The sequence below is a fragment of the Enterobacter cloacae genome (assembly GCF_013375935.1).
Classification (GTDB): domain Bacteria; phylum Pseudomonadota; class Gammaproteobacteria; order Enterobacterales; family Enterobacteriaceae; genus Enterobacter; species Enterobacter pasteurii.
Window position 1 is genome coordinate 1 of record NZ_CP056117.1, and the last position, 230,686, is coordinate 230,686.

At 54.6% G+C, this 230,686-nt stretch carries 195 protein-coding genes, 5 tRNA genes, 3 rRNA genes and 8 pseudogenes (1 of these 211 cut by a window edge); 84 read left to right on the plus strand and 127 right to left on the minus strand.

What is annotated here, in order from left to right; translation table 11 throughout:
* Nucleotides 1-582 precede the first annotated feature (582 nt).
* The 10 genes and pseudogenes from HWQ14_RS00005 to HWQ14_RS00045 all read right to left on the minus strand — a co-directional run bounded on the left by HWQ14_RS00005 (nt 583) and on the right by HWQ14_RS00045 (nt 5,821).
* Nucleotides 583-1,257, minus strand: coding sequence for a hypothetical protein (locus HWQ14_RS00005; RefSeq protein ID WP_176608606.1), 675 nt, complete (start codon nt 1,255-1,257; stop codon nt 583-585).
* Between the two features lie 83 nt (nt 1,258-1,340).
* A pseudogene (locus HWQ14_RS00010) lies at nt 1,341-1,623 on the minus strand (ead/Ea22-like family protein); the annotation flags it as partial.
* On the minus strand, nt 1,592-1,912 hold the full coding sequence (locus HWQ14_RS00015) for a hypothetical protein (protein ID WP_176608607.1): 321 nt from the start codon (nt 1,910-1,912) through the stop codon (nt 1,592-1,594). The gene HWQ14_RS00015 and the pseudogene HWQ14_RS00010, both read right to left, overlap by 32 nt.
* Complete coding sequence (locus tag HWQ14_RS00020; RefSeq protein WP_176608610.1) at nt 1,909-2,157, minus strand: XRE family transcriptional regulator; 249 nt, start codon at nt 2,155-2,157, stop codon at nt 1,909-1,911. Before HWQ14_RS00020 ends, HWQ14_RS00015 begins: the two co-directional genes overlap by 4 nt.
* Nucleotides 2,158-2,460: 303 nt before the next feature.
* Nucleotides 2,461-3,884 (minus strand): annotated as a pseudogene (locus tag HWQ14_RS00025) (DnaB-like helicase C-terminal domain-containing protein); the annotation flags it as partial.
* Nucleotides 3,874-4,773 carry a DNA replication protein gene (locus HWQ14_RS00030; RefSeq protein ID WP_176608611.1) on the minus strand — a complete coding sequence of 300 codons (900 nt, stop codon included), beginning with the start codon at nt 4,771-4,773 and terminating at the stop codon, nt 3,874-3,876. The gene HWQ14_RS00030 and the pseudogene HWQ14_RS00025, both read right to left, overlap by 11 nt.
* A pseudogene (locus HWQ14_RS23165) lies at nt 4,766-4,881 on the minus strand (hypothetical protein); the annotation flags it as partial. The gene HWQ14_RS00030 and the pseudogene HWQ14_RS23165, both read right to left, overlap by 8 nt.
* A pseudogene (locus HWQ14_RS00035) lies at nt 4,876-4,983 on the minus strand (replication protein); the annotation flags it as partial. The pseudogenes HWQ14_RS23165 and HWQ14_RS00035, both read right to left, overlap by 6 nt.
* Nucleotides 4,984-4,994: 11 nt before the next feature.
* On the minus strand, nt 4,995-5,540 hold the full coding sequence (locus HWQ14_RS00040; RefSeq protein WP_176608612.1) for a toxin YdaT family protein: 546 nt from the start codon (nt 5,538-5,540) through the stop codon (nt 4,995-4,997).
* Between the two features lie 29 nt (nt 5,541-5,569).
* Nucleotides 5,570-5,821, minus strand: coding sequence for a transcriptional regulator (locus HWQ14_RS00045; RefSeq protein ID WP_001514164.1), 252 nt, complete (start codon nt 5,819-5,821; stop codon nt 5,570-5,572).
* A 127-nt stretch (nt 5,822-5,948) separates the two neighbouring features.
* On the opposite strand from HWQ14_RS00045, the gene HWQ14_RS00050 reads away from it, so the two are divergent.
* On the plus strand, nt 5,949-6,641 hold the full coding sequence (locus HWQ14_RS00050) for an XRE family transcriptional regulator (RefSeq protein ID WP_165464646.1): 693 nt from the start codon (nt 5,949-5,951) through the stop codon (nt 6,639-6,641).
* A 266-nt stretch (nt 6,642-6,907) separates the two neighbouring features.
* On the opposite strand, the gene HWQ14_RS00055 is transcribed toward HWQ14_RS00050, so the two are convergent.
* A complete protein-coding gene (locus HWQ14_RS00055; protein ID WP_176608613.1) occupies nt 6,908-7,096 on the minus strand; it encodes a hypothetical protein in 189 nt (62 codons plus the stop codon).
* Between the two features lie 707 nt (nt 7,097-7,803).
* Here HWQ14_RS00055 and HWQ14_RS00060 point away from each other — a divergent pair.
* The 18 genes and pseudogenes from HWQ14_RS00060 (at nt 7,804) to HWQ14_RS00140 (ending at nt 17,319) form a co-directional block, all read left to right on the plus strand.
* On the plus strand, nt 7,804-8,322 hold the full coding sequence (locus HWQ14_RS00060; RefSeq protein ID WP_209007150.1) for a hypothetical protein: 519 nt from the start codon (nt 7,804-7,806) through the stop codon (nt 8,320-8,322).
* A gap of 287 nt (nt 8,323-8,609) precedes the next feature.
* On the plus strand, nt 8,610-8,807 hold the full coding sequence (locus tag HWQ14_RS00065) for a DUF1482 family protein (protein ID WP_176608614.1): 198 nt from the start codon (nt 8,610-8,612) through the stop codon (nt 8,805-8,807).
* 70 nt (nt 8,808-8,877) lie between these two features.
* Nucleotides 8,878-9,846: a hypothetical protein gene (locus tag HWQ14_RS00070; RefSeq protein WP_176608615.1), complete on the plus strand. Its 969-nt coding sequence runs from the start codon at nt 8,878-8,880 to the stop codon at nt 9,844-9,846.
* An 8-nt stretch (nt 9,847-9,854) separates the two neighbouring features.
* Nucleotides 9,855-10,052 carry a hypothetical protein gene (locus tag HWQ14_RS00075; protein WP_032667076.1) on the plus strand — a complete coding sequence of 66 codons (198 nt, stop codon included), beginning with the start codon at nt 9,855-9,857 and terminating at the stop codon, nt 10,050-10,052.
* Complete coding sequence (locus HWQ14_RS00080) at nt 10,049-10,207, plus strand: hypothetical protein (RefSeq protein ID WP_176608616.1); 159 nt, start codon at nt 10,049-10,051, stop codon at nt 10,205-10,207. The genes HWQ14_RS00075 and HWQ14_RS00080 overlap by 4 nt, the downstream gene beginning before the upstream one ends.
* A gap of 11 nt (nt 10,208-10,218) precedes the next feature.
* Complete coding sequence (locus HWQ14_RS00085) at nt 10,219-10,884, plus strand: ATP-binding protein (RefSeq protein WP_245166426.1); 666 nt, start codon at nt 10,219-10,221, stop codon at nt 10,882-10,884.
* Nucleotides 10,885-11,085: 201 nt separating this feature from the next.
* Nucleotides 11,086-11,664, plus strand: a complete 579-nt coding sequence (locus tag HWQ14_RS00090; RefSeq protein WP_176608617.1) for a single-stranded DNA-binding protein — start codon at nt 11,086-11,088, stop codon at nt 11,662-11,664.
* A gap of 8 nt (nt 11,665-11,672) precedes the next feature.
* Nucleotides 11,673-12,221, plus strand: coding sequence for a 3'-5' exonuclease (locus tag HWQ14_RS00095; protein ID WP_032667079.1), 549 nt, complete (start codon nt 11,673-11,675; stop codon nt 12,219-12,221).
* Nucleotides 12,222-12,242: 21 nt separating this feature from the next.
* The gene (locus HWQ14_RS00100; RefSeq protein WP_176608618.1) at nt 12,243-12,572 is read left to right on the plus strand and encodes a hypothetical protein; all 330 of its coding nucleotides are present in this window, start codon (nt 12,243-12,245) and stop codon (nt 12,570-12,572) included.
* Nucleotides 12,572-12,724, plus strand: coding sequence for a DUF1317 family protein (locus HWQ14_RS00105; RefSeq protein WP_006809793.1), 153 nt, complete (start codon nt 12,572-12,574; stop codon nt 12,722-12,724). The genes HWQ14_RS00100 and HWQ14_RS00105 overlap by 1 nt, the downstream gene beginning before the upstream one ends.
* Nucleotides 12,721-13,995 (plus strand): annotated as a pseudogene (locus tag HWQ14_RS00110) (DNA cytosine methyltransferase); the annotation flags it as partial. The gene HWQ14_RS00105 and the pseudogene HWQ14_RS00110, both read left to right, overlap by 4 nt.
* Before the next feature lie 36 nt (nt 13,996-14,031).
* Complete coding sequence (locus tag HWQ14_RS23170) at nt 14,032-14,634, plus strand: phage N-6-adenine-methyltransferase (protein WP_245166474.1); 603 nt, start codon at nt 14,032-14,034, stop codon at nt 14,632-14,634.
* A gap of 97 nt (nt 14,635-14,731) precedes the next feature.
* Entirely contained in the window at nt 14,732-14,950 is a 219-nt protein-coding gene (locus HWQ14_RS00115; protein ID WP_176608620.1) for a TraR/DksA family transcriptional regulator, read from the plus strand.
* A complete protein-coding gene (locus HWQ14_RS00120) occupies nt 14,950-15,369 on the plus strand; it encodes a phage protein NinX family protein (RefSeq protein WP_126805191.1) in 420 nt (139 codons plus the stop codon). Before HWQ14_RS00115 ends, HWQ14_RS00120 begins: the two co-directional genes overlap by 1 nt.
* Complete coding sequence (locus HWQ14_RS00125; RefSeq protein ID WP_058683360.1) at nt 15,332-15,571, plus strand: DUF4222 domain-containing protein; 240 nt, start codon at nt 15,332-15,334, stop codon at nt 15,569-15,571. The genes HWQ14_RS00120 and HWQ14_RS00125 overlap by 38 nt, the downstream gene beginning before the upstream one ends.
* A 15-nt stretch (nt 15,572-15,586) precedes the next feature.
* Nucleotides 15,587-15,823 carry a hypothetical protein gene (locus HWQ14_RS00130; RefSeq protein ID WP_245166427.1) on the plus strand — a complete coding sequence of 79 codons (237 nt, stop codon included), beginning with the start codon at nt 15,587-15,589 and terminating at the stop codon, nt 15,821-15,823.
* A gap of 111 nt (nt 15,824-15,934) precedes the next feature.
* On the plus strand, nt 15,935-16,282 hold the full coding sequence (locus HWQ14_RS00135) for a helix-turn-helix domain-containing protein (protein WP_072023904.1): 348 nt from the start codon (nt 15,935-15,937) through the stop codon (nt 16,280-16,282).
* On the plus strand, nt 16,165-17,319 hold the full coding sequence (locus HWQ14_RS00140; RefSeq protein ID WP_245166475.1) for a site-specific integrase: 1,155 nt from the start codon (nt 16,165-16,167) through the stop codon (nt 17,317-17,319). Before HWQ14_RS00135 ends, HWQ14_RS00140 begins: the two co-directional genes overlap by 118 nt.
* A gap of 14 nt (nt 17,320-17,333) precedes the next feature.
* On the opposite strand, the gene HWQ14_RS00145 is transcribed toward HWQ14_RS00140, so the two are convergent.
* From HWQ14_RS00145 to proB, 3 genes are all read right to left on the minus strand, one after another.
* Nucleotides 17,334-17,409 (minus strand) — tRNA-Thr (locus HWQ14_RS00145).
* Nucleotides 17,410-17,520: 111 nt separating this feature from the next.
* The gene (proA, locus tag HWQ14_RS00150; protein ID WP_176608623.1) at nt 17,521-18,774 is read right to left on the minus strand and encodes a glutamate-5-semialdehyde dehydrogenase; all 1,254 of its coding nucleotides are present in this window, start codon (nt 18,772-18,774) and stop codon (nt 17,521-17,523) included.
* Between the two features lie 11 nt (nt 18,775-18,785).
* Nucleotides 18,786-19,889, minus strand: coding sequence for a glutamate 5-kinase (proB, locus tag HWQ14_RS00155; protein WP_176608624.1), 1,104 nt, complete (start codon nt 19,887-19,889; stop codon nt 18,786-18,788).
* A 304-nt stretch (nt 19,890-20,193) separates the two neighbouring features.
* On the opposite strand from proB, the gene phoE reads away from it, so the two are divergent.
* Complete coding sequence (phoE, locus tag HWQ14_RS00160; protein WP_176608625.1) at nt 20,194-21,246, plus strand: phosphoporin PhoE; 1,053 nt, start codon at nt 20,194-20,196, stop codon at nt 21,244-21,246.
* Between the two features lie 98 nt (nt 21,247-21,344).
* Here the strand turns inward: phoE and crl are convergent, their stop codons facing one another.
* From crl to gpt, 3 genes are all read right to left on the minus strand, one after another.
* A complete protein-coding gene (gene crl, locus HWQ14_RS00165) occupies nt 21,345-21,746 on the minus strand; it encodes a sigma factor-binding protein Crl (RefSeq protein WP_148420213.1) in 402 nt (133 codons plus the stop codon).
* A 56-nt stretch (nt 21,747-21,802) separates the two neighbouring features.
* A complete protein-coding gene (gene frsA / locus HWQ14_RS00170) occupies nt 21,803-23,047 on the minus strand; it encodes an esterase FrsA (RefSeq protein WP_148420212.1) in 1,245 nt (414 codons plus the stop codon).
* Between the two features lie 104 nt (nt 23,048-23,151).
* On the minus strand, nt 23,152-23,610 hold the full coding sequence (gpt, locus tag HWQ14_RS00175; RefSeq protein ID WP_003863205.1) for a xanthine phosphoribosyltransferase: 459 nt from the start codon (nt 23,608-23,610) through the stop codon (nt 23,152-23,154).
* A 257-nt stretch (nt 23,611-23,867) separates the two neighbouring features.
* Here gpt and pepD point away from each other — a divergent pair, with 257 nt between their 5' ends.
* Nucleotides 23,868-25,325 (plus strand): cytosol nonspecific dipeptidase, encoded by a 1,458-nt coding sequence (pepD, locus tag HWQ14_RS00180; protein ID WP_176608626.1) that lies wholly within the window; start codon nt 23,868-23,870, stop codon nt 25,323-25,325.
* A 50-nt stretch (nt 25,326-25,375) separates the two neighbouring features.
* Here pepD and dinB read toward each other — a convergent pair whose 3' ends face one another.
* Nucleotides 25,376-26,434, minus strand: coding sequence for a DNA polymerase IV (gene dinB / locus HWQ14_RS00185; RefSeq protein WP_176608627.1), 1,059 nt, complete (start codon nt 26,432-26,434; stop codon nt 25,376-25,378).
* Between the two features lie 159 nt (nt 26,435-26,593).
* On the opposite strand from dinB, the gene HWQ14_RS00190 reads away from it, so the two are divergent.
* The gene (locus tag HWQ14_RS00190) at nt 26,594-27,457 is read left to right on the plus strand and encodes a glycerophosphodiester phosphodiesterase family protein (RefSeq protein WP_176608628.1); all 864 of its coding nucleotides are present in this window, start codon (nt 26,594-26,596) and stop codon (nt 27,455-27,457) included.
* A gap of 30 nt (nt 27,458-27,487) precedes the next feature.
* On the opposite strand, the gene nqrM is transcribed toward HWQ14_RS00190, so the two are convergent.
* The 7 genes from nqrM to HWQ14_RS00225 are packed head-to-tail and all read right to left on the minus strand — an operon-like array spanning nt 27,488 to nt 33,527.
* Nucleotides 27,488-27,688 (minus strand): (Na+)-NQR maturation NqrM, encoded by a 201-nt coding sequence (gene nqrM, locus HWQ14_RS00195; protein WP_148420210.1) that lies wholly within the window; start codon nt 27,686-27,688, stop codon nt 27,488-27,490.
* Between the two features lie 2 nt (nt 27,689-27,690).
* Nucleotides 27,691-28,914: an NADH:ubiquinone reductase (Na(+)-transporting) subunit F gene (nqrF, locus tag HWQ14_RS00200; RefSeq protein WP_148420209.1), complete on the minus strand. Its 1,224-nt coding sequence runs from the start codon at nt 28,912-28,914 to the stop codon at nt 27,691-27,693.
* Between the two features lie 10 nt (nt 28,915-28,924).
* Entirely contained in the window at nt 28,925-29,521 is a 597-nt protein-coding gene (gene nqrE / locus HWQ14_RS00205; RefSeq protein WP_176608629.1) for an NADH:ubiquinone reductase (Na(+)-transporting) subunit E, read from the minus strand.
* A 6-nt stretch (nt 29,522-29,527) separates the two neighbouring features.
* A complete protein-coding gene (locus tag HWQ14_RS00210) occupies nt 29,528-30,166 on the minus strand; it encodes an NADH:ubiquinone reductase (Na(+)-transporting) subunit D (RefSeq protein ID WP_014882676.1) in 639 nt (212 codons plus the stop codon).
* Nucleotides 30,159-30,953 (minus strand): Na(+)-translocating NADH-quinone reductase subunit C, encoded by a 795-nt coding sequence (locus HWQ14_RS00215; RefSeq protein WP_148420208.1) that lies wholly within the window; start codon nt 30,951-30,953, stop codon nt 30,159-30,161. The genes HWQ14_RS00210 and HWQ14_RS00215 overlap by 8 nt, the downstream gene beginning before the upstream one ends.
* Nucleotides 30,946-32,181: an NADH:ubiquinone reductase (Na(+)-transporting) subunit B gene (locus HWQ14_RS00220; RefSeq protein ID WP_176608630.1), complete on the minus strand. Its 1,236-nt coding sequence runs from the start codon at nt 32,179-32,181 to the stop codon at nt 30,946-30,948. The genes HWQ14_RS00215 and HWQ14_RS00220 overlap by 8 nt, the downstream gene beginning before the upstream one ends.
* 2 nt (nt 32,182-32,183) lie before the next feature.
* Complete coding sequence (locus tag HWQ14_RS00225) at nt 32,184-33,527, minus strand: Na(+)-translocating NADH-quinone reductase subunit A (RefSeq protein WP_176608631.1); 1,344 nt, start codon at nt 33,525-33,527, stop codon at nt 32,184-32,186.
* A 300-nt stretch (nt 33,528-33,827) separates the two neighbouring features.
* Here HWQ14_RS00225 and dpaA point away from each other — a divergent pair, with 300 nt between their 5' ends.
* Nucleotides 33,828-34,568 carry a peptidoglycan meso-diaminopimelic acid protein amidase gene (gene dpaA, locus HWQ14_RS00230; RefSeq protein ID WP_148420205.1) on the plus strand — a complete coding sequence of 247 codons (741 nt, stop codon included), beginning with the start codon at nt 33,828-33,830 and terminating at the stop codon, nt 34,566-34,568.
* Here dpaA and HWQ14_RS00235 read toward each other — a convergent pair.
* A complete protein-coding gene (locus HWQ14_RS00235) occupies nt 34,539-35,306 on the minus strand; it encodes a class II glutamine amidotransferase (RefSeq protein ID WP_148420204.1) in 768 nt (255 codons plus the stop codon). The two genes, dpaA and HWQ14_RS00235, sit on opposite strands and share 30 nt — an antisense overlap.
* 48 nt (nt 35,307-35,354) lie before the next feature.
* Entirely contained in the window at nt 35,355-35,933 is a 579-nt protein-coding gene (lpcA, locus tag HWQ14_RS00240; RefSeq protein WP_003863232.1) for a D-sedoheptulose 7-phosphate isomerase, read from the minus strand.
* 239 nt (nt 35,934-36,172) lie between these two features.
* Here lpcA and fadE point away from each other — a divergent pair, with 239 nt between their 5' ends.
* The 7 genes from fadE to HWQ14_RS00275 all read left to right on the plus strand — a co-directional run bounded on the left by fadE (nt 36,173) and on the right by HWQ14_RS00275 (nt 47,039).
* Complete coding sequence (gene fadE / locus HWQ14_RS00245; protein WP_176608632.1) at nt 36,173-38,617, plus strand: acyl-CoA dehydrogenase FadE; 2,445 nt, start codon at nt 36,173-36,175, stop codon at nt 38,615-38,617.
* Nucleotides 38,618-38,725: 108 nt separating this feature from the next.
* Nucleotides 38,726-39,502 (plus strand): amidohydrolase, encoded by a 777-nt coding sequence (locus HWQ14_RS00250; protein WP_048241348.1) that lies wholly within the window; start codon nt 38,726-38,728, stop codon nt 39,500-39,502.
* Nucleotides 39,503-39,954: 452 nt separating this feature from the next.
* Nucleotides 39,955-40,617, plus strand: coding sequence for a helix-turn-helix transcriptional regulator (locus HWQ14_RS00255; protein ID WP_227009655.1), 663 nt, complete (start codon nt 39,955-39,957; stop codon nt 40,615-40,617).
* A gap of 188 nt (nt 40,618-40,805) precedes the next feature.
* On the plus strand, nt 40,806-41,441 hold the full coding sequence (locus HWQ14_RS00260; RefSeq protein WP_023324197.1) for a hypothetical protein: 636 nt from the start codon (nt 40,806-40,808) through the stop codon (nt 41,439-41,441).
* A 252-nt stretch (nt 41,442-41,693) separates the two neighbouring features.
* Entirely contained in the window at nt 41,694-43,943 is a 2,250-nt protein-coding gene (locus tag HWQ14_RS00265) for a type I secretion system permease/ATPase (RefSeq protein ID WP_176608633.1), read from the plus strand.
* Nucleotides 43,940-45,289: an HlyD family type I secretion periplasmic adaptor subunit gene (locus HWQ14_RS00270; protein ID WP_176608634.1), complete on the plus strand. Its 1,350-nt coding sequence runs from the start codon at nt 43,940-43,942 to the stop codon at nt 45,287-45,289. The genes HWQ14_RS00265 and HWQ14_RS00270 overlap by 4 nt, the downstream gene beginning before the upstream one ends.
* A gap of 4 nt (nt 45,290-45,293) precedes the next feature.
* A complete protein-coding gene (locus HWQ14_RS00275) occupies nt 45,294-47,039 on the plus strand; it encodes a TolC family protein (protein WP_176608635.1) in 1,746 nt (581 codons plus the stop codon).
* Between the two features lie 70 nt (nt 47,040-47,109).
* Here HWQ14_RS00275 and HWQ14_RS00280 read toward each other — a convergent pair whose 3' ends face one another.
* The 20 genes and pseudogenes from HWQ14_RS00280 to HWQ14_RS00375 all read right to left on the minus strand — a co-directional run bounded on the left by HWQ14_RS00280 (nt 47,110) and on the right by HWQ14_RS00375 (nt 71,585).
* Nucleotides 47,110-48,111 (minus strand): hypothetical protein, encoded by a 1,002-nt coding sequence (locus HWQ14_RS00280; RefSeq protein ID WP_176608636.1) that lies wholly within the window; start codon nt 48,109-48,111, stop codon nt 47,110-47,112.
* A gap of 10 nt (nt 48,112-48,121) precedes the next feature.
* Nucleotides 48,122-49,054: an ACP S-malonyltransferase gene (locus tag HWQ14_RS00285; protein ID WP_176608637.1), complete on the minus strand. Its 933-nt coding sequence runs from the start codon at nt 49,052-49,054 to the stop codon at nt 48,122-48,124.
* A gap of 10 nt (nt 49,055-49,064) precedes the next feature.
* The gene (locus HWQ14_RS00290) at nt 49,065-50,453 is read right to left on the minus strand and encodes a hypothetical protein (RefSeq protein ID WP_176608638.1); all 1,389 of its coding nucleotides are present in this window, start codon (nt 50,451-50,453) and stop codon (nt 49,065-49,067) included.
* Nucleotides 50,450-51,208: an outer membrane lipoprotein-sorting protein gene (locus HWQ14_RS00295; RefSeq protein WP_176611130.1), complete on the minus strand. Its 759-nt coding sequence runs from the start codon at nt 51,206-51,208 to the stop codon at nt 50,450-50,452. The genes HWQ14_RS00290 and HWQ14_RS00295 overlap by 4 nt, the downstream gene beginning before the upstream one ends.
* 39 nt (nt 51,209-51,247) lie before the next feature.
* Nucleotides 51,248-52,558: an ABC transporter permease gene (locus tag HWQ14_RS00300; RefSeq protein ID WP_176608639.1), complete on the minus strand. Its 1,311-nt coding sequence runs from the start codon at nt 52,556-52,558 to the stop codon at nt 51,248-51,250.
* Nucleotides 52,559-53,206: a hypothetical protein gene (locus HWQ14_RS00305; RefSeq protein ID WP_176608640.1), complete on the minus strand. Its 648-nt coding sequence runs from the start codon at nt 53,204-53,206 to the stop codon at nt 52,559-52,561. It abuts the gene before it with no gap.
* Complete coding sequence (locus HWQ14_RS00310) at nt 53,190-53,897, minus strand: ABC transporter ATP-binding protein (RefSeq protein WP_176611131.1); 708 nt, start codon at nt 53,895-53,897, stop codon at nt 53,190-53,192. The genes HWQ14_RS00305 and HWQ14_RS00310 overlap by 17 nt, the downstream gene beginning before the upstream one ends.
* Nucleotides 53,898-53,907: 10 nt before the next feature.
* Nucleotides 53,908-54,859 (minus strand): annotated as a pseudogene (locus HWQ14_RS00315) (ATP-binding protein).
* An 18-nt stretch (nt 54,860-54,877) separates the two neighbouring features.
* Nucleotides 54,878-56,095 carry a beta-ketoacyl synthase gene (locus tag HWQ14_RS00320; RefSeq protein ID WP_176608641.1) on the minus strand — a complete coding sequence of 406 codons (1,218 nt, stop codon included), beginning with the start codon at nt 56,093-56,095 and terminating at the stop codon, nt 54,878-54,880.
* A 4-nt stretch (nt 56,096-56,099) separates the two neighbouring features.
* The gene (locus HWQ14_RS00325) at nt 56,100-58,658 is read right to left on the minus strand and encodes a beta-ketoacyl-[acyl-carrier-protein] synthase family protein (protein ID WP_176608642.1); all 2,559 of its coding nucleotides are present in this window, start codon (nt 58,656-58,658) and stop codon (nt 56,100-56,102) included.
* A 97-nt stretch (nt 58,659-58,755) separates the two neighbouring features.
* Entirely contained in the window at nt 58,756-59,916 is a 1,161-nt protein-coding gene (locus tag HWQ14_RS00330; RefSeq protein WP_176608643.1) for an aminomethyltransferase family protein, read from the minus strand.
* A 29-nt stretch (nt 59,917-59,945) separates the two neighbouring features.
* Nucleotides 59,946-60,227: an acyl carrier protein gene (locus HWQ14_RS00335; RefSeq protein WP_013095701.1), complete on the minus strand. Its 282-nt coding sequence runs from the start codon at nt 60,225-60,227 to the stop codon at nt 59,946-59,948.
* Between the two features lie 21 nt (nt 60,228-60,248).
* Entirely contained in the window at nt 60,249-60,797 is a 549-nt protein-coding gene (locus HWQ14_RS00340) for a 3-hydroxyacyl-ACP dehydratase FabZ family protein (RefSeq protein WP_023315453.1), read from the minus strand.
* 3 nt (nt 60,798-60,800) lie between these two features.
* A complete protein-coding gene (locus HWQ14_RS00345) occupies nt 60,801-61,556 on the minus strand; it encodes an SDR family oxidoreductase (protein WP_227009657.1) in 756 nt (251 codons plus the stop codon).
* A 20-nt stretch (nt 61,557-61,576) separates the two neighbouring features.
* The gene (acpS, locus tag HWQ14_RS00350; protein ID WP_176608645.1) at nt 61,577-61,945 is read right to left on the minus strand and encodes a holo-ACP synthase; all 369 of its coding nucleotides are present in this window, start codon (nt 61,943-61,945) and stop codon (nt 61,577-61,579) included.
* 17 nt (nt 61,946-61,962) lie between these two features.
* The gene (locus HWQ14_RS00355; protein ID WP_176608646.1) at nt 61,963-63,582 is read right to left on the minus strand and encodes a ShlB/FhaC/HecB family hemolysin secretion/activation protein; all 1,620 of its coding nucleotides are present in this window, start codon (nt 63,580-63,582) and stop codon (nt 61,963-61,965) included.
* Nucleotides 63,583-63,670: 88 nt separating this feature from the next.
* Nucleotides 63,671-67,543 (minus strand): filamentous hemagglutinin N-terminal domain-containing protein, encoded by a 3,873-nt coding sequence (locus HWQ14_RS00360; protein ID WP_176608647.1) that lies wholly within the window; start codon nt 67,541-67,543, stop codon nt 63,671-63,673.
* 288 nt (nt 67,544-67,831) lie between these two features.
* Nucleotides 67,832-69,979, minus strand: coding sequence for a polysaccharide biosynthesis tyrosine autokinase (locus HWQ14_RS00365; RefSeq protein WP_176608648.1), 2,148 nt, complete (start codon nt 69,977-69,979; stop codon nt 67,832-67,834).
* Nucleotides 69,980-69,996: 17 nt separating this feature from the next.
* Nucleotides 69,997-70,446: a protein tyrosine phosphatase gene (locus HWQ14_RS00370; protein WP_274857531.1), complete on the minus strand. Its 450-nt coding sequence runs from the start codon at nt 70,444-70,446 to the stop codon at nt 69,997-69,999.
* A 2-nt stretch (nt 70,447-70,448) separates the two neighbouring features.
* Nucleotides 70,449-71,585 carry a polysaccharide export protein gene (locus tag HWQ14_RS00375; RefSeq protein WP_274857619.1) on the minus strand — a complete coding sequence of 379 codons (1,137 nt, stop codon included), beginning with the start codon at nt 71,583-71,585 and terminating at the stop codon, nt 70,449-70,451.
* A 362-nt stretch (nt 71,586-71,947) separates the two neighbouring features.
* Here HWQ14_RS00375 and HWQ14_RS00380 point away from each other — a divergent pair, with 362 nt between their 5' ends.
* Nucleotides 71,948-72,643, plus strand: coding sequence for a helix-turn-helix transcriptional regulator (locus tag HWQ14_RS00380; RefSeq protein ID WP_176608649.1), 696 nt, complete (start codon nt 71,948-71,950; stop codon nt 72,641-72,643).
* Nucleotides 72,644-72,719: 76 nt separating this feature from the next.
* Here the strand turns inward: HWQ14_RS00380 and HWQ14_RS00385 are convergent, their stop codons facing one another.
* The 4 genes from HWQ14_RS00385 to dnaQ form a co-directional block, all read right to left on the minus strand.
* A complete protein-coding gene (locus HWQ14_RS00385) occupies nt 72,720-73,589 on the minus strand; it encodes an OmpA family protein (RefSeq protein WP_245166428.1) in 870 nt (289 codons plus the stop codon).
* A 163-nt stretch (nt 73,590-73,752) separates the two neighbouring features.
* Entirely contained in the window at nt 73,753-86,838 is a 13,086-nt protein-coding gene (locus tag HWQ14_RS00390; RefSeq protein WP_176608651.1) for an Ig-like domain-containing protein, read from the minus strand.
* A 433-nt stretch (nt 86,839-87,271) separates the two neighbouring features.
* A tRNA-Asp gene (locus tag HWQ14_RS00395) sits at nt 87,272-87,348 on the minus strand.
* A gap of 132 nt (nt 87,349-87,480) precedes the next feature.
* Nucleotides 87,481-88,212 carry a DNA polymerase III subunit epsilon gene (gene dnaQ / locus HWQ14_RS00400; protein WP_209007151.1) on the minus strand — a complete coding sequence of 244 codons (732 nt, stop codon included), beginning with the start codon at nt 88,210-88,212 and terminating at the stop codon, nt 87,481-87,483.
* On the opposite strand from dnaQ, the gene rnhA reads away from it, so the two are divergent.
* Nucleotides 88,166-88,744, plus strand: a complete 579-nt coding sequence (gene rnhA / locus HWQ14_RS00405) for a ribonuclease HI (protein WP_176608652.1) — start codon at nt 88,166-88,168, stop codon at nt 88,742-88,744. The two genes, dnaQ and rnhA, sit on opposite strands and share 47 nt — an antisense overlap.
* On the opposite strand, the gene HWQ14_RS00410 is transcribed toward rnhA, so the two are convergent.
* Nucleotides 88,745-89,461: a class I SAM-dependent methyltransferase gene (locus tag HWQ14_RS00410; protein ID WP_176608653.1), complete on the minus strand. Its 717-nt coding sequence runs from the start codon at nt 89,459-89,461 to the stop codon at nt 88,745-88,747.
* A gap of 32 nt (nt 89,462-89,493) precedes the next feature.
* Between HWQ14_RS00410 and gloB the strand changes: the two genes are divergently transcribed.
* Nucleotides 89,494-90,252: a hydroxyacylglutathione hydrolase gene (gloB, locus tag HWQ14_RS00415; RefSeq protein WP_176608654.1), complete on the plus strand. Its 759-nt coding sequence runs from the start codon at nt 89,494-89,496 to the stop codon at nt 90,250-90,252.
* A gap of 68 nt (nt 90,253-90,320) precedes the next feature.
* On the plus strand, nt 90,321-91,685 hold the full coding sequence (mltD, locus tag HWQ14_RS00420) for a murein transglycosylase D (protein ID WP_176608655.1): 1,365 nt from the start codon (nt 90,321-90,323) through the stop codon (nt 91,683-91,685).
* Nucleotides 91,686-91,736: 51 nt separating this feature from the next.
* Here the strand turns inward: mltD and HWQ14_RS00425 are convergent, their stop codons facing one another.
* The 3 genes from HWQ14_RS00425 to HWQ14_RS00435 form a co-directional block, all read right to left on the minus strand.
* Nucleotides 91,737-92,510 (minus strand): class I SAM-dependent methyltransferase, encoded by a 774-nt coding sequence (locus tag HWQ14_RS00425; RefSeq protein WP_176608656.1) that lies wholly within the window; start codon nt 92,508-92,510, stop codon nt 91,737-91,739.
* A gap of 76 nt (nt 92,511-92,586) precedes the next feature.
* Nucleotides 92,587-93,387 carry an endonuclease/exonuclease/phosphatase family protein gene (locus HWQ14_RS00430; protein ID WP_176608657.1) on the minus strand — a complete coding sequence of 267 codons (801 nt, stop codon included), beginning with the start codon at nt 93,385-93,387 and terminating at the stop codon, nt 92,587-92,589.
* A gap of 137 nt (nt 93,388-93,524) precedes the next feature.
* Nucleotides 93,525-94,700, minus strand: a complete 1,176-nt coding sequence (locus HWQ14_RS00435; protein ID WP_176608658.1) for an MFS transporter — start codon at nt 94,698-94,700, stop codon at nt 93,525-93,527.
* Nucleotides 94,701-94,804: 104 nt separating this feature from the next.
* Between HWQ14_RS00435 and yafC the strand changes: the two genes are divergently transcribed.
* Entirely contained in the window at nt 94,805-95,710 is a 906-nt protein-coding gene (gene yafC, locus HWQ14_RS00440; RefSeq protein ID WP_148420172.1) for a DNA-binding transcriptional regulator YafC, read from the plus strand.
* Between the two features lie 29 nt (nt 95,711-95,739).
* Here yafC and dkgB read toward each other — a convergent pair whose 3' ends face one another.
* The 8 genes from dkgB to gmhB form a co-directional block, all read right to left on the minus strand.
* Entirely contained in the window at nt 95,740-96,543 is an 804-nt protein-coding gene (gene dkgB / locus HWQ14_RS00445) for a 2,5-didehydrogluconate reductase DkgB (protein WP_176608659.1), read from the minus strand.
* Nucleotides 96,544-96,703: 160 nt separating this feature from the next.
* A tRNA-Asp gene (locus tag HWQ14_RS00450) sits at nt 96,704-96,780 on the minus strand.
* Nucleotides 96,781-96,835: 55 nt separating this feature from the next.
* A 5S ribosomal RNA gene (gene rrf, locus HWQ14_RS00455) occupies nt 96,836-96,951 on the minus strand.
* 72 nt (nt 96,952-97,023) lie between these two features.
* Nucleotides 97,024-99,928 (minus strand): 23S ribosomal RNA (locus tag HWQ14_RS00460).
* Between the two features lie 179 nt (nt 99,929-100,107).
* Nucleotides 100,108-100,183, minus strand: a tRNA-Ala gene (locus HWQ14_RS00465).
* Between the two features lie 104 nt (nt 100,184-100,287).
* A tRNA-Ile gene (locus HWQ14_RS00470) sits at nt 100,288-100,364 on the minus strand.
* A gap of 69 nt (nt 100,365-100,433) precedes the next feature.
* Nucleotides 100,434-101,975 (minus strand): 16S ribosomal RNA (locus HWQ14_RS00475).
* The 16S, 23S and 5S rRNA genes sit together here with 3 tRNA genes alongside, the layout of an rRNA operon.
* Before the next feature lie 368 nt (nt 101,976-102,343).
* A complete protein-coding gene (gmhB, locus tag HWQ14_RS00480; protein ID WP_148420161.1) occupies nt 102,344-102,910 on the minus strand; it encodes a D-glycero-beta-D-manno-heptose 1,7-bisphosphate 7-phosphatase in 567 nt (188 codons plus the stop codon).
* A gap of 188 nt (nt 102,911-103,098) precedes the next feature.
* Between gmhB and metN the strand changes: the two genes are divergently transcribed.
* From metN to proS, 6 genes are all read left to right on the plus strand, one after another.
* Nucleotides 103,099-104,130: a methionine ABC transporter ATP-binding protein MetN gene (metN, locus tag HWQ14_RS00485; protein ID WP_176608660.1), complete on the plus strand. Its 1,032-nt coding sequence runs from the start codon at nt 103,099-103,101 to the stop codon at nt 104,128-104,130.
* Entirely contained in the window at nt 104,123-104,776 is a 654-nt protein-coding gene (locus HWQ14_RS00490; RefSeq protein ID WP_003856130.1) for a methionine ABC transporter permease MetI, read from the plus strand. Before metN ends, HWQ14_RS00490 begins: the two co-directional genes overlap by 8 nt.
* 40 nt (nt 104,777-104,816) lie before the next feature.
* The gene (gene metQ / locus HWQ14_RS00495; RefSeq protein WP_176608661.1) at nt 104,817-105,632 is read left to right on the plus strand and encodes a methionine ABC transporter substrate-binding lipoprotein MetQ; all 816 of its coding nucleotides are present in this window, start codon (nt 104,817-104,819) and stop codon (nt 105,630-105,632) included.
* 106 nt (nt 105,633-105,738) lie between these two features.
* Nucleotides 105,739-106,143 (plus strand): Rcs stress response system protein RcsF, encoded by a 405-nt coding sequence (rcsF, locus tag HWQ14_RS00500; protein WP_003856133.1) that lies wholly within the window; start codon nt 105,739-105,741, stop codon nt 106,141-106,143.
* Nucleotides 106,140-106,847 carry a tRNA (N6-threonylcarbamoyladenosine(37)-N6)-methyltransferase TrmO gene (gene tsaA, locus HWQ14_RS00505; protein ID WP_176608662.1) on the plus strand — a complete coding sequence of 236 codons (708 nt, stop codon included), beginning with the start codon at nt 106,140-106,142 and terminating at the stop codon, nt 106,845-106,847. The genes rcsF and tsaA overlap by 4 nt, the downstream gene beginning before the upstream one ends.
* 112 nt (nt 106,848-106,959) lie before the next feature.
* Nucleotides 106,960-108,678 (plus strand): proline--tRNA ligase, encoded by a 1,719-nt coding sequence (gene proS, locus HWQ14_RS00510; RefSeq protein ID WP_176608663.1) that lies wholly within the window; start codon nt 106,960-106,962, stop codon nt 108,676-108,678.
* Nucleotides 108,679-108,723: 45 nt separating this feature from the next.
* On the opposite strand, the gene nlpE is transcribed toward proS, so the two are convergent.
* The 3 genes from nlpE to HWQ14_RS00525 are packed head-to-tail and all read right to left on the minus strand — an operon-like array spanning nt 108,724 to nt 110,419.
* Nucleotides 108,724-109,422, minus strand: coding sequence for an envelope stress response activation lipoprotein NlpE (nlpE, locus tag HWQ14_RS00515; RefSeq protein WP_176608664.1), 699 nt, complete (start codon nt 109,420-109,422; stop codon nt 108,724-108,726).
* 38 nt (nt 109,423-109,460) lie between these two features.
* A complete protein-coding gene (gene arfB, locus HWQ14_RS00520; protein WP_148420156.1) occupies nt 109,461-109,877 on the minus strand; it encodes an alternative ribosome rescue aminoacyl-tRNA hydrolase ArfB in 417 nt (138 codons plus the stop codon).
* Nucleotides 109,874-110,419 (minus strand): YaeQ family protein, encoded by a 546-nt coding sequence (locus HWQ14_RS00525; protein ID WP_148420155.1) that lies wholly within the window; start codon nt 110,417-110,419, stop codon nt 109,874-109,876. Before HWQ14_RS00525 ends, arfB begins: the two co-directional genes overlap by 4 nt.
* A gap of 194 nt (nt 110,420-110,613) precedes the next feature.
* Between HWQ14_RS00525 and HWQ14_RS00530 the strand changes: the two genes are divergently transcribed.
* Together HWQ14_RS00530 and rof are read left to right on the plus strand one after the other, a co-directional pair.
* Nucleotides 110,614-110,814: a YaeP family protein gene (locus HWQ14_RS00530; RefSeq protein ID WP_148420154.1), complete on the plus strand. Its 201-nt coding sequence runs from the start codon at nt 110,614-110,616 to the stop codon at nt 110,812-110,814.
* Entirely contained in the window at nt 110,801-111,061 is a 261-nt protein-coding gene (gene rof, locus HWQ14_RS00535; protein WP_148420153.1) for a Rho-binding antiterminator, read from the plus strand. The genes HWQ14_RS00530 and rof overlap by 14 nt, the downstream gene beginning before the upstream one ends.
* A 26-nt stretch (nt 111,062-111,087) precedes the next feature.
* On the opposite strand, the gene tilS is transcribed toward rof, so the two are convergent.
* From tilS to rpsB, 20 genes are all read right to left on the minus strand, one after another.
* Nucleotides 111,088-112,374: a tRNA lysidine(34) synthetase TilS gene (gene tilS / locus HWQ14_RS00540; RefSeq protein WP_176608665.1), complete on the minus strand. Its 1,287-nt coding sequence runs from the start codon at nt 112,372-112,374 to the stop codon at nt 111,088-111,090.
* Nucleotides 112,375-112,432: 58 nt separating this feature from the next.
* Nucleotides 112,433-112,822: a VOC family protein gene (locus HWQ14_RS00545; RefSeq protein WP_148420151.1), complete on the minus strand. Its 390-nt coding sequence runs from the start codon at nt 112,820-112,822 to the stop codon at nt 112,433-112,435.
* 66 nt (nt 112,823-112,888) lie between these two features.
* Nucleotides 112,889-115,021, minus strand: a complete 2,133-nt coding sequence (locus HWQ14_RS00550; protein WP_176608666.1) for a lysine decarboxylase LdcC — start codon at nt 115,019-115,021, stop codon at nt 112,889-112,891.
* A 100-nt stretch (nt 115,022-115,121) separates the two neighbouring features.
* A complete protein-coding gene (gene accA, locus HWQ14_RS00555) occupies nt 115,122-116,081 on the minus strand; it encodes an acetyl-CoA carboxylase carboxyl transferase subunit alpha (protein ID WP_013095666.1) in 960 nt (319 codons plus the stop codon).
* Between the two features lie 12 nt (nt 116,082-116,093).
* The gene (dnaE, locus tag HWQ14_RS00560) at nt 116,094-119,576 is read right to left on the minus strand and encodes a DNA polymerase III subunit alpha (protein WP_176608667.1); all 3,483 of its coding nucleotides are present in this window, start codon (nt 119,574-119,576) and stop codon (nt 116,094-116,096) included.
* Between the two features lie 38 nt (nt 119,577-119,614).
* A complete protein-coding gene (rnhB, locus tag HWQ14_RS00565) occupies nt 119,615-120,211 on the minus strand; it encodes a ribonuclease HII (RefSeq protein ID WP_176608668.1) in 597 nt (198 codons plus the stop codon).
* The gene (gene lpxB / locus HWQ14_RS00570; protein ID WP_176608669.1) at nt 120,208-121,356 is read right to left on the minus strand and encodes a lipid-A-disaccharide synthase; all 1,149 of its coding nucleotides are present in this window, start codon (nt 121,354-121,356) and stop codon (nt 120,208-120,210) included. Before lpxB ends, rnhB begins: the two co-directional genes overlap by 4 nt.
* Complete coding sequence (gene lpxA, locus HWQ14_RS00575; protein WP_148420146.1) at nt 121,356-122,144, minus strand: acyl-ACP--UDP-N-acetylglucosamine O-acyltransferase; 789 nt, start codon at nt 122,142-122,144, stop codon at nt 121,356-121,358. The genes lpxB and lpxA overlap by 1 nt, the downstream gene beginning before the upstream one ends.
* A 3-nt stretch (nt 122,145-122,147) precedes the next feature.
* Nucleotides 122,148-122,603: a 3-hydroxyacyl-ACP dehydratase FabZ gene (fabZ, locus tag HWQ14_RS00580; RefSeq protein WP_003856165.1), complete on the minus strand. Its 456-nt coding sequence runs from the start codon at nt 122,601-122,603 to the stop codon at nt 122,148-122,150.
* Between the two features lie 104 nt (nt 122,604-122,707).
* Nucleotides 122,708-123,733 carry a UDP-3-O-(3-hydroxymyristoyl)glucosamine N-acyltransferase gene (lpxD, locus tag HWQ14_RS00585; RefSeq protein WP_176608670.1) on the minus strand — a complete coding sequence of 342 codons (1,026 nt, stop codon included), beginning with the start codon at nt 123,731-123,733 and terminating at the stop codon, nt 122,708-122,710.
* A gap of 3 nt (nt 123,734-123,736) precedes the next feature.
* On the minus strand, nt 123,737-124,231 hold the full coding sequence (gene skp / locus HWQ14_RS00590) for a molecular chaperone Skp (protein ID WP_006810039.1): 495 nt from the start codon (nt 124,229-124,231) through the stop codon (nt 123,737-123,739).
* Between the two features lie 123 nt (nt 124,232-124,354).
* Nucleotides 124,355-126,772: an outer membrane protein assembly factor BamA gene (gene bamA / locus HWQ14_RS00595; RefSeq protein ID WP_176608671.1), complete on the minus strand. Its 2,418-nt coding sequence runs from the start codon at nt 126,770-126,772 to the stop codon at nt 124,355-124,357.
* Nucleotides 126,773-126,803: 31 nt separating this feature from the next.
* A complete protein-coding gene (rseP, locus tag HWQ14_RS00600; RefSeq protein ID WP_148420143.1) occupies nt 126,804-128,156 on the minus strand; it encodes a sigma E protease regulator RseP in 1,353 nt (450 codons plus the stop codon).
* 11 nt (nt 128,157-128,167) lie between these two features.
* Nucleotides 128,168-129,025, minus strand: a complete 858-nt coding sequence (gene cdsA / locus HWQ14_RS00605; RefSeq protein ID WP_176608672.1) for a phosphatidate cytidylyltransferase — start codon at nt 129,023-129,025, stop codon at nt 128,168-128,170.
* Between the two features lie 12 nt (nt 129,026-129,037).
* Nucleotides 129,038-129,796, minus strand: coding sequence for a (2E,6E)-farnesyl-diphosphate-specific ditrans,polycis-undecaprenyl-diphosphate synthase (ispU, locus tag HWQ14_RS00610; RefSeq protein WP_047051280.1), 759 nt, complete (start codon nt 129,794-129,796; stop codon nt 129,038-129,040).
* Between the two features lie 185 nt (nt 129,797-129,981).
* A complete protein-coding gene (gene ispC / locus HWQ14_RS00615; RefSeq protein WP_176608673.1) occupies nt 129,982-131,181 on the minus strand; it encodes a 1-deoxy-D-xylulose-5-phosphate reductoisomerase in 1,200 nt (399 codons plus the stop codon).
* A 91-nt stretch (nt 131,182-131,272) separates the two neighbouring features.
* Nucleotides 131,273-131,830, minus strand: coding sequence for a ribosome recycling factor (gene frr / locus HWQ14_RS00620; protein WP_003856180.1), 558 nt, complete (start codon nt 131,828-131,830; stop codon nt 131,273-131,275).
* Nucleotides 131,831-131,997: 167 nt separating this feature from the next.
* Nucleotides 131,998-132,723, minus strand: a complete 726-nt coding sequence (gene pyrH / locus HWQ14_RS00625; RefSeq protein WP_008501910.1) for a UMP kinase — start codon at nt 132,721-132,723, stop codon at nt 131,998-132,000.
* Nucleotides 132,724-132,874: 151 nt separating this feature from the next.
* A complete protein-coding gene (gene tsf, locus HWQ14_RS00630; RefSeq protein ID WP_003856196.1) occupies nt 132,875-133,726 on the minus strand; it encodes a translation elongation factor Ts in 852 nt (283 codons plus the stop codon).
* 116 nt (nt 133,727-133,842) lie between these two features.
* On the minus strand, nt 133,843-134,568 hold the full coding sequence (gene rpsB, locus HWQ14_RS00635; RefSeq protein ID WP_003856207.1) for a 30S ribosomal protein S2: 726 nt from the start codon (nt 134,566-134,568) through the stop codon (nt 133,843-133,845).
* A 321-nt stretch (nt 134,569-134,889) separates the two neighbouring features.
* Here rpsB and map point away from each other — a divergent pair, with 321 nt between their 5' ends.
* The 4 genes from map (at nt 134,890) to HWQ14_RS00655 (ending at nt 139,777) form a co-directional block, all read left to right on the plus strand.
* Nucleotides 134,890-135,684 carry a type I methionyl aminopeptidase gene (gene map / locus HWQ14_RS00640; protein ID WP_148420140.1) on the plus strand — a complete coding sequence of 265 codons (795 nt, stop codon included), beginning with the start codon at nt 134,890-134,892 and terminating at the stop codon, nt 135,682-135,684.
* Nucleotides 135,685-135,746: 62 nt separating this feature from the next.
* Entirely contained in the window at nt 135,747-138,422 is a 2,676-nt protein-coding gene (gene glnD / locus HWQ14_RS00645; protein ID WP_148420139.1) for a bifunctional uridylyltransferase/uridylyl-removing protein GlnD, read from the plus strand.
* Nucleotides 138,423-138,454: 32 nt separating this feature from the next.
* Nucleotides 138,455-139,279 carry a 2,3,4,5-tetrahydropyridine-2,6-dicarboxylate N-succinyltransferase gene (gene dapD, locus HWQ14_RS00650; protein WP_008501915.1) on the plus strand — a complete coding sequence of 275 codons (825 nt, stop codon included), beginning with the start codon at nt 138,455-138,457 and terminating at the stop codon, nt 139,277-139,279.
* A gap of 111 nt (nt 139,280-139,390) precedes the next feature.
* Nucleotides 139,391-139,777, plus strand: a complete 387-nt coding sequence (locus tag HWQ14_RS00655; RefSeq protein ID WP_148420138.1) for a DUF3461 family protein — start codon at nt 139,391-139,393, stop codon at nt 139,775-139,777.
* Nucleotides 139,778-139,869: 92 nt separating this feature from the next.
* Here the strand turns inward: HWQ14_RS00655 and HWQ14_RS00660 are convergent, their stop codons facing one another.
* From HWQ14_RS00660 to dgt, 3 genes are all read right to left on the minus strand, one after another.
* Complete coding sequence (locus HWQ14_RS00660; protein ID WP_003856217.1) at nt 139,870-141,027, minus strand: CdaR family transcriptional regulator; 1,158 nt, start codon at nt 141,025-141,027, stop codon at nt 139,870-139,872.
* 152 nt (nt 141,028-141,179) lie between these two features.
* On the minus strand, nt 141,180-142,616 hold the full coding sequence (gene degP / locus HWQ14_RS00665; RefSeq protein WP_176608674.1) for a serine endoprotease DegP: 1,437 nt from the start codon (nt 142,614-142,616) through the stop codon (nt 141,180-141,182).
* 132 nt (nt 142,617-142,748) lie between these two features.
* Nucleotides 142,749-144,263 carry a dGTPase gene (gene dgt, locus HWQ14_RS00670; protein ID WP_148420136.1) on the minus strand — a complete coding sequence of 505 codons (1,515 nt, stop codon included), beginning with the start codon at nt 144,261-144,263 and terminating at the stop codon, nt 142,749-142,751.
* A gap of 82 nt (nt 144,264-144,345) precedes the next feature.
* On the opposite strand from dgt, the gene mtnN reads away from it, so the two are divergent.
* Genes mtnN through HWQ14_RS00685 form a run of 3 tightly spaced genes read left to right on the plus strand, consistent with a single transcriptional unit; the run spans nt 144,346 to nt 146,493 of the window.
* Nucleotides 144,346-145,044: a 5'-methylthioadenosine/S-adenosylhomocysteine nucleosidase gene (gene mtnN / locus HWQ14_RS00675; protein WP_148420135.1), complete on the plus strand. Its 699-nt coding sequence runs from the start codon at nt 144,346-144,348 to the stop codon at nt 145,042-145,044.
* Complete coding sequence (btuF, locus tag HWQ14_RS00680) at nt 145,037-145,846, plus strand: vitamin B12 ABC transporter substrate-binding protein BtuF (RefSeq protein WP_176608675.1); 810 nt, start codon at nt 145,037-145,039, stop codon at nt 145,844-145,846. The genes mtnN and btuF overlap by 8 nt, the downstream gene beginning before the upstream one ends.
* 23 nt (nt 145,847-145,869) lie before the next feature.
* Nucleotides 145,870-146,493, plus strand: coding sequence for a TRIC cation channel family protein (locus HWQ14_RS00685; protein ID WP_176608676.1), 624 nt, complete (start codon nt 145,870-145,872; stop codon nt 146,491-146,493).
* A 79-nt stretch (nt 146,494-146,572) separates the two neighbouring features.
* Here HWQ14_RS00685 and erpA read toward each other — a convergent pair whose 3' ends face one another.
* Both erpA and clcA read right to left on the minus strand, forming a co-directional pair.
* Nucleotides 146,573-146,917, minus strand: coding sequence for an iron-sulfur cluster insertion protein ErpA (gene erpA, locus HWQ14_RS00690; RefSeq protein WP_003856230.1), 345 nt, complete (start codon nt 146,915-146,917; stop codon nt 146,573-146,575).
* Nucleotides 146,918-147,002: 85 nt separating this feature from the next.
* Nucleotides 147,003-148,405 (minus strand): annotated as a pseudogene (clcA, locus tag HWQ14_RS00695) (H(+)/Cl(-) exchange transporter ClcA).
* A 177-nt stretch (nt 148,406-148,582) separates the two neighbouring features.
* On the opposite strand from clcA, the gene hemL reads away from it, so the two are divergent.
* Nucleotides 148,583-149,863 (plus strand): glutamate-1-semialdehyde 2,1-aminomutase, encoded by a 1,281-nt coding sequence (gene hemL, locus HWQ14_RS00700; RefSeq protein ID WP_148420131.1) that lies wholly within the window; start codon nt 148,583-148,585, stop codon nt 149,861-149,863.
* Between the two features lie 81 nt (nt 149,864-149,944).
* Here hemL and fhuB read toward each other — a convergent pair whose 3' ends face one another.
* The 6 genes from fhuB to hrpB form a co-directional block, all read right to left on the minus strand.
* Nucleotides 149,945-151,924 (minus strand): Fe(3+)-hydroxamate ABC transporter permease FhuB, encoded by a 1,980-nt coding sequence (fhuB, locus tag HWQ14_RS00705; protein WP_176608677.1) that lies wholly within the window; start codon nt 151,922-151,924, stop codon nt 149,945-149,947.
* The gene (fhuD, locus tag HWQ14_RS00710) at nt 151,921-152,811 is read right to left on the minus strand and encodes a Fe(3+)-hydroxamate ABC transporter substrate-binding protein FhuD (RefSeq protein ID WP_176608678.1); all 891 of its coding nucleotides are present in this window, start codon (nt 152,809-152,811) and stop codon (nt 151,921-151,923) included. The genes fhuB and fhuD overlap by 4 nt, the downstream gene beginning before the upstream one ends.
* Complete coding sequence (fhuC, locus tag HWQ14_RS00715; RefSeq protein WP_148420128.1) at nt 152,811-153,608, minus strand: Fe3+-hydroxamate ABC transporter ATP-binding protein FhuC; 798 nt, start codon at nt 153,606-153,608, stop codon at nt 152,811-152,813. Before fhuC ends, fhuD begins: the two co-directional genes overlap by 1 nt.
* A 50-nt stretch (nt 153,609-153,658) precedes the next feature.
* Entirely contained in the window at nt 153,659-155,869 is a 2,211-nt protein-coding gene (gene fhuA / locus HWQ14_RS00720) for a ferrichrome porin FhuA (protein ID WP_176608679.1), read from the minus strand.
* A gap of 237 nt (nt 155,870-156,106) precedes the next feature.
* Nucleotides 156,107-158,629 (minus strand): bifunctional glycosyl transferase/transpeptidase, encoded by a 2,523-nt coding sequence (gene mrcB / locus HWQ14_RS00725; RefSeq protein ID WP_176608680.1) that lies wholly within the window; start codon nt 158,627-158,629, stop codon nt 156,107-156,109.
* Between the two features lie 162 nt (nt 158,630-158,791).
* Nucleotides 158,792-161,221 carry an ATP-dependent helicase HrpB gene (gene hrpB, locus HWQ14_RS00730; protein ID WP_176608681.1) on the minus strand — a complete coding sequence of 810 codons (2,430 nt, stop codon included), beginning with the start codon at nt 161,219-161,221 and terminating at the stop codon, nt 158,792-158,794.
* Nucleotides 161,222-161,294: 73 nt separating this feature from the next.
* On the opposite strand from hrpB, the gene thpR reads away from it, so the two are divergent.
* The 16 genes from thpR to HWQ14_RS00810 all read left to right on the plus strand — a co-directional run bounded on the left by thpR (nt 161,295) and on the right by HWQ14_RS00810 (nt 175,594).
* Nucleotides 161,295-161,849 (plus strand): RNA 2',3'-cyclic phosphodiesterase, encoded by a 555-nt coding sequence (gene thpR / locus HWQ14_RS00735; protein WP_176608682.1) that lies wholly within the window; start codon nt 161,295-161,297, stop codon nt 161,847-161,849.
* The gene (gene sfsA / locus HWQ14_RS00740) at nt 161,839-162,543 is read left to right on the plus strand and encodes a DNA/RNA nuclease SfsA (RefSeq protein WP_148420123.1); all 705 of its coding nucleotides are present in this window, start codon (nt 161,839-161,841) and stop codon (nt 162,541-162,543) included. The genes thpR and sfsA overlap by 11 nt, the downstream gene beginning before the upstream one ends.
* Nucleotides 162,544-162,719: 176 nt before the next feature.
* On the plus strand, nt 162,720-163,175 hold the full coding sequence (gene dksA, locus HWQ14_RS00745; protein ID WP_001155232.1) for an RNA polymerase-binding protein DksA: 456 nt from the start codon (nt 162,720-162,722) through the stop codon (nt 163,173-163,175).
* Nucleotides 163,176-163,234: 59 nt separating this feature from the next.
* Nucleotides 163,235-164,125: a tRNA glutamyl-Q(34) synthetase GluQRS gene (gluQRS, locus tag HWQ14_RS00750; protein ID WP_176608683.1), complete on the plus strand. Its 891-nt coding sequence runs from the start codon at nt 163,235-163,237 to the stop codon at nt 164,123-164,125.
* A 42-nt stretch (nt 164,126-164,167) separates the two neighbouring features.
* Nucleotides 164,168-165,565, plus strand: a complete 1,398-nt coding sequence (pcnB, locus tag HWQ14_RS00755) for a polynucleotide adenylyltransferase PcnB (protein WP_209007156.1) — start codon at nt 164,168-164,170, stop codon at nt 165,563-165,565.
* Nucleotides 165,562-166,041, plus strand: a complete 480-nt coding sequence (folK, locus tag HWQ14_RS00760) for a 2-amino-4-hydroxy-6-hydroxymethyldihydropteridine diphosphokinase (protein WP_176608684.1) — start codon at nt 165,562-165,564, stop codon at nt 166,039-166,041. The genes pcnB and folK overlap by 4 nt, the downstream gene beginning before the upstream one ends.
* A 123-nt stretch (nt 166,042-166,164) precedes the next feature.
* Nucleotides 166,165-166,956 (plus strand): 3-methyl-2-oxobutanoate hydroxymethyltransferase, encoded by a 792-nt coding sequence (gene panB / locus HWQ14_RS00765; protein ID WP_176608685.1) that lies wholly within the window; start codon nt 166,165-166,167, stop codon nt 166,954-166,956.
* A gap of 11 nt (nt 166,957-166,967) precedes the next feature.
* Nucleotides 166,968-167,819 (plus strand): pantoate--beta-alanine ligase, encoded by an 852-nt coding sequence (gene panC / locus HWQ14_RS00770; RefSeq protein ID WP_148420119.1) that lies wholly within the window; start codon nt 166,968-166,970, stop codon nt 167,817-167,819.
* Between the two features lie 56 nt (nt 167,820-167,875).
* Nucleotides 167,876-168,256 (plus strand): aspartate 1-decarboxylase, encoded by a 381-nt coding sequence (gene panD / locus HWQ14_RS00775; protein WP_006810068.1) that lies wholly within the window; start codon nt 167,876-167,878, stop codon nt 168,254-168,256.
* A gap of 398 nt (nt 168,257-168,654) precedes the next feature.
* Nucleotides 168,655-169,242: a fimbrial protein gene (locus HWQ14_RS00780; protein WP_176608686.1), complete on the plus strand. Its 588-nt coding sequence runs from the start codon at nt 168,655-168,657 to the stop codon at nt 169,240-169,242.
* A gap of 62 nt (nt 169,243-169,304) precedes the next feature.
* Complete coding sequence (locus HWQ14_RS00785; RefSeq protein ID WP_176608687.1) at nt 169,305-170,042, plus strand: fimbrial chaperone; 738 nt, start codon at nt 169,305-169,307, stop codon at nt 170,040-170,042.
* Nucleotides 170,043-170,107: 65 nt separating this feature from the next.
* Nucleotides 170,108-172,687 carry an outer membrane usher protein gene (locus tag HWQ14_RS00790; protein ID WP_176608688.1) on the plus strand — a complete coding sequence of 860 codons (2,580 nt, stop codon included), beginning with the start codon at nt 170,108-170,110 and terminating at the stop codon, nt 172,685-172,687.
* Nucleotides 172,688-172,700: 13 nt separating this feature from the next.
* Nucleotides 172,701-173,279 carry a fimbrial protein gene (locus HWQ14_RS00795; RefSeq protein WP_176608689.1) on the plus strand — a complete coding sequence of 193 codons (579 nt, stop codon included), beginning with the start codon at nt 172,701-172,703 and terminating at the stop codon, nt 173,277-173,279.
* Nucleotides 173,280-173,302: 23 nt separating this feature from the next.
* Nucleotides 173,303-173,860 carry a fimbrial protein gene (locus HWQ14_RS00800; RefSeq protein WP_176608690.1) on the plus strand — a complete coding sequence of 186 codons (558 nt, stop codon included), beginning with the start codon at nt 173,303-173,305 and terminating at the stop codon, nt 173,858-173,860.
* 29 nt (nt 173,861-173,889) lie between these two features.
* The gene (locus HWQ14_RS00805; RefSeq protein WP_176611134.1) at nt 173,890-174,495 is read left to right on the plus strand and encodes a fimbrial-like protein; all 606 of its coding nucleotides are present in this window, start codon (nt 173,890-173,892) and stop codon (nt 174,493-174,495) included.
* Between the two features lie 25 nt (nt 174,496-174,520).
* Nucleotides 174,521-175,594 (plus strand): fimbrial protein StkG, encoded by a 1,074-nt coding sequence (locus HWQ14_RS00810; protein ID WP_176608691.1) that lies wholly within the window; start codon nt 174,521-174,523, stop codon nt 175,592-175,594.
* On the opposite strand, the gene HWQ14_RS00815 is transcribed toward HWQ14_RS00810, so the two are convergent.
* The 4 genes from HWQ14_RS00815 to HWQ14_RS00830 form a co-directional block, all read right to left on the minus strand.
* Nucleotides 175,595-176,842: a polysaccharide deacetylase family protein gene (locus HWQ14_RS00815; RefSeq protein WP_176608692.1), complete on the minus strand. Its 1,248-nt coding sequence runs from the start codon at nt 176,840-176,842 to the stop codon at nt 175,595-175,597. It abuts the gene before it with no gap.
* A 63-nt stretch (nt 176,843-176,905) separates the two neighbouring features.
* Nucleotides 176,906-177,346, minus strand: coding sequence for a PTS sugar transporter subunit IIA (locus HWQ14_RS00820; RefSeq protein ID WP_176608693.1), 441 nt, complete (start codon nt 177,344-177,346; stop codon nt 176,906-176,908).
* 105 nt (nt 177,347-177,451) lie between these two features.
* Nucleotides 177,452-178,222, minus strand: coding sequence for an ABC transporter permease (locus HWQ14_RS00825; RefSeq protein ID WP_176608694.1), 771 nt, complete (start codon nt 178,220-178,222; stop codon nt 177,452-177,454).
* Complete coding sequence (locus HWQ14_RS00830) at nt 178,219-179,145, minus strand: ABC transporter ATP-binding protein (RefSeq protein ID WP_148420108.1); 927 nt, start codon at nt 179,143-179,145, stop codon at nt 178,219-178,221. The genes HWQ14_RS00825 and HWQ14_RS00830 overlap by 4 nt, the downstream gene beginning before the upstream one ends.
* 107 nt (nt 179,146-179,252) lie before the next feature.
* On the opposite strand from HWQ14_RS00830, the gene can reads away from it, so the two are divergent.
* Nucleotides 179,253-179,915, plus strand: coding sequence for a carbonate dehydratase (can, locus tag HWQ14_RS00835; RefSeq protein WP_148420107.1), 663 nt, complete (start codon nt 179,253-179,255; stop codon nt 179,913-179,915).
* 60 nt (nt 179,916-179,975) lie between these two features.
* Here the strand turns inward: can and hpt are convergent, their stop codons facing one another.
* On the minus strand, nt 179,976-180,512 hold the full coding sequence (gene hpt, locus HWQ14_RS00840) for a hypoxanthine phosphoribosyltransferase (protein WP_176608695.1): 537 nt from the start codon (nt 180,510-180,512) through the stop codon (nt 179,976-179,978).
* 206 nt (nt 180,513-180,718) lie between these two features.
* Here hpt and HWQ14_RS00845 point away from each other — a divergent pair, with 206 nt between their 5' ends.
* Nucleotides 180,719-183,109, plus strand: coding sequence for a glucose/quinate/shikimate family membrane-bound PQQ-dependent dehydrogenase (locus HWQ14_RS00845; protein ID WP_176608696.1), 2,391 nt, complete (start codon nt 180,719-180,721; stop codon nt 183,107-183,109).
* A 135-nt stretch (nt 183,110-183,244) separates the two neighbouring features.
* Here HWQ14_RS00845 and cueO read toward each other — a convergent pair whose 3' ends face one another.
* On the minus strand, nt 183,245-184,804 hold the full coding sequence (gene cueO / locus HWQ14_RS00850; RefSeq protein WP_176608697.1) for a multicopper oxidase CueO: 1,560 nt from the start codon (nt 184,802-184,804) through the stop codon (nt 183,245-183,247).
* A 145-nt stretch (nt 184,805-184,949) separates the two neighbouring features.
* Between cueO and HWQ14_RS00855 the strand changes: the two genes are divergently transcribed.
* The 3 genes from HWQ14_RS00855 (at nt 184,950) to speD (ending at nt 187,063) form a co-directional block, all read left to right on the plus strand.
* Nucleotides 184,950-185,297 (plus strand): YacC family pilotin-like protein, encoded by a 348-nt coding sequence (locus HWQ14_RS00855; protein WP_148420103.1) that lies wholly within the window; start codon nt 184,950-184,952, stop codon nt 185,295-185,297.
* A 101-nt stretch (nt 185,298-185,398) separates the two neighbouring features.
* On the plus strand, nt 185,399-186,268 hold the full coding sequence (gene speE, locus HWQ14_RS00860) for a polyamine aminopropyltransferase (protein WP_148420102.1): 870 nt from the start codon (nt 185,399-185,401) through the stop codon (nt 186,266-186,268).
* Nucleotides 186,269-187,063 carry an adenosylmethionine decarboxylase gene (speD, locus tag HWQ14_RS00865; protein WP_148420101.1) on the plus strand — a complete coding sequence of 265 codons (795 nt, stop codon included), beginning with the start codon at nt 186,269-186,271 and terminating at the stop codon, nt 187,061-187,063.
* 30 nt (nt 187,064-187,093) lie between these two features.
* Here speD and yacL read toward each other — a convergent pair whose 3' ends face one another.
* Entirely contained in the window at nt 187,094-187,456 is a 363-nt protein-coding gene (gene yacL / locus HWQ14_RS00870; RefSeq protein WP_148420100.1) for a protein YacL, read from the minus strand.
* A gap of 182 nt (nt 187,457-187,638) precedes the next feature.
* Entirely contained in the window at nt 187,639-190,236 is a 2,598-nt protein-coding gene (acnB, locus tag HWQ14_RS00875) for a bifunctional aconitate hydratase 2/2-methylisocitrate dehydratase (protein ID WP_148420099.1), read from the minus strand.
* Nucleotides 190,237-190,623: 387 nt separating this feature from the next.
* On the opposite strand from acnB, the gene HWQ14_RS00880 reads away from it, so the two are divergent.
* Both HWQ14_RS00880 and HWQ14_RS00885 read left to right on the plus strand, forming a co-directional pair.
* Nucleotides 190,624-192,129, plus strand: a complete 1,506-nt coding sequence (locus tag HWQ14_RS00880) for a DUF3300 domain-containing protein (protein WP_176608698.1) — start codon at nt 190,624-190,626, stop codon at nt 192,127-192,129.
* Between the two features lie 10 nt (nt 192,130-192,139).
* On the plus strand, nt 192,140-192,931 hold the full coding sequence (locus HWQ14_RS00885) for a DUF2950 family protein (RefSeq protein WP_176608699.1): 792 nt from the start codon (nt 192,140-192,142) through the stop codon (nt 192,929-192,931).
* 53 nt (nt 192,932-192,984) lie between these two features.
* Here HWQ14_RS00885 and lpdA read toward each other — a convergent pair whose 3' ends face one another.
* The 4 genes from lpdA to pdhR all read right to left on the minus strand — a co-directional run bounded on the left by lpdA (nt 192,985) and on the right by pdhR (nt 200,066).
* Nucleotides 192,985-194,409, minus strand: coding sequence for a dihydrolipoyl dehydrogenase (gene lpdA / locus HWQ14_RS00890; protein WP_148420169.1), 1,425 nt, complete (start codon nt 194,407-194,409; stop codon nt 192,985-192,987).
* A gap of 197 nt (nt 194,410-194,606) precedes the next feature.
* Nucleotides 194,607-196,502, minus strand: coding sequence for a pyruvate dehydrogenase complex dihydrolipoyllysine-residue acetyltransferase (gene aceF, locus HWQ14_RS00895; RefSeq protein WP_176608700.1), 1,896 nt, complete (start codon nt 196,500-196,502; stop codon nt 194,607-194,609).
* Between the two features lie 14 nt (nt 196,503-196,516).
* Nucleotides 196,517-199,180, minus strand: coding sequence for a pyruvate dehydrogenase (acetyl-transferring), homodimeric type (aceE, locus tag HWQ14_RS00900; RefSeq protein ID WP_148420095.1), 2,664 nt, complete (start codon nt 199,178-199,180; stop codon nt 196,517-196,519).
* A 121-nt stretch (nt 199,181-199,301) separates the two neighbouring features.
* A complete protein-coding gene (pdhR, locus tag HWQ14_RS00905; RefSeq protein WP_006173806.1) occupies nt 199,302-200,066 on the minus strand; it encodes a pyruvate dehydrogenase complex transcriptional repressor PdhR in 765 nt (254 codons plus the stop codon).
* A 536-nt stretch (nt 200,067-200,602) separates the two neighbouring features.
* Here pdhR and aroP point away from each other — a divergent pair.
* The 3 genes from aroP to HWQ14_RS00920 all read left to right on the plus strand — a co-directional run bounded on the left by aroP (nt 200,603) and on the right by HWQ14_RS00920 (nt 204,494).
* Nucleotides 200,603-201,973 carry an aromatic amino acid transporter AroP gene (aroP, locus tag HWQ14_RS00910; RefSeq protein ID WP_148420094.1) on the plus strand — a complete coding sequence of 457 codons (1,371 nt, stop codon included), beginning with the start codon at nt 200,603-200,605 and terminating at the stop codon, nt 201,971-201,973.
* Nucleotides 201,974-202,135: 162 nt separating this feature from the next.
* Entirely contained in the window at nt 202,136-203,533 is a 1,398-nt protein-coding gene (locus HWQ14_RS00915; protein ID WP_148420093.1) for a glycoside-pentoside-hexuronide (GPH):cation symporter, read from the plus strand.
* A gap of 10 nt (nt 203,534-203,543) precedes the next feature.
* Nucleotides 203,544-204,494, plus strand: a complete 951-nt coding sequence (locus tag HWQ14_RS00920; RefSeq protein ID WP_176608701.1) for a glycoside hydrolase family 43 protein — start codon at nt 203,544-203,546, stop codon at nt 204,492-204,494.
* A gap of 18 nt (nt 204,495-204,512) precedes the next feature.
* On the opposite strand, the gene ampE is transcribed toward HWQ14_RS00920, so the two are convergent.
* Both ampE and ampD read right to left on the minus strand, forming a co-directional pair.
* Nucleotides 204,513-205,367 carry a beta-lactamase regulator AmpE gene (ampE, locus tag HWQ14_RS00925; protein WP_148420091.1) on the minus strand — a complete coding sequence of 285 codons (855 nt, stop codon included), beginning with the start codon at nt 205,365-205,367 and terminating at the stop codon, nt 204,513-204,515.
* Complete coding sequence (ampD, locus tag HWQ14_RS00930) at nt 205,364-205,927, minus strand: 1,6-anhydro-N-acetylmuramyl-L-alanine amidase AmpD (RefSeq protein ID WP_148420090.1); 564 nt, start codon at nt 205,925-205,927, stop codon at nt 205,364-205,366. Before ampD ends, ampE begins: the two co-directional genes overlap by 4 nt.
* An 87-nt stretch (nt 205,928-206,014) precedes the next feature.
* Here ampD and nadC point away from each other — a divergent pair, with 87 nt between their 5' ends.
* From nadC to hofC, 4 genes are all read left to right on the plus strand, one after another.
* Nucleotides 206,015-206,908, plus strand: a complete 894-nt coding sequence (gene nadC / locus HWQ14_RS00935; RefSeq protein WP_148420089.1) for a carboxylating nicotinate-nucleotide diphosphorylase — start codon at nt 206,015-206,017, stop codon at nt 206,906-206,908.
* A 174-nt stretch (nt 206,909-207,082) separates the two neighbouring features.
* Nucleotides 207,083-207,520 (plus strand): prepilin peptidase-dependent pilin, encoded by a 438-nt coding sequence (gene ppdD / locus HWQ14_RS00940; protein ID WP_176608702.1) that lies wholly within the window; start codon nt 207,083-207,085, stop codon nt 207,518-207,520.
* Between the two features lie 12 nt (nt 207,521-207,532).
* Nucleotides 207,533-208,912, plus strand: a complete 1,380-nt coding sequence (gene gspE, locus HWQ14_RS00945; protein ID WP_176611135.1) for a type II secretion system protein GspE — start codon at nt 207,533-207,535, stop codon at nt 208,910-208,912.
* A complete protein-coding gene (gene hofC / locus HWQ14_RS00950) occupies nt 208,902-210,086 on the plus strand; it encodes a protein transport protein HofC (protein ID WP_176608703.1) in 1,185 nt (394 codons plus the stop codon). The genes gspE and hofC overlap by 11 nt, the downstream gene beginning before the upstream one ends.
* 33 nt (nt 210,087-210,119) lie before the next feature.
* Here the strand turns inward: hofC and HWQ14_RS00955 are convergent, their stop codons facing one another.
* Nucleotides 210,120-211,163, minus strand: a complete 1,044-nt coding sequence (locus HWQ14_RS00955) for a GMP reductase (protein ID WP_148420086.1) — start codon at nt 211,161-211,163, stop codon at nt 210,120-210,122.
* Between the two features lie 228 nt (nt 211,164-211,391).
* On the opposite strand from HWQ14_RS00955, the gene coaE reads away from it, so the two are divergent.
* Genes coaE through yacG form a run of 3 tightly spaced genes read left to right on the plus strand, consistent with a single transcriptional unit; the run spans nt 211,392 to nt 212,959 of the window.
* Nucleotides 211,392-212,012, plus strand: coding sequence for a dephospho-CoA kinase (gene coaE / locus HWQ14_RS00960; protein ID WP_176608704.1), 621 nt, complete (start codon nt 211,392-211,394; stop codon nt 212,010-212,012).
* Nucleotides 212,012-212,755: a cell division protein ZapD gene (gene zapD / locus HWQ14_RS00965; protein ID WP_148420084.1), complete on the plus strand. Its 744-nt coding sequence runs from the start codon at nt 212,012-212,014 to the stop codon at nt 212,753-212,755. The genes coaE and zapD overlap by 1 nt, the downstream gene beginning before the upstream one ends.
* A gap of 9 nt (nt 212,756-212,764) precedes the next feature.
* A complete protein-coding gene (yacG, locus tag HWQ14_RS00970) occupies nt 212,765-212,959 on the plus strand; it encodes a DNA gyrase inhibitor YacG (RefSeq protein WP_059370139.1) in 195 nt (64 codons plus the stop codon).
* 34 nt (nt 212,960-212,993) lie between these two features.
* On the opposite strand, the gene mutT is transcribed toward yacG, so the two are convergent.
* The 15 genes and pseudogenes from mutT to murE all read right to left on the minus strand — a co-directional run.
* Entirely contained in the window at nt 212,994-213,386 is a 393-nt protein-coding gene (gene mutT / locus HWQ14_RS00975) for an 8-oxo-dGTP diphosphatase MutT (protein WP_176608705.1), read from the minus strand.
* 57 nt (nt 213,387-213,443) lie between these two features.
* On the minus strand, nt 213,444-216,149 hold the full coding sequence (gene secA, locus HWQ14_RS00980) for a preprotein translocase subunit SecA (RefSeq protein WP_148420083.1): 2,706 nt from the start codon (nt 216,147-216,149) through the stop codon (nt 213,444-213,446).
* Between the two features lie 58 nt (nt 216,150-216,207).
* Entirely contained in the window at nt 216,208-216,711 is a 504-nt protein-coding gene (gene secM, locus HWQ14_RS00985) for a secA translation cis-regulator SecM (protein ID WP_148420082.1), read from the minus strand.
* A gap of 279 nt (nt 216,712-216,990) precedes the next feature.
* Nucleotides 216,991-217,908 (minus strand): UDP-3-O-acyl-N-acetylglucosamine deacetylase, encoded by a 918-nt coding sequence (gene lpxC, locus HWQ14_RS00990; RefSeq protein WP_006810110.1) that lies wholly within the window; start codon nt 217,906-217,908, stop codon nt 216,991-216,993.
* Nucleotides 217,909-218,009: 101 nt separating this feature from the next.
* Nucleotides 218,010-219,161 (minus strand): cell division protein FtsZ, encoded by a 1,152-nt coding sequence (gene ftsZ / locus HWQ14_RS00995; protein WP_003856338.1) that lies wholly within the window; start codon nt 219,159-219,161, stop codon nt 218,010-218,012.
* Between the two features lie 60 nt (nt 219,162-219,221).
* Nucleotides 219,222-220,478 (minus strand): cell division protein FtsA, encoded by a 1,257-nt coding sequence (ftsA, locus tag HWQ14_RS01000; RefSeq protein WP_003856340.1) that lies wholly within the window; start codon nt 220,476-220,478, stop codon nt 219,222-219,224.
* Nucleotides 220,475-221,317 (minus strand): cell division protein FtsQ, encoded by an 843-nt coding sequence (gene ftsQ / locus HWQ14_RS01005; protein WP_148420081.1) that lies wholly within the window; start codon nt 221,315-221,317, stop codon nt 220,475-220,477. The genes ftsA and ftsQ overlap by 4 nt, the downstream gene beginning before the upstream one ends.
* 1 nt (nt 221,318) lies before the next feature.
* Nucleotides 221,319-222,240, minus strand: a pseudogene (locus HWQ14_RS01010) (D-alanine--D-alanine ligase).
* Entirely contained in the window at nt 222,233-223,708 is a 1,476-nt protein-coding gene (gene murC / locus HWQ14_RS01015) for a UDP-N-acetylmuramate--L-alanine ligase (protein WP_176608706.1), read from the minus strand. The pseudogene HWQ14_RS01010 and the gene murC overlap by 8 nt, the downstream one beginning before the upstream one ends.
* A 59-nt stretch (nt 223,709-223,767) precedes the next feature.
* Complete coding sequence (murG, locus tag HWQ14_RS01020) at nt 223,768-224,832, minus strand: undecaprenyldiphospho-muramoylpentapeptide beta-N-acetylglucosaminyltransferase (RefSeq protein WP_176608707.1); 1,065 nt, start codon at nt 224,830-224,832, stop codon at nt 223,768-223,770.
* Nucleotides 224,829-226,073 carry a cell division protein FtsW gene (ftsW, locus tag HWQ14_RS01025; protein WP_148420077.1) on the minus strand — a complete coding sequence of 415 codons (1,245 nt, stop codon included), beginning with the start codon at nt 226,071-226,073 and terminating at the stop codon, nt 224,829-224,831. Before ftsW ends, murG begins: the two co-directional genes overlap by 4 nt.
* Nucleotides 226,073-227,389, minus strand: a complete 1,317-nt coding sequence (gene murD / locus HWQ14_RS01030) for a UDP-N-acetylmuramoyl-L-alanine--D-glutamate ligase (protein ID WP_148420076.1) — start codon at nt 227,387-227,389, stop codon at nt 226,073-226,075. Before murD ends, ftsW begins: the two co-directional genes overlap by 1 nt.
* A gap of 2 nt (nt 227,390-227,391) precedes the next feature.
* On the minus strand, nt 227,392-228,474 hold the full coding sequence (mraY, locus tag HWQ14_RS01035) for a phospho-N-acetylmuramoyl-pentapeptide-transferase (RefSeq protein ID WP_003856353.1): 1,083 nt from the start codon (nt 228,472-228,474) through the stop codon (nt 227,392-227,394).
* Entirely contained in the window at nt 228,468-229,826 is a 1,359-nt protein-coding gene (murF, locus tag HWQ14_RS01040) for a UDP-N-acetylmuramoyl-tripeptide--D-alanyl-D-alanine ligase (protein WP_176608708.1), read from the minus strand. Before murF ends, mraY begins: the two co-directional genes overlap by 7 nt.
* Nucleotides 229,823-230,686, minus strand: partial view of a UDP-N-acetylmuramoyl-L-alanyl-D-glutamate--2,6-diaminopimelate ligase gene (gene murE / locus HWQ14_RS01045; protein WP_148420074.1) — the 3' portion only. The gene runs 624 nt beyond the window's last position; only the last 864 of its 1,488 coding nucleotides appear in the window; its start codon lies beyond the right edge, outside the window; it ends in the stop codon at nt 229,823-229,825. The genes murF and murE overlap by 4 nt, the downstream gene beginning before the upstream one ends.

Here is a 230,686-nt window from a genome sequence, read left to right on the forward strand (position 1 = left end):
AAAATCTCGAAAAGAAATGCTTTTCGCTATAATAAAAAGCCATAGTAAATTTCATAGCTATTTCAAATAGCTCTTCAGGATATGGATGATTCTCACCCAACTCTTTTGTGATAAATCCGTTATCCATTAGCTCACCATTTAAAAATTATTTGTAACATTGTAATGTAAAAAAACCGCCAGTAGGCGGTTTCGTTTAGTCGACTGGCAGGCCGAGTTTATGCGTATTCACATAGCTTTTGGTTGGCTGGCCGACTCACTCCGGGCATGCTCCTCTGGCGATGCGGTTATCTGATCTCTCAGCTTTCCATGACTTAACCACTAGCCCATCACAGCCAGGGCGAGAGCTGAAAGCACCCAGTGCTTTCCGGTAGACTTTGGCACTGCCTCTGTCGCCACTCTACTGTCACTACTCCAATCTTTTAATCCCCTGATCAGACACTCAGATGTGATGCTCTACAGTTGCATGCGGGGGAATACAAAAACTCGGACAAAATCAGGCCCTCCTTTCTGGATCACTCGCGGGGATAACTCTATTAAACATTTGTTCTCTATAAGTTTCAACTATACAAGATATGGTATTTTTCAAATCTTCGGGGCTGCCGATAACATCGCTGCCCAGCACAGCTTCGCCCGATGCGCCGCCTGCTGACATCCACTCATAGCTTCGTATGCTTCCCACTCCTTCTCGTCGCTGAAGCTCTCATCTGGCTCTGACTCGAAACCATTAACGATCATGTCTTCTGTGGGCTCGACTGGGACAGCCACCCAACCATCCGGAATCACCGGAGAGTTGCCGGTGGGCGACTCGGCGTTTTCGGCACCCTGAAGCATGGTGGCGCGGCAGGCGTCAGTGCGAACTTCGATTCCCGCCTTATCCAACGCAAGCAATAAGCCTCGCTCGCTGTCCCCGCAGTCGTCCAGTGTGTCATTGAGCACCGAAAGCGCTTTTTCAAAATCCTCATCGTGAATAGCGAGCGGCACAGATACCGGCGCTGGCGGGGCGGTGTAAGCGCTCATGACTTCGTACTCATCACTCCGGAACCAATCCGCCTTTGAGTGCAGCCAGCTACCAAACTTGCCTGTTACCTTGTGTTTCAAAATGAACCCCGCATGCTCCGCTTCGAGCGAGGCCAGCGCTAACTTCATTGCCGCCAGAGCCATAGCCGCATCTACGTTTACAACGCCGGGCATAGAATCGCGCTCTTCTTCAAGCTCCGTTATGGTCTTCAGGAGCCATTCTTTGGTAAGGGTAATCATGATGCTTCTCCTTTGCCTGCTGCTGCGGCGGGTGCGTCGATGCCAGCAGCAGACAAAGCGATTCGGAACGCTTCCTTCAAATCTGCAATCTGCTTGTCTTTGGTTTCCAGCTCATCCAGCAGCGCCAGCACATCAGGGTCACTTTCATCGGTGACTGTCACGGGATTGCTCGTAATGTTCATCAGCCAGGCTGCGGCCTTCGGCGTAGTGGCATCCGGTTTCATCGTAAATCGCACCTGAGCAGCCGTAAGTTACGCGACTGCCAGACATCCGCTGTATTGTCATTTTGGCGCCGCAGATATCGCATTTTGGTGTCGGTTTTGCGGAGTAGCGCTTACGCAGAGCCTGTTTGTCGATGTCGCTCATTGCTCATCCCCTTGGCGAACGCCGATGGCGAAGCTACGCAGCCCCTGCTGAACCCATGTGGAAAACTGTTCGCTTTGGGCCGCCATCTCCACACCCTGCGCCCGCACTTCAGCCAGGAAAGCGTCGGCGGCCGGGTTTTAATGTCGACCAGCATTCTGACGCTTTCGACATTCTCTGGATCGGTTGATTGCTGCCATCCGATAGTTGCGTCAATCGCTGCCTTCACCCCCGCATTCTCCGCAGCCAGCGCCGCGCATCTGGCTTCCAGCTCTTCGTATGTTGGTTTCATGCTGATGCTCTCCCGTACTTGTCTGATAACTCGCCCATTTGCCTGTGGATTTCCGCAAGGTCACACCCTGCGCACCCCAGAGCTTCGGCTATGAGCTCTTCCTGTTCTTTGGATGGCCCGGTTTGCAGAATTTGATTAAGCTTCCTGTGCGATACGCCGCAGTGCTTGGCGATGCTGATGAGCGTTACACCGTTATCCTTCGCCATGGTCCTAACCATCCAGCGATAATCACTCCATTCGCTCATACCCCTACCCTCCCCCAAACCATCAATACCCGCTTCATAGCCGCGCTATTGCGGCACTCCTGGAAAATCGTGTTCTCGCCGTCGCGGTTGATCGGCTTACCTTCATGGTCTTCAGCGGCCACGTAAACATTGGTGCGCCAATTGCGTTCGCGCAGGACAATCTCGCCGTTCTGCCGCATCTTGTACGAAGCCGCCAGCACCTGAGAGCGGGACACTCCGGTTGCTTCGCATACCAGCTCCGCAGTGAATGAGCCGTAACCTTCCAGATACCACTCGATTGCTTCTCTTCCAGTCATCAGAATCCCCTTTCTTTTTCGGCTGCTGCTCACGCCCGCGGCGTTCTGCGGCGGCGGCCTGCTGGTCTGTGTCGTAAATTGCCCCGTTGATCTGATTGCAATAAACCGTTCCGGTACTGCCGTGGCGGTTTAGTCGCAGGATTAACTCGGTTTCTCCCGGCGGCACGCTGTCATCGAAAGCACCTTCACGGTGGATACCAACCCAGTAGTCGCAGTCCTGCTCAATCTGCCCTGTGTCGCGGGAGTCGCTCGGTAACGGGCGTTTATTCACTCGCTTCTCCAGTTCGCGGTTGAGCTGGGTCAGCAGCACGACGACGCAGCCAAGCTCTTTGGCGAGGTTCTTCAGACCTTTGGTGATCATCCCGTAGGCCAGGTCATTACGATCGGCCTTTTCGGCGGTCATCAGCGTCAGGTAGTCAACCAGAATCATGCCTACGCAGCCCTTCTCGCGTTTGATTCGGCGGCTTTCGCTAACGATGTGCGCCAGTGACAGGCCCGGTGTGTCGTCGATGTACAGCATGTCGATTTCACTCAGCCGCCCGGCTGTGGCGATCGCTTTCTTAAAATCGCCGTCGTAGTCGCCCTGGTACTGGTCATCGGCATCATCCGTGGCGGGCATGTAAAAAATGCTCGGGTTTACGCCGGACTTCTGACCAACCAGTTTTTCGAGGATCTGGTCGCCTGGCATTTCTAGGCTGAACATCAGCGCTGGCTTTTTCTCGCGAATCGCGCAGTTGATCGCCATCTGCCCGTACAGGGTTGTCTTGCCCATCTTTGGCCTTGCGCCAATCACGAACAAAGAGCCTTTAACCAGACCTTTCGGCGCCAGCAGCCGGTCGAGTGACGGGATACCGGTACTCATACCGCGCTGTTCGCCTGAAGGGTCAAACCGTTTCTCCAGATCCGCTACCCAGTCATCCATAACCTCGCCGAAAGACCTCAACCCACGGCGACTGCCGGTTTTGAATGGTCTGCGAGCTGGGTGAAAATACCCTGAATGGCCTCGTACTTCTGCGTAGCGCTCATGCCGTTGCGGGAATACAGCAGTTCAGTAGCTTCGGTCAGGCGGTTGATACCGTAGCGCTCCATTGCGGCTTCCCGGACTGATGCAGCGTATGCCACGATGTTTGCAGCACTGGGAGTGTTCTTGGCAATCTCCGCCAGGTAAGCAAAGCCACCTACCTGCTCCGCGAGCCCTTTGCCTTCAAGCGCGTCGAACAGTGTCAGACCATCGACTGGCTTGTTGTCGCGGAACATCTGGCGCATCTCGGCAAAGATCAGCTGGTGAGGTCGGCTGTAGAACGACTCAGGCTTGAGCATCGCCAGAACCTTCTGGACTCGCTCGCTGTTGTCATCATCCAACAGCAGGCCACCGATAACGCTCTGCTCTGCTTCGAGGTTTTGTGGTACAGCCATAAATTCAGCGGTCATCACGATCCCCCTCGCGCACTTCGATGTAGAGCTTTTCGGTCAGGAACTTATCGAATTTCATGCGGCGCCAGGTCTTCCCGGATTTCTGGTCTGGTCGGTCTTCAAGCATCCAGCGGCAGTTTTGAGCGATGTAGCGCAGATAGCTTCTGAAACCTTCCATATCCATCGGCTTGCCGTCCAGGTTGCGGGCAATCTTGTTAGCCTTACCCCAGAAGGTCCGGATCAGATTGCGTCGCTCATCAGTGAGGCATCTCCATCCCCGAGCTTCAGGCAGTTCGTCTTTCAGGCATTGCCATACTTCATCGCATGACAAACGGGACTTTTTCTCTTCAGCGGGTTTCTGGTCATTTGCGACATACTTACTACCGTTAGGTAGTAAGTTATTTAATATATTGTTATCTGTGGACACTGGCTGGACATCGGCTGGACACTCCACCTCCGCAGGCATTGATATAACTGCGTTTGCGCTGGACACTGGCTGGACATCTGCTGGACAAAAATTTGACTGATATTCGTCATATTTGACCACTTTTAGAACAGTAAAACGGTTGTTCGATTTGGTGGTGATCATGCCCAGGTTCTGGAATTTACGGAGCAGTGATTTAACGCGATCAGCGGTCAAACCCGTTTCCATTGCCAGCGTGTTTCGCCCGGTAATGAACTCTCCGCGTTCGCAGATCACATCACCGACATCAGTCGATACCAGTGTCTGTTCGTGATTAGCACGCAGGAGCAGGTGAACCCATAAATGAGCCGCCTCAGCGTCCTTGTAGAACGGCACATCCATAATTTTACGGTGCAGCAAGGCAAACCCCTTACCGCCATTCGTGCGCGGTTTCTGGAGCCTTCTGGCCTCTCTGGCTTCGGCTAAATTGGATACGTTACCCACGGCCACTCTCCTTACGTTTCAGTTCTTCCAGGATGGCGCGCATCTTCTCTGCCACAATCGGGTTAACCGAGCGGATGAAGCGGTCGCGGGTATGTTTTTATGTACAGCGGTATGGTAATAGCGTGGATTTTTTGCCATTATTCCTCCTGCAACTACTGTCGTTTTTGCACCAGAAAGTCGGTTCTGTTCGCGCAGACCGGCTTTCGCCATTTCTGTAGTTCTCACATGACCCCCAGCATCGACGTGACCATCGTCATCAGCGGCCCTACCTGCTCCGGCATGAGGCGGAACAGCGACGCTATACCCTCGCTAACCTCTTTCAGCTTCTGATGCTCTGGAGCGTCAAGCAGCACAGCCTGTTTAGCCTCGGCACACTCTTTCATCGCAGTAGCGATCAGCGACATCGTGTCGTTCTGCGGCGCCAGGCGGTTGCGGTATTCCAGCGGCATCACGGACATAATTGCCGGTGCCAGCTGGCGAATGTTGTTGGCGGCGTACTCGGTGTCGCCATCGATCCAGCGAAACACTTTCTGCATCTGACGGTGCGAGTCGGTCGGGATATCCAGCCCGGTGCCGCCGGTAGCCCGCCACTCTTCAACAATCAGCGCAGCGACAAATTCACGGCTGCGGCAGTCAGCTGCCCAGGCGCGAACAGCTGCGCGGATCCCATCGATGTTTAACGCCTTGGAATCAGGTTCCCGGCGATTCTGGTAAATCATCGGCGACACCGATAATTTGGTATTTTGTTGGTACGCAAGTGAATGCATTGCTTTCCCTTTCGTGGTTAGGGCCGCCGTTAAGCGGCATGGTTGTCAGGGTGTGGAAAGATGGACGGCAGGTCCGGGCGGAATTCATGAGCCTGGATTTCACCACCAACCGCTTTCACCAGTTCAGGAACGTGAACCGGGGAGATGCGTTTCTTTCCGTTAAGCCAGTCACAGATAGTGGACTGGGCTTTGCCGCAACGTTTTGCCAGTTCTTTTTGGCTGCCAGCGATGGCGATCGCTTTCTCTACTGCGGAGTTCTTCTCTACTGTTGGGGTTTTCATAATCACCTCAGCTATCAGTTTAAAGCGATTATGGTTATCACTTTAGCGAATGTCAATCGCATAGGCGATTTTTTGCTAAATAATCGCTTGAGCGATAGAGTTAAAGGAGTCATTAACAGAGGTGAATATGGGATTCTCGGAGCGCTTAGCGCAGGCAATGGAAAGCGCTGGATATACACAGGGTCGATTAGCTAAAGAGGTCGACATGGCTCAGTCCAGCGTACACAAGTTACTCAAGAATGCTAAAGGCTCTCGAAAAACCGTTGAGATTGCCTCTGTACTTGGTGTTCGTCCTGAATGGCTTTCTACTGGTGAGGGGGAAATGGCTGCCGGTGGCGTCAGGGAGTCAACTGCGCTATACCAGGTTAAGCCGTCACTGAATGGGATTTATCGCGTGGATGTACTCGACGTTAAAGCCAGTGCTGGTCCGGGCACGCTGGTCACGAGCGATTTCATTGAAACTATCCGGGCCATCGAATACACAACTGAACAGGCGCGCGCTTTGTTTGGCAACCGGCCAGCTACGCACGTTAAGGTCATTACCGTAAATGGCGACAGCATGGATGGGACGATTTCGCCTGGAGATCAGATCTTCGTTGATACCGGCGTTACGCATTTTGACGGTGATGGGGTTTATGTGTTTGTCTTTGGCAAAACTCTCCATGTAAAGCGGCTTCAGATGCAGCGTGACCGACTGGCAGTAATATCCGATAACCCCATTTACGAAAAATGGTACGTCGAACCTGAGGATGAGGACGCTTTCTACGTGATGGCCAAGGTGTTGCTCAGACAGTCCATCGACTATAAGCGCTTCGCATAGCCCGGCACCCGGGCTAGCATCTCCAACCCTCTTTAATCAGCTTCTCGCGTATATCCTCAATGCGCTGGTAGTCCTTTCTTTTTTTCAAAATCACTGACAGCTGTGAGAAGCCATAATGTGACGGCGGATAAAATTCGCTGGGATATTTATTTCCAGTTAACGACTCGTATTCTTCCACCCTTTTGTCATGAGCATGACGCAAAGCTGGGAACGCCAATTCAGATAGAGCAATCATCTGCTCGCATAAATGCTCTGCCCTTGCGAGGTTATCGCCCCCCCCTCATCTTGTAAAATTTCTTGATATCCTCCTGAAGTCCAAAGTGAACCTGAACGATCTGCTCTGGGCTTAGCCAGCGGAGCTTATCAACCCATTCTTTATGGTCCATACGTATCCCCCTCCAAAAAATCAGCATACCACGTAAATAAATTTCAATAAAAATCGCTTTAACAATCATGCAATTATCACCTTATCGATGATAAATATCGTTTTGGCGATTGACTCAAATAATCGCTTTAGCTATTGTTAGCTCATCGAAACGAAACATCGACAGCTGAGCGAAGTTAGCCAGCGGCGGACAGCAAGTCGCCTGCTTTTTAACAACATGCAGATTTACAGCGTCAATGACCTGTTTAGACCCTTACACGAAAAACGTGCTGTATCACCGGGTGCGATCCGGTCGGTGAGAGAGTATCCCCGCGCGAGAGCGAGAACGGCGTGAGAACGGGCAACACTGGCAGGGAGCTGGCGCTGATTCAACTTAGAGGAGTGATTCCAATGAAGCACTAAAGCGGACAGACCGCACTTTCAAGCCGCAGTAATGATGCGGCCCCGAGTCTCCACGAGAGAGCCAGACGCAGGTCCGAACTGCGACATACCGCTGGTCAGGGTTAATCGAGGAAAAGGGTATGCCGGTAAAGCAGCGCGAACGCCAGACGCGCGCCGGTTATGAGCGGCGATGAGCGACAAGGTCTCAAGGGCATGAGCGCGGCCACTGCGAGAGTGTGGCGAAGTACCACAGGAGTGTTTTGGGGTGTGGTGGCGGTGTCCTCAAGCGAGGTGCAACGCTAGCAGAGCGATAAGACCTGAGAACCAGCTGGGCCAGTTGTGTAAAGGCCAATACGACAATAGGGCGTTCAGGAAATAAGTGAGAGTAGCGACTCAGTGCCAATCCACCACACCGACCAAAACATTTCTCCCGCATCAGCGGGTAACGACAGAGCCAGCCTCAAGCACCGGGCGCCGATGCTTGGTGATGGTAATACTGCCATCTCAACCGCACAGGAGACGATGATCCTGTTCTGGTTGGATTGGAAAAGTCTTCTTTGCCCGCCAGCGCGCGGGCATTTTTTTGGAGGTTGCATGTTTGCTACTGACATCTCACTGAAATACGGCACTCATCAGCCAGAGACGATTCTGGAAACAATGCCGATTGAAGAAGCCTCCGAAATCATCAAGGAGAAGCTTCGTGATGAAGTGCGCCAGGAACTCGAGTGCGAGTATGGCGATCGCCTTTATGAGGCTGAAGAAGAGGCATCAAACTGGGAAAGCAGAGCTGACGACTATGAAAGCGATGCAACTTGCCTGGCTAAAGCCATAAGAGAGGCTTTTGAATCTGCCAGCTTTGAAGATGCAAAGGTGATCCTCGAGCGAGCGATGCACGACCACAAAGACTATTTCTGAAGACCCGCCACGGCGGGTTTTTTCATACCTCAGTCGCTTCACCGAGGCGGCTTAGTTATGACAACCGGCGGCCATCCACCGCCCATTGAAACACTGAATAAATGCGTTGAAGTCTTGTATTAACCGTTCCGTTCGCCGCGATAAGGCCAAGAGGAAATCATGGTAAACCAGCAGCAGATCAGAGAGGCCCAACGGCTCGCGTCGTTCGCAGTTCTCCATCGCAATGCTCCGGCGTGGGAAGAAGCAAAGCGCCTTTACGCCGTCGCCATCGGGAGGACCCTTCACTGATGGAAACTTTATTCGCACTCGCCCTGACCGTGGCAATGACCAACGGTGATTATCAGGATGTCATTCTCGGTGTATACGACAGCCAGCAGGAATGCAGCCAGGCAGCTACAGAGCAAAAAGTTTCAGCTGAGTGCTGGCCGGTAGAAAGCATCCTCCGCAACGGCGAGTTCCCGGCGAAAGACATCGCGCAGCAGTAACCACCCTGTTCAACCGATCGGCCTGGCTTTTTGCGGGCGGGATCTGCACATCCAAATTTCAGGAGAAACCATGAGCGAAGTAACGGACTTAACTGTCATCGAAATCATGCCGGAGCAGGCGCCAGTGCTTTACGTGGCTGGCGGCCTTGACGCTTACCTCGATCAAATCCGCCAGGCAGTAAACGAAGTGCCGGACCTGTCCACGAAGAAAGGTCGTGACAGGGTCGCCTCTCTGGCGGCGCAGGTGTCCCGCAGCAAGACGGCAATCGAAAAGCCGGGCCGTGAGTACCTGAAGCGCCTGAAAGAGGCTGTGCGTCCGGCTGAGGCCGAAATTAAGAGATTCGTTGATGCCTGCGACGAGCTGCGCGATGCGACCCGCCGCCCACTCACCGAATGGGAAGCCGAGCAGGAACGCATTAAGGCTGAAGAAGCCATGAACGCGCTGCACGCCGAAGCGCTGGTGATGAACGAAGAGTTTGACCGCCAGCGTGCCGCGCAGATCGAAGCAGACCACGAAATAGCTCTGCTGATGAATGAAAAGTTTGACCGTGACCGCGAAGAGCAGCGCCGCTTGGCGGAACAGGCTCAGCGTGAGCACGAAGAGCGCATTAAGCGCGAAGCGGCAGAACAAGCCCGCCGCGATGCCGAAGCGAAGCACAAAGCGGAGATTGAAGCCGCAGCGCGCCGTGAAGTCGAAGAGAAAGCCCGCGCTGAGCTGGCGGAACGCCAGCGCATTGAGGTTGAACAGCGTGCGGCACGCGAGAAGCAGGAAGCGGAAGAGCGTGCACGACGCGAAAAAGAAGAAGCCGTTGCCGCGGAGCGCCGCCGTCAGGAAGAAGCAGAGGCGGCCCGTCTGGCCGAAGAGCAGCGTAAAGCCGAAGAAGAAGCGCGCCGCGCCGCAGACAAAGAGCACCGCCGCACCGTCAATCGTCGCGTTATCGCCGACCTGATAGCTCAGGGCATACCCGAAGAATTCGCGCAGAAAGCACTGTTGGCGATCGCTGGCGGCAAAGTGCAGGACGCGCACATCAAATATTGAGGTGATTCATGAATATTACATGCGAGTGCGTAGACATGCGCACGTCCGTCGGCCCCCACAACACCATCAAAGTTGAGATGGAAGGCGTTGTCCTGGCCGGCACCGTTAAAACCCGTGACGTACTCCCCCAGCTCGACGGCGCAGAAGTCATCGAGTGGCTGGCTGAGCAGGGTTACATCATCACTCATCAGGAGCGTGCAGCATGACAGCGGCAGAACGGTGGGATGAAGAGTCGTTCCTTCGCCTTATGCGCGACGTGATACCAGAAAAGCCAGAGAGCGATGACGAGCCAGTAAATCTGGCAGCCGAGCGGCAGAACCCGATGATTAGCTGGGATGAATTTGCCGGTAATTTTAATTAAGTGAGATTGCTATGAAATTCGAAAAAGCCATGAGGAAGAAAGCCAAGCTACGGCTGGCACTTACCGGGCCAAGCGGTTCAGGGAAAACCTATAGCGCGCTGATGATATGCAAAAGCATGGGTGGAAAAACAGCGGTTATTGATACCGAAAAGGGAAGCGCATCACTCTACTCCAATGAATTTGATTTCGATGTACTGGAATTGGATCCCCCATTCAGTCCTGAGAGATTTATTGAAGCCATTGGCGCTGCGGAAGCGGCGGGTTACGACAACCTCGTCATCGACTCAATCTCGCATGAATGGAGCGGCGTTGGTGGCTGCCTTGATGATCTGGACACCATTGCCAAAACAAAATTTAAGGGTAACACCCACGCTGCCTGGAGCGCATTAACCCCACGTCATCGCAAGTTTCTTGACGCCATTCTTCGTGTTAATTGCCACTTAGTGGCCACCATGCGTAGCAAAACGGAAACAGCACAACAGGAAGGAAGCAAAAAGGTTGTGAAGCTGGGGATGAAGACTGAGCAACGAGACGGCGTTGAATATGAATTTACCACCGTCCTCGACATCAACCATGAAACTCACACAGCTACAGCGTCAAAAGATCGTACCGGTTTGTTCTCAAATGCTGATTACACGGTGCTGGACGAGACGGTTGGCAAGCGGCTTATGGGGTGACTGAACGATGGTCGTTCTAAAGCCGAAATAGACCTTGCACACTTTATCACTACAGCAGAGTCGGCACCTTCTTTCGAACAACTGAAATCGGCCTGGGCCGAGGCCTTCAGAACATTACGAGACACGCCAGAGCAGGCGAAAGCTCAGGAAGTATATGAGGCCAGAAAGGCAGAATTAACCGGCAATGAACAGGTGGCGTAAATGGCTAGCAAAGGCGTTAACAAAGTGATCCTCGTCGGCAACCTCGGGCAAGACCCAGAGGTCCGCTATCTTCCATCCGGCGGCGCAGTATGCAGCCTGACGCTGGCGACATCGGAGTCATGGCGAGATAAAGCCACCGGCGAGCTCAAAGAGCAAACGGAATGGCACCGCGTCGTTCTGTTCGGAAAGTTGGCCGAGGTGGCTGGAGAATACCTGCGCAAGGGCTCTCAGGTTTATATCGAGGGCCAACTGCGCACCCGAAAATGGACAGATCAGGCAGGCACCGAGAAGTACACCACTGAGGTGGTGGTCAACGTCGGCGGCACCATGCAAATGCTCGGGGGGCGACAGGGTGGTGGCGCACCAGCAGGTGGTGACCGACAGAGTAGCAACCAGTCGCAACAAAGTGGTGGACAGCGTCAGCAGCAACAGCGATCGCAACATGGTGGTGAGCCAGGAGGGTGGGGAACCCCACAGCAAGCGCAGGGACAGCAAGATGCCCCAATGGACTTCGACGACGATATTCCGTTTGCTCCGGTAACCCTGCCCTTCCCTCGCCACACTATTCACGCAATTTAAGGATGAACATGAACCACTTAATGATTGACCTGGAAACGATGGGCAAAGGTCCATACGCGCCTATCGTTTCCATTGGCGCTGTATTCTTCGATCCGAACACCGGGGCTACAGGCGATGACTTCCAGGTAAACGTATCGCTTGAGTCATCAATGAGGTTCCGCGCCCGGCCTGACGCGTCCACCATTCTGTGGTGGATGGAACAGGATGAAGCAGCCAGAAGGACATTAACCAATGACACGCAAGAACTTTCCTTAGCTCTGAGTTGGCTGTCTGAGTTCGTCGCCAAACATGCAAAACCGCGATTCGTTCAGGTGTGGGGTAACGGCGCGTCGTTCGACTGTGTAATTCTCCGTAACAGTTACACACTCACGGGACTGGAAGCTCCATGGCAATGGTGGAATGACCGTGATGTTCGCACCGTCGTCGAGATGGGTAAAGCGATAGGCATTGACCCTAAGCGTGATATGCCATTTCAAGGTACTCGTCACAGCGCGCTGGACGACGCTATTCATCAGGTCAAATACGTTTCTGCGATCTGGCAAAAATTAATCAAATAATTCTCCACTAAGGATCCTCAAATGTCACAACCTCCTCAAGGGGCGGGATACTTTCGTGCGCCCAAAAAACTGGAAACAAAGGAGCAAGTCATCGCCCGGGTCTGCGCTTACCTTGAGGAGAGCCTAGGTAAGAAGAGGGTTGAGAACCGGACGCCAGCGGAGATTCAGCAGGCGGAGGATGATTACTGGACCGAGAAGCTTCTTCGTCGCTACGAGGCCAAGCTATGGCACGACAACTTCATGGCCTCTTTCCAGCCTCAATACGAAGCCTGTGGACCTAAACTCCCCTCTCGCACTCGCTATGGGCAAATTGATTATTTCGGCCGCGGCGGCGCGGTAAGGAGTGAATGATGACTCACGCTCACGACGACATCAGGGTTGGCACACTGTGCCTTCCCTTCATTGGTAACGGCTGGCTAATGCCATGGGGTGAAGTGGTCAGCAATCCATTAAAGGCGCAGCGGCTTGCTGAGGAATATCGGGAAAGGCAGGAGGCGGCATGAAATACGGAAGCGTGTGCAGCGGTATCGAAGCTGCCAGTAAAGCGTGGGAACCTCTCGGCTGGAAACCTGCCTGGTTCTCTGAAATCGAACCATTCCCATCCGCAGTCCTCGCCCATCACTGGCCGGAAGTAACCAACCTCGGCGACATGACCCAAATCTCCGATGCGGTGCGCACTGGTAATGTCGAAGCGCCTGATGTTCTGGTCGGTGGTACGCCTTGCCAGGCATTCAGCATCGCCGGCTTACGTGAAGGCCTGTCTGACGACCGAGGCCAGTTAACCCTCTCTTACGTGGAATTAGCCAATGCAATTGACGCAAAGCGCCGCGAACGCGGTGAACCAGAAACAATCATCGTCTGGGAAAACGTCCCCGGCGTACTCAGTAGCAAAGATAATGCCTTCGGGTGCTTTCTGGCAGGACTTGCCGGAGAAAGCAGTGAGTTGCAGTCAGCAGGGGGAAAATGGACGCACGCAGGTTGTGTGTCTGGACCAGAAAGGGTTATCGCCTGGCGCGTCCTTGATGCTCAATTTTTCGGAGTGGCCCAACGACGCCGCCGTGTGTTCGTTGTCGCAAGTGCTCGAAAAGGATTCGATCCCGCAGCGGTACTTTTTGAGTTCGACAGCGTGCGCCGGGATTCTGCGCCGCGCCGAGAAACGCAAAAGGCTGTTGCCGCCCTTGCTGCACGAGGCGTTGGAACGTGTGGCGCAGACGACAACCAGGCACAAGCTGGACACCTGATTGCTTTTGGCGGTGGCAATACTGCCGGCCATATTGATGTAGCGACCGCCTGCACCGCGCATGGAATCAGGCTGGATTTTCATACTGAGACTTTCGCAGTGCACGGCACGCAGGATCCAGATACCAACCGAGAACTTGCGCACACGCTCGGACGCAACAACGGACAAGAAAACGCCTGCATCGCATTTAGCTACAAAGATAATGGCGCTGATGCTACGTCGGATTTATCGCCAACGATTAGCGCAGGAAACCACGATAAAAGCCATGCTAACAGCGGCCAGCCTCCAGCTATAGCTATGACTTATACTGCCCCTGCCATTGGTCATTTCAAGACAGACAATATCTCATCAACGTTAACTAAATCAGCTGGCCAAGGTAATGGCGAAACACAGAACGGTGCATTCGTTCTAAAAAATATGGAGGTTCGCCGCCTAACACCGATTGAGTGCGAGCGCCTTCAGGGCTTTCCTGATAATCACACTCTGATCGGCTGGCGCGGGAAGGACGCTGATGAATGCCCGGACGGGCCACGTTATAAAGCTATCGGCAATAGCATGGCAGTACCGGTTATGCGTTGGATTGGTGAGCGCATCGCCGCATCTCTGCCAACAGAGAAGCTGAACGGTGATTATGGTGGAAGTAAAACCCCGCTCGACCAGCGCGACCTATGGCGCACTCCACCAGCCCTCTTCGCTTCCCTTGATGCTGAGTTTTGCTTTCAACTGGATGCCGCCGCCGCGCCTCATAACGCGCTGTGCAGGAAGTTCATCACCGCCGAGCAGAACACGCTGCAAACGCCCTGGGCTGATTACCTGAATGTTCCTGGCTACGTCTGGCTGAGCCCGCCATACAGCGACATCATGCCGTTCGTTAAGAAGGCCGCCACCGAAAGCGCAAATCAGATCGGCACGGTCATGCTGGTTCCGGCAGACACTTCGGTTGGCTGGTTCAAAGAGGCAATCCAGACCGCCAGCGAGGTTCGCTTCATCACCGCCGGGCGGCTGGCATTTATCAACCCGGTCACCGGTAAGCCAGTATCGGGAAATAACAAAGGTTCGATGCTTATCATCTGGCGACCGTACCCACGTACACACTGCCACTTCGCAACTGTGGAACGGGACGAGCTTATGGCTTTCGGGGCGAAACTTCTTGCCCGCCGGGAGGCAGCATGACCCTGCCCCAACGAATTACCATGGAGCTTATGGCTCCTTTTTTATTGCTGGCGTTCACCTTCAGCCGAATTAACCGACAGTTCCGGGAGAATTGACCATGGCCGACATCATCGACACCGCAGCAGAGATTGAAGAGCTTCAGCGTAACGCCGCCCTTTCCGCTCACCGAGTGAACCGCAACGCCGTATCAGCTGAGCGTTGCGCCGAATGCGACGAACCAATTCCCGAGCCGCGACGTGCTGCCGTTCCCGGCTGCCAGACGTGCGCCAGTTGCCAGGCTGACCTAGAGCTTTTACGCAAGCAAAGGGGGTCTTGATGGACTACACCGAACTAAGCGACTTTGAGATTAATAACTTAGTTGCCATTTCTTTGGGCGCAAAGGTTACGGATAGCTACCGAGTAGGAGAAGAGCGGGAAACAGTTTACTACTCCCTTGGCGGTGACGAATTTGCAATAAGACGCGGCTTTGGAAATATAAACGATGATTTCGACCCATGCCAAAAGCCTAGTGATGCATGGCCAATCATAGCTGATAACCGAATCAGCATCATGTTTGATGGCACTCTTCCGGAGTATGAAGGTGAGTATCACGAGTGGTGCGACGCATTATCATCGTGTCGAAATTTCGGAATTCAGCATCAGTTAAATCCTCTCCGTGCCGCGATGATCGTCTTCCTAATGATGCAGGAGTCAGCCAATGTTCCAGCTAATTCAACGGGGTCAGATTTACGCTGACCAGCACGGTTGGCCCGTCATCATCCACAGTTGCACATCACAGATAGTCCGCTACTGGCGACAGGGCCGGATAAACACCGCGTCAATAGACCGTTTTAACAATGATTTTGAGCACCTCGATCACCGTGAGGCGACGCAGATACGCGCCGAACTGGAGACGAGCGAGCATATTAAATCGCTGCGTGCCCAGCGTGCGGCATGAGGAGAGATTATGGGGATGATGACATTCGTCGTTAAGTTTGAAGATGGTAAGGAACCATCTGTGGGCGCTGGAATGGAAGTATCAGGCGGCCAGATCGTTGCCGCGTCGTGGTTCGACTACCGGGATGATTTCTTCACAGGTGAGCAGGTAGATGTGATCGCTAAGGCGCTTGAAGAATTAAATGCCCAAGGAGAAATTAGCGATGAAGACACCTCATCATTGTTGGAAAAAATCGACCTTCTCACCCTGTAGCGCAACTGATAGCCAGTTATGAGCTGGCTATTGGGTGCGAAAGCCCACCTCGTAAATCCCTTGATGTTATTGCCGCCTAAGGGCGGCTTCTTTTTTGCCTGGAGGAAACCAATGGAAGAGGAAATCTTCACACGTGAAGAGGCTGCGTCGTATCTGAAGGTTGATAAAGGCACCATCACGCAGTGGATCCGCAGCGGTCGACTTCCGGCCGCAAAGATAAATCCAGAAAAACCCAAGAGCCCGTATCGCATTTGTAAGTCTGACTGCATTGCAGCGCTGAAGTCTGTCCGACACAATAGCGCTGTGAATGCGGTTGGTATGCAGGAGGAAAAAGCATGTCAATCAAACTACGCGGTGGCACGTGGCACTGCGACTTCGTCGCGCCAGATGGATCACGAGTTAGACGTTCTCTTGAAACCTCAGACAAGAGAGAAGCGCAGGAACTTCACGATCGTCTGAAGTCGGAAGCGTGGCGGGTAAAACAACTTGGGGAGTCGCCTAAGAAGTTATTCAAGGAGGCCTGCATAAGATGGCTCAGGGAGAAAGAGGATAAGAAGAGCCTGGATGATGACAAAAGCATCATTAAGTTCTGGTTACTGCATTTCAGAGAGACTGTTCTCGCTGACATCACAACAGACAAAATAATGGAGGCGGTAGACGGAATGGAAAACCGCCGCCATCGCCTGAACTGGGAAATGACCAGAGACAGGTGTTTGAGACTCTCTAAACCAGTACCAGATTATATTCCAAAGCTCGCAACGAAGGGAACAAGGACGAGACATCTGGCTATACTCAGGGCCATTCTGAATATGGCGGTGCAGTGGGGGTGGCTGGATAAAGCGCCGAAGATATCCACGCCCCGGGTGAAGAATGGCCGCATCCGCTGGCTGACGGAAGAAGAGTCGAAGCGTCTTTTTGCAGAGATAGCCCCTCACTTCTTCCCGGTCGTTATGTTTGCGGTCACCACCGGCCTTCGTCGATCGAACGTTACCGATCTGGAATGGTCACAGGTCGACCTCGATAAGCGGATGGCATGGATGCACCCTGACGAAACTAAAGCCGGCAACGCCATCGGCGTTCCACTGAACGAAACAGCTTTAGGGATACTGAGGAAGCAGCAAGGTCTGCATAAGCGCTGGGTGTTCGTTCACACGACTCCCGGGTACAGAAGCGACGGAACCAAAACGGCAGCTGTCAGAAAAATGCGGACAGATAGTAATAAGGCATGGAAGGGAGCACTAAAGCGGGCAGGCATTAGCAATTTCCGCTTCCATGACCTCAGGCATACGTGGGCAAGTTGGCTGGTACAGTCTGGTGTTTCACTTCTGGCGCTGAAGGAAATGGGTGGATGGGAGACGCTGGAAATGGTTCAGCGATATGCCCACCTTTCAGCCGGACACCTAACCGAGCACGCGAGCAAAATTGACGAGATTATTGGTCGCAATGTCACAAATACGGCACAGGAGGAGAACGTGGTTTATTTAAATGTTCGGTAAGTCATTGATAAAGATGGTGCCGATAATAGGAGTCGAACCTACGACCTTCGCATTACGAATGCGCTGCTCTACCAACTGAGCTATATCGGCCCTGAGAGGCCGGTTACGAGTGTAACCACGGGGCAAAAGAGTAGATCTAACCGGGTGATGCGTCAATGCCCTTTTGAATCAAACGGCTATTTTTGCATCACCCGTGATTATTTACGCACGAATGGTATCGTCACCGAAGCCGATCCACTTGTAGGTGGTCAGTGCTTCCAGCCCCATCGGACCGCGGGCGTGGAGTTTCTGGGTACTGACAGCCACCTCCGCGCCTAAACCAAACTGGCCACCGTCGGTGAAGCGCGTGGAGGCATTCACGTAAACCGCAGACGAATCCACTTCATTCACAAAACGGTCGGCATTGCGCAGGGTGCGCGTCAGGATCGCGTCAGAATGCTGGGTTCCATGTGCGCGAATGTGCGCAATGGCGTCGTCGAGGTCGGCAACCACCTTCACGTTCAGATCCAGGGACAAAAATTCATCGTCATACTGCTCCGCCTTAACCGGAACCACCGTCGCCGGGCCGTCTTTCAGCAGGGCAAGCGCATTTTCGTCCGCGTGCAGCGTGACGCCGCTTTCTGCCATCTGCTTGCTCAGCGCAGGCAGGAAGGCGTTCGCAATGCCCTGATGCACCAGCAGCGTTTCTACCGTATTACAGGTGCTTGGGCGCTGGGTTTTGGCATTGACGATAATCCTGAGCGCAGGTTCGACCTCTGCGGTGTCATCCACAACGATATGGCATACGCCAATCCCGCCGGTGATCACCGGAATGGTGGATTGCTCGCGGCACAGCTTGTGCAGACCCGCACCGCCGCGTGGGATCAGCATGTCGATGTATTTGTCCATGCGCAGCATCTCGTTCACCAGCGCGCGGTCAGGGCTTTCTATCGCCTGCACGGCCCCCGCCGGTAAGCCGCACTCCTCCAGCGCCTGCTGAATGACTTTTACCGTCGCCGCGTTGGTGCGCCAGGTCTCTTTCCCGCCGCGCAGGATGGCGGCGTTACCGGTTTTCAGGCACAGGGATGCGACGTCCACCGTCACGTTAGGACGGGCTTCATAAATCACGCCGATAACGCCAAGCGGCACGCGGCGACGCTCCAGACGTAACCCGCTGTCGAGCACACTACCGTCAATCACCTGCCCTACCGGGTCAGCGAGGTTGCACACCTGACGCACGTCGTCGGCGATGCCCTTCAGGCGTGCCGGGGTCAGCGCCAGGCGGTCGAGCATCGCGTCGCTCAGGCCGTTGCGACGCGCTTCAAGAAGATCCTGTTCGTTAGCGAGCAGGATCTCCTGCGACTGAGATTCCAGATAATCAGCGATTTTTTCCAGCACGCGGTTTTTCTCGCGGCTGGAAAGGAGCGCCAGTTTGTAAGAGGCGGCTTTCGCAGCTGCGCCCATTTGTTCCAGCATGTTCTGGCTCCTTAACGAATAATCATGTCGTCGCGATGCACGGCAACCGGGCCATATTCATAGCCGAGGATGGCGTCAATCTGCTGTGAATGATGGCCTGCAATCCGGCGCAGCGCGTCGCTGTTATAGCGGCTCACGCCGTGGGCGATGTCGCGACCTTCAAGGTTACGGATGCGGATCACTTCACCACGGGAGAAGTTACCTGTCACGCTTTTAATTCCTTTTGGAAGTAATGAGCTTCCCCTTTCCAGAATTGCGGCGGTAGCGCCTTCGTCCACGGTGAGTTCTCCCGCCGGCGGCGCGCCGAAGATCCAGCGTTTGCGGTTCTCCAGCGGGGATGCCTGCGCGTGGAAGCGCGTGCCCACAGAGATGCCTTCCATCACGTCGCCAATTACGCCAGGGCGGCTGCCTGCGGCAATGATGGTGTCGATACCGGCCCGGCACGCCACGTCCGCTGCCTGCAGCTTGGTGCCCATCCCGCCGGTTCCCAGGCCAGAAACGCTGTCACCGGCGATGGCGCGCAGCGCATCATCAATGCCGTGAACGTCTTTGATAAGTTCAGCCTGCGGATTAGAACGCGGGTCAGCGGTAAACAGCCCCTGCTGATCGGTCAGGAGCAGGAGCTTATCGGCCCCCGCCAGGATCGCGGCCAGCGCAGAGAGGTTATCGTTATCGCCCACTTTGATTTCAGCGGTGGCAACGGCGTCGTTTTCGTTGATGACCGGAACAATATTGTTGTCCAGCAGCGCGCGCAGCGTGTCGCGTGCGTTCAGGAAGCACTCTCTGTCCTCCATGTCCGCGCGCGTCAGCAGCATCTGCCCAACGTGAATGCCGTAGATGGAGAACAGCTGTTCCCAGAGTTGAATGAGTCGGCTTTGTCCCACGGCGGCCAGCAGCTGTTTGGAGGCAATCGTCGCGGGGAGTTCGGGGTAGCCCAGGTGTTCACGCCCGGCGGCAATCGCCCCGGACGTCACAATCACAATGCGATGCCCTGCGGCATGCAACTGAGCGCACTGACGTACAAGCTCAACAATATGGGCGCGATTTAGGCGGCGCGATCCGCCTGTTAACACACTGGTACCGAGTTTTACCACCAGCGTCTGGCTGTCACTCATGATTCTCTGCCGTTCAACAATAAGGGAAAATGATGTCAGTCAGACGTTTTAACAGGTGTCAGCCCCGTTGCCAACTGCCTTAGCACATCAGAAATCACTTTGTTGCGCAGGATCAGGAAGCGTAGCGGCAGATTTTGACAATTTTATTACCGAAAAATTAAAACATACTTTTTTAGACATATTCTTACTTTGTCATAAAAGTTTCACCCGCGGACGATAAAACCCTTCCTGTTTTTCACGGGGCAGTAAGTTGAATCTTATTGCTCAGCGAATATTAGCGCGTTTTAAAATATCAGGATTGAAAATGAAAAAGAGCACTCTGGCATTAGTGGTAATGGGCGTAGTTGCTTCCGCATCCGTTCACGCAGCAGAAGTTTATAATAAAAATGGTAATAAACTGGACGTGTACGGCAAAGTAAAAGCAATGCACTACCTCAGTGATGATGACGCTAAAGACGGTGACCAGACTTACGTTCGTTTTGGTTTTAAAGGCGAAACCCAGATTAACGATCGGCTGACGGGCTATGGTCGTTGGGAAGCCGAGTTCGCGGGCAACAAAGCAGAAAGCGACTCTTCTCAAAAGACGCGCCTGGCGTTTGCCGGTATTAAGCTGAAAGATTTTGGCTCTTTCGATTACGGCCGTAACCTGGGCGCGCTGTATGACGTCGCGGCATATACCGATATGTTCCCTGAGTTCGGCGGTGACGGCCTGGCGCAGACCGATAACTTCATGACGAAGCGTGCCTCCGGTCTGGCCACGTACCGCAATACTGACTTCTTTGGCCTGGTTGACGGCCTTGATATGACCCTGCAATACCAGGGCAAAAATGAAAACCGCGACGTGAAAAAGCAGAACGGTGACGGCTTCGGTACGTCTCTGGGCTATGACTTCGGCGGTAGCGATTTTTCTGTGATTGGTGCGTACGCCAGCTCTGACCGCACCAACGAACAGAACCTGCAGACGCGCGGTGAAGGTAAAAAAGCAGAAGGCTGGGCAACCGGTCTGAAATATGATGCCAACGATATTTATCTGGCCACTATCTATTCTGAAACACGCAATATGGCGCCAATCTCAGGCGGCTTTGCCAATAAAGCGCAAAACTTCGAAGTGGTCGCACAGTACCAGTTTGACTTTGGTCTGCGCCCCTCTCTGGGCTATGTGCAGTCAAAAGGTAAGGATATCGAAGGCATCGGTGACGAAGATATCGTGAAATACATCGACGTGGGCGCGACGTATTATTTCAACAAAAATATGTCCGCGTTTGTTGATTATAAAATCAACCAGATCGACGACGATAATAAACTAGGCGTAAGCAGCAATGATATCGTTGCGCTGGGCATGACCTATCAGTTCTAATCATGCGAAATAAAAAAAACCGGCTTAATGCCGGTTTTTTTTATTGCGGGGATTAATGCGGTCTGTTGCCCTCTCCGTTTGGGATAGGGAGAAGACCATCAGGCGCTCAGTTTTACCGCTTCGCTGGAAAAGTCATCCGCTGGTTCGAACTTGAGATCCAGGGTGGCCAGCAACGCGCTTGCCTTGTCGTGGAACTCTTTAAGCGTGTGTTCCAGACGGTCAATCACTTCCCGATCTTTAATGCTCGTCGCTTCCCAGTACCCGTCTTTATTAAACAGGCCAAACTGGTAGCTATAGGTGAAACGGTTTTCCTGTGCTTCCATTTCCATCCACCAGCCCCAGAACTCACGTTTTTCGGGTGCAGGCTTCACGTTGACGCAAACAGCCAGGCAGTCGAAAAAAAAGCGATTCTCTTCACACTGCTCTTCACGAATATACGGGCCAAGAGCCATGAACTTCTTAATCAGTCTACTTTTCGGGTGTCCACTCGGTAACGTCATTACGATCTCCTTTTGTGAAGCACTGTTTTACCAAACCAACGAAATTTAGCAAACTATTAACACAATCTCTGCGTGATCCAGCGTGTAATCTCTTTCAGCGCTTTGTCAAAATTCTGGTACACGGGGCTGAACGGCACTTCGAGCAATTTACCATCCGCAGATGACGAGGTGATTAAGCGCGACTCCTCTTCCGGGCTAAAGGGATCGTTCTTCCAGAAACCGGACATCATCGGGGTTGGACAGCGACGCCCCAGTAAACCCTGCGTTTTTAAGGAATAGCGATTGAGTTCCACGCGCAACGCTTCGTCTGAAGCATCATGCATGCCAAGTCGGCTCGCCAGCACGTCCAGGTACATCTCCGGAACGCTGCCCTGGCGCGCCGGATCGCTTAACAGTGCATGCACTACCGGGCCAAGGCAGGCGACCGCCTTCAGGCGTGAAGATTCAAGGTAAGCCAGCCGTACCGCAACGTTAGCCCCAAAGCGGAAGCCGAATGCCCCTACCCGGGTGTGATCAACCCAGGGAATATTTTCCAGCGCTTTTAACGCATGCTGGTGCAGCAGGCTGGAATCCTGAGTCAGTTTCCATTTGGAAGAGAAGCCAATCGAAGGCATATCGAGCGTTAGCATGGCGATCCCGTTTGGTGCAAAGTAGCGCTCATACAGGCTGTAATAGTCGATTTGCAATGAGTCCAGGCCGCCGCACATCAGGACCGTCGGGAACGGGCCTTCACCCTCAGGCATATGCAGGAAGCCAGTCACCGGGCTGCCGCCGGGAACCGCAAACTCAATCTCACGCATCCGGCCCGGCAGCCGCTGCGCGGCCTCTTCATAAGCCCGGTTTGCCAGCGCCTGCGCCTGCTCCGCCAGCTCGTCGCCCTTGAGGTGCGGGTAGGCGGCAATGCTGTACAGGTTCGCCGCATGCAGCCAGTGCTTACCGCTGAGCGTGGCATCCTCTTCCTGGCTGGCTTTTTGCTGCCAGAGCATGGCCTGCTTCGACCATTCGTAGATCCAGTTCCCGCCGCGGTAGCCCACCACCGTATCGTAGAGATCGCTGTCGGTACGCTCGGTCTCGCTCATCACGATACGCGCCTGCACGTCGAGGATTTCGCGCGGGTCGATACCGCGCCAGATCCACATCAGGCGGTTAATCATGCGATACCAGTGGGGCACGTTTTTACCATCTAACGCTGACTGTACAGCAGGCATGGTCCCCGGATTAAACCGACGCACCAGCGTCGACGTTTCAGGGTGCTTGAAACGGGGTTTGAAGAGAGTTTCGGTGAGATTCGCCTGCGCCATTGCGTTGCCTCCATGGATACGTCATAGGGAGACCATTGTAGCGCGTGGCAGGGCAAAAAGAACAACGCCCGGCATAACCGGGCGTGTAAAGTTACGTACTGAAATTAACGGCCAGAGATAGGCGGTACAAAGACCACGCCCATGTCCCACGGCTGCTCAATCCAGGTATCCTGTGGGATATCAATCACGTAATCGTCAACCAGTGGGCGACCCGCTGGTTTTGCGAAGATAGTCACGAAGTGCGCTTTTGGATACATTTCGCGGATAGCCACCGCGGTACCGCCGGTATCCACGAGATCGTCAATCACGATAAAGCCTTCACCGTCGCCTTCCGCGCGTTTCAGCACCTTCAGCTCACGCTGGTTGTCGTGGTCATAGCTGGAGATACAAACGGTATCGACATGACGGATACCCAGCTCACGAGCCAGCAGCGCCCCCGGTACCAGACCGCCACGGCTGACGGCAATAATGCCTTTCCACTGTTCGGAAGGCATCAAACGCGCAGCCAGTTTGCGTGCGTGAATCTGCAACATGTCCCAGGTGACGACGTATTTTTCGCTCATGTGAAGTGTCCCAGCCTGTTTATATACGGCTTAAAAAATGAGGGTGAACCAGATTGCGCGAGATTATAGAGATCTGACGCACTAAAAACCAGTGTTAAGCGCCCCGAGCCTGAGTTTTTACATGCTTTATGCTACCAGCCACGGGAGAAAGTGGTATTCTCAGTTGCATCTCGCAAGCCTGTCTTGTGGTAACTATTAACCTGCTAACCCTGTGACCTGCAACACTGTTTTGCAGCGCATCGACAAGGAGACCTATCGTGTCTGAACTGTCTCAATTATCTCCACAGCCGCTGTGGGATATTTTTGCCAAAATCTGCTCTATTCCGCACCCTTCCTATCACGAAGAACAGCTTGCCGAACATATTATGGGCTGGGCGAAGGAAAAGGGTCTGCACGCTGAGCGCGACCAGGTTGGCAACATTCTGATCCGCAAACCCGCCACCGCGGGTATGGAAAACCGCAAGCCGGTGGTTCTGCAGGCGCACCTGGACATGGTTCCACAGAAAAACAACGACACCGTTCACGACTTCACTAAAGACCCAATCCAGCCGTACATCGACGGCGAATGGGTGAAAGCGCGCGGCACCACGCTGGGTGCGGATAACGGCATTGGTATGGCTTCTGCGCTGGCGGTGCTGGCCGATGACGGTGTTGAACACGGTCCGCTGGAAGTGCTGCTGACCATGACCGAAGAAGCGGGCATGGACGGTGCGTTCGGTCTGCAGGCGAACTGGCTGCAGGCAGACATTCTGATCAACACCGACTCCGAAGAAGAAGGTGAGATCTACATGGGCTGCGCGGGTGGGATTGATTTTATTTCGACCCTGCCGCTGAGCCGTGAAGCGATCCCTGCTGGCTTCGAGACCTTTAAGCTGACGCTGAAAGGGCTGAAGGGCGGTCACTCCGGCGGTGATATTCACCTGGGCCTCGGTAACGCCAACAAACTGCTGGCACGTTTCCTGGCTGGCCATGCGGCTGAACTGGATCTGCGCCTAGTGGACTTCAACGGCGGTACCCTGTGTAACGCCATTCCACGCGAAGCCTTTGCGACCGTAGCGGTACCAGCGGCGAAAGCGGATGAGCTGAAAAAGCTTTCCAGCGTGTATCTGGATATCCTGAAAAACGAACTGTCTGCGAAAGAGAAAAACCTGACGGTGGTGCTGGAGTCCGTAACGACGGATAAAGCCGCGCTGACCGTGCCGTCCCGTGACGCTTTCGTCCAGCTGCTTAACGCAACGCCAAACGGCGTGATCCGTAACTCTGACGTCGCGAAAGGCGTGGTGGAAACCTCACTGAACGTGGGCGTTGTGACTATGGGCGACGACAGCGCAGAAATCATCTGCCTGATCCGTTCCCTGATCGACAGCGGTAAAGAATACGTTGTAAGCATGCTGGAATCTCTGGGTACCCTGGCGGGCGCGAAAACGTCTGCAAAAGGCAGCTACCCGGGCTGGCAGCCGGATGCAAGTTCTCCGGTGATGGCGCTGGTGCGCGAAACTTACCAGCGTCTGTTCAACAGCACGCCAAACATTCAGGTTATTCACGCGGGCCTGGAATGCGGTCTGTTCAAGAAACCGTATCCGGATATGGATATGGTTTCCATTGGGCCAACCATCACCGGTCCGCACTCGCCGGATGAGCAGGTTCACATTGAAAGCGTCGGCCATTACTGGACGCTGCTGACAGAACTGCTGAAAGCCATTCCTGCGAAGTAACACTCTCACCCCCGCCCTCTCCCACCGGGAGAGGGCGGACAACGTCGCGCCTACAGTCCCAGCACCAGCTGACGTTCCAGCTGCGGATCCAGCAGCGTGACATGCAGCCCCACCAGCCTTACTCCTCGCCCGGCCCGACGCTCTTCCCACGCCTTTTTTGCCGTCGCAATAAGATCCTCTTTGTTCAGACGCGGCCAGACGTGCTCCTGCGTCGTCTGCTGAAAGTCATTAAATTTCAGCTTGATGCCCTGCCGGGCAATCAGTAAATCCGGCTTCACCTTGATAAGTCGCCGTTCCAGTTCCGGATAGAGCTGTTCCGTGATAATGGTTTCGCATTCCGACCAGTCGTGGATATCTTCGCTCAGCGTACGTTCAACCCCAACGGATTTACGCAGCCGTTCGCTGTTCACATCACGATTGTCGATGCCCTGGCTGCGCTCCCACAGCACGCGGCCAAACTTACCAAAGCGCTTAAGCAGCATCGCCAGATCGCTTCGCTGTACGTCTTCGCAGGTGCGTAATCCCATATTTTCCAGCTTCGCAGCGGAAACTTTACCGACGCCGGGAATTTTGCTGAGCGGCAGCGTTTTTAAAAACGCCGGAACCTCTTCCGGGGTGATGACGTACTGGCCGTTGGGCTTATTTAAATCGGAAGCGATTTTGGCGAGGAATTTTACCGGCGCGACGCCGGCCGACGCCGTCAGATTCAGCTCGTTGAAGATGGTCTGGCGGATCTCCTGTGCCATCAGGGTAGCAGAGCCGTGGCAGTGCACGCTGTCGGTGACGTCCAGATAGGCTTCATCCAGCGATAACGGTTCAATCAGGGAGGTATAGCGGGAGAAGATCTCCCGAATATGGCTCGACGCTTCTTTGTACGCGTCAAAACGACCGGGCAAAAGGGTGAGGTGCGGACACAGTTTTAGCGCCATCGCCGTCGGCATGGCGCTGCGCACGCCAAATTTGCGTGCAGGATAGTTCGCGGTGCTGATCACACCGCGCTGGACACGACTGCCGCCAATGGCGATAGGGATGTCCCGCAGCGCGGGGTTGTCACGCATCTCCACTGCGGCAAAAAAACAGTCCATATCGACATGGATTATTTTGCGCATTGATTACACCACACATGTATTTATATACAGTATAACAAAAGGCAAAAAATGCGTCAGCTATTTTCCTTTCTCTCAGTTGTCATAAATACATGATACAAAGGACCGAAATAAAACCTTTATATTCATACGCTTATTAAAATAAATGGAGAGATATTATTCATGAGGAAAATGCTTTCGGTTTCGTTACTGTTTCTGGCAAGCGCGGCATCCGCTAATCCTGAGATCGTTGCACACCGGGGTGGCACCGCGGATGCACCTGAAAACACCCTGCCTGCGATTAAGCTCGCGCTCGAAAACAAAGCAGATATCGTCTGGATAACCGTGCAGCTTAGTCGGGATGGCGTACCGGTGCTCTATCGTCCGGCTGACCTGAAAGCGTTAACCAGCTTGCAGGGAAAAGTGTCACAGTTTACCGCTGAAGAGCTGGCAAAGGCGGATGCCAGCGTTAAGTGGAAAGATAAGGGCCTGCCGGAAAGCCTGCTGAACGCGTCGATACCGACGCTGAAGTCGGTACTGATGGCCTGGCCGGACGCGCGGTTTTTCATTGATATCAAATCTCCGGACGCCGATCCGGCGACGATGGGCAACAAACTGCTTAACGTACTGAAGGAGACCAACAGCCTGAATCGCGTTCGCGTCTATTCAACCGAAGATCGCTATATGGAAGCACTCCCTGCCGACATTCCTCGCTTTGTCACGCGCAGCGAGACCCGCACGCGACTGGCCACCGTTTCGTTAAGCCACGAATGTCTGCCTCCTTCCCAAAAAATGGACGATTACTGGTACGGGCTTGAGTTAAACCGCAAAGTAGAGGTAGTCGAAAAATTCACCCTGGGCAAAGGTATTTCTCCCGCAACCTTAACGTGGGACAAAGAGGCCGTTGACTGTTTCCGCTCGCAGGGCAATGCTCATTTAATTTTCATCGGTGTGAACGCCAGTGAGGATTATCAGAAGGCCAGGGCATTAGGTGCCGAAGGCGTGCTGGTGGACTCGCCAGCCAGCGCCAAAAGCTGGGTAAAATAACGAATAAAGGCCGCAAGAAGCGGCCTTTTTCTAGATGATCCTCTGCTGGTCCCGAGCCAGCCGTTTTTTCCGCGCATCGCACGGTTCCGGGCAGTCGCACACCTTCTCCATTCCAATGGAAGAAATGCCGCCGCAGCTGCCCTGAATGCTTTTACGCTTGATGATCCAGCCTAAAGACATGCCAAAAATCACCAGCACAAACACCGCAAAGGTCGCCAGAAAGGTCAGCATAATCAGCCTCCGAAATCATCAAGCATGATGTTTTCATCTTCCACGCCAAGATCTTTGAGCATCTTAATCACGGCGGCGTTCATCATTGGCGGACCACACATATAGAACTCGCAGTCTTCCGGTGCCGGATGCTGTTTGAGGTAGTTTTCATACAGCACGTTGTGGATGAAGCCCGTATAGCCGGTCCAGTTATCTTCAGGCTGCGGATCGGAAAGCGCCACGTGGAAGGTAAAGTTAGGGTTATCGCGCGCCAGCTGTTCGAACTCATCGTCATAGAACATTTCGCGCAGCGAGCGCGCACCGTACCAGAAGCTTATCTTACGCTTGCTGCCAAGACGCTTAAGCTGGTCAAAGATATGCGAACGCATCGGCGCCATCCCGGCACCGCCGCCGATAAAGACCATTTCCGCATCGGTATCTTTGGCGAAGAATTCCCCGAACGGGCCGGAGATGGTCACTTTATCGCCTGGCTTAAGAGACCAGATATACGACGACATCACGCCCGGCGGTGCGTTTGGCACGTTAGGCGGCGGCGTAGCGATACGCACGTTGAGCATAATGATGCCCTTCTCTTCCGGATAGTTCGCCATGGAATAGGCGCGAAGCGCGGGCTCTTTTACTTCGGAGACAAAGCGGAAGAGATTAAATTTATCCCAGTCGGCCCGATACTCCTCGGGCACGTCGAAGTCCGCATACGCCACGGTGTGCGCCGGGCAATCAATCTGGATATACCCGCCCGCACGGAACGGGACGCTCTCCCCTTCAGGAACGCGCAGCTTGAGCTCTTTAATGAAGGTAGCTTTGTTATCGTTAGAGATAACCTCGCACTCCCATTTTTTAACGCCGAAGATCTCTTCCGGCAGCTCAATCTTCATGTTCTGACGCACCGCGACCTGGCACGCCAGACGGCAGCCCGCTTTCGCTTCACGCTTCGTGATATGCGACAGTTCCGTTGGCAGAATATCACCGCCGCCCTCTTTCACCGTCACGCGGCACTGCCCGCAGGAGCCGCCGCCACCGCAGGCCGACGAGACAAAGATCCCGTTGCCGGAGAGCGTATTCAGCAGCTTATCCCCTGCCGGCGTACGGATCTGATTCTGCGGGTCGTCATTGATATCAATGACCACATCCCCGGAATTGACCAGCTTCGCACGCGCCGCCAGAATCAGCCCTGACAGCACCAGTACTATCAGCGTGAACATCACCACGCCAAGAATAATTTCCATCTGTTAGCCCTTATAGCTGCACACCGGAGAAGGACATAAAGCCCAACGCCATCAGGCCGGTGGTGATAAAGGTGATCCCTAAGCCACGTAATCCCGCTGGCACGTTGGCATATTTCATTTTTTCACGGATCCCCGCCATGGTGACGATCGCCAGCATCCAGCCGATACCGGAGCCGAAACCATACACAACCGATTCACTGAAGCTGTAATCGCGCTGAACCATAAACGAGACGCCGCCAAAAATAGCGCAGTTCACGGCGATAAGCGGCAGGAAGATCCCCAGCGCGTTGTACAGCGACGGGAAATACTTATCGAGGATCATCTCAAGGATCTGCACCAGCGCCGCAATCACCCCGATAAAGGTGATGAAGTTCAGGAAGCTGAGATCAACGCCCTCCACCAGCGCGCTGTCCCGCAGCACGAAGTTAAACACCAGGTTATTGATCGGAACGGAAAGCCCCAGCACAACGGTAACCGCCACGCCCAGACCAAACGCCGTCGATACCTTTTTAGAAACAGCAAGGAACGTACACATGCCCAGGAAGAAGGCGAGCGCCATGTTTTCAACAAACACCGCGCGCACAAATAAACTCAGGTAATGAGCCATCGTCGGTTACTCCTTTTCCTGCTGTTCAGGCTTCAACGTGCGAATCAGCCAGATCAGCAAACCGATAATGAAAAATGCGCTTGGGGCCAGCAGGAACAGGCCGTTCGGCAGATACCAGCCGCCGTTCTGTACCGTGTCCAGCACCGTAATGCCAAACAGCTTGCCGCTGCCAATAAGCTCGCGCAGGAAACCAACCGTCAGCAGGATCACGCCGTAACCCAGGCCGTTGCCGATGCCGTCCATAAAACTCGCCAGCGGCGGCATTTTCATGGCGTAGGCTTCTGCACGCCCCATCACGATGCAGTTGGTGATAATCAGGCCGACAAACACCGAAAGCTGCTTCGAGGTTTCATAAGCAAAGGCCCGCAGCAGCTGATCGACCACGATCACCAGCGAGGCGATGATCGCCATCTGCACGATGATCCTCACGCTGTTGGGAATATGGTGGCGGATCATTGAGATAAACATGCTGGAGAATGCCGTCACCAGCGTTACCGCCAGCGTCATCACCACTGCCGTTTCCAGCTTGGTCGTTACCGCCAGGGCGGAACACACGCCCAGCACCTGGAGCGTTATCGGGTTATTGGCTAAGAGTGGGCCAATCAGCACCTTTTTAACTTCTTTCAGTTCACCCGTATCAGCCATTGTTTAGCGCTCCTTCACGTACATTTTTCAGGAAGGGACCAAAGCCCAGTTCACCCATCCAGAAATCAAAACTGTGCTGCACGCCGTTTGAGGTGAGCGTGGCGCCGGAAAGACCGTCAACGGCAAATTCATCACCGGGACGCGCGCCCCCTTTCACCACCTTCAGCGCAGGCTGACCGTTGTCATCGAGCACTTTTTTACCGACAAACTGGGCACGCCAGTTAGGGTTCTCAACTTCGCCACCCAGCCCCGGCGTTTCGCCCTGATCGTAATAGGTGATGCCTTTGACCGTGCGGCCATCGGTATCCAGTGCCACAAAGGCGTACATCATTGACCACAAGCCGTTGCCGTAGATGGGCAAAACCACTTCCTGCACGCGTTTTTGCTCGTCACGCACCAGGTAGATCTCCGCGATGTTGCTGCGGCGCTTAATTCCTGCCGGATCCTGCGAGGCGTCAAGCATGGTGCTCATCTGCGGATCTTTTAGCGCCAGCGCCTGGTTATATTTCGCCGGGTCTTTATCCATCAGCTCACCGGTTTTTAAATCCACCAGCCGCGCGGTAATGCGTTCGGCGAACACGGCCGCGACGTCATCCTTCGTCATGCCGTCCTGCATCAGCCCGGCCACGGCCAGGATGTTGCGCTGTTTGTCCAGCGCACGTTGCTCCTGCTGCAGCGGTTTTAACCCTACGGCAGAACCGGCCACGATGACGGAACAGACCAGGCACAGTACCAGCACCACCAGCAGCGTTTTGCTGATGCTGTCGTTATTTTTGATCTCAGCCACGCGCCTTCCTCCGCTTAATGTTGGCACGCACGACCAGATAGTCGAACAGCGGCGCAAACAGATTGGCAAACAGAATGGCCAACATCATCCCTTCCGGATAGGCCGGGTTGACCACGCGAATCAGTACGCACATCACCCCAATGAGCGCCCCATAACACCATTTCCCCCTGTCGGTAAACGAGGCAGAGACGGGATCGGTGGCCATAAACATCATGCCGAACGCAAAGCCCCCCAGCACAAGGTGCCAGTACCACGGCATGGAGAACATCGGGTTAGTTTCTGAACCAATAAGATTGAACAGCGTGGCGGTGAGCACCATCCCAAGCATGACGCCAGCGACGATGCGCCAGGACGCCACGCGGCCAAAGAGGATGATGGCCCCGCCGATCAGGATCATCAGGGTAGACACTTCACCAATGGAGCCCGGGATGTTGCCAAGAAACGCGTCGAACCAGGTCACAGGCTGGCCGGTGGCATTGTTGATCAGCGTTTCGCCGCCGCCTGCCGCCCACTGTGAAAGTGGCGTAGCGCCCGAAAACCCGTCTGCCGCCGTCCATACCAGGTCGCCAGAGATTTGCGCCGGGTATGCAAAGAACAGGAACGCGCGCCCCGCCAGCGCGGGGTTAAGGAAGTTACGTCCGGTTCCGCCGAAGATCTCTTTGGCAATGACCACGCCAAAGCTAATCCCCATCGCCGCCTGCCAGAGCGGCAGCGTTGGCGGAACAATCAGCGCAAACAGAATAGAGGTGACGAAGAAGCCCTCGTTGATCTCATGTTTGCGGATAATGGCGAACAGCACTTCCCAGAAACCGCCCACGATAAAGACGGTCATATAGATTGGCAGGAAGAAGACGGCACCCAGCGTCATCATGCTGATCCAGCCGGCATCTGCCGCAAAGCTCACGCCCAGCGTCTGCGCCAGACGATAGTGCCAGTCAGACTGGATCACCTGCGCCAGCTGCTCTGCATCGTACATGTGATGCAGCGCCGGAATAGTCTGCAACCCGACGTTGTACATGCCCCAGAACATCGCCGGGAAGACCGCGAACCAGACCAGAATCATCATGCGCTTCAGGTCGATGGCATCGCGAACGTGCGCCGCGCCTTTCGTCACCAGACCCGGCGTGTAGAAAATGGTCGATGTCGCTTCATACAGCGGGTAGTACTTCTTCAGTTTACCCTCGGTAAAATGCGGCTCTATTTTTTCAAAGAGGTGTTTTAATCCCATGATTATCCTTCCTGCTCAATGCGGGTTAACACCTCGCGCAATACGGGTCCATATTCGTATTTACCCGGACACACATAGGTACACAGCGCCAGATCTTCTTCGTCCAGCTCAAGACAACCCAGCGCCTGCGCGCTGTCGGTATCGCCGGCAAGGAGATCGCGCAGCAGCATGGTTGGCAGAATATCTAGCGGCATCACGCGCTCGTAGTTGCCAATCGGAACCATGGCGCGCTCACCGCCGTTTGTGCTGGTGGAGAAGTTAAACAGCTTATGACGCAGGAAGTGGCCGAGCGTGGTGCGGGTCACGGAGTATTTTTCTGCGCCCGGCAGCACCCAGCCAAACAGCTCTTTCTCGCGCCCTTCCAGCACCACGCTTACCTGAAGATGGAAACGTCCCAGCCAGGCCATCGGGCCTGTTGCGTGTCTGCCGCTCAGCACCGAGCCGGAGATAATGCGGTTTTCACCCTCTTTTGTTTCGCCAGCCAGCAGCGCTGTAATGTCTGCCCCAAGCAGAGTGCGAACCAGACGCGGTTGGGTTGCCTGAGGGCCGCCAATAGCGACAATGCGTTCTGCATGCAGTTCGCCCGTGGTGAACAGCTTACCGATAGCAATCACGTCCTGATAATTGAGGTGCCAGACCTGTTTCGTCAGGCTCACCGGCTCCAGGAAGTGGATATGCGTGCCCACCAGCCCCGCCGGATGCGGCCCGGCAAATTCATTAAAGGCGACCTGCCCTTGTGGGTGCCCGCCCAGCTTACCGCCGCTGGCCTGGCAGACATGCACTTTACCCGGCGTCAGGCGCGTTAAAACGGTGAGACCGGCATCGAAAGCTTTTCGTTCGGCCAGAATGAGAGGCTGCGGGTCCGCGCTGAGCGGATTGGTGTCGATGGCCGTCACGAAGATAGCCGCCGGCACGGTGCCGGGCACGGGAGTTTTGCTGAAGGGACGCGTACGAAACGCCGTCCACAGCCCCGACTCCAGCAGTTGAGCCTGCACCGCTTCGCGGCTAAGGGTAGCGAGATCGGCCTCGCCGTAATGCGCAAATTCGCGTTTCTCGTCACCTTCAATTTGAATAACAACCGATTGCAGGACGCGGCGCTCACCACGATGGATGGCAGCGACGGTGCCGCTGGCAGGGGCTGTAAACATGACGCCGGGATTTTTTTTATCCTCGAATAGCGCCTGTCCTTTTATTACGCGATCGCCTTCCTGCACCAGCATCGCCGGGCGCATCCCCACGTAGTCATCACCCAAAATAGCGACGTGGTGAATGCTGGCGCCCGGCGTTACGTGCTGTTCAGGCACGCCAGAGATGGGCAGATCGAGTCCTTTTCTGATTCTAAACATGTGGTTAGCAGGTATCCATGAACAACAATCCAGAGTGGCCGGAGTGTACCATTTTGGGCCCCTGCAAGGGCAGTAAATCCGTCGTCCGGCGCGCCGAATTGCGAGCTAATGCGCAAAGTTCCTGGAGTCAGGACAAGGTGAATGGGTTATAACGTAAAACTAATTTGTAAACTCAAAGGTTGGCTCTTGCGAAAATCTCCATCGGTGCTAATGTGAGCGCTCCTGTCCAGATTAGTCTGATTTCGGGTGTCTTTTGCCGTTCTGGCAAGTTGGTCATTGTTTTATCAAGGAACCAGTAGTATGCGTAAAATCGCATTGTTCATTGCGATGCTTCTGATACCGTGCATGTCGTTTGCCGGGCTGCTTGGCAGCAATAGTTCAACGACGCCGGTCAGCAAAGAGTATAAACAGCAGTTGATGGGATCCCCGGTTTATATTCAAATCTTCAAGGAAGAGCGCACACTCGAGCTGTTTGTCAAAATGGGCGAGACGTATCAGCTGCTCGATAGCTACAAAATCTGTAACTACTCTGGCGGGCTGGGGCCAAAACAGCGTCAGGGCGACTTCAAAAGTCCGGAAGGGTTTTATAACGTTCAGCGTAACCAGCTAAAACCGGACAGCCGCTTCTATAAAGCGATTAACATTGGCTTCCCCAATGCCTTTGACCGTGCTCACGGTTACGAAGGTAAATACCTGATGATCCACGGTGCCTGCGTGTCTGTCGGCTGTTATGCGATGACGGATTCCGGCATTGATGAGATTTTCCAGTTTGTCACGGGCGCGCTGGTCTTCGGCCAGCCGAATGTTCAGGTCAGCATCTACCCGTTCCGTATGACGGATGCGAACATGGCGCGCCATAAGTACTCGGTTTACAAGGATTTCTGGCAACAGCTAAAACCGGGCTATGACTACTTCGAGCAGACCCACAAGCCGCCGGTGGTATCCATCGTCAATGGCCGTTACGTGGTGAGCAAGCCGCTTAGCCATGAAGTAGTCCAGCCGCAGCTGGCGTCAAATTACGCGGTCCCCGAGGCAAAATAGCACCCACTCGCCTGGCATGATCTTTTGCCAGGTTTCGTTGCCCGTCAGCGGCTGCGTTGCAATGACGGTGACCACATCGTTCGGTGTGGTCTCCTTCTGAAAATCAATTTCCACATCCTGATCGAGCAACGTGGCGACGCCAAACGGTGCGCGACGGGTGATCCAGAACAGGTTGGTGGAACAAAACGCCATTACATAGCGCCCGTCAGACAGCAGCATATTGAAGACGCCCTTCTCGCGTAGCTCAGACGCCAGTGACGCGATGTATTTAAAAACGGCGGTCATGTTGCCGGGCGTGCGGGGATAACGCTCGGTCAGCTTGTGCAGCAGCCAGCAGAACGCTTTTTCACTGTCGGTTTCGCCAACAGGTCGAAAATTGCCGGTTTCCAGCGATTTATAGCCCGTAAGCTGTCCGTTATGCGCATAGGTCCAGTTACGGCCCCATAGCTCGCGGGTAAACGGATGGGTATTTTCCAGCGCGACTTCCCCACGGTTTGCCTGCCGAATGTGGGCAATTACCGAACAGGATTTTATGGGGTAGTCCTGCACCAGTTTAGCAATGGGTGAGTTAAAGCTGGGTTGTGGGTCTTTGAACGTGCGACAGCCTTTGCCCTCGTAGAAAGTGATGCCCCAGCCGTCTTTATGCGGCCCGGTTCCCCCACCGCGCTGAACCAGCCCGGTGAAGCTAAAGCAAATATCGGTTGGCACATTGGCGCTCATCCCGAGCAGTTCGCACATATCTCACCTCCACAACAGCGGGGGGCACCGGTACCCCCCAGCGAAGTCTTACTTAACCATCTCTTTTTCGATCAGCTGGATCAGGATGTGGATCACTTTGATGTGAATTTCCTGAACGCGGTCAGCATAACCAAAATGCGGAACACGGATTTCAATGTCCGCCGTACCGTCCATCTTACCGCCATCTTTACCGGTCAGGGTGATCACTTTCATCCCTTTTTCACGCGCTGCCGCAATGGCTTTGATCACGTTCGCAGAGTTACCGGACGTCGAAATACCCAGCAGCACGTCACCTTCACGGCCTACCGCCTCAACGTAGCGGGAGAAAATGTGGTCGTAACCGAAGTCGTTGCCCACGCAGGAGATGTGGCTTACGTCAGAAATCGCAATAGCCGGGTAGCCTGGGCGGTTTTCACGATAGCGTCCGGTCAGCTCTTCTGCGAAGTGCATGGCGTCGCAGTGGGAACCGCCGTTACCGCAGGAGAGCACTTTACCACCGGCTTTAAAGCTGTCGGCCAGCAGGACCGCCGCGCGCTGAATAGCGTGAATGTTGGCATCATCTTTCAGAAAGTTCGCCAGCGTTTCCGCCGCTTCGTTCAGTTCGTTACGAATAAGATCCTGGTACATGAGGATAATCCTTCAGTATTGATGAAATAACACAGTGGAGTGTACCGGATAGCGGTAAAAGCGAGAAGCTAAAGCCATGCGAATCGTCCGGCGTTTTGCTTTTTTGTGCCGGCTAAAACGCGAACAATGTGAACCAGGTTGTAATTATTTTGTAAACACATTGCTAAAGGAAATGACATCAACTACAACCATATCATCACAAGTGGTCAGACCTCCTACAAGCAAGGGAGCTTTTCTTTATGATGATTTTGAGCATTCTCGCAACCGTTATTCTGCTCGGCGTGTTGTTCTATCACCGCGTCAGCTTATTACTGAGTAGCCTTATTCTTCTGGCCTGGACGGCCGCACTTGGCGTCGCTGGCCTGTGGAACATTTGGGTCCTCGTCCCGCTGGCCATTATTTTGCTGCCGTTCAACCTGACGCCGATGCGTAAGTCGATGATCTCCGCGCCGGTCTTTAAGGGCTTCCGTAAAGTGATGCCGCCGATGTCCCGTACGGAGAAAGAGGCGATTGATGCCGGTACCACCTGGTGGGAAGGCGATCTGTTCCAGGGCAACCCGGACTGGAAAAAGCTGCACAACTATCCGCAGCCGCGCCTGACCGCCGAAGAGCAGGCATTTATTGACGGTCCGGTAGAAGAAGCGTGCCGCATGGCGAACGACTTTGCTATTACCCATGAAATGGCCGACCTCCCGCCGGAGCTGTGGGCATACCTGAAAGAGCATCGCTTCTTCGCGATGATCATTAAGAAAGAGTACGGCGGTCTTGAATTCTCCGCTTACGCTCAGGCCCGCGTGCTGCAAAAACTGGCGGGTGTTTCCGGGATCCTGGCGATTACCGTCGGCGTGCCGAACTCCTTAGGCCCGGGCGAACTGCTGCAGCACTACGGAACGGAAGAGCAGAAAGATCACTACCTGCCGCGTCTGGCGCGCGGTCAGGAAATTCCATGCTTCGCGCTGACCAGCCCGGAAGCGGGCTCCGATGCGGGCGCGATCCCGGATACCGGCGTGGTCTGCATGGGCGAGTGGCAGGGCCAGCAGGTGCTGGGCATGCGCCTGACCTGGAACAAGCGTTATATCACTCTGGCGCCTATTGCTACCGTGCTGGGTCTGGCATTTAAGCTCTCCGACCCGGAAAAACTGCTGGGCGGTGAAGAAGATCTGGGCATCACCTGTGCGCTGATCCCAACCTCTACCCCGGGCGTGGAAATTGGCCGTCGCCACTTCCCGCTGAACGTGCCGTTCCAGAACGGTCCAACCCGCGGTCAGGATATCTTTGTGCCGATTGACTACATCATCGGTGGTCCGAAGATGGCCGGTCAGGGCTGGCGTATGCTGGTGGAATGTCTGTCGGTGGGCCGTGGCATTACCCTGCCGTCGAACTCAACCGGCGGGCTGAAATCGGTGGCGATGGGGATTGGTGCTTACGCCCATATCCGCCGTCAGTTCAAAATCTCCATCGGCAAGATGGAAGGTATTGAAGAGCCGCTGGCGCGTATCGCGGGTAACGCTTACGTGATGGATGCCGCAGCCTCGCTCATCACCTACGGCATTATGCTGGGTGAAAAACCGGCCGTGCTGTCCGCTATCGTGAAGTATCACTGTACCCACCGCGCGCAGCAGTCGATCATTGACGCAATGGATATCGCAGGCGGTAAAGGCATTATGCTCGGCGAAGGCAACTTCCTGGCGCGCGGCTATCAGGGCGCTCCGATTGCCATCACCGTTGAAGGGGCAAACATCCTGACCCGCAGCATGATGATCTTCGGTCAGGGCGCCATTCGCTGCCATCCGTACGTGCTGGAAGAGATGGCCGCCGCGCAGAATAACGACGTGGATGCCTTCGACAAGCTGCTGTTCAAACATATCGGTCACGTGGGCAGCAATGAAGTGCGCAGCTTCTGGCTCGGCCTGACGCGCGGCCTCACCAGCGCGACGCCGACCAGCGATGCGACTAAACGTTATTACCAGCACCTGAACCGCCTGAGCGCTAACCTGGCCCTGCTGTCTGACGTCTCGATGGCCGTTCTTGGCGGAAGCCTGAAGCGTCGCGAGCGCATCTCTGCCCGTCTGGGCGACGTGCTGAGCCAGATCTTCCTGGCCTCTGCGGTTCTGAAACGCTACGACGACGAAGGCCGTCAGGAAGCGGATCTGCCGCTGGTGCACTGGGGTGTACAGGATGCGCTGTATCAGGCAGAACAGGCGATTGACGACCTGCTGGCGAACTTCCCGAACCGCTTTGTGGCAGGAGCCCTGCGCGTGGCGATCTTCCCGACCGGTCGTCATTACCTGGCGCCGTCTGACAAGCTGGATCATAAAGTGGCGAAGATCCTTCAGGTTCCGAGCGCAACCCGCTCCCGTATTGGCCGCGGCCAGTATCTGGCCCCTACCCCGCATAACCCTGCCGGCCTGCTGGAAGAGGCGCTGCTGGACGTGATGGCCGCCGACCCGATTCACCAGAAGATCTGCAAACAGCTGGGTAAAAACCTGCCGTTCACCCGCCTGGACGAGCTGGCAAAACAGGCCCTGGCGGGCGGCATCATCGACAACAGCGAAGCCGCACTCCTGGTAAAAGCCGAAGAGAGCCGTCTGCGCAGTATTAACGTGGATGATTTCGAACCGGAAGAGCTGGCGACACAGCCGGTAAAGCTGCCGGAGAAGCACCGCAAACCTGAAGCCGCATAAGACGTTCAGCGTCCATCAACCCCGCTCCGTGCGGGGTTTTTTATTGCCACATTTTCTCGTAATGACGTGCTACAGTGTCAAAAAGCGATCTTTTAAGGAGTCGGTATCGTGCCTGGTTTGAAGATTTCTGTTTTGCAGCAGCCTTTAGTCTGGATGGACGGTCCAGCCAACCTTCGCCATTTCGATCGCCAGCTCGAAGAGATTAGCGGTCGCGATGTGATTGTCCTGCCGGAGATGTTCACCACGGGTTTTGCGATGGAGGCTGCAAAACAGTCGATGCCGCAGGACGAGGTTGTGGCCTGGATGCACGCCAAAGCGCAGGAGACAAACGCGCTGATTGCCGGTAGCGTCGCCCTCCAGACCGAACGCGGGCCGGTTAACCGCTTCCTGCTGGTCGAGCCAGAGGGAAAGGTGCATTTCTACGATAAGCGCCACCTGTTCCGCATGGCGGATGAGCATCAACATTATGTAGCCGGAAACGAACGCGTGGTGTTTGAATGGCGCGGCTGGCGTATTTTGCCGCTGGTCTGTTATGACCTGCGCTTTCCCGTCTGGTCCCGCAACCGCAACGATTACGACCTGGCGCTGTATGTTGCCAACTGGCCTGCGCCACGTTCACTTCACTGGCAGGCGTTATTAACGGCGCGGGCAATTGAAAACCAGGCTTATATTGTGGGATGTAACCGCGTAGGCACGGATGGTAACGGACACCATTATCGCGGCGACAGCCGGGTGATAAGCCCGCAGGGAGAAATTATTGCTACAGCCGAGCCGCATCAGGCCACGCGAATTGACGCCGAGCTTTCGTTAACTGCGCTAACGGAATATCGCGAGAAGTTTCCGGCCTGGCAGGATGCCGATCGTTTTAGCATAGAAAATAAATAAAGGACATCGTCGTTTACTTTAGCCAGGTCGTACGAGAACCTAGTGCGCGACCTGGAAAATAAGCAATATTTACATTCACTCTGAATCTGACGTTCCCGCCCCCCCCTCTTTTCTTTTTATCGAAACATTCTATTCCAACCTTATAAAGTTTAGTCCTTCAATGTTTAACATTATGTTAATTGCAATAGCATTGCCAAGTGAAAAGAAATAACCATCCATTAACAAAACAGAAGAGCAATAACCAAAAAACCTGTAAACTGGTCATTTAAGAAAATCTGTAAACACTTGAAAAATATAGACTTAAATCTTAAATGCAGTCTGGAAAGGTGTGTTCAGACTATTTAATTAAGACTTATACCTGGTATTCAGTATGATGCCTCACATCAAACGACGAGGTTGATGCTTCGTCCAAAGCTAATATCGTGCTTAATCATCGCGCATTAAGGTGTAATATGTCTTTCCACACTAATAACTCTATTTATTTATCTCATAATGATGGTCAGCAGGTGAGCCACACGCCGTCTATGCATTGCTATGGTTGTGAGAAAAAATGCCTGTTTGGTGACGCTGAAGCGTGCGCTCATAAAACCTGCACAGGACTTGAATGCTATATTTGGCCTGATAACAATTCTTACCTTGTAGAAGGTATCCGGCACTATTTTGAATGTGTGAGCGACAAATATATTTCTCAGCCAGTCGTGATTATTGATTTTAGCCATAAAAATATCACCTATTTTCTGAACGATAGCTGGCTCGAACAATTCAAAAATATGCGCCTTATCCTCGTCACTGACAAAAAGATGACGGCGATTGCCCATTACTGGTTCTATAACGATACGTTAGAGACCACCATCAGCTCTATTATCTTTTATGATGATTCCGCTGAGGAGGTTGCCACGAAACTGAAGAAAACGTTCCTGGCAAAAACGATCAAACCATCCGGGAGCAGGCCAAAGCTGAGCCAGAATGAATTCAGCCTGTTTTCGTTCTTGTTCAATGGATGGACACCTAAAAAAATCGCGTATCAGAACGGTACCAGCGTCAAAAACACCTATGCCATGAAAAACAGAATTGAGCGAAAACTGGGAGTTTCTATCACCCGCCTGGTGAATTAGCCTTAAATGGTATTGCGTAAAAAAATCGACAATCACGGATGGGAATTAATTTCTGTAGAAAATTCCTGGATAAACGATGCTTTATCTCATAACAACTCGTTTTTTTTCCTTAATGCATTATTAATATAAATATTGATATATTATAGTAGATTTAACATTTATAATTTTAACGCATAGAGTTTTATCACATGGATATCGTTACTATTAGACATATTGAGCACAACGACAACACTATGCGCTGCTATGGGTGTATGAATAAATGTGTTTTTCCTTCTTTTCGTACTGAACAACAGGGCGAGTGTAATGGTTCTGAATTTTATATCTGGCCTGAAAATAACTCTTTTTTGATAGAAGGTATATTACAATACTTTAACAACATTACGGTTAAAATCATTTCTCAACCCATTGTAGTCATTGATTTTAACTATAAGAATATAAATTTTTTCTTAACAAACAGCTGGTTAGATCGTTTTAAAAACGCAAGACTGATCCTGATAACTGATAAAAAGATGGCCGCGATTGCCCATTACTGGTTTTATAACGACACAAGCGAAACAATAATCAGCACCGTCATTTTTCATGATGATATTATTGATGATATAAAATTTAAAATTCGCCAGTCGTTCCTTGGCAAGATAACGCGACCTTCGGAGAAGAAGGCCAAACTTAGTGCAAATGAATACGCCCTGTTTTCTGAATTGTATAAGGGACAACTCCCGAAAAAGATAGCCATGAAGAATGCTACAAATGTTAAAAACATTTACGCCATGAAGATAAGAATCGAGAACAAGCTGGGCGTACCTATTTCAAGGCTCGCCAGTTAACCCTCAGTTAAAAAAACCAGAAAAAACATAAACCTGGATCAAACCACATATAATATTCTTAATCATGCAGTGGTTTATCTTTATTGTGTACATATACGGCTAACTTTACACTACGATATTGCCAGCGCTTGTAATTTCACTATAACCATCAGCCATAAACTTCGTACTTACGGATGTTCCTGGTCAATTTTAATAGCATGCCTTCACTTTATTTTTAAAGTAAGGAACGTAACTACAGGTCTGGATTCGATAATGAATACGCATCTTTCCACCGTAAAAGTTAATTCAGAGCACGATTTCAATAATATTGAAGAACCCAGAAAAGATTCTCTTCTGTGGGGTGTTGAATGGCTTTGTGCACATCACGCAAAGTATGCCAGCAAAGAAGTTCTTTACGCTGGCTTGCCGAAAAGCGACAAGCTTGAGCCGGAAATGGCTCTGCGTATGCTCGATCAGATGGGGATATCTGCTGGCTGGGTAAAACGCGATCTTAATTCAATATCGTCCTGGCTCTTTCCGCTGCTGATCGCCCGCAAAGATGGAACGTATTGCATTATTACCGCGCGTAACGGTAAACGCGGACAATTCACCTATCAGATCGTGGTGCCTGAAAACGAAGGAATACTTACCGTTTCAGCGGCTGATTTGCTGGAAGTTTACGGCGGCTATGCCCTTGTCACCACGCCAAAACCCAGTCTGGATGCGCGTGCCGACGATCTTCTCTTACCGAAAGCGCAGAATGAAGGTCACTGGCTTTACTCAACGCTGTGGCGCTACCGCCACTATTTTTACAGCGCTGCGCTGGCGGCACTGCTGGCAAATATACTTACGCTGGCTGGCACCTTCTTTACGATGAACGTCTATGACCGGGTGATCCCGACGCAGGCCTATGTCACCCTCTGGTCGCTGGCTATTGGCGTCGTGATTGCCAATATATTTGAGTTTTCCAGCCGCCAGATCCGCGCATACCTGATCGATATCGCGGGGAAAAAGGCAGACCTGATCCTGGGCGCGAAGCTTTTTCGCCAGGTGATGTCTATGCGCATGGAATATAAACCACAGTCTTCCGGGACCTTCGCTAACCAGCTGCGCGATTTTGAGGCTGTACGGGATTTTATTACCTCTGCGACGCTCGCCACGCTCTCCGACCTGCCCTTCTGCGTGCTGTTCATGTTCATCATTTATATGATTGGCGGTCCGCTTGCCGTGGTGCCCCTGGTGGCAATGCCGCTCATTTTAATTGCCAGCATCGTTATTCAGTGGCCGCTGGGTCGCTATATGGAAGAAAACGTTCGCGAGATTTCACTCAAGCAAGGCCTGCTGATTGAAAGCATTGAGGGACTTGAAGCCCTGAAAGCTGCGCAGGGTGAAGGCGTTATGCAAAAGCGCTGGGATGATTTCAGCGCGCTGGCTGCCGCTTCCTCCATGAAAACCCGCAACCTTTCCATGCTGACAACCAATTTTGTCTCCTTCGTTCAGCAAATTACCACGGTCTGTATTGTTGTGCTGGGTGTGTATTTGATCCACGCGGGCGAGCTGACGATGGGCGCCATGATTGGCGTGGTGATCCTTTCCAGCCGTTCTCTCGCCCCGCTGGCATCCGTTGTCGGGCTGGCGTTGCGTTATCAGCATGCCAAAACGGCCCTGAAATCGCTTAACCAGCTGATGGATACCCCCACTGAACGCGATTCATTAATTACCTACCTTCCAACGCCGAATTTCACGGGCAGCATGCGCCTGCACAAAGTGGGGTTTACCTATCCAGTGCCGGGAATGATGGTAGCCCCGCGCATTCTCGAGAATATCAGTATCAATATTGAAGCCGGTGAGCAGATTGCGATTCTGGGCAGGATCGGCAGCGGGAAGTCTACCCTGCTGCGGGTGATGGCGCGCCTGTATCAGCAGAGCAGCGGGCAGATATTCATTGATGACGTTGATGCAACCCAGGTTGATCCGGCGGACTGGCGTGCGGCCGTAGGCTATGTCGGGCAAGACTGCCGTCTTTTTTACGGCACGCTGCGTCATAACATCATTATTGGCAACCCGGGCGTAAGCACGGAAGAGTTTCTGCGCGTGGTTCGCCTGACCGGGCTGGATCAGGTCGCGGCCAGACACCCGCTGGGTTTTGACATGCCCATTGGTGAAATGGGGAACTGCCTGTCGGGTGGACAAAAGCAGCTCGTTGCACTTGCCCGCTGCCTGTTGCTGAGGCCGAAGATTTTACTGATGGATGAACCGACCAGCTCCATGGATGCGATGACGGAGACGTTATTCCTGCGGCGGTTAAAAGAGGCCACAAAGGGGCAAACGCTGATCATTGTCACGCATCGCATGTCCGTACTCAGTCTGGTTGAACGCCTGATTGTGCTGGAAGACGGGCACGTTGTGAAAGACGGGGCAAAAGATCGGGTCATGGAAAGCCTGAATGAGAACGTGCTGAAGAAAAAACAAACGATGCATTCGGTTGAAGAAAAGCAACAGGAACAAGGTGTGAAGGGATGATGAACGAGGACGATGTGAATCAGAACGCCTCAAAAGGAGAGGCCGATAGCGGAGCGGGAGCTTCCTCCACGGCGTTGAGAAAGATTGAGGGCGGCGCCGGAAAAACAGCGCTGGCGGTGCAAAAACCGCAGCCGACAGGAAAGGTAAAAGCGGACGATCTGAAATTCATGCATGACCTGCAGGGCGCCCTGATCGCGCAGAAAACCCCTTTCAGCATGATCATGCTCTATACCATCACGATGGTTGTCGTCGTCGCGCTGGTGTGGGCACATTTCGCTCGCGTTGAAGAGATTACGCGTGGCGATGGAAAAGTCATTCCGGCCAGCCGTGAGCAGCTTATTCAGAGCCTGGAGGGGGGCATTCTTGAGGAGCTGAACGTTCAGGAGGGCGATATTGTCGAGAAAGGACAAATCCTGCTGAAAATTGACCCCACGCGTGCCGGCGCCAGCTACGGTGAATCGCTTTCAAAAGTTCAGGGGCTGAAGGGCAGCATTGCTCGTCTCAGGGCTGAAGCCTATGACACCCCCCTGACCTTCCCGCCGGAAATTGCAGGGATTGAGTCCATCGTGCGTGATGAGACGCAGGCCTATAACGCGCGCCTCAAAACCCTGAATGAAAGCGTACAGGCATTGCAGCGCAGCCTGTCGCTCGCGCAAAACGAGGTCAGCCTTTCCGAGCCGCTGGCTCGCAAAGGGCTGATGTCCGATGTGGAGATCCTGCGCCTCAAGCGTCAGGCCAACGAGTTCAGCCTGCAAATAGCCGAACGGACCAACCGCTTCCGCTCTGATGCCAACAGCGAGCTAAACCGTCTGGAGTCTGAACTGGCGCAGGCGGAAGAGATCCTGCGCGGACGTCAGGACGTGATGAACCGTACCACCGTTGTCGCCCCCGTGCGCGGCACGGTGAACAATATCCGCGTGACCACGCGCGGCGGAGTTATACAGCAGGGTGCGGAAATCATGACCATTATTCCGCTCGAAGATAACCTGCTGGTCGAAGCCAAAATTAAGCCCTCTGATGTGGCATTTATTCATCCGGGTCTTCCCGCGACGGTAAAAATTACCGCCTACGACTACGCCATTTACGGCGGCCTGACCGGCGTCGTCGAACACCTGAGTTCAGACACGCTAATTGATGAAGAGAAAGCCCGTCAGGGACGTGGCGATTCGACCTATTACCGGGTTTTTGTCCGCACAAACCGGGCGGCGCTACAGGTTAAAGATAAAGCGTTCCCGATCATTCCGGGGATGGTGGCAAACGTTGAAATCAGAACCGGGGAGAAGACCATTTTGTCTTACATCCTCAAACCAATACTGAAAGCGCGTGAAGCATTCAGGGAGAGATAATTTTATGGTTAAGGCACGTAAAGAGCGCCGTTGGGCCAGGGTTGCAGCCGCGGTTGCACTCTGTTTGCCCTGCTCTTCTTTTGTCACCCCGCTTCACGCGGCTGACGCGGCGCAGATCAAAAACATCCCGGCCTCGCTGCCGCCTATGCGCACGCAGTCAGAACTAAACCGCGCATCGCAAACGCAGCCGGTAGCACGCGCGCGTTCTCAGAATGCCGCGCCTGCCACATCCTTGCCTTCTATGCGCACGCAGTCGCAATATGCCAGTACGTCCAAAGCCGTGCCGACTCGGGCCTTCTCCGCGCCGCAACCTGAGCGTTATGCCACCGCACAGCAGCCCGCAGCGCCATTGTCGAAGCCGCAAAGCACGGCGGGTAACAGGGCCGCGCTGAAAAAGAATTACGACTTCTTCCCGGCCGTCACCGAATACTATAAGCCCGATCCGGCCTATGCCAGCGTTCGTCGCCACAGCGCGTCGGCAAATAGTCGCGCCACCAGCGGCATGGTGCAAGGCAACTTCAACGGCACCAGCACCAGTGATTCGCGGGAGTTTCTTCGCAGCATGGTCGCAAGAGCGCTGGCGTACAGCCCCGAACTTCGTGCAGCCTCCTCTGAGGTTCTGGCCTCGGATTATATGGTGGATCAGGTCAAAGGCCAGCGTTTGCCCCAGGTGCGGCTGGGCGTAACCTCGCCGTTGACGACGGTGGGCGGAGATCGGCAGGCTTCTTCCAACAACACGCATTTTAGCGACTCCAGCGGAACCGTATCCGTTAATACACCAATCATCGACTGGGGCAGGATCGGTAATCAGGTGGATAATTCGCTGGAGACGGCCAAGGCCGCTCGTTATTCAAAAGAGTATTCCCGGGAGCAGCTGGCCTATAACACCGTGTCTGAACTGATGAATATGAGCCGCTATGAGCAAAGCCGAATAGTGGCGAAGCATTACGTTGGTCGGATGAAAGAGCTGGTTAATATGCTGTCGCAAATTACCCAGGCGGACCGCGGCAGAGAGAGCGAGCTGGTACAGGCAAAAGCGAAACTGATGTCTGCACAAGCGAGCATGGACAATATCGAACATCAGCTGAGCGCGAGTAAAATTAAGCTGGTGCGCCTGCTTGGCGCAGAGCCATCGCTACCAGACGATCTCAACTGGCAGGATACGATTATTCCGGCATCGGTCGCCATTGCGTCGCTGGATAAGAACCCGATGATGCTGAACCTGCAAGCAAAAGTCCGCGCTGCGGAATATGAAGCGGAGAGCATTAAGGCCGCGGCGCTGCCGCAGGTCAACTGGGTGGTATCTAAAAGCACAGCCAAAGACAGCAACGGCAACGAAAGCGGCTGGTATACCGGCCTTAACGTCGAATGGGAAGCGTTTAGCGGCGGCTCTCAGCGTGCCGCTCAGATGACGGCCCGTGCCAAAGCTAACGTCGCGCAGCAGCAGTATGAGGTGAGTTACCGCGACCTGGAGTATCAAATCAACTATCAGGTGCAGGTCCGTGATTCGTCATTCCTGCGCGCCGATGACTACGATCGTCTCTCAGACGAAACAGACCGCGTGCGTCAGATGTTCTACCAGCAGTGGTATCACCTGGGCAAACGAACGCTGCTTGACGTTTTGACCGCTGAAAACGACCACTTTAACAACCAGCTCTCCGCCATTAATAATCGCTATGACGGATACATTTCCAACGTAAATGTTATTGCCAGCGCCGCGATGATGCTGTCCTGGATGCGAATAACCTGAATCGTATCGACCTGATAAAAAGCCAGACCGTCAGTAATGACGGTCTGGCTTTTTTATTGCCTCTGACGCCTTACCACAGCGGGTTTTCTTTATCGATCTCCGCCCAGCGCAGATACATATCGCTCGACATCATGAAATCGTTATGCCATTTCCACCACGTATGGAGAGCGTAATAGGCCAGGCAAGGGAGGTAGCTGAGCAGGAAGTACACTTCAAACCACACCTTCCATCCGAGCAGGGTAAGCAGCAATCCGACAATCGCCGACCAGGCAAACTCCACGCCCAACAGCATCACCAGCCTCAGCCACAGCGGTTTCTCAGATAAAGCCCGCCAGGGGATCGCCGGAGAGAAAAAGAGATCGATCTCATTAAGGAAAAGGTGCCCCAAAAAGATATATCGCTTCGTGAACCGTAAAAACAGAAGATTGATTGCCAGCACCACCGCACAAAGCACCAGCATGGTAATGATGGACTCGAGGGTGAAGTACCGGCCATAGCGCTCAAATTGCTCACTGTTACGTAAGGGACTAATTGTCAGCAGGTTCATCACCACGGACATGACGATAGCGAGAGCGACATACTGGGACAGACGCTGATATTTCTTTTTGTCCCTTGCGGATGCGATGACCTGTCGGATGTAGATCGTGCGCAGTGCGGCGAACATCCCCCACATAATCAGCGGGGCAACGATGGTCAGCGTCAGCAGCACGATGTCCGGCTGAGCCAGGGTAAGCATCAGTGCACTAATGCCAGCGAAAACCAGCGTGGCGATAACCATAGCAACGAGAGGATCGTAAACAATCGGAGCCGTCGGCCGGGTCTCTTTCTTGAGAAAAATGGACAAGTCGACATTCTTAACCACGCACTTGTACGCCCAGAACGCCTTGAGGTCGGCAGTGAAGCTATACAGTATCAGCGCAAAAATAGCGCTCGCCAGCCAGACATCCTGTCGGGTAAAGGAGAACCCGGCATTTTTCCAGTAAAAGCCCAGCAGCACAAACGTCACGATATAGATAAAAAGAAGGGTCCTTTTATCCTGAAAGCGAATGAACGTTAAATAATCTGGAATCATATCTCGACCTTTACATCTCTAATGCTTTTCTACAGTGCAGAACGCGCTCGGCATTAAAACCGACGAAATCATTCAGCATTTGGCCAAGATAAGGTTTGTTACTCATCTCCAGGAACAGCGGGCTGCCTGGCTGTTCGATAAACCGCGTCATGGACTCACGCCATTTGACCGTGTGGGTCAGGTGCAGCGAGAGGTTTTCCTTAATGGCCTCCGGCACGATTTCTATTTTGCCCGTCACGTTCATCAGCACGTCGTACGCGGGTGAGGTGAAAGGCTGTCCGGCGAGAAAATCGCGCATCAGCTGTACGCCCTCTTCCATCAGACGCGTGTGCCACGCGCCGCTGACGCCGAGCTTAATCGGCTCATAGCCTTCGTCCACCAGCACCTTAGCGAACTCGCTAAGCGCAGCCGGTGTCCCGCCGATAACCTGCTGACGCGGGGTATTATCACAGCTAATATCCAGCTCAAACCCGTAGCGGGTGATGATGTTGCTCAGGGCGGCAAAATCCGCCCCCTTCAGCGCAATCATCGCGCCCTTCTGCCTTTTGCTGACCGCATCCATGGTGCTGGCGCGAAAATGGAGGGTGCGGAAAAGCGTCTCCAGCGAGATCGCACCCGCAGCGTAAAGCGCACTGTATTCCCCCACGCTGTGGCCACAGGCTCCCGTCACCCGCAGCGCCGGAAAACGCTCGCGGCAAAGGCTATACAGCGATACGTTAATTGCCGTGACGGCCAGCTGTTGCACTGTAGTCTGAATCAGTCTGTTCATCGGCCCCTTGAGGCAGAGTCGGCGCAAATCAAGCCCAGAAATATCGCTGGCACAATCCCATATCTGTTTCGTCGTTGAATTCAGATCCCAGAGATCGCTACCCATCCCAATCACTGGATTCCCTTGCCCGGAAAACAGCAGCACGACAGGCTGCGATGCGTTATTAAGCGTCATTGTCATTTCCTTATAAATAATACTTAAAGCCAACATAGCCACCGGCGACATCGCCGAAGAAGGCAAACTCAGAATTTGCGCTACCCAGTGCTGAATAGACGCCGGTATAGGCCTCCAGCTGGTCATCAATAAAGGTCAGCGGTGCGCTGAGGTGTAGCCCCGTCAGGGTGCTTTGATCCATCAGGTTGAGGATCAAATAGGGTTGCGCGGCGATCTGATGCGTGAACTGCACGCTGGACCAGGCGTTGAGATAGTGTTTCCCCTGCAGCATGCCTTTATTGCCCGTATTGCTTATCTCGGAGGCCATCAGGTACTTGTAGGAATCAAATGCCCTGTCGAGCGGCGCATAGCCTGTCGCGGTGTTCAAAAAGGTCATCAGGTCACGCTGTTTATTCCACTCAGAGCGCGAATAGCCTTCGCTCTGGTAGTAATATTCCAGTCCAAACACGTTGAAGGTATCGGAGGTGTATTGCGCACCAACGGCCACCTCCACGCCCTGTTTATCCTCTGTTTCATACAGCGAGCCGGGGAATTCATATCGCGCCAGCTCAGCAGTTTTTTCGTCCGACAGATGACGCCAGCGCTGCTCCGCATGCCACGCCAATTCGGCATTGATGGTGAGCTGCGGGGTGTAGTGGTAACTGTCTGAAAGCGCAACCGAATGCGAATCGCCCATCAGAACGCGCATACCCGGCGTATGGTTACGGAAAGCGTGAGAGGTATAGCCCAGCAGCCATGACTCACTGCTGTTGCCGCGCTGGTTTGCAGACCAGTTTCCGGAGGTCAGATAATATTTATCAATTGAGGCCAGCTTCGGAATCACCGTCAGCGAGAACGACTCATCCCGGTTGTCCATCGACAGCGTTGCCGCCCATGAAGAGGACTGATAAGCCGTACGGAGCTCGGGATCGTAAAGCCGCGTTGGTTTTGCTCCGTCGTAATAATGCGGCGTGAGATCGGAAGGCGAGCGCAGGAAGAAGAGCCCTTGCCTGGCCTGGAGTTTGCCAACCTCAAGCTGCAGGCTGTCCGACACGGTATAGGCAAGCTTGAGCCGCTCAATGAGCAGACGCGAGCGGCGATCGTCCTCTTCAAATGCCCCGAGCTTGCGCGGCGTGTACCAGGTCAGCCCATAGACGGAAAAGTCCAGATCAAGCGCATTATCAATCAACGAGCAGCGACTTGAAACATTCACTCCGGCATCGTTATAGATATTGTGTCTGGTATACGGGTTTCGACCGTTGATTCGCCAGTCTGAAATCTGTTTTTTAACGGCGGACACCTGCTCATATAACGTCACGGACGTGTTTTTTGCGACGTCATTACCCGAGAGGCAGTCAGCAAACACGCTTACCGGCAGAGCAGAAAGCACGAGGGTTAATCCGGTCAACGTGCGCTTCATTTCACACCTCGCTGAATAGACTCGCGAGTGAACGCCGATTCAGGTAGCGACTCCAGTCGGACGTCGCTGTACTCCATGACGGAATAACTGTTACCGTGACGCGCCTCTTTCACTGTAATTTTCATCGGCCGCATCTTGCCTAATACCATTTGGAAATCCTGATATAAAACTTCTTTAACTAACTTATTATCCAGAGAGAAATAGGCCGCCTTATACGGACGGTTATCTCCCACGCTTTCGACGTAATACATCACCTTCGGCCAGGTGACCTCCGCAGATTTGCGGACCAGCTCCAGCACGTAACACCGCGCCTCACCGCAGGCGGTTTCTCCCTTAAGCGAGGCGTCGTAGGCATATTCAAAGTTGGTGACAATCACGTCGCCATTGGATATTTGCCCAATCAGCCGCTGCTGGCGGGAGACGGGAACCGGACGGCGCAGTTCAGGGGTGTAGAACCATAGATCGTACCAGTCTGAGAGCAGCACCTTGCCCTTGTCGCGCGGGGGATAAACAAAGCGCGCCAGGGAGCGGGCATCCGCTTTTATTTCACCTTCTGGTTTCATAAAGCGCATGGAAATATCCAGCACCTGTTTATTTTCGGGCCGTGTGGCGCCCGCTTTAAATTCATGAATAGTGAGGGTGTAGCGAAACGGCTTATTTGGCGAACGGACTTCATCCGCACGGCGAATAATTTCCAGCGCGCGTTCGTCAGCAGCGGCAGAATAAGCCGCTGCTGAAAAGAGGCACGCCCCCATCAGGAGATGAGCAATAACACGACCTTTCATATCGTTTCCTTACGAGAATTTAAATGCATCCGAAATATTGAGACGTGAAGCACGCAGCGCGGGCAATACTGAAGCTCCCGTCGCGGCCAGGATCGGCAATACCAGGGTTATCCAGTTAAGCCCGGCGCTGTCGGTTTTGATAAATGCCGTGTAGCCCTGCGATTGTCCTGGCGACGGCGGCATCGCGATACCGTAGAGGTTAATCATGGCAGCAATGGCGTAACCAATCGCCAGGCTGCCCAACGCGCCGATAATGCCGATGAAAATGCCCTCCAGCAAAAACAGGCGAGTCACGTGTAGCGGCTTCAGGCCAATCGCCCTGAGCGTGGTAATTTCCCGGGTGCGCTCGATAATATTCATCGTCATCGAGTTACCGATCATAAAGATGACAATCAGACCAACGATGAGCTTAATGAAGAAGTAGATCCCTGATAAAAGCCCCTCGACCTGCTGATAAAATATCGAGGCCTCTTTCCAGTCTTTGACGATTAACGGTAATTTGTGGTCGGCAATAAATTGACGCAGTTTCGCCGTGAACGCGGCAGTATCGTCCTCTTTTAACAGGATCAGCACCTTACTCACGCTAGCGGTGCCCATAATACGTTGCGCAGTATCCAGCGGAATTTTCATCGCTACGTCATCGTAATCTTTGATGCCCGATTCAAAGATGCCGCGAAGCTTCATTGACAGCGCGCCCTGTCCGCCCTGCGTGTTGACCACCAGCACGTCCAGCCAGTCGTCATAGTGGGCATTGAGCGTTTTCGCCAGCCCGCTCCCAAGCGTGATTTCATCCGTACGGATGCGGGACAGATCGCTGCCGATGATTAATTTATCAAACGAACCCAGCTTCAGTGCCGGCAGCGGCTCTACGCCCAGCGCGGAGAAATAGCTGGAGGTTTCGCTCTCATACTGCGAAATAACACCGGTGAATTCCAGCTGGCCGGAGAGCGTCGAGATACTCTCGGCCAGAGTCGGATCGTTGAGGATCGCTTTCTTTAATGCCGGGTAATCTTCGATCAGACTTTTGTTTTTATTGGATGTTTCGAAATAGTTTTTATTATAAATCTGAACATGACCAATGTTAGTACGGATGGTTTGCTCTTTCAGGATCCAAAAGGAGTAATCAATAAAACCGCCGTACAGAAAAATCGACACGCCACCTAACATAATGGCGGCAATCGTTGAAAACGAGCGCCTTTTGTGGCGAAACAGATTTAAGAAAGCAAACTTTACGTCCCGCGAACGAAATAATACACACCAGAGGACAAAAAGCAGGATCAACACAACAACGCTTATCGCGAACATCATTTCCCCGGACATTTATTTCCCTTTCACCAGCGGTAACAGGACTTCTGTCACTTCGTTGATATCCCACTCTGGCGCATTGCCCGATGCCAGAGACGATGCGGTACTGGCATTACGCAGCTCAATCTCAGCCAGTAACGTGTCCGCCTGCTTCTTGCGTTTACAACTCAACAGTGCGCGATAGCGCATTTCGTTAATGTGTTCCACCAAACCGGCATTGAATATGCCAGGAGTTTTCAGCATCTGTTCCGTATCGTTTAACGTCACCACACAGCGTCCGATAGCCGCAGGCAAATACGCATCGACTCTCGCGCGCATGTAGCGCACCAGCGGATTCTCTGCATAGAGATCGACCGCCTCATCCAGGTAGAAAAAGCCCGTTTTGCCGAACTCAGATGCCCGAATAAAGTCATTGGTTTTAAGGAAATAGTCGGCCTGACGCAGCGTACCGTAGGCATAGAAAACCAGAGACAGAGGATTGTCGTTGGCTTTGTATTCCTTGAAGAGCGACTGCGTCATCTCGGCGAGCATGTCTGCCTCCATCGGGAAACCGCTTTTTATGACGTGCTCGGCTACCGGTGCCGGTGCAGCTTTGATGTTTCCGGCATAGGCCAGGCACAGCAGAAACCAGCAGAGAAGGAAAAAATTACGATTGTGAATCATGAACTAAAACTCCGTCCTTAATTTCAACCACGCGCCGTGCACGCTCTTTAAGCTGGCTGGAGTGCGTGGAAATAATAAAAGTGGTGCGTGTCTCCTGATTAATTTTCAGCAGGAGATCCAGAATGGCTTCCCCGGTGACCAGATCGAGATTTCCGGTCGGTTCATCGGCAATGACAACCTGCGGGTCGTGTGCCAGCGCCCGGGCGATGGCCACGCGCTGCTGCTGCCCGCCCGAAAGCTGGCCCGGTTTACGTTCGGTAAATCCCGCAAGCCCCACGCTCTCGATAAAATGCAGCGCCCGCTCTCTGGCTTCTTTTTTTCCGACATGGCCGTTTAACACCAGCGGGAAAAAGACGTTATCGAATACGCTCAATACGGGTATCAGATTGAAAAACTGAAAAATAAAACCCAGGTGCCTACCGCGGATCGCCGCGAGCTGTTCTTCCGGCAGATGGTTGAGTAATTTTTTCAGAAACATCACCGTTCCCACGGTGGGTTTATCAATTCCCGAGAGGATATTTAACAAGGTACTTTTACCGCTGCCGGACGGGCCGCAAAGCGCCAGAAATTCGCCTTTTTCTATTTCCAGATTGATATTTTTCAGGGCATCGACTTTGCCTTCGCCCGAGCCATAACTCTTATAGATATTGTTCAACGATATCATTGGGAGTTCTTTAATTATTCCGCTCATGGAGATGTCGTTATTCCTTGCAATATTCAATGTCGAAATAGCTGTAGCCAAACTGCTTGTCGGGAACGATGGTTCTTAATCGCCCCGAAAAATCAGCATGTTGTTTGAGCCAGGCGAAACTTAACGCTGGAGTCAGGCAGCCGCTGGCACCGTAGAGATCAACCAGATCCAGCGTGTTATTCGCGGGCAGTGCCGAGCGAGACAGCAGGTCTTTGCGCAGGCCCGAAAACGCAATCTGTTCAGGAACCTGGGTGTGCTCGATGGCATCGGCCATGACGTATTGCCCCCCCCTTCACCCGAATAGCGCTCTCCTGCTGGCTGAAGATGAAACATCCGGCGCGTTCAACCGTTAAATTCACGTCTTCGGCCTTGCCCCTGCGTTTCTCCCCCCACTTCAGGGAAATATCTTCATCAGAAAACACCAGGATGGGGATCGCCCGGTAAGCCGCACAAATCACCACAAAATCAAAAACATCCCAGCTCAGGTAATCGTTTGCCAGAGCGATGGCCTGCACGAAAGATTGCTTCTCGCTTCGCAGCTTGCACGTAGGTGCGTTAACCGAGAATTTCTTGACCAGGTTTTTCGGCAGCGTATCGATCGTTGATATGTGCAACGCGCTGGAAATATTCTCAAACGGCCCGGATTCGCCCCAGGAATCGACGTAGATAAATGCCGTACGCTGCTTTAATAGCTTCATACGCTCTTTGGTCGGCAGCGCCATCAGCGCGTCATCAGCCGCCTTCTCCATCGCCTCAAGATATTTTTGATAGTGAGGGTTACGGATCATCTCTCCCGGGTAGAGGTCCGGCTGCGTACCAAAACGTTTTAATCCCCATCCATTGGCGTGGGTAGATTTAAGCGCCTTATTAAATAAATGTGCTTCCCAGGCGTTTAACCAGCTGGGTTGATAGAAATAAAATTTATCTTCCGGCTCAACAAGCGAAAATGAGGATAAATACATATGGCTCTCCACGCTCCTTCAAAGGCCCCGGTGAATATCAGACATCACGGCACCAATGATTGAACCATCCACGCCAACGCCAACTTTAAGAAGATGTTTTTTGTGGTGCCCAATAATGCCCTGGTCAATAAGGACATGCTGCGCAACGCTTTCAATAATGGTGTCATTCCCCACCGGGGAAATAAGCTCTTGCTGCGATAACGTATGATGCCCAATAATTAAATCGACAATTCCTGAACCGGTGGCGGTATAGCCAATCTGGCCTTTGTAGGCGAGAACCGGAATGGTATTTTCCTCAGCGAAGACCGCTATTGCTTTAGCTTCCGCTTTGTCACTGATGGATGAGCCGTTACCGTGCGGCATGATTGCGCACAGTTCTTCCGCACTCAGGTCCGCTTTTTTCATCGCAGCCTGCATTACCTTCAGGATATTGGTGCTGAGCCATGAGCTGTCATTGCTTCTTCCGGCGCTAATCTGCGTGTAGGTGGTTTGCAGCCGCACGCCGGGGCCTGCCTTCCTTGCGCGGCGGTGACGCGCATTTTCGAGCAGAATCGCGCTGTATCCTTCCGCAAAAAGAACACCTTTACTGTTCTCACCGAAAGGCTGAACCAGGTGCGTATCCAGCATCGATTGGGTATCGAGGAACCAGATATCCTGGGTTTTTATTTTTGAGCAATTCACCACCAGCACAATATCAACGCCGCCATGCTCGATGGCCTGACAGCCTAAATGCACCGCCGTCATCGCTGAATTACTGGTGCAGTTCATATTGGGGGGGAGATACTGCAGGTGATATTTACGCGCAATATGTCCTGCAATCTTGTCCTGCGACATATTGTCGACGTGCAGCGTCATTAATGATTTTGAAAGATAAATATCTTCAACATCATTTTTGTTATAAAAATTCTTGAAGGCCATACCATCGACCCGAGGGCCGATGCCGGTTAAATAAACGCGAGCGTTACACCCGCCCAGCCACTGGACATCCAGCCCGGCCTGGGCGAGTGCATCGTCAATCAGACGATAAAGCAGATCTAATGCGCTATCATCCGTATGATCCAGCGTGGCAATATGCTTATTGCCATCGAACCCACACTTAATTGCCTCGTCGTCGGATTTAAACCAGGGCTTTCTTTCAACGCGTTTGCCCAGCTTCAGGTTTTGTATAAGCTGAAGGCTGTCTTCGGCAAACGGCAGGCAGGAACTGAACCCCGAAATAATAGCGGCATTATCCACAATATTATCCTTTAATCACAAACGCGTAGTAGTTGCCGCCTTCCGTCGCGCCCACCAGCAGCACGTGCTTAAGGGCCAGTTTCAACGGTTCACGAACGAAGTTAATTCGCTTATCGAAGAACTCAACGGTATGAGGAATAGCGGGAACCGCCTGCTTCTTAATACAGTCAATGATGACCGCCAGGTTAAGCAGCCCGGCAGCAGACGCGACAAAACCAAAGCAGGCGTTATAGTTCACCACAGGCACGTCCGGTTTTGCCTGCGCGAAGGCTTCAGCGATCGCATCGATTTCAATGCGTGAACTTTCATCGCTGCCTTTGCTGGTGCCGCAGACCAGGTCGATCTCCTGCGCCGTCACGCCGGCATCCTTCAGCGCGCGGGCGATGGCCAGCGCCATAGAGGCAGATTTCTCGCCCTGCTGTGAGGCGTCAAAATAGCTATTGCTACAGGATTTGCCGTAACCAACCACTTCTGCCAGCACCTCGGCGCCACGCTCCGCCGCGCGCTGCGGATCTTCCAGCAGCAGCATGCAGGCACCTTCGCCAGGGATATAACCCTTCGGATCGTTACCGTAGATGTGACAATCCCGCGCGTCAGAGGTCATATGGAGCTTCCGGGTGACCGCATCCATGTAGAGAGACATTGAGGGGAAATACTCGTCCGCACCGCCCACCAGCACCTGCGGCTGCAGATCCTGACGCACAATTTCGTAGCCGTAGGTTAATGCGCCGAGTGCCGCGTTTTCCCCGGTCGCCAGCGTGGTGGTATAGCCCTTGATCCCTTCGGAAATGCCGCAGAACGTTGGGATAGAGTTCATCAGCGAGCCCGGGAATTCAGAGGTTCTGACCTTGCGCGGATCGGGCTTCAGGCTTTGCAGATATTTGTAGGTGGTTTCCTGCGGGCCGCTGGACATTCCCATCACCATACCCAGCGCATCGCCATCACGTTTAATTTTACGCTTCGCCTGCTCCAGCGCTTCGGACAACGCGATCAGCGCAAACGTACCGCCACGGGTAGCTTTTCGCGGATCGAAGCGACGCAGATGTTTACGCGGCTCAAGGCCGGTGACCTGGAAGGTTTTGAAGTGCTCATTCGCTTCCGGACGGGTTGCCGTGAGATCGCTAAACGCTTCACCGAACAGGTCCTCAAACTGACGGGTCGTTTCGAGAACATCCAGCAGCTCTTTCGCTTCTTCCAGCGTGTCTTCCGGGAAGGTGACGCCCCCCAGCTCTACGCTTTGGCTTTGCTTCCAGACGTTGTCGAGGATCTCGTTAACGGTGTGGCCAATCGCGGAGACGGCACCGAGACCGGAGATCGCGACGCGCTTTTCGTCGTAGACGCTGACCGGAACGGAACACGGATCCATGCTGATAATCATGCTGCAGTTATTACCGCCGAACGCATAATTGTTCTTCATGAAGAGGTTGATTTTCCGATCGCGGAAGTCGTTCGGCACGTAGTCCAGATCGCAGTTAGGACGCGCGTTATTGAAGTTCAGCGTCGGCAGCACGCGGTTATCCGGTAACGTAACCAGGCAGGCGATCAGTTCGACGATCCCCGCCGCACCGATGTTGTGGCCGAAGTAAGACTTGGTAGAGCTAACCAGCAGCTTTTCGTTGTTAGCGAACACCTTTTTCATCGCCAGCGTTTCGATGCGGTCGTTCGCTTCAGTGCCGGTGCCGTGGGCGTTGACGTACTCAATCTGCTCTGGGGTGACGCCCGCGTTTTCCATCGCCTTATGCATTACCTGCACAGCGCCGCTGGCGCGCGGATCCGGTCCGGTTTCATGAAACGCATCGCAGGAGGTGGCATAGGAGAGAATTTCACCGTAAATGGTGGCACCGCGCGCAACGGCGTGCTCATATTCTTCCAGCACCACGGCACCCGCGCCTTCGCCAATCGACATGCCGGAGTTACCGGAAAACGGCGTGCAGGCTTCGGGATGCATCACGTTGAGGGCGTAAAACCCAGCGAAGGTTGGCAGGTAGATTGGCTCTGTCCCAACGGCCAGCATCGTTTTGCTTTTGCCGTTCTGGATATAGTCAAACGCCATCCCGACCGCGTTCGGGCTGGCCGTACAGGCGGTCGCCACCAGCTCAACCCCGCCCTGCAGCCCGAGCAGCGTAGAAACGCTGGAACAGCAGGAAGAGAAACCGCCTGAGAATAAGGCTTTACGCAGGGAGAAATCTTCCATACGTTGTTCGAACAGCGGTAAGAACGCCTCGGTGCCGGCGGAAGAAACGCCCACAATCAGCCCGGTGTCTTTCAGGTGAGCCTTATTTTCGGCCAGGCCCGCCTGGTTCAGCGCATCTTTTCCGACCTTGTAGGCCCAGAGTGCAGCATTATCCAGAGATGCAATTACATCATCAGGCAATTCTGAATAATCAATATCATGCAAAACTTCAGCCGCTCTGGCGTTTTCAAACCATTTTGAAAAACGCACGCTGTCGGTCACGCCATTTTTTTTATTTAATAATGCGTCTCTGAAATCCTGCAGGTTATCCGCCAGCGAGGAGAGGATCCCAATTCCGGTAATAACAACGCGTTTCCGGTTTGTCTTCATAACTATGTACCACCGTGTACAGACAAGTTACAGCATGAGAGGAGCCGTGGCATTAATTAATCCACGACTCTCCCTCACTGTTTCAGTGAATAATTAACTACAGCGCGCTTTTTGCTTTAGATGCATCAACAAAGCTGTGCTCGGTCGGATTAACCAGCATGCTCAGGTTATAGATGAAAGGCATCCCTTTGGTTTTCGCGGCGACGTTTTCAGAAGCGGTTTGAATATCAAAGCCGCTAATATCAGACCAGGCAAATTCATTCTCAATCAGTGCCAGCGCAATAACGCACTGCAGGGCTGGAGAGAAAATAGCCTTCGCCACTTTACCGACTTCCTGACCGTCAACCAGTACGCTGTCGCCTGAGGCAATACCCGCACATTCCCCTTCGACAATCATGCCGATTACCTTGCGAGAGCCTTCGCTATGGGACAACGCTTCCGCTGCCTCTTTACCCACAAAGCCTTCTTTGTCGTACTGTACGGCCCACTGCATCTGGAGCTCTACCGGGTTGAGGCGGTAGCCAGCCCACAGCGCCTCGTCCCAGCCAGGGTTTTCGATACGCACGATTTTCTGGTAGTCCAGACCGCCGGTCTTCAGCTGATATTTATCCCCCTGCTCCAGCAGCTGCTGCCACTGCTCCAGCAGCTGTTCCTGCTGGCCCACAACCATATAGGCGAACTCGCCGTGCTTGCCGCAGCGGAATACCATCAGCTCGTCGTCGGTATTCATATACTCATAGTAAGGCAGGCCGATAACGTCGAAACCGTGGATCTCAGACATCAGTTCCCAGGAGTATGGCCCTTCAACCATGATGGCCCCCCAGTTCTGCTCGCGCATATCAGCAATGTCCGGGGTTTCCTGAATATCCAGTTCGTCCGCTTTTACCAGAAGGGCATTCAGGCCAGCGATAATTTCCGCTGCAGGAATGTTTTCAGACATGATGTAATAGCCGTCTGAAGCGCAAAGGACATACACGTCACCGCGCACGGTACCGTCTTCATTCAGTACCAGAGAGTAAATCCCCTGCTCGTCACGGATAATAGAAACGTCCGCAGAGACATAGTAATTCACCAGAGCCCAGGCATCATCGCCCATCACGCTGACGATGGACATGTGGGAATAGTCCACCAGCAGAGCATTTTCACGCACGGCTTTATATTCCACCATCGGGTCGTGGTAGGCAGAAGGCACGTTGGCATTGTTATAAATGCCCATTTTCGCATTGTTTTTCAAATGAAAATCATAAAGAGACGTCATAACGGGATCCTGTTATTCGCAATGGTGAATTACGCTTTTTTCTTCTGGATGATAAATGTCGCCAGATTGTTGATACTTCTCATATAAGAAGGATCGTCGCTTTCGCTGACTTTAATATCGAAAACTTTATCCAGCATAACCACGATTTCCGTTGCATCAACGGAATCCAGTTTTAAGCCATTACCAAACAGGGCAGTATCATCATCAATTTGAGATTCATCGCGCTGAATATTCAAACGCTGAATAATCTCAGTTTTAATTGTCATCAGCACATCCTTGCGCTGGTCAATTTCGTTTTTCATTGTAGACATTGTATTAACTCTCTCAGGGGTTTACTTACTTTCGCGGTAATTAATAATTGTGCCGTGGCTGATTAGTCGCTTTCCGACGTTTGCCGTCACGGAGTAGTGCTTAAAGCCATGAGCATCAGAAAATGCCAGCTTGCTGGTGACTTCAATCGAGTCGCCAGGGTAGGCAATATCCTTAAATTTTAAATTCTGGGCAGCCAGTACGCCGCGCACCTGCGCGCGGCGGGTGCGGATGATCTCCCGCATTTCATCACGCTGAATGAGCGCATGGATATCGCGTAACGATTTGAGTTCGCCACCGTACGTCTCGCCGTAGATATCGCAGATATCGGTGAGGAACGAGAGGTATTCGCTGGCCTGCCCAAAGATTTCAGAAATAATCACCCCGGGCATGATCGGATCGTCCGGGAAGTGCCCGAGCAGATAAGGTTCGTTATAGGTGATGTGCTTCGTCACCTTCACAAAGCCATTTTCGCCGTATTTGAAGTCATCAATTCTGTCGACCATCAGCAGCGGCTGACGCCAGCCGCCCATTTCCAGAAAGATCTTCGAGGGGATAACGTATTTAGACATAACTCACCGCATCACCAGGCCGCCATCGATAACGATGGTTTGGCCCACAATGTAACTGGACGCTGTCGATCCTAAGTAAACGACGGTGTTCGCCACCTCGTCGCATTTACCCAGCCGGCGCAATGGAATAGACGCGGTAACGCCGCGCACTACCGTGCGGGAAACTTTTTTCACCATTTTGGATTCAATCATTCCCGGCGCAATGGCGTTAACGCGCACGCCGTACGGCGCCAGCTCGGCTGCCAGCGTGCGGGTAAATCCGAGGATCGCCCCTTTTGAGGCACTGTAGTTCGCCTGTCCGACGCTTGGAATAATGGCCGCAATGGACGCCACGTTGATGATGGCCGGGCTTTCCGCCGAACGCAGCAGCATTAATGCCTCTTTGGTCAGACGGAAAATACTGAACAGGTTGGTGTCTACTACCTGACTAAAATCATCAAAGCTCATCGAGGCGAAGAGGCTATCTTTGACAATGCCGGCATTGTTGACCAGCACGTCCAGCTTTCCGGCAGCTTGCGTCAGATGAGCGCAGAGCGCAGAAACGCTATGCGGATCGGCAAGATCGCACTGAATAATCGACAGCTTGTTTCCGGCAGGATGCGTCTCTTTCAGCTCCGTTAACTGCACGGCATTCGATTTGTACAGCGCATACACATCGCAGTCCTGATCGAGAAACTTCGCACAGATCGCCAGACCAATATCACCGCTGGCTCCGGTGACCAGAACCGTCTTTGCCTTCAGATCGTTATATTGATACATAATATTCACAAATAATTAGGTTAATAAAGTATGACAACGGCAGTCGCATAATTCTGACAATGCGAAATACTGAGCGAGGCATGCTTGAGCTGCTTGTCGTCAAGCATCTCTTTGACTCGCCCGGAAAAAATGAAATGGGGGCAGCCCAGTTCGTCATGGCTAATTTCAATATCTTTAAACGTAATCCCGTCGCGATATCCACAACCAAGCGCTTTAACCATCGCCTCTTTTGCCGCCCAGAAACCCGTGGCGCGTTCATAGTTCGGATCTTCCCGGTTAATTTTTATATTTTCCTGCTGGGTAAAGACGCGCTGTAAAAAATCATTTTGCCAGTTTGTTATCGCCCGCTTTATTCGCGAAACCTCCACGATGTCCGTGCCGATACGCATGTGTCATGCTTCCCTGTTCAGAGCTGATAAGAAATATTGAGATTAAAATTAAATTTGTTCACGTCCATGCTGCCGGGGAATTTTATCGGCATTGAGATGGACGAATCATATGCCAGGCTCTTCACGTTCCCCTGAATACCGAGCGTGCTGCCGATGATAATTTCCTGGCCATACTGGCTGTCTCGTCTTATGTGACCCGCGTCTACGCCTAAATAATAGTTAGCGTCAATTCCACGCACCGGACGATAAAACGTATTTTGCAGAAAGTATCCGCTGTTTCCGGTAAGGCCAACGCTGTTTTCAAACCCGCGCACGCTCCAGCGATCGCCTATCGTCATCTGATCCTGAAGCGTCAGCTCACGCGGTGCGTATTGCGCTAAAAAAAAGGCGCTATACACGCTGCTGCCGAGCTGGCGGGTGTAGTTGCTTTCAACGTTCACCAGCTGGCTAACGGGACTGACGTCGCCGTAGATCATATCGGGCGTATGTTCTGCCCCGAACCAGGTTAAAAAACGCTGCCAGGAGAGCGAGGAGTTCCAGTGAGCATTCACTAACTGTTGCTTATAGTTAACGCCAACCTTGACGTTATCCATATCGCGCTTCTGTAAGACCAGCGCTTCACCATCAACGGTATAGCCTGATTTCCGGCGCGTCAGCTCTGCACTGCCGCTCACCTTACGGGTTTTATCCCGATACAGCGTGCGCGATGCTTTGACGTTTGCGTAATCGCTTTTACCCGCATAGTCTACGCTGGTGTAGAAAAGCGGTATGGTCTGACGCGACCTGCTGGTGCTGTAGAACAGAGAATAGTTCCAGTAGCCTACCGGCAACGCGTAGTAACCACTCACACTTTCATAGCGGCCGCTGGTGCTTTTTGTTCCCGCCAGATAAAACAGGTCACTGAACCGGGCGATGTTATACAGGTAGCCCACCGCAGAGGTCAGGTATTGCCCCGTTTCTTTAACCCCCCAGTTGTTATAGCTCGCGCGCACGCTCCAGTTTTTCTCGCGGTTGGTGCGGATGTGAATCGTGCTATAGCCCTGCTTCGTACCCGGTTCGATGTTGATTTTGACGTCTACGCCCGGCTCCTGCTGGAGGTTTTCCAGCCCCTGCTCGATATCGCGAATATTCAGGATGTCTTCTTTCGCAAAAGGCAGCATCCACGGATTAATGTCGCTACTGTCGACAATAATCTTTTCAATTTTCCCTGCGCTCACGTCAAGCTTCAGCGTGCCGGACGAAATGTTTTGCGTTGGGATCGTAATTCGGGTTGTGATGTAACCCGCATCAATATAAAAGTCCTGCAGCGCCGCGGCAATTTTTACCACGCCAATACTGCCTACACAGCGGCCGAGGATCTCTTTTTTAATGGCCCTGTCGGTCTTACGCTGTAGAAAATCATTTTTAAGAACGAGCGACGTAATCGTAAAGCAGTTCTCTTCTTGCGGTAAATCATTCAGCCTGAATACTTTACGCTCGGTGCTGGAATAAACGTCCTGCCGATAAACCTTTTGCTCTTTGAAAGTATTCAGATCGGCATTTTGCTGCTGTTTGATAAGATTGTTTATGCCATCTTCAGCGAAAGCGTGAAAACTCAACAGCAACAATAGCGGTAAAAATTTAAATCGCGATTCCATTAACTTTCTCAGAAAAAAAGGCAGCAGAGTCTCGTTCTGACTTTGCGCTATCAGGCGATAGCTGCTGCCTTTTGTTACACCTTATAAATTACAGACCTACAACGTCGCCGGTATTAGTGACTTTATTTGCATTAAGTTCCATACCAGACAGACCGCCGAACACGGCGCTGCTACCGCTGTTAGTCAAGTTGTTGACGGTGATACCGGCAACACCATAACTCACCATATTCAGGTAGTTATAAATATTGCCTGCCGTTTTCACCAGCAGGGTATAATCGCTCACGATATTACCGCGGTTGTTAATGTCGGTACCGGCATTAATCGCGATATTCTGCGCGAGGATATTGCTGTTGGCGTTATTGGTGACATGACGCTGAGTATCAATTTTTGCGCTGGTGACGCCTACGATGTCTTTATAGTTCTCAACACCGTTTGCGGCATTAATTGCCAGTGCATTACCTGAAGAGATGGCATTGCGGTTAGTCAGTGCACCTTTCAGGACGTTGAAGTTCAGATCGCCTTTACCGCTGATCCAGCCATAGTTGGTGACGTTGTTATCAACGGTCAGATTAAGAGTCTTATCTGACGCGATAACGCCGGTCGCGGTGTTGTTCTCCATGCTGCCGTCGCTGTAGTTATTCAGCGTACCTGCGGTGACGTCAAGGTTGCCCGCACTCCAGGTGGTTGCATAGTTGTTATAGAACGTTCCCGCTGCTTTGATGACGGCATCCGCGCCGCTCACCAGCATTGCACGCGTATTATCCAGCGTCCCATTAGACAGTACGCTCAGCGCACCTTCATCCGCGATGATGCTGCTGTTGTTGTTGTAGACGTTCTGACCAGAAAGCGACGCGCCTTGACGACCAATCATGCCGCCAACATCGCCCGTCACACCGAAGGTTTCGCCGTGATTACGAACAAAGTTGTTACCGTCACGGTTTTCAATATTCCCTGCCGCAGTAACAGAGAGCTTCTTATCCGCCACGATCATGGCGGTGTTGTTGTACACGGTGCCTTTTGCATCGACGGTAACGTTCTTACCAGCAATCAAACCGTTATTGTTGTCAACGGTGTTGGCAGCCAGTTTGATGTCACCAGTCTGAGAAAGGACAGAGCCACGGTTGCTGTCGAAATTACCCGTCAGCGCCAGATCGATATTGCCGTAGGCGGCAACCTGACCGTAATCGTTGTTCAGTCGGTTGGCTTTCAGGGCAATGTCGCTACCGGACAGGATCTGACCGTAGTAGTTATCAACCGTACCACCAGCAGTAATGGTCACGTCGCCAGCCTCAGCGCTGATTTCACCGCGGCTGTTGTTAACATTCCCTGCGGCAGTCAGCGTTAAATCACCAACCGCTTTGATTTTGTGGGAGTTGTTATCAATGGTGTTGGCGCTTAGGGTCGCATCACCGTAGCTGATCATATTCAGATCGTTATAGATGTTGCCTTTCGCGCTCATTGCCAGGCTGCTGTCAGCAACGATATTTCCGCGGTTGTTGATATCATAGCCCGCAGAGATCGTAACCTTATCGCCAACCATATTGCTGTTAGAGCTGTTGGTCACGCCACGCTGGCTGTTCACCACCAGATTCTCGCCAGCAGCGATATCTTTCAGGTTGTCGATACCGGTCAGCGCGGAAACCGTCAGTGATTTCTCGGCAGAAACGGTATTACGGTTAGTGAAAGAGCCGTTCAGAATGTTGACGATGGCATCACCCAGACTGCTGATCCAGCCGTAGTTGGTCAGGCTGCCCTTCACGTTCATGGTCAGGTTTTTATCAGCCGCAATAACGCCCGTTGCATCGTTATCTTCGAGCGCGCCATCGCTGTAGTTGCTCAGGCTGTTGGCGTCGATCGCCATATTGCCCATGCTGTAGATGGTCGAGTAGTTGTTGTTCAACGTACCGCCAGCTTTAATGGTTGCATCTCCACCGCTCACCAGTAATGCGCGGCTGTTATCGATGGTACCTTTCGCCAGAACGGTGAGCGGACCGTCCTCCGAAACGATACGGCTTTGGCTGTTGTAGATGTAGTTGCCAGACAGCGAAACGCCCTGCTTGCCGACCATTCCACCATTTTGCTGCGGCATACCGAAGTAGGTACCGAAGGCAGTGCCGAAATCATCAGCGTAGCGGTTTTCAATATTGTCGCCGGCCGTTACGGACAGAACCTTATTGGCTACAATAAATGCCGTGTTGTTGTTCACACCAGCGTTGGTATTAATGGAGACGTTCTGTCCCATAATGAAGCCACCGCGGTTGTTCAGGGCATTCGACGCCAGGGCAACATCACCTTCTTCAGAGCTGAAGACCCCGATGTAGTTGGTGATATTGCCGCCAACCGCCGCGCTCACGCCGGTACGGCCTGCAACACCGCCGTTGTCGTTACGCAGGGAGGCCGCTTTAGCAATCACTTTGCTGTTGGAGTTAAGCTTGCCAGAGTAGTTATCAATAGCGCCGGCGCTTTCCAGGGAGATATCGCCATTCGACGCCATCTGCCCACCGTTGTTGTTGATGCTGTTCGCTGCAATCTGCACGCCCTTCTCGGCAATAATGCCTAAAGAGTCATCGCTGGCGGTATCTGCCGTTTTGGTTGAACCGTTATTAACGGTACCTTTGGCTGCAATCTTGGTGAAACCACCGGCAGAACGGAGCATGCCGCGGTTGTTATCAACGTTACCGCCGCTGACGACGTTCACATCGCCCAGAGAGTCAACCATACCGCTGTTGTTATTTACCGAAGCAGACTCAAGGCCAACGTATCCGCCGAGGATCTGACCGTTGCTGTTATTCAGGGTGCCGGTTTTTAACGCAACAATTCCGGCTTCAATCCCTACAGCAACACCTTTTCCATAGTTGGTTAAGGTATTGTTATTAGTATCTACCGCCAGCATGCCTGCAGCCGCAATCTTTCCGTTGGTATTGTCGATAGCACCGCTATTTACATAGAGGTCTGCCATGGTCGAAATATTGCCCGAACGGCTGTTGTTGAGGCTATTTTTATTGGTGTCCAGCGCAATGGTACCGACGGAAGTAATATCCCCGGTGGTGTTGTTCAGTGCACCCTTGGTTTTAATATTGATCTGACCAGAGGATTCAATGCGCGCATTGTTGTTCAGCAGCTGACCGTTAGCGTCAATATTCACGCCGCCGATGCCGCCAGCAATAACGCCCTGGTTACGCACGCCAACACCGCTCTCGGTGCTGATGAGGTTAATTTTATTGGCATACATACCGCCCAGAGCAGCAACGTCAATGCTGTTAGCATTGCGCGTTCCGGCGGCCGTTACCGAACCGGTCACCTGGCCTGCTGCATCAACGTAGTTATTGCCGGCAACAACGTTCAGCTCGTTGGCTGTGGCTTTACCGTTCACCACAACGTTGCGGGACAGAATTTCTGTCGGGCTGGAGTTGTTCAGTTTACCCAGCGTAATGGTTCCACCATTCACAGAATAACCGGCTAACGCATCGTTCTGAATATCTGGCGTACCGGTAGTCAGGGTCAGCTTACTGGTGTTAATAGAACCACCGCCGTTAACGGTAATTCCGTTCGGGTTGGCAATGATTAAATCGGCTTTATCACCCGCAACTTCCATCATGCCGTTAATTGCAGAGGCATTTTTAGAAGTGACTTCGTTCAGAATAACTTTTGCTGCGCCGGAGGTCAGGTTGCTGTTACCCTGAATCTGGCCCGCCAGGGTTGTATTTACACCCCCAACGCTGTTATTGAAGATAAGACCGTTCTTATCTACGTTTAGCTTGTCATACACATTATGTGAAAGCCCCTTATCGTTGGCTTTATTAATGTTGATAACAGGCACGTTGCCGACAGAAGAAACGACACCGTTCTTCATGCTGATCTCTGCAGTGTGCGCAACAAACGGCAGAGCGAGCAGAACTGAAGCGGCAACAGGGTGCCACTTCAGTTCTAATTGAAAGACATTATTCTTATTACTTTTCATTATTACCTACTCTTTATTACGGAATCATTACATTCTCTAGGAATTATAATTTCGCCACTCTAAAAAAAATCTTCACTTCCTATGATTATTGACCTCCTGGGGTTCCCTACCTTTTCGTTAATTTAGATTCAAGCGCGTAATTAAGATTAATTTTGTCATTTTTGATCTGGAATGGCATTCAGACTGCACCACTTATTCGGCACTTTTGATTAGGAACAAGTCATTTGACATTAGGAATAGTAGACTTCCTGTTGCCTTAATGACTCATCCTTTATTAAAAACAATGCGCTAATCCTGATAAGAATAATCACCATAGGTGTAAGACTCAGCAGCCCTTTTTTCTACACCGTTAAATATCGTTCCCTGAATGGCAACATCATTTTGTTCAAAGCGGCGCAGCCCCGCCTCCACTTCTTTTATCGAGTTTTGTTCGAACCGCACCACCATCAGGGAAGTCGATGCATATCGTCCTATAATCGCTGCGTCCGTTACGCTCAGGATGGGAGGGGTATCAACGATTACCACGTCGTACAGCGTTGAGCATGCCCTTATCAACTCTGCAAAATTATCCGTCATGATGAGTTCCGCCGGGTGAGTGACCATGCGCCCGCGGCCGATAAAATCCACTCCTGAATATTCGGTTTTCTGAATAACGCTTTCGATATTGCCGCCTTCTGTTAAGAAATCAGCCAGGCCGGCTCTGCTCTCGGTCTTTGAGAAAATGCGATGCAAATATCCTCTGCGTAAATCGCAGTCAATCAACAATACCCGTGTTCCCGCCTGAGCCATCAGGACAGCCAGGTTGGAGCAGACAAATGACTTCCCTACCCCAGGAGAGGTGCCGGAGATCATTAATATGTTATTACCGGCTTTAAGCATGGCGAAATGGAGACTGGTACGAAGCCCTCTCAGCGCCTCTATCGCAAGCGACGTTGGGGCTGAATTTGCCAGCAGCTCATCAGACTGATACGTCGGGATCGCACGGCACCGTCTGCGCTTCGTCAACTCCGGAGCGAGGGGAACAACCGCATACACTGGAATATCGCGCATCTCAAGTTCCGCCGGCTGCCTGATCCCTTTTATCAGCATGTTGCGAACAAGGATGATCCCCGATGAGAAAAGGAAACCGAGCATGGCTGACAGAATAACGATCAGCAGCTTTTTTGGTTTGACCGGCTTCAGCTGCGTTACCGCGCGATCGATAATACGCACGTTGCCCAGCGTACTGGCCTTACTGATATTTAATTCATGCTGTTTATTCAGTAAAACCAGATAAATGTCATTACCCATTTGCACATCGCGGGTCATACTCAGGATCTCTTGCTGCGTGCTGGGCATCGCGCTAATTCGCTGGTTGAGCTTCTCTTTTTCTGCAATAAGAATCGCTTTTTTCTCTGACAATGCTTTATACGCAGGGTGCGTTCTTTTATACAGCTTGGAGATTTCTGCTTCTTTAAACGTCAGTTCATTAAGTTGAGTGTCAATCGCAACAACGTTATCCAGAATAAATTTCGCTTCTAATGATAAGTCAACAGACTCATTGTTCTTCCGAAATTCATTAAGCTTACTTTCGGCCTCTATCAAATTGCTTTTGATTTGCAGTAGCTGCTTATTTAAAAATGCCAGGCTTTTACTGGCCTCTTCGGACTTCCGCGCAACGTCCTGAGCCAGGTAGTTATGTGCTATATTATCGAGGATTTTGCTGATAATCACCGGTTCGGGGCCAGTCATGCTCAAATGTAACATGCCGTTCCCACCCGATTTGGTATCAATGGAGAGTCGCTCCTTTATTTCTTCGATGACAGAATACTCGTTGCGCTTTATAATAATAAATGAAGTATTTTCAGTAAGCTGAGCACTATCAATCAGGAAATCAACGTCGTCAGTGTGAACAGGCACACCGACTTTGCCCTCAACAATGGACTCTCCGACATATAATACGAAGTCTCCAGACTGAACCATGTCCAGCTTCAGAGGCTGATTGATATACGCTTCCGGTAGGGACAGATAGGCAATCGTGATTTTCGCCGGTTGATGACCGAACAGACGTTGCAATACACCGTTGGCTACAGGATAGGTTTTTTCAGTCGTGACGATATCCAGCCCTAAATCGCGCACCGTTTTACCAATCACCAGGCGTGATTTTATTAACGACACTTCTGATTCAGAACTTACCCCTGCCCCATCAGGAAGCACAGGGGACAGCTTATTTAATATTCCCAGCGAAGGATTCTTCTCAACCTGAATTAACGCATCGCTTTTGTAAATAGGCGTTAACGTGTTAGCAATAATAATGCCGCACACAATAAACAGGAGAGTCGTGGCCGCTATCCACACTTTACTATAAAACAAAACCTTGAGAATATGGACAAGATCAATCTCCTCCCCTCGCTGAATGTAATCGGGAGGATCGTTACTAACGTATCTGTTATTCATACGGTAATCAGCCTTACTTATTCAATCTGCTGAAAAACCTTTACCCATTCTTCGGCAGAGGATAAAAGTTGTTTAAAAATCAAATCGGATATTTCACGTCCCCGGCGGTAAGGGTCGGCAATTTCGAGCTGCTGGAGCCAGTAGCCGAATAAAAACGTTTTACCCCTGGCCTCCATGGCCATCCGGGTTACCGCTTCAATATGACTCTTTTCCATCGTCAGGATAAGATCGTATTCACGGCACATCGCTGGGGTGAGCTGACGTGCGATATGCCCTTCCAGAGAAAATCCATAATTCCGGGCGGTTTGCAGAATAATGGGATCGGCACCTTCACCCGATAGTGCTGAAATCCCGGCGGAGTCCACCGTCATTCCCGATAAGCAGGAACGCAATATTCGTTCTCCCGCCGGAGAACGACATATATTGCCGGTGCAAACCACCAGGATGGCGTTATAGTGCCCCTTCACGATTAATTTCCCCAGTTTCTCACAAAGCGGGTCGTTTCCGTCAGGCTGTAGATACCCGTAATGGTCGGCATTAGCTGATTAATGACCCTGTTCCAGCGCGCAACTGGCGCGGATGTCACATAGACAATGTCGTAAGGCTTGAGCTTAAATTCTGTTCCAAGTACCAGTGCAGTAGCATCGCGCGCGTCGAGCTGATATATCGCCGCATGTTTCTCGTTTAGGTCTTCTGATTTGGCCTCAGAACGGATGACGAATATCCCACTGGCATCGCTGGTTAGCTGATTCATCCCCTCAGCATTCCCCAGCGCTTCGGTCAGCGTCATGCCTGAGCGATCCATTTTCATGGTGCTCTGCTTAACGACATCCCCCATGACAAATACTTTTAAATCGTCATTGCGTGGGACATAGAGAATATCGCCCGGATAAAGCAATTTATTCTGCTGTAAATCGCCATACTGCATGAGGGCCTGAAGCGAAATTGTCGACTTTTTGCCCCCCTGGGTTAATACCACATTGCTCCAGTCGGCATTTTCCGTCAGGCCACCGGCCTGGTTTACTGCATCAATAATCGTCAGCGGCACGTTAGTAATAGGCTGCTGGCCAGACTGGTTTACCTCACCCGATACCGTGACCTTCTGTGAACGGAACGCAGCGATCCCCACTTCCACCTGAGGAGACTCAATATATTTCGCCAGATGCCCGGCGATCATCTCTCTCACTTCCGTCACCGTTTTATCCTTCACGACAACTTTCCCGATGTAGGGATAAAAGATGGTTCCGTCTGAATGTACCCAGTTTCCCGTATCGCTGGCGCTTCGATACTGTCCTGATGGTGTGGTGAGTTCCGGATGTTCCCAAACGGTCACCATAATAATGTCGCCAACACCAATACGGTATTCATACGCCTCCAGGCGCTTGTTTAGCTCTGCATTGCCCTGGGCAACTGCCACGTTTTCCCGCAGCTGCGCTATCAGCGCAGGTGTGACGGGATAAACATGAATATCCAGCTCGCTCTGCTTATTCTCCTGCGAATGAACCACTTTTTTTCCGGAGGTATCGATATGGCTGCCCGGCGCGATCTGGCAGCCGGCAAGAAGTAAGGTAGAACTTAAAATAAACAGAACCGCGATTTTTTTCATGCTTTTCACAATGTCATCCCTGTACAACGACACTCTCTTTAATTAATCGGCCAAACGACATGCTTCCCGCAAGGAAGAAACCCAGCAAGCCATTATTTATAAAATTATAACCAGCACATGTTTTGCCTGTCCTGGATATGTGGATTAATCCTGGTTGAAAACATCGCTTTCTTACATTAATGTCAGCGTGAAATTACATCCCTGCGAGGTTAACAATTCCCATTTACTGAAGGAGTGTTCTTAATTAATAGTTTATTCATGTCGTGTAAAATATAAATATATTCATACCGTAGTACCTGTCTGTCGGTATGCAACATTACGAAGATGGACTCCTTCCATTCAAGTTAACCAAAGGAATACCAATGGATACGTCTAAAGTTATTTTATCACGATGTCAGTTTAGCAATATCGGTCTACATCATTTGCTTTCAGAAACATTCAGGAAAGAGAAAGTCATCTCTTTTGACAATCAACAAAATCTTTTTACCTGGACTAAAGAGGTCAGGAGGGGCTCTTTTTTTACCCTATATTTAGTTTTACCTGACTCGATATACAGCAATATCATTTACTTCCACTGGCTGATCTCTCTTCGAAAAAAAGCGCATAACGCAGCCATATCAGAAGTTATTATCGCCTATCATTCGGATATTTTTCCCGCACTGTTTTCCTGCATTTGTTCCCATTTCAGGCATCGTCTTGTAAACATAAATAATCTTACGAACGATGAGATCATCAAAAAAATGCATACCCAGCGTCACCCCAGCAAAAGCAAGGTAGTTAACAAATACATCGAACTGACGCATATGGAGTTTTGTGTGTTGAAGCTGATGATTGCGGGTTACACCATTGATGACATTAGCATCGTGCACAACATTAAACCTAAAACAACCTACACCTATACCAATAATATTATGAAGCAACTGGGTTTTAACTCGTTGAAAAAAATATATTCCTGTGGCGAGATCATCCGGGAGTCAATCGAGAACGAGATCATCAGGGAGAAGAAAAAATACTACAGCAGCACCAGCCCTCTTGCTTTCGAACCCCAGTGTGCATAATCGCCGTTAACCCTTCCTCGTTTCTGCAAAAAAATACGGAAAGCATCGCTGCGATCCGTATTTTCTTCAGGCATAATTAGTGGCTTTTCACTAAAATTTCTACACGACGGCTATTAACGTTACAACCCGCCGCTTGCTGGCTGGCACTGGTTCCACAACCTTCAGCGGTTTGTGCTACCCCCTGTCCAACTGTGTTATTAATCAGCTCTGGCTTAATACCTTTCTCAATCAATAACGAACGAACCGTATTCGCACGTGCTTCAGAGAGACGCTGGTTGGCTTCACGGCTTCCAATCGCATCGGTATAACCAATAATCTGGATTTCACGAACGTTATTCGCCTGGCGGATAAATTTCACTACCTCATCCAGCTTCTGGCGAGATTCCGCAAAAATGCCCGCCGTGTTGCTTGCGGCAAAGCGGAACAGTACCTGCTCCTGAATAAGCACTACGCCGGTATTATTAACGTAATCACAGGGTTTGACCTGAGAGGCTCGATTAATAATCCTGGTCTGCTTATGCATACTTTTCAGAAGTGATTCCGCACGCGCGCGCTCCTCCAGCGCCGCCGTATTTCCCGTAGTGCCTGGGTTCACCTGAATAAAATAGGTTTGGGCACTTTCGGTATTGAGCTGCTGCTGCGGGTTTTGTTTGCCCTGATAGGTCGGCTGATCGTTGAACCAGGATTCCACCGTGTGCGCACCGGGTGCGGCACACAGAACGGTAAACTGGCCTGGCAACAGCACCGACTGCAGCTCGCGGTCCACATAGACTGTCGCAGGAACGGTGCCCTGCGGATAATAGACGACAACCTGCGCCAGTTCAGGCGTTACGCCAGCCACCGGACGATAAGGCTGCGGTGCCGTATTTTTTGGCGCTGGTTTAATCACTACCGGTAAATCGATGGCCTTTTCCACTTTTTCGGCTGAATAAGCGGGGTTGGCCATAAATGCACTTAAGGCAGCAGCGACACAGAACGCCAGATTTATTTTTTTAAAATTCCGAGGGGTTACTTTCATTTATCAAATTCCCGATTAACCCAGTGATTGATCGTATAACAACAGAGATGTGCAGAAATCCCGCCATCCGAAGATGGCGGGTTTTACCGGGTTACATCATAATTTGGTTATTCTGCAGCAGCGTAACCAGATCGGTTTGAACGTCAGCCAGCGTGACAACCTGCGTAAAGCCATGTTGTCCGCCCTGACCGTCACGGTCGATACTGATCACGGTATCGCTTCCGACAACTTCCACCTTGACGTAATCCAGCACGCCGCGGGAGGAGTAATCCAGCTCCAGTTTTCCATCGTCCTCGAAGAAGGAGACAGAGCCCTTGTAGTCAAGCAGCTCGCTCATATCGAGCAGATCTGCATCACTGTCGTTCACCAGATTACCCACCTTGAAGCCGTGGATCGTGTCGTGGCCGTTGCCGCCGGTACCGTCGTTAGACATTCCTGCCAGCACCTTGTACATCAGCGTGTCGTTACCGCCGTTGACCAGGTAGAAGGCATCGTTGCCGCCACGACCGTCGAACAGGTTGTTCGCGGAGTTATCCGTGAAGGTATCCTGCTGGTTTGACCCCACCAGCCCCTCAATGCTGAGGAGCTTATCGGTGCCGTTACCGGTTGCCGTTCCTGTCCACAGGTTAGCGTTGACCGCACTGGTAGAACGGCTGTAGTCAACAACGTCCATACCCGCAGTTTCACTCCAGACCGGCTTGCCGCTCACAATCTGGTTCCAGCCGCCGCCACCGTTGTAGGTGTCATTGCCTGCAGAACCGAAGAAGGTGTCGTTATAGCCCGTACCGATCGTGCCACTGTTTCCGCTGGTGTTGTTCACTGCATTGCCGCTTTCCGCCGTCAGCACGTAGGAGTCGTGGGCTTTACCTGTTGTCAGTCCCCCCCAGTTCTCATTTACCGTACCGTTGGTGTAGCCACCAATGCTGCCCGTTGCGCCAATATGATCCGCTTTACCGTCGGTAATACGCAGCATCTGCACGGAGTAAACTTCGTTCGGATCCAGTCCGAAGAAGCTCACCAGACCCATGCTGTTGCTGGAGCCGGAGGACTGCGGGTTAATCAGCTGGGTAGCGACAAGCTCGCCCGCCGAGTTATAGAGCTTCACGGTGTTGCTGTAGAAGGTATTGATGCCGTTACCGTCAACAATACGGATCTGCAGGCTGGTGCCGTCCGCCGCGATATTGGTGTTTTTCACCAGCATCGTGCGTCCCGCGTCGTCGCTTGCCACCACGTTGGCATCCGCACCCGAACGGTACAGCACCAGGTCCATCGAACCGTCCCAGTCGTAGTCAAGCGCCACGGCACCGGTCATGTTGTTGAACGTCGTGTTACCCGTCAGGCTGACCTTGTTGGTACCCCAGTTGTTGCTTCCCGTATTGGTATACAACATCGGCGCACCGTTCACGTCAGAGCGAGGGACCTCGATAATGTCCATCTTACCGTCGTGGTTCCAGTCCACCGCCAGCGAGGTGCCGCCATCCAGGCTGTCACCAAACCACTGGGCCTGGCTGTCGGTTGCGTTGAGCTTACCGGTACCATCGTTGAGGTAAATACGGCTCTCGTCGCTGTTCGCGCCGCCTTTCGAACCGCGGCTCAGGAACAGGTCCAGCCAGCCATCGTTGTTGTAATCGCCATAGGTCATGGAGATTGAACGGTTGCCGTAGTCTTCGTGGCCGTCGTTACGGAACACGTTCGCGTAATAGCCGACTTCGCCGAAGTTTGTCTCCGATGTGCCGGTCGTCTGGTTATAGATAATACCCAGACCACGCGAGGTGTTACCCGCATAGGAGCCCGCGCCGTTGTAATCGATATGCGCCGTAATATCTACGGTACCGTTGTTATCGATATCCACCGCGCCCACTTCGTGCAGCACGCTCAACGCTGTTGGCAGAGCCCCACCAGGGTGCCCGTCAGAGAAGCCGGAATTGTCCTCGTAACTCAGCGTGCCCTGCTCATTCTTAACGAATGAGATGGAGTCCGCTTCGGAGTCAGCCAGCACAAAGTCCAGATAGCCATCACCTTCACGGTCATAGGCAATCACGCCGCCCAGGTGGTTCAGGCTTCCCTGATCCAACGCTTTCGCCGAATAGCTACCGTCTGCGTTTTGCAGCCAGTAGGCGGTACGACCTGCGTTTCCGTAGCTACTGACCTGCGACATCACGTCGGTGTAACCATCGCGGTTAATGTCCGCAAAGGTTGCCGAGTTGATGTAGCGGCTGTAGGACGGGTCGTCGACGTTGTAATCAGATCCGTTGCCGGTGGACGGCTGCGCAAGATACGTTGAATCGTAGTCTTCACGCGTCACGGAATCATACACGCGTCCGGCGTTAGCGGTTGTCGTTCCTGACGTGCCGCGAGCACTCTGGAAGAACGACCACAAACCGTCCTGGCTGATGGTGACCGCTGCGGCGTTCAGTCCACGACCGTCAGAGTCCGTCGTTCCGCCCCAGGTCTGTTCAATCAGCGTACTACCGCCACCTTCGGTGACGCCCGTGCTGGTGCTTGCGCTCATGCTTGAGCGGTTACCCGCCTCATCCCAGACCACAAAGGCCAGGTTATGCGCGCCCGCAGGCAGGGTCGTATTCAGGGTCCAGGAGCCGTCGGCGTTTGCTTTCGCGAAGCCGATGATCTGATCCAGACCTTCCTGATAGGTGCCGTTGCTGTTGACGTCGCTCACCAGAGAGACAATCGCACCCGCTTCAACGCGACCATACTGACCGCTGGAGAAGGTGAACGAATCTCCCGTGCTGGTGTGTTGCGGCACATCCGGCGCCATCGTGATGGCATCAGGCGAATCCAGGTCGATGACCACGTTGTAGCTATCGGCAAAGTTCGTGTTCGTACCCGGGTTGCCCGCAACGTCAATCACCTGCAGCTTGAAGCTGTGGGTGGTGCTTGCCGTCGCTTCCGGCAGTTCATAGCTCCAGCTCTGGCCGTTGAGCGCCAGCGTTTTCCAGGTCTTTCCGTTATCCAGAGAGATCTGCAGATGTTCGCCCGCCTGCAGCGCCGCGCTCAGGTTGCCGCTGATGGTCACCGTACGGTCACGGGTGACCATGTCGCCGTTGGTTGCCGTTGCCGCGTGGCTGAAGTGATCCCCGGTCGTCAGACCATGGCTGGTATCGGTAGTCACTTTGGTCGTCGTAGACAGACCGTTCATGTCACTGCCGCCCGACGCCACCTGCAGCGCCTGAGAATCCGTGCTGCCAACGTTACCGGCGTTATCCACCACGCGAGCCTGAATGGTGTAAGCACCATCGTTCAGCGGCGTGTTCTGCATATCCACGGTCCAGCCAGTGCTCGTTACCGTTGAGGCACGCGTCCAGGTCACACCGTTGTCGAGGCTAATCTCAACCCACTCGTCCGCCTGCAGGGCTTTGTTCAGCTCACCGTTAATCAACAGCGTGTTATCGCTGGTGATGAAGTCAGTGTCTGATGCCCCCCGGTCTTCGGAAATAGAGCTGATATTGATAACCGCGTCAGACACGGTGGTATCGACAACAATCGTCCAGGTGTTGCTCGGCGTACTGATGTTGCCAGCCGCATCCGTAGAGGTTGCCACCAGATTCCAGGTGCCTTCAGTCAGCTTGTTCGCGTCAGTGATCTGCAGCGTCCACTGGCCCGTCGTGCTATCGGCCACGGCGGTACCCAGCAGAATGCGCGTTGTCGCATCCACCTGATGGTACACATTCACCGTGCTGCCCTTCTCTGCCGTACCGGTAATTTCAGGCGTGGTGTCGTTGGTAGGTTTGCCGTGGGCAACAGAACCCTGAACCGGGTTAACGTCGTCCAGCACATCCGTAATAACCGGCGCGACAGGCGCAACCGTGTCCACCACCAGATCAAAGTCGATCGGCGTGAGCGGGTTATTGGACGGATCGGTCCCGGTAATACGCAGCGTATGCGCGCCATCACTCAGGCTGCTCAGCGGCGTGAATTCCCAGTCACCGTTGGCATCTGCTTTCACCGTGCCAAGCTGAACGCCACCGACGTCAGTGATGATAATGGTGCTGCCTGCCGTCGCCTTACCGACCAGCTGTACCTGGCTATCATTGGTGACTTCACCCTCGCGAAGCACGCGTGAGCCGCCCGTTTCCTGGACATCATCCACCACCTGCAGCAGTTGCAGATAGCTTGCGCCCGTGGAGACGTTAACAGTGATATCGTCAACGATCGCGCTCGCGTTACCCGCCGGATCCGTTACCTGGGTCGCAAACTGGTGTTCACCATCTGCTAATGGCGTGGTTGGCGTGTACTGCCAGCTACCATCAGTGTTAGTCACAACAACTGAACCAATCGCCTGGCCGTTATCGTAGATAGTGACCGTGCTACCCTGCTCTGCTTTACCCGTGAAGGTCGGTTTGTTGTCGTCGGTGGTCATACCGTCGGTTAACTGACCTTTCCAGGCCCCCTGATCGTCAGCCACCTGTAAACCGGAAACCGGATTTGGTGCTGTTGAGTCAATAGTGAGGGTGAACGAACCACTACGATCGCTCTCCTGACCCGCGCTGTTGGTATTGGTCACCGTAAAGATATAGTTACCATCAGCCAGCGCTGGTGATGGCGTAAAGCTCCAGGTGCCATCGCTGTTCAGCGTTGTTTTACCCACAACCTGACTACCGTTGTAGATGGTGATGGTATCGCCTGCAACACCATCCGCAGTTCCTTTCAGGGTCGGCGTGTCATCTTTGGTCAACGCATTGTCGGCCAGATTGATAACGGTTGTGCCAGTATCATCCAGGACGTTAACAATCGCTGGTGCATTCGGGGTGTCAGACATAATGACGTCATAGCTGTCAGCCGGTTTCGCCACGTTGCCAACACTATCGGTTTCCGTCACGGTCAGTTTGTTGATTGAATCACCGTAAAGAGACTCAGATGGCGTCAGTTCCCATTTGCCATTCGGATCCACTTTGGTCGTGCCCAACACTTTCGTGTTGCCGTCTTTGTCGGTGGTATAGACGGTAATGACGTTGCCCGCTTCAGCACCAGAGCCGCGGATCACCGGACGTGAGTCATCCAGTACCCCGCCATCTGCAACAATACCCTGAACGTTACCCACGTTATCCGTTACGGAATCAATGGTCACTTTGCTCGCATCCGGCGCGGTGTAGTCGGTGGTCAGAATGAAGTCCGCAGACTTGTCACTGACGTTGCCGGCTTCATCTGTGGCCGTCACGTAGAAGGTGTTTTTGCCTTCCGGTAACTTGCTGCCCGGTTTGAAGTTCCATGCACCGTTGCTGTTCGCGGTGACTGTACCCAACAGGGTGCCGTCAACAGTGTAAATATTGACGGTGCTGCCCGCTTCAGCCGTACCGTGCAGGATTGGCTGCGGATCGTCAGTGACATCGTTGTTGTTCAGATCGTCCTTGATCGTTCCCACCTGATCTTCCGCGTAATCGATACTCGGACGGTTCGGTACTTTACTGTCAATTTCGAAGCTGAAGGTGCTGGAGGTATCCTCTTTACCCGTCAGATCTTTCGCGGTTGCCGTAATATTGTGTACGCCATCGCCCAGATCGCTGGTAGGCGTAAATACCCAGGTGCCACTGGCATCGGTCTTGACGCTGCCCAACACCACGTTGCCATCCATGATGGTGACAGTGCTGCCTGCTTTCGCCTTACCGCTGAATTCCGGACGCGCGTCGTCAGTGACGTCGTTCGCCTTCAGTTCACCCGTGACGCTGCCTTTATCATCCATTACGCGGACGATGGTGACCGGAACGCTGGAGGTATCAAGCGTGACGGTAACACCGGCATTTTCAACCCCCAGGTTGCCTGCTGAATCTTCAGCACGCGCGGTGAAGGTGTATTCTCCATCCACCAGAGAACCGGTGGTGTAAGTCCAGTCACCGTTCGCGTCTGCAACCGCAGTACCGTTTTCCTGGCCGTTCACAAAGATGTGAACAACGCTGCCTGGCTCTGCTTTACCGCTGATCGTCGGTGTCGCATCGTCAGTGGTATCGCCATTGGACAAGGTACCGGTCTTCGGACCTTCGTTATCGCTCACGATAAAGCCCGTGACCTCACCCGGTGCGCTGGTATCCACCGTGATTGGGAAGCCGCCAGTCTGCGGGCTTACCTGACCAATGTCGTTAATCGCTTCCGCGACAAACGTATGAACGCCGTCCGCCAGTTTCGGCGTATTGAAGCTCCATTTGCCCTGGGGATCGGCCTTGGTTTCACCCAGCAGGGTGGTACCGTTCGGGCCGCCATAAATGCGAACCGTGACACCGGCTTCAGCCGTACCCGTCAACAACAGGGTGTTGTCGTTGGTTGTCGCATCCTTTTGTAATGGGCCGGTATGCGGCGCAACATCATCTTCCACACTGCTCAGGGTCGGTGGCAGCGGCTGACCGCCTGCATCGATCTGAATAATGTATTCCGGTGATGCCGCCGTGGTGTTACCCACGCTGTCGGTCTCTTTCACCGTCAGGTTGTACGTCCCGTCAGGCAGGGCTTTCGTGACCTGAAGTTCCCAGGTGCCGTCAGCCTGTACTTTCGCGGTGCCGATCACCTTGTCGCCGTTGTACACGGTGATGGTGTTGCCCGGCTCTGCGCCCGTACCCTTGATCAACGGCGTGTTATCGTCCGTCTTACCACCCGAAGCAATCGATCCGGTGACGGAACCAAAATCATCCATCACATCGGTAATGCTCACTTTGCTCACGTCCGGGGCGGTGAAGTCCAGGGTCAGGACGAAGTCGTCCGATGCCACACTGGTGTTGCCCGCCTTGTCGGTGGCCGTCACGTGGAAGCGGTGCTCGCCTTCCGGCAGTTTCGCCACCGGCGAGAAGCTCCAGGTGCCGTCGGCTTTCGCCGTCACTTCGCCCAGCAGGCCGTTCTGATCGTAGATCTTCACGGTGCTGCCCGCTTCTGCCTTGCCGCTCAGGGTCGGGGTCGGATCGTCGGTGGTGCCGCCGTTCGCCAGGTTACCCTGCACGCTGCCCACGTCGTCCAGCGCCGCGTCGATGGTCGGTTTCACCGGTGCATCGGTGTCGATGGTCACGTTCCAGCTGCTGCTGCTCGACTCATTGCCCATCGGGTCTTTCGCCTTGGCGGTGAAGGTGTGGTCGCCCCGGCCCAGGTCCACGCTCGGCGTGAAGCTCCAGGTGCCGTCCGCGCCCGCCGTGGTGGTGCCCAGCACGTTGCTGCCGTCCATGATGGTCACGGTGCTGCCCGCCTTCGCCGTGCCGCTGATTTGCGGACGGGTGTCGTCGGTGAGCGCGCCCTGCGACAGGCTGTCGGTCACGCTGCCGGTGTCGTCGGTCACGGCGGTGATTTCCACCTTGCCCGGGACCACGTCAACGGTGATGACCACGTGCGAGCCTTCCGGCCCGGTGTTGCCCGACGGATCGGTGACGGTGGTGGTCAGGTCGTGTGCGCCGTTCGCCAGCGGCTGGTCCGGGGTGTAGCTCCAGGTGCCGTCCGGGTTCACCTTCGCGGTGCCGATGACCTGGCCGTTGTCGATGATGTTCACCGTGCTGCCCGGCTCGGCCTTACCGCTCAGGGTCGGGGTGTTGTCATCGGTGGTGTCGCCGCTCACGACCGGGCCCTGGTAGGCGCCGACGTTGTCGGTGACCAGCAGGTCAGAGGCCGCCTCCGGGGCTTTTGTATCGATAACGATACCGAAGCCGCCGGTTGGCTCACTGGTGCGCCCCACGCCGTCAGTGACGGTGGCGGTGAAGTTATGGCTGCCGTCAGCCAGCGCCGTATCCGGCGTGAAGCTCCAGCTGCCGTTGCCGGCCACGGTGGTGGTGCCAATCAGACGACCGTTGTCGTAGATACTGATGGTGCCGCCCGCCACGCCGCTGCTGCCGCTCAGGGTCGGGGTGGTGTCGTTGGTGACGTCGCCCTTCTGCAGGTAGTCCGCATGCGGGGCCACGTCGTCATAGACGGTGTCCAGCGTCGGTGCCTGCGGCGGTACGGTGGCCACGTTGATGATGTATTCACCGGACGGACCGGAGACATTGCCCACGCCGTCGGTCTCTTTCGCCGTCAGGGTGTACTTCCCGTCCGGCAGCGGCGTGGTCGGCTCCAGGGACCAGGTGCCGTCAGCCTGTACCTTCGCGGTGCCAATCACCTTGTCGCCGTTGTACACGGTGATGGTGTTGCCCGGCTCTGCGCCCGTCCCCTTGATCAGCGGACGGTTGTCGTCGGTTTCCCCGCCGGAGGCAATCACGCCTGCGGTGTTCACGTCGTCATAGACTTCGGTGATCGCCACTTTGCTCGCGTCAGGCGCGGTGTAGTCGGTGATCAGCACAAAGTCGTCTGACTCCGGACTGGTGTTACCTGCCTCGTCCGTTGCGGTGGTGGTGATATGATGCTCGCCTTCCGGCAGCGCTGTGGTTGGCGTGAACTGCCAGCCGCCGTTCTCATCGACCACGGTGGAGCCAATCAGTTCGCCGTTATCATAAATATCAACGCGGCTGCCCGGCTCTGCGGACCCTTTGAAGGTTGGGTTTGCATCGTCGGTGGTGCTGCCGCTGCTCAGAACGCCACGGCTGGAACCCACGTCATCCGTCGCAAGGCTGACAACCGGTTTTTCCGGTGCGGTGGTGTCTACCGTGATATCAAAGGCCGGAAAGGTCACGTCATTTCCGGCCGGGTCTTTGGAAATCACGGTCAGGCTGTGATCGCCATCGGCCAGATCCTGTTCAGGAGTGAAGGTCCAGTTGCCGTCCGGATCCACCACGGTGGAACCCAGTACATCGTCGCCATCCATGATGGTCACGGTGCTGCCCGGCTTACCTTTACCGCTCAGTTCAGGACGTGCGTCATCGGTCACGGTGCCTGGCTTCAGGTTGCCCACGATCGGCCCCTGATCGTCCACCACTTCACCCACGGTGACCTGGTTTGGATCCGGATCGACGGTGAAGGAGATCCCCGGAGACGGTTCACTGGTGTTGCCTGACGGATCGGTTACGGTGGTGGTGATCTCATGATCGCCTTTAGCCAGAGGCGTGTCTGGCGTGTAGGACCATTTACCTTCGTCATCAACGATGACGGAACCGATCTTCTCGTCGTTATCATAGATGTCCACCACGCTGCCCGGCTCGGCTTCGCCGCTCAGGGTCGGGGACTGATCGTCGGTGGTGTCGCCTGGACCTACCGGCCCCTGCTTGTCGCCCACGTTATCATTGATAACGATATTTTCTGCCGGAGACGGTGCCGCAGTATCGATCACGATCGGGAAGGTGCCGCTGGTGCGCGCGTTGCCCGCTGCGTCAGTCGCAGTGACGGTGAAGGTGTGCTTGCCATCCGCCAGCGCGGTATCCGGGGTGAACGACCACTTACCGCTGCCGTCCGCCTTGACGGTGCCAATCACTTTCCCGTTGTCGAGGATAGACACAACGTCGCCCGGTGCAGCGCTGCCGCTCAGGGTTGGGGTGGTGTCGTTGGTGGTTTCGCCTTTCTGCATTGGGCCGACGTGCGGCTCGGCGTTGTCCACAACGCTGTTGATGGACGGCTCGGTGCTGACCGGGATCAGAACGGTAATGTCGTAAGACGGTGCTTCACCCGCTACGCGGTTGCCTACTGCGTCCTGGGTTTCCAGCGTCAGCTGATTAAGCCCTTCCACCAGCGGTGTATCCAGCGCCAGCGTCCAGGTGCCTTCACTGTTGACCACGGCTGAGCCCAGCAGATGTTTGCCGTTAGCATCGGTGCTGTAAACAAAGACGGTGCTTCCCGCTTCACCAATACCATTGATAACCGGTTTGCTGTCATCGGTGATTTCACCGCTGGCCACGTTACCCTGACGGCCGCCGACATCATCCATTACGGACGTAATGTTCAGTACATCGCTGCTTGCCACTGGTGGGGTGTAGTCGGTCACCAGCACAAAATCATCCGATTCCGGACCGGTGTTGCCCGCTTCATCCGTTGCGGTGGTGGTGATATGGTGCTCACCTTCTGGCAGAGGTGTGGTTGGCGTGAACTGCCAGGCGCCGTTGTCGTCCGCAATCGTCGAACCAATATGCTCACCGTTGTCATAAATATCGACACGGCTGCCCGGCTCTGCAGAGCCGTTGAAGGTTGGGTTTGCGTCGTCGGTGGTGCCGCCGTTGCTCAGATCGCCACGAATTGTTCCCACATCATCCGTTGCGGATCCCAGTACAGGTTTTTCCGGGGCGGTCGCATCAACGGTAATATCAAAGGACGGAGAGGTCACCTCGTTTCCGGCCGGGTCTTTGGAAATCACGGTCAGGCTGTGATCGCCATCGGCCAGATCCTGTTCAGGGGTAAAGGTCCAGTTGCCGTCCGGATCCACCACGGTGGAGCCCAGTACATCGTCGCCATCCATGATGGTCACGGTGCTGCCTGGCTTACCTTTACCGCTCAGTTCAGGGCGGACATCATCGGTCACGGTGCCTGGCTTCAGGTTGCCCACGATCGGGCCCTGATCATCCACCACTTCACCCACGGTAACCTGGTTTGGATCCGGATCGACGGTAAAGGAGATCCCCGGAGACGGTTCACTGGTGTTGCCAGACGGATCGGTTACGGTAGTGGTGATCTCATGATCGCCTTTAGCCAGAGGCGTGTCTGGCGTGTAGGACCATTTACCTTCGTCATCAACGATGACGGAACCGATCTTCTCGTCGTTGTCGTAGATGTCCACCACGCTGCCCGGCTCGGCTTCGCCGCTCAGGGTCGGGGACTGATCGTCAGTGGTGTCGCCTGGACCTACCGGTCCCTGCTTGTCGCCCACGTTATCATTGATAACGATATTTTCTGCCGGAGACGGTGCCGCAGTGTCAATCACGATCGGGAAGGAGCCGCTGGTGCGCGCGTTGCCCGCTGCGTCAGTCGCCGTGACGGTGAAGGTGTGCTTGCCATCCGCCAGCGCAGTATCCGGGGTGAACGACCACTTCCCGTTGCTGTCCGCCTTGACGGTGCCAATCACTTTCCCGTTGTCGAGGATCGACACGATGTCACCCGGCGCAGCGCTGCCGCTCAGGGTTGGGGTGGTGTCGTTGGTGGATTCACCTTTCTGCAACGGACCCACATGTGGCTCGGCGTTGTCCACAACGCTGTTAATGGACGGTGCAGTACTCACCGGGATCAGCAGATTGATGTCGTAAGACGGCGCTTCACCGGCAACGCGGTTGCCCGCCGGGTCCTGCGTCTCCAGGGTCAGCTTGTTCAGGCCTTCCGTCAGTGGGGTTTCTGGTGTCAGGCTCCAGGTGCCATCACTGCCTACCACCGCTGTACCAATCAGGTGTTTGCCGGAGGCGTCGGTGGTATAGACATAGACGGTATTGCCCGCTTCGCCGATACCGCTAATGAGCGGCTTGCTGTCATCGGTGATTTCACCGCTGGCAACGTTGCCCTGACGATCGCCTACGTCATCCGCTACGGCGGTAATTTTCAGAACATCTGCTGAAGCATCAGGCGCGGTAGTGTCAACTTCAAACTCCAGCGCTTCCGAGGGGTCGCTGGTATTGCCCGCCTTATCCGTTTGCGTAACGGTGATGCTGTGATCGCCTTCGCCCAGCGGTTTCTCCGGTTTCAGCGACCAGTTACCTTCGTCATCGATGACGGTAGAGCCCAGAACCTCGTCACCATCATAAATGGTCACGGTATCGCCAGGTTCACCTTTACCGCTGAATACCGGACGCGTTTCGTCAGTGACGTCACCGCCCTTCAGCTGGCCGGTAATCGGACCGGTATTATCCTCAGCATCAACCATATCCGGTTTTGCCGGCGGCGTGGTGTCGACAATGATCTGGATCGGATCGGAAGGTTGGCCGACATTACCCAGCGGATCTTCTTCAATCACCTCAACGTTATGCTCACCCTCGCTGAGATCTTTATCAGGCGTGTAGGTCCACTTCCCTTCGTCATCGACGATAACGGAGCCGATCTCTTTGTCGTTATCTTTGATAACGATGGTATTGCCCGGCGTGCCTTCACCGCTGAATGACGGTTTAGTGTCATCCGTTACATCACCCGGCTTAAGCGGACCCGTTACCGGACCGTTGTCGTCAATAACTGACGGCGTATCTGCTTTCCCCGGAGGTTCGGTCAGAACAATAAAATCACGTTCATCAGAAGGCTCGCTGACGTTACCCGCTTTATCCGTCTGGCTCACCGTGATGCTGTGGTTACCGTCAGTCAGGTTTTCGGAAGGTTTGAAATACCAACGCCCGTCTTCGTTAACCGTGGTTTCGCCGATCTTTTTACCGTTATCGTAAATGGTAATCGTCGCGCCCGCTTCACCGGTACCGCTCATCTCCGGTTTTGGATCGTCGGTGTAAGCGTCTTCAATGATCTCGCCGGTGATTTTACCCACTTTATCCATGATGTGCTCAATCGATGGCGCATCTGGCGCAACGGTATCAACCACGATGGTAATGGGGTCAGACGGCGGGCTCATGTTTCCGTCAGGATCTTCAACTACAACGGAGAGGTCATGTTCACCGTCGTCCAGGGGTTTGTCCGGCGTATAGCTCCATTCGCCTTCGTCGTCGACGATGACGGAGCCAATTTCCTTATCATTATCGATGATATGGATGGTATCGCCCGGCTTGCCTTTACCGATTAATGAAGGCGCTGAGTCATCAGTCACGTCTCCGGACTGAAGCGGTCCTTTAATCGAGCCTTCATCATCCACAGTCTTGCCAATGCTCGGTTTTTCGGGGGCGGACTGGCTATCGCTTTCATCCTTGTCCAGTTCGGACAGAGCAAACGCAGCGCCCACACCTGCCGCCGCAAGCGCAAACCATCCTAACAAGCCAAACAGCATGTCATTTTCGTCGTCCGGGGCAGACAAAAGAGGCCCACCGGCGCCTAACGGTTCGCCGCCCAGGGCAACCGGAGCCAGACTATCTTCTGCCATGAGATAGCCATTATCGTAGCTTTCACCAGACAAAGGGATATAGGCATAAAGCAGTCCATCTTCGGCCATACCCATCAGGGTTGGGTTTTTCGAATCGCCGTCAAAATAATTTTCAATAATAATGCTGGGCTGTGTGTCGCCTTCCTGAATAATATGTAACGCTTTGCCAACGCGTTGAAGCGTAATATTTTCTGGCGCAAAGTCGTCATTCACATTTTTCAGCAAATATTTATTGCCGGGGATAAGCTTTACCTTAACCGTTCGGCCTGCATCTGCTGTCAACAACCGCGTTTTACCGTCTCCGTTGTTGACCGCTAAAATGACTTTATTTTCAGTCATAGTTAAAATCCTTGGTGAAATTCAATGCAAAATTAAGGACATATGCACATCGGCGTGAATACATCCTTTAGTGCCATGCTCTCATGCCTTCCTTACATAATTCACGCCCATAGAGTCTATTGACATGATGCTCAAAAATATCATGTCTGGTTTCTTTATAGAGGTAGGAAAAAACCACGTGAGAATATACGCAGGATTAAGAATAGTTAACACCAGAGGCTTATTAACAATGACGTGAAAACAGAATAATAAGAGGAGGGAAATAATGTAATTAACCTACACTATTTTTAAGCGAATTAGAATTGATTAAATACAAAAAATAGGATGGTATTAATATGATTAGCAGCAAATGTGCCAGAGCAGAGATTTAGGAAAACATGAGAAAGAGGAAAAACAAAAAGGCCCACGTTACAAGTAACGTGGGCCTGAATAGTGGCGGAACGGACGGGACTCGAACCCGCGACCCCCTGCGTGACAGGCAGGTATTCTAACCGACTGAACTACCGCTCCACTGTTCCCGTGTGGGGAACGAGGCGAATATTACGGTTTGCCTCTGAACTCGTCAACGCTTTTTCTTAACTTTTGAATCGTTTGCTGCAAAAATCACCCAAACGATGAATTAACAAACGTTTCGGCACCTTTTCAGGCGCGCCACAGACAGCTCCCGCCCTTCTTCTGCACCAAATCAAGACGAGACTCGTGATTCATCAACTCTTCATCACTGGCTAAAACGACCCGTAAGCGGTTCGCCTGACGCACAATGCGCTGAATGCCTCCTTCGTCACGCGCCTGCTGAGATTCGTTTTCCATGCTGAATTTCATCGACGTCTGACCGCCGGTCATGGTCAGGTAAACATCGGCCAGGATCTGGGCATCGAGCAATGCGCCGTGCAGTGTTCGCTTGGTGTTGTCTATCTCATAGCGCGAACACAGGGCATCAAGGCTGTTACGCTTGCCGGGGAACATCTTCCTTGCCAGCGCCAGGCTATCGGTGACTTTACAGAACGTATTGGTCTTAGGAATATCACGGTTCAGCTTGCTGAACTCATAGTCCATAAAGCCGATATCGAACGACGCGTTATGAATGACAAGCTCCGCGCCTCTGATGTAGTCGAGAAATTCATCCGCGACGTCGGCAAAGGTTGGCTTATCGAGCAAAAACTCATCGGCAATACCGTGCACGCCGAACGCTTCGGGGTCCACCAGCCGATCGGGTTTCAGGTAAACGTGGAAGTTATTGCCCGTCAGACGGCGGTTCACCACTTCAACGGCACCAATCTCAATGATCTTGTGCCCTTCATAGTGTGCACCAATCTGGTTCATACCGGTGGTTTCGGTATCGAGAACGATCTGGCGAGTAATTGCAGTGCTCATAGCGGTCATTTATGTCAGACTTATCGTTTTACTGAACGTTTCAAATACAGGAAGTCTACCAGAGATGCGTAAACAGGTAGAAATTTTCACCGATGGATCTTGTCTCGGTAACCCAGGGCCGGGCGGCTATGGCGCCATTATGCGCTACCGTCAGCATGAAAAAACTTTTAGTGAAGGCTATTTTCTCACTACCAACAACCGCATGGAGCTGATGGCGGCCATCGTGGCGCTGGAAGCCTTAAAAGAACATTGCGACGTGGTGCTGAGTACCGACAGCCAGTATGTCCGCCAGGGCATTACCCAGTGGATCCACAACTGGAAAAAACGCGGCTGGAAAACGGCGGATAAAAAGCCGGTTAAGAATGTCGATCTCTGGAAGCGCCTTGATGCCGCCCTGGGCCAGCACGAGATCAAATGGGAGTGGGTAAAGGGGCACGCCGGGCACCCCGAGAACGAACGCTGTGACGAGCTGGCTCGCGCGGCGGCATCAAACCCGACCCATGAGGACGCAGGTTATCAACCTGAATCCTGATCACGGTTTTTTGTACTGCCGCGTGGCTCCCACGGCCTGGCGGATCCGGGTTTTCGATTTGCTTTGCTTCATTGGGTTAAGCGTAAGGGGGATCGTCCTCTTACGTGCCACAATAAATTGCATGCAGCCCAGCGCGGGTAAATGGGTGCTGAGTAAAACGCCGCCTTTTCGCGTCCAGGGTATGACCTGAAAACCACCGTAGCTCAGCACCTCAAAGTTCAGCAGTGAAAGCCAGTCCAGCTGGCGCATCATGGTAAACATCCGGCTGTTATACGGCGGCCTGCGGCGCAGCACGGGCGTCAGTTTGCGTAGCCCCATCAGACTCAGCGGATTAAAACCGGTCAGGATCAGCCAGCCGTCGTCAATCAAAACGCGGTCAGCCTCCCTCAGCAGTCGATGAGGATCGCTGCACCAGGGCAGAGTGTGGGCGAGCAGACAGGCATCAATGGATTTTTCAGCAAACGGTAAATGCAGTGGATTCGCTTTAACCTGAACCGGGGAGCCACTCAGCGACACGTTAACCTGATGCGAGATAGCGCAGCTTTCGGTATTGATTTCCGCGCTGAGATTGCCAATCTTAAGCAGGTGAAAACCATACATTTTCGCGAGCCAGGGTTTAAGCTGTTGTTCTAGCGCCTCGCGATAGTATTCACCCCAGGGCAACTCTGCCCAACGTTCCGGTGGTGCGACAGTCTGAGGTATCCTTGCCGGTTTCATCAAAACACCCGCCACGCAATAAGAGGTAATGCATGAATCTTATCAGTATTTCCGCCTTTCAGGACAATTACATCTGGGTTTTAGTCGACGACGATCGCAGATGCATCATTGTTGATCCAGGCGAATCCGCTCCGATCCTGCACTCTATAAAAGAAAACGGCTGGCAACCGGAAGCGATTCTTCTCACCCATCACCATTACGATCACGTGGGCGGTGTTCCCGATCTGCTTGCACGCTTTCCCAATCTTGCCGTATACGGGCCGGCAGAGACACAGGATAAGGGTACAACGCAAGTAGTCGAAGAAGGCGAAAGTGTCCTCATTCTCGGGTGGGAGTTTTCCGTATTTGCCACACCAGGTCACACTTCTGGACATCTCTGTTTCTACAGTAAACCTTATCTGTTTTGCGGTGACACGCTGTTTTCCGGCGGCTGCGGAAGGCTTTTTGAAGGCACTCCAGAACAAATGTATCAATCTTTACAAAAAATTAATGCACTGCCTGCTGATACCGTCATTTGTTGCGCACATGAGTATACATTAGGAAATATGAAGTTTGCCGTGAGCATCTTACCTGAGGATCGCATGATTCAGGATTATTACCTGAAAGTGAAGGAGTTACGTGCAAAAAACCAAAGCACACTACCCGTAATTCTGAAAAATGAGCGGCAAATAAATTTATTTTTAAGAACTGATGATGTTGATTTAATTAATAAAATTAACCAAGAAACAAATTTGTTACAACCAGAAGCGCGTTTTGCATGGTTAAGGTCAAAGAAAGATAACTTCAGATAATTGCGGGTTGCCTTTTCAAAATTTCGCCGTTATCATCGCTCGTCTTTTAAGCAACTATTGACACACACATGAAGGCAAAAGCGATATTACTCGCCTCTGTCCTGCTTGTAGGTTGCCAGTCACAAAACGGCAGCAACGTACAACAGCACGCACAGAGCCTTTCTGCAGCTGGTCAAGGGGAAGCAGGGAAGTTTACGAGTCAGGCGCGATGGTTGGACGATGGGACAACTTTCGCGCAGGAACAAGACTTGTGGGCCTCCATTGGCGACGAGCTAAAGATGGGAATTCCGGAAAACAGCCGGATTCGCGAACAGAAACAGAAGTATTTGAGAAATAAGAGCTATCTCCACGATGTAACATTACGGGCAGAGCCGTATATGTACTGGATAGCCGGGCAAGTTAAGAAACGTAACATGCCTATGGAACTGGTACTACTACCCATAGTGGAGAGCGCTTTTGACCCGCACGCGACGTCTGGCGCCAATGCAGCTGGCATTTGGCAGATCATTCCGAGCACAGGGCGCAATTATGGTTTAAAGCAGACCCGCAACTACGATGCGCGTCGTGATGTTGTCGCTTCAACGACAGCCGCTCTCGACATGATGCAACGTCTGAACAAGATGTTTGATGGCGACTGGTTATTAACTGTCGCAGCGTATAATAGTGGTGAAGGTCGCGTACTGAAGGCAATGAAAGCGAATAAAGCGCGTGGTAAATCCACAGACTTCTGGTCGCTCTCACTGCCACGGGAAACAAAGATTTACGTACCGAAAATGCTGGCATTGAGCGACATTCTCAAGAACAGCAAACGTTACGGTGTACAACTGCCAACACCAGACGAAAGTCGTGCACTGGCGCGTGTCCGCCTCAGCAGCCCGGTTGATATTCAACAGGTTGCCGATATGACGGGTGTGTCGGTAAGTAAGCTTAAAACCTTTAATGCAGGCGTTAAAGGCTCTACGCTGGGCGCAAGTGGCCCACGCTATGTGATGGTTCCGCAGAAACATGCAGAGCAGTTACGTGAGTCTTTAGCTTCGGGTGAAATTGCAGCCGTTCAGTCCACGCTGATCGCTGACACGTCGCCGGTAAGCAGCCGCAGCTATAAGGTTCGGTCAGGCGATACGCTTTCAGGGATTGCTTCACGTCTTGGCGTGAATACGAAAGATCTGCAGCAGTGGAATAATTTGCGCGGGTCCGGTCTGAAAGTGGGTCAAACGCTGACCGTAGGTGCAGGTACCAGCGCACAGCGTCTCGCTAAAAACAGCGATAGCATTACCTATCGCGTGCGTAAAGGCGACTCGCTGTCCAGTATCGCTAAACGTCACGGCGTAAACATCAAAGATGTGATGCGCTGGAACAACGGTACTGACAACCTGCAGCCTGGCGACCAGCTGACGCTGTTTGTGAAAAACAGCGCCACGCCAGATTCCTGACAGTACGATAATCAGATAAAAGGCACCGATTCCCCTCGGTGCCTTTTTTGTTTATCCCGCCTTTTGCGCCTCGGCCATAATGGTGTCGCTGGTGAACGAACCATCATCCTTCAGCTCAAAATATGCCTTCACGTCAGCAGAAGCGCTCTCCTGATACAAACGGATCGCCTGACTCAGCGCTTCCGGTGTCCGCATGCGCGCGATCCACGAGCCATACTCCAGCGGCAAACGGTCTGTAATCAACGATCGTGAAAGTAAACCGGCTTCGGTAATGAACGTCAGCCACTCGCCGCTGGAGTAATTTTGCACGTGCGACGTATCGCGCAGCGCTTCAACCGTCTGGAGCCAGATGTTCCGTACCGGATGACCCGGCGACATCACGTCCATGATAATGAAAATCCCGCCCGGCTTGAGCACCCGCTTCACTTCCCGCAACGCCTGGCCGACATCATGCCAGTGGTGTGCAGAGTAACGGCTGATCGCAACCTCGAACGATGCATCCCTGAAGGGCAAAGATTCAGCATAGCCCTGCCGCGTCGTAACGTTATTCAGCCCTTTCGCTTTCGCCGCCTCAGCAACAACGTCCAGCATCTGGCTCGATAAGTCATAGGCCGTTACCCGCGCAACGTGCTGTGCGGCGGTAAAACTGGCGTGCCCCGCTCCGCAGCCTAAGTCCAGCACGCGCGCGTCAGGGAAGGCGGCAAGACGTTCGCCGAGGCGCAGCAGATCGCGGCCAGAAGCATGCACAGCGCTGCTCAGATACGCCTTTGCCTGAGAGCCGAACTGTTTTTCGACGTTGTCATGATGGGAGTGTGTTGTTGTCATTGTGCTGTCCTTTTGGGTTAAAAAAATTAAGGGCAGCACCCGCGCAGGCCTGCCCCACGGCAGACCTGACGCACCATTATTTATCAGGTTTGCCGGGACTGAATTCTACTAGTAGCGGATTATGATCGGAGGCACGCGTCACCAGAACGGACGCATCGTGTACGCTCAAACCACGATAGAAGACGAAATCAAGAGGACGGCCAAACGCTTTCTTGCGCTGGTCATCGCTAAAACGCACTTCACGCAGCGACATTTCACGCGCAAAGCGGTACAGCGCGTTCATACGCGGCCTGCTCCAGGCATTGAAGTCACCGGCCATAATGATCGGCCCACTGTGGTGAGCTATCTGATCGCCAATAGGAAGTAACTGCTTACTATACACATCAACACCCAGGCTGAAGTTCACCGCATGGATGTTAACCACCATCAGCAGACGGGTATCCGGCAACGGATAGACCGTGACCAGCGCCGATTTTGCCAGGCGAAGGATGGGCTCACGCTCACGCAACGGGCAGCAGTAGACCGGATTCGCGGCTGAAAGGGTCATCACGCCAGAGGGATGCTGTGGCAGGACAAAAGCAGGCACCTGATCGGCTGCAAGATAGTTAGTTGTTGCAAACCTTACCAGTTCAGGCGTGGTTTGCGCCTCCTGCAACAAAACAAGATGCGCATCTTTGCCAAAATTCTTGAGTACGGATAACCACTCCGCGCGCTGTTGTTTGAAAATATTCCACACCAGCACGCGAATTTTATCGTCACTGCTTAAGGGTGTCCCCGCCGGCAATGCCTGGCCAAGGCTCGCAAAAGACCCCGGAGGCAAGATCCTCTCCGCTGGCATTCCGGCAACATAACGCATGGCATAGGTATTTTTTCGCACTTTTGGAAACGACCTCTATAACTTGAACCAGCCCGGAAAACGGACTGGTTCTAATGTTATAGGGATTTTAGTTCACACTTTCAACGCAATTACTGAGAAACCGCTTTCCAGTTTTGTAAGCAAGCACTTACTGCGGCTTATCCAAGTGCAACCCGGGCGGGCTTATCAAGCCGTCCGCTCAAACCAATCAGCAGAAATGCCACAAGCACAATCACTGCGCCAATCCACGGCGTTTGGGTTAACCCGAAGTGCTGGACGGTCTGCCCACCAATTACCGATCCGAGCGCGATACCGATATTGAATGCGGCGATATTCAGGCCGGATGCGACATCCACCGCACCTGGCGTATAACGTTCGGCTTTCTGTACAACATACACCTGAAGCCCAGGCACGTTACCGAAAGCAAATATTCCCATCACCAGAACCGTTACCAGCGAGGCGTATTGCATCGATGCGGTGAACTGGAAAACCATCAGCAGGACAACCAGAGCCGCGAAAATAAACTTCAGCGCCGGTACCGCACCATGTTTATCCGCAAGCTTACCGCCCCATATATTGCCGATTGCAACGGAGATCCCGTAGCCCAATAAAATCCAGCTCACGGCGCCCGGCGAGAAACCGGCCAGTTCCTGCATCATCGGTGCAAGGAAGGTAAAAGCAGTGAACACGCCGCCATACCCCAGAGCCGTAACGGCGTAGATAAGCAGCAGACGCGGATGGGTAAGTACCTTAATCTGCTCGCTAAGGCTCGCGCTGGCGCGGCCCGGAATATTCGACGGTATCAGCAGCAGGCTGGCCACCAGAGCGATAACGCCCAGCAGCGATACGGCAAGGAAGGTTTCACGCCAGCCAAAATGTTGTCCGATAAACGTGCCTAACGGCACACCGGTGACCAGCGCGACGGTTAATCCACCAAACATAATGGCAATAGCGGACGCCGCCTTTTCTTTTGGTACCAGGCTGGTTGCAATAGTGGAACCGATGGAGAAGAAAACACCGTGCGCGAGGCCCGTCAGCAGGCGAGCAATGACCAGAATGGTGTAGTCCGGCGCCTGCCACGCCAGAATATTTCCGGCGGTGAAAAGCACCATCAGGGCAACCAGCAGCTGCTTACGCGGAAAACGCCCCGTCAGCGCGGTCAGTACAGGCGCGCCGACAGCAACGCCTAACGCATAGATTGAAACCAGCAGCCCGGCAGAGGGCAATGAAATGGCAAGCTGATCGGCAATGGTAGGAACCAGTCCTACAATAACAAATTCGGTCGTGCCAATTGCAAAGGCACTGATCGTCAGGGCAAGTAGCGCCAGTGGCATAAAATACTCCGTCTCTTCAGGATTAAGATGACAGGCAGTATGCGCCAGTGTTTAAATAACAAAAATGGTTAGAATCTCAATAGAATTTTGCAGGTGATGCAATAATGAAAGCCACATCGGAAGAACTGACTATCTTCGTTGCCGTTGTTGAAAGCGGCAGCTTCAGCCGTGCGGCCGAACAGCTCGGGCAGGCAAACTCAGCCATTAGCCGCTCGGTGAAAAAGCTGGAGATGAAGCTCGGAGTGAGTCTGCTTAACAGAACAACGCGGCAGCTCAGCCTGACGGAAGAAGGTGAACGTTATTTTCGACGCGTGCAGTCCGTTTTGCAGGAGATGGCGGCGGCAGAAACGGAAATAATGGAATCGCGCAGCACCCCGCGCGGATTGCTGCGCATCGATGCGGCTACGCCGGTCGTGCTTCATTTTTTGATGCCGCTGATTAAGCCCTTCCGTGAGCGCTACCCGGAGATGACCCTGTCTCTGGTCTCCTCGGAAACGTTTATCAATCTTATTGAGCGTAAAGTGGATGTGGCGATCCGCGCCGGAACCCTGACGGATTCAAGCTTACGCGCTCGCCCTCTGTTCACCAGCTACCGCAAAATTATCGCGTCACCGCAATATATTGCAGAGCATGGTAAACCGGAGACGGTTGAGGAGTTAAGGCAGCATCTGTGTCTGGGCTTTACGGAACCCGTCTCGCTGAACACCTGGCCCGTGGCCTGCCATGATGGACAGCTTCATGAAATTACCTGCGGGATTTCGTCCAATAGCGGTGAAACGCTAAAGCAGCTGTGCCTTGAAGGAAACGGAATCGCGTGTTTATCAGACTATATGATTGATAAGGAAATTGCCGATGGTCGGCTTGTTGAGCTGATGGCTGACAAACGCTTGCCCGTAGAGATGCCTTTCAGTGCCGTGTATTACAGCGACAGAGCGGTAAGCACGCGCATACGCGCCTTTATCGACTTTCTTAGTGAACATATAAAAACAGCTCCCGAAGGAGCTGTGTAAGGGTTGAGGGTACAGAGGGAGGTTTTTTATTAATCCCAGTCTGGCGCTAAACCTTCCGGGCTTACCAGACGATCGTTGCATTCCAGCGCGGCGATCGCTTTTTTATCTTCATCATCAAGCTGGAGATCCAGCGCCAGCAGGTTGCTTGCCAGGTTTTCACGTTTGGTTGACGACGGGATCACGGCATAGCCTTCGCCCATCGCCCATGCCAGGATAACCTGCGCTGCGGTCGCACTGTGTTTCTCAGCGATGCGTGCAATCACTTCATCCTTCAGCGCTTTACCATAAGCCAGCGTCATATAAGAGGTGATGTGAATACCGTGCTGTTTTGCCCACTCCACTACGTTGCGGTTTTGCAGGTATGGTGAGAGTTCAATCTGGTTGGTGGCAATATTCTCTTTCCCCACTGCAGCAATCGCTTTTTCCATCAATGGGATAGTGAAGTTAGAAATACCTATTTCACGCGTTAAGCCCTGCTTCTTTGCTTCCAGCAGCGCCTGCATGAACTCTTCCACTGCGACTTCATCGTTAGGTGATGGCCAGTGGATCAGCGTCAGATCGACATAATCAGTACGCAGCTTTTTCAGGCTTTCTTTCAGGCTTGGGATCAGCTTGTCTTTGCTGAGATTCTCAATCCAGATTTTCGTTGTGATGAAAAGCTCGCTGCGCGGAACGTCGCTCTCTTCAATAGCCTGACCGACAGCAGCTTCGTTGTCATAAATTTGTGCCGTATCAACAGCGCGATAGCCCAGTTCAAGAGCGGTTTTAACAGAGCCGATAACAACGTCGTCTTTCAGACGGAAAGTGCCCAGACCCAGTGCAGGGATAGTCATATGATTCCTCAATCGTTATGTTCGTAAACTGAGGAGAATTATCGTTGACGTTGTTATGTGGAAAAAGATCGTAAAACGCAGAGGATTTTTGCTAATTTCGCAATAATTAAACGTCAGATAAGAAAAAAGCCCTGAGCGTTAGCTCAGGGCTTTTAATAAGTGGCGGAACGGACGGGACTCGAACCCGCGACCCCCTGCGTGACAGGCAGGTATTCTAACCGACTGAACTACCGCTCCACCGAATACTTCTGTAACCACCGGATTAATGCACCGGCTCACTACTTAATTTGATGCCTGGCAGTTCCCTACTCTCACATGGGGAGACCCCACACTACCATCGGCGCTACGGCGTTTCACTTCTGAGTTCGGCATGGGGTCAGGTGGGACCACCGCGCTAAAGCCGCCAGGCAAATTCTGTTAATCTGTATCAGAGCTGAAATTTGAGTGTCTGTCTCTTCGCCAAAACATCTTCGGCGTTGTAAGGTTAAGCCTCACGGTTCATTAGTATCGGTTAGCTCAACGCATCGCTGCGCTTACACACCCGACCTATCAACGTCGTCGTCTTCAACGTTCCTTCAGGAGACTTAAAGTCTCAGGGAGAACTCATCTCGGGGCAAGTTTCGTGCTTAGATGCTTTCAGCACTTATCTCTTCCGCATTTAGCTACCGGGCAGTGCCATTGGCATGACAACCCGAACACCAGTGATGCGTCCACTCCGGTCCTCTCGTACTAGGAGCAGCCCCCCTCAATTCTCCAGCGCCCACGGCAGATAGGGACCGAACTGTCTCACGACGTTCTAAACCCAGCTCGCGTACCACTTTAAATGGCGAACAGCCATACCCTTGGGACCTACTTCAGCCCCAGGATGTGATGAGCCGACATCGAGGTGCCAAACACCGCCGTCGATATGAACTCTTGGGCGGTATCAGCCTGTTATCCCCGGAGTACCTTTTATCCGTTGAGCGATGGCCCTTCCATTCAGAACCACCGGATCACTATGACCTGCTTTCGCACCTGCTCGCGCCGTCACGCTCGCAGTCAAGCTGGCTTATGCCATTGCACTAACCTCCTGATGTCCGACCAGGATTAGCCAACCTTCGTGCTCCTCCGTTACTCTTTGGGAGGAGACCGCCCCAGTCAAACTACCCACCAGACACTGTCCGCAACCCGGATTACGGGTCTACGTTAGAACACCAGCCATTAAAGGGTGGTATTTCAAGGTTGGCTCCACGCAGACTGGCGTCCACGCTTCAAAGCCTCCCACCTATCCTACACATCAAGGACCAGTGTTCAGTGTCAAGCTATAGTAAAGGTTCACGGGGTCTTTCCGTCTTGCCGCGGGTACACTGCATCTTCACAGCGAGTTCAATTTCACTGAGTCTCGGGTGGAGACAGCCTGGCCATCATTACGCCATTCGTGCAGGTCGGAACTTACCCGACAAGGAATTTCGCTACCTTAGGACCGTTATAGTTACGGCCGCCGTTTACCGGGGCTTCGATCAAGAGCTTCGCGTTGCCGCTAACCCCATCAATTAACCTTCCGGCACCGGGCAGGCGTCACACCGTATACGTCCACTTTCGTGTTTGCACAGTGCTGTGTTTTTAATAAACAGTTGCAGCCAGCTGGTATCTTCGACTGATTTCAGCTCCACCCGCAGGGGCTTCACCTACATATCAGCGTGCCTTCTCCCGAAGTTACGGCACCATTTTGCCTAGTTCCTTCACCCGAGTTCTCTCAAGCGCCTTGGTATTCTCTACCTGACCACCTGTGTCGGTTTGGGGTACGATTTCGTGTTACCTGATGCTTAGAGGCTTTTCCTGGAAGCAGGGCATTTGTTACTTCAGCACCGTAGTGCCTCGTCATCACACCTCAGCGTTAAAAAGGTACCGGATTTACCTGGAACCTCCGCCTACATGCTTAAACCGGGACAACCGTCGCCCGGCTAACATAGCCTTCTCCGTCCCCCCTTCGCAGTAACACCAAGTACAGGAATATTAACCTGTTTCCCATCGACTACGCCTTTCGGCCTCGCCTTAGGGGTCGACTCACCCTGCCCCGATTAACGTTGGACAGGAACCCTTGGTCTTCCGGCGAGCGGGCTTTTCACCCGCTTTATCGTTACTTATGTCAGCATTCGCACTTCTGATACCTCCAGCATGCCTCACAGCACACCTTCAACGGCTTACAGAACGCTCCCCTACCCAACAACACATAGTGTCGCTGCCGCAGCTTCGGTGCATGGTTTAGCCCCGTTACATCTTCCGCGCAGGCCGACTCGACCAGTGAGCTATTACGCTTTCTTTAAATGATGGCTGCTTCTAAGCCAACATCCTGGCTGTCTGTGCCTTCCCACATCGTTTCCCACTTAACCATGACTTTGGGACCTTAGCTGGCGGTCTGGGTTGTTTCCCTCTTCACGACGGACGTTAGCACCCGCCGTGTGTCTCCCGTGATAACATTCTTCGGTATTCGTAGTTTGCATCGGGTTGGTAAGCCGGGATGGCCCCCTAGCCGAAACAGTGCTCTACCCCCGAAGATGAGTTCACGAGGCGCTACCTAAATAGCTTTCGGGGAGAACCAGCTATCTCCCGGTTTGATTGGCCTTTCACCCCCAGCCACAGGTCATCCGCTAATTTTTCAACATTAGTCGGTTCGGTCCTCCAGTTAGTGTTACCCAACCTTCAACCTGCCCATGGCTAGATCACCGGGTTTCGGGTCTATACCCTGCAACTTAACGCCCAGTTAAGACTCGGTTTCCCTTCGGCTCCCCTATACGGTTAACCTTGCTACAGAATATAAGTCGCTGACCCATTATACAAAAGGTACGCAGTCACCCCATAAAGAGGCTCCCACTGCTTGTACGTACACGGTTTCAGGTTCTTTTTCACTCCCCTCGCCGGGGTTCTTTTCGCCTTTCCCTCACGGTACTGGTTCACTATCGGTCAGTCAGGAGTATTTAGCCTTGGAGGATGGTCCCCCCATATTCAGACAGGATACCACGTGTCCCGCCCTACTCTTCGAGTTCACAGCAAGTGTGCTTTCGTGTACGGGACTATCACCCTGTACCGTCGGACTTTCCAGACCGTTCCACTAACACACAAGCTGATTCAGACTCCGGGCTGCTCCCCGTTCGCTCGCCGCTACTGGGGGAATCTCGGTTGATTTCTTTTCCTCGGGGTACTTAGATGTTTCAGTTCCCCCGGTTCGCCTCGTTAGCCTATGTATTCAGCTAACGATAGTGCAACGGATTGCACTGGGTTTCCCCATTCGGACATCGACGGGTCAAGGGTTCATATCACCTCGCCGTCGCTTTTCGCAGATTAGCACGTCCTTCATCGCCTCTGACTGCCAGGGCATCCACCGTGTACGCTTAGTCGCTTAACCTCACAACCCGAAGATGTTTCTTTCGATTCATCGTCGACTTGCGAAAATTTGAGAGACTCGAACACACATGAGCTGTGTGTCGTTTCAATTTTCAGCTTGATCCAGATTTTTAAAGAGCAAAACTTCGCAGTGCACCTTTTCAGGTTCACTCTGAAGTTTTCTTGTTTTGCAGTAAATGATGGTGGAGCTATGCGGGATCGAACCGCAGACCTCCTGCGTGCAAGGCAGGCGCTCTCCCAGCTGAGCTATAGCCCCATCGTAGTGATCTCTCTACCGGTATTTTTGTTGAGGCAGGGCGTGGTGACACGAAGCATACCCGAGTATGTGAGTGTCGCCGCAACGCAGCGTCAGCAAAAATTTGGTAGGCCTGAGTGGACTTGAACCACCGACCTCACCCTTATCAGGGGTGCGCTCTAACCACCTGAGCTACAAGCCTGCAGAGATTTTTACTGCTGTTTTTCATCAGACAATCTGTGTGGACACTACAAAGGCAGGTTCTTTAAGGTAAGGAGGTGATCCAACCGCAGGTTCCCCTACGGTTACCTTGTTACGACTTCACCCCAGTCATGAATCACAAAGTGGTAAGCGCCCTCCCGAAGGTTAAGCTACCTACTTCTTTTGCAACCCACTCCCATGGTGTGACGGGCGGTGTGTACAAGGCCCGGGAACGTATTCACCGTAGCATTCTGATCTACGATTACTAGCGATTCCGACTTCATGGAGTCGAGTTGCAGACTCCAATCCGGACTACGACGCACTTTATGAGGTCCGCTTGCTCTCGCGAGGTCGCTTCTCTTTGTATGCGCCATTGTAGCACGTGTGTAGCCCTACTCGTAAGGGCCATGATGACTTGACGTCATCCCCACCTTCCTCCAGTTTATCACTGGCAGTCTCCTTTGAGTTCCCGGCCGGACCGCTGGCAACAAAGGATAAGGGTTGCGCTCGTTGCGGGACTTAACCCAACATTTCACAACACGAGCTGACGACAGCCATGCAGCACCTGTCTCAGAGTTCCCGAAGGCACCAATCCATCTCTGGAAAGTTCTCTGGATGTCAAGAGTAGGTAAGGTTCTTCGCGTTGCATCGAATTAAACCACATGCTCCACCGCTTGTGCGGGCCCCCGTCAATTCATTTGAGTTTTAACCTTGCGGCCGTACTCCCCAGGCGGTCGACTTAACGCGTTAGCTCCGGAAGCCACGCCTCAAGGGCACAACCTCCAAGTCGACATCGTTTACGGCGTGGACTACCAGGGTATCTAATCCTGTTTGCTCCCCACGCTTTCGCACCTGAGCGTCAGTCTTTGTCCAGGGGGCCGCCTTCGCCACCGGTATTCCTCCAGATCTCTACGCATTTCACCGCTACACCTGGAATTCTACCCCCCTCTACAAGACTCTAGCCTGCCAGTTTCGAATGCAGTTCCCAGGTTGAGCCCGGGGATTTCACATCCGACTTGACAGACCGCCTGCGTGCGCTTTACGCCCAGTAATTCCGATTAACGCTTGCACCCTCCGTATTACCGCGGCTGCTGGCACGGAGTTAGCCGGTGCTTCTTCTGCGGGTAACGTCAATCGGTAAGGTTATTAACCTTACCGCCTTCCTCCCCGCTGAAAGTGCTTTACAACCCGAAGGCCTTCTTCACACACGCGGCATGGCTGCATCAGGCTTGCGCCCATTGTGCAATATTCCCCACTGCTGCCTCCCGTAGGAGTCTGGACCGTGTCTCAGTTCCAGTGTGGCTGGTCATCCTCTCAGACCAGCTAGGGATCGTCGCCTAGGTGAGCCGTTACCCCACCTACTAGCTAATCCCATCTGGGCACATCCGATGGCAAGAGGCCCGAAGGTCCCCCTCTTTGGTCTTGCGACGTTATGCGGTATTAGCTACCGTTTCCAGTAGTTATCCCCCTCCATCAGGCAGTTTCCCAGACATTACTCACCCGTCCGCCACTCGTCAGCGAAGCAGCAAGCTGCTTCCTGTTACCGTTCGACTTGCATGTGTTAGGCCTGCCGCCAGCGTTCAATCTGAGCCATGATCAAACTCTTCAATTTAAGTTTGATGCTCGTGAATTAAACTTCGTAATGAATTACGTATGTTCACTCAGAGACTTGGTATTCATTTATTGTCCGAAGACATTAAGAATCCATGTCACTTTGAGTGCCCACACAGATTGTCTGATAAATTGTTAAAGAGCAGTGCAACGCGGCTTTCGCTCACCGTTGCGAGGTGGCGTATATTACGCTTTCCTCTTTCAGAGTCAACCCGTTATTTCAGGATTTTTTCTCTTCAACCGACCGGGCTGTCTGTGAAGTGATTCACATCCGCCGTGTCGATGGAGGCGCATTATAGGGAGCCGCCGAGGAATGACAAGCGGAAAAATGCATTTTTATTTCAACCGCTCACCTTTTCACCAAAACGTCTATTTTTGGTGCTTTTTAATCTCTTTTGGCAGCTCTGCCAGGCTTGTAATGACCCAGTCGGCTGCATTTTCCGCTTCCGGGGTGACTGGCTTACCGGTTCGCACTAATACTTTTGTTCCCACACCCGCCGCCGTTGCTGCCTGCATATCTTCCAGCTTATCGCCGACCATAAAAGACGCGGCCATATCAATGTGCAGAAATTCCTGCGCGGAGATAAGCATGCCCGGATGCGGTTTACGGCAATCACAGGTCTGACGATATGCTTCGACGGTGCCCTGCGGGTGATGCGGACAATAATAGATACCATCAAGATCGACGCCGCGATCGGCCAGAGACCAGTCCATCCATTCCGTCAGCGTCTCGAACTGCGCTTCGGTGAATTTCCCCCGGGCGATACCGGACTGATTGGTTACCACCACCAGCGCATAGCCCATCTCTTTCAGCTGGCGCAGTGCATCTATTACGCCCTCGATAAATTCAAACTCATCAATCTCATGGACGTAGCCGTGATCCACATTAATAGTGCCATCACGATCGAGAAAAATTGCGGGTACAGATTTTGCCACCGGTTTGCTCCTGAAAAAGGCTTGTTCAGCTAGTATCTCATGAATCACGGCGCAATAAAGTGCTCATCGTACAGAGGTGGATTGATTTAGACGTCTGGATGCCTTAACATCCATTTTGTTTACGGTCATTCCCCGTATCTGGCAGAAGAAAATGCCACGGCTAACTTACATACGATAAAAATAATCTAATGATTAAACTTTCCAATATCACCAAAGTGTTCCAGCAGGGGAACCGAACCATTCAGGCGCTGAACAACGTCAGCCTGCATGTTCCTGCTGGTCAGATTTATGGCGTCATTGGCGCATCGGGTGCAGGTAAAAGTACGCTGATCCGTTGTGTTAACCTGCTTGAGCGCCCAACCCAGGGCAGCGTTGAAGTTGGCGGCCAGGAGCTTACCGCTCTCACAGAAAAAGAACTCACCAAAGCGCGTCGTCAGATCGGCATGATTTTCCAGCACTTTAACCTGCTGGCCTCACGTACCGTTTTCGGCAACGTTGCTTTACCGCTGGAGCTGGACAACACGCCGAAGGAAGAAATTACGCGTCGCGTCACCGAACTGCTGGACCTGGTTGGTCTGGGCGATAAGCATGACAGCTATCCGGCCAATCTCTCCGGCGGGCAAAAGCAGCGTGTAGCAATAGCTCGCGCGCTGGCAAGCAATCCAAAAGTGCTGCTGTGCGATGAAGCCACCAGCGCATTAGATCCGGCTACCACGCGTTCTATTCTGGAGCTGCTGAAAGACATTAACCGTCGTCTGGGCCTGACTATCCTCCTTATTACGCACGAAATGGACGTGGTGAAACGTATTTGTGACTGCGTGGCAGTCATCAGCAACGGTGAGCTGATTGAGCAGGATACGGTAAGCGAAGTGTTCTCCCATCCGAAGACGCCGCTGGCTCAGCAGTTCATCCAGTCCACGCTTCATCTGGATATTCCGGAAGATTATCTGGAACGACTGAAAACAGAAGCCGTTGCAGACAGCGTTCCAATGCTGCGCATGGAGTTTACGGGTCAGTCCGTTGACGCACCGCTGCTTTCCGAAACCGCGCGCCGCTTTAACGTTAATAACAACATTATTAGCGCGCAGATGGATTACGCCGGTGGCGTGAAGTTCGGCATTATGCTGACGGAAATGCACGGCACACAGGAAGAAACCCAGGCGGCAATTGCCTGGCTGCAGGAACATCACGTAAAAGTAGAGGTACTGGGTTATGTCTGAGCCGATGATGTGGCTACTGGTTCGCGGCGTTTGGGAAACGCTGGCAATGACCTTCGTATCGGGCTTTTTTGGCTTTGTCATTGGGCTACCGGTCGGCGTGCTGCTGTACGTCACGCGCCCGGGTCAGATTATTGAAAACGCGAAGCTGTATCGCACGCTTTCTGCGCTGGTGAACATCTTCCGTTCAATCCCGTTCATTATTCTGCTGGTGTGGATGATTCCGTTTACCCGCGTGATCGTCGGTACGTCGATAGGTCTTCAGGCAGCAATTGTTCCATTGACCGTAGGCGCTGCGCCGTTTATCGCCCGTATGGTGGAAAACGCCCTGCTGGAAATTCCAACGGGTCTGATTGAAGCCTCCCGAGCCATGGGTGCGACGCCGATGCAGATCGTGCGCAAAGTACTGCTGCCTGAAGCGCTGCCAGGGCTGGTGAACGCGGCGACCATTACGCTTATCACGCTTGTCGGTTATTCCGCGATGGGCGGTGCCGTAGGTGCAGGTGGTTTAGGCCAGATTGGCTACCAGTACGGCTATATTGGCTATAACGCTACCGTTATGAATACCGTTCTGGTATTGCTGGTTGTGCTGGTTTACTTAATTCAATTCTCTGGCGATCGTATCGTCCGGGCTGTTACGCATAAATAACGTTACAAACAACACAAACTCGACGAGTTAAGGAAAAAACATGGCGTTTAAATTTAAGACCTTTGCAGCAGTAGGCGCACTGATTGGCTCTCTGGCACTGGTGGGTTGCGGTCAGGACGAGAAAGATCCCAACCACATCAAGGTAGGCGTTATCGTCGGTGCTGAACAGCAGGTCGCAGAAGCCGCGCAGAAAATCGCAAAAGAGAAATATGGCCTGGACGTTGAGCTGGTCACCTTCAACGATTACGTTCTGCCGAACGAAGCGCTGAGCAAAGGCGATATTGACGCCAACGCCTTCCAGCACAAACCGTATCTGGATCAGCAGATCAAGGATCGCGGCTACAAGCTGGTTGCTGTCGGGAATACCTTCGTTTATCCAATTGCCGGTTACTCCAAGAAAATTAAATCTCTGGATGAACTTCAGCCGGGTTCACAGGTTGCCGTCCCTAACGACCCAACCAACCTTGGCCGCTCGCTGCTGCTGCTGCAGAAAGTGGGCCTGATCAAGCTGAAAGAAGGGGTTGGCCTGCTGCCGACCGTTCTGGACGTGACCGAAAACCCGAAAAATCTGAAAATTGTTGAACTGGAAGCCCCGCAGCTGCCACGTTCACTGGACGATGCACAGATCGCGCTGGCCGTTATCAACACCACCTACGCCAGCCAGATCGGCCTGACGCCGGCGAAGGATGGTATCTTCATTGAAGACAAAGACTCCCCGTACGTCAACCTGATCGTGACTCGCGAAGACAACAAAGACGCGGAAAACGTGAAGAAATTCCTGCAGGCGTATCAGTCTGAAGAAGTTTACCAGGAAGCCAACAAGGTGTTTAACGGCGGCGCGGTTAAAGGCTGGTAATCTCACCTCAGTGTAATATCATCAAGACGGGCATTTGCCCGTCTTGTTATTTGTGCGGTCAACTGCTTCAATATCTGACGTTTTGATTATCCACTGAGGAATTATTATGCGTGCTTTACCGATCTGTCTTTTAGCACTGATGCTGAGCGGCTGTTCTATGCTAAGCAGATCTCCTGTTGAACCCGTTCAAAGCACTGCAACCCCGCCAAAAGCGGAGCCAGCAAAACCGAAAGCGCCTCGCGCTGCGCCGGTACGTATTATTACGAAAGCCGACGAGCTGGTCGGTAAGCCATTCCGTGAGCTGGGTGAAGTGAGTGGCGAATCCTGCCAGGCAACGAACCAGGACTCTCCACCGAATATCCCAACAGCCCGCAAGCGTATGCAGATTAACGCGTCAAAAATGAAAGCCAACGCGGTGCTGCTGCACAGCTGCGAAGTGACCAGCGGTACGCCAGGCTGCTACCGTCAGGCGGTATGTATCGGTTCTGCGCTTAATATTACGGCGAAATGAGTTCGTTTCAGTTCGGGCAGATAGGCGTTATCCGCTCCCCTTATAAAGAGAAGTTCGCCGTGCCGCGCCAGCCTGGTCTGGTCATCAACGGCGGCGGCGAGCTTCATCTTGTCGCGCCCTATAATCAGGCCGATGCGGTGCGCGGGCTTGAGGCGTTCAGTCATTTATGGGTGGTCTTTGTGTTTCACCAGACTATGGAAGGCGGCTGGCGTCCCACGGTGCGTCCTCCGCGTCTGGGCGGTAATGCCAGAATGGGTGTATTTGCCACCCGCTCCACCTTCCGCCCTAACCCGATTGGAATGTCGCTGGTCGAACTGAAAGGCATACGCTGTCAGAAAGATCGGGTGATTCTGGAGTTAGGTAGCCTTGACCTGGTTGATGGCACGCCGGTCATTGATATCAAGCCTTACCTGCCCTTTGCCGAAGCGCTGCCGGAGGCCAGGGCAAGCTACGCGCAGGAAGCGCCGCAGGCAGATATGCCGGTTCACTTCACGCCAGAAATAACGACGCAAATCGGCCAGCTGGAAAAACGCTATCCTCGTCTTCGTGACTTCATTACCGAAGTGCTGGCGCAGGACCCCCGTCCCGCCTATCGCAAAGAAGAGGAGACCGGAAAAACGTATGCGGTCTGGCTGCTGGACTTTAACGTGCGCTGGCGCGTGACTGCGGCGGGTTTTGAAGTGTTTGCCCTGGAACCCAGGTAATTTTCTTCTCCTCTCTTTTGGCATCTTTGCCACACTGGTAAACTAAACCACTTTTTTTGTGTCAGGCTGGCGTTTCAGCCTGTTCCAATCGTCGAAATGGAACCGTAACAACATGCGTACTAGCCAATATCTGCTCTCCACTCTGAAGGAGACACCTGCCGACGCCGAAGTGATCAGCCACCAGCTGATGCTTCGCGCCGGGATGATCCGCAAGCTGGCCTCCGGGTTATATACCTGGCTGCCGACCGGCGTGCGCGTCCTGAAAAAAGTCGAAAACATCGTGCGTGAAGAGATGAACAACGTCGGTGCTATCGAGGTGTTAATGCCGGTTGTTCAGCCCTCTGAACTGTGGCAGGAGAGCGGTCGCTGGGAGCAGTACGGTCCTGAGCTGCTGCGTATTGCCGATCGTGGCGATCGTCCCTTTGTTCTCGGCCCTACGCATGAAGAAGTGATCACCGACCTGATCCGTAACGAGCTGAGCTCTTACAAACAGCTGCCGCTGAACTTCTTCCAGATCCAGACCAAGTTCCGTGACGAAGTGCGCCCACGCTTCGGCGTCATGCGTTCTCGCGAATTCCTGATGAAAGATGCCTACTCTTTCCATACGTCTCAGGAATCTCTGCAGGAGACCTACGACAAAATGTACGAGGCTTACAGCAAAATCTTCTCCCGCATGGGCCTGGATTTCCGTGCTGTACAGGCTGATACCGGCTCTATCGGCGGTAGCGCCTCCCATGAATTCCAGGTTCTGGCGCAGAGCGGTGAGGACGATGTGATCTTCTCTGACTCCTCTGATTACGCCGCGAACATCGAGTTCGCAGAAGCGCTGGCACCAAAAGCGCCACGTGCTGCGGCAACCGAAGAGATGACGCTGGTTGATACGCCAGACGCGAAAACTATTGCCGAGCTGGTTGAGCAGTTCAACCTGCCGGTTGAGAAAACGGTCAAAACCCTGCTGGTGAAATCAGCTGAAGGCAGCGCTTACCCGCTGGTTGCCCTACTGGTCCGTGGCGATCACGAGCTGAACGAAGTGAAAGCGGAAAAGCTGCCGCAGGTTGCCAGCCCGCTCGCTTTCGCGACAGAAGCAGAAATTCGCGCCGTGGTGAACGCAGGCCCAGGCTCGCTGGGTCCGGTGAATATGCCTGTTCCGGTGATCGTTGACCGCACCGTTGCGACGATGAGCGACTTCGCCGCTGGCGCAAACATCGACGGGAAACACTACTTCGGCATCAACTGGGATCGCGACGTGGCGACGCCAGAAGTGGCTGACATCCGTAACGTGGTCGCAGGCGATCCAAGCCCGGACGGCAAGGGTACCCTGATGATCAAACGCGGTATCGAAGTAGGCCACATCTTCCAGCTGGGCGATAAATACTCTCGCGCAATGAACGCTGCCGTTCAGGGTGAAGATGGCCGTAACCAGGTTCTGACCATGGGCTGCTACGGTATTGGGGTAACGCGTGTTGTTGCTGCCGCTATCGAGCAGAACTATGACGAGCGCGGTATCGTCTGGCCGGATAACATTGCACCATTCCAGGTGGCAATTCTACCGATGAACATGCACAAGTCTTACCGCGTGCAGGAGCTGGCCGAGAAACTCTACGCTGAGCTGAGCGCGAAAGGTATCGACGTGCTGATGGATGACCGTAAAGAGCGTCCGGGCGTGATGTTTGCTGATATGGAGCTGATTGGTATTCCGCACACCATCGTCATCGGCGACCGTAACCTCGACAGCGACGAGATTGAATACAAATACCGTCGTAACGGCGAAAAGCAGATGATCAAGACGGGCGACATTCTTGATTACCTGGTGAAAGCCATCAAAGGTTAAGAAACAAAAAACCCCGCCTGCGCGGGGTTTTTTTATGGGTAAATATTATTTGCTGTCGCAGTTTTTGCCGGCAGTAAACGTCGCGTCCTTATCGGCCACCAGCGTTTTTACCAGCTCGCCGCTGTCCGGGTTTGGCTCCAGCGTAAAGTGCCCTTCAACCGTCAGCAACACTGGCTTGCTGTCATTGCCGCGCGCAACGGCATAGTCACGCTCCAGCTGGGCATTGTTCGCCACGCTGACTTTCTTCCCGGTCGCGCAGTCCGTGAAGATAGCCGCATCCGCCATGTAGAAATACATCCCCCGCATCGCCATTGGCGTTGCAGGCAGTGCCGCTTTTACCGGAGCCAGCGTGTAGTTGAACTGGGATTCAATCGGATTACCTTCGCGATCGAGCATCTCCATCCCCTCGCCTTTGGCGCGGAAATAGGTTTTGTCCCCAGCGGTATCGGTCAATACCAGCTTCTCAGCCGTACGCGCCCAGGTTCCGTAAGTTGCATATGACGAGGGTTCCTTCGCTCCCTGATAACGCTGGTTCATTACCCAGGTACCATCCTTTTGCAGGAACAGAGAGGTTTCGATACCTTCACAATCTGCACAGGGTAATACGCCGCGCCAGCTCTGCTGCATCGGCTTTAATTCTTCGTTTTGCGTTGGCTGTAAGGCCTGCGTTTCCGAACGGTTGTTACAGCCAAAAAGCGCGAACAGACTCGTTACGGCCAGCGCTGATAATAATGCTTTTTTCACGATACATTCCTTATGAAAAGGGTGTCCCTTTCGTCACGCTACGGATGACGAACTTTGCCACGCAGTGATTTTACGGTGGATTTTTGCGCCTTTGAGGACAACCTGCGTTCTTTCGATGCCCGCGTAGGACGCGTTGCCCGACGGCTTTTTTGCACTGCTGTTAATTCTTTTATGACCGCCGCCAGTCTGGAAAGTGCCGCTTCGCGGTTCATTTCCTGGCTGCGATATTCCTGCGCCTTGATCACAATTACGCCATCGCTGGTGATCAGGTGATGGCTGGCGGCAAGCAGGCTCTCTTTATAATACTCTGGCAGGCTGGAGGCCCGAATGTCAAAGCGCAAATGGATAGCCGTTGAAGCCTTGTTGACGTGCTGTCCCCCTGCCCCCTGAGCACGGATGGCGGTGATCTCCAGCTCGCTATCGGGAATGCTGACGTTTCGGGACAAAACAATCATGGCGCGGGCTGCCAGGCCGTGAGATGAATTTCCAGATTATTCTGAGAATCAGAGAGCCAGATAGCGCCGTCCTGAATAGTAGCCTGTAGCGCCATCGTTCGGCCGGCGAACTCGCTCAGCTGCGCCAGCTGTTCATCATCCAGATACCAGACGGTAAGGTTTTTGAACTGCGCACATTTGTTTTTATTCTGTTGCCACCAGATCTCCGCGGCGCGCTGGTTGTAGGCGAACAGCGCCACCTCAGCGGACTGGGTGCAAGCCTTTTTGATCCGGCGTTCATCCGGGAGGCCAAGCTCAATCCACAGATCGATACCCAGATGGTCGTTGCGCCGCCAGGCTTCCGGCTCATCTTCCGCACTTAAGCCCCGGGTAAATTGCAGGCGCTCATCGGCATACTTTATCCACGCCAGCAGGCGCAGCATCATACGCTCCTGGGTTTCAGAGGGGTGGCGCGCCAGCGTCAATGACGCATCGAGAAACTGGTTACGGTCAAGATCCGCCACATTGACCACAGCTTTATAAATTGTCGCTTTCAGCGCCATGAGAGAACTCCTTTCGAATCAGGCGTACATTGTAGCGAAAACCGCAGCAAAAGGCTGTTACGAGCTTGTGTCCCCCCTTATCAAGGCGCTGATATTGCTTAAATGAGTATGGTATAGTCACCTTGCTAAACCGAGTTTAACTTCGTAGGCTTAATGATATCTCACAGTAAGTCAGTACGCTGGCAGGAGGGGATGTGAATAATTATTGTGAGTTGATTCGCAGACGGTATGCGGAAATTGCCAGCGGAGATCTGGGGTATATCCCGGATGCGTTGGGCTGTGTATTGAACGTGCTAAATGAAGTGGCCTCTGATGAGGGCCTTTCTGAATCGGTCAGGGAAAAAGCAGCGTACGCTGCGGCGAATTTACTGGTGAGCGATTATGTCGATGAATGATACCTATCAACCCATCAATTGTGATGACTATGACAACCTCGAACTCGCCTGCCAGCATCATTTAATACTGACGCTGGAGCTAAAAGATGGCGAAGTGCTTAAGGCAAAGGCCAGCGATCTGGTTTCCCGTAAGAACGTGGAATACCTGGTTGTTGAAGATGCAGGTGCGACGCGTGAGCTGCGCCTCGACAAAATTGCCAGTTTTAGCCACCCGCAAATCGGCACCGTCGTGGTGAGCGAATCTTGATAACCAACGGGCAGCCAGGCTGCCCGTTACGCTTTCCATTCAAAATTTACACCGTCTTCAGCCCACCCCTCTTTAGTGACAAATACCCCTGCCGCCGCAATGAGCGTATCACCGTAAAACAGAAGCGGCGTTGTATCACGCAGCCAGGGCGGAACGTTCTGTTCCTGCCAGATCTTCTTCAGTTTACGCCCACCGTTACGCCCGACGATGTGCAGCATGCCGCTGGCCCTGAAGCGTACGGTGACGTTCTCGCCCGGCTCGGGCAAACGCACGTTACCCGAACGGCTTAACGCAACCACGCCTGCATTTACAGGTAACGTTAATGCTTGCTCAGGAGAAGGCCAGTCTAGGATCCTGTCAGCAAGCGACGGCAACGATTTTACCCACCAGAGCTGGCCTTTATAGCGCCTGACCTCAAAACCATTCAGATAGATACGCGGCGCGGCATCTTCCCGGGCCTGTGCAACCTCGTCCCAGATACGGTTGAGCATCGCCCGGGACGGCATGGCCGCACGGTGAAACGCCAGCCAGCGACGAATCAGGGCAGCCCGACGTGCGGGGCTCATCGCCTCCAGCGGCGCCAGCTCCAGCGCACCGTCTGCGGTTATTAGCGTCTCCAGCTCCTCGCGCAGCAGCTCGTCCAGCAAGCTTTCCTGTTCAGCACAAAGCATCGCGCTTCGGGCCGCCGCTTCGGAAAAATGCGTCCAGCGCTCGTTCAGAAGCGGCAGCACGCGCAGGCGCAGGAAGTTTCGGTCGTAGCTGTCGTCCTGATTGCTTTCGTCCTCAATCCAGCGCAGATGGTGTTGATGCGCCCAGGCTTCCAGTGAAGCGCGCGTTTCGCCCAGCAGCGGACGAATCAGCGCCGTACCGGCAAAATCCGCGCGTTCCGGCATGGCGGATAACCCCGCAGGCCCGCTGCCGCGCTTGAGCGCCAGCAAGAAGGTTTCACACTGATCGTCCAGATGCTGCGCGGTAACCAACGCTTCTCCAGGCTGTAATGCGGCGGAAAACGCGGCGTAGCGGGCTTTACGCGCCTGCGCCTCCGTGCCCAACCCTTCATCCTCAAGCGTGACGCGCTCAACGACTAGCGGGATCGCCCACGCTGAGCACACCGCTTCACAGTGCGCTACCCAGTCGTCCGCATGGGCGCTTAGGCCGTGATGAATATGCATCGCCCGAAGCTGGACGTCCGGCTCCCGATCGCGCCAGCACTTAAGGCGGTGCAGCAAAACGGTGGAGTCCAAGCCACCGCTAAATCCCACCAGAAGCTGGCGGTACGGTGAAACGGCGAGAGCGATAGCGGGTAAGGTCATAGAAAATTACACATAAAAAATGCCCGAACTGAACGGGCATTATCACACATGAAGGCAATTACTGCTGATAAAGCTCCAGCGGCAGGCCGTCCGGATCGTTGAAAAAAGTGAAACGTTTATCGGTAAAGGGATCGACACGAATCGCTTCACAGGCCACGCCGTGGGCTTCCAGATGTTTTACCGCACTGTCCAGGTCATCGACGCTGAAGGCCAGGTGGCGCAGGCCGCAGGCTTCCGGGCGCGACGGACGCGCAGGCGGGAAAGGAAAAGAGAACAGCTCAATGACATATTGCCCGTTTAACGCCAGATCGCCCTTCCAGGAGTCGCGCTCTTCGCGGTAAGCCTCGCTCATCAGCGTAAAGCCGAGGATGTCGCAGTAGAATGCCTTACTTTTCGCGTAATCGGTGGCGATGATCGCAATATGGTGAACCTGTTTTAAACCCAGCATAGCTTCTCCTTTTTATGATGTCCTGCACGTTACAACCGACAGCCCGCCGCTGGCAAGCAGCCCCCTTTATTTTAGGACTCGCACCCAGTACACTCCGTTTTCATCGCGTTTCGCACCGTGAATATCCGTCTCAAACCCCGGATAGTGGCGCCCTACCGAACAGAGCATCAGCAGAAAATCGAGCACCGCCCGGCTTTTTTCGGTGATCATTTCGCCCGGCATCAGCAGCGGTACGCCCGGCGGATAAGGCAGGATCATGTTGGCCGATACCCGGCCGACCAGATTTTCCAGCTCAACGGTTTCAACCTCGCCTTTCACCTGCTGCTGCCACGCCCTGTGCGGCGTCAGCTTCATTTCGGGCAGGACGTCAAACGCCTGGAGCATCAGGCGCGGCAGATCGTGCTGGCGGATCAGCCTGTGGATCCCCTGAGCCAGATCCTGAATGCGCATATTGCGATAGTAGTCAGGATCTTCCGCATAGAGGTCGGGCAGCATGTTCTTCACCCGCAGGTTCAGATCGTACGCGCGCTTGAACTCCATCAACCCGCGCAGCAGACCCATCGCGCGGGTTTTATCGATCCCGATACTGAACAGGAACAGCAAATTGTAGGGGCCGGTCTTCTCCACCACCACGCCACGCTCGTCGAGGAATTTCGCTACCAGCGCGGCCGGGATCCCTTCATCACCCATTACGCCCTGCTCATCCATGCCCGGCGTCAGGATCGTCACCTTAACCGGATCGAGGAACATATGATCCGCATCGGCATCCCGGAAGCCGTGCCAGCTTTCACCTGGCGCGACGGGCCAGCACTCCGCCTCGTCGATCTCTTCCGGCTGCCAGATATCAAAGAACCAGCCGTCCGCTTCATCTTTCAGCCGCTGGACCTCCTTACGGAAATGCAGCGCCCGCTCCACCGAACGATTAATCAGGCGTTTACCGGGATTGCCGCGCAGCATCGCCGCCGCCGTTTCGATGGAGGCCACCAGCGGGTAGCTCGGCGACGTGGTCGTGTGCATCATAAAGGCTTCGTTGAAGGTGTCCTCGTCGTACTCGCCCTTGATGTGAATAAGGGACGCCTGGGAAAACGCGGCCAGCATTTTGTGCGTCGACTGCGTTTCGAAGAATACTTTTCCCGGCACGCGCTCGCCGCTCATTCCGCTTTTACCCGAATAAATCGGATGGAAATTGGTGTAAGGCACCCAGGCGGAATCAAAGTGGATCGACGGCACGTCCAGCGTCTGCTTGATCCAGTTCGTGTTGTACAGCAGCCCGTCATAGGTCGAGTTAGTGATCACCGCATGGACGGGCCAGCCAGCCTCCGGTATCGCCGCGACCTTTTTTTCGATGGCGGCACGCGTGAACTCGCGGCGTGGAATGCCGCCAAGAATGCCGAGCGCGTTGCGCGTTGGCGACAGCCAGAGCGGCACTACGTCACTCATCATCAGCAGATGCGCCAGCGACTTGTGGCAGTTTCGGTCAATCAGCAGCGTGCTGCCGGCAGGCGCGGCGTACATCCCGACGATTTTATTCGACGTCGAGGTGCCGTTGGTCACCATGTAGCTTTGCTCGGCGCCAAAGGTGCGGGCTATGTACTCCTCGGCTTCCAGATGCGGGCCGGTATGATCCAGCAGAGAGCCCAGCTCGGTCACCGAAATCGACACGTCCGCTTTCAGCGTGTTGCCGCCAAAGAAATCATAGAACAGGCAGCCCACCGGACTTTTTTGATAGGCCGTCCCCGCCATATGGCCCGGCGTACAGAAGGTGTACTTTCCTTCCTTAACATAGGTAAACAGCGCGCGCGTAAACGGCGGCGTGATGTTATCAAGGTATTCGCCGGTGTACTGCTGAATGCGGATCGCAATGTCCTCGGCAACGCCGAGAGAGTATTCGAAGAACCACAGCGCCATGCGCATATCGTGAGCGCTGACGTCCATGGTCGAATGCGTGTTGATAAAGGCGTACAGCGGAAGGTATTCGTTGAGCTTATTGATATCGCTGCACAGCTCCATGTCGTATTCGTCCCAGTCGAATATCACGCCACAGATGCGCGGATTGTGTTCGATGAATTTCAGCAGGTCGGCGCTGTTTTGCGGCCAGATCAGCTGATATCCGCGTGCGGTAAGGGCTTGCTCCAGCTCCTTGATGGGTTCGTCTTTATAAAAGACGCCGTGTGGCCCCATGATGGCAATGATGTTCATGGTTTACCTCCTTGAAAAACATCAGATAAGCATAGTTAAGGTAAACGGCAGGTATAAAAAAAGCCGCAACAATGTGCGGCTTTTAGGATAATTGTGAGGCTTATGCGTAACCGTAGGTCATCAGGCGCTGATAACGGCGATTGAGCAAATCTTCTTTGCTCAGCACGTCCAGGTCCGCCAGGTCAGCCAGCAGCTGCGCTTTCAGGGACGCGGCCATGACTTCCGGCTTGCGGTGCGCGCCACCCAGCGGTTCAGGGATGACGGTGTCGATAAGCTTCAGCTCTTTCAGACGTGGGGCAATGATGCCCATCGCTTCGGCAGCCAGAGGCGCTTTGTCGGCGCTTTTCCACAAAATGGAAGCACAGCCTTCCGGAGAGATAACGGAATAGGTGCTGTACTGCAGCATATTCACTTTATCGCCCACGCCAATCGCCAGCGCGCCGCCGGAGCCACCTTCACCGATAACGGTACAGATGACGGGCACTTTCAGGCGAGACATCTCACGCAGGTTGCGTGCGATGGCTTCAGACTGACCGCGCTCTTCTGCGCCGACACCCGGGTAAGCGCCAGGCGTGTCGATGAAGGTGATGATTGGCATATTGAAACGCTCAGCCATCTCCATCAGACGCAGGGCTTTACGGTAGCCTTCTGGTGCCGGCATACCGAAGTTACGACGGATTTTCTCTTTGGTTTCACGACCTTTCTGATGACCAATGATCATCACCGGACGTCCATCCAGACGCGCGATACCGCCGACGATAGCTTTATCGTCAGCGTATGCGCGGTCGCCGGCCAGTTCGTCAAATTCGTCAAACGCCAGGCGGACATAATCCAGGGTGTACGGACGCTGTGGATGACGCGCCAGCTGGGCGATCTGCCATGCGCCGAGATCGGCAAAGATTTTGCGCGTCAGTTCTACGCTTTTTTCACGCAGACGATGCACTTCTTCGTCGATGTTAATATCCAGTTTTTCATCCTGACGGCTCACCGCTGTCAGAGAATCGATTTTCGCTTCCAGCTCTGCAATCGGCTGTTCGAAATCAAGGAAATTCAGACTCATAGTATTCCTGTATTAGTCAAACTCCAGTTCCACCTGCTCCGAACCAATGAGGCCACGGAGATCGTTCAGTAAACGATCGCTCGGAGAGACACGCCACGTTGCACCAAAGCGCAACCGCGCACGTGCATCCGCCCTCTGATAGTAGAGATGTACTGGAATTGTCCCCGAGCGGTGGGGTTCCAGAGACTGACGGAGTCGGTTTAAAAGCTGGTCATCAATTTGCCTGTCCGTCAGCGAGATAGCAAGCCCGCGAGCATATTTTTCCCGGGCTTCGTCAATGTCCATCACTTCGCGGGCAGTCATTTTAAGCCCCCCGCTGAAGTCATCAAAGCTGACCTGTCCGCTGACGATAAGTATGCGGTCTTTTTCCAGCAATTGCTGGTATTTATCCAACGCGTCGGTGAACAACATCACCTCCAGACGCCCGGAACGGTCATCCAGTGTACAGATGCCGATACGATTGCCGCGCTTGGTGACCATTACCCTTGCAGCAATCACGAGCCCCGCAGCCGTGGTGATTTTACCACGTTCTGTCGGATGCATGTCTTTAAGCCTGTAGCCGCCGACATAGCGCTCAATTTCTTTGAGATACTGGTTGATAGGGTGCCCCGTCAGGTACAAACCTAACGTTTCACGCTCACCATCCAGCACCACCTGTTCTGGCCACGGCTGGCAGCTGGCATAGGACTGCTCGATCTGCTCTGGCTCTTCCGCCAGCACGCCAAACATATCCGCCTGGCCAATGGCTTCCGCTTTTGCGTGCTGATCGGCCGCCTTCAACGCATCGCCGAGCGAGTTCATCAACGCGGCGCGGTGCGGCCCCAGCCTGTCGAACGCGCCGGACATGATCAGTTTTTCCAGCACGCGGCGGTTCAGTTTTTTGGTATCGGTACGGGCGCAGAGATCGAACAGCTCGCGGAAGTAACCGCCGTTGTTACGAGCTTCGATGATCGCCTCGATCGGCCCCTCACCGACGCCCTTGATCGCGCCGATCCCGTAGACGATTTCCCCGTGTTCGTTAACGTGGAAATGATACAGCCCGGAGTTGATATCCGGCGGCAGGATCTTAAGCCCCATGCGCCAGCACTCGTCCACCAGGCCAACGACCTTTTCGGTGTTGTCCATATCGGCAGTCATTACCGCCGCCATAAACTCAGCGGGATAGTGCGCCTTCAGCCACAGCGTTTGATACGACACCAAAGCATAGGCGGCAGAGTGGGATTTGTTAAATCCGTACCCGGCGAACTTCTCCACCAGGTCGAAGATTTTCATCGCCAGTTCGCCGTCGACGCCGTTTTTCTTCGCCCCGTCCTCAAAGATGGAACGCTGCTTGGCCATCTCTTCCGGCTTTTTCTTCCCCATCGCACGACGCAACATGTCCGCGCCGCCAAGGGTATAGCCGGAAAGCACCTGGGCTATCTGCATAACCTGTTCCTGATACAGGATGATGCCGTAGGTCGGCTCCAGTACCGGTTTCAGGCTTTCGTGCTGCCACTGCACGTCCGGATAGGAAATCTCTTCGCGCCCGTGCTTACGGTCAATAAAGTTATCTACCATCCCCGACTGCAGCGGGCCGGGGCGGAACAGCGCCACCAGCGCGATCATATCTTCGAAGCAGTCAGGCTGGAGACGTTTAATCAGATCTTTCATGCCGCGGGATTCAAGCTGGAAAACGGCTGTCGTCTCCGAGCGTTGCAGCATGTCGAAACTTTTCTTGTCATCAAGCGGGATAGCCGCGATATCCAGCGGCGGCTCGCCGTTCTTCTCGCGGCGGGCGTTGATCATCTCCAGCGCCCAGTTGATGATGGTGAGCGTACGCAGGCCGAGGAAGTCGAACTTCACCAGCCCGGCATATTCCACGTCGTTCTTGTCGAACTGGGTAACAGGATGCTGGCCCGCTTCGTCACAGTACAGCGGCGCAAAGTCAGTAATTTTGGTCGGGGCGATAACCACGCCCCCCGCATGCTTGCCGGCATTTCGCGTGACGCCTTCCAGCTTGCGCGCCATGTCGATCAGCGCTTTGACCTCTTCGTCGGCTTCGTATATTTCCGGCAGCTGAGGTTCGGCTTCAAACGCTTTAGCCAGCGTCATGCCCGGATCGGGCGGTACCAGCTTAGAGATGCGATCGACAAAACCGTACGGGTGCCCCAGCACGCGGCCCACGTCGCGGATAACCGCTTTCGCCGCCATCGTACCGAAGGTAATGATCTGCGAAACCGCATCACGGCCGTACATATCGGCCACGTGCTCGATAACCTGATCGCGTTTTTCCATGCAGAAGTCGACGTCGAAGTCGGGCATGGAGACACGTTCCGGGTTAAGGAAGCGTTCGAACAGCAGGTCGAATTCCAGCGGATCGAGGTCGGTGATTTTCAGCGCATACGCCACCAGCGAGCCGGCACCGGAACCACGCCCCGGACCAACCGGTACGCCGTTATCCTTCGACCACTGGATGAACTCCATCACGATCAGGAAGTAGCCAGGGAATCCCATCTGGTTGATGACCTGGAGCTCAATATCCAGGCGCTCATCATACTCAGGACGCTTCTCTTTACGGACCGCTTCATCCGGGAAAAGGAATTCCAGACGCTCTTCAAGGCCCTCTTTCGATTTCATGACCAGGAAATCTTCCGTGGTCATGTCACCTGTCGGGAACTGCGGCAGGAAATATTCGCCGAGACGTACGGTGACGTTACAGCGCTTGGCTATCTCTACGCTGTTTTCCAGCGCTTCCGGGATGTCCGAGAAAAGCTCGCACATCTCTTCTTCGCTGCGCATGTACTGCTGCGACGAGTAGTTGCGCGGGCGTTTCGGATCGTCAAGGGTAAAGCCGTCGTGGATAGCGACGCGGATTTCATGGGCGTCAAAATCGCCAGACTCAAGGAAGCGTACGTCGTTGGTTGCCACCACGGGCAGCCCGCGCGCTTCGGCAAGGGCTACGGCAGCATGCAGGTAGCTCTCTTCGTCCGCTCGCCCGGTGCGGATCAGCTCAAGGTAATAGCGATTCGGGAAATACTCTTCGTAGAACGACACGCACTGATCCACCAGCGCGCTGTTGCCGCGCAGCAGACATTTGCCGACATCGCCCATACGGCCACCGGAGATCAGCAGCAACCCTTCGTTCAGCTCCGCCAGCCAGTCACGGTCAATCCACGGCCCCAGTGCGCCGTAGCCGCGCTGGTAGGCCTTTGAGATCAGCAGAGTGAGGTTCTGATAGCCCGTGTTATTCATGGCTAACACGGAAATTTGCGTCATCTCATCGCCGAGCTGCTCGCTCTGTACGTGAAAGTCCGCGCCAACGATGGGCTTTAAGCCTGCACCATGCGCCGTTCCGTAGAACTTCACCAGGCCACACAGGTTGGTAAAATCGGTGATCGCCAGCGCAGGCATGCCGAGCGAGGCCGCCTTTTTTACCAGCGGCCCGGTCTTTGCCAGCCCATCGATCATGGAGTAGTCGCTATGCACCCGCAGGTGTACGAAACGTGGTTCAGCCATCTTCAGATTCCGCGTTACTTAATTGCTTGCGTCTTGATTCAGGACACCAGTCCCAGCGCACGTTTCACCGGGCCGAAACTGCGCCGATGATGTTCAGTTGCGCCATGTTCAGCCAGCTTTTCCAGATGGAAAGCGGTTGGATATCCCTTGTGCTGGGCAAAACCATACGCAGGATAAGTGAGATCCAGCGCGGCCATTTCGGCATCGCGTGTCACCTTGGCAATGATTGACGCCGCGCTGATTTCTGCGACGCGGCTATCGCCTTTAACGACGGCCAGTGAAGGCATCGGCAGCGCCGGGCAACGATTACCGTCGATCAGCACATACTCAGGCACAATCTTCAGGCCAGCGACAGCACGCTGCATTGCCAGCATGGTGGCGTGCAGAATATTCAGATCGTCAATCTCATTCGGCTCTGCGCGCCCGATACTCCAGGCCAGCGCCTTCTCTTTAATTTCATCGAACAGCGCCAGGCGGCGCTTTTCACTTAGTTTTTTTGAGTCGTTCAGACCAATAATCGGGCGCGCTGGATCGAGAATCACCGCTGCGGTCACCACGGCCCCCACTAACGGGCCGCGTCCGACCTCATCCACACCGGCAACAAGGTGCGTATGAGGATAAATAAATTCCATCATTTTGCTAACTCCAGCACCGCATCGGCCGCCTGCTCATCAGCATTACAGCGGATCAGTTGATGCAGCTCACGGAACGTTTCGTGCATCTGGTGGCTGGTCTTGCCGTTTGCCAGCAGCGGCAGCAGTGCATCAGCCAGCGCCTGCGGCTGGCACTCATCCTGCAAAAGCTCTTTCACCAGTTCGCGACCCGCAAGCAGGTTTGGCAGCGAGACGTACTCTGTTTTCACCAGACGTTTTGCCAGCCAGAAGGTAAACGGCTTCATGCGATAACCGACCACCATCGGGCATTTTGCTAGCATACACTCCAGCGCAGCCGTGCCGGAAGCCAGCAGTGCGGCATCGCTCGCAAACATGGCCTCCCGTCCTTTCCCGTCCAGCAGGCGGACGTGGAGATCCGGAGCAACATCAGCTTTGATACGCTCAAACTGCTCGCGGCGTTTGGCATTCACCAGCGGCACGACCACTTCAAGATCGGGATAAGTGTTGCGGAGAATTTGTGCCGTTTTCAGGAAATCGGCGCTGAGCATTTCAACTTCAGCACCACGGCTTCCCGGCAGCAGCGCCAGACAGTGCACATCATGTGGAATGCCCAGCGCATCACGCGCCGCGTTTTTATCCGGATCCAGCGGCATCGCATCCGCCATGGTATGACCGATAAAACGGCACGGGACATTGAATCTGTCGTAAAACGCTTTTTCGAAAGGCAGAAAAGCCAGCACCAGATCGGTGGACCGTCCGATTTTGAAAACGCGTTTCTGTCGCCACGCCCAGACGGACGGACTGACGTAATGGATAGTTTTGATACCCTGCTTTTTCAGGCTCCCTTCAAGGGTGATATTGAAATCAGGTGCATCAATACCGACAAACACATCGGGTTTGAGATCGGTAAAACGGCGGGTAAGGTCGGCACGAATGTGCAGCAAACGGCGCAGGCGACCCAGCACCTCGACGATGCCCATCACGGCCAGCTCTTCCATTTCATACCAGGCTTCACAGCCTTCGGCCTGCATCAGCGGGCCAGCCACGCCGACAAAGCGGGCATTGGGTACACGGGCTTTAAGCGCGCGGATAAGACCTGCACCAAGAATATCGCCGGAGGTTTCTCCGGCGACCAGGGCTATGGTAAGCGGACGACTGTCGACCATTAACGAATCAGACCACGGGTTGAACGTTCAAAGAACTCCATGAACGTATTCACTTCAGGGTGCTTATTCGCCAGTTCGGCAATTTCCGGCTTCGCCTCTTCCAGCGTTTTACCGCTACGGTACAGCAATTTGTACGCGTTGCGGATCGCCGTAATCGCTTCGCGGCTGAAGCCACGACGCTTAAGGCCTTCGATGTTCACGCCAAACGGCGTGGCATGGTTGCCCTGCGCAATCACGAACGGTGGGACGTCCTGCGCCACACCGGAGCATCCGCCGACCATCACGTGCGCACCAATGATGCAGAACTGATGGACCGCGGTCATGCCGCCAATAATTGCAAAATCATCGACCGATACGTGCCCCGCCAGCGTTGCGTTGTTGGCGAGGATACAGCGGCTACCGACGTTACAGTCATGCGCAATATGCGCATTAACCATAAACAGGTTGTCGCTGCCCACCTTCGTCACTCCACCGCCCTGCGTTGTGCCACGATGAATGGTGACGCTTTCGCGAATGCGGTTACGATCGCCGATTTCCACGCGGGTCGGTTCGCCAGCATACTTAAGATCCTGGTTAACTTCGCCGATGGAGGCGAACTGATAGATCTCATTGTTGCAGCCAATGGTGGTATGACCATTCACCACAACGTGAGATTTCAGTACTGTACCCTCACCAATTTCGACATGGGGTCCAACAATACAAAACGGGCCAATGTGAACGTTAGCACCAATGATGGCACCCGTTTCCACAATAGCGGTAGGATGAATAAAGGCGGATTTATCAATCACGTATCAGGCCTCCCGGCTACGCGCACACATCATTGTTGCTTCGCAAACAACTTTGCCGTCAACCATAGCTACGCCTTTGAAGCGAGTCAGGCCGCGACGCGTTTTTTCAAAAGTGACCTCCATGATCATTTGATCACCAGGCACGACCGGACGCTTGAAGCGCGCTTCATCGATACCCGCGAAGTAATAGAGTTCACCCGGCTCCAGTTTTCCAACGCTTTTAAACGCCAGAATACCGGTAGCCTGTGCCATCGCTTCCAGGATCAATACCCCCGGGAAGATAGGCTTACCAGGGAAGTGCCCCTGGAAGAACGGCTCGTTAACGGAGACATTTTTCACTGCGCGCAGAAAACGACCTTCTTCAAAATCCAGCACACGGTCTACCAGCAAAAACGGGTAGCGGTGCGGCAGAAGTTCTAAAATCTCTTCAATATGCAGAGTATGAGTGTCAGTAGTCAAAATACTCTTCCTGTCAAATGTACTAAGTAGCAATAATAACACGGCCTGCCGGTTTATAAACAAAGCCGACAGGCCGGGAAATTTAGCGTTAAACGGATGAACGCTTAGTCTTGTTGATCGATTTTGCGCTCAATCGCTTTGAGTCGCTTGCTCATATCATCAATATTCATCACCAGTGCAGCTGTTTTACGCCATACCTTGTTCGGTTGCAGCGGAATGCCCGAGGAATAAACGCCTGGTTCAGTGATTGGACGCATCACCATGCCCATTCCCGTCACCGTGACTTTGTCGCATATTTCCATATGGCCATTGATCACGCTGGCACCGCCAATCATGCAGTAACGGCCAATTTTCAAGCTGCCTGCCATGATAACACCACCCGCAACTGCGGTATTGTCGCCAATCACAACGTTATGTGCAATCTGGCACTGGTTGTCTATGATAACACCGTTACCAATAATGGTGTCGTCGAGCGCACCACGGTCAATGGTTGTGCAAGCCCCGATCTCAACACGATCGCCGATAATCACGCGACCCAGCTGAGGGATCTTAACCCAGTTACCCCGATCGTTGGCGTAACCAAATCCGTCAGAACCAATCACCGTGCTGGACTGTACGAGACAATTCTCGCCAATCTCAACCTCATGATAGACAGACACATTGGCCCACAGACGAGTCCCTGCGCCAATTTTTGTATTTTTTCCAACAAAGCAGCCAGGTCCAATCACCACGTTATCGCCCAGCATCACACCGGATTCGATAACGGCGTTTGCGCCGACCGCCACGTTGTTACCCAGCTGAGCCGTCGGATCAATCGCAGCACTGGCTGCAATGTTCTGCGCCGGCTGCGGCGTGGTATCAAGAATTTGCGCCATGCGTGCATACGTCAGGTAGGGATTTTTCACTACCAGTGCAGCGCTAGTGGCAAACGGAAGATCGTCCTGCGTCAGAACAACGGCAGACGCCTGGCACTGAGCCAGGTGTTCACGGTACTTAGGGCTTACCATGAAGGTAATAGTGCCTGCTTTAGCAGATTGCATGGACGCAACAGCGGTGATGACGACATCGCCATCACCGTGTAATTCTGCATCCAACTGCTGAGCTAAATCAGCCAGTCGAATTGAAGGCATTACTTATTTAACCTGTTTCAGAACATCAGCGGTGATGTCTTTAACATCGCTGCTGTTGAATGCAACGGCGTTCGCATCAACAACCAGATCGATGCTCTGATCGGCTGCTACTGCTTTAACGGCAGACTGAATGCGAGTCACCAGCTTGCCACGCTCTTCGTTAGAACGACGCTGACGATCCTGCTCGAAAGCCTGAGCTTTCTGAGAGAAGGTCTGGCGCTGAGACATGACGTCTTTTTCCAGTTTGCTGCGCTCGCTCGCTTTCATGGTAGAACCATCACGCTGTAAACGCTGCATTTTAGACTGAAGATCGCCTTCCATACGTTGCAGCTCGCTCGCACGGCCTTTGAATTCGTTTTCCAGCGTTGCAGAAACACCGGTTTTCTGTGCAACCTGCTGGAACAAATTACCCATGTTGACGATTGCAATTTTGTCCGCTGCCTGAGCGGAAGTTGCCATCGCTAAACCGAGACCTGCAGCTAATAACCACTTTTTCACAATTAACTCCTTACCATCCCATTGGCACCCGAGGGGTGCCGTTCTTTGCGTGGCAAGGCGACCGTGTTACCGATCGCCGGTTGTCAGCGCTACACTGCCAACGCATTCCTTTGCAGCGGATTATTACCAGGTTTTACCAATGTTAAACTGGAACTGCTCCGCTTTGTCTCCATCGTATTTCTTGAACGGCTGGGCGTAGGAGAAGACCAACGGCCCCAGCGGTGACATCCATTGTAATGCGATACCTGCGGACATGCGAATATTGCCCGGATCGCTGTAGTCTGGAACTCCCGCAGCACGCATCTGGGCGGTGTTCTCCCAGTTGGTGTCCCACACCGTACCAGCATCCATAAAGAAGGAGGTACGGACAGAGTTCGCGTACTTGTCGCTGATAAACGGCGTCGGCGTGATGAACTCGAGGCTCGCCACGGCCATGGCGTTACCGCCTACAGCGTCATCAGAGCTACAGACCTGTTTTGAATCACGGCTTGCGCAGTTATCTTCGTCATTACCGCCGTAATACACCGCTTTCGGACCGATGTTATTAGACTGGAAGCCGCGCACGGTGCTTGAACCACCGGCGTAGAAGTTCTCATAGAACGGCAGCTCTTTGCTTCCGATACCGTCACCGTAGCCCCAACGGGTACGTCCCAGAACGACCCACTTGTGATCGTCATCAATTGGGAAGTAGGACGCCGTATCCAGCGTAACCTTATAGAACTCGTTATCAGAGCCAGGAATGGTCACTTTACCGTTCAGGTTGACGCGTGAACCTTCCGTCGGGAAGAAGCCACGGTCAAGGCGGTTGTAGGTCCAACCGTAGTTGAAGGTGAAGTCATCCGCAGCGAAACCGTTGTTATCGCTGGACGTACTTGCCGACTGACCGATAGAGTCCAGATAACGCCACATCGCCACCTGCGGTTGCATGTTGGACAGGTCGTTATGCACGTAACCTAAACCAGCACGCAGGGTGTTGTATTCGTTAACCGGGAAGCCGAGCGTACCGTCCAGACCGTAACTCTTGTTGGTATACGTAGAGAGGTCCGCGTCGTCCGCTTTAAAGTCGTTGTAGAAGATACGACCGCCCAAGCTTACACCGTCAACGGTGAAGTATGGGTTAGTTACGGAGAACTCAGAGTAGGTCTGGTAGTCGTTTTTGGTCCCGTTGATACCGACAGAGTAACCTGTACCCAGCCAGTTATCCTGCTGAACACCGACCTGGAAGCTCACGCCGCTTTCAGTACCGTAACCGACACCGAAGTTGAAGCTACCGGCGTTACGCTCTTTGACTTTATAAACGACATCAACCTGATCCGGACGGCCCGGAACGCGCTGAGTATCGGTATCGACCGTTTCAAAGTAGCCCAGACGGTTCAGACGCTCTTTACCCTGGTCTACCAGATCGCTACCCAGCCATGCCCCTTCCATCTGGCGCATTTCGCGACGCAGAACGGAGTCTTTGGAGGTATCGTTGCCTTCGAAGCGGATCTTACGCACGTAGAAACGGTTGCCCGCATCAACGTTAACGTGAAGCTTAACGGTTTTATCCGTGTCGTTGATTTCCGGCTGCGTTTGTACGCGCGGGTAAGCATAACCATAACGGCCGAGCAGCTTCTTAATGCTGTCTTCCATTTTGGTGACTTTGGAGCCGCTATAGAGATCGCCTGGCTGAATTTTGGTCAGGGATTCAATTTCAGCCGAATGCCCTGCCAGGTTTCCACTTACCTCTACACCTGAAAGCGTGTACTTATCGCCTTCTGTGATGTTAACGGTAATGTAGATACCTTTTTTGTCCGGCGTCAGGCTCACCTGAGTTGAATCGATATTGAAGCGGGCGTAACCGCGATCCAGATAGTAGCTGCGCAGGGTTTCAAGGTCGCCCGCCAGCTTCTGTTTCTGGTATTTACGATCGCCCACCACGTTCCACCACGGCACTTCGTCCCGCAGCTGGAAGTTGGAGATCAGTTCGTCGGTGCTGAACGCGTGGTTCCCCACGATGTTGATCTGCTGGATCTTCGCAGAAACACCTTCCTGGAAGACCAGTTTCAGGTCAACACGGTTACGCGGCAGCGGAGTAACAACCGCCTTCACGCTCGCGCTGTATTTACCGACGCTGTAGTAGAAGTCTTCCAGACCTTTTTCAATGTCTGCAAGGGTAGTGCGGTCCAGAGATTCCCCCACACGAACACCCGATGCCTCAAGGTTTTGCTTGAGCATGTCATCTTTCACCGACTTGTTGCCGGAGAAAGTGATGCTGGCAATCGTTGGACGTTCTTTTACCTGAACCACCAGCGTATCACCATCGCGCAGGACGCGAACGTCCTCAAAGTTGCCGGTGGCAAACAGAGCACGGATGGTGTTACTGATATCTTCATCATTAACCGTATCGCCGGGGCGCACAGGCATACTGAGGAGGGCCGCACCAACGGCGACACGCTGAAGGCCTTCGAAATGAATGTCTTTCACTACGAACCCGTCAGCACCGTATACGGTGGCGCTGCTAAACAGCAGCGACGCTATGAGCAACTTTTTCATCGCCATCGTTATTATGCGTTCTTCCTAACTAACTCTCTTACAACCGAGAGAAATCATTGAAAAGTGCAAGCCCCATTAACAGCACCAGCAAAATCGAGCCAATGCGATAACTAAAGTCTTGAACTCGCTCGGATACCGGTCCGCCTTTTAGCTTTTCGATCGCTAAAAACAGCAGATGGCCCCCATCTAACACGGGAAGCGGGAACAGGTTGATTATCCCCAGGTTCACGCTAATCAGCGCAAGGAACATGAGATAGTAAATCACCCCGAACTCCGCTGACATCCCAGCCCCCTGAGCAATCGAAATTGGCCCACTGAGGTTGTTCAGTTTGACATCACCGGTAATCAGTTTCCCCAACATGTTGACCGTTAGCTTCATCAGCTGCCATGTTTTATCCGTGGCCTCAACGATGGCGCTAAACGGCCCATACTGGCGTATTGTCTTGTACTCGTCTGGCAGTGGGATCACTTTCGGCACGACGCCAGCAAACCCTTCCGCCTTACCGCTGCCCGATTTGGTATCCGGGGTGAGGGTCAGTGAGAGCGGACTCCCCTGCCTTTCCACTTCCAGCGCGAGCGGTCTGCCAGGATTATCGCGCACCAGAGTAACAAAGGTCATCCATTGTGTTAATGGCTGACCATTGACTTTAACGATCCTGTCACCCGCTTGTAAACCCGCTTTACTTGCCGCCGAATTGGCCTGTACTTCAGCTAATACCGGCTCGATCTGGGCACCATGCGGTCGAATACCCAGTGCAGCGACAGGGTCCTCTTTGTCAGGCTCGAAGCTCCAGTGGCGTAAATCCAACACTTTATCCTGCCGCTGCTCGGAACCAAATGGCGATACGCTGACGGTCGTCTGCTCATCACCAATTTTGGCAACCAGCTGTAACCTCACGGCATCCCAATCAGGGGTTTCGATACCATCAATCGCTTTAAGTTCCATCCCCGGTGTAATTTGCGCCGTCGCCGCAACAGAACCGGAGGTGATTTCACCCACAACCGGGCGTACGCCAGGCACGCCGATGATGAATACCAGCCAGTAGGCGAAGATAGCGAAGATGAAATTGGCTACCGGGCCGGCAGCGATGATGGCAGCACGTTGTCCAACGGTTTTGTTGTTAAACGCGCTGTGTCGAAGTTCCGGAGCGACAGGCTCGACGCGTTCGTCGAGCATTTTGACGTAGCCGCCCAGGGGAATCAGAGCAATGACAAACTCGGTGCCATGCTTATCGGTGCGCTTCCAGAGCGATTTGCCAAAGCCAATCGAGAATCGCTCCACCCGTACACCACAGCGCCGGGCAACCCAGAAATGGCCAAATTCATGCACGGTAATCAGTACACCCAGTGCAACAATGAACGCCGCCAGATTCCAGAGAATGCTCAGCATAAAACCTTCCGTTATATCGTCCCAAACACCAGTAAAAGCAGGCAAGCAAACACTGGAACAGCCGCTGTCAGGCTGTCAATGCGATCCAGTATTCCGCCATGTCCTGGAATCAGGTGACCACTGTCCTTAATCCCTGCTTCACGCTTAAACATACTCTCGGTTAAATCACCCAGTACCGATGCCAGCGCCGCGAAAATCGAACATACCAGCAGCGTTGAGGGTGCAACCTCCAGATTCGCCCAGACGCCATAGCCCCAGGAGATGATCGCCGCCGTAAACAGGCCACCGATGAACCCTTGCCAGGTTTTACCCGGGGAAACTTTCGGCGCCAGTTTATGTTTGCCGAACAGTTTACCAAACATATAGGCCCCGGAGTCAGCCCCCCAGACGAGAATCATCACATAAAGCAGCCATAACGCACCGCTGTAGTGGTTTTCGTCATAGTGCCAGGCGCGCAGTGCGACCATGCCCCAGAAAAACGGCACAATGGTGAGCAGACCAAAAATAAGGCGCAACACCTTAGAGTTACGCCAGATTGCCGCAGAGCCAGGATAGAAAAGCACTAAAACAAGCGCAGCAATCCACCAGCCCAGCGAAATCCATAAGGATCCGGCCACCAGCGGCTGATGAACATCATGATGATATTCAGGCAAGGTAAACAGCATCAGGGCCAGTAAAAAACCACAGAGTACCGCCAGCCATACCCGCTGCGTGCGCGAAGTAAAGCCGCTAAGCTGCCCCCATTCCCACGCGGCGAGCATACACACCACCAGCGTAACAATAGCGAATCCCACCGGCGGCAGCAAAAACAGCGCTGCGATGACGACGGGTATTAATACAAAAGCGGAAATCAGGCGATACTTCAGCAAAAGCTACCCCCATCAGGCGTTATCGCCACCAGGCTCGGTGCCGCCGAAACGACGCTCTCGATTGGCAAAGGCATGCAGCGCACCTTCAAAGTCTTGTTCATCAAAATCTGGCCAAAGAACATCAGTAAAGTAAAGTTCGGCGTAGGCAATTTGCCACAGCAAAAAGTTACTTATGCGATGTTCCCCCCCTGTTCTTATAACCAAATCCACGGGTGCCAGTTCATTCATGCAGATTTGCTGACTCAGCGCCTCTTCATCAATCTGGTCAGGTCTTAACAGCCCTTCCTGAACCTGCTCAGCCAAATGCCGAACACCCTGGATAATATCCCAGCGTCCGCCGTAATTCGCCGCGATATTGAGCGTCAGGCCGGTATTGTTTTCCGTCAGCGCTTCTGCTTTGCGAATCCGTTCCTGCAGACGTGAGTTAAATCGACTGGTATCGCCAATAATACGCAGGCGGACGTTGTGGCGGTGCAGGCTTTTTACTTCACTATCGAGCGCCCACACGAACAGTTCCATCAGCGCCGTCACTTCCTGCGCAGGTCGATTCCAGTTTTCACTGCTAAAAGCATAGAGCGTTAACGCATCAATGCCGTTATTGGCGGCAAAAGAAACGGCGCGGCGAACGGATTTCGCCCCAGCTTTATGCCCAAAGGCTCGTATCTTCCCTTGTCTTTTCGCCCAGCGGCCGTTGCCATCCATGATGATTGCAACATGACGACAGCCATGTGCTGGCAAGTTTTCGCTTATTGGTTGATTCGCAGACAACATAACGCGTTTTTAGTCCCTGAAAGGATTTAACGGTACACAGGAATACTGAAGCCTATACATAAAAAAGCCGTGTCAAACCACGGCTTACCTGACCACTTAAAGCCAAATACCTGCGATCAGGTGGCGCAGACTATATCACCGAAGCCCAACGCTAACAAATAGCACGACGACTAGTGATTGCTTTATCACCAGCTTGCGAGACGTGTCACTTGTTTACGCGCAACACTGCGTGCCTGTGCATCAACCGCCAGCACCTCTTCCACGCTCTGTGGCTCACGCAAATCCATCATCTCCAGCACGGATAAATTCAACGCGGCGATGTCGGTAAAGCGGATCTGCTGATTCAGGAATGCTTCAACGGTCACTTCATTGGCAGCATTGAGTGCGGTTGTCGCCGCTTGCCCCCGATCGAAAGCCGTCATCGCCAGTTTCAGGCACGGATAACGGTCGTAATCAGGCTCGCTAAACGTCAGTGAAGTCAGCTTGCTAAAATCGAGGGGCTTTACCCCCGACTTCACGCGGTTCGGCCACGCCATTGTATGAGCAATCGGCGTGCGCATATCCGGTTCGCCCAGCTGAGCCAGCACGCTGCCGTCCTGATAGCGCACCATTGAATGAATCACCGACTGCGGGTGTATCAGCACTTCCATCTGTTTCGCTGACGCATTGAACAGCCAGCGAGCTTCAATGTATTCCAGACCTTTGTTCATCATGGTGGCCGAATCGACGGAGATCTTACGCCCCATTGACCAGTTTGGATGACGACACGCCTGATCGGGCGTCATTGCGCTCAGTTCAGACAGTGGCGTTTCACGGAACGGGCCACCAGACCCGGTAAGCAAAATCGATACAACGCCATTCTGCTCCAGGTCAGCGTACCCCAGGTTTTGCTGAAAAGGTTGAGGTAAACTCTGAAAAATCGCGTTGTGCTCGCTATCGACCGGCAAAAGACGCGCCCCACGCTGTTTTACCGCCTCCATAAACAGGCGGCCGCAGGTCACCAGCGACTCTTTGTTCGCCAGCAGAACATCTTTCCCCGCATCTATAGCGGCAAGCGTCGGCAGAAGACCCGCCGCCCCGACGATTGCCGCCATCACCTGATCAACCTCATCCAGCGCCGCCATATCGCAAGCCGCCTGCTGCCCGCTAAGCACCTCGGTGCGGCTGCCCTGCTCCTGCAACAGCGCTTTCACCCGCCGGGCGCTCTCTTCATCATCCATCACCGCAAAACGGGGAGTAAACTCCAGGCACTGCTCGACCATTCGCTGCACGTTTTTCCCGGCCACGAGCGCGGTCACGGTATAGCTGTCAGGATTATGGCGAACAACGTCGAGAGTGCTGCAACCGATAGAGCCGGTCGAGCCGAGAAGAGTTAGATGCTTCATGAGATGCCCAAAGTTTGACCAGATAAAAGCAAAACGCCGCCAGCAAGACTTAATGTCCTTCTGAACGGCGTTTATCAGTGTACAGCGAAAATCAGAACTGCATCAGTTCCGCTTCTTTTTCTGCCAGCGCCGCATCAATTTTCTTGATAGCAGCATCAGTCATTTTCTGAATATCGTCCTGTGAACGACGATCGTCGTCTTCGCTGATCTCTTTTTCTTTCAGCAGCGCTTTCACTTTATCGTTCGCATCACGGCGCACGTTACGTACGGAAACGCGACCCTGCTCAGCTTCACCGCGCACGACTTTAATCAGGTCTTTACGACGCTCTTCCGTCAGCGGAGGCAGTGGAACGCGAATGTCCGCGCCCGCTGAGCTTGGGTTCAGACCCAGGTCAGATGCCATGATCGCTTTCTCAACGGCCGGGCTCATAGAGCGATCGAATACGTTGATTTTCAGGGTACGGGTGTCTTCTACCGTCACGCTCGCCAGCTGACGCAGCGGCGTTGGCGTACCGTAATATTCAACGATGATGCCATCCAGCAGGCTTGGGGAAGCGCGGCCAGTACGGATTTTGCTGATTTGGTTTTTGAACGCTTCAACGCATTTGTCCATGCGTACTTCAGCATCTTTTCTGATGTCGTTAATCACGTTACGAATCCTTGAAAACTTGTCTCAGGCAGACTATCCGCCAGCACAGCACTACAGGTGTGCTAAGTATAGTCGCGTTTAATTCATGACAACGCCAAAGGCGTGTCCGGGTAAGATACCACTACAAAATAAAGCGGAATCTTACCTGTATTTATCGCCGACGGAAATTATTCCGTGATCAAAGTGCCTTCTTTTTCGCCCATTACAACGCGACGCAGCGCGCCAGGCTTGTTCATGTTGAAGACACGAATCGGCAGTTTGTGGTCACGAGCCAGCGTAAAGGCGGCAAGATCCATCACTTTCAGCTCTTTATCCAGCACTTCGCTATAGCTCAGCTGATCGTACATGGTCGCAGACGGATCTTTTGCCGGATCGGCAGTAAACACGCCATCCACTTTGGTCGCCTTCAGCACCACATCGGCTTCAATTTCGATACCGCGCAGGCAGGCGGCGGAATCGGTGGTAAAGAACGGGTTACCCGTACCGGCGGAGAGGATCACCACGCGGTTGTTGCGCAGCAGGCTAATGGCTTCTGCCCAGCTGTAGTTATCGCATACGCCATTCAGGGGAATAGCGGACATCAGGCGGGCGTTCACATAGGCGCGATGAAGCGCATCACGCATCGCCAGGCCATTCATCACGGTTGCCAGCATCCCCATGTGGTCGCCCACAACGCGGTTCATCCCCGCTTTCGCCAGACCAGCACCACGGAAAAGGTTGCCACCGCCAATGACCACGCCAACCTGAATACCCAGTTCGACAAGTTCTTTGATTTCCTGTGCCATGCGATCAAGGATGCTTGCGTCAATACCGAAGCCTTCCGATCCCTGCAGCGCTTCGCCACTCAGCTTAAGCAGAATGCGTTTGTACACGGGTTTTGCATTGGTAGCCATGTTTCTTTCCTGAGACTGTCAACGATTAAGATGGGGGTTAATTCTGGCGACATGATATGTCGCATATCAGCACAGGGATACAGCAACCTGTCTGATTTTCGTGTGACGGGTGACAAAAAGAAGCCGCCCTCAGGCGGCTCCTTTTAAATCATTAAGACTGCTTGGACATTGCTGCAACTTCTGCTGCGAAGTCAGTCTCAACTTTCTCGATGCCTTCGCCCACTTCGAAGCGGATGAAGCCAGTCACGTCAGCGTTGTGCTCTTTCAGCAGCTGAGCAACAGACTTGCTTGGATCCATAACGAAAGGCTGGCCAGTCAGAGAAACTTCGCCGGTGAATTTCTTCATGCGGCCTTCAACCATTTTCTCTGCGATTTCTTTTGGCTTACCAGACTGCATCGCGATGTCCAGCTGAACCTGGTACTCTTTCTCAACGACTTCTGCAGATACGTCTTCTGGCTTAACGAATTCTGGTTTGCTTGCAGCGATGTGCATTGCCAGCTGCTTAACCAGCTCTTCGTCAGCGCCTTTAGCCGCAACCAGAACACCGATACGCGCGCCGTGCTGGTAAGAGCCCAGAACGTCACCTTCGAGAGAAGCAACGCGACGGATGTTGATGTTCTCACCGATTTTAGCAACCAGCGCAACACGCTCTTCTTCGAACTGTGCTTTCAGCACTTCAACGTCAGTGATTTTGCCTGCAACCGCTGCGTCCAGAACTTTGTTAGCAAATGCCTGGAAACCAGCATCTTTAGCAACGAAGTCAGTCTGGCAGTTAACTTCCAGAATGATGCCGTAGTTGCCGTCGATTTTGGTGATGATCACGCCGTCAGCAGCAACGTTGCCTGCTTTCTTAGCTGCTTTGATCGCACCGGATTTACGCATGTTTTCGATTGCCAGCTCGATGTCGCCGTTCGCTTCGGTCAGCGCTTTTTTGCAATCCATCATGCCTGCGCCAGTACGCTCACGCAGCTCTTTTACCAGGGATGCGGTAATTTCAGCCATTCTTAAATCCTCGGGAGATGTGAACTGCCCGGCCGGGGCCAAACAGTATAAATTGAAAAAAGGGGCCGATAATGGGCCCCTATTCATACACGGTACTAATAAGGGGTAAAACCTTATTATTCAGCTTCTACGAAGCTTTCTTCCGCCTGAGAAGCCAGATCCTGGGAACGGCCTTCACGAACGGTAGCAGCTACAGCGCTCAGGTACAGGCTAACAGCACGGATTGCGTCGTCGTTACCCGGGATAACGAAGTCAACACCGTCCGGATCGGAGTTGGTATCAACGATAGCGAATACCGGGATACCCAGGTTGTTAGCTTCTTTGATTGCGATGTGCTCGTGGTCTGCATCGATTACGAACAGCGCGTCTGGCAGGCCGCCCATATCTTTGATACCGCCCAGGCTGTTTTCCAGCTTGTCCAGTTCACGAGTGCGCATCAGCGCTTCTTTCTTAGTCAGCTTATCGAAAGTACCGTCCTGAGACTGGGTTTCCAGATCTTTCAGGCGCTTGATGGACTGACGAACAGTTTTCCAGTTGGTCAGCATGCCGCCCAACCAGCGATGGTTCACGAAGAACTGGTCGCAGCTGTTAGCAGCATCTTTCACAGCTTCGCTTGCAGCGCGCTTAGTACCAACGAACAGAATCTTACCTTTACGGGAAGAGATCTTGTTCAGCTCAGCCAGGGCTTCGTTGAACATTGGTACAGTTTTCTCAAGATTGATGATGTGAACTTTGTTACGCGCGCCGAAGATGAAAGGCTTCATTTTCGGGTTCCAGTAACGGGTCTGGTGACCAAAGTGAACACCAGCCTTGAGCATGTCGCGCATGGAAACAGTTGCCATGTTTAAAACCTCTATATTGAAAGTTGGGGTTATGCCTCCACGTATCCCATATTACCGACCCCGAAGGGCACCCCGGAATATGTGCCGATACGTGTGTGTTGTTACACAAAGTGAGATATGTCGCTCCCGTCCAGCCTGTGTATCTGAGATGGATCGGAAGTCCGGCGCGCTTTATACCACAAAACACGGTCGGAAACCAATAATTGTTGGCTGAGTGTGCTGTTAATGATTCTCAATTTGGCACGGGGTGCGCCTGACTGATACCATTGACAATACTTACACTAGTATTGTCGAAAAAATCGACACCTATGGACAGATTACATGGCTATCTCTATTAAGACACCTGAAGAAATTGAAAAGATGCGCGTCGCCGGTCGTCTGGCCGCGGAAGTGCTGGAAATGATCGAACCGTATGTGAAACCGGGCGTCAGCACTGGCGAACTGGATCGCATCTGTAACGACTATATCGTCAACGAGCAGCACGCGGTCTCCGCCTGCCTCGGCTATCACGGCTTCCCGAAATCCGTCTGCATTTCAATCAATGAAGTGGTTTGCCACGGCATCCCGGATAACGAGAAACTGCTGAAAGATGGCGATATCGTTAATATCGACGTGACCGTCATCAAAGACGACTACCACGGCGACACCTCCAAAATGTTCATCGTGGGCAAGCCAACTATTCTGGGCGAGCGCCTGTGCAAAGTCACTCAGGACAGCCTCTACCTGGCGCTGAAGATGGTTAAGCCGGGCATCCGCCTGCGTACCATTGGTGCGGCTATTCAGAAATTTGTGGAAGCGGAAGGTTTCTCCGTGGTGCGCGAGTACTGCGGTCACGGTATTGGCCGCGTTTTCCATGAAGAGCCACAGGTGCTGCACTATGACGCAGACGATGGCGGCGTGGTGCTGCAAAAAGGGATGACCTTCACTATCGAGCCGATGGTCAACGCGGGCGATTACCGCATCCGCACCATGAAGGATGGCTGGACGGTGAAAACCAAAGACAGAAGCTTGTCTGCCCAGTACGAGCATACTATTGTGGTAACAGACAACGGCTGCGAAATTATGACGTTGCGCAAGGATGACACCATCCCGGCGATACTGACGAACATTGAGTGATAAGAAGCCGGCGAATGCCGGCTTTTTTAATGGCGATAGCTTTTTCTTATGGGTGGCGCACGATGAGTAATCTATTACCCGAACAGTATGCTAACACAGCACTTCCCACCCTCCCCGACCAGCCTGACAATCCGGGCGTCTGGCCGCCGCATGAGCTGACCTGCGCGCATATCAAAGCCCACATGGCGGTTTTCCATCGCTGGCTGGGTAACGCGTTTGACGCAGGCGTATCGGCCGAGCAGCTTATTGAAGCCCGCACTGAATTTATCGACCAGCTCCTGCAACGTCTGTGGATCGACTACGGTTTCGGGCAGGTTAGCGACGTCGCGCTGGTTGCCGTCGGGGGCTATGGCCGGGGTGAACTGCACCCCCTCTCCGATATCGACCTGCTGATCCTGAGCCGTAAAAAGCTGCCGGACGACAGGGCGCAGAAAATTGGCGAGCTGTTGACCCTGCTCTGGGACGTGAAGCTGGAAGTGGGCCACAGCGTGCGCACGCTGGAAGAGTGTCTGCTGGAAGGGTTATCCGATCTCACCGTCGCCACTAACCTGATTGAAACCCGTCTGCTGATTGGAGACGTGGCGCTGTTCCTCGAGCTGCAAAAGCACATTTTCAGCGACGGCTTCTGGCCCTCCGAAAAATTCTTCGCCGCAAAGGTCGAAGAACAAAACCAGCGCCACCATCGCTATCACGGCACCAGCTACAACCTCGAACCGGATATTAAAAGCAGCCCCGGCGGCCTGCGCGATATCCATACGCTGCAGTGGGTCGCGCGTCGCCATTTTGGCGCGACATCGCTGGACGAAATGGTCGGCTTTGGTTTTCTGACCGAGGCCGAACGTAACGAACTCAATGAGTGCCTGCATCTGCTCTGGCGCATCCGTTTCGCTCTGCATCTGGAAGTAACCCGCTACGATAACCGCCTGCTGTTTGACCGCCAGCTAAGCGTTGCGCAGCGCCTGAATTACCGGGGCGAAGGCAACGAGCCGGTCGAGCAGATGATGAAGGATTTCTTCCGCGTCACCCGCCGCGTTACTGAGCTGAACCAGATGCTGTTACAGCTGTTTGATGAAGCGATCCTCGCGCTGACGGCGGACGAAAAGCCGCGCCCGATTGATGACGAGTTTCAGCTGCGCGGCACGCTGATCGATCTGCGCGACGAAACGCTGTTCATCCGCGAACCGGAAGCGATCCTGCGGATGTTTTACACCATGGTCCGCAACAGCACGATTACCGGGATCTACTCCACCACCCTGCGCCACCTGCGCCATGCCCGACGTCATCTTAAGCAACCGCTGTGCTACATCCCCGAGGCGCGTTCGCTATTTCTGAGCATGCTCCGTCATCCGGGCGCGGTCAGCCGCGGGCTGCTGCCGATGCACCGCCACAGCGTGCTGTGGGCCTATATGCCGCAGTGGTCGCATATTGTAGGGCAGATGCAGTTCGATCTGTTCCACGCCTATACGGTGGATGAACACACGATCCGCGTCATGCTCAAGCTGGAAAGTTTCGCCAAAGAAGAGACCCGTTCCCGCCATCCGCTGTGCGTTGAGCTGTGGCCGCGCCTGGCGCACCCGGAGCTGATCCTGATTGCCGCGCTGTTCCACGACATCGCCAAAGGTCGCGGCGGTGACCACTCGGTGCTGGGTGCCCAGGACGTGCTGAAGTTTGCCGAGCTGCATGGGCTGAACTCGCGCGAAACGCAGCTGGTGGCCTGGCTGGTTCGCCATCACCTGCTGATGTCGGTAACCGCACAGCGTCGTGATATTCAGGATCCGGAAGTGATCAAGCAGTTTGCAGAAGAGGTCCAGACGGAGAACCGCCTGCGCTATCTGGTCTGCCTGACGGTGGCCGATATTTGCGCCACCAACGAAACCCTGTGGAACAGCTGGAAGCAGAGCCTGCTGCGCGAGCTGTACTTCGCCACTGAAAAACAGCTGCGTCGCGGGATGCAGAATACGCCGGACATGCGCGAGCGCGTCCGCCACCACCAGCTGCAGGCGCTGGCGCTGCTGCGAATGGATAACATTAACGAAGAGGCGCTGCATCAGATTTGGGCGCGCTGTCGCGCCAACTACTTTGTGCGCCACAGCCCAAACCAGCTTGCCTGGCACGCGCGGCATCTGCTGAAGCATGACCTGTCGAAGCCGATGATCCTGCTCAGCCCGCAGGCCACGCGCGGCGGAACGGAAATCTTTATCTGGAGCCCGGACCGGCCTTATCTGTTCGCCGCGGTCTGTGCCGAGCTGGACAGGCGTAACCTGAGCGTTCACGACGCGCAGATTTTTACCACCCGCGACGGCATGGCGATGGACACCTTTATTGTGCTGGAGCCGGACGGCAGCCCGCTGTCGGCGGACAGGCATGAAGGGATACGCTTCGGCCTTGAGCAGGCCATCACCCAGCGCAGCTGGCAGCCACCGCAGCCGCGTCGCCAGCCGGCAAAATTGCGCCACTTTACCGTCGATACCGAGGTCAATTTCCTGCCGACCCATACGGATCGTAAATCGTTCCTCGAGCTGATCGCACTCGACCAGCCGGGGCTGCTCGCCCGCGTCGGCCAGGTTTTTGCCGATCTGGGAATTTCGCTTCACGGCGCCCGAATTACAACCATTGGCGAGCGAGTAGAAGATTTATTTATAATCGCCACCGCCGACCGGCGTGCCCTTAATAATGACCTGCAGCTTGAAGTGCAACAACGGTTGACAGCAGCCCTCAATCCAAACGATAAAGGGTGACGTTTTTTTTAGTGAAATGGAAAGAGTAAACAATGCAGCAGTTACAGAACGTTATTGAGTCCGCTTTTGAGCGTCGCGCCGAGATCACTCCGGCAAATGTGGATACCGTGACCCGTGAAGCGGTTAACCAGGTTATTTCCCTGCTGGATTCCGGCGCGCTGCGCGTGGCAGAAAAAATCGACGGTCAGTGGGTTACTCATCAATGGCTGAAGAAAGCTGTACTGCTCTCTTTCCGTATCAACGATAACCAGGTTATCGACGGAGCAGAAAGCCGCTACTTCGATAAAGTGCCAATGAAATTTGCGGATTACGACGAAGCGCGCTTCCAGAAAGAGGGCTTCCGCGTGGTGCCGCCTGCGGCGGTTCGCCAGGGCGCATTCATCGCACGCAACACCGTGCTGATGCCATCCTACGTGAATATCGGTGCCTACGTTGACGAAGGCACCATGGTCGATACCTGGGCAACCGTGGGTTCATGCGCGCAGATTGGTAAAAACGTACACCTGTCCGGCGGCGTAGGCATCGGTGGCGTGCTGGAGCCGCTGCAGGCTAACCCAACCATCATTGAAGACAACTGCTTCATCGGCGCGCGTTCCGAAGTGGTTGAAGGCGTGATCGTAGAAGAAGGTTCCGTGATCTCCATGGGCGTCTACATCGGCCAGAGCACCCGCATTTACGACCGCGAAACCGGTGAAGTTCACTACGGCCGCGTACCGGCCGGTTCCGTTGTGGTTTCCGGCAACCTGCCGTCTAAAGATGGCAAATACAGCCTCTACTGCGCGGTTATCGTGAAGAAGGTGGACGCCAAAACCCGCGGTAAAGTGGGCATCAACGAACTGCTGCGCACCATCGATTAATCAGGTATAACAAAAAGCGGGGGCAACCCCGCTTTTTTTATATCCCGAGGTGGCGAAAATAGATTTTTTCGTTAATTATTCATAGGTTATGTTGAGATCAAGGGTACCGCTATGTACGATAATCTGAAAAGTCTGGGCATTACCAATCCTGATGAAATTGATCGTTATAGTCTCCGCCAGGAAGCCAATAACGATATTTTGAAAATCTATTTTCACAAAGACAAAGGAGAGTTTTTCGCCAAAAGCGTGAAGTTTAAATACCCACGCCAGCGTAAGACCGTTGTCGCTGACGGTATCGGTCAGGGATATAAAGAAGTACAGGAAATCAGCCCTAACCTGCGCTATGTGATCGACGAGCTCGATCAGATTTGCCAGCGCGATCGCAGCGAAGTCGACCTCAAGCGTAAGATCCTTGACGATCTGCGTCACCTGGAAAGCGTTGTTACCCATAAGATCAGCGAGATTGAAGCGGATCTTGAGAAATTGACGCGGAAATAAAAGCAAAACGGCAATCCTTGATTGCCGTTTTTAGTGTTTGCTCCCTCTCCCTGTGGGAGAGGGATGGGGTGAAGGCACCATACCGCACTCAGCTATCGCTGTTCGTCCAGCTGCAGCGCCACATACAGCAGCAGCCGGTCGTCGAAATTCCCCAGATCCAGCCCCGTCAGTTCCGAAATCCGGTTAAGCCGATACTCCAGCGTATTACGGTGAATGAACAGCGCTTTTGACGTTGCCAGCGGCTGCACGTTATGCCGGAACCACGCCTGCAGCGTGCGGCGCAGCAATCCGTTATTATCCATCGCCTTCAGACGCACCAGCGGACGCGCCAGCTCGTTGGCCTGCCAGCCGCCCCGCAGGCTGTCGAGCAGGACCGGCAGCATCAAGTCCTGATAGAAATAGCTGCGGCTTTCCGGCATGCGCTGCTTGCCCACCATCATGGTGGTGCGCGCCGTTCGCCATGAACGGGCGATGCTTCCCGGTCCGGTAAAGTAATTCCCGAGCGCGACGCGAAAACGGAGCTGACCGTTCTCCTTCATGCGCTCGATGAGCAGCTCAACGCGACGACGATGATCTTCCGCGTCCCAGCGGCCAAACTGATTAAGCGCGGGCTTAAGCACCACCATTTCCGTCAGGGAAACTATCGCCACCAGGTTATTACGCTCCGGCGTCGCCAGCATGTTTTGCAGCTGCTGTAGCTCCACCATGGCGCTGTCCACGCCAAGCTGTCCGCTATCCACCTCAATGACGGCGACCACGCGCGGCTGATTCAGGTCGATACCCAGACGCTGCGCCCACTCGCTCAGGGCTGGCGTGTGCTCCTCCGCCTGTATCAAATTCATCACCAGCTCTTCGCGCAGGCGGCTGTCCTGCGCCAGCAGGTGCATCAGGCGCGACTGCTCCAGCATCATCTCTGCCGTCATGCAGACCAGCTCACCGTATTTGCGTAAAGATTCAGGATCGCCGGTCAGACCGATAACGCCAACAATTTCGCCTTCGAGACGCAGCGGCAGGTTGATCCCCTGGCGCACCCCGTGCAGGTGTTTCGCCACGGCGTCATCAATGTCCACCACGCGCCCCTGAGAGAGCACCAGCAGCGCCCCTTCGTGCAATTCCCCAATACGCTCACGATCGCCACTGCCGATGATGCGTCCACGGGCATCCATTACGTTGATATTGGTATCAATGATGCGCATGGTTCGCGCCACGATATCCTGCGCCATTTTGGTATCAAGATGCCAGCCAGCCATATAACCCTCCCGTGAGCAGAGCTCAAGCATAGGGGAGTTCAGTTACGGCTGCATTGTGCAGATGCCCAAAGGCAGAGAGAGATGTATGGAGTTGTGCTAAGGGTCACAGAAAAAAGAAAGCCCCTGCCTGTTGTAGGCAGGGGCCTGAGGGATTACTGCATCAGGAGATAAATAGAGGTATCACCACGCTGAATATTCAGGGCCAGCACGGAAGGCTTGCTGTCGAGAATTTTGCGCAGTTCAGCAATGTTTTTCACCGGCTGCTGGTTAGCGCCCATGATGACATCACCTTTTTTGAGGCCGATACGGGCCGCCGGCGAATTCGCTTTTACGTTATTCACCACCACGCCTTTATCCGCCCCTTTGTTGCTCATCTCAGCCCCTTCAATACCGCTGAAGATGGTGCTGGAATCTACCTGATTCTGGCTGCTCTGCTGGAGTTCCAGGCTCACGTTAACCGGCTTACCTTCACGCAGCAGGCCGAGGGTGACTTTACTGCCGATTGGCATTGAACCCACTTCTGCGCGCAGGGCGGCAAAGCTGCTGATCGGCTTCCCGTTGAGAGAGGTAATGACGTCACCCGCTTTAATACCAGCTTTTGCCGCAGAGGAGTTCGGCATGACCTGGCTCACGAACGCGCCGCGCTGAGCGTCAACCTTCATCGCTTTTGCCAGCTCTGAGTTCAGCTCGGTACCCATGATACCCAGCTCACCGCGTTTCACCTGACCGTACTGCACCATCTGCGCGGTCAGGTTTTTCACCATGTTGCTCGGGATAGCAAAGCCGATACCGATATTGCCCCCGTCCGGTGCCAGAATAGCGGTGTTAATACCGATAAGCTCACCGTTCAGGTTCACCAGCGCACCGCCGGAGTTACCGCGGTTAATGGCCGCATCCGTCTGGATGAAGTTTTCATAGTTTTCCGCGTTCAGGCCACTACGCCCCAGCGCAGAGACGATACCCGAGGTGACGGTTTCGCCCAGACCGAACGGGTTACCGATGGCGACGGTGTAATCGCCAACGCGCAGCGCGTCCGAGTCGGCAAGCTTAATCGCCGTCAGGTTCTTCGGATCCTGAATCTGAATCAGCGCGATGTCGGAGCGCGGATCTTTACCCACCACTTTGGCGTCAAATTTACGGCCGTCGCTCATCTGCACTTTAATAACGTTCGCATTATCTACCACGTGGTTATTGGTCACCACGTAGCCTTTCGCGGCGTCAATAATCACGCCCGAGCCAAGCGCCATGAATTTCTGCTGCTGGCCGCCGCCCTGACCGTTATCCCCTGGACCGCCGCCCTGACAGAACGGTGAACTCTGGAATGGCGAACCGCCCTGGCAGAATGGCGAATTATCGCCGAAGAACTGCTGGAAGTTACGCGGCATGCGCGGCGTATTGACGGTTGTGCTGCCCTCAACGTTGATACTCACCACCGATGGCATCACTTTTTCGAGCATCGGGGCCAGGCTTGGCATCTGCTGCGCAGGGACTGCCGACGAAGCCGTCTCGGCTGCCGTAGCAGACAGAGGAGACAGCGCTAAACCTAAACTCAGAGCCAGTGCACTCATTGCTAATGTGGTTTTTTTCATGTTTCTCAATCTCGATTTACCAGATAACGCAAAATTGCTGTGTAACTCAGATTCGTTTTATACCGCTTAGTTCCGGGGATAAGTTTATGGAAAAAGTAAAAATTTATTGGCCGTCTTTACAAAACTCACGGCTTATTCCACGGCCATCAGCTTGCGGTATTCATCCCAGGCGTACAAATCCGTCATCCCGCTGATATAGTCCTGGATGAGCCGGCAGCGATAATAATATTCCAGTACCGGCCAGCGGGAAGATTGCCGATCTATTTTACTGATGGCTTCGACGTATGCCAGCCGGTGGCGGGTCGAAAGCTTTTGATAGAGGCGAGACTCAATAGGCAGGCGGCGGACGCGTTCGTTTTCTACCAGCTCGCTGAACTCATCGACCGGGAGCTGGAGTAAAGGAGCATAAATCTCCAGCAGCCCACTGATAACCCGATATCCCTGCAGCTCCAGCTGTTCAACATCCGGATGGCTGAAAACATGGCGAACGGCCACGTGTTTATATAATTCGAGAAGCTGACTAAAACTACTCTCATCTTCCAGCAGGGCGTGATTAAATTCTCCGCTAAATATCATCGGCAAATTATCAATGAAACGCGCGGCTGCATACGGCACCAGTTTATTCAGCGTGTTGACCCGTAAATACATAAAGAACTGATCTTCAGTGCTCCGGCTCAGCGAATTTGAGCGCGATTTATCCCATGCATTCTCGACGACCTGTGCAAACAGAGAACCTTTTTCATGCTCTCCCCAGGCATCACGAAGATGCTGATAAAGCTCCTCGACGCTGAATATTCTTTTTTCCACCGCGTCTTCCAGATCGGCCACGCAATATGAAATGTCGTCAGCGGCTTCCATAATCCACGTCAGCGGGAAACGGCCATTAGGCGTCAGCGACAGTTCTTTACGCAACCGCTCAATATAGGCCTCTTCCGATAAGTAATAGCCCGGCTTTTTCATCAGATAGCTATGGGTGGCGGGCGTCTCCCCCATCCACCATGCGGGACGGGTATATTTGAGAATGCAGCCTACCTGAGCCCAGGTCAGGTTCATGCGCATCAGAGAGTGCACCAGGCGTATGCCCTGCGCGTTACCTTCGAAGTGACACAGATCCTGACGCACCTTGCGGCGCAGATCGTTCAGGCTCTCCTCGCCCTCGCGCAGGCATAAATCGCGTACCGCGCAGCGGTCATCGCTCAGCGGCTGGCTTGCTGCATCGGAAGGGAAAAGGCGCTGTTTAAACCAGTCGTTGATGGCGGCTTCGCCGAAATGGCCGAAGGGAGGATTGCCAATATCGTGCATCAGGCAGGCCATCTCAACGATGCTTTCGAACGGCCCGGTCAGCTCATCCAGCCCGTAGGTTTCCAGCAGGCGCTGCTCTTTGAGGCGGCTGAGGATCTCTTTTGCAATGTAGCGCCCTACCTGCTGCACTTCCATAGAGTGTGTCAGTCGCGTACGCACCGCAGCGTTACGCTCCAGCGGGAACACCTGGGTTTTTTGCTGTAACCGGCGGATGGCGGGCGAGTTGATGATGCGTCCACGATCGCTCTCGAAAATGCGCAGGATCTCATGTTCGCTTTTCTCGCCCTGCGGCGAGCGGAAACGTCGGTGCCAGTTAATTTTGGTGCGAAAATCGATTGGTGCCATGTGCTCCCCCGCGTGAGAATGCGTTTCCCCTTTACCGCATGATAGACTATGCATCTTAACAAGGCACATCGCGAGTAAATCTATGAAAATCGGCATTATTGGTGCAATGGAAGAAGAAGTTACGCTGCTGCGTGACAAAATTGAGAACCGTCAGACCCTCTCCCTCGGTGGCTGTGAGATCTACACCGGTCAGCTGAACGGTGTTGACGTGGCTCTGCTGAAATCAGGCATCGGTAAAGTTGCAGCGGCACTGGGCGCGACCCTGCTGCTTGAGCGCTGCAAGCCTGACGTTATCATTAACACAGGCTCTGCGGGCGGTCTTGCCCCGACGCTGAACGTGGGTGATATCGTTGTTTCCGACGAAGCGCGTTACCACGATGCAGACGTCACCGCCTTCGGCTACGAATATGGTCAGCTTCCGGGCTGCCCGGCCGGGTTTAAAGCGGATGACAAGCTGATTGCCGCCGCTGAAGGCTGCATCAGCGAGCTCAACCTCAATGCGGTGCGTGGCCTGATCGTCAGCGGCGATGCCTTCATCAACGGCTCCGTCGGTCTGGCAAAAATCCGCCATAACTTCCCGCAGGCCGTCGCCGTTGAGATGGAAGCCACGGCCATTGCGCACGTGTGCCACAACTTTGGCGTACCGTTCGTGGTCGTTCGCGCGATTTCTGACGTGGCTGACCAGCAGTCCCACATCAGCTTCGACGAATTCCTGGCCGTTGCAGCCAAACAGTCCACCGTGATGGTGGAATCCCTGGTGCAGAAACTGGCGCGTGGGTAAGCCGTCCTTCAGGGCGCTGGTCGCCCTGCTTCTGCTCGCCCCGGCCTGGCTCACCGCCGCGCCGCGGGTGATCGCCCTCTCCCCCGCCAATACGGAACTGGCGTTTGCCGCCGGGATCACCCCCGTTGGGGTAAGCAGCTTTTCCGATTACCCACCTCAGGCCGCCCATATTGAACAGGTAGCCACCTGGCAGGGAATGAACCTGGAGCGTATCGTGGCGCTCAGGCCCGATCTCGTTCTCGCCTGGCGCGGCGGCAATGCCGAACGGCAGGTGAACCAGCTGTCGTCGCTGGGTATAAAAGTGAAATGGGTGGACGCGGAGAGCATCGAACAGGTGGCGCAAGCCCTGCGCGACCTCGCGCCCTTTAGCCCAACCCCGCAGCAAGCCGAGCGGGCAGCCGGGCAAATGCTCAGTGACTATGCCACGCTGAAAAGCCGGTACGGTACGCAAAAAAAGCAGCGCGTATTTCTGCAATTCGGCACGCAGCCGTTGTTCACAACCGGGAAAGGCTCGATCCAGAATCAGGTGCTTGAGACGTGCGGGGGTGAAAATATCTTTGCCGACAGCCGGGTACCCTGGCCACAGGTCAGCCGGGAGCAGGTTCTGGCACGACAACCGCAGGCCATTGTGGTGGTCGGAAATGCGAGCGAGATTCCTAAAATTAAACAATTCTGGCACCGGCAGCTTAAAATACCGGTGATTGCACTCAACAGCGACTGGTTTGAACGGGCCAGCCCGCGTATTATCCTCGCCGCAAAACAACTCTGTGCCGAACTGGCAGAGGGTCATACAAACAGATAAACACCCCATTCGAGGATTTAACGATGCTCGTGTATTGGCTGGATATTCTTGGCACAGCCGTTTTTGCTATCTCCGGCGTTTTGCTTGCCGGAAAACTACGCATGGATCCTTTTGGCGTTCTGGTGCTCGGCGTCGTCACGGCGGTGGGGGGCGGAACGATCCGCGACATGGCGCTGGCGAACGGCCCGGTATTCTGGGTGAAAGATCCAACGGACCTGGTCGTAGCGATGGTCACCTGTCTGTTAACCATCGTGCTGGTCCGTCAGCCGCGCAGGCTTCCCAAATGGGTGCTGCCGGTGCTGGACGCCGTGGGTCTGGCGGTCTTTGTCGGAATCGGCGTGAATAAAGCCTTTATTGCAGGGATTGGCCCACTGGTGGCGATCTGTATGGGCGTGTTAACCGGCGTGGGCGGCGGGATCATTCGCGATATCCTGGCGCGAGAAGTGCCGATGATCCTGCGAACGGAAATCTACGCGACGGCCTGTATCATCGGGGGGATTGTACACGCTACGGCGTATTACACCTTCGCTATCCCGCTGGAGAACGCGGCAATGCTGGGGATGGTCGTGACGCTGGTAATACGTTTAGCGGCGATACGCTGGCACCTGAAGCTGCCGACCTTTGCGCTGGACGAAAATGGAAGGTAAAAAGCAAAAACGGTAACCGCCAGGTTACCGTTTTTCGTGTCTGCCGGGGTGAGTGCCTCAGCCCGCACCGTCCGCAACGTTAGATGCTGAACGACGATCCACACCCGCAGGTGCTGGTCGCGTTAGGGTTCGTCACCACAAAGCGCGACCCTTCCAGACCTTCGGTGTAATCCACCGAACCGCCGACGAGGTATTGCAGGCTCATCGGGTCAACCACCAGCGCGACGCCCTGTTTCTCGATAGTCATATCACCATCGTTAACCTGGTCGTCAAAGGTAAAACCATACTGGAAGCCGCTGCAGCCGCCGCCGGTAATATAAACACGCAGTTTCAGATCCGGATTGTCCTCGTCGGCAATCAGGGTTTTCACTTTTTTCGCTGCTGCTTCGGTAAATTCCAGCGGCAACGCTACGTCATCACTCATCTTATGCTCCCATGAATACTGCTACTGCTATTGGGTAAAAATCACCCAATTCTTTTTGTCATTATCTAATACCCTGGTAATTCATTCAAGTATTCTGCTTCAGGGCCTGTTCAGCATCCTGTTTCGCCAGGGTACGGGCAAGAATGGTGGAGTATAGCGGTTTTCCACCCAGGAATTGGGCTAATAGTGTCGCGCCGAGGCAGGTAATGATCATTGGCAAAATGAGCTGGTAATTATCGGTCATTTCCAGCACCAGCACGATCCCGGTCAGCGGCGCGCGCAGGGAGGCCGCCAGCAGCGCCCCCATCCCCGCAACGGCAAACGTCCCGGCATCCAGATGATAGGCCGGGAAGCCAACCGCCGCCGCCATCCCAAACGCGGTTCCCAGCAGCGTGCCCAGCGCCAGCATCGGGGCAAAAATCCCTCCCGGCGCGCCGGAGGAGAAGCAGAGCACGGTGGTGATCACCCGCGAGATAAACATAAACAGCAGCAGGCCGACGCTAAAATTGCCCGCTGCCGCAACGGGTATCAGCCCAAATCCGCCGCCTGCCGCGTTCGGTTCGATAAAGCCGAGGATCCCGCACACTCCGCCAAGCAGCCCCCCCCCACCAGCACCCATCGGGTGGTGTTTCCGCCGTGGATGCGCTGAAACATATCCTGCGCACGTAAAATCAGCGTATTGAAAAGCGGGCCGACCACGCCAAAAATCATGCCAAGCACCAGATACAGCCACAGGGTGTTGACCGGCGCGTTGGTCAGCTTACCCACCTCAATCACCGCCCCTTCGCCGTTGAAGATGCGAAAGACGATGCTCGACATAATCACGCCGGTAAACACCGCTTTAATGGAGATAAGGTTGTAGCGGAACTGGGCGCGCATCTCTTCGATAATGAACAGGATCCCCGCCAGCGGCGCATTGAACGCGGCAGACAGCCCGGCCGCCGCCCCCGTCGCCAGCAGCGTATGGCGCGCTTCGGCGCTGCGCATACGGAACAGATCGCCGACCATACGCCCGACGTTACCGCCAAGCTGTACCGTTGGTCCTTCCCGTCCGAGCACCATTCCCGCCCCGAGCGTTCCCATCCCGCCGATAAATTTCACAGGAAGCACGCGCCACCAGCGAACCGGGCGTAGCTCTTCCAGCGCCCCTTCAATTTCCGGGATCCCCGAGCCGCCCGCTTCGGGTGCGAATTTACGTACCAGGAAATAGCCCACCATGGCAAACAGGGCCGAAAGGCCAAAGGCCCACGCCCAGACCAGCCATTCACGATCCGCAAAGCTGGCGACGGTGCCTATGCGCCAGTTGAGCACCGCGTTGACGGCTTTCTCAAACGCGACGCCCACGAGACCGGCCAGCGTGCCCACAACGGCAGCTGCCAGCAGAATGGCTAACGGGGTTTTGTCACGGTTGAGCAGCCGCCGGATGCTGACCCGGCGCTTCGCGCGCGTAAACTGCTGTTGTTCAAAAGACGGAGTGATCTCGTTCATTACCTTTTCTGTTTCGTCATACAAATGGCCGCAGGGATTTTACCAGAGACAGTCCCCTCGTCCCCTGAAAAATACTTAACAATTGTTAAGCCCTTTACGGGGCAAAAATTTTATAACCTCATCCGGATCACTTAGAATAGTCTCCTTAACTTATTTCTACGAACCAGGAACGACGCCATGAGCAAGTCTGAAAACCTCTACAGCGCAGCCCGCGAGCTTATCCCAGGCGGCGTAAACTCACCGGTGCGCGCCTTTACCGGCGTGGGTGGCACCCCGCTGTTTATCGAACGTGCGGATGGCGCGTATCTGTATGATGTGGATGGCAAAGCCTATGTCGACTACGTCGGCTCCTGGGGGCCAATGGTGCTGGGGCATAACCACCCGGCGATCCGCAACGCGGTGATTGAAGCCGCTCAGCGCGGCCTGAGCTTCGGTGCGCCAACCGAGATGGAAGTCAAAATGGCGGAGCTGGTCACCGAGCTGGTGCCGACAATGGACATGGTACGTATGGTGAACTCCGGTACGGAAGCGACCATGAGCGCCATCCGTCTGGCGCGCGGCTTTACCGGCCGTGACAAGATCATCAAGTTCGAAGGCTGTTACCACGGCCACGCCGACTGCCTGCTGGTGAAAGCCGGTTCCGGCGCCCTGACGCTCGGTCAGCCTAACTCTCCGGGCGTGCCGGCTGACTTCGCAAAACATACCCTCACCTGCACCTATAACGATCTGGACACCGTTCGCGCGGCGTTCGAGCAGTATCCGCAGGAGATCGCCTGCATCATCGTCGAACCGGTGGCGGGCAACATGAACTGCATCCCACCGCAGCCGGATTTCCTGCCGGGCCTGCGCGCGCTGTGTGATGAATTCGGCGCGCTGCTGATCATCGACGAAGTGATGACCGGCTTCCGCGTGGCGCTGGCGGGCGCCCAGTCTTATTATGGCGTTGAGCCTGACCTCACCTGTCTGGGCAAAATTATCGGCGGCGGCATGCCTGTCGGGGCGTTTGGTGGCCGTAAGGACGTGATGGACGCGCTGGCGCCAACCGGTCCGGTTTACCAGGCGGGTACGCTCTCCGGTAACCCCATTGCGATGGCGGCGGGCTTTGCCTGTCTGACCGAAGTGGCGCAGCCGGGTATCCACGAAACCCTGACGGACCGGACGACGCAGCTGGCGAACGGCCTTCTGGAAGCCGCAGAAGAGGCGGGTATTCCGCTGGTGGTTAACCACGTCGGCGGTATGTTCGGCATTTTCTTCACCGACGCGAAAGCCGTTACCTGCTATCAGGACGTGGTGAAGTGCGACGTGGAACGCTTCAAACGCTTCTTCCACCTGATGCTGGAAGAAGGCGTATATCTGGCACCGTCAGCGTTTGAAGCGGGCTTTATGTCCGTGGCGCACAGCGAAGAAGATATCAATAACACCATCGACGCAGCGCGTAAGGCATTTGCGAAGCTGTAAAATGTGCGGCTTGATATCCCCTCCCACAGGGAGAGGGAGCAAACGCTAAAACGGCAATCCAAGGATTGCCGTTTACTTTTATTACCGACTCTGCTTTCTCAACAGATAGATAAAGTACGGCGCGCCGATAAAGGTCGACAGCAGGCCCGCCGGGATCTGATACGGGAACAGCACCATCCTTCCGCACCAGTCAGCAAAGACCAGGATCGCCCCGCCCGTCAGGGCAGAAATCGCGATATGCGGCATCGTGCGGCGGAAGCCCATCATGCGTGCGATATGCGGCGCCATCAGGCCAACAAAACTGAGCGGGCCAATGGTCATGGTGGCCGTCGCCGTCAGGCACGCGGCCAGCAGCAGCAGGGCGATACGCGTTGGCGTCAGCGCCAGCCCGACCGCGCGCGCGGTGTCCCCGCCCAGCGGCAGAATGGTCATCCAGCGGCGGCACAGCGGCACTATCACCAGCAGTACGATCATCACGATCCCGGTATGCACCACCTGGCTGCCGGTGGCGTTGTACGTCGAGCCGGAGATCCAGGTCAGGATCTGCGCCATGCGCGGATCGCCGCTCGCCTGCAACATCATCAGCAGCATGGTAAACGCGGTGCTCAGCGCCATCCCGGCCAGCAGCATGCGGTGAGGCGAGAAACCACCGCGCCCGGAGGCGATCAGGATAATCATCAGCGTCGCCGCCGCACCGATACTCCCGGCAGGCATCAGCCAGCCGAAGGCATTCCCCGGCACGAGAAACAGCATCAACACCACGCCAAACGCGGCGCCGGAACTGATGCCCAGGACTTCCGGGCTTGCCATCGGGTTACCGGTCAGACGCTGTATAATACAGCCTGCCACCGCCAGCATCACGCCGGCAATCAGCGCGGAGAAGATCCGCGGCCAGCGCCACTGCATGAGCTCATTCAGCAAATCCCCCGTCGCCCAGTGCCAGCCCGTGGCGTCACGCCCCAGCGAGAGCGCGGCAAACGAAGCGATAGCCAGCACCGCCAGCCCGGCAAGGCTGAACCATATCACCGACTGACGCTCGGCAGAGATCTTATCGCCGGCATCCATCGCCGGGGCGCTGATGCTGCGCAGCCGCGGCAGCAGCCACAGCAGCAGCGGCGCGCCGATCAGGGCCGTCACCGAGCCCGTCGACACTTCCATCCAGACGCGCGCCAGCCAGAGAATGAGCTGATCGGAAAGCCAGAGGATCAGCGCGCCAATCAGCGGCGCCAGCATCAGGCGCGCCAGCAGACGCCGCGCGCCGAGCATTTTTGCCAGCAGCGGCGCAAACAGGCCGATAAATCCGATGATGCCGACGGCGTTAACCAGCAGCGCACTCAGCACAATTGCCAGCGTCAGAGCCGCCAGGCGGGCCAGCGACAGCGCCAGCCCCAGGTTACGCGCCACGCCGTCATCAAGGCCCATCAGCGTCAGCGGGCGCAGCAGCAGTAGCGTAAGCACCACGCCGCCAAACAGCTGAGGCCACAGGCGCTGGACGATGCTCCAGTCGGTCTGGGTGAGCGTTCCGGTACTCCACATAAACATGCTTTGCAGCTGGTCGTGGTGAAACAGCACCAGCAGCTGGTTGATTGCCCCGCAGTAGAGGCTGACGACCAGCCCGGCGAGGATCAGCGTGACCGGCGAAAGGCGTTTACCCCAGGCCACGCCGAAGACCAGCGCACCAACCACGCAGGCGCCTGCCAGCGCGGCAAACTGCGAGGTTAATGCCCCCGGCAGCGTCCAGAGCGTGGTGACGGTGATCCCCAACTGTGCCCCCGTCGCCACGCCAAGCGTGGTTGGCTCCGCCAGCGGGTTACGCAGCACCTGCTGGAACAGCACGCCCACCAGCCCCAGGCCCGCTCCGACCAGCAGAGAGATGCTAAGACGCGGCAACAGGCTGTAGTGGAACAGCATTTGCTGAATATTATCGATATCCGGTGCGGCAACCGCGGCCGCCCACTGCTCGCGCGGTAACGCCGTGGTCAGGTTGAAGCCGGTCAGCGCCAGGGCAGCCAGGAAAATGAGCGCCAGCAGCACCGGGAAGCGGGCAATACGCGTACTCATGCCCTGCCTCCCAGCGTGCGATCCAGCACGCGCGCAAAATGCATCGCCGACAGCGTCGCGCCGTAAAACCATACCGCAGGCGCGCGCAGGAAACGCCGTTCGCGCACGAACGGCATCGCCTGCCAGAGCGGGGTCGCCATCAGGGTTTGCATTTCACGCTCGTTGCCGTGGTCAAAGCACAGAACATCAACGTCACGAAACGCCGCCAGGCGGTCAATGCCCACGGCGGTGCTTCCCCAGAACGTCATCTCGCCTTCCCAGGCATTGTGAATGCCAAAGCTGTCGAGCACTTCCTGGAACAGGCAGTTCTTTCCAAAGACCAGCATATGGCGGGCGCCCAGCAGCGTCACCATCAGCAGCGGACGATCGCCGCGGCCGGCAAAGCGCGGCTTAAGGGAATCAATCAGCGCATCAAATTCATCGAGGTGTTTTTTTGCTTCCGCTTCACGGTTGAGGAAATGCGCCATCTCGTGAATGGAGTTTTTTGCCATGGTCAGCGGCTTTTTACCGTCGCTGAAGGAAAAGCCCCGTCCGGGAGCAATCTTCGCCATGGTCTCTTCCGACGGGCCATACCCCGCAGACCAGAATAAATAAGACGGCTTCATCTGCGTGAGAAGCTCAAGGTTCGGCTCCGTCCGCAGACCGATGTCGATGACGGAGTCCGGCAGTTTGGGCTCATTCACCCACAGGGTGTAGTTAGGGATATCGGCCACGCCGTAGGGCGTGATACCCAGGGCCATCATCAGCTCGACGGGCAACCACTCCAGCGCCACAATGCGGTGCGGATCGATAGCAGCGGCGCGGGACGGAGCCATCTTTAACAGCAGCGGCGAGAGCGCCATGGCCGTCAGCAGGCGACGGCGGCTTATGCGTGTAGACTCCAGCATCAGTAAACGAAGCTCACCGGTGCAGCCCCGGCAGGGTGAGGCAGGATCCCCATAGGTATACCGTAGATATGTTCCAGCGTTTCGCTGCGCATCAGCTCGTCAGGCGTGCCCTGGGCGATCATTTCACCGCCGCGCAGCGCCACCAGATAGTCGCAATAGCGCGCGGCCATATTGATATCATGCAGAACGGCAATCACCGTCAGGCCGCGCTGCTGGCTTAAACGGTGCACCAGCGCCAGCACGTCCACCTGATGGGCAATATCCAGCGCGGAGGTAGGTTCGTCGAGCAGCAGGCAGCGGCTGTCCTGCGCCACCAGCATCGCGATCCACGCGCGCTGACGTTCGCCACCGGACAGGCTATCCACAAGGCGGTGCGCCAGCGGTTTTAACCCGACCAGCGCAATCGCCTCTTCCACTTTCTCTCTGTCAGCAACGCCAAAACGCCCGAGCGCACCGTGCCACGGATAACGTCCAATCGCCACCAGCTCGCGCACCGTCATCCCTTCCGCCTGCGGCAGCTGCTGCGGCAGATAGGCCACCTTGCGGGCAAAGGCCTTACTGCTCCAGCCCGCCAGCGGCTGCTCATCCAGCAGAATTTCGCCCTCGGACGGCGGCTGGTGGCGGCCCAGCATCTTCAGCAGCGTCGATTTACCGGAACCATTGTGCCCGATTAATCCGGTCACTTTACCTGCGGGAAACGTCAAAGAGAGCGGGTGCAGCAGGGTGCGCCCGGGTACGCGAAAGGAGAGATTGTTGAGCGTGAAGGTGGAGTCGGATTGCGTTTTGTTATCCTGCATATCAGCCAACTTAAATAAAAAGGGCACGGCGAACCGTGCCCATTAAGAGATTAGAAGCGGAAGGTCGCCGTGGCGACAACCTGGCGTTCAGCACCCCAGTAGCATGCGTATTCGCTGTAGCAGCTGGAGACGTATTCGCGGTCAAAGATATTGTTTACGTTGACCCCGACTGAAGAGCCCGGCAGGCCGAAACGCGCCAGATCGTATTTCACCGTTGCATCAGCCAGCGCATAGCCTGCGACGTTGAAGGACTGATAGGCCTTAGGCGATCCTGCAGAGTAGTAGGAAACGGTGTCACCAATATAACGTGCGCCCGCCCCGATGGTCAGACCGCTCAGCGCCGTCTCGTGGAAGGTATAATCTGCCCACAGTGACGCCATGTTGCGCGGCACTTCCGCCGGACGACGCCCCTCATACCAGGTATCGTGCGTGTATTCCGCATCAGTGTAGCTGTAGGCCGCCGTCACGTTCACGTTGGCAGAGACGGCCGCTTTCGCTTCCAGTTCAAAACCACGCGAGCGAATCTCGCCGCCCTGCACGCTGAAGCCGCTGGTCGGGTTCGCCGGATCGGCGGTAAGGTTGTTGTTCTTGGTCAGCTGGTATACCGCAGCCGTTACCACAACCGGCAGATCTTTCGGCACATACTTCACGCCCGCTTCATACTGCTTACCGCGCGCCGGATCGAACGGTTTACCGCCCTGGGTGGTTCCGGAAATCGGCTCGAAGGATTCACTGTAGCTGAAGTATGGGGTAATACCGTTATCGAACAGGTAGTTAATACCGCCACGCCAGGTAAATGCCCGATCGTTAATTTCCGCGGTAGTTCCATTTGAACGGTTAAAGGCAGAGGTTTTCGCAAAGTCATAGCGGCCACCCATTGTGAGCACCCACTTATCCCATTCCGCCTGATCCTGTGCGTACAGACCGGTCTGCTCCTGACGATTGAGCATCGCATACGGGAAGTTGACGTTAACGTTCGCATTGCCGTGCTGCGGGTTATTCATACCGATCGGGTCAGCAGTACCGTAGTCGGCATCAATATCATTGCGCATGCGAAGGTAATCAACGCCCGTCAACAGCGTGTGGTCAACCGCACCGGTCGCAAATTTGGACTGAAGCTGGGTATCTACCGTGAACGAGTTGAGATCTTCATCTGAACGCACGTACGCGCGGCTAATCTGAGCCGGGGCAATATAGCCGTTACCGTAGACTGAACGGTAAAGCGTGTTCACTTTGGTGTAACGCAGGTTTTGACGCACGGTGAACGTGTCGTTGAATTCATGCGCGAAACTGTATCCCACCAGTTTCTGACGGCGGGAGAGCTTATTATCTTCATCGCCTTCGTTGAAGTTGGTTGGCAGCTTGTGCGCCTTGCCGGCAGCATCATAGTAAGGCACAACGGTACCTTCACGCGGCAGCCAGCCGTAGTACCCGGCATCCGGATCGCTCTGGAAATTGCTCAGGAAGGTGAAATCGGTTTTATCATCAGGACGCCAGCTGAAGGACGGGGCAACCGCGTAACGGGTAGACTTCACCATGTCCTGCTGCGCGTTCTCGCTGCGTCCAAGCCCGGTCAGACGGTAGGACCACACGCCGTCATCGTCAATCGCGTCGCTGAAATCAAACCCAGTCTGCCAGAGGTTATCCGTCCCCATCTTGAACTGAATTTCCTTCAACGGTTCAGTGGTTGGGCGCTTGCTGACCATACTTACCACACCGCCCGGATGGCTTTTGCCATACAGAACGGACGTCGGGCCGCGCAGCAGTTCAACCCGCTCAAGGAAGTACGGATCCATAGATGCTTCAGAGTAGTTATCGCCCTGAAGCTTCATCCCATCCAGATACTGGTTGGTATTTACGGTGCTGGAGGTGGTGAAACCACGTATCGATACTACATCGTAGGTGGTTGATGAACCACGGGTGGCGAAAACGCCTGGCGTATAAGCCAGCGCCTGTTTAACCGTCCCCGGCTGTTTCACATCCATCTCTTCACGCGTGACAACGGAGATGGACTGCGGGGTTTTCTCGATCGGCGTATCGGTTTTCGTCGCCGTTGCGGTACGTTTTGCCGCAATCGTCGGTGCAGGACCCCAGGCACTTTCCTGTGCAGCCGGTGCGGCAGTCACGGTAATCGTTTCTTCTTTCTTGGGGGTTTCAGCGGCCTGTGCGTAAGCAGACATGCCGGCAACCGCTGTGGCTACGACGGCTGCGATTTTACGCAGCGACGTGTTAATTGGCTGAGCAGTATTGGAAAGCGCCATGATGGATCTCTGATGAAAAAGGTGAATGATAACGTAAACGAGAATTATTATTATGACCGCAGAATAATATGCGAAACGCTGACGGCATAGCAAGCGATATGCGGCCCTACAAGAATTAAGGGTTTAAGAAATAATCAACGGAAAATGGGTCGTTAATAAGGGTTGAAAATGGGGTTAAGGAAATGAGTTGCCGAGGTGAAAAAATACCCCCTTCCCGGGAAGGGGGTATCAGGATGGTTAGTTCCCGCCGAACATATCCTTAATCCAGCCAGCGACGCCGTCGCTGTCCTTCTTCTCTTCCTGCTGCTGCGGCTGTTGTTGCTGCTGCTGCGGTTGAGAGGACTGGTCAAACGGATTGCCGGTCGGCTGCTCTGGCTGACTTTGCTGGCACAGCGCATCCGGATTGGTCGTCCAGACCGGCAGCGAACGCACGCCACCGCCGCAGATAAAGTTACCGGAACTATCCACGCCCATATCGACGATATCTTCCGGCGCGACCAGGTTCAGCGGCACCGGGGACTGGTTTGCCAGATAGCGCTGGTAAATCGACATAGCACCGCTCGCACCGTACAGCCTGGTCGGCTGGTTGTTATCGCGGCCCACCCAGGTGATCACCACTTCACGACCATCGATACCGGCGAACCAGGTATCCACGTTATTGTTGGTGGTACCGGTTTTACCTGCCAGGTGCAGACCCGGATACTTCGCCCCCAGCTGACGGCCGGTACCGCGCTGCACAACCTGCTGCATGGTCCACAGCGTCATATAGGCAGCCTGCGCCGGAACCGCGCGCTCGGCCTGCGGGAAGCTCTGATACAGCACGGAACCATCTTCAGCAATCACCGAGCGCAGCGCAGAGAGCGGCGCGCGGTTACCGCCGCTGGCGATGGTCTGGAACGCCTGCGCCACTTCGATTGGCGTCAGGTTAAGCGCGCCAAGGATCATGGCCGGAACAGGGTGCAGCTGATCTTTCGGCACGCCCAGCTTCTGCCAGGTATCGGTAATCGCCGGCAGACCCAGCGCCATACCGAGGTTAACCGTTGGCACGTTCATCGAGCGGGTTAGCGCGTCCACCAGCATCACCTGACCGCTGAACCGTTTGTCATCGTTCTGCGGAGACCATACCTGGCCGTTAGGCTGGCGCAGAGAGATTGGCGCATCAGCAATCCAGGTGTTCAGGCGATAGAGGTTCGGCTGGCTCAGCGCGGTCAGGTAGGTCGCCGGTTTTGCCAGTGAACCAATCGAACGACGCGCCTGCATTGCACGGTTGTAGCCCGCATACTGCGGCTCGGCACCGCCCACCATCGCGCGAACTTCGCCGGTGTTACGGTCAACCACCACCATCGCGGTTTCCAGATCTTTCAGCTTACGCTGCTTCTTCAGCGCCGGGATCCCTTCAACCGCCGCTTTTTCTGCCGCATCCTGCGCCACGGAATCAAAGGTCGTGAAGATCTTCACACCGGAGAGATCTTTAACTTTATCCCCGAGCTTCGACTGCAGCTCCTGACGCACCATCTGCATAAACGCAGGCTGTGGAGAGATTACCCCACCGCGCGGCTGAACGCCCAGCGGACGCGCGCTCAGCATGTCGTACAGCTCCTGGTCGATGACCTGCTGCTGTTGCAGCAGACGCAGCACCAGATTACGACGCTCCAGCGCCAGTTTCGGGTTACGCCACGGGTTGTAGATCGACGCCCCTTTCACCATGCCTACCAGCAGCGCCTGCTGGTCGAGACTCAGCTCTTCCACCGGACGGCCAAAGTAGTACAGGCTCGCCAGCGGGAAGCCGCGGATCTCGTTATCACCGCTCTGGCCGAGGTACACCTCGTTCATGTACAGCTCGAGGATACGATCCTTGCTGTAGCGCGCATCCATCAGCACGGCCATGTACGCTTCGTTGGCCTTACGCCAGTAAGAACGCTCGCTGGAGAGGAACAGGTTTTTCACCAGCTGCTGGGTCAGGGTACTTGCCCCCTGCACCGTACGCCCCGCGGTCAGGTTCGCCAGTACCGCACGACCAATGGAGTAGAGGCTGATGCCGTCGTGCTCGTAGAAGTGACGATCTTCGGTTGCCAGCAGCGTATCCACCAGCAGGTCCGGGAAGCCGTTACGCGCCACGAACAGGCGCTGTTCGCCGTTTGCGGACGACAGCATGGTAATCAGACGCGGATCGAGACGGAAGAAACCGAACTGGCGGTCGTTATCCATGTTCTCAATGGTTTCAAGGCGATCGCCGTCAAAGGTCAGACGCGCGCGCACCTGCCCCTCTTTGCTGTCCGGGAAGTCGAACGGACGGCGAATCATCTCAATGCTTTTCGCCTGAACGGTAAACTCGCCAGGACGCGTCATTTTCGTGACCTGACGATACTGCGTGGCCTGCAGCAGCTTCACCATCTCGTTCTTGCTGATGGACATCTCTGGCTCAAGGTTAACCATGCGACCATACACTGCCGCAGGCAGCTGCCAGACTTTCCCGTCGATACGGCTGCGGATCTTCTGATCCAGATAAACGCCGTAAATCGCGATCAGAACAACAAAAACAATGAATAGCTTCAGCAGCAGCCAGAACCAGCCGCGCTTCCGGCGAGGCTTGCGCCCTTTGCCCTTCCCTTTACGCGGCATCGGTTCCTCATCCTCATAATCGTCTTCATAGTCATCGTCATATTCCTCATCTCTGAGGCGACGACGGCTCACCTTTTCTTTCGCCGGACGCGTTGGCTTTCCCTTACGTCCTATTGGCTCGCGGTCATTCCCCGCCATGCTTTTTCTCCGCAACATTCAGGCGCAAAGGCCAGATTTTCTTTCCTTTCACAGGTCAATGAAAGAAGAAATCTCTCAAAGTTTGTTTCTCCCTCTCCCTGTGGGAGAGGGCCGGGGTGAGGGCATCAGGCCGCACTTTCCCTTTCAGGCCGCACTCCCCCACTACGAATATTTTTTCGTGCGCCGCGTCGGCGCCGTATTCGCCGGATCGTCCGGCCAGACGTGTTTGGGATATCGCCCCTTCATCTCTTTCTGCACCTCGCGGTAACTTCCCGCCCAGAACGCCCCCAGATCGCGGGTGATCTGCAACGGACGATGCGCAGGCGACAGCAGCTCAAGCACTAACGGCACCCGCCCTTCAGCAATGGACGGCGTGGTGGCCTCGCCAAACATCTCCTGCATGCGCACGGCCAGCGCCGGAGGATTATCCTCATGATAACGAATGGCAATCCGGCTCCCGGTTGGCACAGTGTAATGCCCAGGCAGTTCACTATCCAGACGTTGACGTAACGACCAGTCCAGTAAATTCTGTAACGCTGTCTTAACATCGAGCGCCTTAAGGGCGCGCAGCGAGTGTACGCCGCTCATCTGCGGCAGCAGCCACTGCTCAAGCGTAGCGAGCAGCGCCTCATCGTCAACCGCGGGCCAGGCGTATTCCGGCAGCCACTTCGCCGCGCAGTGCAGACGAATGCGATACTGTTCAGCCTCAGGCGTCCAGTTCAGGACGCTCAGCCCTTTTTCGCGAACGCCGTTCAGCATCGCCTGGTGAAGCTCGTCTTCCGACGGTTTCGCCAGCGGTATCGACCCGAGCGTCAGTTTGCCGATCTGGCTTCGACGAAACGCCTTTAGCGTGCCCTGAGCATCATCCCACTCCACGATGTCCGATTGCTGAAGCAGCTGCGGGCACGCACGCGTCAGGGCGTCGATGTCCACGGCAATCGCCTGCAATATGCGCGCGTCCGGCGAATGGCTACCCTGAAGCAGCAGCGGGGCGATCAGCCACTCGTGACGCGTCAGGGCATCATCGCTGTCGAGCATCGCCCCCATCCCGTTTGCCAGCTGATAGCGCCCATCAAGCCCGCGACGGCGCGCGATCCTGTCCGGGAAGGCCTGTGCCAGCAAGAACGGGATATTTTCGCCAGCAGGCGATCCCCCTTTACTGTTCAGGCGTTTGCACAGCTGCTGCGCCCGCTGCTGCCAGTTTCCCTGATTGCGCGAAAACGCCTGTTCCAGATCGCTGCTGCCACCGCGAGGCGGCTCCTCAAGAATAGCCGCCAGTTTTGCCGCCGTGGCAATTTCATCATCGTCCCGGGCTGCCGTCAGCATCGCCGCCAGGCGGGGATCGTTACCCAGCGCCGCCATTTTCTGACCGCGCGCCGTCAGACGCTCGCCTTCCAGCGCGCCAAGCTGGGTCAGGAGGTTACGCGCGGCGGTGACGTTCACGCCAGGCGGGGGATTAAGCCACGTGAGCTGCTCAGGATCGGGGCAGCCCCACTGCAACAGATCCATCACCAGCCCGGAAAGATCGCTTTGCACTATCTCAGGCGTGCTCTGCGCTGCCGCTCGTTCCGCCTGCTCTGCGCTGGTTAAATGCAGACAAATTCCCGGCTCAAGACGCCCCGCGCGGCCCGCGCGCTGGATCATCGAGGCCTGACTGATGCGCTGCGTCAGCAGCCTGGTCAGCCCGGTACGCGGATCATAACTCGCCACTCTCTCCTGCGTGCTGTCCACCACCAGGCGAATGCCTTCGATGGTCAGGCTGGTTTCAGCGATATTGGTCGCCAGCACCACCTTGCGCTGCCCTGCCGGTGCGGGAAGAATCGCCTTGCGCTGCTCGGCCAACGGCAGCGCGCCGTACAGCGGGCACAGCATAACGTCGCGGCTCACCCGGGATGCAAGCTGCTCCTGCACGCGCTGGATTTCGCCCACGCCGGGTAAAAAGAGCAACAGCGAGCCGGGTTCATGACGGAGCAATTCGGCGGTGGCGATGGCCACGGCTTCGTCAAAACGCTGATGGGCAGCAAGCGGCTGATAGCGGCGCTCAACCGGGAATGCACGCCCTTCGGAGGCAATCATCGGCGCGTCAGGGAGCGTCTGCCGCAGCCGCTCGTTATCCAGCGTCGCCGACATAATGAGCAGCCGCAGGTCATCGCGCAGCCCCTGCTGAACGTCGAGCAGCAGCGCAAGGGCGAGATCCGCCTGCAGGCTGCGCTCGTGAAATTCATCGAGGATCACCAGCCCGACGCCGGACAGTTCCGGATCGTTTTGCAGCATGCGGGTGAGAATGCCTTCGGTTACCACCTCAAGCCGCGTGGACGCGCCGGTGCAGGTTTCAGCGCGCATGCGGTAGCCCACCGTCTCGCCCGGTTTTTCATTCAGCAGTTCCGCCAGGCGCTGCGCCACGTTGCGCGCGGCCAGCCTGCGCGGCTCCAGCAGAATTATTTTCCCGCGGATTTTCCCCTCGCGCAGAATTTGCAGGGGCAGCCAGGTAGATTTACCCGCTCCCGTGGGCGCACTGAGCAAAACCTGCGGCGCATGTTCTAAGGCTGCGAGAAGCTCAGGAAGGACGACGGCGACGGGCAAAGAAGACACTTACGGCTCCAGAGGGTTAACTTTATTCGGCGTACATTGTAGCATCGGCGCATATCATTACCGAGTCCTGCGCATGTATGATTCAAAACGGCTGTTTTTCGCCATCGAGTTACCCACCACGCTTCAACGGCAGATCGTTCGCTGGCGCGCCAGCCACTTTCCGGCGGAAGCGGGCCGGCCTGTCGCTGCCGCAAACATGCACCTGACGTTAGCCTTTCTCGGCGAGGTGAGTGCGGAAAAGCAGCGCGCGTTAAGCGCAATGGCCGGACGCATTTCTCAGCCGGGGTTTACGCTGCACCTTGACGATGCCGGCCAGTGGTTGCGCTCCAGGGTAGTCTGGCTGGGAACGCGTCAGCCGCCTCGCGGATTACTTCAGCTCGCGAACATGCTGCGGGCACAGGCTGCGCGCAGCGGCTGTTACCAGAGCCCGCAGCCTTTTCATCCCCATATCACCCTGCTGCGCGATGCGGGTCAGGCTGTTGCCATCCCGCCGCCGGGCTTTCACTGGTCCTTTCAGGTGACTGAGTTTGCGCTTTACGAATCTGCCTTTGTACAAGGACGCACCCGCTATACCCCGCTCCAGCGCTGGACGCTGGGCGACACGTTAAGGAAACCTGATGAAGTTTAGCCCCGCACTCCAGCGCGCCACCCTGATCCAGCGTTATAAACGCTTTCTCGCAGACGTCGTAACCCCCGAGGGCGAAACGCTTACCCTGCACTGCCCTAACACCGGTGCCATGACCGGCTGCGCCACGCCGGGTGACACGGTCTGGTATTCCACTTCAGAAAATACTAAACGCAAATATCCCCATACCTGGGAAATGACCGAGACGCAAAACGGGGCATTTATTTGCGTTAATACCCTCCGCGCAAATCAGCTGGTTAAGGAAGCGCTGACAAACGGCACGCTCCCCGAACTGGTGGGCTACGGTACGCAAAAAAGCGAAGTGAAATATGGCGATGAGGGCAGCAGAATTGACTTTATGTTACAGGCGGAAGATCGGCCTGAGTGCTATATTGAAGTGAAATCAGTGACGTTAGCGGAACAGGAAAACGGCTTCTTTCCGGATGCGGTAACGCTACGTGGCCAGAAGCATCTGCGAGAGCTAATGAGTGTAGCGGCGGCGGGCAAACGCGCCGTATTGCTGTTTGCGGTTCTGCATTCAGCCATTGAACGGTTTTCCCCGGCCCGTCATATTGATCCTAAATACGCGCAATTGTTGCATGAGGCACAAAAGCAGGGGGTAGAGGTTTTCGCTTATAAAGCGGAACTTTCTGCCGATAATATGACTCTGAGATCCTCTCTTCCCATTGTCTTATAAGGGATTAGACGATTGACTAATAAGTGTTCTGGCCGCGTGCGCAAATACGCTTTTCCTCACAGGGTTGTCAAGTGTAACGTTTAGATAATTGCCATACGGAAAAGCATCTGCTATTTATAGCGACCTGATTTTTCCCCCAACACGGGGATCGATAGTGCGTGTTAAGGAGAAGCAACATGCAAGAAGGGCAAAACCGTAAAACATCGTCCCTGAGTATTCTCGCCATCGCTGGGGTGGAGCCGTATCAAGAGAAGCCGGGCGAAGAGTATATGAACGAAGCCCAGCTGTCGCACTTCAAGCGTATTCTTGAAGCATGGCGTAATCAACTCAGGGATGAAGTCGATCGCACCGTTACACATATGCAGGATGAAGCTGCTAACTTCCCGGATCCGGTCGACCGTGCCGCTCAGGAAGAAGAGTTCAGCCTCGAACTGCGTAACCGTGACCGCGAGCGCAAACTGATCAAAAAGATCGAAAAAACGCTGAAGAAGGTCGAGGACGAAGATTTTGGCTACTGCGAATCCTGCGGTGTTGAAATTGGTATTCGTCGCCTGGAAGCGCGTCCAACAGCCGATCTGTGCATCGACTGTAAAACGCTGGCAGAAATCCGCGAAAAACAGATGGCTGGTTAATCCCCGCCCTCTATACACTCTACAAAGGCGGGAGCCTCTCCCGCCTTGTTACCGTTGATATGTCTGAATCTCACTATATCGGGCGCTTTGCGCCATCTCCCTCCGGTGAATTACACTTCGGCTCATTAATTGCCGCGCTCGGCAGCTATCTGCAGGCTCGCGCCCGTCAGGGTAAATGGCTTGTTCGCATTGAAGATATTGATCCTCCGCGTGAAGTTCCCGGTGCGGCAGAAACCATTCTGCGACAGCTGGAACATTACGGTCTTCACTGGGACGGCGAGGTGCTCTGGCAGTCTCAACGCCATGATGCCTACCGGGAGCGCCTGGCATGGCTTGCCGAACAGGGGCTTTCCTATAACTGCACCTGTACCCGCGCGCGTATTCAGAGCATAGGTGGCGTTTACGACGGCCACTGCCGCACGCTTCGCAACGGGCCGGAAAACGCTGCCGTACGGCTGGTCCAGCGTTCGCCCGTAACGGCGTTTACCGACGTGCTCTCGGGTAAAATCGAGGCGGATGAACGTCTGGCGCGCGAAGATTTTATTATTCATCGGCGTGATGGCCTGTTTGCCTATAACCTGGCGGTGGTGGTCGATGACCATTTCCAGGGCGTTACGGAGATTGTGCGCGGGGCGGACCTCGTTGAGCTGACCGTGCGCCACATTTCGCTTTACCAGCAGTTTGGCTGGACGGCGCCGGATTACATTCATCTGCCGCTGGCGGTCAATGACCAGGGGAATAAGCTGTCAAAACAGAACCATGCCCCAGCGCTGCCTGACGGCGATCCGCGCCCGGTTTTGATCGACGCGCTGCGATTTCTCAACCAGAATGTAACGAAGGAATGGCAGGATCTGAGTCTGGACGAATTGCTGAAAATGGCGATTGATAACTGGACGCTTATAGCCGTGCCCAAAATCCGGCATTCTCAAATGCGTTGCGCTGAGCTATGATTAGCCGCTTTTTTGATAACAAAACACACTACGAGGTGTACTATTTTTACCCGAGTCGCTAATTTTTGCCGTAAAGTGCTGAGCCGCGAAGAGAGCATGGCGAACGATGCTATTGCACAGCCACACATGTCGGTCATTCCGCGTGAGCAGCACAATATTTCCCGCAAAGATATCAGTGAAAATGCCCTCAAGGTGCTCTATCGTCTGAATAAAGCAGGCTACGAGGCCTATCTCGTCGGTGGCGGGGTTCGCGATTTACTGTTGGGCAAAAAACCTAAAGATTTCGACGTGACGACCAGCGCCACGCCTGAGCAGGTGCGTAAATTATTCCGCAACTGCCGTCTGGTTGGCCGCCGTTTCCGCCTGGCACACGTGATGTTTGGGCCGGAAATTATTGAAGTGGCAACCTTCCGCGGTCACCACGAAGCGGGCGTCAACGATCGCACGACCTCCCAGCGCGGCCAAAACGGCATGCTGCTGCGTGACAACATCTTCGGCTCCATTGAAGAAGATGCTCAGCGCCGTGATTTCACCATCAACAGCCTTTACTACAGCGTGGCGGATTTCACCGTTCGCGATTACGTCGGCGGGATGCAGGACCTGAAAGAAGGCCTGATTCGCCTGATCGGCACGCCGGAAACGCGCTATCGCGAAGATCCGGTCCGCATGCTGCGCGCCGTGCGTTTCGCCGCCAAGCTGAATATGCGCATCAGCCCGGAAACCGCGGAGCCGATCCCTCGTCTGGCGACGCTGATTAACGACGTGCCCCCTGCCCGTCTGTTCGAAGAGTCATTAAAGCTGCTGCAGGCAGGCTACGGGTTTGAAACCTACAACCTGCTGCGCGAATACAACCTGTTCCAGCCGCTGTTCCCGACGATCACCCGCTACTTTACCGAAAACGGCGACAGCGCCATGGAGCGGATGATTGCGCAGGTGCTGAAGAACACTGACACCCGCATACACAACGATATGCGCGTGAATCCGGCGTTCCTGTTCGCGGCCATGTTCTGGTACCCGCTGCTGGAAACGGCGCAGCGCATCACTCAGGAGAGCGGCCTCGCCTATTATGACGCTTTCGCGCTGGCGGCAAACGACGTGCTGGACGAAGGCTGCCGCACGCTGGCGATCCCGAAACGTATCACTACTCTGGTGCGCGATATCTGGCAGCTCCAACTGCGCATGTCCCGCCGTCAGGGTAAACGCGCCTGGAAGCTGATGGAGCATCCTAAGTTCCGCGCCGCGTTCGATCTGCTCTCTCTGCGTGCTGAAGTCGAAAGAAACCAGGAGCTACAGCGCCTGGCGCAGTGGTGGGGAGAATTTCAGGTCTCTGCACCACCGGAGCAGAAAGATATGCTCACGGACCTGGATGATGAGCCGGCACCGCGCCGTCGTCACCGCCGCCCGCGCAAGCGCGCACCGCGTCGTGAAGGCACGGCATGACCCTTGCGTATATCGCCATCGGCAGCAATCTGGCCTCTCCGCTGGAGCAGGTTAACGCTGCCGTTCAGGCGCTGGGAGACATCCCCCAAAGCCGTATCGTGGCGGTCTCCTCGTTTTACCGCACGCCGCCGCTTGGCCCGCAGGATCAGCCTGACTATCTGAACGCCGCCGTGGTGCTGGAAACGGACCTTGACGCAGAAACGCTGCTGGATAATACCCAGCGCATTGAGCTACAGCAGGGCCGCGTACGCAAAGCCGAACGCTGGGGACCGCGCACGCTCGACCTCGATATTATGCTTTTTGGCCACGAGGTGATTAACACCGAACGCCTCACCGTTCCGCACTACGACATGAAAAACCGCGGGTTTATGCTCTGGCCGCTGTTTGAGGTCGCCCCCGCTCTCACCTTCCCTGACGACATCACGCTGAAGGCCGTTCTGCAAAGCCTCAACGCGGAAAAACCGGCCCGCTGGTAATCCCGTGTTACCGTCGATTATCCATTTGTTAATTGTGGTTAATCGATTGCCTAAAATCATTGTTCCCTCGAATGTTACTGTTAGAATGCGCAAAGATTCGCTTTTGGGCCATCAGGAAACAGTATGAAACCAACCACCATCTCCTTATTGCAGAAATGCAAACAGGAAAAAAAACGCTTCGCCACCATCACCGCGTATGACTACAGCTTCGCCAGACTGTTTGCCGAAGAAGGGATCAACGTCATGCTGGTCGGAGACTCGTTAGGGATGACGGTACAAGGACATGATTCCACTCTGCCGGTAACGGTGGAGGATATTGCATACCATACGCGCGCCGTACGCCGGGGTGCGCCAGCCTGCCTGTTACTTTCCGATCTGCCGTTTATGGCGTACGCCACGCCGGAGCAAGCCTTCGACAACGCGGCGGTCGTGATGCGTGCCGGTGCCAATATGGTCAAAATTGAAGGCGGCGCGTGGCTGGTGGATACGGTGAAAATGCTCACCGAGCGCGCCGTGCCGGTTTGTGGTCACCTGGGGCTGACGCCGCAGTCCGTCAATATCTTTGGCGGCTATAAGGTGCAGGGACGAGGCGATGCGGCGCAGACGCTGTTTGATGATGCCGTAGCGCTCGAAGCCGCGGGCGCACAGCTGCTGGTTCTGGAGTGCGTGCCGGTTGAGCTGGCAAAACGCGTCACCGAAGCGCTGTCGATTCCGGTTATCGGCATCGGCGCGGGTAACGTCACCGACGGCCAGATTCTGGTGATGCACGATACCTTCGGGATCACCGGCGGGCACATTCCAAAATTTGCCAAAAATTTCCTGACAGAAGCAGGCGACATGCGTGCTGCTGTGCGGCAGTATATTGCCGAGGTTGAGTCCGGCGCTTATCCGGGCGAAGAACACAGTTTCCATTAAGGAGTCAAGGTGTGTTAATCATAGAAACCCTGCCGCTGCTGCGTCAGCACATTCGCCGTGCACGTCAGGAAGGTAAACGTATCGCACTGGTCCCAACCATGGGCAACCTGCACGACGGCCATATGAAGCTGGTCGATGAAGCCAGAGCGCGCGCAGATATCGTGGTGGTCAGTATCTTCGTTAACCCAATGCAGTTCGATCGCGCAGACGACCTGGCACGCTACCCGCGTACCTTGCAGGAAGATTGCGAGAAGCTCAAAAAACGTCATGCGGATATCGTCTTCGCACCGGCTCCCGCAGACGTATACCCTCAGGGTACCGCTGAAGCGACCTACGTGGACGTACCGGGCATCTCAACCATGCTTGAGGGTGCCAGCCGTCCGGGCCACTTCCGCGGCGTATCCACCATCGTCAGCAAGCTGTTTAACCTGGTGCAGCCGGACATCGCCTGCTTTGGCGAGAAAGACTACCAGCAGCTGGCGCTGATCCGCAAAATGGTTGCCGACATGGGCTACGATATTGACATCGTCGGCGTGCCTATTGTGCGGGCGAAAGATGGCCTGGCGCTCAGCTCCCGTAACGGCTATCTGACCGCCGAACAGCGGAAGATCGCGCCGGGCTTAAGCAAGGTGATGAACGCCATGGCGGAACAGCTTCTGGCGAAAGCGTTAAGCGCGGAAGAGATCGTTGCTATGGCTGAACAGACGCTGAACGACAAAGGCTTCCGGGCGGACGATATTCAAATCCGTGATGCCGATACGCTGCTTGAGCTTACCGATACCAGCAAACGCGCGGTCATTCTGGTGGCAGCATGGCTTGGTCAGGCCCGCCTTATCGACAATAAAGTGGTTGAGCTGGCGTAATTATCTTCCCTCTCCTCTGTCGGGAGGGGCTAACGCATTGAATAAAGGTAAACGTAATGATTCGCAAAATGCTGCAAGGCAAGCTTCACCGCGTGAAAGTCACCCAGGCCGACCTGCACTATGAAGGTTCCTGCGCCATCGATCAGGATTTCCTTGATGCTGCGGGCATCCTTGAAAACGAAGCGATTGATATCTGGAACGTTAATAACGGCAAACGTTTCTCAACCTACGCTATTGCCGCCGAACGTGGTTCAAAAATCATCTCCGTTAACGGCGCGGCCGCGCACTGCGCGGACGTAGGCGACATTGTGATTATCGCCAGCTTTGTGATGATGTCCGATGAAGAAGCGCGTCGCTGGCAGCCTAAGGTCGCCTACTTTGAGGGCGACAACGATATGAAACGTACCGCCAAGGCAATTCCGGTTCAGGTCGCCTGATTCCGACGGGGAGCGGAACGCTCTGGTTCCGCTCCCTGAATGATAAAAAATACATTATTCTTTATTGCCTAAATAGCATCTTCTCATTCATTCGCCCTATTTCTCATTTTCTTCAAGCGTCTCTTTTCTGAAAAAAACATTCCCCTGAATGATATAAAAAAGAAAATGATCTTTGCCATTTATAATCTGAGCGCGCCAATAGTATACCGGCACAATAAAAAACCGCCCTCTTCATTCAGTTAAAATAATTTTCAAGATCATTTTCAATAACTTATCGAACGTTCATTTTTTCTAACGATGACTTTTAGCAATTTTAAATATCAAACCCATTCATAGATCCCTATCATCATTTTGCTTGAATTAAATCAGTAAAATGTTTTTTAAATGGAATTTTAATCATGTTAAAGAAAACGTTATTAGCTTCAGCTGTAGCTTTGTTCGCAATAGGTTCTTTTTCAGCAATCGCAGATACGGATCTCGGTTTAATCACCTTTGATGGTGCGGTAACAGACACAACATGTAATATTTCCACCTTGAATGGTGAAGCACAAAATAATATTACTATTACCTTACCCGTTGTTAAAAAATCTGAAGTTGAATCCACCACCGTTGATACCGGCGTCGGCTCAAAGAATTTTGAACTGCTGCTCACCAACTGCCCTGGGTCATTAAAGAGTGCATCTGCAAGCTTTATGTCAAAAAATATGGGGTCTATTGCGAACGGTACCATCGAACCCGATGCTGGCGTAGCAGGCTCTGCAACCAACGTTGCACTTGCCCTGTATAACAATGCCCCAACCGTCTCGTCTCGTATTATGGTGGGTCAGCCTGGCAATAATACGCAGAAAGCAGACCTGAATGCCGGCTCCGGTAAACTGTTCTACCGCGTTGCTTATGTTCCAGGCTCCAGCTGGGTGAAAGACACCAGCCCCGTGCAGTCAGGTAAAGTCAGCGCCAACGCCTACTTCACCATGAGCTACGAATAATTTTATCCGTCCCGTTAATGTGCCCTGTCGGGCACATTTTTCCGTATTATTTGAGAATAAACATGTACGTACTGAATATCAAGAGCGGATTAAAAGCCCTGCTGCTGGCCTCGGTGAGCGTTTTTGCTCTTAACGCCAGTGCAGATATTGTGATTTCCGGCACCCGCGTCATTTATCCTGAATCGGCAAAAGACGTAACGGTGTCTATGGATAACCGCGGCACCCGGCCTTTACTGGTGCAAACCTGGCTCGATGACGGAAGAGATACCACTAATCCTCAGGAGCTGAAGCTTCCTTTTATTGTCACGCCTCCCGTTTCGCGTGTTGAACCGCAAAAAGGGCAAACCGTCAGAATCACCTGGCTTGGTCAGTCGTTGCCAAAAGATAAAGAATCCCTGTTCTGGTTTAACGTTCTGGAAGTTCCGCCTAAGGCAAAGGATAGCGACAGCCAAAGCATGCTTCAGCTTGCATTCCGTACCCGCATAAAACTCTTTTTCCGGCCTACAGGTTTGAAAGGAGAACCGACAGACGCGGCCAAAAATCTTAAATGGACTCAAATCCGGCAAGGTCAAAAAATCGTTTTAAGCGCGAAGAATGATTCGCCTTATTATGTATCGCTGGCCAGCGCAACGCTTATTTCAGGCGCTAAACGCTACGAGATCGAAACGCATTATATTGAGCCGTTCTCAAGCCAGACCATGAACGTGAAAAATTACACACCTTCTGGAAATAACAAAATAACCTGGCAAGCCATCAATGATTTCGGCGGAATTGATAAGTATGAGTCTGTACAAAATTGATTTCATATCCGCTTCGTATCATTCGTAAAAATTATAATTAGCTTAGCTCTGGGACAGAGTACATTATGCGGTTTAGACGTTCGCTACTATGTTTGTCGATAAGTGCGGTATTGCCGTTCTGTGCATTTGCTGCTGAAAATAATAAAGAAGAAGACGTGCAGTTTAACGATCAGTTTCTTTATAACACCGGCGCATCAATTGATGTCAGCCGTTTTTCAAAAGGCAACCCTGTTCTTGCCGGAACGTATAAGGTGAAGGTGATTATTAACGGGAAACCTTCCATTACCACGGATCTTCTGTTTAAGGATAATGGCACACCGCGCGCCACTCCCTGCATCACTCGTAAACTGCTCACCCAAACAAATGTGGCAGCCGGGAAACGTAAACCAGCCGGGGATGATGCCGAAGAAACGTGTGTCTCTATGTCGAACGCCTATCCCGGCTCACGCGTGGCTTACGACCCTTCCACGCAGGAGCTGGATCTTTCTATTCCCCAGGCTTTCGTCATTCAGCGCCCAGCGGGTTTTGTCGACCCTTCACTCTGGGAAGACGGGATCCCGGCGGCGATGCTCTCCTGGGATCTTAACGGCTGGCACGCAGACACGAATGATTACAGCACCGATACGGCCTATGCCGGGTTACGCTATGGAGCAAACCTGGGGCCGTGGCGACTGCGGGCACGAGGTAACCTGAACTGGAATCAGGATTCCGGTACCCATTACGCCAGCCAGGACATTTATCTTCAGCGTGACGTCACGCCGCTCAAAGCACAGTTTATCGCGGGAGATTCCTATACCCGTGGAGATGCTTTTGACTCCATCAGCCTGCGCGGGGCACGTTTATATAACGACGACCGTATGCTTCCCAATGGCATATCGACCTATGCGCCGGTGATCCGGGGCGTGGCAAACAGCAACGCCAAAGTCACGATCGCCCAAAGCGGAAACACTATTTACGAAACCTCCGTGCCGCCGGGCCCCTTTGAAATCTCGGATCTCAGTACAACAGGATACGGTAGCGATCTCATCGTCACTGTAGAAGAAACGGATGGTAGCAAACGCTCCTTCTCGGTCGCCTATTCCTCGGTCGCGCAAATGCTTCGCCCTGGCTACTCCCGATGGGACGTGGGCGTGGGTGAACTGCGTGACGACAGCCTGCGCGACAAGCCACGGGTTGGTTACGCCACGGGCTATTACGGATTATCCAATACCTTTACGGGCTACGCGGGTCTGGAGTACACCGATAGCGATTTTTACGCCGCACTGTTGGGTTTGGCGATGAACACCCAAATCGGCGCATTCGCCTTTGACGTCACGCATTCTGATGCCCGGATCGACGGCTTACGACATCTTACGGGCGAGAGTTATCGCATCTCCTACAGCAAACTCATGGAAGCCACGAATACCTCTTTTAACGTCGCAGCATACCGGTTTTCGACGTCTGACTATCTCAGCCTGAGCGATGCGGCCTCCTTGACCAACGAGATCAAATACCGTGACAGGGAGCGTAACCCTGACCGTAACAACAGCGATGTGTATCAGACTTTCCAGCGCATGAAGAACCAGATCCAGGTGAATATCAGCCAGCCGTTGGCCGTTAACGACCTTGATTTGGGGTCGCTGTACGTCAACTCAACCTGGCAGGACTACTGGAATGAAAGCAGCTCATCAGCGCAATACTCTGTTGGCCACAGTCATTCTTTAAGCTGGGGAAGCTACAGCCTCTCCGTGCAGCGCACCTACAACGAGTTCGGGGAAAAAGATGACAGTATCTACCTGAACCTCACTATCCCCTTCGACACGCTGATGGGTAACGGCAAACGGGCTGGCGGATTCTCCTCACTCACGACGGGCATCGGCAGCGATCTTAAAGGTGGCGGAAGTTTTAACGCCAGCGCCAACGGCAACACCGAAGATAATCGCTTCAGTTACAGCATCACCGAAAGCACCACCCGTAGCGACGATACGTTAAACCAGCTGAGCGGTTACGGCAGTTACAACGGCCCGTACGGCCCGCTGAGCCTTTCCGTCTCTGCATCCGATGACGATACGCAACAATATTCCGCCAGCTATAGCGGCGGGATGGTTCTGCACGCTGGCGGCGTAACGCTCGCGCCCGGCAGCATCAGCGAAAGCGATACGCTTGCGTTGATTAAAGCAGAGGGAGCCGAGGGAGCCCGCGTCTCCATCGGTAACGGTGAAATCGGGTCCTCAGGCTATGCCCTTATGCCCTATCTGTCTGCCTACCGTGAAAACAGCGTAGGTCTTGATATCAGCGCTATGCGCTCTGACGTTGAAGTCAAAAATACCCGCTCCACCACCGTCCCCCGCAGCGGTGCCGTTGTGCTGGTTAACTTTGAGACCGACCAGGGGCGTTCAGTGCTAATGGAACTGACGCGTGACGACGGTGGCTTTATTCCGCTAGGTGCAGATGTTCAAACTGAACAAGGCGTTTCCGTGGGTAGCGTAGGCCAGGCCGGGCAAGCCTGGATCCGCGGAATTGAAGATAAAGGGTTGTTAAACATCGTCTGGGGCAGCGAGGCCGGCACATCCTGTACCGTCTCCTACCACATCCCACCGGATGCGAAAAAGATTGGACCGACAACGCTGCTGACAGGCCAGACCTGCCACATCACGGCATTATAAAGGGAGTTAAAACATGCTTTTTAAACCTGGGAAAAAAACAGGATTACGGATCTTAAGTTCGGGGCTGATGGTACTGTCGCTCGGAACATACGCCGATAAACTCGATATCACCTTTACCGCTAATATCCGCGACACCACCTGCGATATGAAAATTGAAGGCGGCAGCGGGGATGGCTCCAGCAACGTTATTCCCATTGGTACTAACGACAAGGTGCGCCTGGATTACATCATCCTGAAAAATGCCAAAGCAACGACCAACTTTAAGCTCAAAATGGTCTCTTGCCCGTCGAGTCTGACATCCCTGAAAACCACCATTAGCGGTAGTGCCAGCCCGCTGACTACGGCAGTTAAAAACTCACTCTCCGGCGAGGGCAGCGCGGAGAACATTGGCGTGGCGATTTCCCGTACCGCCACTCCGGACCAACCCTTCGTCATTAATTCATCCACCGATACGCAGCGCCTCGTCTGGTCGAGCGGAGAGATCAGTGCTGGCGAAGTTTCACTCCTGGCGACGCTGGTGGAAACCGCAAGCGGGCAAGGCATGACCGGCAACTTTAGCGGTATCGCTACGTTTAATTTCACCTATGAATAACTGGCGCAATACGGAGCGTTGATATGAAAAAGAAAATGACTTCACTGGTGCTTGCGATGGCTGCCATTCTGCCTTCCGTTTCTTCAGGCGCCATTACGGGTTCGACAAGCGTTCAGGCCACGTTCACCTCCACCATTGAGGCTGGTACCTGTAATGCCGAGATTCAAGATGCGAGCGGAGCCCCCATAAGCATTTTGCCGTTTGGCGATGTGTTTAAGTCCGACCTGGTGAGCCAGAACCGAAGAGGGGCATTCAAAATCGCGTTCACCAACTGTGCCGGGGTAAAAAATGCCGCCATTCAGGCCACGCCGGGTGCGGGTGGTGCCTGTACCGGCAATGCCAGAAATGGAGCCTCGTATGCAGCCGGGCATAACGTTGGTTTTGAAATCTGGAAGGGGTCTGTCGACTCGGGTTCCCTGCTGAACTGCGCCACAGCCCCGACTTCTGTCGTTAACCTGTCTAACGGGACGGGGAAATTTGAAATGGATGCGCGCATCGTCATTGCTAAAGATAAAACAATTTCTGACGTGACCACGGGTTCGGTCAGCGCTCCCGTGACCTTTATCGTGACCTATCAATAATGTTTATTCAGACAGGTAGCTTAAACAGGATGTTCCACTCCCGCTTAATCTTCAGAAAGGCGACGCCATGGCTCGCCCTCTGCCTGGGGTTTCCCGCAGCAGGTTTTGCCTCGAGCCTGGACATGGATATGACGGCAAACATTATCAACAATACGTGCCAGGTGAGCGTGCCAGAAAATGGAAACGTGACGCTGCCAACGGTGGGAAAGGGGTGGTTTTATACCGCTGAGGGCACCGATAGACTAACGCCGACAGACCCCGCGGGAGGAACCCGCTTCATGATTCAGGTGGTGGACTGTAGCGGAGATGAATCCGGTTCCGGGCAGGCGCTGCACTTCACCTTCAAACCGCAGGGCGCCCAAACTGCCGGCATGTCAAAACAGATATTCAGTAATGATACGCCTGCCCTGACAGGCGGCGCTGAAAATGTCGGGATTGTAATTTTTTCGGAATCGACTAATCAAAACGTCCTCGACAGCGACGGGCAGTCTGATGTGGCGGTCAAAATAGCGTCCCCCTCAGACCAGCAAAGCTATTTGAAAGCGTATAGCTTTTACGCCCGCTATCAAAATTACGGCCCGGTCAGTGCAGGAAAAGTGACCGCGCGCGCATTAGTCAGCGTGACATATCGCTAACAGGCAACGCTAAAAAGGAACAATTATGGCACAGCGTCCTGGGATAACCGTGTCCCCACGTTTTAACGGTTTTATCATTTTATTTATGCTTTTAACCATGAGCGCCTTTTACGCACATGCAGCCGAGGAGTGCCAGGTTGGTAGTGCTAAGCCACGTGCGGTTGGCGATTTCACGGGTGGAAAACCAACGCTGAGAGCCGTTGATGCCGTCACCGCGCCTACAAAAATCAGTTCACTCTATCCCTTAAGCCTAACCCCCCGGTTAATGAGCGTATGCTCGGGTGGTGACGATGGAGAAAACATCTTCACCGCAACACGGGCTAACCTGCAGGTTGGTAGCATTGACGGAAAAGCCTTGTTCAAAACCAATGTCACCGGCATTGCTTATGCGCTGGCGTTTCGAACAATCGGTACGGGAGTCACGGCCTATTTTGCCCCCAGCACAAGCTGGTTTCTGACGTTGCATATGGAAGATCAGGATGAATTATTGCGATACCAGACCTGGGAGGCCGCGGTCGAGTTTTATCAGCTTCCCAGCTTTGCCGGCGTTCCCGCAGAGGTAATCTCCGTTGGCCCAGCAGGAGGGACAATCGGAGACTTTGGTATTGGCGATCCCTATGCGCCTAATGATGACCATCCAGGCACAACCATCAGCATCGCCGACATGGCATTCACAACACCCATAGAAAAACCCACCTGCACCCTTACGGCACCTAAAACCGTAGACCTGGGGGATTATGGTGTATCCGATATTGAGAACGATAACACGCTAAACGCGTATGCGGTGGTGTCCGGAAATTGCACCAACACGCGCAAAATTACCATGACGTTAACCACCAGTAAGACAACCGGCACTGACGGCACGTTACTCGCCAACACCGCAAAATCGAATGCGGCAGAAGGCGTGGGCGTGTTGCTAAAATGGCCCGACAACAGCCAGGTTGTACCAAACTCAACTAACAGCTACAGCACGAGCGAGAACACTACCATTGCATTATTCAGCCGGTTACTTACGGCCCGGCTGGTTAAGTCTGGTACAGAAAAAGTCACCTCAGGCACGTTCAGCGCCATCGGCACCCTGCAGTTCACCTACGAATAGCTATCCCTGCGGCTGGTTACTGATCAGCCGCGACATGGTCTCCAGCGAATCCGTTCTTAAGATATACAGGCGCTTCAGCAAGAACGGATTATCCCCCGGCTTTACCTTCCCCTTCATCGTTGTCACCGCCAGATGAAAACCGGCGTCATTCGCGGCCTTTATCGCTTTATTGTCGTAGCCGCCAAACGGGTAAGAGAGATACAGCACGCGCGGGTTAAACTGCGCCAGCGCCCGGCGCGAGCGTTCAAAATCAAACAAAATCACGTGATAGCTGCGGCTCAGTAAAATCGGATGTTTATACCCGTCCACCCGGTGCAGGAAGTGCGTATGGGACTGAATATCAAACACGTCCTGAATGCCCTTAAGCTCCTGAATGCTCATAAACTGTAGCGATTTAGGATCCCATTTCTGCGGATGTCTCTTAATGCGGGATGAGATAATAAACGCCGTGGCGTTGAAACCGTACTGTTTCAGAACAGGGTAAGCGTAGCGGCTCACTGATTTCAGCCCGTCATCAAAGGTGATCGCCACCGATTTGGCAGGCAGGTTCAGTTTGTTACGCACGTACCCTTCCAGCTGATACATCGTCAGGGTGGTATACCCCTGGTCACGCAGCCAGGCCATCTGGTTATTGAACGCACGCACGCTGGTGGTGGTTGACGTGTGTCGAAAGCGCGTGTTCTCTTCATCACGCAAAATATGGTGGTAGGTCAGAACCGGCAGACCGTTGTCCTCCTGCGCGTCCAGGCTGCTTATCCACGCCAGACGATTACCAATGCGGATCTGATACCAGGTCTGATTCAGGCGGTCTTTAAGTTTATTCAGGATCGGATAACGCAGGTTGGCGCTAAGGGTGCCAAACGGCGCACTTCCGCTGCTGGGGGCATTGTAGACGGGCGTGTCTTTCCATGTGATGAGGTTTTGGTTGCTGAGCGGCTTGTTCAGATCGCCCAGGCTGTCCTCCACGCGCTGCTTACCCTGCACTTTCTCCAGGTGGTCTTTATCAATAAACCCGGTACCGAATCCAAAACGAAACTCGTAGTAGTCAGCCGCCGCCGGAAAAACGGCGAGGATCTGCCCGGCGCGGACATTGCCCACGTTCACCACGGCGTTGCCCACCTGCGCCCAGATGGCCGCATCCTCAGTGGTTTGCATATATTGGGAAGGAAGCCCCTGCTGCGCTGTCAGGCTGGCAGATGCCCCACCGGAAACCAGCAGCAACAGGATAAAGATAACGCGCTTGAGCATGGGATATAAATCGACACGGAAAATCAGTCGCTATTGTAGCAAAAGCGGCATCAATACCAATGTTTAATGCTTATACAGATCGTGAAGCAGAACGAAAGGCGGGTTCTTCTGCTGCTGGTGCCACAGGCTGCTCACCCCCGGCGCCCCCTGCGCCACAATGGCGTGACGAAACTCGGCACTGCTTAATGATGCGCGAAGCGGGTACATGGCTTCGAGCAAAGGCAGGCTGATACCGGAGATCACTTCACAGCTGTCGTGCTTGTGGCTCATCAGGGCGGCCGCGCGGTAAGGCGCCGCGCCGGACCTGTCGGTGAGAAAAATCACGCCATCGCCGGAGTCAGTTTCATGCAGCGCGTCGCACATCATGCGGCTAAGCATGTTGGTGCTTAATCCGCGCCAGTAATTGACCGCACGACACTGCGCCAGGGGGCCAAATCTGGCTTCCAGCTTATCCAGCATAACCTGTGCCTGTTCATCGTGGCAGGTGATAACCCATCCCAGCATAACGTCTCTCCTTAGCAGGCAAGTAGTTTAGCCGAGTGAAGGTTAGCTTACGGTGATAACTGTCAAAGAAAGTGCCCGGCAAACGGAACGTTGCCGGGCTGAGGATTAGCTGCGCAGACCGCGCCCGCGCTGGATCAGATACCAGCACAGCAGATAGAACGCCACGATAAAGACCACCAGCACCATTACGGTAGTAAACAGCGGCACATCAGTAATGCCGAGGAAACCAAAGCGGAAACCGCTGATCATGTAGACAATCGGGTTCAGGTGCGACAGCGCCTGCCAGAACGGCGGCAGCAGCGTCAGGGAGTAGAACACCCCGCCAAGATAGGTCAGCGGCGTCAGCACGAAGGTCGGGATCAGGCTAATATCGTCAAACGTTTTGGCGAACACCGCGTTCAGCAGTCCGGCCAGCGAGAACAGGATTGCGGTCAGCAGCAGCGTCAGCGCGACGAACAGCCACGAATGAACCTGAAACGGGACGAAGAACAGCGAAATGGCCGTCACCAGGATCCCTACGCACAGGCCGCGCGCCACGCCGCCGCCGACGTAACCGGCGATGATCACATGCGTTGGCACCGGCGCCACCAGCAGCTCTTCAATGTTACGCTGGAACTTGGCGCTAAAGAACGACGACGCAACGTTTGCGTAAGCGTTGGTGATCACCGCCATCATGATCAGGCCCGGCACGATAAACTGCATATAGGTAAAGCCGTGCATCTCACCAATGCGGGAACCAATCAGGTTACCGAAAATGATGAAGTAAAGGGTCATGGTGATAACCGGCGGTACCAGGGTTTGCACCCAGATGCGCATAAAGCGGTTGATCTCTTTCGCCCAGATGCTTTTCAGCGCGACCCAGTAAAGATGCGTCATGCCTTGTCTCCTTGTTTGTCGTGCACCAGAGAGACAAACAGCTCTTCCAGTCGGTTTGCTTTGTTACGCATGCTTAACACCTGAATACCCTGCGCGCTCAGCTGTGAGAACACGCTGTTGATGCCCTGCTCGCGCAGCACTTCCACTTCCAGCGTCGAGGTATCCACCAGGCGATAGTTGTAGCCCTCGAGCTTCGGCAGCGCGCTTTTCGCCGCCAGATCGAGGATAAAGGTCTCTGACTTCAGCTTGGAGAGCAGATTCTTCATCGAGGTGTTTTCCACCAGCTCGCCGTGCTGAATGATGCCGATGTTGCGGCACAGCATTTCCGCTTCTTCAAGATAGTGCGTGGTCAGAATGATGGTGGTGCCCTTATCGTTCAGATCCTTCAGGAATCCCCACATGGAACGACGCAGTTCAATATCCACGCCTGCGGTTGGTTCATCGAGAATAAGCAGCTTCGGTTCATGCATCAGCGCGCGGGCAATCATCAGGCGGCGCTTCATGCCGCCGGACAGCATCCGCGCACGCTCGTTACGCTTCTCCCACAGGTCGAGCTGCCTGAGGTATTTTTCGCTACGCTCAAGGGCCTCTTTACGCTCAACGCCGTAGTACCCCGCCTGGTTAACAACAATCTGCTGCACCGTTTCAAACGGGTTGAAGTTGAACTCCTGCGGCACCAGCCCCAGCTGACGCTTGGCGTTGACCACATCTTTTTGCAGATCGTAGCCAAATACGCTGACGCGGCCGGAGGTTTTGTTCACCAGAGAGCTGATAATCCCGATAGTGGTGGATTTCCCCGCCCCGTTCGGCCCCAGAAGGGCGTAGAAATCGCCCGCCTCGACTTTGAGATCTATCCCGCGTAGCGCCTGAACGCCGCCGGGATAGGTTTTTTTGAGCTGTTCAAGCTCCAGTGCAATCGCCATGAATTCAACTTACCTTAAGTTCTGACACACGTTGTGTGGTTTCATTAAAAGTCGGGTTACCCTATAGTAGCGCAACGCAATCACTTGGTTACAGGTCGCTAACCTCCATGAACGACATAGATACACTCATCAGCAACAATGCACTATGGTCAAAAATGCTGGTGGAGGAAGACCCCGGATTTTTTGGAAAACTAGCACAAGCGCAGAACCCGCGCTTTCTCTGGATTGGATGTTCCGACAGCCGCGTCCCCGCCGAACGTCTGACCGGTCTTGAACCCGGCGAACTGTTTGTTCACCGTAATGTTGCTAACCTGGTGATCCATACCGATCTTAACTGCCTTTCGGTCGTTCAGTATGCCGTGGACGTTCTGGAGGTCGAGCACATCATTATTTGCGGCCATTACGGCTGCGGCGGCGTACAGTCGGCCATTGAGAACCAAGAGCTGGGGCTGATTGATAACTGGCTGCTGCACATCCGCGATATCTGGTTCAAACATAGCTCACTGCTGGGTGAAATGCCGCAGGAGCGTCGTCTCGACACCCTGTGCGAGCTGAACGTGATGGAACAGGTCTATAACCTGGGCCACTCTACCATTATGCAGTCGGCATGGAAACGCGGGCAAAAGGTCTCGATTCACGGGTGGGCATACGGTATTCATGATGGCCTGCTGCGCAATCTGGAAGTGACCGCGACCAACCGCGAAACCCTGGAGCAGCGTTACCGTTCAGGGATTGCCAACCTAAAGCTCAAGCACGTTAACCATAAATAAAGCAGAAGGTTTTCTCCCTCTCCCGGTGGGAGAGGGCCAGGCTAAGGACATCAGACCGCACTACTCGTCCAGAATCACAACCTTCCCAACGTATGGCAGATGGCGATAACGCTGAGCGTAATCAATGCCGTAGCCCACCACAAATTCATCCGGGATAGAAAACCCGACGAACTCCACCGGCACCTGCACTTCACGACGCTCAGGTTTGTCCAGCAGCGTGCAGATCGCCAGGGATTTTGGCCCACGCAGGCTCAGGATCTCGCGTACCTTAGAGAGCGTGTTGCCGGAGTCGATGATGTCTTCAACGATTAACACGCCTTTGCCACGAATATCTTCATCCAGATCTTTCAGGATTTTCACATCACGGGTTGTGGACATGCCGCTGCCGTAGCTGGAGGCGGTCATAAAATCGACTTCGTGCGACACCTGCACTTCACGGCACAGGTCTGCCATGAACATGAAGGAGCCACGCAACAGACCAACCAGCACCATTTCGCTGCCGCTGTCCTTGTAATGTTCGGTGATTTGACGACCCAGTTCGGCGATACGCGCTTTGATCTCGGCTTCCGGGATCATCACTTCAACAGTATGTTTCATATTACTAACCACATGATTTTAATGAAAATCTCTCAATGCTGGTGACTATTATTCCGGCATCGAAACGCAAGCCAGCCATTATATCAGCAAATGGCTAAGCCTGGCGTATGAGTTATAAAAAGCAAATATTGTGATTCCGATCACACTTGTTAATACCTATAATTAATTGCTAGCAAATAATTAACAAAACTGACGAGTATTTTTCTATGGCTGAAACAAAAACTAAGCAGCCGCGTTTACTGGTGACATTAACAGCCGCGTTTGCCGCATTCTGCGCGCTGTATTTGTTAATCGGTGGCGTCTGGCTGGTCGCTATTGGCGGCTCCTGGTACTACCCGATTGCGGGTCTGGTTATGGTTGGCGTAACCGTTCTGCTCTTGCGCAGAAAACAATCTGCCCTGTGGCTTTACGCGGCACTGCTGATCGCGACCATGATCTGGGGCGTCTGGGAGGTCGGGTTCGACTTCTGGGCGCTGACGCCGCGCAGCGACATTCTGGTCTTCTTTGGTATCTGGCTGATCCTACCGTTTGTCTGGCGACGCCTGATCGTTCCGTCCAGCGGCGCCGTGGCCGGCCTGGTCGTTGCCCTGCTGATCAGCGGCGGCATTCTGACCTGGGCCGGGTTCAACGATCCGCAGGAAATTCACGGTACGCTGAACACGGAATCCACGCCTGCTGCGGCTATCTCGCAGGTGGCCGACGGCGACTGGCCAGCCTATGGTCGTAATCAGGAAGGTCAGCGTTACTCTCCGCTGAAGCAGATCAACGCGGACAACGTGAAAAACCTGAAGGAAGCCTGGGTATTCCGCACCGGCGACCTGAAGATGCCGAACGATCCGGGTGAGCTGACCAACGAAGTCACCCCGATTAAAGTGGGCAACATGCTCTACCTGTGTACGGCGCACCAGCGTCTGTTCGCGCTCGACGCGGCCACCGGTAAAGAGAAATGGCACTTCGATCCGCAGCTGAACTCCAATCCGTCGTTCCAGCACATCACCTGCCGCGGCGTTTCTTACCACGAAGCACGCGCTGACAATGCCAGCCCGGAAGTCATCGCCGACTGCCCTCGCCGCATTATGCTGCCGGTGAACGATGGCCGCCTGTTTGCGATTAACGCTGAAACCGGCAAGCTGTGCGAGACCTTCGCGAATAAAGGTATCCTGAACCTGCAGACCAACATGCCGGACACCACGCCGGGTCTGTATGAACCAACCTCCCCGCCGATCATCACCGATAAAACCATCGTGATTGCCGGTTCGGTAACCGATAACTTCTCTACCCGTGAAACCTCTGGCGTTATCCGCGGTTTTGACGTGAACACCGGTAAGCTGCTGTGGGCCTTCGACCCGGGCGCGAAAGATCCAAACGCGATCCCGTCTGATGAACACACCTTTACCTTCAACTCACCGAACTCGTGGGCACCGGCCGCGTATGACGCGAAGCTGGATCTGGTCTACCTGCCGATGGGTGTGACCACGCCGGATATCTGGGGCGGTAACCGTACGCCGGAGCAGGAACGTTACGCCAGCTCCATCGTGGCGCTGAACGCAACAACCGGTAAGCTGGCATGGAGCTATCAGACCGTTCACCACGATCTGTGGGATATGGATATGCCGTCCCAGCCGACGCTGGCGGACATTACCGTGAACGGCAAAACCGTACCGGTAATTTATGCCCCGGCGAAAACCGGCAACATCTTCGTGCTGGATCGCAGCAACGGTAAGCTGGTTGTGCCTGCGCCGGAAAAACCGGTTCCGCAGGGTGCCGCCAAAGGCGACTACGTCACCAAAACGCAGCCGTTCTCTGACCTGAGCTTCCGTCCGGAAAAAGACCTCAGCGGTGCAGACATGTGGGGTGCCACCATGTTTGACCAGCTGGTATGCCGCGTGATGTTCCATCAGCTGCGCTACGAAGGGATTTTCACCCCGCCTTCAGAGCAGGGTACGCTGGTCTTCCCGGGTAACCTGGGGATGTTCGAGTGGGGTGGGATCTCCGTTGACCCTAACCGTCAGGTCGCTATCGCTAACCCAATGGCGCTGCCGTTCGTATCCCGCCTGATCCCACGCGGTCCGGGTAACCCAATGGAGCAGCCGAAGGATGCAAAAGGCAGCGGTACCGAAGCCGGTATTCAGCCGCAGTATGGCGTACCGTTTGGCGTGACCCTGAACCCGTTCCTCTCTCCGTTCGGTCTGCCGTGTAAACAGCCTGCCTGGGGTTACATCTCCGGTCTGGATCTGAAGACCAACAAGATTGTCTGGAAGAAACGTATTGGTACGCCACAGGACAGCATGCCGTTCCCGATGCCGGTTCCGGTGCCGTTCAACATGGGTATGCCAATGCTGGGTGGCCCTATCTCCACCGCCGGTAACGTGCTGTTCATCGCGGCAACCGCAGATAACTACCTGCGCGCGTACAACATGACCAACGGTGAGAAGCTGTGGCAAGGCCGTCTGCCAGCCGGTGGACAGGCAACGCCGATGACCTATGAAGTGAACGGCAAGCAGTACGTCGTCATCTCTGCGGGCGGTCACGGTTCGTTTGGCACGAAGATGGGCGACTACATCGTCGCGTATGCGTTGCCTGACGAAAACAAGTAACTGAAAAGCCGGGTGGCGGCTACGCCTTACCCGGCCTACAGAAATATGCAAAACGGCAACTTCGTTTGCCGTTTTTGTGTCTGTTCCCTCTCCCTGTGGGAGAGGGTCAGGGTGAGGGCATCAGGCCGCACTGTTTTAAACAGTGAACCCAAGCATCATCCCCGTATCCTCATGCTCCAGCAGATGGCAGTGCGCCATATAGGCAAACTCCTTCGGCGCCTCGTGGTCAAACTTCACCAGCACCTCGCTGACGCCGCCCTCCACTCTCACCGTATCTTTCCAGCCCGCGCGATGCGCGTCCGGCGCTTTACCGTTTTCAGTAAGAATGCGGAACTGCGTGCCGTGGATATGGAACGGGTGCAGCATCATATCGCCTTCGCCTGAAATCACCCAGCGCTCGAACTGTCCCTTCGCGGCGGCGAACATCGGCGTGTTCATATCGAACGCTTTGCCGTTGATCATATTGGCGTTGTGAAAATCAAACCCGTGACCGCCGTGATCCATGCCGCCCATCCTGCCGTGATCCATGTTCATATGGCCCATCATCTGACCATGGTGCATTCCGGCCATGGCCTGATTGCCATACTTTTTCATCAGCGCCTGCATGCCCATCATGTCGAGCATCGGATCCATGGAGAGCTGAAGCTTGCGCTGCGTAAGTCCGTCAAGCGAAGGGAGTGCTGGCAGGGTGGTTAAGCTATCCGGCAGCGTGCCAGAGGCAGTAATCTGCAGAGGCTGAATGTGCAACACCGGATGCGGCTTATCGAACGGCGCAACGGCCATCCCCATCTGGCTGACCGGCAGCGTGACCAGGTCAAACGCTTTGCCATCGCTGATATCCACCAGCACCTCGAAGCGCTCGCCCATCAGCATCGGCAGCTCGCTCACCTTCACCGGCTCCGGCAGCAGGCCGCCGTCGCTTGCCACTACGTAAAGCGGACGTTTATCGCTGGTGGCGAAGTTCAGCGAGCGGGCGTTACAGCCGTTAAGCAGGCGTAAGCGCAGCCAGCCTTTCGGGGCGGCATGCTGCGGGTAAATCGCTCCGTTGGTCAGCAGCGCATCGCCAAACCAGCCCACCGCCGCGCTCATCACGTCCAGCTGATAGTCAATTTGCCCGTCAGCGCTGAACTTTTTGTCCTGCACAATCACCGGCACATCGTCGATGCCCCACTGTTTTGGCAGGCGCAGCAGGCGGCTCTCGTCGTCCTCAATCAGCACCAGCCCGGCCAGACCCATCGCCACCTGATGGCCCGTCTTGCCATGCTGGTGCGGGTGGAACCAGCAGGTCGCCGCGCGCTGTTGCGGGGTAAAGGTAACGCTGCGATGCCCTCCGGCCCTGATTACGCCCTGGGGTCCACCGTCCACTTCGCCCGGGACTTCTAGCCCGTGCCAGTGCAGCGTGGTCTCTTCACCCAGCGTGTTATGGATGTCTACCGTCACCGCCTTCCCTTTGCGTAACTGCAACGCCGGGCCGAGCAGATTGCCGTTATAGCCCCACGTCGTCGCGGCGTGCTTGCCGAACGTGGTTTTACCGGACTGCACCACAAGCTGGATGCGGCTGCGGGCATCTGCGGTGAGTAATTCAGGGATGGGTAAAGCGGGTCTGTCCGCGGCAAAAACAGCGCGACTCCAGAGAGGTAGTGCGCTGGCAACCCCCAGCGCGGCAGAATATTTCAAAAAATCACGACGTTGCATGTGCATTTCCTTATTTCCAGCAGGCGATCTTTTGAGCATAAACCCTCCCCTTACCGGAAGGTCAAGCACGGCGGCAATAATAAAGATCGTCGGCCTGGCATCAAGTATGCTAACGTTAATTTTCCGTGATGCAGTGGTAAAGGCAATGAAGACGTTTTTCAGAACAATTATGTTCGCCAGCCTGATGGCGATGTGTGCGAACAGCTATGCGCTAAGTGAAAACGAAGCGGAAGATATGGCCGATCTGACGGCAGTTTTTGTTTTTCTGAAAAACGATTGTGGTTACCAGAATTTACCCAATGGGCAAATTCGTCGCGCACTGGTCTTTTTTGCCCAGCAGAACCAATGGGACCTCAGCAACTACGACAGCTTCGACATGAAGGCGCTCGGTGAAGACAGCTATCGCGATTTAAGCGGTATTGGCATTCCCACTGCTAAAAAATGCAAAGCGCTGGCTCGCGATTCGCTCAGCCTGCTCGCCTACGTGAAGTAACCTTCCCGACGCCCCCTGTTGACCCGCTAACCGCTTCACGGCGGTTTTGTGTTGCGCCCATCTGCCGGAAGTAATGGATGTTAACGAAGGAGGTGCTCCCCATGACCGATAAAACGGTATGGCAAGAAACGCTGCATGACCAGTTTGGTCAGTATTTTGCCGTGGATAACGTGCTCTATCATGAGAAAACCGATCATCAGGATCTGATAATCTTCGAAAACGCCGCCTTTGGCCGCGTGATGGCGCTGGACGGCGTGGTGCAAACCACCGAGCGCGACGAGTTTATCTATCACGAAATGATGACCCACGTCCCGCTGCTGGCCCACGGCCACGCGAAGCACGTGCTGATTATCGGCGGCGGCGATGGCGCAATGCTGCGTGAAGTGTCCCGCCATAAGAATGTTGAAACCATCACCATGGTGGAAATCGATGCGGGCGTGGTGTCGTTCTGCCGCCAGTACCTGCCAAACCACAATGCCGGCAGCTATGACGATCCGCGCTTCAACCTGGTTATCGACGACGGCGTTAATTTCGTTAACCAGACCACGCAAACGTTTGATGTGATTATCTCTGACTGTACCGACCCTATCGGCCCGGGCGCGTCGCTGTTTACCTCCTCGTTTTACGAAGGCTGCAAGCGCTGCCTGAAGCCGGGCGGCATTTTCGTGGCGCAAAACGGGGTGTGCTTCCTGCAGCAGGATGAGGCGCTTGATAGCCACCGTAAGCTGAGCACCTATTTTAGCGACGTCAGCTTCTATCAGGCGGCGATCCCCACCTACTACGGCGGGATCATGACCTTTGCCTGGGCGACGGATAACGACGTATTGCGCCATCTCTCAACCGAGATCGTTCAGGCCCGCTTCCACCAGGCCGCACTGACGTGCCGATACTATAATCCGGCTATCCACACCGCAGCCTTTGCGTTGCCACAATATCTGCAAGACGCGCTGTCCTCAAAGGAGGTGAACTAATTGAAAAAGCTTAAACTGCATGGCTTTAATAATCTGACCAAAAGCCTGAGTTTTTGTATTTACGATATCTGCTACGCCAAAACGGCAGAAGAGCGCGATGGTTATATCGCCTATATCGATGAACTCTACAACGCCAACCGTCTGACCGAGATCCTGTCAGAGACCTGCTCGATTATCGGCGCGAATATCCTGAACATTGCGCGTCAGGATTACGAGCCCCAGGGGGCGAGCGTCACCATTCTGGTGAGCGAGGAGCCGGTTGACCCAAAGCTTATTGATAAAACCGAGCACCCCGGCCCGCTGCCGGAAGTGGTTGTCGCCCACCTTGATAAAAGCCATATCTGCGTTCATACCTACCCGGAAAGCCACCCGGAAGGCGGTCTGTGTACCTTCCGCGCGGATATAGAAGTGTCGACCTGCGGGGTGATTTCACCGCTGAATGCGCTGAACTACCTCATCCACCAGCTGGAGTCGGACATCGTCACCATTGATTATCGCGTGCGCGGCTTTACCCGTGATATCAACGGCATGAAGCACTTCATCGATCACGAGATCAACTCCATCCAGAACTTTATGTCCGAGGACATAAAGTCGCTGTACGACATGATGGACGTGAACGTGTACCAGGAGAACATCTTCCACACCAAGATGCTGCTTAAGGAATTTGACCTTAAGCACTACATGTTCCACACGAAGCCAGAAGATTTAAGCGAAGAAGAGCGAAAGGTCATAACCGACCTGCTCTGGAAAGAGATGCGCGAGATCTACTACGGCCGCAATATTCCGACCGTGTAAACGTTGCCCGAAGCAGGGACGCTTCGGGAGTTACTTCTGCTTCATGAATTCACGGTAGGCATTTACCACTTTCAGGAAGTCCTCCACGCCGCACAGCGACAGGCTCTCTTCATCGTAGTAGCTCATCCCCTCTTCCATCTCATCACCCGAAAACTCCAGCTGGTTGGCGCGCACCATCACCTCTTCGCCATCCATCCACAGGGTGTATTCGTGCCCGGCGCGTTGCCAGGAGCGCTCACTGCCTTTTACCGTGCTCGCCGCCTGTTCGACTTCATCCAGCAGCGCGAGGTTCTCTTTCACCTCTTCGTTAAACCAGTGTCCAACGGCTTCGTGCCCCATCGACATACGCACTTTCACCACTCCGGTGATATCACGCAAAAATTCGTAATCCATAGCGTTTTCCTCTGCAAAGCCATTAGGGTAATTATCGCAGCAGAGAGGAAGAAAAAAAGCGGGAGAGGCGGGAGGAATGAAAATAAAAAAATACCCCTCACCCTGGCCCTCTCCCAAAGGGAGAGGGAATATAATCCCCCTCGCCCCTTTGGGAAGAGGGGTTAGGGGTGAGGGGGTGGTTTTTATACCGCGGTCTGGAAGATCACCCCGTCAGCCTTCTCGGTGTACTGAGAGAGCTGGTCGAAGTTGAGATAGCGATAGGTATCCACCGCCGTCTTATCCACCTGCGCGACAAAGGTCTGGTACTCTTCCGGCGTTGGCAGTTTGCCAATCAGCGCGGCAACCGCCGCCAGCTCCGCAGAGGCCAGGTAGACGTTCGCGCCGGTACCCAAACGGTTCGGGAAGTTACGGGTAGAGGTGGAGACCACCGTCGCACCGTCGGCCACGCGCGCCTGGTTGCCCATACACAGGGAACAGCCAGGGATTTCGATACGCGCCCCGCTCTTACCGAACACGCTGTAGTAGCCTTCTTCGGTCAGCTGCGCCGCGTCCATACGGGTTGGCGGCGCCACCCACAGGCGGGTCGGCAGCTGGCCTTTGTGGGTATCCAGCAGTTTACCCGCGGCGCGGAAGTGGCCGATGTTGGTCATACAGGAGCCGATGAACACTTCGTCGATCTTGTCGCCCTGCACGTCAGAAAGCAGACGCGCATCGTCAGGATCGTTCGGCGCACACAGGATTGGCTCTTTGATATCCGCCAGATCGATGTCGATTACCGCCGCGTACTCCGCGTCAGCGTCGGCTTCCAGCAGCTGCGGATCCGCCAGCCATTTCTCCATGCCCTGAATACGACGCTCCAGCGTACGGCGGTCGCCATAGCCTTCTGCAATCATCCACTTCAGCAGCACGATGTTGGAGGTCAGGTACTCAATAATCGGCTCTTTGTTCAGCTTGATGGTGCAGCCTGCCGCAGAACGCTCAGCGGAGGCATCGGTCAGCTCAAACGCCTGCTCTACCTTCAGATCCGGCAGCCCTTCAATTTCCAGGATGCGGCCAGAGAAGATGTTTTTCTTACCCTTCTTCTCAACGGTCAGCAGACCCTGTTTGATGGCATACAGCGGGATCGCATGAACCAGGTCACGCAGCGTGATGCCCGGCTGCATTTTGCCCTTAAAGCGCACCAGCACGGACTCTGGCATGTCGAGAGGCATCACGCCGGTCGCCGCGGCAAACGCCACCAGGCCGGAGCCCGCCGGGAAGGAGATACCAATCGGGAAACGGGTATGGGAGTCACCGCCGGTGCCCACGGTATCCGGCAGCAGCATGCGGTTCAGCCAGGAGTGGATCACGCCGTCGCCCGGGCGCAGCGACACGCCGCCGCGGTTCATGATGAAGTCCGGCAGCGTGTGGTGCGTGGTCACGTCAACCGGCTTCGGATACGCCGCCGTGTGGCAGAAGGACTGCATCACCAGGTCGGAAGAGAAGCCCAGACATGCGAGGTCTTTCAGCTCGTCACGGGTCATCGGCCCGGTGGTGTCCTGAGAACCGACGGAGGTCATCTTCGGCTCACAGTATGCGCCAGGACGGATGCCCGCTACGCCACACGCGCGACCAACCATTTTCTGCGCCAGCGAGAAGCCGCGATTGCTTTCCGCCACGTCTTTCGCCTGACGGAAAACGTCCGAGTGCGGCAGACCCAGCGCTTCGCGCGCTTTGGTGGTCAGGCCACGACCGATGATCAGCGGGATACGGCCACCGGCGCGCACTTCGTCGATCAGCACGTCAGTTTTCAGCTCGAAGCTTGCCAGCAGTTCGTTGGTTTCGTGGTTACGCACTTCGCCCTTGAACGGGTAAACGTCAATCACGTCGCCCATGTTCAGGTTGCTCACGTCCACTTCAATCGGCAGCGCGCCCGCATCTTCCATGGTGTTAAAGAAGATCGGAGCGATTTTACCGCCGAGGCACAGGCCGCCGCCGCGCTTGTTCGGCACGTGCGGAATATCATCGCCCATAAACCACAGCACGGAGTTGGTCGCGGATTTACGGGAAGATCCGGTACCCACAACGTCGCCGACGTAAGCCAGCGGGAAACCTTTCTGTTGCAGGGCTTCGATCTGTTTGATCGGGCCGACCACGCCTGGCTGATCCGGTTCGATACCTTCACGGGCGTTTTTCAGCATCGCCAGGGCGTGCAGAGGGATATCCGGGCGAGACCACGCGTCCGGTGCCGGAGAGAGGTCATCGGTGTTGGTTTCACCGGTCACCTTAAAGACGGTAACGGTAATTTTTTCAGCCAGCGCTGGACGGTTCAGGAACCATTCGGCATCAGCCCATGACTGCATCACCTGCTTCGCGTAAACGTTGCCCGCTTTGGCTTTTTCTTCCACATCGTAGAAGTTATCGAACATCAGCAGCGTTGAAGAGAGCGCTTTGGCAGCAATTGGCGCCAGCTTATCGTTATCCAGCGCGTCAATCAGCGGATGAATGTTATAGCCGCCCTGCATGGTGCCGAGCAGTTCAATCGCTTTTTCAGGAGTAACCAGTGGGGAGGTGGCTTCGCCTTTGGCAACGGCGGCAAGGAATCCGGCTTTTACGTAGGCAGCTTCATCTACGCCAGGCGGTACGCGGTTGATCAGCAGATCTAACAGGAATTCTTCTTCGCCCTTGGGCGGGTTCTTCAGCAGCTCGACGAGCGCGGCCATTTGGGTTGCATCTAAAGGTTTGGGTACAATTCCCTCGGCGGCACGTTCTGCTACGTGCTTACGGTATTCTTCTAGCACGACGGTTCTCCTCGCTCTCATTGTCATATGCGGCGGGCGTTCTCTTCACGCTCCTGTGAGACAGCAGTTTGTAGGGTAAATGCCCGATACCGCGTCGGGCAGCATAGCAGGATTTCTGCACAGTGTTAATCTGTTTACAAAAAAGCAACATTAAAAAATTTGCTGAATCGTTAAGCATGGTGTAGCGAGGAGACGAGTCGAATTGTGCTCGCTTTCCCGTCGTCTTTTCGGCCATCCGATATTATTGTGTAATAAATGCACACACTCTTTATCCACACGCGTCGGGTGGTTTCCCAATAAAAGTCAAAACGGTAAAACCCGGGTGAATGATACTCGCGGCAACAGCAACGCCTCACGGCACTGCACTCGTCTCGCTGGAGTCAATTTATGAAGTTGCCATTAAAACCACATCTTCTTGTTCTGCTTTGCAGTGCGGGGCTTTTTGCCGCCTCGGGCGTCATGTTCGTTAAAAGCCGCACGACGGAGCCTGCCCCCGCGGCTCCGGCTGCACAACAACCCACAGCACCGCCAGCCCAGCCCGCACCGGTTGTCGCACCGGCCTACACCGCCGCGCAAATCGACCAGTGGGTTGCCCCCGTCGCGCTTTATCCGGACGCCCTGCTGTCGCAAATTTTCATGGCGTCCACCTACCCGTCTAACGTTATTCAGGCCGCGCAGTGGTCAAAGGACAACCCTAAAATGCAGGGTGATGCCGCCATTCAGGCGGTTGCCGGCCAGCCGTGGGATCCCAGCGTAAAATCGCTGGTCGCGTTTCCTCAACTGATGTCGCTGATGGGCGAGAACCCGCCGTGGGTGCAAAACCTGGGGGACGCCTTTCTGGCACAGCCGAAAGACGTGATGGATTCCGTACAGCGGCTGCGCCTGCTGGCCCAACAGGCGGGTGTGCTGCAGTCCACGCCGCAGCAGACGGTCACTACCGTCACCAGGTCTGCACCGACAAAAACCGCGACAACCGCCACTCCTTCCAGCCCAACGGTGATTAAGATTGAATCCGCCGATCCGCAGGTGGTGTATGTTCCCACCTATAACCCGAATACGGTTTACGGCACCTGGCCCGACGCCGTTTACCCGCCGGTATATCTCCCACCCTCACCCGGCGAGCAATTCACCGACAGCCTGGTTAAGGGGCTAGGCTTCAGCCTCGGGGTCGCAACAACCTACGCTATTTTCAGCAATATCGACTGGGATGACGACGATGACTGGGATCACCATCATCACGATGATGACTGGGACAATCACGGCGGCTATAACCGCAACGGCGATAACAACATCAATATTAACGTGGATAACTTCAACAGAATCAGCGGGCAGCACCTGAACGGGAATAACCGCACCTGGCAGCACAATCCTGCTTATCGTGAAGGCGTACCTTATCCGAATAACCAGTTGGCTAACCGTTTTCACTCCACCAGCACGGCGACAGGATTAAGTGCGACACAGCAAAGGCCGATCGCTCGCGACAGCCAGCGACAGGCCGCTCTCAGCCAGATGGAAAAAGCGACAGGAAAAACGTTGCCACAATCGACGCATACCGGCGCGCAAGATGCTCAGCGTCTGGCCCCGACGCAGCAGCTTAAGCAGATATCACAGCGCAACAACTACCGCGGATATGACGCCGGGCCGCAAGCCGTAAAGCGGAACAGCGCTCCACCGCGTGAAAAACATCAGGCTCCTGAGAAGCGTGTTACGCAGACGGCGCAGCACCCTGCCAGAGCACATCGCGCCAATGCCCTTAGCGGCAACGACAGCCGCTCGGCCAGCTGGCAGGCCCAGCAGCAGCGCGGGGCACATAGCCGTCACCTGTCGGCGCAGCAGCATCCCCAACAGCGCGCCGTCGAACGTACCGAACACCGCGAATTCCGTCATCGTTAAGGGAGCCGACATGAAAAATAAATTACTCAGCGCAATGGTGTTGCTCATGATGTCGGCGACGGCCATGGCGCAGCAATCCTTCAGCTCGCCGGATCGGGCCACCCGCGCGCTGGCAAACGCCATTCGCGAGCAAAACGAAGGCGCGATGAACGCGCTGCTCGGTGAGCGCTGGCCCGACGTCCTGCCGCCGGAAGGAGTCGATCCGGTTGCCGTCGACCGTTTCCTGCGCGACTGGAAGGTTCACCATGAAACCGTCGTCAGCGGCAGCGTGGCGCATCTGGTGGTGGGTGATAACGGCTGGCAGCTGCCGATCCCGGTGATTAAAACCGCCGCAGGCTGGCAGTTTGACATGCGAAAAGCCGCTGACGAGATCCTGACCCGCGAGATCGGGCGTAACGAGCTTGCCGCCATCGAAGCATTGCATGCCTACGTAGATGCCCAGCAGCGCTATTTCGCCATGCATCAAAAATACGCGCAGAAAATTGTCAGCTCTGAAGGGAAAAAAGATGGTCTCTACTGGCCCGTTTCGCCGGGTGAAGCCCCCAGCCCGCCGGGGCCGGCCTTCAGCCCCAAAGAGCCCGGTGCAGGCTATCACGGCTATCGGTTCCGTATCCTGCCTGATGAGAAAGGCTTTGCGATGGTGGCATGGCCCGTCAGCTATGGTCAGACAGGCGTCATGAGCTTTGTGATAAACCAGGATGACAAAGTGTACCAGGCCGATCTCGGCAATGACTCTGAGCAGAATGCCCAGGCGTTAACTACCTATAACCCGGATAAAACCTGGCAGCCTGTGGCTCCCTGAATCCAGCACATAAAAAAAGCGGCCCGTAGCCGCTTTTTTTTATCTGAAGGAACTTACTTCTTCTTCGCTTTCGCGTTTGGCAGGTCGGTGATGCTACCTTCAAACACTTCTGCCGCCAGGCCCACGGACTCGTGCAGAGTTGGGTGAGCGTGGATGGTCAGCGCGATGTCTTCCGCGTCGCAGCCCATTTCAATTGCCAGACCGATTTCACCCAGCAGCTCGCCGCCGTTGGTACCGACAATCGCACCACCGATGACGCGGTGAGTCTCTTTGTCGAAGATCAGTTTGGTCATACCGTCTGCGCAGTCGGAAGCGATAGCACGGCCAGAAGCAGCCCACGGGAAGGTGGCGGTTTCGTAGCTGATGCCTTTCTCTTTCGCTTCTTTCTCGGTCAGACCCACCCATGCCACTTCTGGCTCGGTGTAGGCGATAGATGGGATCACTTTCGGATCGAAGTAGTGCTTCATGCCGGCGATAACTTCAGCGGCAACGTGACCTTCGTGAACACCTTTGTGCGCCAGCATTGGCTGACCGACGATATCACCGATAGCAAAGATGTGCGGCACGTTAGTGCGCAGCTGCTTGTCAACGCGGATGAAGCCACGGTCGTCCACTTCCACGCCAGCTTTGCCCGCGTCGAGGTTTTTACCGTTCGGCACACGGCCGATAGCCACCAGCACGGCGTCGTAACGCTGTGGTTCTGCTGGCGCTTTTTTGCCTTCCATGGAAACGTAAATACCGTCTTCTTTTGCTTCGACGGCAGTCACTTTGGTTTCCAGCATCAGGTTGAATTTCTTGCTGATGCGTTTGGTGAAGACTTTAACGATGTCTTTGTCAGCAGCCGGGATAACCTGGTCGAACATTTCAACCACGTCAATGTCTGAACCCAGCGCATGGTACACGGTACCCATTTCCAGACCGATGATACCGCCGCCCATAACCAGCAGGCGCTTAGGAACGGTTTTCAGCTCCAGAGCATCGGTGGAATCCCACACGCGCGGATCTTCATGTGGAATGAACGGCAGTTCGATTGGGCGAGAGCCTGCCGCGATGATCGCGTTGTCGAAGTTGATCACGGTTTTGCCGTTTTCGCCTTCCACTTCCAGGGTGTTCGCACCGGTGAATTTACCCAGACCGTTGACCACTTTCACTTTACGGCCTTTCGCCATGCCAGCCAGACCACCGGTCAGCTGAGTGATAACTTTCTCTTTCCAGGTACGGATTTTGTCGATATCGGTTTTCGGCTCGCCGAAGACGATACCGTGTTCAGCCAGCGCTTTGGCCTCTTCGATAACTTTCGCTACGTGCAGCAGCGCTTTAGAAGGGATACAACCTACGTTCAGACAAACACCACCAAGGGTGTTGTAACGTTCTACGATGACGGTTTCCAGACCTAAATCAGCGCAACGGAAGGCTGCAGAGTAACCTGCGGGACCTGCCCCAAGTACCACGACCTGAGTTTTGATTTCAGTACTCATCATGACCTCTTATTGATTTCCGGCGGTCCAGGTACTTGTCGCCCTTCATCCACCGGGACGTTCTATCCGCCCGTATTTTACAAAATTGTTAACAATTTTGAAACAACAAACGGCTCACGAATTGTCGCTTTCGCTTATAACCTCACAGACTACATGAGATTAACAGAAAAAAGCCGGCCGACTGGCCGGCTTTTCACTTACATCACCAGGCGGCGAATGTCGCTCAGGGTGTTGTTGATGATGGTGATGAAACGCGCACCATCAGCACCGTCGATCACGCGGTGGTCGAAGGACAGAGAGATTGGCATCATCAGACGCGGCACGAACTCTTTGCCATTCCACACCGGCTCCATTGCGGACTTGGACACACCGAGGATAGCCACTTCCGGCGCGTTCACGATCGGCGCGAAGTGGGTGGTACCCAGGCCGCCGATGCTGGAGATAGTGAAGCAGCCGCCCTGCATTTCGCCGGCAGTCAGCTTACCATCACGCGCTTTTTTGGAGATGGTGGTCAGTTCACGGGACAGCTCGGTAATGCTCTTCTTGTTCACGTCCTTGAAGACCGGAACAACCAGACCATTTGGCGTATCAACCGCAACACCGATGTTGATGTATTTCTTCAGCGTCAGCTTCTGGCCGTCTTCGGACAGGGAGCTGTTGAAGCGTGGCATCTGCTCAAGAGCAGCGGCAACGGCTTTCATGATGAAGACCACTGGGGTGAATTTCACGTCCAGCTTACGCTTCTCGGCTTCGGCGTTCTGCTGTTTACGGAACGCTTCCAGATCGGTGATATCGGTCTTATCGAAGTGCGTAACGTGCGGGATCATCACCCAGTTACGGCTCAGGTTTGCACCAGAGATTTTCTGGATACGGCCCAGTTCCACTTCTTCAATTTCGCCGAACTTGCTGAAGTCCACTTTCGGCCATGGCAGCATGCCCGGGATACCGCCGCCAGCGGCTGCAGCTGGTGCAGCTTCAGCGCGTTTCACCGCGTCTTTCACGTAAGCCTGAACGTCTTCGCGCAGGATACGACCTTTACGGCCGGTCCCTTTCACTTTCGCCAGGTTCACGCCAAACTCGCGCGCCAGGCGGCGAATCAGCGGGGTGGCGTGGACGTACGCGTCGTTTTCAGCGAACTCAGACTTGCCTTCCGCTTTCGCAGCAGGTGCCGCTGGCTTAGCAGCCTGAGCCGGTGCAGCAGCAGGTGCCGGAGCAGCCGCGGCAGCCGGAGCTGCGGCAGGCGCAGCGCCTTCCACTTCGAAGACCATAATCAGGGAGCCGGTAGACACTTTATCGCCGGTGCTGATTTTGATCTCTTTAACGGTACCGGCGAACGGCGCAGGCACTTCCATGGAAGCCTTGTCGCCTTCAACGGTGATCAGTGACTGTTCAGCGGCAACTTTATCGCCCACTTTCACCATCACTTCGGTCACTTCAACTTCGTCACCGCCGATGTCAGGAACGTTAACGTCTTTCACGCCGCCTGCTGCTGGTGCAGCCGCAGGAGCCGGAGCAGCAGCCTGAGCTGGCGCAGCGGCAGGTACAGCACCCGCCACTTCGAAGATCATGATCAGCGAGCCGGTAGACACTTTGTCACCGGTGTTGATCTTGATCTCTTTAACGGTGCCCGCGAACGGCGCCGGCACTTCCATAGAGGCTTTGTCGCCTTCTACGGTGATCAGAGACTGCTCGGCCGCAACGGTGTCGCCCACTTTCACCAGGATTTCAGTGACTTCAACTTCGTCACCGCCGATGTCAGGCACGTTAACTTCTTTCGCGCTCGCGGCAGCTGCTGGAGCAGCGGCAGCCGGAGCGGCTTCTTTCTTCTCTTCCTGCGCAGGTGCAGCAGCTGCTGCACCGTCGGCGGAATCGAAAATCATGATCAGTTTGCCGGTCTCGGTTTTATCGCCAACAGAGACTTTGATCTCTTTAACGATGCCAGCCTGAGGAGACGGGACTTCCATAGAGGCTTTGTCGCCTTCTACGGTGATCAGCGACTGTTCAGCTTCTACTTTGTCGCCCACTTTGACCAGGATCTCGGTGATTTCAACTTCATCAGCCCCGATGTCCGGTACATTGATTTCGATAGCCATTATTCTTTTACCTCTTACGCCAGACGCGGGTTAACTTTATCTGCATCGATGTTGAATTTGGTAATTGCTTCCGCAACCACTTTCTTATCGATTTCGCCACGTTTAGCCAGTTCGCCCAGTGCTGCTACAACCACGTAAGAAGCATCAACTTCGAAGTGGTGACGCAGGTTTTCGCGGCTGTCAGAACGACCGAAGCCGTCAGTACCCAGTACGCGATAATCATCAGCTGGAACGTAAGTACGAACCTGCTCAGCGAACAGTTTCATATAGTCAGTAGACGCCACCGCTGGCGCGTCGTTCATCACCTGAGCGATGTACGGAACGCGTGGGGTTTCCATTGGGTGCAGCATGTTCCAGCGCTCACAGTCCTGGCCATCACGCGCCAGTTCAGTGAAGGAGGTCACGCTGTACACGTCGGAACCCACACCGTAGTCTTTCGCCAGGATCTGCGCTGCTTCACGGACGTGACGCAGGATAGAGCCGGAGCCCAGCAGCTGAACTTTACCTTTGCTACCTTCGATGGTTTCGAGTTTGTAGATACCTTTACGGATACCTTCCTCGGCACCTGCTGGCATTGCCGGCATGTGGTAGTTTTCGTTCAGGGTGGTGATGTAGTAGTAAATGTTCTCTTGCGCTTCGCCGTACATGCGCTGCAGACCGTCATGCATGATGACTGCCACTTCGTACGCGTAAGACGGGTCGTAAGAGATACAGTTAGGGATAGTCAGAGACTGAATGTGGCTGTGGCCATCTTCGTGCTGCAGACCTTCACCGTTCAGGGTCGTACGACCGGAAGTACCACCAATCAGGAAGCCGCGAGCCTGCTGGTCGCCTGCCTGCCAGCACAGGTCACCGATACGCTGGAACCCGAACATGGAGTAGTAAATGTAGAACGGGATCATCGGCAGGTTGTTGGTGCTGTAAGAGGTCGCAGCAGCCAGCCAGGATGCGCCTGCGCCCAGCTCGTTGATACCTTCCTGCAGGATCTGACCTTTCTCGTCTTCTTTGTAGTATGCAACCTGCTCACGGTCCTGCGGGGTGTACTGCTGGCCGTTCGGGCTGTAGATACCGATCTGACGGAACAGACCTTCCATACCGAAAGTACGCGCTTCGTCGGCGATGATTGGAACCAGGCGATCTTTGATCGACTTGTTCTTCAGCATCACGTTCAGGGCACGAACGAAGGCGATGGTGGTGGAGATCTCTTTGTTCTGCTCTTCCAGCAGCTGAGAGAAATCTTCCAGCGCCGGCAGTTCCAGCTTCTCGGTGAAGTTAGGCTGACGAGCTGGCAGGTAGCCTTTCAGCGCCTGACGACGTTCGTGCAGGTACTTGTGCTCTTCAGAACCTTCCGGGAAGGTGATGTAAGACAGGTTTTCAACCTGCTCGTCGGTCACTGGAACGTTGAAACGGTCGCGGATATAGCGCACGCCGTCCATGTTCATTTTCTTAACCTGGTGAGCGATGTTTTTACCTTCTGCGGTATCACCCATGCCGTAACCTTTGATGGTGTGGGCCAGGATTACAGTCGCTTTACCTTTGGTTTCCTGCGCTTTTTTCAGTGCAGCGTAAACTTTCTTCGGATCGTGACCGCCGCGGTTCAGGGCCCAGATCTGCTCGTCAGTCCAGTCTGCAACCAGGGCTGCGGTTTCAGGATATTTGCCGAAGAAGTGCTCACGTACGTAGGCACCGTCTTTGGATTTGAAGGTCTGGTAGTCGCCGTCAACGGTTTCGTTCATCAGCTGAATCAGCTTACCGCTGGTGTCTTTGCGCAGCAGTTCATCCCAACGACCGCCCCACATGACTTTAATCACGTTCCAGCCAGCACCCGCGAAGATGCCTTCCAGCTCGTTGATGATCTTGCCGTTGCCGGTTACCGGACCATCCAGACGCTGCAGGTTACAGTTGATGATGAAGCACAGGTTGTCCAGCTTCTCACGGGTCGCGATAGTGATCGCGCCTTTAGATTCTGGCTCATCCATTTCACCGTCGCCCAGGAAGGCGTAAACGGTCTGCTCGGAGGTATCTTTCAGACCACGGTGTTCCAGATACTTCAGGAATTTAGCCTGGTAGATCGCACCAATTGGACCCAGACCCATAGATACGGTCGGGAACTGCCAGAATTCAGGCATCAGTTTAGGGTGCGGGTAAGAAGACAGGCCTTTACCGTGAACTTCCTGACGGAAGTTGTTCATCTGCTCTTCAGTCAGACGACCTTCCAGGAAGGCGCGTGCATAGATGCCCGGAGAGATGTGGCCCTGGAAGTACACCAGATCGCCGCCGTCTTTCTCGTTGGCTGCACGGAAGAAGTGGTTGAAGCACACTTCGTAAACGGTCGCAGAGGACTGGAAGGACGCCATGTGGCCACCCAGCTCCAGATCTTTCTTGGATGCGCGCAGAACGGTCATGATGGCGTTCCAGCGGATAGCAGAACGAATACGGCGTTCCAGATCCAGATTGCCCGGGTATTCCGGTTCGTCTTCGACGGCAATCGTGTTTACGTAGTTGCTAGCCCCTGCACCTGAAGCCACTTTCACGCCGCCTTTGCGCGCTTCTGAAAGCAGCTGATCAATCAGATACTGAGCGCGCTCAACACCTTCTTCACGGATGACCGATTCGATCGCCTGTAGCCAGTCGCGAGTTTCGATCGGATCCACGTCATTTTGGAGACGTTCTGACATGGGGGTATTCCTTATCTATCTAATACGTTGATTTGTCTGGAACCTGTCCCATTGTATTTTCGCCAGAAAACACAATAAGACAGGTTCTGCGTTTAGTTGCCGCGCTCTAAAAAACTGGCGCTTAATCCTTTCGTTGCTGTATGCGGCGTAATGAACGTTCGCGACGCGATTGTTCACGGCTGCGGTCCAGCAAGATTTCCTCAATGAAAGCCAGATGGCGGTGCGACGCTTCGCGCGCCTGCTCCGGTTCCCCGGCCATTATCGCCTCGAATACTCGGGTGCGATGGTTGCTTACCAGCGGGAGCATCTCCCGACGGGCATACAACAATTCAAAATTCTGACGAACGTTCTGGGCCAGCATCGGCTCCATGCAGCGTAGCAGATGGAGGAGCACCACGTTGTGTGCAGCTTCGGTGACGGCAATTTGATACTGGACGACGGCGCTGGATTCGGCGTCTAAGTCGCCGGACTGCTGTGCCCGTTCAATGGCCTGATGCAGCTCGCGAATACGCACGCGATCTTCATCAGTGCTGCGAAGGGCGGCGTAATAGGCCGCGATACCTTCCAGCGCGTGACGGGTCTCAAGCAGATCAAACTGGGATTCTGGGTGGTCAGAGAGAAGTTCTACCAGCGGATCGCTGAAGCTCTGCCACAGGCTGTTTTGCACAAAGGTTCCGCCACCCTGGCGACGGAGCAACAGGCCCTTTGCTTCGAGACGTTGAATCGCCTCACGCAAAGAGGGACGTGAAACGTCGAACTGTTTTGCCAGCTCGCGCTCAGGCGGGAGCTTCTCGCCCGGGCGCAGTGTCCCTTCGAGAATTAAAAACTCCAGCTGCTGCTCAATCACATCGGAAAGTTTTGGTTGGCGAATTTTGCTGTAGGCCATATTCCCTGTCTTACGCCTTTTTGCCCGGAGTCAATTGGTCTTACCAATTTCATGTTCGTATCGCTAAAGTAACAAAGTATTCACCTTCTGTCCATATTGGTTTTGATTGAAATCAGTAAACCCGGCACATTTTAACAACCTTACAGAACTAACGTTTCAGGAATGTAACTTTGCACAAATGAGTTGGTTACTACCAAAGAGGCAGTTTTAACCATAATGAAACGAGGGTTTTTGCAATCTGAAGCGATTCAACAAGGCAAAAAATGAAAATTCGCCCACTTCTTGCGCATTTCTATTCTATAGGTTGGGTATGAGGGGTTAACGTACCGATTTACAATTGGTTTCTTTTTATTCAAGTGGTCATCATCCCTTCATAAAGCAGGTGCATTCGCTGGCGCTTACCACTATTCTTGCGCTAACGGAAGCCATCTCCGTTTTTTTTGGTATCGTTAACCGTAAAGAAATAAATACAGAATATGGACTTTCATAATTACACACGCACAGCGTGAACATAACAACCACACACGAGGTTTCAAATGGAAGCTCAACAGCACGGCGATCAGCTAAAGCGCGGCCTTAAAAACCGCCATATTCAGCTCATCGCACTGGGCGGTGCTATTGGTACTGGCCTGTTTCTGGGCAGTGCGTCCGTTATCCAGTCTGCCGGTCCGGGCATTATTCTGGGTTACGCGATTGCGGGTTTCATTGCTTTTCTGATTATGCGCCAGCTGGGCGAAATGGTTGTCGAGGAGCCGGTCGCAGGCTCTTTCAGCCACTTTGCCTACAAATACTGGGGCAGCTTTGCAGGCTTCGCCTCCGGCTGGAACTACTGGGTTCTGTACGTTCTGGTTGCCATGGCCGAGCTGACCGCCGTCGGTAAATACATTCAGTTCTGGTACCCGGAGATCCCCACCTGGGCATCTGCGGCGGTCTTCTTCGTCCTGATCAACGCCATTAACCTGACCAACGTAAAAGTGTTCGGGGAGATGGAGTTCTGGTTCGCCATTATCAAAGTTATTGCCGTTGTGGCGATGATCGTCTTTGGCGGCTGGCTGCTGTTCAGCGGCAACGGCGGCCCGCAGGCCACGGTGCGCAACCTCTGGGAACAGGGCGGCTTCCTGCCGCACGGCATGACCGGGCTGGTGATGATGATGGCGATCATTATGTTCTCCTTCGGCGGTCTGGAGCTGGTGGGCATCACCGCCGCTGAAGCCGACAACCCGGAGCACAGCATCCCGAAAGCCACCAACCAGGTTATCTACCGCATTCTTATCTTCTATGTGGGCTCGCTGGCGGTACTGCTCTCTCTGCTGCCGTGGACGCGCGTCACGGCGGATACCAGCCCGTTTGTGCTGATCTTCCACGAGCTGGGCGACACCTTCGTGGCGAACGCGCTCAACGTCGTGGTGCTGACCGCCGCGCTCTCCGTGTATAACAGCTGCGTTTACTGCAACAGCCGTATGCTGTTCGGCCTGGCGCAGCAGGGCAACGCGCCAAAAGCGCTGCTCACCGTTGATAAACGTGGCGTACCGGTTAACACCATCATCGTTTCGGCGGTAGTGACGGCGCTGTGCGTGCTGATTAACTACCTGGCGCCGGAATCGGCCTTCGGCCTGCTGATGGCGCTGGTGGTTTCTGCCCTGGTGATCAACTGGGCAATGATCAGCCTCGCGCACATTAAATTCCGCCGCGCCAAGCAGCAGCAGGGCGTGACCACTCGCTTCCCTGCCCTGCTCTATCCGCTGGGTAACTGGGTGTGCCTGCTGTTCATGGCGGCCGTGCTGGTCATCATGCTCATCACCCCCGGCATGGCGATTTCCGTCTACCTGATCCCGGTCTGGATTGCGATCCTGGGCGTGGGCTATATGGTAAGGCAGAAAAATGCCAAAACGGTGAAAGCACACTAATCCCCCTCGCTGTGTCCGCGCTCGCGGGCACAGCATCCTGTTACCTTCCTCACAAATTCACGCCAACAGCAAATTTATCCATATCACCGACCTTATACTGCTACGCATATATTTGTTTGCCAGCAAATAATTCTCTCCATACCGAAACCCGGAGAGCTGTCGATGGATAACAACAAACTTTCAGTAAAAGAAAAGATCGGCTATGGCATGGGTGACGCCGGATGCAACATTATTTTTGGCGCCATCATGTTGTTTGTTAATTATTTTTATACGGATATTTTTGGTCTGGCTCCTGCGCTGGTCGGGGTTTTACTGCTGTCTGTCCGCGTCATTGATGCGGTAACAGACCCGATTATGGGTGCCATTGCCGACCGTACCCGCAGCAAATATGGCCGGTTTCGTCCATGGCTGCTGTGGATTGCCTTCCCCTACGCGCTGTTCAGCATTCTGATGTTCACCACCCCGGAGTGGAGCTATAACAGCAAAGTTATCTATGCGTTCGTCACCTATTTCCTGCTCTCGCTGACCTACACGGCAATCAACATTCCTTACTGCTCGCTCGGTGGCGTGATCACCAACGACCCGAAAGAGCGCGTCGCCTGCCAGTCCTACCGCTTTGTGATGGTGGGTATCGCCACGCTATTGCTGTCGCTGACGCTGCTGCCAATGGCGGACTGGTTCGGCGGGGATAACAAAGCCAAAGGCTACCAGATGGCAATGACCGTCCTGGCGCTGGTTGGTACCTGTATGTTCCTGTTCTGCTTCGCCACCGTGCGCGAGCGCGTACGCCCGGCGGTGCAAAGCCATGATGAGCTGAAAAACGACCTGAAGGACGTGTGGAAGAACGACCAGTGGGTGCGTATTCTGCTCCTCACGCTCTGCAACGTCTGCCCGGGCTTTATCCGCATGGCGGCAACCATGTATTACGTCACCTGGGTCATGGGGCAAAGCACCCACTTCGCCACGCTGTTTATCAGCCTGGGCGTCGTCGGCATGATGTTCGGCAGTATGCTGGCGAAAGTGCTGACCGACCGCTGGTGCAAGCTGAAGGTCTTCTTCTGGACCAACATCGCGCTGGCTATTTTCTCCTGCGCCTTTTACTTCTTCGATCCGAAAGCGACGACCACCATTGTGGTGCTCTACTTCCTGCTGAACATTCTGCACCAGATCCCCTCCCCGCTGCACTGGTCCCTGATGGCCGACGTGGACGACTACGGCGAGTGGAAAACCGGGAAACGTATCACCGGGATCAGCTTCTCCGGCAACATTTTCTTCCTCAAGCTGGGGCTGGCGATAGCCGGGGCGATGGTTGGCTTCCTGCTCTCCTGGTACGGCTATGACGCAGGCGCAAAAGCGCAAAGCGCGGACGCCATTAACGGGATCGTCCTGCTCTTCACCGTTATTCCCGGCATTGGATATCTCATTACCGCAGGCGTGGTACGTCTGCTGAAAGTTGACCGGGAGACGATGAAGCGGATCCAGGAAGACCTGGAGAAACGTCGCAATAACTACCGCGAGCTGAACGAGTATCAGGAACTCAGCGCCGCTGAGACAAAATAAGGAAAGTCGAATGCAAACCTGGCCAAACCCGTTTATTGAACAACGCGCCGATCCTTACATCCTGCACCACGAAGGGCAGTACTATTTCATCGCCTCCGTGCCCCAGTACGATCGGCTGGCGCTCCGCCGCGCGGACTCGCTGGAAGGTTTACCCGGTGCCGAAGAGGTGGTGGTCTGGCGCAAGCCCGACACCGGCCCGATGAGCCAGCTGATCTGGGCGCCGGAACTGCATCATATCGACGGCAGGTGGTACATCTATTATGCCGCGACGCATACCCAGGCGCTCGACGAACTCGGGATGTTCCAGCACCGTATGTTTGCGCTCGAATGCGCAGACCCCGATCCGCTCACCGGTACCTGGGTAGAAAAAGGGCAAATTAAAACGCCGTTTGACACCTTCGCGCTGGACGCCACCACCTTTGTGCATCAGGGAAAACGCTGGTACCTGTGGGCGCAAAAAGCGCCGGATATTGCCGGTAACTCCAACCTTTATCTGTGTGAAATGGAAAATCCGTGGACGCTAAAAGGCGAGCCGGTAATGCTCAGTAAGCCGGAATACGACTGGGAATGCCGCGGGTTTTGGGTCAATGAAGGACCGGCGGTGCTGTTCCATGGCGATAAGCTGTTTATTAGCTACTCCGCCAGCGCCACCGATGAGAACTACTGCATGGGGCTACTGTGGATAGACCTGCATGCCGATCCGCAAAACCCGGCGAACTGGCATAAATCCTCGCGCCCGGTATTCGTGACCAGCTACGAAAACCGTCAGCACGGGCCAGGCCATAACAGCTTTACGCAGACGCCAGAGGGCGACGATGTGCTGGTCTACCACGCGCGAAACTACACTGAAATTGAGGGCGATCCGCTTTACGATCCGAATCGCCACACGCGTCTGAAACGCGTCCGCTGGGACGAAAACGGGATGCCTGATTTCGGCATCCCGCCTGCGGATACGCTGTAACGGCTTCGGCGCGCCGGGTCAGACCAGCGTGCCGTAAATTGTCAGCAGCGCCACAATCACCACCACCGCAAACGAGGTTTTCTTTGCCATCGAGACGGCGGCTTTTGGCGTTGCTACTTTATCCGTGTGCGGCTCGCGCGCCAGCGAGAACTGCGCCAGACGGGTTAACACCTGATACTGCGCGGTGTGGCGGTCCGCAAGGGAAGCAAACCACGCGGGCAGGGCTTTTTCACCATGCCCGATGAGAGCATAGACAACCCCCACCAGACGCACCGGAAGCCAGTCAAGCACGTGCAGAATGGCGTCAATACCGGACTGTAAACGCTCATGCGGCGTAAGGTAGCGGGCAAGCCAGGTCTGCCAGGCGCGCAGGAACGCATAGCCCATCAGCAGTACCGGCCCCCACGGACCGCCCACCACAAACCAGAACAGCGGTGCCAGGTAGTAACGGAAGTTGATCCACAGCAGCGCGTTTTGCAGCTCGCGCAGAAATTCACGTTCATCGCAGTCCGGCGGTACGCCGTGGATCATCGTCAGCTCGCTCGCCATCGCACCGCGCGCGTGGGCATCATCACGGGAGGCGGCCTTCAGGTAGGCGTGATAGTGCAAACGCACCTTGCCCGCGCCAATGCACAGCACGCCCAGCAGGATCCACACCACCAGCAGCGGCACGTTGAAAAAAAGGCCGTACAGCGAGCGCAGCAGCAGGAACGTAATCACCATCACACCTGCCGTCATCAGCAGCGTGCGCAGCATGGAAAAATGCCTGATGCGGCGGAATAATACCTCCAGCCGATGATCCAGATGCCAGTGCTCGCCGAGCTTAAACAGGCGCTCAGCGATCATAACCAGCAGCATGGTAAACAACGTCATGTTATCTCCTTATCTGACGACGTGGTAAGCATGGCGCGAAACCGGGACCAGTCAAACGCCGGGCCGGGGTCGGTTTTTCTTTCGGGGGCGATGTCGCAGTGCCCCGTAATATTCTTTGCTATTGCGGGATAGAGCCCGACAAGCGTTTGCGTCACAGCAGCCAGTTTCTGATACTGCGCGTCGGTGTAAGGGGTGGTGTCCGTCCCTTCCAGCTCAATCCCAATGGAGAAATCATTGCAGCGCTCGCGCCCCCGGTACATGGATACGCCGGCATGCCAGGCACGCTTGTCAAAAGGAACATACTGAACCACTTCACCATCACGACGGATCAGACAGTGTGCCGAGACGCGCAGATGCGCAATTTCAGCGAAAAAGGGATGGGCATTGGGATCTATCGTTCCAGTGAATAACGCATCGATCCACGGTCCGCCAAACTCCCCCGGCGGGAGGCTAATATTGTGAACCACCAGCAGTGTGGGCTTTTCATCCTCCGGGCGGCAATCGTGGTGCGGCGACGGTACATGCCGCGCGTCCACCAGCCATCCGTTCTCTAACAACATGCTGGAACTCCTTATCTGTGGTGCTGTTACTCGGTTCAGAGTAGCATGTTTCAATATTATGATTCGTTACCAATTTGGAGTTTTATCATGCCGCCTCGCCGCTACAACCCCGACCACCGACGTGACGCGCTTCTGGAACGTATTAATAGTGATATTCCGGCAAGCGTTGCCCATGCCCTGAAGGAAGATCTGGGCGGCGACGTCAGCGCCGACAACGATATTACCGCACAATTATTGCCAGAAGAGACACGCTCGCACGCGGTCATTATCACCCGCGAAGCGGGGGTTTTCTGCGGCAAACGCTGGGTTGAGGAGGTCTTTACCCAGCTGGCGGGCGACGATGTGCAGGTAACGTGGCATGTAGCTGATGGCGATGCGGTAAACGCCGGTCAGCCACTTTTCGAGCTGGACGGCCCATCCCGGGTTTTGCTGACCGGTGAACGCACCGCGCTCAATTTCGTGCAAACGCTCTCCGGCGTCGCCAGTGAGGTACGCCGCTACGTTGATCTGCTGGCAGGTACCCGCACCCAGCTGCTGGATACCCGCAAAACCCTGCCGGGCCTGCGTACCGCCCTGAAATACGCCGTGCTCTGCGGCGGCGGCGCAAACCATCGTCTGGGGCTGTCCGATGCTTTCCTGATTAAAGAGAACCATATTATTGCTTCCGGCTCCGTGCGTAAGGCCGTGGAGAAAGCCTTCTGGCTGCACCCGGACGTGCCGGTCGAAGTGGAAGTGGAAAATCTGGAGGAGCTGGACGAGGCCATCAAAGCCGGGGCAGACATTATCATGCTCGATAACTTTGACACGGAGCAGATGCGTGAGGCGGTTAAACGCACCAACGGCCAGGCGCAGCTTGAGGTGTCCGGCAACGTGACGTTTGACACCATCCGCGAGTTTGCTGAAACCGGCGTTGATTACATCTCCGTTGGCGCGCTGACCAAGCACGTACGCGCCCTCGACCTCTCTATGCGCTTCAAATAACGAGTCCTCCCCTCTCCGCCCGGAGAGGGGAAATACGAGACAGCTCGCATTTACGCTGCTCTTCTCTGCAACGCTCACTAAAACCCCTGAAAGCCCCTTCACGTTCACGCTTTTGCTCCTCGTTTCTGCGCGCTGGCACTGCCACAGTAGCGCCACTTAACGTAAGGAGCAGACATGAACAAACAACAAGGATTTACGCTGATTGAGCTAATGGTCGTCATTGGCATTATTGCCATCCTGAGCGCAATTGGCGTCCCGGCCTATCAGAACTACCTGCGTAAAGCGGCGCTCACCGATATGCTGCAAACGTTCATCCCCTACCGCACCGCCATTGAGCTTTGCGCTCTGGATCATGGCGGTGTGGAGCGCTGCGACGCGGGCACCAGCGGCATTCCCTCACCGACAACCACACGCTACGTTTCGGCAATGAGCGTGGCGAAAGGCGTGGTGTCGTTAACAGGACAGGAGAGCCTGAACGGGCTTGAGGTTCTGATGACGCCGATCTGGAGCGACGGCAACGGCATGACGGGCTGGACGCGTGACTGCAAAATGGCATCCGACGCAGCGCTCAGGCAAGCCTGCGAAGACGTTTTCCGCTTCGACAATAACTGACAGGAGTGGATGATGAACACCGAACAGCTTATGACTCTCTGCCAGCGCCATCACGCCCTGCTGCTGGCAAGCGACGCGGACATGATAAGCATTGCCGTGGTGGGAAACCCGGCCTCTGAACTGATGGAGGCTTTGCGCTTCGCCACTCAAAAGCGTATTGATATAGAGTGCTGGACGGCCGAGCGCATGGAAAAACGGCGCCAGTCCGTCACATCATTGCATCTGCCGGGCATAGCGCCAGGCTCGGCCGCTGACGTTCTCAATACGATCCTGCAGCAGGCGGTAAGCCAGCGGGCATCCGACATCCATATTGAACCAGCGGAAAATGGCTACCAGATACGCCTGCGGATTGACGGCGTTCTTTACCCGCAATCGCCGATCGCGGCTGCTCTCGGGACGACGCTGGCCGCGCGCCTGAAGGTGCTGGGCCAGTTGGACATTGCCGAGCGCCGCTTGCCGCAGGACGGCCAGTTTACGGTGGAGCTGGAAAGCAGCCCCGTCTCGTTTCGTATCGCAACGCTTCCCTGTAGCGGCGGAGAAAAAATCGTGCTGCGCCTGCTTCACCAGGTACAGCAAGCGCTGGAGCTCGATCGGCTGGGCATGAGCGCAGACCAGCAGACGCGCTTTGCCGGAGTGCTAAACGGCCCGCAGGGACTGATTCTGGTCACCGGCCCGACCGGTAGCGGAAAAACGGTGACGCTGTACAGCGCGCTGCAGGCGCGAAATACCCCAGACGTTAATATTTGCAGCGTGGAGGATCCTGTAGAAATCCCCCTTGCAGGCCTAAACCAGACGCAGATTAACCCGCGCGCCGGGCTTACCTTTCAGAGCGTGCTGCGCGCCCTGCTTCGCCAGGATCCCAATATCATCATGGTGGGGGAAATTCGTGACGGCGAAACGGCAGAAATTGCCATTAAGGCCGCGCAAACCGGGCATCTGGTGCTCTCCACGCTTCACACTAACTCGACTACCGAAGCGCTGGTACGGCTGGAACAGATGGGCGTCGCGCGCTGGATGATCTCTTCTGCGCTCTCAATGGTGGTTTCCCAGCGGCTGGTGCGTCGGCTGTGCCCGCACTGTCGACAGGAGGCAAGCCGCCACGCCGACCTCCCTCGCAGCCTGTGGCCCCGGCCGCTTCCGCGCTGGCAACCTACCGGCTGCGATCGCTGTTATCACGGATTTTATGGCCGCGTAGCCCTCTTTGAAGTGCTCGTCATCGATGACGCGCTCCGGCAGGCTATTGCCAGTGGAGCGAGTACAGAGGTAATTGGCTCCAGCGCACGTCAGGCGGGAATGACGTCATTGTTCGAGCACGGCTGTATGGCCGTTGAACAAGGGCTGACCACGTTCGAAGAATTGCTGCGCGTGCTGGGCATGCCCGATGGCTGCTAACGCCCTCTGGCGCTGGCGAGCGCTGACCATGGAGGGTGACGTACAGACCGGCACCCTTTGGGCTATCGACCATGATGCAGCTTACGCCGCATTAGTGCGTAAACAGCTTCATCCGCTGGCGCTCAGGCGCTGCCAGCAGCGCCATCGATGGCATGTACATCACTGCTACGATATTTTTCGCCAGCTCGCCACGCTGTTGCAGGCCGGGCTCACGCTATCCCAAAGCCTGCAAATGCTGGCGGAACAGCATCCTTTACGGCAGTGGCAGGCGCTGCTGTATAGCCTTGCTGAGGATCTGAGCGAAGGCTGCGCCTTATCGGAGGCAATGAAGAGGTGGCCAGAGGTGTTTAGCCCTCTTTATATCTCCATGGTGAAAACGGGTGAACTGACGGGACAGCTCGAAGCGTGCTGTCGCCAGCTCGCGCAGCAGCAGAAATCCCAGCAGCTGCTGAGTGCAAAAGTGAAGAAAGCGCTGCGCTACCCGGCGATCGTCCTGACGCTGGCCGTTGTCGTGGTGCTGGCCATGGTTACGCTGGTTTTGCCCGAGTTTGCCGCGATATACAAAACGTTTAACGCCCCGCTTCCGCTGCTCACGCAGGCGGTCATGGGGCTGGCTACCTTCATTCAGGCGCATCTCCTCGCCCTTTTCGCCCTGCTCGCGACGCTGGTTATCGTCGCCTGTAAACTGCGGCGGCATCCCCGCTGGCAGCATATGCTGTTACGCATACCGGTGATGGGCGCGCTGTCGCGCGGGCAAAAGCTGGGACAAATATTTACCGTGCTGTCTTTAACCCAGCAGGCCGGGATCGCATTTTTAGACGGGATGGAGAGCGTGCAGGAAACCGTTGAGAATGGCTTCTGGCAGGAGAAAATCCGCGCGGTACGCAGCGATATTGAACGGGGTATGCCCGTGTGGTCATCCTTTCAGAAAGCCTCTGTTTTTACGCCCCTGCGCATTCAGCTGATACGCACCGGAGAAGTATCGGGTTCCCTGGACGTGATGCTGCTGAATCTCGCACGTCACCATACGGAACGGACATTTGAGCAGGCGGACAGTCTGGCGGCAATGCTTGAGCCTTTGCTGCTGATCGTGACGGGTGTGATTATCGGTACGCTGGTGGTGGCAATGTATCTGCCGGTTTTCCATCTGGGGGATGCGATGAGCGCGGGTTAACGCTGGCGCACGGATGCGCGCCAGCTGTAGCCGTCAGAGGCTATTGAATACGCGGTTTTCCTGCTCCTGAACGCGGATAAACGTCGTGCGTTTAGTCAACTCTTTCAGGCGGGAAGCACCAACGTAGGTGCAGGCAGAGCGCAAACCGCCGAGGATATCGCGCGCCGTGTTTTCAACAGGGCCACGCAGCGGCAGCTTAACGGTTTTACCTTCCGCGGCACGGTATTTTGCTACACCGCCCACGTGACGGGTCATCGCAGATTCAGAGCTCATTCCGTAGAACAGCATGAATTTCTCGCCGTTCTCTTCCACCACGGTACCGCCGCTCTCTTCGTGACCAGCCAGCATACCGCCGAGCATGACGAAGTCTGCGCCACCGCCAAAGGCTTTCGCTACATCGCCCGGCATGGTGCAGCCACCGTCGCTGATGATCTGGCCGCCCAGGCCGTGCGCCGCGTCAGCGCATTCGATTACCGCCGACAGCTGCGGATAACCCACGCCGGTTTTCACACGCGTGGTGCATACGGAACCCGGGCCAATACCCACCTTAACGATGTCAGCCCCAGAAAGGATCAGCTCTTCACACATCTCTCCGGTCACCACGTTGCCGGCGATGATGGTTTTCGTTGGCCAGGCTTCACGCGCCTTGCTGACGAACTGCACGAAATGTTCGGAATAGCCGTTCGCCACGTCAATACAGACAAAATTCAGCGCCGGATTCGCGTTCAGGATCTGCCTGGTTTTCTCGAAATCTGCATCAGACGTACCGGTAGACACCATCACATGCTTCACCACGTCAGCAGAGGCGGAGGCAACAAACGCATTCCACTCTTCAGCGCTATAGTGTTTGTGTACCGCAGTCAGGATGTCGAACTGCGCCAGTGCGGTAGCCATTTCGAAGGTTCCGACTGTGTCCATGTTGGCGGCAATAATCGGCACGCCAGACCACGTCTGACCGGAATGCTTAAAGGTGAATTGACGTTCGAGTTCAACGTCTGAGCGGCTTTTCAGCGTAGAGCGTTTAGGGCGGATAAGAACGTCTTTGAAACCTAACTTGAGATCTTCTTCGATACGCATGTGCGGATTCCTGGGGTTAGAGGCAAAAATAGTGAAAGCACAACTCCAGTGACGCTATCATACGCACTAATACCTGCTCCGCAAGACTGCGAAAATCACTTTTTTTACGCTACAATCCTATAAATTTACCTGATAAAAAGCGGGTAAAGAGAGCTAAACATTCGCTGTTGAAAGTTTGAACTTTAAGCAACTGATTTTATAAATGAATAATTCCCAGGATCTTATGTAATGGGGTATATCGTCGCATTAACCGGCAGCATCGGTAGTGGTAAAAGTACCGTTGCGGACGCGTTTTCTCGTCTCGGCATTACGATTATCGACGCAGATATCATTGCCCGTCAGGTGGTAGAACCAAATACACCCGCCTTACATGCCATCGAAGCACATTTTGGCAGCAGCGTTATACAGGCTGACGGTACGCTAAACCGACGACAGCTCCGTGAATGCATATTTTCCGATCCTGCGGAAAAGGCCTGGCTTAATGCCCTGCTCCACCCCATTATCCACCAAGAAACCCAGCGTCAAATGGCCGCAGCCAGCTCGCCCTATGTGCTGTGGGTTGTTCCGTTGCTGGTTGAAAACCAGCTTCAGAAAAAAGCGGACAGAAAGCTGGTGATTGACGTTTCCCGCGAAACGCAGATCCAGAGAACCATGGCCCGTGACCATGTTTCTCGTGAGCATGCTGAACAAATTCTTGCCGCTCAGGCCACGCGCGAAGCGCGCCTTGCCGTTGCGGATGATGTTATTGATAATAACGGCGCACCAGATGCCATTGCATCGGATGTTGCTCGTCTGCACGCGCAGTATCTGACCTTCGCCGCGCAGGCCGTTGCACAGGAAAAACCATAATGTCGACTCATATCCTTTTTGAGCACCCGCTTAACGAAAAAATGCGTACCTGGCTGCGCATAGAATTTCTTATCCAGCAGCTTTCACAACACCTGCCCGTCAACGATCACGCCACCGCGCTGCATTTTTTCCGCAACGTGGGCGATCTGCTGGATGTAATTGAACGCGGCGATGTCCGCACTGAGCTGCTGAAAGAGCTGGAACGCCAGCAGCGTAAACTACAGGCCTGGGCCGAAGTGCCCGGCGTGGACCAAAGTCGAATTGACGCGTTACGCCAGCAGCTGAAAAACAGCAGCACGACGCTGATGGCCGCGCCGCGCGTCGGGCAGTTTCTGCGAGAAGATCGTTTGATCGCGCTGGTGCGCCAGCGTCTGAGCATACCGGGCGGATGCTGTAGCTTCGATCTGCCAACGCTGCATATGTGGTTACACATGCCGCAGGAGCAGCGCGATCGCCAGGTGAACGGCTGGCTGGCAAGCCTGGAGCCGATGAATCAGGCGCTATCGCTGATCCTCGATCTTGTCCGTAATTCTGCCCCGTTCCGCAAGCAAACCAGCCTCAACGGCTTTTATCAGGACAACGGCGACGATGCCGATCTTCTGCGTCTGAACCTGTCTCTTGGCGAGCAGCTTTATCCGCAGATTTCGGGGCATAAAAGCCGTTTCGCGATCCGCTTTATGCCGCTGGACAGCGAACATGGCACCGTGCCGGAACGCCTCGATTTTGAACTGGCCTGTTGTTAAGGAGTGCCGATGTCTGACGTAACTACCGTAAACTGCCCAACCTGTGGGAAAACCATTGTCTGGGGCGAAGTGAGCCCATTTCGCCCATTCTGCTGCAAGCGCTGTCAGCTTATTGACCTGGGCGAATGGGCAGCGGAAGAGAAGCGCATTCCCAGCGAAGGCGACCTCTCGGATAGCGATGACTGGAGCGAGAACCAGCAGTAGCGTTCAAAGCCTGCTGGCGCTTCGCTTAGCAGGCCTACGGGTTGCCCGTTAGCCGGGATATGACGGGCGCATTTGCCGGAGGAAATTTTTCGGCATCACTCGCGTGAAGCGTAACCCAGCCACCCGGCTGCCCCTCTTTCCCCCAGGGCTCTCCCTCCCAGCTTTGCACAAGCCAGAACCAGAGCGTGATGTGACGATCCGGAAACTGGTATTCCAGCTTATCAAACAGCGTTGCGCCAATCGGAGTAATGCCGACCTCTTCCTGAAGCTCACGCACCAGCGCCTGCTCCGGCGTTTCGCCCGATTCGATTTTCCCGCCCGGGAACTCCCATTTGTTGGCCATGTGCGCATCGGCTGCACGTTGGGTAATGAAGATCTGATTTTGCGGGTTGCGAATAATCCCGACGGCAATTTGCAGTGTTTTCATATTGGCACTTCCATAAAAAAGGCGCAGATATCTGCGCCTTTTCAGTTTGTTATGTTCTTAGCTCAGGCGGCCGTGGCACGCCTTGTATTTTTTGCCGGAACCGCAAGGGCACGGATCGTTACGACCCACCTTACGATCGCCCGTCTGCGCTGCGATTGCCGCTGCGGCCTCGCTTTCGTCGGTCTGGTGGCTCAGCTGCTGCATCTGCGCCAGACGCTCAGCCTCTTCACGACGCTGCTGCTCCATCGCCTCCACTTCTTCCGGCATGCGCACCTGAACTTTGCTCAGGGTACTGATGACTTCGTACTTCAGCGACTCCAGCATTGCAGCAAACATGGAGAAGGATTCACGCTTGTACTCCTGCTTCGGATCTTTCTGCGCATAGCCGCGCAGGTGAATACCCTGACGCAGGTAGTCCATCGCCGCGAGGTGCTCTTTCCACAGGGAGTCCAGCGTCTGCAACATAACGCCTTTCTCGAAGTGACGCATCATCTCGGCGCCAACCACCTCTTCCTTACGCTTGTAGACTTCCAGCGCGGTTTCGTAAATACGTTCGCGCAGGGTCTCTTCATGCAGCTCTGGCTCTTTGTCCAGCCACTCTTTGATTGGCAGCTCGAGATCGAAGTCATTTTTCAGACGTTCCTGCAGGCCTTCAATATCCCACATCTCTTCCAGAGACTGAGGCGGAATATGCGCGTCGATAGTGGCTTTGAACACGTCTTCACGAATGCTGTTGATGGTTTCGCTCACGTCGGACACGTCCAGCAGTTCGTTACGCTGGGTATAAATCGCACGACGCTGGTCGTTGGCAACGTCATCATATTCCAGCAGCTGCTTACGGATGTCGAAGTTGCGGCTTTCAACCTTACGCTGGGCGTTAGCAATCGCTTTAGTGACCCACGGGTGCTCAATCGCTTCGCCTGGCTTCATGCCCAGTTTACGCATCATGCCGGAAACGCGGTCGGAGGCGAAAATACGCATCAGCGCATCTTCCATAGACAGATAGAAGCGGGAAGAACCGGCATCGCCCTGACGACCCGCACGACCACGCAGCTGGTTATCGATACGACGAGATTCATGACGCTCGGTACCGATGATGTGCAGACCACCGGACGCCAGCACCGCGTCGTGACGCACCTGCCAGTCGGCCTTGATCTGGGCAATCTGTTCAGGCGTTGGGTTTTCCAGCTCTGCCACTTCGGCCTGCCAGCTGCCGCCCAGCATAATATCGGTACCACGACCCGCCATGTTGGTGGCGATGGTCACGGCAGCCGGATAGCCCGCCTGCGCAACGATGTCCGCTTCTTTGGCGTGGAACTTGGCGTTCAGAACGTTGTGTTTGATGCCTGCTTTGGTCAGCTCGTTGGACACCACCTCAGATTTCTCAATGGAGATGGTCCCCACCAGCACCGGCTGGCCTTTAGCGGTACGATCGCGAATATCTTCGATGATGGCCTGAATTTTTTCCGCTTCGGTCATGTACACCAGGTCCGGCATATCCTTACGGATCATCGGACGGTTGGTTGGCACAACCACGGTATCCAGCTTATAGATGGAGCTGAATTCAAACGCTTCGGTATCAGCGGTACCGGTCATCCCTGCCAGCTTCTCGTAAAGACGGAAGTAGTTCTGGAAGGTGATGGATGCCAGCGTCTGGTTTTCGTTTTGAATATCCACGCCTTCTTTCGCTTCAACGGCCTGGTGCAGACCATCAGACCAGCGACGCCCCTGCATGGTACGGCCGGTGTGTTCATCGACGATGATGACTTCACCGTCTTTGACGATGTAGTCGACGTCGCGGGTGAACAGCGCATGCGCGCGCAGCGCGGCGGTGACGTGGTGCATCAGCATGATGTTGCTCGGGGAGTACAGGGACTCGCCCTCTTCCATGATGCCTTCTGCTACCAGCAGCTCTTCAATTTTCACCAGACCGCGTTCGGTCAGGTTCACCTGACGCGCTTTTTCATCGACGGAGAAGTGACCTTCACCCTGGAAGGTATCGGAGTCTTCTTTCTCCTGACGCAGCAGGTGAGGAATGATTTTATCGACCTTACGGTACATCTCAGAGCTGTCTTCGGCCGGGCCGGAAATGATCAGCGGGGTACGCGCTTCATCGATCAGAATGGAGTCAACCTCATCCACCAGCGCATAGTGCAGCTTGCGCTGCACGCGCTCTTCCGGGCTGAACGCCATGTTGTCGCGCAGGTAGTCAAAGCCGTATTCGTTGTTGGTACCGTAGGTGATGTCGGCGTTATAGGCTTCACGCTTGGCTGGTGCCGGCAGGCCGGACATGTTAATGCCAACGGTCATGCCGAGGAACTCGAACAGAGGACGGTTGTTTTCGGCGTCACGCTGCGCCAGATAGTCGTTGACGGTAACAACGTGAACGCCTTTACCGGTCAGGGCATTCAGGTAAGCCGGCAGCGTTGCGGTCAGGGTTTTACCTTCACCGGTACGCATTTCCGCGATGCAGCGCTCGTTAAGCACCATACCACCGAGCAGCTGTACGTCGAAGTGACGCATGCCGAACACACGTTTACTCGCTTCACGCACAACGGCAAAGGCTTCAGGGATCAGGCTCTCTAAGGTTTCGCCTTTTTCCAGACGCGCGCGGAACTCCGCAGTTTTCGCTTTCAGCTCGTCATCAGAGAGCTTCTCCATCGCCGGTTCCATACCGTTGATGACGTTTACCGCTTTGCGCATGCGGCGCAGGGTACGATCGTTACGACTACCAAAAACTTTGGTTAATAATTTGATTAGCATAATAAATTCTCAAACGCCCCAGATGGGCAGATAAATTAAGGTATTGAAAAAGGTTAATTTAGCTGAGGCGTTGAGGCCCGGCACGGATGCCGTGAACCTGGCTAATCCATGTCGAAATGGAGAATGATGCGGGGGAAACAAAACAGGTTTGTGCCGTCTGACTCACGGTGACGGGCGGCTGGTTGTCCTGCGTCAGGAGCGCATTAAGCGTATCGAGCAGAGCAAGGTGCTGAGCCTGGACCGGCAGCGTTTCTTCAGCAACAGGCATCGTCTGGGGCGCCATCGCGAACGAAAGATGGCGGATAACCGTGCGGATGGCGTGCTGCTGCCAGTAATCAACAGAGAAATTGGGACGGCGACTGGCTTCGAGCCACGCGAGGTTAGTAAAGTTAACCCGCGTGGTGAGATCGTGTTTGGTCGTGGTGGAACGCGCCGGCGAAGCCGCTTCTGCGCTGTTGCTGAGCACAGGCAAGCCGAGACTCGCCGCGACCATCCCTAATAAGAGATGCGGCCAGAAGTAACGTCTGCCAAATTGTCGCCAGCGCGTCAGTATTCCGCTCACTTGCTCCACCACATTCGCCCGCCAATGCAGGCTGAGTTCAGTTATTCTTTTTTAGCGCCCAGATATTACCACTAAAGCCAATACACAGCAGCAGGAATGACGCCCCGCAGCAGGTAAAAACGGTCAATAATGCAGCGAACACACCGTTATTCGGCACCCGACGCAGGCCAGGCAGAGAGGGACAAATCAAAGAAGTGCAGAAATAAAAACGACTGGCTTCCCTGGTCGGAGAGAGTACCAGGTGAACCAGTCGCTTTTCTTACGAAACGGTTTGAACCGTTACGCCAGGACCATAGTCGGTGCTTTGAACGCCAGCGGCAGTTCGGCTTCGTCTTCGAAGGTCACATATTCCCAGGCTTCCTGTTTTGCCAGGACTGCCTGCAACAGTTTGTTGTTCAGCGCATGACCGGATTTAAACGCGGTAAATGCACCAATAATATTGTGACCACACATGAAGAGGTCGCCGATCGCGTCCAGCATTTTGTGACGAACAAACTCATCTTCAAAACGCAGGCCGTCTTCGTTCAGTACGCGATAATCGTCAACAACGATGGCACAATCGAAGCTGCCGCCCAGGCACAGGCCGCGGGACTGCAAATATTCGATATCGCGCATGAAGCCGAAAGTACGTGCTCGGCTGATCTGACGCATAAACGCATCCGCAGAGAAGTTCATCGCATAGCGCTGGGTGCTGGAATCAATCGCCGGATGGTTAAAGTCGATGGTAAAGTCCAACGAAAAACCATTGTACGGTTTGAATTCAGCCCACTTGTCGCCATCTTCGACGCGAACGGTCTCTTTAATGCGAACAAATTTCTTCGCGCAGTTCAGTTCTTCGATGCCGGCATCCAGCAACAGATAAACGAACGGAGCAGCACTTCCGTCCATGATCGGGATTTCTGGCGCATCGACTTCAACAATGATGTTGTCGATACCCAGTCCCGCCAGGGCGGCATTCAGGTGCTCTACGGTAGAAATCCGCACGTCATGCTCGTTCACCAGACAAGTACAGAGCATAGTATCACGCACAGATTTGGCATCGGCCGGAAAATCTACCGGTGGATTCAAGTCGGTGCGACGATAGATGACCCCGGTATTGGCCGGCGCAGGGCGTAACGTCAGTGTGACTTTCTTGCCGGTATGTAAACCGACACCAGTCGCCTGAACGATACGTTTAAGTGTCCTTTGTTTGATCATCGTATAATCTCGCCAAATTAACTATCCAACCGAGAGTGTATATCACTAACGGTGGGCCAGTTTAGCACAAAGAGCGCAAATCCCCAAATTCCAGCCAATTCTTAGTCAGCTTGCTTACGCAGGAACGCCGGGATGTCCAGATAATCTGGCTCTTTTGCCGTTTGTGGAGTCGGGTCGTTTACCACTTTCGCAGCAGGTTTTTGCTCCTGAGTCAGAGGCGCCATACCGTGCTGCTGGTAACGATCCATCACCGGCTGCTGAGTCTGTTTGTTGGTCACCAGAGTGATCTCAGGACGCTTGTCCATACCGATACCGGTCGCAACAACGGTCACACGCAGTTCGTCGTTCATTTCCGGGTCAAGGGAAGTACCGATTACCACGGTCGCGTTGTCAGAGGCGAATGCACGGATGGTGTTACCCACGGTTTCGAACTCATCCAGACGCAGGTCAAAGCCAGCGGTAATGTTGACCAGCACGCCGCGCGCACCAGACAGATCGATATCTTCCAGCAGCGGAGAAGAGATCGCCATTTCAGCGGCTTCTTCCGCACGGTCTTCACCGCTCGCCACGCCAGAGCCCATCATCGCGTAGCCCATTTCGGACATCACGGTGCGAACGTCTGCAAAGTCAACGTTCATCAGGCCAGGACGGGTAATCAGTTCGGCGATACCCTGAACCGCGCCTTTCAGCACGTCGTTTGCTGCGCCAAAAGCATCCAGCAGAGAGATACCGCGACCCAGCACTTTCAGCAGCTTGTCGTTCGGGATGGTAATCAGAGAGTCCACGTGCTTTGACAGCTCGGTGATACCCTGCTCCGCGAAAGCCATACGCTTCTTGCCTTCAAAGTTGAAAGGCTTGGTCACGACGGCAACGGTCAGAATACCTAAATCTTTAGCGACTTCCGCCACAACAGGTGCTGCACCGGTACCCGTACCGCCGCCCATACCTGCTGCGATGAAGACCATGTCTGCACCGTCCAGTGCAGCGCGCAGGGCTTCACGATCTTCTTCAGCCGCATTGCGGCCCACTTCAGGGTTAGCCCCAGCGCCCAGACCTTTGGTGATGCCACCGCCAATCTGGATCGTCTGGCCAACAGCCGTTTTACGCAGTGCCTGCGCATCGGTGTTCACCGCGAAGAATTCAACACCTTCAATGCGCTCGCGCACCATATGCTCTACGGCGTTACCGCCGCCGCCACCGACGCCGATGACTTTAATCACCGCGTCGTTGGTTAATTCCATTGGTTCAAACATAGTTTCTCTCCGTTGTGCCTGTCGCCCGAGACCGCTAATTCTCTCCGGTCTCTTAAAAAATTAAAATTCTTTTCGCAACCAGGTGTTAAGTCGTTTGACCCACGACCCCACCGAGACGCGTTTTTCCACCTCTGCTTCACCACTTAAATGGGATTCTTTCCCGTAGTGCAGCAGGCCCACCGCCGTTGAATAGTACGGCTCCTGAGCATAATCCGTTAAACCGGTGATATTCAGCGGCGCACCAATACGCACCTGCGTATGGAACACGCGCTGAGCGCAGGCTGCAAGACCTTCAATTTGCGCTGCCCCGCCGGTTAATACAATCCCCGCCGCGAGATGATGTTTCACACCCTGCTGGCGAAGCTGTTCCTGTAGCTGCAAAATCTCTTCGTTGACCAAGTTGAGCAGCTCGGTATAGCGCGGCTCGATCACCTCTGCCAGCGTCTGGCGTTGCAGGCTGCGAGGCGGTCGTCCACCAACGCTCGGCACTTCAACGCTCTCATCTTTACCGACGATAGAGCCCAGCGCACAACCATGGCGCACTTTGATCGCCTCTGCATCGCTCGGTGGCGTACCAAAGGCGTAAGCGATATCGCTGGTCACGACGTTCCCGGCGTACGGGATCACTTTGGTGTGGCGCAACGCACCGCCGGTATAGACAGCCATGTCCATTGTACCACCACCAATATCGACCACACAGACGCCCAGTTCACGTTCGTCTTCGGTCAGCACGGAATAGCTCGCGGCCAGACCGGCGAAAATAAGTTGGTCAACTTTCAGACCACAACGTTCAACGGCTTTTACAATGTTCTTCGCCATATCGTTGTGACATGTGATCAGGTGCACTTTTGCCTGCATGCGTACGCCGGACAGGCCGACCGGATTCTTGATCCCTTCCTGATAGTCGATCGCATATTCCTGCGGGATCACATGCAGTACGCGGTGCTCGTCGCGCACGCGCACGGATTTCGCCGTGTGAACCACGTTCTCAACATCTTCCTGCGTCACTTCTTCTTCAGAAATCGGCACCATACCGATCTCGTTCTGGCAGCTAATGTGCTTACCAGAGAGGGCCAGATAGACAGAGGAAATCTGGCAATCTGCCATCAATTCAGCCTGGTCGATGGCGCGCTGAACGCATTTCACCACCGACTCAAGGTCGTTTACCCCACCTTTATCCATACCACGGGACGGGCAACTGCCCACGCCAATGATATTGACCATACCGTCGGGCAGAACTTCCCCTACTAAAGCGGCAACCTTCGCGGTGCCAATCTCCAGTCCTACTACCAATTTTCTGTCCGTCGACTTGATCATTGTTGTTCTGCCTGTACCTGTGCCTGATTCTGTTGCTGATTAGGTTCCTCGACCGGAGCCGGCTCCCAACCGACTGCTGCGCCTGAGTCATAGCGCAAATCAACGTAGCTTATCCGTTTGCCATCCGTCTGCGCCTGCTGCTGTAAAACCGGGTAAAGTTCTACAAAACGCGCCAGACGTTTCATTGTGTCGCCGCGGCCAAGGTTGAGCTTAATGCCATTCGTTAAGGTCAACTGCCAGGAACGGCGCGCCGTCATTGCGGCATCTTTTAACGTAAAGCGGTCCTTAGCCAGCACCTTTCCCATCTCACGAAAACCCTGCAATACTTCGTTTTCGCTGCCTTCCGGGCCATACAGCATCGGTAAATTCTGCTTATTGACGCGATCGCTCGGGACGCTGAACGAATTTCCGTCTACGTCAACCATGTGCTGATCATTCCAACGCGCAATGGGCACATATTCAACCAGATGAATCTTCAATTCATCAGGCCATTGCTTTCTTACACTCGCCTGTTTTATCCACGGCAGACGTTCAATCTGGCTCTGGATAATATTGACGTCCTGCGTCATAAAGGTGCCGGGCGATCCCAGCGCCAGTATTGACTGGCGAATATCATCGTTGCGCGTGTAATGACGCTCCCCGGTCACGACCAGCTTCGACAGCGGCAACCGCTGCGCATCTTCCATCCAGCCCAGCACCATCCAGCCGCTGATAAACACGGTGCACAGCACCCCGAGCAGGAAGATTATCCCTGCAAGACGCGTTCCATTACTCCGGCGCGAAGAAGAATATTCTTCTTCGTCATCGCGGTTGCGCGTGTTCAATGCAGCCTGAGACATATCAGCCCGCCTGGTCCAGTATACGTACGACTAATTGCGAGAAGCTCATTCCTGCCTGACGCGCCGCCATTGGCACAAGGCTATGGCTGGTCATGCCTGGAGAAGTATTTGCTTCCAGCAGATAAAATTGCCCGTCGCCGTCGAGCATCACGTCGATGCGCCCCCAGCCACGACACCCAAGAACATGCCATGCTTTAAGCACCAGAGACTGTAATTCGGCTTCACGTTCATCTTCAAGACCACTTGGGCAGAAATATTGCGTCTCATCAGAGAGATACTTCGCCTCATAATCATAGAAGACTCCGGCGGGTTGGATGCGAATTGACGGTAAAATTTCTTCGCCAAGCATCGCGACGGTAAATTCCGGTCCGCTGAGCCATTTTTCAATCAGAACTTCATCATCATGTTGAAATGCCAGCGCTAAAGCGTCCGCCAAATGTGCAGCTTTATCGACTTTAGACATCCCGACGCTTGACCCTTCGCGGCTCGGCTTAACAATAACCGGCAAGCCGAGCGCGGCAATGCGGGCATTAACGCTATCCGACAGGCCTGATTCATATTCACGACGCGTCAGCGCAACCCATGGCGCAACGGGCAGGCCCGCCCCCCTGCCACAGCAGTTTGCTGCGCAGTTTATCCATGGAGATAGCGGATGCCATTACGCCGCTGCCGGTGTAGGGCATGCCGATCAGATCCAGCAGCCCTTGCAGGGTACCGTCTTCGCCACCGCGACCGTGCAACGCGATAAAGGCTTTATCAAAGCCCATCGCTTTAAGCTGCGTGACGTCCACCTCTTTCGGATCGACCGGATACGCGTCTACGCCACCCTCACGCAGGCCCGCCAGCACGGCAGCCCCGGAATTGAGAGAAACGTCGCGCTCGGCGGACGTGCCGCCAAACAGGACAGCAATCTTATCAGCCATGACGCTCGTCCTCCTGAGTTTGCGGCTTCAGTTTGATTTCAGCTAAGGTACGGGCGATTTTGCCGATATTTCCCGCGCCCTGAATCAGGATCAAATCGTTACCCGTCAGGACCGGTGCCAGAATTTCAGCCACCTGAGCCGCGTCGGAAACCAGAATAGGGTCCACTTTACCGCGTGCGCGAATGGTACGGCACAAAGAACGGCTGTCCGCCCCCGGAATCGGCGTTTCGCCTGCGGCGTAAACGTCCAGCATCAGCAGCGTGTCGACCTGCGAAAGTACGTTCGCAAAATCATCATACAGATCGCGGGTACGCGTAAAGCGGTGTGGCTGGAAGATCATCACCAGATTCTTCTCCGGCCAGCCCGCGCGCGCCGCTTTGATGGTCGCGTCTACTTCGGTCGGATGATGGCCATAATCGTCCACCAGCATCGCCGTGCCCGTTTTACCGTTCACCGGCTCCAGTGGGAATTCACCGAGGAAGTCGAAACGACGGCCGGTGCCCTGGAAGCTTTCCAGCGCGCGCAGAATAGCGTCGTCGTCAATGCCTTCTTCCGTCGCCACCGCTACCGCCGCCGCCGCGTTCAGGGCGTTGTGACGCCCCGGAGCGTTCAGGGTGACGTGCAGCAGCTCTTTATCCTGACGCGCCAGGGTGAAATGCCCCTGCGCACCAATCTGTTTGTAATCTTCTACCCGTACGTCAGCGTCTTCACTGAAACCATAGGTGGTGATTTGACGCCCGACGCGCGGCAGCAGCTCGCGGATCACCGGATCGTCCACGCACATCACCGCACGGCCGTAAAACGGCAGGTTGTGCAGGAAATTAATAAAGGTCTGCTTTAAGTTCTCGAAGTCGCCCTGGTAGGTATCCATATGGTCAGCTTCGATATTGGTGACGATCGCCACCATCGGCTGCAGGTGCAGGAACGACGCGTCGCTCTCATCCGCTTCCGCAATCAGATATCGGCTGTGGCCCAGGCGCGCATGCACGCCGGCGGCTTTTACCAGACCACCGTTGACGAACGTCGGATCGAGACCCGCTTCCGCATAAATGCTGGACACCATCGCTGTCGTGGTGGTTTTACCGTGCGTGCCGGCAACCGCAATGCCGTGACGGAAGCGCATCAGCTCCGCCAGCATTTCCGCGCGGCGGATCACCGGAATGCGCGCTTCGTGCGCGGCAACGATTTCCGGGTTATCAGAAGAGATGGCGCTCGACACCACAACCACGCTGGCATCGCGCACGTTTTCCGGGCGATGGTTGAAATAGATAGTCGCCCCAAGCGACGCCAGCTGCTGCGTAACAGGGTTTGGCGCCAGATCTGACCCGCTGATCTGATAACCTTCGTTAGCTAACACTTCGGCAATACCGCCCATGCCAGCACCACCGATGCCGACAAAGTGAATGTGCCGGACGCGACGCATCTCGGGCACGATAGAACGCAGTTTTGCCAGTTGTTGTGTATTCATTCTCTAAACGCCATCGACTACTTCAAAAAAATCGTGCAGCGCAACACGCGCTGCGAGAATTATGCCCGGGCTGCCAGGCTCACTTCTTTTGCCACCCGCTCGGTTGCATCCGGGATGGCGGTCGCGCGTGCGCGTTGCGCCATCTCCAGCAATACGTCCCGATTCCAGCCCGCCAGGGTGGTGGCGACCGCCTCGGCGGTAAAATGTGGCTGCTCAAAAATCTTCGCGGCGCCCGCTTTCTCAAGCGGCAGCGCATTCCAGTACTGCTGTCTGTCTTTGTGCTGGAACGGCACGAACAGTGCAGGCAAACCGGCGGCGGCGATTTCGCTCACCGTCAGCGCGCCCGAGCGGCAGACCACGACATCGGCCCACGCATAGGCTGCGGCCATGTCGTCAATAAATTCAGTGACTTTATGCTGCGGCTGCCCTTCCTGCGCATACGCCTGCTCAACGGTCTGCTGAGCGCCCTTCCCGCTCTGGTGCCAGATGGTAACGGCCTCACCCAGCTTTGCGGCAACCTGCGGCATCGTCTGATTTAAGATACGAGCCCCCTGGGATCCGCCCACTACCAGCACGCGAACCGGACCATCACGCCCCGTCATGCGGCTCTCCGGCAGCGGCAGCGACAGCACGTCGACGCGCACCGGGTTACCCACAACGTCCGCGTTGGGGAAAGCACCCGGAAATGCCTGCATCACTTTGGTGGCAATTTTTGCCAGCCATTTGTTGGTCAAACCGGCGATGCCGTTCTGCTCATGCAGAACAACGGGAATACCCAGTGACCACGCCGCCAGCCCGCCGGGGCCGGAAACGTAACCGCCCATGCCCAGAACGACGTCTGGCCTGAAGCGTTTCATGATGGCGCGCGCCTGACGCCAGGCGTTAAAAATGCGCACCGGCGCCAACACCAGCGCTTTGATACCTTTGCCGCGCAGGCCGGAAATGCGAATAAAGTCGATCTCGATACCGTGTTTTGGCACCAGGTCGGCTTCCATGCGGTCCGCGGTTCCCAGCCAGCGTACCTGCCAGCCCTGATCCATTAAATGGTGCGCAACCGCCAGCCCCGGGAATACATGCCCACCGGTACCGCCTGCCATCACCATTAACCGCTTCGGTTGATTCATCGTGAACCTCGTGTAAACGCCTGGGCTTTTTCCAGACGCGTCTCATAATCTATGCGTAACAAAAACATGATGGCCGTCGACATGATCAGCAGACTCGAACCACCATAACTGATCAACGGCAGCGTCAGGCCCTTGGTCGGCAGCATACCCGCTGCGGCCCCAACGTTGACCAGCGCCTGGAAGCTAAACCAGATACCAATTGAGCAGGCCAGGAAACCGGAGAAGCGGTGATCGATCTCCAGCGCTTTCCGGCCAATGGACATGGCGCGGAAAGCGACGAAGAATACCATTAATAGCGCCAATACCACACCGATATAACCCAGTTCTTCCCCAATAATGGAGAAGATGAAGTCGGTATGTGCCTCGGGTAAATACTCGAGTTTTTGCACCGAGTTACCCAGGCCCTGTCCCCAGACTTCGCCACGGCCAAACGCCATCAGCGACTGCGTCAGCTGATAGCCGCTGCCGAACGGATCTTCCCACGGGTTCCAGAAGGAGGTCACGCGGCGGATACGGTATGGCTCGGCGAGGATCAGCAGCACAACCGCGGAAATCCCCATCCCGATAATGGCGATGAACTGCCACAGCTTCGCCCCCGCCAGGAACAGCATCGCCAGCGTAGTGACAAACAGCACCACCACCGTACCAAGGTCAGGCTGCGCCAGCAGCAAAATTGCCAGCACCAGAATCACGCCCATCGGTTTTAAGAAGCCGCGCAGGTTGTTACGAACCTCGTCAACTTTACGCACCAGGTAGTTAGCGAGGTAGCAGAACAGGGAAAGCTTGGTAAATTCCGCAGGCTGAATGCGCAGCGGACCGAAGGCGATCCAGCGCGATGCCCCGTTAACGGAACTCCCGACAACCAGAACGATCAGCAGCATGACGATCGACGCAATGAGCATCGCGGTACTGTACCGCTGCCAGAACGACATCGGCAGACGTAAGGTGATCATCGCCAGGCAGAACGCAAGAATGATGTACAGCCCGTCGCGCTTGGCAAACAGGAACGGATCGTTAGCCAGACGCTGCCCGACGGGCATTGACGCCGAGGTCACCATGACAAAACCGATGGCCGCCAGCCCCAGCGTAAGCCAGAACAGCGTGCGGTCGTACATGATCAGGCTGTCGGAATCTTTATCCCGCGAAGCCATCACCCAGCCCTTAAGCGCCGCAAACAGCCATACCAGGATACCAAATCCCGGCAGGCGCGGCATTTTCAGGCGAGGGAGAGATAAACGCATCAGCCTAACTCCTTCGCCAGGCGGGTAAAGAGATCGCCCCGCTGTTCGAAATTCTTAAACTGATCGAGGCTGGCGCAGGCAGGCGAGAGCAGCACCATATCGCCGGGCTTCACGCGCGGGGCAATGAGGCGCATCGCCTGCTCCATGGTCTCGGTTTGCTCGGCAACCTCAGGACGCAGCGCAGCAAGCTCGCCACCATCGCGGCCAAAGCAGTACAGGCGCACGTTATCGCCATTGAGATACTGCTTCAGCGAGGAAAAGTCGGCCGATTTGCCGTCACCGCCCAGCAGCAGGTGCAGCGTGCCGTCAACGTGAAGTCCGTTCAGCGCCGCTTCGGTACTGCCCACGTTGGTAGCCTTGGAATCGTTAATCCAGCGCACGCCGTTGTGCTCCAGCGCCAGCTGGAATCGGTGCGCCAGGCCGGTAAAGGTGGTCAGCGCTTTCAGGCTTGAAGAACGCGGCAGCCCAACGGCATCCGCCAGCGCCAGCGCCGCCAGAGCATTGGTGTAGTTATGCTGGCCAGAGAGCAGCATCTCCTTCACGTTCAACACCTTCTCGCCTTTAACCCGCAGCCAGGTTTCACCCTGCTGGCGGTTCAGGTGGTAATCGCCCATGTTAATGCCAAAGCTGATGCAGCGATCGTCAGCGCCGCGCACCGGCATGGTGAGCGCATCATCAGCGTTCACCACGCAGACGCTGGCGTTTTCATAAACCCGCAGCTTGGCCGCGCGATACTGCTGCAAGCCAAACGGATATCGGTCCATATGATCTTCGGTAACGTTGAGGATCGTCGCCGCCGCGGCATGTAGGCTGGAGGTGGTTTCCAGCTGGAAGCTGGAAAGCTCCAGCACGTACAGCTCGCACCCTTTATCCAGCAGCATCAGGGCAGGCAGCCCGATGTTACCGCCCACGCCAACGTTTTTGCCCGCCGCTTTCGCCATTTCCCCCACCAGGGTGGTGACGGTGCTTTTACCGTTCGACCCGGTAATCGCCACGATCGGCGCCTGCGCTTCCCGGCAAAACAGTTCGATATCGCCAACAATCTCGACGCCAGCCTCTGCCGCAGCGCTCAGAGAAGGATGCGCCAGCGCCATACCGGGGCTGGCAACAATCAAATCGGCGGCCAGCAGCCAGTCATCATTCAGACCACCCAGGTGGCGTTCAACCTGCTCAGGCAGCTTGTCCAGACCCGGCGGAGAGACGCGCGTATCCACCACGCGCGGCGTCACGCCGCGCGCAAGGAAAAAGTCCACGCAGGAGAGGCCGGTGAGGCCTAACCCGATGATAACGACTTTTTTGCCCTGGTAATCTGCCATGATTAACGTACCTTCAGCGTTGCCAGGCCAATCAGCACCAGCATCAGCGAAATAATCCAGAAGCGCACAATAACGCGCGGCTCCGGCCAGCCTTTCAGTTCATAGTGATGGTGAATCGGCGCCATTCGGAAGATGCGCTGTCCGCGCAGCTTGAAGGAACCGACCTGCAAAATCACTGACAGGGTCTCAACCACAAACACGCCACCCATGATCACCAGCAGGAACTCCTGACGCAGCAGCACGGCAATAATGCCCAGCGCGCCACCCAGCGCCAGCGAGCCGACGTCGCCCATAAAGACCTGCGCCGGATAGGTGTTAAACCACAGGAAGCCCAGACCCGCGCCGACAATCGCCGTACAGACGATCACCAGCTCACCCGCGTGACGCAGATAAGGAATGTGCAGGTAGTTAGCAAAGTTCATGTTACCGGTCGCCCACGCCACCAGCGCGAATCCACCCGCGACAAAGACGGTTGGCATGATGGCCAGGCCGTCAAGACCATCCGTCAGGTTAACGGCGTTACCGGTGCCGACAATGACAAAATAGGCCAGCAGGATGTAGAACAGCCCCAGCTGCGGCATCACGTCCTTGAAGAACGGCACCACCAGCTCGGTGGCTGGCGTATCTTTTCCTGCCAGATACAGCGCGAAGGCCACGCCCAGCGCAATCACCGACATCCAGAAATACTTCCAGCGGGCAATCAGGCCCTTCGTATCTTTACGCACGACCTTGCGATAATCATCGACAAAACCGATGATCCCGTAGCCAACCAGAACCGTCAGTACGCACCAGACGTACGGGTTAGACGGATAAGCCCACAGGAGTACGGACACCACGATTGCCGTCAGGATCATGATCCCACCCATCGTCGGCGTTCCGCGCTTGCTGAAATGTGATTCCGGACCGTCGTTGCGTACAACCTGGCCGAAAGAGAGTTTTTGCAGACGGGCGATCATGCGCGGGCCCATCCACAGTGAGATGAACAGCGCGGTCAGCAGGCTGACGATGGCGCGAAACGTCAGGTAGGAAAAGACGTTAAAGCCTGAATAATATTTGACCAAATGTTCGGCCAGCCAAACTAACATGTCCCGTTCTCCTGTAAAGCGTGCACAACCTCTTCCATGGCGGCACTACGTGAACCTTTAACTAACACAGTCACAATCTGTTTTTCTGCAAGCAATGCCCTGAGGCGTTCGATCAGTGCAGTTTTATCGGCAAAATGTTCGCCAACTTCACTGGCATCAGAGATGGCCTTGCTCAGCGTGCCCGCGCTCAATACGCGGTCAAGCCCTGCTGCTTTCGCCGCTTCGCCAACCTGAACATGGCAGGCTTCGCTTTCATCACCCAGCTCGGCCATATCGCCCACAACCATCACCCGATAGCCCGGCATCTCTGAAAGCACCTGCACGGCCGCGGTCATCGAGCCGACGTTGGCGTTGTACGAGTCGTCCAGCAGCAGCTTGTTTTCCGCCAGCGGGATTGGGAACAAACGCCCCGGCACGGCCTTCAGGTTCGCAAGCCCGTTTTTAATGGCATCGTGCTGCGCACCAACCGCCATTGAGAGCGCCGCCGCGGCAAGCGCATTGGCGATGTTATGGCGACCCGGCAACGGCAGCAGCACGTCAATGCCGCCCGTTGGGGTAACGAGGGTGAACTCGGTGCCACGTGACGTCACGTGAATATTGGTCGCCGTAAAATCGCTGTTTGCCGCATTCGGTGAGAAGCGCCAGGTTTTGCGTGAACCAATGATGCTCTGCCAGTTCAGCCAGTCGTTGTTATCGGCATTCATAATGGCGATGCCGTCATCCGGCAGGCCGGTATAGATCTCGCCTTTCGCTTTCGCCACGCCTTCCAGCGAGCCGAAACCTTCGAGGTGTGCGGCCGCCAGGTTATTCACCAGAGCCGCTTCCGGGCGAGTCAGGCTCACGGTCCAGGCGATTTCGCCCTGATGGTTTGCCCCTAACTCAATCACCGCATATTCATGCTCGTTGGTCAGGCGGAGTAAGGTCATCGGCACGCCGATGTCGTTATTGAGGTTGCCCGCCGTATAGAGAGTGTTACCGCACTGGCTAAGGATCGCCGCCGTCATCTCTTTAACGGAGGTTTTGCCCGATGAGCCGGTGAGCGCCACTACGCGGGTCGGCACCTGCTGGCGAACCCATGCTGCCAGTTCGCCGAACGCCAGGCGCGTATCTTTAACGACAACCTGCGGCAGATCGATATCAAGCTTGCGGCTGACCAGCAGCGCGCCCGCGCCGTTCTCTTTGGCCTGCTGCGCAAAATCGTGGGCGTCAAAACGCTCGCCCTTCAGCGCCACAAACAGGCAGCCCGCCGTCACTTTACGTGTATCCGTGGTCACGGCGTCAACGGTCAGATCGTTACCATGCAGCGCCCCCTGCAATACCGCAGCGGCCTGGCTTAACGTAATGCTAATCATGCCACTACCCCCAGCAGACGCGCTGCCGTCACGCGGTCGGAATAATCCAGACGACGATTGCCTACTATCTGATAATCTTCATGACCTTTACCCGCCAGCAGCACTACATCGTTTTCCTGCGCCTGCATAATGGCGTTAGTCACGGCTTCCGCACGGCCTTCCACCACGCGAGCGCGGCCTGCATCCAGCATTCCCGCCAGTATGTCGTTGATAATGGCACGAGGCTCTTCGGTGCGCGGGTTGTCATCGGTCACGACCGGAATATCCGCAAACTGCTCGGCAATCGCGCCCATCAGCGGACGTTTGCCCTTATCGCGATCGCCGCCGCAGCCAAACACGCACCAGAGCTTCCCGGCGCAGTGCAGACGCGCCGCTTCCAGCGCTTTTTCCAGCGCATCCGGCGTGTGGGCATAATCCACCACCACCGTCGGCTTGCCCGGCGCGCTGAACACTTCCATACGGCCACAGACCGGCTGCAGGCGCTCAGCGGTTTTCAGCAGATCCGCCATTGGGTAACCCAGCGCCAGCAGCGTCGCCAGCGCCAGCAGCAGGTTGCTGACGTTAAAAGCGCCCATAAGACGACTTTCAATTTCACCTTCGCCCCAGGTGGAAGCAAAGCGAATCGTCGCGCCGCGGTCGTGGTAGTTCACCTCGACCGCCTTCAGCCAGCGGCCATGGCAGTTCGGGTTAATGCGCTCTTCCATCGACACCGCCACCGCATCCGGCAGCTTTTCCAGCCAGCGGCGACCAACTTCGTCATCGGCGTTGATGATCGCCTGTCCGTGGTGGTGTGTGGAATAAAGCAGCCATTTCGCCGCTTCGTAGTGCTCCATATCACCGTGATAATCGAGGTGATCGCG

What these genes read in the sequence shown, in the direction of transcription:
- HWQ14_RS00005 (WP_176608606.1), bottom strand. Translation starts at nt 1,257, where the DNA reads ATGATTACCCTTACCAAAGAATGGCTCCTGAAGACCATAACGGAGCTT.
- HWQ14_RS00015 (WP_176608607.1), bottom strand. Translation starts at nt 1,912, where the DNA reads ATGAAACCAACATACGAAGAGCTGGAAGCCAGATGCGCGGCGCTGGCT.
- HWQ14_RS00020 (WP_176608610.1), bottom strand. Translation starts at nt 2,157, where the DNA reads ATGAGCGAATGGAGTGATTATCGCTGGATGGTTAGGACCATGGCGAAG.
- HWQ14_RS00040 (WP_176608612.1), bottom strand. Translation starts at nt 5,540, where the DNA reads ATGCATTCACTTGCGTACCAACAAAATACCAAATTATCGGTGTCGCCG.
- HWQ14_RS00045 (WP_001514164.1), bottom strand. Translation starts at nt 5,821, where the DNA reads ATGAAAACCCCAACAGTAGAGAAGAACTCCGCAGTAGAGAAAGCGATC.
- HWQ14_RS00050 (WP_165464646.1), top strand. Translation starts at nt 5,949, where the DNA reads ATGGGATTCTCGGAGCGCTTAGCGCAGGCAATGGAAAGCGCTGGATAT.
- HWQ14_RS00055 (WP_176608613.1), bottom strand. Translation starts at nt 7,096, where the DNA reads ATGATTGTTAAAGCGATTTTTATTGAAATTTATTTACGTGGTATGCTG.
- HWQ14_RS00065 (WP_176608614.1), top strand. Translation starts at nt 8,610, where the DNA reads ATGGAAACTTTATTCGCACTCGCCCTGACCGTGGCAATGACCAACGGT.
- HWQ14_RS00070 (WP_176608615.1), top strand. Translation starts at nt 8,878, where the DNA reads ATGAGCGAAGTAACGGACTTAACTGTCATCGAAATCATGCCGGAGCAG.
- HWQ14_RS00075 (WP_032667076.1), top strand. Translation starts at nt 9,855, where the DNA reads ATGAATATTACATGCGAGTGCGTAGACATGCGCACGTCCGTCGGCCCC.
- HWQ14_RS00080 (WP_176608616.1), top strand. Translation starts at nt 10,049, where the DNA reads ATGACAGCGGCAGAACGGTGGGATGAAGAGTCGTTCCTTCGCCTTATG.
- HWQ14_RS00085 (WP_245166426.1), top strand. Translation starts at nt 10,219, where the DNA reads ATGAAATTCGAAAAAGCCATGAGGAAGAAAGCCAAGCTACGGCTGGCA.
- HWQ14_RS00090 (WP_176608617.1), top strand. Translation starts at nt 11,086, where the DNA reads ATGGCTAGCAAAGGCGTTAACAAAGTGATCCTCGTCGGCAACCTCGGG.
- HWQ14_RS00095 (WP_032667079.1), top strand. Translation starts at nt 11,673, where the DNA reads ATGAACCACTTAATGATTGACCTGGAAACGATGGGCAAAGGTCCATAC.
- HWQ14_RS00100 (WP_176608618.1), top strand. Translation starts at nt 12,243, where the DNA reads ATGTCACAACCTCCTCAAGGGGCGGGATACTTTCGTGCGCCCAAAAAA.
- HWQ14_RS00105 (WP_006809793.1), top strand. Translation starts at nt 12,572, where the DNA reads ATGACTCACGCTCACGACGACATCAGGGTTGGCACACTGTGCCTTCCC.
- HWQ14_RS23170 (WP_245166474.1), top strand. Translation starts at nt 14,032, where the DNA reads ATGCGTTGGATTGGTGAGCGCATCGCCGCATCTCTGCCAACAGAGAAG.
- HWQ14_RS00115 (WP_176608620.1), top strand. Translation starts at nt 14,732, where the DNA reads ATGGCCGACATCATCGACACCGCAGCAGAGATTGAAGAGCTTCAGCGT.
- HWQ14_RS00120 (WP_126805191.1), top strand. Translation starts at nt 14,950, where the DNA reads ATGGACTACACCGAACTAAGCGACTTTGAGATTAATAACTTAGTTGCC.
- HWQ14_RS00125 (WP_058683360.1), top strand. Translation starts at nt 15,332, where the DNA reads ATGTTCCAGCTAATTCAACGGGGTCAGATTTACGCTGACCAGCACGGT.
- HWQ14_RS00130 (WP_245166427.1), top strand. Translation starts at nt 15,587, where the DNA reads ATGATGACATTCGTCGTTAAGTTTGAAGATGGTAAGGAACCATCTGTG.
- HWQ14_RS00135 (WP_072023904.1), top strand. Translation starts at nt 15,935, where the DNA reads ATGGAAGAGGAAATCTTCACACGTGAAGAGGCTGCGTCGTATCTGAAG.
- proA (WP_176608623.1), bottom strand. Translation starts at nt 18,774, where the DNA reads ATGCTGGAACAAATGGGCGCAGCTGCGAAAGCCGCCTCTTACAAACTG.
- proB (WP_176608624.1), bottom strand. Translation starts at nt 19,889, where the DNA reads ATGAGTGACAGCCAGACGCTGGTGGTAAAACTCGGTACCAGTGTGTTA.
- phoE (WP_176608625.1), top strand. Translation starts at nt 20,194, where the DNA reads ATGAAAAAGAGCACTCTGGCATTAGTGGTAATGGGCGTAGTTGCTTCC.
- crl (WP_148420213.1), bottom strand. Translation starts at nt 21,746, where the DNA reads ATGACGTTACCGAGTGGACACCCGAAAAGTAGACTGATTAAGAAGTTC.
- frsA (WP_148420212.1), bottom strand. Translation starts at nt 23,047, where the DNA reads ATGGCGCAGGCGAATCTCACCGAAACTCTCTTCAAACCCCGTTTCAAG.
- gpt (WP_003863205.1), bottom strand. Translation starts at nt 23,610, where the DNA reads ATGAGCGAAAAATACGTCGTCACCTGGGACATGTTGCAGATTCACGCA.
- dinB (WP_176608627.1), bottom strand. Translation starts at nt 26,434, where the DNA reads ATGCGCAAAATAATCCATGTCGATATGGACTGTTTTTTTGCCGCAGTG.
- HWQ14_RS00190 (WP_176608628.1), top strand. Translation starts at nt 26,594, where the DNA reads ATGAGGAAAATGCTTTCGGTTTCGTTACTGTTTCTGGCAAGCGCGGCA.
- nqrM (WP_148420210.1), bottom strand. Translation starts at nt 27,688, where the DNA reads ATGCTGACCTTTCTGGCGACCTTTGCGGTGTTTGTGCTGGTGATTTTT.
- nqrF (WP_148420209.1), bottom strand. Translation starts at nt 28,914, where the DNA reads ATGGAAATTATTCTTGGCGTGGTGATGTTCACGCTGATAGTACTGGTG.
- nqrE (WP_176608629.1), bottom strand. Translation starts at nt 29,521, where the DNA reads ATGGCTCATTACCTGAGTTTATTTGTGCGCGCGGTGTTTGTTGAAAAC.
- HWQ14_RS00210 (WP_014882676.1), bottom strand. Translation starts at nt 30,166, where the DNA reads ATGGCTGATACGGGTGAACTGAAAGAAGTTAAAAAGGTGCTGATTGGC.
- HWQ14_RS00220 (WP_176608630.1), bottom strand. Translation starts at nt 32,181, where the DNA reads ATGGGATTAAAACACCTCTTTGAAAAAATAGAGCCGCATTTTACCGAG.
- HWQ14_RS00225 (WP_176608631.1), bottom strand. Translation starts at nt 33,527, where the DNA reads ATGTTTAGAATCAGAAAAGGACTCGATCTGCCCATCTCTGGCGTGCCT.
- dpaA (WP_148420205.1), top strand. Translation starts at nt 33,828, where the DNA reads ATGCGTAAAATCGCATTGTTCATTGCGATGCTTCTGATACCGTGCATG.
- HWQ14_RS00235 (WP_148420204.1), bottom strand. Translation starts at nt 35,306, where the DNA reads ATGTGCGAACTGCTCGGGATGAGCGCCAATGTGCCAACCGATATTTGC.
- lpcA (WP_003863232.1), bottom strand. Translation starts at nt 35,933, where the DNA reads ATGTACCAGGATCTTATTCGTAACGAACTGAACGAAGCGGCGGAAACG.
- fadE (WP_176608632.1), top strand. Translation starts at nt 36,173, where the DNA reads ATGATGATTTTGAGCATTCTCGCAACCGTTATTCTGCTCGGCGTGTTG.
- HWQ14_RS00255 (WP_227009655.1), top strand. Translation starts at nt 39,955, where the DNA reads ATGTCTTTCCACACTAATAACTCTATTTATTTATCTCATAATGATGGT.
- HWQ14_RS00260 (WP_023324197.1), top strand. Translation starts at nt 40,806, where the DNA reads ATGGATATCGTTACTATTAGACATATTGAGCACAACGACAACACTATG.
- HWQ14_RS00265 (WP_176608633.1), top strand. Translation starts at nt 41,694, where the DNA reads ATGAATACGCATCTTTCCACCGTAAAAGTTAATTCAGAGCACGATTTC.
- HWQ14_RS00270 (WP_176608634.1), top strand. Translation starts at nt 43,940, where the DNA reads ATGATGAACGAGGACGATGTGAATCAGAACGCCTCAAAAGGAGAGGCC.
- HWQ14_RS00275 (WP_176608635.1), top strand. Translation starts at nt 45,294, where the DNA reads ATGGTTAAGGCACGTAAAGAGCGCCGTTGGGCCAGGGTTGCAGCCGCG.
- HWQ14_RS00280 (WP_176608636.1), bottom strand. Translation starts at nt 48,111, where the DNA reads ATGATTCCAGATTATTTAACGTTCATTCGCTTTCAGGATAAAAGGACC.
- HWQ14_RS00285 (WP_176608637.1), bottom strand. Translation starts at nt 49,054, where the DNA reads ATGACGCTTAATAACGCATCGCAGCCTGTCGTGCTGCTGTTTTCCGGG.
- HWQ14_RS00290 (WP_176608638.1), bottom strand. Translation starts at nt 50,453, where the DNA reads ATGAAGCGCACGTTGACCGGATTAACCCTCGTGCTTTCTGCTCTGCCG.
- HWQ14_RS00295 (WP_176611130.1), bottom strand. Translation starts at nt 51,208, where the DNA reads ATGGGGGCGTGCCTCTTTTCAGCAGCGGCTTATTCTGCCGCTGCTGAC.
- HWQ14_RS00300 (WP_176608639.1), bottom strand. Translation starts at nt 52,558, where the DNA reads ATGTCCGGGGAAATGATGTTCGCGATAAGCGTTGTTGTGTTGATCCTG.
- HWQ14_RS00305 (WP_176608640.1), bottom strand. Translation starts at nt 53,206, where the DNA reads ATGATTCACAATCGTAATTTTTTCCTTCTCTGCTGGTTTCTGCTGTGC.
- HWQ14_RS00310 (WP_176611131.1), bottom strand. Translation starts at nt 53,897, where the DNA reads ATGAGCGGAATAATTAAAGAACTCCCAATGATATCGTTGAACAATATC.
- HWQ14_RS00325 (WP_176608642.1), bottom strand. Translation starts at nt 58,658, where the DNA reads ATGAAGACAAACCGGAAACGCGTTGTTATTACCGGAATTGGGATCCTC.
- HWQ14_RS00330 (WP_176608643.1), bottom strand. Translation starts at nt 59,916, where the DNA reads ATGACGTCTCTTTATGATTTTCATTTGAAAAACAATGCGAAAATGGGC.
- HWQ14_RS00335 (WP_013095701.1), bottom strand. Translation starts at nt 60,227, where the DNA reads ATGTCTACAATGAAAAACGAAATTGACCAGCGCAAGGATGTGCTGATG.
- HWQ14_RS00340 (WP_023315453.1), bottom strand. Translation starts at nt 60,797, where the DNA reads ATGTCTAAATACGTTATCCCCTCGAAGATCTTTCTGGAAATGGGCGGC.
- HWQ14_RS00345 (WP_227009657.1), bottom strand. Translation starts at nt 61,556, where the DNA reads ATGTATCAATATAACGATCTGAAGGCAAAGACGGTTCTGGTCACCGGA.
- acpS (WP_176608645.1), bottom strand. Translation starts at nt 61,945, where the DNA reads ATGCGTATCGGCACGGACATCGTGGAGGTTTCGCGAATAAAGCGGGCG.
- HWQ14_RS00355 (WP_176608646.1), bottom strand. Translation starts at nt 63,582, where the DNA reads ATGGAATCGCGATTTAAATTTTTACCGCTATTGTTGCTGTTGAGTTTT.
- HWQ14_RS00360 (WP_176608647.1), bottom strand. Translation starts at nt 67,543, where the DNA reads ATGAAAAGTAATAAGAATAATGTCTTTCAATTAGAACTGAAGTGGCAC.
- HWQ14_RS00365 (WP_176608648.1), bottom strand. Translation starts at nt 69,979, where the DNA reads ATGAATAACAGATACGTTAGTAACGATCCTCCCGATTACATTCAGCGA.
- HWQ14_RS00375 (WP_274857619.1), bottom strand. Translation starts at nt 71,585, where the DNA reads ATGAAAAAAATCGCGGTTCTGTTTATTTTAAGTTCTACCTTACTTCTT.
- HWQ14_RS00380 (WP_176608649.1), top strand. Translation starts at nt 71,948, where the DNA reads ATGGATACGTCTAAAGTTATTTTATCACGATGTCAGTTTAGCAATATC.
- HWQ14_RS00385 (WP_245166428.1), bottom strand. Translation starts at nt 73,589, where the DNA reads ATGGCCAACCCCGCTTATTCAGCCGAAAAAGTGGAAAAGGCCATCGAT.
- HWQ14_RS00390 (WP_176608651.1), bottom strand. Translation starts at nt 86,838, where the DNA reads ATGACTGAAAATAAAGTCATTTTAGCGGTCAACAACGGAGACGGTAAA.
- dnaQ (WP_209007151.1), bottom strand. Translation starts at nt 88,212, where the DNA reads ATGAGCACTGCAATTACTCGCCAGATCGTTCTCGATACCGAAACCACC.
- HWQ14_RS00410 (WP_176608653.1), bottom strand. Translation starts at nt 89,461, where the DNA reads ATGAAACCGGCAAGGATACCTCAGACTGTCGCACCACCGGAACGTTGG.
- gloB (WP_176608654.1), top strand. Translation starts at nt 89,494, where the DNA reads ATGAATCTTATCAGTATTTCCGCCTTTCAGGACAATTACATCTGGGTT.
- mltD (WP_176608655.1), top strand. Translation starts at nt 90,321, where the DNA reads ATGAAGGCAAAAGCGATATTACTCGCCTCTGTCCTGCTTGTAGGTTGC.
- HWQ14_RS00425 (WP_176608656.1), bottom strand. Translation starts at nt 92,510, where the DNA reads ATGACAACAACACACTCCCATCATGACAACGTCGAAAAACAGTTCGGC.
- HWQ14_RS00435 (WP_176608658.1), bottom strand. Translation starts at nt 94,700, where the DNA reads ATGCCACTGGCGCTACTTGCCCTGACGATCAGTGCCTTTGCAATTGGC.
- yafC (WP_148420172.1), top strand. Translation starts at nt 94,805, where the DNA reads ATGAAAGCCACATCGGAAGAACTGACTATCTTCGTTGCCGTTGTTGAA.
- dkgB (WP_176608659.1), bottom strand. Translation starts at nt 96,543, where the DNA reads ATGACTATCCCTGCACTGGGTCTGGGCACTTTCCGTCTGAAAGACGAC.
- metN (WP_176608660.1), top strand. Translation starts at nt 103,099, where the DNA reads ATGATTAAACTTTCCAATATCACCAAAGTGTTCCAGCAGGGGAACCGA.
- HWQ14_RS00490 (WP_003856130.1), top strand. Translation starts at nt 104,123, where the DNA reads ATGTCTGAGCCGATGATGTGGCTACTGGTTCGCGGCGTTTGGGAAACG.
- metQ (WP_176608661.1), top strand. Translation starts at nt 104,817, where the DNA reads ATGGCGTTTAAATTTAAGACCTTTGCAGCAGTAGGCGCACTGATTGGC.
- rcsF (WP_003856133.1), top strand. Translation starts at nt 105,739, where the DNA reads ATGCGTGCTTTACCGATCTGTCTTTTAGCACTGATGCTGAGCGGCTGT.
- tsaA (WP_176608662.1), top strand. Translation starts at nt 106,140, where the DNA reads ATGAGTTCGTTTCAGTTCGGGCAGATAGGCGTTATCCGCTCCCCTTAT.
- proS (WP_176608663.1), top strand. Translation starts at nt 106,960, where the DNA reads ATGCGTACTAGCCAATATCTGCTCTCCACTCTGAAGGAGACACCTGCC.
- arfB (WP_148420156.1), bottom strand. Translation starts at nt 109,877, where the DNA reads ATGATTGTTTTGTCCCGAAACGTCAGCATTCCCGATAGCGAGCTGGAG.
- HWQ14_RS00525 (WP_148420155.1), bottom strand. Translation starts at nt 110,419, where the DNA reads ATGGCGCTGAAAGCGACAATTTATAAAGCTGTGGTCAATGTGGCGGAT.
- rof (WP_148420153.1), top strand. Translation starts at nt 110,801, where the DNA reads ATGTCGATGAATGATACCTATCAACCCATCAATTGTGATGACTATGAC.
- tilS (WP_176608665.1), bottom strand. Translation starts at nt 112,374, where the DNA reads ATGACCTTACCCGCTATCGCTCTCGCCGTTTCACCGTACCGCCAGCTT.
- HWQ14_RS00545 (WP_148420151.1), bottom strand. Translation starts at nt 112,822, where the DNA reads ATGCTGGGTTTAAAACAGGTTCACCATATTGCGATCATCGCCACCGAT.
- HWQ14_RS00550 (WP_176608666.1), bottom strand. Translation starts at nt 115,021, where the DNA reads ATGAACATCATTGCCATCATGGGGCCACACGGCGTCTTTTATAAAGAC.
- accA (WP_013095666.1), bottom strand. Translation starts at nt 116,081, where the DNA reads ATGAGTCTGAATTTCCTTGATTTCGAACAGCCGATTGCAGAGCTGGAA.
- dnaE (WP_176608667.1), bottom strand. Translation starts at nt 119,576, where the DNA reads ATGGCTGAACCACGTTTCGTACACCTGCGGGTGCATAGCGACTACTCC.
- rnhB (WP_176608668.1), bottom strand. Translation starts at nt 120,211, where the DNA reads ATGATGGAATTTATTTATCCTCATACGCACCTTGTTGCCGGTGTGGAT.
- lpxB (WP_176608669.1), bottom strand. Translation starts at nt 121,356, where the DNA reads ATGGTCGACAGTCGTCCGCTTACCATAGCCCTGGTCGCCGGAGAAACC.
- lpxD (WP_176608670.1), bottom strand. Translation starts at nt 123,733, where the DNA reads ATGCCTTCAATTCGACTGGCTGATTTAGCTCAGCAGTTGGATGCAGAA.
- bamA (WP_176608671.1), bottom strand. Translation starts at nt 126,772, where the DNA reads ATGGCGATGAAAAAGTTGCTCATAGCGTCGCTGCTGTTTAGCAGCGCC.
- rseP (WP_148420143.1), bottom strand. Translation starts at nt 128,156, where the DNA reads ATGCTGAGCATTCTCTGGAATCTGGCGGCGTTCATTGTTGCACTGGGT.
- ispU (WP_047051280.1), bottom strand. Translation starts at nt 129,796, where the DNA reads ATGTTGTCTGCGAATCAACCAATAAGCGAAAACTTGCCAGCACATGGC.
- ispC (WP_176608673.1), bottom strand. Translation starts at nt 131,181, where the DNA reads ATGAAGCATCTAACTCTTCTCGGCTCGACCGGCTCTATCGGTTGCAGC.
- pyrH (WP_008501910.1), bottom strand. Translation starts at nt 132,723, where the DNA reads ATGGCTACCAATGCAAAACCCGTGTACAAACGCATTCTGCTTAAGCTG.
- tsf (WP_003856196.1), bottom strand. Translation starts at nt 133,726, where the DNA reads ATGGCTGAAATTACCGCATCCCTGGTAAAAGAGCTGCGTGAGCGTACT.
- rpsB (WP_003856207.1), bottom strand. Translation starts at nt 134,568, where the DNA reads ATGGCAACTGTTTCCATGCGCGACATGCTCAAGGCTGGTGTTCACTTT.
- map (WP_148420140.1), top strand. Translation starts at nt 134,890, where the DNA reads ATGGCTATCTCTATTAAGACACCTGAAGAAATTGAAAAGATGCGCGTC.
- glnD (WP_148420139.1), top strand. Translation starts at nt 135,747, where the DNA reads ATGAGTAATCTATTACCCGAACAGTATGCTAACACAGCACTTCCCACC.
- dapD (WP_008501915.1), top strand. Translation starts at nt 138,455, where the DNA reads ATGCAGCAGTTACAGAACGTTATTGAGTCCGCTTTTGAGCGTCGCGCC.
- HWQ14_RS00655 (WP_148420138.1), top strand. Translation starts at nt 139,391, where the DNA reads ATGTACGATAATCTGAAAAGTCTGGGCATTACCAATCCTGATGAAATT.
- HWQ14_RS00660 (WP_003856217.1), bottom strand. Translation starts at nt 141,027, where the DNA reads ATGGCTGGCTGGCATCTTGATACCAAAATGGCGCAGGATATCGTGGCG.
- degP (WP_176608674.1), bottom strand. Translation starts at nt 142,616, where the DNA reads ATGAAAAAAACCACATTAGCAATGAGTGCACTGGCTCTGAGTTTAGGT.
- dgt (WP_148420136.1), bottom strand. Translation starts at nt 144,263, where the DNA reads ATGGCACCAATCGATTTTCGCACCAAAATTAACTGGCACCGACGTTTC.
- mtnN (WP_148420135.1), top strand. Translation starts at nt 144,346, where the DNA reads ATGAAAATCGGCATTATTGGTGCAATGGAAGAAGAAGTTACGCTGCTG.
- HWQ14_RS00685 (WP_176608676.1), top strand. Translation starts at nt 145,870, where the DNA reads ATGCTCGTGTATTGGCTGGATATTCTTGGCACAGCCGTTTTTGCTATC.
- erpA (WP_003856230.1), bottom strand. Translation starts at nt 146,917, where the DNA reads ATGAGTGATGACGTAGCGTTGCCGCTGGAATTTACCGAAGCAGCAGCG.
- hemL (WP_148420131.1), top strand. Translation starts at nt 148,583, where the DNA reads ATGAGCAAGTCTGAAAACCTCTACAGCGCAGCCCGCGAGCTTATCCCA.
- fhuB (WP_176608677.1), bottom strand. Translation starts at nt 151,924, where the DNA reads ATGAGTACGCGTATTGCCCGCTTCCCGGTGCTGCTGGCGCTCATTTTC.
- fhuD (WP_176608678.1), bottom strand. Translation starts at nt 152,811, where the DNA reads ATGCTGGAGTCTACACGCATAAGCCGCCGTCGCCTGCTGACGGCCATG.
- fhuC (WP_148420128.1), bottom strand. Translation starts at nt 153,608, where the DNA reads ATGCAGGATAACAAAACGCAATCCGACTCCACCTTCACGCTCAACAAT.
- fhuA (WP_176608679.1), bottom strand. Translation starts at nt 155,869, where the DNA reads ATGGCGCTTTCCAATACTGCTCAGCCAATTAACACGTCGCTGCGTAAA.
- mrcB (WP_176608680.1), bottom strand. Translation starts at nt 158,629, where the DNA reads ATGGCGGGGAATGACCGCGAGCCAATAGGACGTAAGGGAAAGCCAACG.
- thpR (WP_176608682.1), top strand. Translation starts at nt 161,295, where the DNA reads ATGTATGATTCAAAACGGCTGTTTTTCGCCATCGAGTTACCCACCACG.
- sfsA (WP_148420123.1), top strand. Translation starts at nt 161,839, where the DNA reads ATGAAGTTTAGCCCCGCACTCCAGCGCGCCACCCTGATCCAGCGTTAT.
- dksA (WP_001155232.1), top strand. Translation starts at nt 162,720, where the DNA reads ATGCAAGAAGGGCAAAACCGTAAAACATCGTCCCTGAGTATTCTCGCC.
- gluQRS (WP_176608683.1), top strand. Translation starts at nt 163,235, where the DNA reads ATGTCTGAATCTCACTATATCGGGCGCTTTGCGCCATCTCCCTCCGGT.
- folK (WP_176608684.1), top strand. Translation starts at nt 165,562, where the DNA reads ATGACCCTTGCGTATATCGCCATCGGCAGCAATCTGGCCTCTCCGCTG.
- panB (WP_176608685.1), top strand. Translation starts at nt 166,165, where the DNA reads ATGAAACCAACCACCATCTCCTTATTGCAGAAATGCAAACAGGAAAAA.
- panD (WP_006810068.1), top strand. Translation starts at nt 167,876, where the DNA reads ATGATTCGCAAAATGCTGCAAGGCAAGCTTCACCGCGTGAAAGTCACC.
- HWQ14_RS00780 (WP_176608686.1), top strand. Translation starts at nt 168,655, where the DNA reads ATGTTAAAGAAAACGTTATTAGCTTCAGCTGTAGCTTTGTTCGCAATA.
- HWQ14_RS00785 (WP_176608687.1), top strand. Translation starts at nt 169,305, where the DNA reads ATGTACGTACTGAATATCAAGAGCGGATTAAAAGCCCTGCTGCTGGCC.
- HWQ14_RS00790 (WP_176608688.1), top strand. Translation starts at nt 170,108, where the DNA reads ATGCGGTTTAGACGTTCGCTACTATGTTTGTCGATAAGTGCGGTATTG.
- HWQ14_RS00795 (WP_176608689.1), top strand. Translation starts at nt 172,701, where the DNA reads ATGCTTTTTAAACCTGGGAAAAAAACAGGATTACGGATCTTAAGTTCG.
- HWQ14_RS00800 (WP_176608690.1), top strand. Translation starts at nt 173,303, where the DNA reads ATGAAAAAGAAAATGACTTCACTGGTGCTTGCGATGGCTGCCATTCTG.
- HWQ14_RS00805 (WP_176611134.1), top strand. Translation starts at nt 173,890, where the DNA reads ATGTTCCACTCCCGCTTAATCTTCAGAAAGGCGACGCCATGGCTCGCC.
- HWQ14_RS00810 (WP_176608691.1), top strand. Translation starts at nt 174,521, where the DNA reads ATGGCACAGCGTCCTGGGATAACCGTGTCCCCACGTTTTAACGGTTTT.
- HWQ14_RS00815 (WP_176608692.1), bottom strand. Translation starts at nt 176,842, where the DNA reads ATGCTCAAGCGCGTTATCTTTATCCTGTTGCTGCTGGTTTCCGGTGGG.
- HWQ14_RS00820 (WP_176608693.1), bottom strand. Translation starts at nt 177,346, where the DNA reads ATGCTGGGATGGGTTATCACCTGCCACGATGAACAGGCACAGGTTATG.
- HWQ14_RS00825 (WP_176608694.1), bottom strand. Translation starts at nt 178,222, where the DNA reads ATGACGCATCTTTACTGGGTCGCGCTGAAAAGCATCTGGGCGAAAGAG.
- HWQ14_RS00830 (WP_148420108.1), bottom strand. Translation starts at nt 179,145, where the DNA reads ATGGCGATTGCACTGGAGCTTGAACAGCTCAAAAAAACCTATCCCGGC.
- can (WP_148420107.1), top strand. Translation starts at nt 179,253, where the DNA reads ATGAACGACATAGATACACTCATCAGCAACAATGCACTATGGTCAAAA.
- hpt (WP_176608695.1), bottom strand. Translation starts at nt 180,512, where the DNA reads ATGAAACATACTGTTGAAGTGATGATCCCGGAAGCCGAGATCAAAGCG.
- HWQ14_RS00845 (WP_176608696.1), top strand. Translation starts at nt 180,719, where the DNA reads ATGGCTGAAACAAAAACTAAGCAGCCGCGTTTACTGGTGACATTAACA.
- cueO (WP_176608697.1), bottom strand. Translation starts at nt 184,804, where the DNA reads ATGCAACGTCGTGATTTTTTGAAATATTCTGCCGCGCTGGGGGTTGCC.
- HWQ14_RS00855 (WP_148420103.1), top strand. Translation starts at nt 184,950, where the DNA reads ATGAAGACGTTTTTCAGAACAATTATGTTCGCCAGCCTGATGGCGATG.
- speE (WP_148420102.1), top strand. Translation starts at nt 185,399, where the DNA reads ATGACCGATAAAACGGTATGGCAAGAAACGCTGCATGACCAGTTTGGT.
- yacL (WP_148420100.1), bottom strand. Translation starts at nt 187,456, where the DNA reads ATGGATTACGAATTTTTGCGTGATATCACCGGAGTGGTGAAAGTGCGT.
- HWQ14_RS00880 (WP_176608698.1), top strand. Translation starts at nt 190,624, where the DNA reads ATGAAGTTGCCATTAAAACCACATCTTCTTGTTCTGCTTTGCAGTGCG.
- HWQ14_RS00885 (WP_176608699.1), top strand. Translation starts at nt 192,140, where the DNA reads ATGAAAAATAAATTACTCAGCGCAATGGTGTTGCTCATGATGTCGGCG.
- lpdA (WP_148420169.1), bottom strand. Translation starts at nt 194,409, where the DNA reads ATGAGTACTGAAATCAAAACTCAGGTCGTGGTACTTGGGGCAGGTCCC.
- aceF (WP_176608700.1), bottom strand. Translation starts at nt 196,502, where the DNA reads ATGGCTATCGAAATCAATGTACCGGACATCGGGGCTGATGAAGTTGAA.
- aceE (WP_148420095.1), bottom strand. Translation starts at nt 199,180, where the DNA reads ATGTCAGAACGTCTCCAAAATGACGTGGATCCGATCGAAACTCGCGAC.
- pdhR (WP_006173806.1), bottom strand. Translation starts at nt 200,066, where the DNA reads ATGGCCTACAGCAAAATTCGCCAACCAAAACTTTCCGATGTGATTGAG.
- aroP (WP_148420094.1), top strand. Translation starts at nt 200,603, where the DNA reads ATGGAAGCTCAACAGCACGGCGATCAGCTAAAGCGCGGCCTTAAAAAC.
- HWQ14_RS00915 (WP_148420093.1), top strand. Translation starts at nt 202,136, where the DNA reads ATGGATAACAACAAACTTTCAGTAAAAGAAAAGATCGGCTATGGCATG.
- HWQ14_RS00920 (WP_176608701.1), top strand. Translation starts at nt 203,544, where the DNA reads ATGCAAACCTGGCCAAACCCGTTTATTGAACAACGCGCCGATCCTTAC.
- ampE (WP_148420091.1), bottom strand. Translation starts at nt 205,367, where the DNA reads ATGACGTTGTTTACCATGCTGCTGGTTATGATCGCTGAGCGCCTGTTT.
- ampD (WP_148420090.1), bottom strand. Translation starts at nt 205,927, where the DNA reads ATGTTGTTAGAGAACGGATGGCTGGTGGACGCGCGGCATGTACCGTCG.
- nadC (WP_148420089.1), top strand. Translation starts at nt 206,015, where the DNA reads ATGCCGCCTCGCCGCTACAACCCCGACCACCGACGTGACGCGCTTCTG.
- ppdD (WP_176608702.1), top strand. Translation starts at nt 207,083, where the DNA reads ATGAACAAACAACAAGGATTTACGCTGATTGAGCTAATGGTCGTCATT.
- gspE (WP_176611135.1), top strand. Translation starts at nt 207,533, where the DNA reads ATGAACACCGAACAGCTTATGACTCTCTGCCAGCGCCATCACGCCCTG.
- hofC (WP_176608703.1), top strand. Translation starts at nt 208,902, where the DNA reads ATGGCTGCTAACGCCCTCTGGCGCTGGCGAGCGCTGACCATGGAGGGT.
- HWQ14_RS00955 (WP_148420086.1), bottom strand. Translation starts at nt 211,163, where the DNA reads ATGCGTATCGAAGAAGATCTCAAGTTAGGTTTCAAAGACGTTCTTATC.
- coaE (WP_176608704.1), top strand. Translation starts at nt 211,392, where the DNA reads ATGGGGTATATCGTCGCATTAACCGGCAGCATCGGTAGTGGTAAAAGT.
- zapD (WP_148420084.1), top strand. Translation starts at nt 212,012, where the DNA reads ATGTCGACTCATATCCTTTTTGAGCACCCGCTTAACGAAAAAATGCGT.
- yacG (WP_059370139.1), top strand. Translation starts at nt 212,765, where the DNA reads ATGTCTGACGTAACTACCGTAAACTGCCCAACCTGTGGGAAAACCATT.
- mutT (WP_176608705.1), bottom strand. Translation starts at nt 213,386, where the DNA reads ATGAAAACACTGCAAATTGCCGTCGGGATTATTCGCAACCCGCAAAAT.
- secA (WP_148420083.1), bottom strand. Translation starts at nt 216,149, where the DNA reads ATGCTAATCAAATTATTAACCAAAGTTTTTGGTAGTCGTAACGATCGT.
- lpxC (WP_006810110.1), bottom strand. Translation starts at nt 217,908, where the DNA reads ATGATCAAACAAAGGACACTTAAACGTATCGTTCAGGCGACTGGTGTC.
- ftsZ (WP_003856338.1), bottom strand. Translation starts at nt 219,161, where the DNA reads ATGTTTGAACCAATGGAATTAACCAACGACGCGGTGATTAAAGTCATC.
- ftsA (WP_003856340.1), bottom strand. Translation starts at nt 220,478, where the DNA reads ATGATCAAGTCGACGGACAGAAAATTGGTAGTAGGACTGGAGATTGGC.
- ftsQ (WP_148420081.1), bottom strand. Translation starts at nt 221,317, where the DNA reads ATGTCTCAGGCTGCATTGAACACGCGCAACCGCGATGACGAAGAAGAA.
- murC (WP_176608706.1), bottom strand. Translation starts at nt 223,708, where the DNA reads ATGAATACACAACAACTGGCAAAACTGCGTTCTATCGTGCCCGAGATG.
- murG (WP_176608707.1), bottom strand. Translation starts at nt 224,832, where the DNA reads ATGAATCAACCGAAGCGGTTAATGGTGATGGCAGGCGGTACCGGTGGG.
- ftsW (WP_148420077.1), bottom strand. Translation starts at nt 226,073, where the DNA reads ATGCGTTTATCTCTCCCTCGCCTGAAAATGCCGCGCCTGCCGGGATTT.
- murD (WP_148420076.1), bottom strand. Translation starts at nt 227,389, where the DNA reads ATGGCAGATTACCAGGGCAAAAAAGTCGTTATCATCGGGTTAGGCCTC.
- mraY (WP_003856353.1), bottom strand. Translation starts at nt 228,474, where the DNA reads ATGTTAGTTTGGCTGGCCGAACATTTGGTCAAATATTATTCAGGCTTT.
- murF (WP_176608708.1), bottom strand. Translation starts at nt 229,826, where the DNA reads ATGATTAGCATTACGTTAAGCCAGGCCGCTGCGGTATTGCAGGGGGCG.